206 protein-coding genes, 2 tRNA genes, 2 pseudogenes and 1 riboswitch (2 of these 211 only partly in view) are annotated in these 225,732 nt (G+C 73.1%); of the genes and pseudogenes, 139 read left to right on the top strand and 71 right to left on the bottom strand.

The annotated features are described in order from the left end of the window. The 3 genes from folB to FHR36_RS00750 form a co-directional block, all read left to right on the top strand. Positions 1–8 carry the 3' portion of a dihydroneopterin aldolase gene (gene folB, locus FHR36_RS00740; RefSeq protein WP_253794633.1) on the top strand. Its footprint begins 352 nt before the window's first position, so the window shows 8 of its 360 coding nt (coding positions 353–360); its start codon lies beyond the left edge, outside the window; it ends in the stop codon at positions 6–8. Between the two features lie 72 nt (positions 9–80). Further along, positions 81–680, top strand: a complete 600-nt coding sequence (folK, locus tag FHR36_RS00745) for a 2-amino-4-hydroxy-6-hydroxymethyldihydropteridine diphosphokinase (protein WP_253792778.1) — start codon at positions 81–83, stop codon at positions 678–680. 119 nt (positions 681–799) lie between these two features. After that, positions 800–1,297 (top strand): DUF3180 domain-containing protein, encoded by a 498-nt coding sequence (locus FHR36_RS00750; protein WP_253792780.1) that lies wholly within the window; start codon positions 800–802, stop codon positions 1,295–1,297. Positions 1,298–1,322: 25 nt separating this feature from the next. Here the strand turns inward: FHR36_RS00750 and FHR36_RS00755 are convergent, their stop codons facing one another. Together FHR36_RS00755 and FHR36_RS00760 are read right to left on the bottom strand one after the other, a co-directional pair. Further along, positions 1,323–2,960, bottom strand: coding sequence for an alpha/beta hydrolase (locus tag FHR36_RS00755; protein WP_253792781.1), 1,638 nt, complete (start codon positions 2,958–2,960; stop codon positions 1,323–1,325). A 28-nt stretch (positions 2,961–2,988) separates the two neighbouring features. Further along, positions 2,989–3,291 carry a hypothetical protein gene (locus tag FHR36_RS00760; protein WP_253792783.1) on the bottom strand — a complete coding sequence of 101 codons (303 nt, stop codon included), beginning with the start codon at positions 3,289–3,291 and terminating at the stop codon, positions 2,989–2,991. A gap of 157 nt (positions 3,292–3,448) precedes the next feature. On the opposite strand from FHR36_RS00760, the gene FHR36_RS00765 reads away from it, so the two are divergent. Next, the gene (locus tag FHR36_RS00765) at positions 3,449–4,537 is read left to right on the top strand and encodes a hypothetical protein (RefSeq protein ID WP_253792785.1); all 1,089 of its coding nucleotides are present in this window, start codon (positions 3,449–3,451) and stop codon (positions 4,535–4,537) included. A 69-nt stretch (positions 4,538–4,606) separates the two neighbouring features. Here FHR36_RS00765 and FHR36_RS00770 read toward each other — a convergent pair whose 3' ends face one another. Together FHR36_RS00770 and FHR36_RS00775 are read right to left on the bottom strand one after the other, a co-directional pair. After that, positions 4,607–5,182 (bottom strand): TerD family protein, encoded by a 576-nt coding sequence (locus FHR36_RS00770; RefSeq protein WP_253792787.1) that lies wholly within the window; start codon positions 5,180–5,182, stop codon positions 4,607–4,609. 120 nt (positions 5,183–5,302) lie between these two features. Beyond that, entirely contained in the window at positions 5,303–5,791 is a 489-nt protein-coding gene (locus FHR36_RS00775; protein WP_253792790.1) for a hypothetical protein, read from the bottom strand. Between the two features lie 93 nt (positions 5,792–5,884). On the opposite strand from FHR36_RS00775, the gene arfB reads away from it, so the two are divergent. Then, entirely contained in the window at positions 5,885–6,316 is a 432-nt protein-coding gene (gene arfB, locus FHR36_RS00780; RefSeq protein ID WP_253792792.1) for an alternative ribosome rescue aminoacyl-tRNA hydrolase ArfB, read from the top strand. A 127-nt stretch (positions 6,317–6,443) separates the two neighbouring features. On the opposite strand, the gene FHR36_RS00785 is transcribed toward arfB, so the two are convergent. Next, positions 6,444–6,971: a flavin reductase family protein gene (locus FHR36_RS00785; RefSeq protein WP_253792795.1), complete on the bottom strand. Its 528-nt coding sequence runs from the start codon at positions 6,969–6,971 to the stop codon at positions 6,444–6,446. Between the two features lie 355 nt (positions 6,972–7,326). On the opposite strand from FHR36_RS00785, the gene FHR36_RS00790 reads away from it, so the two are divergent. Both FHR36_RS00790 and FHR36_RS00795 read left to right on the top strand, forming a co-directional pair. Further along, positions 7,327–9,321 carry a diguanylate cyclase domain-containing protein gene (locus tag FHR36_RS00790; protein ID WP_253792796.1) on the top strand — a complete coding sequence of 665 codons (1,995 nt, stop codon included), beginning with the start codon at positions 7,327–7,329 and terminating at the stop codon, positions 9,319–9,321. 78 nt (positions 9,322–9,399) lie between these two features. Next, positions 9,400–10,323: a carbohydrate-binding protein gene (locus FHR36_RS00795; RefSeq protein WP_253792798.1), complete on the top strand. Its 924-nt coding sequence runs from the start codon at positions 9,400–9,402 to the stop codon at positions 10,321–10,323. A gap of 30 nt (positions 10,324–10,353) precedes the next feature. Here FHR36_RS00795 and FHR36_RS00800 read toward each other — a convergent pair whose 3' ends face one another. The 4 genes from FHR36_RS00800 to FHR36_RS00815 all read right to left on the bottom strand — a co-directional run bounded on the left by FHR36_RS00800 (position 10,354) and on the right by FHR36_RS00815 (position 14,457). After that, entirely contained in the window at positions 10,354–11,217 is an 864-nt protein-coding gene (locus tag FHR36_RS00800) for a class II fructose-bisphosphate aldolase (protein WP_253792800.1), read from the bottom strand. A gap of 83 nt (positions 11,218–11,300) precedes the next feature. After that, a complete protein-coding gene (gene nagA / locus FHR36_RS00805; protein WP_253792802.1) occupies positions 11,301–12,470 on the bottom strand; it encodes an N-acetylglucosamine-6-phosphate deacetylase in 1,170 nt (389 codons plus the stop codon). Continuing rightward, entirely contained in the window at positions 12,467–13,399 is a 933-nt protein-coding gene (locus FHR36_RS00810) for an ROK family protein (protein ID WP_253792804.1), read from the bottom strand. The genes nagA and FHR36_RS00810 overlap by 4 nt, the downstream gene beginning before the upstream one ends. A 137-nt stretch (positions 13,400–13,536) precedes the next feature. Then, positions 13,537–14,457: an SIS domain-containing protein gene (locus FHR36_RS00815; RefSeq protein ID WP_253792806.1), complete on the bottom strand. Its 921-nt coding sequence runs from the start codon at positions 14,455–14,457 to the stop codon at positions 13,537–13,539. A gap of 190 nt (positions 14,458–14,647) precedes the next feature. On the opposite strand from FHR36_RS00815, the gene FHR36_RS00820 reads away from it, so the two are divergent. The 4 genes from FHR36_RS00820 (at position 14,648) to otsB (ending at position 17,990) form a co-directional block, all read left to right on the top strand. After that, a complete protein-coding gene (locus tag FHR36_RS00820) occupies positions 14,648–15,442 on the top strand; it encodes a DeoR/GlpR family DNA-binding transcription regulator (protein ID WP_253792808.1) in 795 nt (264 codons plus the stop codon). A gap of 127 nt (positions 15,443–15,569) precedes the next feature. Beyond that, complete coding sequence (locus FHR36_RS00825; RefSeq protein ID WP_253792810.1) at positions 15,570–16,835, top strand: extracellular solute-binding protein; 1,266 nt, start codon at positions 15,570–15,572, stop codon at positions 16,833–16,835. Between the two features lie 10 nt (positions 16,836–16,845). Next, positions 16,846–17,073 carry a DUF3263 domain-containing protein gene (locus FHR36_RS00830; RefSeq protein ID WP_253792812.1) on the top strand — a complete coding sequence of 76 codons (228 nt, stop codon included), beginning with the start codon at positions 16,846–16,848 and terminating at the stop codon, positions 17,071–17,073. Positions 17,074–17,138: 65 nt separating this feature from the next. Then, entirely contained in the window at positions 17,139–17,990 is an 852-nt protein-coding gene (otsB, locus tag FHR36_RS00835; RefSeq protein WP_253792814.1) for a trehalose-phosphatase, read from the top strand. Positions 17,991–18,011: 21 nt separating this feature from the next. Here otsB and FHR36_RS00840 read toward each other — a convergent pair whose 3' ends face one another. The 3 genes from FHR36_RS00840 to FHR36_RS00850 form a co-directional block, all read right to left on the bottom strand. Continuing rightward, complete coding sequence (locus FHR36_RS00840; protein ID WP_253792815.1) at positions 18,012–19,481, bottom strand: alpha,alpha-trehalose-phosphate synthase (UDP-forming); 1,470 nt, start codon at positions 19,479–19,481, stop codon at positions 18,012–18,014. 70 nt (positions 19,482–19,551) lie between these two features. After that, entirely contained in the window at positions 19,552–20,028 is a 477-nt protein-coding gene (locus FHR36_RS00845; protein ID WP_253792816.1) for a hypothetical protein, read from the bottom strand. Between the two features lie 40 nt (positions 20,029–20,068). Further along, complete coding sequence (locus FHR36_RS00850) at positions 20,069–21,073, bottom strand: glucosyl-3-phosphoglycerate synthase (RefSeq protein ID WP_253792817.1); 1,005 nt, start codon at positions 21,071–21,073, stop codon at positions 20,069–20,071. Between the two features lie 164 nt (positions 21,074–21,237). Further along, positions 21,238–21,368: riboswitch (SAM riboswitch) on the top strand. Between the two features lie 17 nt (positions 21,369–21,385). On the opposite strand from FHR36_RS00850, the gene thrC reads away from it, so the two are divergent. The 6 genes from thrC to FHR36_RS00880 all read left to right on the top strand — a co-directional run bounded on the left by thrC (position 21,386) and on the right by FHR36_RS00880 (position 26,354). Beyond that, on the top strand, positions 21,386–22,669 hold the full coding sequence (gene thrC / locus FHR36_RS00855) for a threonine synthase (protein WP_253792818.1): 1,284 nt from the start codon (positions 21,386–21,388) through the stop codon (positions 22,667–22,669). Between the two features lie 32 nt (positions 22,670–22,701). Then, entirely contained in the window at positions 22,702–22,980 is a 279-nt protein-coding gene (locus FHR36_RS00860) for a MoaD/ThiS family protein (protein ID WP_253792819.1), read from the top strand. A gap of 515 nt (positions 22,981–23,495) precedes the next feature. Continuing rightward, on the top strand, positions 23,496–23,702 hold the full coding sequence (locus FHR36_RS00865) for a cold-shock protein (protein ID WP_014137493.1): 207 nt from the start codon (positions 23,496–23,498) through the stop codon (positions 23,700–23,702). 271 nt (positions 23,703–23,973) lie between these two features. Then, positions 23,974–25,596 carry a chaperonin GroEL gene (gene groL, locus FHR36_RS00870; RefSeq protein ID WP_253792820.1) on the top strand — a complete coding sequence of 541 codons (1,623 nt, stop codon included), beginning with the start codon at positions 23,974–23,976 and terminating at the stop codon, positions 25,594–25,596. 141 nt (positions 25,597–25,737) lie between these two features. Further along, positions 25,738–26,097 (top strand): DUF8819 family protein, encoded by a 360-nt coding sequence (locus FHR36_RS00875; RefSeq protein ID WP_253792821.1) that lies wholly within the window; start codon positions 25,738–25,740, stop codon positions 26,095–26,097. Continuing rightward, the gene (locus tag FHR36_RS00880; RefSeq protein WP_253792822.1) at positions 26,094–26,354 is read left to right on the top strand and encodes a DUF4031 domain-containing protein; all 261 of its coding nucleotides are present in this window, start codon (positions 26,094–26,096) and stop codon (positions 26,352–26,354) included. Before FHR36_RS00875 ends, FHR36_RS00880 begins: the two co-directional genes overlap by 4 nt. Here the strand turns inward: FHR36_RS00880 and FHR36_RS00885 are convergent. Then, positions 26,351–26,989 (bottom strand): HD domain-containing protein, encoded by a 639-nt coding sequence (locus tag FHR36_RS00885; protein WP_407660772.1) that lies wholly within the window; start codon positions 26,987–26,989, stop codon positions 26,351–26,353. The genes FHR36_RS00880 and FHR36_RS00885 overlap by 4 nt on opposite strands. A gap of 88 nt (positions 26,990–27,077) precedes the next feature. On the opposite strand from FHR36_RS00885, the gene FHR36_RS00890 reads away from it, so the two are divergent. The 3 genes from FHR36_RS00890 to FHR36_RS00900 all read left to right on the top strand — a co-directional run bounded on the left by FHR36_RS00890 (position 27,078) and on the right by FHR36_RS00900 (position 29,188). After that, positions 27,078–27,485 carry a PadR family transcriptional regulator gene (locus tag FHR36_RS00890; protein ID WP_253792826.1) on the top strand — a complete coding sequence of 136 codons (408 nt, stop codon included), beginning with the start codon at positions 27,078–27,080 and terminating at the stop codon, positions 27,483–27,485. After that, positions 27,482–28,438, top strand: a complete 957-nt coding sequence (locus tag FHR36_RS00895) for a hypothetical protein (RefSeq protein ID WP_253792828.1) — start codon at positions 27,482–27,484, stop codon at positions 28,436–28,438. The genes FHR36_RS00890 and FHR36_RS00895 overlap by 4 nt, the downstream gene beginning before the upstream one ends. 75 nt (positions 28,439–28,513) lie before the next feature. Continuing rightward, positions 28,514–29,188 (top strand): copper homeostasis protein CutC, encoded by a 675-nt coding sequence (locus tag FHR36_RS00900; protein ID WP_407660773.1) that lies wholly within the window; start codon positions 28,514–28,516, stop codon positions 29,186–29,188. A gap of 67 nt (positions 29,189–29,255) precedes the next feature. Here FHR36_RS00900 and FHR36_RS00905 read toward each other — a convergent pair whose 3' ends face one another. Both FHR36_RS00905 and FHR36_RS00910 read right to left on the bottom strand, forming a co-directional pair. Continuing rightward, positions 29,256–29,990 carry a Type 1 glutamine amidotransferase-like domain-containing protein gene (locus tag FHR36_RS00905; protein WP_253792832.1) on the bottom strand — a complete coding sequence of 245 codons (735 nt, stop codon included), beginning with the start codon at positions 29,988–29,990 and terminating at the stop codon, positions 29,256–29,258. A gap of 49 nt (positions 29,991–30,039) precedes the next feature. After that, the gene (locus FHR36_RS00910; protein WP_253792834.1) at positions 30,040–32,115 is read right to left on the bottom strand and encodes a HelD family protein; all 2,076 of its coding nucleotides are present in this window, start codon (positions 32,113–32,115) and stop codon (positions 30,040–30,042) included. Between the two features lie 316 nt (positions 32,116–32,431). On the opposite strand from FHR36_RS00910, the gene FHR36_RS00915 reads away from it, so the two are divergent. Beyond that, a complete protein-coding gene (locus tag FHR36_RS00915; protein ID WP_253792836.1) occupies positions 32,432–32,587 on the top strand; it encodes a hypothetical protein in 156 nt (51 codons plus the stop codon). A gap of 41 nt (positions 32,588–32,628) precedes the next feature. On the opposite strand, the gene FHR36_RS00920 is transcribed toward FHR36_RS00915, so the two are convergent. Beyond that, complete coding sequence (locus FHR36_RS00920; protein ID WP_253792838.1) at positions 32,629–34,263, bottom strand: DNA repair helicase XPB; 1,635 nt, start codon at positions 34,261–34,263, stop codon at positions 32,629–32,631. Positions 34,264–34,360: 97 nt separating this feature from the next. On the opposite strand from FHR36_RS00920, the gene FHR36_RS00925 reads away from it, so the two are divergent. Next, a complete protein-coding gene (locus FHR36_RS00925) occupies positions 34,361–34,630 on the top strand; it encodes a hypothetical protein (RefSeq protein WP_253792840.1) in 270 nt (89 codons plus the stop codon). Between the two features lie 21 nt (positions 34,631–34,651). Here FHR36_RS00925 and FHR36_RS00930 read toward each other — a convergent pair whose 3' ends face one another. Then, positions 34,652–37,171 (bottom strand): helicase-associated domain-containing protein, encoded by a 2,520-nt coding sequence (locus FHR36_RS00930; protein ID WP_253792842.1) that lies wholly within the window; start codon positions 37,169–37,171, stop codon positions 34,652–34,654. A gap of 264 nt (positions 37,172–37,435) precedes the next feature. Here FHR36_RS00930 and FHR36_RS00935 point away from each other — a divergent pair, with 264 nt between their 5' ends. Further along, positions 37,436–38,248 (top strand): hypothetical protein, encoded by an 813-nt coding sequence (locus tag FHR36_RS00935; protein WP_253792844.1) that lies wholly within the window; start codon positions 37,436–37,438, stop codon positions 38,246–38,248. A 53-nt stretch (positions 38,249–38,301) separates the two neighbouring features. Here the strand turns inward: FHR36_RS00935 and FHR36_RS00940 are convergent, their stop codons facing one another. After that, the gene (locus FHR36_RS00940; RefSeq protein ID WP_253792845.1) at positions 38,302–39,324 is read right to left on the bottom strand and encodes an ABC transporter substrate-binding protein; all 1,023 of its coding nucleotides are present in this window, start codon (positions 39,322–39,324) and stop codon (positions 38,302–38,304) included. 172 nt (positions 39,325–39,496) lie between these two features. Between FHR36_RS00940 and FHR36_RS00945 the strand changes: the two genes are divergently transcribed. Beyond that, positions 39,497–40,102: an HAD family hydrolase gene (locus FHR36_RS00945; RefSeq protein WP_253792847.1), complete on the top strand. Its 606-nt coding sequence runs from the start codon at positions 39,497–39,499 to the stop codon at positions 40,100–40,102. A 33-nt stretch (positions 40,103–40,135) separates the two neighbouring features. Here FHR36_RS00945 and FHR36_RS00950 read toward each other — a convergent pair whose 3' ends face one another. Next, a complete protein-coding gene (locus FHR36_RS00950) occupies positions 40,136–40,369 on the bottom strand; it encodes a hypothetical protein (RefSeq protein ID WP_253792849.1) in 234 nt (77 codons plus the stop codon). 207 nt (positions 40,370–40,576) lie between these two features. Between FHR36_RS00950 and FHR36_RS00955 the strand changes: the two genes are divergently transcribed. Next, on the top strand, positions 40,577–41,716 hold the full coding sequence (locus tag FHR36_RS00955; protein ID WP_253792851.1) for an alpha/beta hydrolase: 1,140 nt from the start codon (positions 40,577–40,579) through the stop codon (positions 41,714–41,716). 246 nt (positions 41,717–41,962) lie between these two features. After that, the gene (locus tag FHR36_RS00960) at positions 41,963–42,346 is read left to right on the top strand and encodes a cold-shock protein (RefSeq protein WP_253792853.1); all 384 of its coding nucleotides are present in this window, start codon (positions 41,963–41,965) and stop codon (positions 42,344–42,346) included. Positions 42,347–42,392: 46 nt separating this feature from the next. Here FHR36_RS00960 and FHR36_RS00965 read toward each other — a convergent pair whose 3' ends face one another. The 4 genes from FHR36_RS00965 to FHR36_RS00980 are packed head-to-tail and all read right to left on the bottom strand — an operon-like array spanning position 42,393 to position 45,908. Further along, the gene (locus FHR36_RS00965; RefSeq protein ID WP_253792855.1) at positions 42,393–43,241 is read right to left on the bottom strand and encodes a 1,4-dihydroxy-6-naphtoate synthase; all 849 of its coding nucleotides are present in this window, start codon (positions 43,239–43,241) and stop codon (positions 42,393–42,395) included. Next, positions 43,234–43,977, bottom strand: coding sequence for a futalosine hydrolase (locus FHR36_RS00970; protein ID WP_253792857.1), 744 nt, complete (start codon positions 43,975–43,977; stop codon positions 43,234–43,236). The genes FHR36_RS00965 and FHR36_RS00970 overlap by 8 nt, the downstream gene beginning before the upstream one ends. 11 nt (positions 43,978–43,988) lie before the next feature. Next, positions 43,989–44,507, bottom strand: a complete 519-nt coding sequence (locus FHR36_RS00975; protein WP_253792859.1) for a hypothetical protein — start codon at positions 44,505–44,507, stop codon at positions 43,989–43,991. A 60-nt stretch (positions 44,508–44,567) separates the two neighbouring features. After that, on the bottom strand, positions 44,568–45,908 hold the full coding sequence (locus FHR36_RS00980; protein ID WP_407660793.1) for an MFS transporter: 1,341 nt from the start codon (positions 45,906–45,908) through the stop codon (positions 44,568–44,570). Positions 45,909–46,482: 574 nt separating this feature from the next. Here FHR36_RS00980 and FHR36_RS00985 point away from each other — a divergent pair. Beyond that, positions 46,483–47,364: a DUF3027 domain-containing protein gene (locus FHR36_RS00985; protein ID WP_253794635.1), complete on the top strand. Its 882-nt coding sequence runs from the start codon at positions 46,483–46,485 to the stop codon at positions 47,362–47,364. Positions 47,365–47,528: 164 nt separating this feature from the next. Further along, a complete protein-coding gene (locus FHR36_RS00990) occupies positions 47,529–50,819 on the top strand; it encodes a sacsin N-terminal ATP-binding-like domain-containing protein (RefSeq protein ID WP_253792860.1) in 3,291 nt (1,096 codons plus the stop codon). Positions 50,820–50,922: 103 nt separating this feature from the next. On the opposite strand, the gene FHR36_RS00995 is transcribed toward FHR36_RS00990, so the two are convergent. Then, complete coding sequence (locus FHR36_RS00995; protein ID WP_253792861.1) at positions 50,923–53,478, bottom strand: cation-translocating P-type ATPase; 2,556 nt, start codon at positions 53,476–53,478, stop codon at positions 50,923–50,925. A 108-nt stretch (positions 53,479–53,586) separates the two neighbouring features. After that, positions 53,587–53,868, bottom strand: coding sequence for a DUF2530 domain-containing protein (locus FHR36_RS01000; RefSeq protein ID WP_253792862.1), 282 nt, complete (start codon positions 53,866–53,868; stop codon positions 53,587–53,589). Positions 53,869–54,066: 198 nt separating this feature from the next. Here FHR36_RS01000 and FHR36_RS01005 point away from each other — a divergent pair, with 198 nt between their 5' ends. After that, on the top strand, positions 54,067–55,530 hold the full coding sequence (locus FHR36_RS01005) for an NCS2 family permease (RefSeq protein ID WP_253792863.1): 1,464 nt from the start codon (positions 54,067–54,069) through the stop codon (positions 55,528–55,530). A gap of 70 nt (positions 55,531–55,600) precedes the next feature. Here the strand turns inward: FHR36_RS01005 and FHR36_RS01010 are convergent, their stop codons facing one another. Then, positions 55,601–56,059 (bottom strand): winged helix-turn-helix transcriptional regulator, encoded by a 459-nt coding sequence (locus FHR36_RS01010; RefSeq protein ID WP_253792864.1) that lies wholly within the window; start codon positions 56,057–56,059, stop codon positions 55,601–55,603. A 220-nt stretch (positions 56,060–56,279) separates the two neighbouring features. On the opposite strand from FHR36_RS01010, the gene FHR36_RS01015 reads away from it, so the two are divergent. The 3 genes from FHR36_RS01015 to FHR36_RS01025 all read left to right on the top strand — a co-directional run bounded on the left by FHR36_RS01015 (position 56,280) and on the right by FHR36_RS01025 (position 59,178). After that, on the top strand, positions 56,280–57,278 hold the full coding sequence (locus FHR36_RS01015) for an alpha/beta fold hydrolase (RefSeq protein WP_253792865.1): 999 nt from the start codon (positions 56,280–56,282) through the stop codon (positions 57,276–57,278). Positions 57,279–57,327: 49 nt separating this feature from the next. After that, complete coding sequence (locus FHR36_RS01020; RefSeq protein WP_253792867.1) at positions 57,328–58,755, top strand: MFS transporter; 1,428 nt, start codon at positions 57,328–57,330, stop codon at positions 58,753–58,755. Positions 58,756–58,830: 75 nt separating this feature from the next. Beyond that, positions 58,831–59,178, top strand: a complete 348-nt coding sequence (locus FHR36_RS01025; protein ID WP_253792868.1) for a VOC family protein — start codon at positions 58,831–58,833, stop codon at positions 59,176–59,178. 337 nt (positions 59,179–59,515) lie between these two features. Here the strand turns inward: FHR36_RS01025 and FHR36_RS01030 are convergent, their stop codons facing one another. Next, positions 59,516–60,634: an acyl-CoA dehydrogenase family protein gene (locus FHR36_RS01030; protein WP_253792870.1), complete on the bottom strand. Its 1,119-nt coding sequence runs from the start codon at positions 60,632–60,634 to the stop codon at positions 59,516–59,518. 287 nt (positions 60,635–60,921) lie between these two features. On the opposite strand from FHR36_RS01030, the gene FHR36_RS01035 reads away from it, so the two are divergent. Further along, entirely contained in the window at positions 60,922–61,359 is a 438-nt protein-coding gene (locus FHR36_RS01035; RefSeq protein WP_253792872.1) for an SRPBCC domain-containing protein, read from the top strand. A gap of 97 nt (positions 61,360–61,456) precedes the next feature. Here the strand turns inward: FHR36_RS01035 and FHR36_RS01040 are convergent, their stop codons facing one another. Together FHR36_RS01040 and FHR36_RS01045 are read right to left on the bottom strand one after the other, a co-directional pair. Then, on the bottom strand, positions 61,457–62,104 hold the full coding sequence (locus FHR36_RS01040) for an O-methyltransferase (protein WP_253794636.1): 648 nt from the start codon (positions 62,102–62,104) through the stop codon (positions 61,457–61,459). Between the two features lie 33 nt (positions 62,105–62,137). Next, positions 62,138–62,404: pseudogene (locus tag FHR36_RS01045) on the bottom strand (DUF2218 domain-containing protein); the annotation flags it as partial. Positions 62,405–62,543: 139 nt separating this feature from the next. Between FHR36_RS01045 and FHR36_RS01050 the strand changes: the two are divergent. Together FHR36_RS01050 and FHR36_RS01055 are read left to right on the top strand one after the other, a co-directional pair. Next, positions 62,544–63,080: an ArsR/SmtB family transcription factor gene (locus FHR36_RS01050; RefSeq protein WP_253792874.1), complete on the top strand. Its 537-nt coding sequence runs from the start codon at positions 62,544–62,546 to the stop codon at positions 63,078–63,080. Between the two features lie 133 nt (positions 63,081–63,213). Next, positions 63,214–63,672: a hypothetical protein gene (locus FHR36_RS01055; protein WP_253792875.1), complete on the top strand. Its 459-nt coding sequence runs from the start codon at positions 63,214–63,216 to the stop codon at positions 63,670–63,672. A gap of 39 nt (positions 63,673–63,711) precedes the next feature. Here the strand turns inward: FHR36_RS01055 and FHR36_RS01060 are convergent, their stop codons facing one another. Beyond that, positions 63,712–64,209 carry a hypothetical protein gene (locus FHR36_RS01060; RefSeq protein ID WP_253792877.1) on the bottom strand — a complete coding sequence of 166 codons (498 nt, stop codon included), beginning with the start codon at positions 64,207–64,209 and terminating at the stop codon, positions 63,712–63,714. Between the two features lie 187 nt (positions 64,210–64,396). On the opposite strand from FHR36_RS01060, the gene FHR36_RS01065 reads away from it, so the two are divergent. Continuing rightward, the gene (locus FHR36_RS01065) at positions 64,397–64,942 is read left to right on the top strand and encodes an FHA domain-containing protein (RefSeq protein WP_253792879.1); all 546 of its coding nucleotides are present in this window, start codon (positions 64,397–64,399) and stop codon (positions 64,940–64,942) included. Between the two features lie 28 nt (positions 64,943–64,970). Here the strand turns inward: FHR36_RS01065 and FHR36_RS01070 are convergent, their stop codons facing one another. Then, the gene (locus tag FHR36_RS01070) at positions 64,971–65,603 is read right to left on the bottom strand and encodes a hypothetical protein (protein WP_253792881.1); all 633 of its coding nucleotides are present in this window, start codon (positions 65,601–65,603) and stop codon (positions 64,971–64,973) included. A 118-nt stretch (positions 65,604–65,721) separates the two neighbouring features. On the opposite strand from FHR36_RS01070, the gene FHR36_RS01075 reads away from it, so the two are divergent. From FHR36_RS01075 to thpR, 8 genes are all read left to right on the top strand, one after another. Further along, positions 65,722–66,447, top strand: coding sequence for a WXG100 family type VII secretion target (locus tag FHR36_RS01075; protein WP_253792883.1), 726 nt, complete (start codon positions 65,722–65,724; stop codon positions 66,445–66,447). Then, the gene (locus tag FHR36_RS01080) at positions 66,444–67,436 is read left to right on the top strand and encodes a nucleic acid/nucleotide deaminase domain-containing protein (RefSeq protein ID WP_253792885.1); all 993 of its coding nucleotides are present in this window, start codon (positions 66,444–66,446) and stop codon (positions 67,434–67,436) included. The genes FHR36_RS01075 and FHR36_RS01080 overlap by 4 nt, the downstream gene beginning before the upstream one ends. Positions 67,437–67,468: 32 nt before the next feature. Next, complete coding sequence (locus tag FHR36_RS01085) at positions 67,469–68,032, top strand: SUKH-4 family immunity protein (RefSeq protein WP_253792887.1); 564 nt, start codon at positions 67,469–67,471, stop codon at positions 68,030–68,032. Between the two features lie 133 nt (positions 68,033–68,165). Then, complete coding sequence (locus FHR36_RS01090) at positions 68,166–68,999, top strand: nucleic acid/nucleotide deaminase domain-containing protein (protein WP_253792889.1); 834 nt, start codon at positions 68,166–68,168, stop codon at positions 68,997–68,999. Between the two features lie 87 nt (positions 69,000–69,086). Beyond that, on the top strand, positions 69,087–70,877 hold the full coding sequence (locus FHR36_RS01095; protein WP_253792891.1) for a hypothetical protein: 1,791 nt from the start codon (positions 69,087–69,089) through the stop codon (positions 70,875–70,877). Between the two features lie 99 nt (positions 70,878–70,976). Further along, entirely contained in the window at positions 70,977–71,411 is a 435-nt protein-coding gene (locus FHR36_RS01100; protein ID WP_253792894.1) for a MarR family winged helix-turn-helix transcriptional regulator, read from the top strand. Positions 71,412–71,554: 143 nt separating this feature from the next. Continuing rightward, positions 71,555–73,045 carry an MFS transporter gene (locus tag FHR36_RS01105; RefSeq protein WP_253792896.1) on the top strand — a complete coding sequence of 497 codons (1,491 nt, stop codon included), beginning with the start codon at positions 71,555–71,557 and terminating at the stop codon, positions 73,043–73,045. Positions 73,046–73,220: 175 nt separating this feature from the next. Then, positions 73,221–73,811, top strand: coding sequence for an RNA 2',3'-cyclic phosphodiesterase (thpR, locus tag FHR36_RS01110; RefSeq protein WP_253792898.1), 591 nt, complete (start codon positions 73,221–73,223; stop codon positions 73,809–73,811). A 37-nt stretch (positions 73,812–73,848) separates the two neighbouring features. On the opposite strand, the gene FHR36_RS01115 is transcribed toward thpR, so the two are convergent. Continuing rightward, positions 73,849–75,618: a glycoside hydrolase family 35 protein gene (locus tag FHR36_RS01115; protein WP_253792900.1), complete on the bottom strand. Its 1,770-nt coding sequence runs from the start codon at positions 75,616–75,618 to the stop codon at positions 73,849–73,851. A gap of 74 nt (positions 75,619–75,692) precedes the next feature. On the opposite strand from FHR36_RS01115, the gene FHR36_RS01120 reads away from it, so the two are divergent. Next, positions 75,693–76,652 (top strand): AraC family transcriptional regulator, encoded by a 960-nt coding sequence (locus tag FHR36_RS01120; protein WP_407660774.1) that lies wholly within the window; start codon positions 75,693–75,695, stop codon positions 76,650–76,652. 148 nt (positions 76,653–76,800) lie between these two features. On the opposite strand, the gene serC is transcribed toward FHR36_RS01120, so the two are convergent. Both serC and FHR36_RS01130 read right to left on the bottom strand, forming a co-directional pair. Then, a complete protein-coding gene (gene serC, locus FHR36_RS01125) occupies positions 76,801–77,919 on the bottom strand; it encodes a phosphoserine transaminase (protein ID WP_253792902.1) in 1,119 nt (372 codons plus the stop codon). A gap of 191 nt (positions 77,920–78,110) precedes the next feature. Next, the gene (locus FHR36_RS01130) at positions 78,111–79,211 is read right to left on the bottom strand and encodes a citrate synthase 2 (protein WP_253792904.1); all 1,101 of its coding nucleotides are present in this window, start codon (positions 79,209–79,211) and stop codon (positions 78,111–78,113) included. A 395-nt stretch (positions 79,212–79,606) separates the two neighbouring features. Between FHR36_RS01130 and pdxH the strand changes: the two genes are divergently transcribed. The 7 genes from pdxH to FHR36_RS01165 all read left to right on the top strand — a co-directional run bounded on the left by pdxH (position 79,607) and on the right by FHR36_RS01165 (position 90,462). After that, positions 79,607–80,230: a pyridoxamine 5'-phosphate oxidase gene (gene pdxH, locus FHR36_RS01135; RefSeq protein WP_253794638.1), complete on the top strand. Its 624-nt coding sequence runs from the start codon at positions 79,607–79,609 to the stop codon at positions 80,228–80,230. 252 nt (positions 80,231–80,482) lie between these two features. Then, positions 80,483–80,665, top strand: a complete 183-nt coding sequence (locus tag FHR36_RS01140; RefSeq protein ID WP_253792906.1) for an FxSxx-COOH-like cyclophane-containing RiPP peptide — start codon at positions 80,483–80,485, stop codon at positions 80,663–80,665. A 37-nt stretch (positions 80,666–80,702) separates the two neighbouring features. Continuing rightward, entirely contained in the window at positions 80,703–83,102 is a 2,400-nt protein-coding gene (locus tag FHR36_RS01145; protein ID WP_253792908.1) for an FxsB family cyclophane-forming radical SAM/SPASM peptide maturase, read from the top strand. Further along, the gene (locus tag FHR36_RS01150) at positions 83,102–83,944 is read left to right on the top strand and encodes an AAC(3) family N-acetyltransferase (protein WP_253792910.1); all 843 of its coding nucleotides are present in this window, start codon (positions 83,102–83,104) and stop codon (positions 83,942–83,944) included. Before FHR36_RS01145 ends, FHR36_RS01150 begins: the two co-directional genes overlap by 1 nt. A 93-nt stretch (positions 83,945–84,037) precedes the next feature. Further along, positions 84,038–85,282 (top strand): TIR-like protein FxsC, encoded by a 1,245-nt coding sequence (locus FHR36_RS01155; protein WP_253792912.1) that lies wholly within the window; start codon positions 84,038–84,040, stop codon positions 85,280–85,282. A 98-nt stretch (positions 85,283–85,380) separates the two neighbouring features. Then, a complete protein-coding gene (fxsT, locus tag FHR36_RS01160) occupies positions 85,381–89,388 on the top strand; it encodes an FxSxx-COOH system tetratricopeptide repeat protein (RefSeq protein WP_253792914.1) in 4,008 nt (1,335 codons plus the stop codon). A gap of 129 nt (positions 89,389–89,517) precedes the next feature. Beyond that, positions 89,518–90,462 carry a 2-hydroxyacid dehydrogenase gene (locus tag FHR36_RS01165; RefSeq protein WP_253792916.1) on the top strand — a complete coding sequence of 315 codons (945 nt, stop codon included), beginning with the start codon at positions 89,518–89,520 and terminating at the stop codon, positions 90,460–90,462. A 7-nt stretch (positions 90,463–90,469) separates the two neighbouring features. On the opposite strand, the gene FHR36_RS01170 is transcribed toward FHR36_RS01165, so the two are convergent. From FHR36_RS01170 to FHR36_RS01180, 3 genes are all read right to left on the bottom strand, one after another. After that, positions 90,470–91,336, bottom strand: a complete 867-nt coding sequence (locus FHR36_RS01170) for an alpha/beta fold hydrolase (protein ID WP_407660794.1) — start codon at positions 91,334–91,336, stop codon at positions 90,470–90,472. A 43-nt stretch (positions 91,337–91,379) separates the two neighbouring features. Beyond that, complete coding sequence (locus tag FHR36_RS01175; protein ID WP_253792918.1) at positions 91,380–92,318, bottom strand: DUF4231 domain-containing protein; 939 nt, start codon at positions 92,316–92,318, stop codon at positions 91,380–91,382. A gap of 155 nt (positions 92,319–92,473) precedes the next feature. Next, positions 92,474–93,241 carry a sugar isomerase domain-containing protein gene (locus FHR36_RS01180; protein ID WP_253792921.1) on the bottom strand — a complete coding sequence of 256 codons (768 nt, stop codon included), beginning with the start codon at positions 93,239–93,241 and terminating at the stop codon, positions 92,474–92,476. A gap of 210 nt (positions 93,242–93,451) precedes the next feature. On the opposite strand from FHR36_RS01180, the gene FHR36_RS01185 reads away from it, so the two are divergent. Then, complete coding sequence (locus tag FHR36_RS01185; protein ID WP_253792923.1) at positions 93,452–94,141, top strand: iron-dependent transcriptional repressor DtxR; 690 nt, start codon at positions 93,452–93,454, stop codon at positions 94,139–94,141. A 519-nt stretch (positions 94,142–94,660) separates the two neighbouring features. Here the strand turns inward: FHR36_RS01185 and FHR36_RS01190 are convergent. Continuing rightward, positions 94,661–95,356, bottom strand: a complete 696-nt coding sequence (locus tag FHR36_RS01190) for a bifunctional DNA primase/polymerase (RefSeq protein WP_253792925.1) — start codon at positions 95,354–95,356, stop codon at positions 94,661–94,663. A gap of 259 nt (positions 95,357–95,615) precedes the next feature. Between FHR36_RS01190 and FHR36_RS01195 the strand changes: the two genes are divergently transcribed. Further along, entirely contained in the window at positions 95,616–96,992 is a 1,377-nt protein-coding gene (locus FHR36_RS01195) for an NsdA family TPR-like regulatory protein (RefSeq protein WP_253792927.1), read from the top strand. 109 nt (positions 96,993–97,101) lie between these two features. Continuing rightward, positions 97,102–98,283, top strand: a complete 1,182-nt coding sequence (locus tag FHR36_RS01200; protein WP_253792929.1) for a hypothetical protein — start codon at positions 97,102–97,104, stop codon at positions 98,281–98,283. A 66-nt stretch (positions 98,284–98,349) separates the two neighbouring features. Here the strand turns inward: FHR36_RS01200 and FHR36_RS01205 are convergent, their stop codons facing one another. Next, a complete protein-coding gene (locus FHR36_RS01205; RefSeq protein ID WP_253792931.1) occupies positions 98,350–99,645 on the bottom strand; it encodes an ABC transporter substrate-binding protein in 1,296 nt (431 codons plus the stop codon). Between the two features lie 206 nt (positions 99,646–99,851). Here FHR36_RS01205 and FHR36_RS01210 point away from each other — a divergent pair, with 206 nt between their 5' ends. Then, the gene (locus tag FHR36_RS01210) at positions 99,852–100,355 is read left to right on the top strand and encodes an SCO4402 family protein (RefSeq protein ID WP_253794640.1); all 504 of its coding nucleotides are present in this window, start codon (positions 99,852–99,854) and stop codon (positions 100,353–100,355) included. A 136-nt stretch (positions 100,356–100,491) separates the two neighbouring features. Beyond that, positions 100,492–101,358 (top strand): formyltetrahydrofolate deformylase, encoded by an 867-nt coding sequence (purU, locus tag FHR36_RS01215; protein WP_407660775.1) that lies wholly within the window; start codon positions 100,492–100,494, stop codon positions 101,356–101,358. A gap of 12 nt (positions 101,359–101,370) precedes the next feature. Here the strand turns inward: purU and FHR36_RS01220 are convergent, their stop codons facing one another. Next, entirely contained in the window at positions 101,371–102,588 is a 1,218-nt protein-coding gene (locus tag FHR36_RS01220) for a sigma factor (RefSeq protein WP_253792933.1), read from the bottom strand. 463 nt (positions 102,589–103,051) lie between these two features. Here FHR36_RS01220 and FHR36_RS01225 point away from each other — a divergent pair, with 463 nt between their 5' ends. The 6 genes from FHR36_RS01225 to FHR36_RS01250 all read left to right on the top strand — a co-directional run bounded on the left by FHR36_RS01225 (position 103,052) and on the right by FHR36_RS01250 (position 108,631). Next, positions 103,052–103,501: an ATP-binding protein gene (locus tag FHR36_RS01225; protein ID WP_253792936.1), complete on the top strand. Its 450-nt coding sequence runs from the start codon at positions 103,052–103,054 to the stop codon at positions 103,499–103,501. Between the two features lie 438 nt (positions 103,502–103,939). Next, positions 103,940–105,202, top strand: a complete 1,263-nt coding sequence (locus FHR36_RS01230; RefSeq protein WP_253792938.1) for an MFS transporter — start codon at positions 103,940–103,942, stop codon at positions 105,200–105,202. Positions 105,203–105,307: 105 nt separating this feature from the next. Next, positions 105,308–106,606, top strand: coding sequence for an MFS transporter (locus FHR36_RS01235; protein ID WP_346141771.1), 1,299 nt, complete (start codon positions 105,308–105,310; stop codon positions 106,604–106,606). An 11-nt stretch (positions 106,607–106,617) separates the two neighbouring features. Further along, complete coding sequence (locus tag FHR36_RS01240) at positions 106,618–107,148, top strand: GNAT family N-acetyltransferase (protein WP_253792940.1); 531 nt, start codon at positions 106,618–106,620, stop codon at positions 107,146–107,148. A gap of 77 nt (positions 107,149–107,225) precedes the next feature. After that, positions 107,226–107,555 (top strand): DUF4229 domain-containing protein, encoded by a 330-nt coding sequence (locus tag FHR36_RS01245; RefSeq protein WP_253792942.1) that lies wholly within the window; start codon positions 107,226–107,228, stop codon positions 107,553–107,555. Between the two features lie 5 nt (positions 107,556–107,560). Continuing rightward, on the top strand, positions 107,561–108,631 hold the full coding sequence (locus FHR36_RS01250) for a LacI family DNA-binding transcriptional regulator (protein ID WP_253792944.1): 1,071 nt from the start codon (positions 107,561–107,563) through the stop codon (positions 108,629–108,631). A gap of 27 nt (positions 108,632–108,658) precedes the next feature. Here FHR36_RS01250 and FHR36_RS01255 read toward each other — a convergent pair whose 3' ends face one another. Further along, entirely contained in the window at positions 108,659–109,858 is a 1,200-nt protein-coding gene (locus tag FHR36_RS01255) for an MFS transporter (RefSeq protein ID WP_253792946.1), read from the bottom strand. A gap of 354 nt (positions 109,859–110,212) precedes the next feature. On the opposite strand from FHR36_RS01255, the gene FHR36_RS01260 reads away from it, so the two are divergent. The 5 genes from FHR36_RS01260 (at position 110,213) to FHR36_RS01280 (ending at position 116,730) form a co-directional block, all read left to right on the top strand. Continuing rightward, positions 110,213–111,535 carry a dicarboxylate/amino acid:cation symporter gene (locus FHR36_RS01260; protein ID WP_253792949.1) on the top strand — a complete coding sequence of 441 codons (1,323 nt, stop codon included), beginning with the start codon at positions 110,213–110,215 and terminating at the stop codon, positions 111,533–111,535. 268 nt (positions 111,536–111,803) lie between these two features. Then, the gene (locus FHR36_RS01265; protein WP_253792952.1) at positions 111,804–112,637 is read left to right on the top strand and encodes a YhjD/YihY/BrkB family envelope integrity protein; all 834 of its coding nucleotides are present in this window, start codon (positions 111,804–111,806) and stop codon (positions 112,635–112,637) included. Positions 112,638–113,402: 765 nt separating this feature from the next. After that, the gene (locus tag FHR36_RS01270) at positions 113,403–114,731 is read left to right on the top strand and encodes an ice-binding family protein (protein WP_301329672.1); all 1,329 of its coding nucleotides are present in this window, start codon (positions 113,403–113,405) and stop codon (positions 114,729–114,731) included. A gap of 111 nt (positions 114,732–114,842) precedes the next feature. Continuing rightward, positions 114,843–115,556, top strand: a complete 714-nt coding sequence (locus tag FHR36_RS01275; protein WP_253792956.1) for a DUF5819 family protein — start codon at positions 114,843–114,845, stop codon at positions 115,554–115,556. 70 nt (positions 115,557–115,626) lie between these two features. Further along, positions 115,627–116,730 (top strand): HTTM domain-containing protein, encoded by a 1,104-nt coding sequence (locus FHR36_RS01280; protein WP_253794644.1) that lies wholly within the window; start codon positions 115,627–115,629, stop codon positions 116,728–116,730. A 280-nt stretch (positions 116,731–117,010) separates the two neighbouring features. On the opposite strand, the gene FHR36_RS40235 is transcribed toward FHR36_RS01280, so the two are convergent. Beyond that, entirely contained in the window at positions 117,011–117,265 is a 255-nt protein-coding gene (locus FHR36_RS40235; RefSeq protein WP_407660795.1) for a GntR family transcriptional regulator, read from the bottom strand. Between the two features lie 223 nt (positions 117,266–117,488). Between FHR36_RS40235 and FHR36_RS01285 the strand changes: the two genes are divergently transcribed. Further along, entirely contained in the window at positions 117,489–118,052 is a 564-nt protein-coding gene (locus FHR36_RS01285; RefSeq protein WP_253792958.1) for a Uma2 family endonuclease, read from the top strand. Here the strand turns inward: FHR36_RS01285 and galE are convergent. The 3 genes from galE to FHR36_RS01300 all read right to left on the bottom strand — a co-directional run bounded on the left by galE (position 118,049) and on the right by FHR36_RS01300 (position 120,571). Then, positions 118,049–119,044 carry a UDP-glucose 4-epimerase GalE gene (gene galE / locus FHR36_RS01290; protein ID WP_253792960.1) on the bottom strand — a complete coding sequence of 332 codons (996 nt, stop codon included), beginning with the start codon at positions 119,042–119,044 and terminating at the stop codon, positions 118,049–118,051. The genes FHR36_RS01285 and galE overlap by 4 nt on opposite strands. A 151-nt stretch (positions 119,045–119,195) precedes the next feature. Then, entirely contained in the window at positions 119,196–120,221 is a 1,026-nt protein-coding gene (locus FHR36_RS01295; RefSeq protein ID WP_253792962.1) for a bile acid:sodium symporter family protein, read from the bottom strand. Between the two features lie 146 nt (positions 120,222–120,367). Continuing rightward, positions 120,368–120,571: a cold-shock protein gene (locus FHR36_RS01300; protein WP_253792964.1), complete on the bottom strand. Its 204-nt coding sequence runs from the start codon at positions 120,569–120,571 to the stop codon at positions 120,368–120,370. A gap of 353 nt (positions 120,572–120,924) precedes the next feature. On the opposite strand from FHR36_RS01300, the gene FHR36_RS01305 reads away from it, so the two are divergent. The 6 genes from FHR36_RS01305 to FHR36_RS01330 all read left to right on the top strand — a co-directional run bounded on the left by FHR36_RS01305 (position 120,925) and on the right by FHR36_RS01330 (position 127,099). After that, positions 120,925–121,809 carry a menaquinone biosynthetic enzyme MqnA/MqnD family protein gene (locus tag FHR36_RS01305; protein ID WP_253792966.1) on the top strand — a complete coding sequence of 295 codons (885 nt, stop codon included), beginning with the start codon at positions 120,925–120,927 and terminating at the stop codon, positions 121,807–121,809. 166 nt (positions 121,810–121,975) lie between these two features. Next, positions 121,976–123,616, top strand: coding sequence for a serine/threonine-protein kinase (locus tag FHR36_RS01310; protein WP_253792967.1), 1,641 nt, complete (start codon positions 121,976–121,978; stop codon positions 123,614–123,616). Between the two features lie 107 nt (positions 123,617–123,723). Beyond that, complete coding sequence (gene mqnC, locus FHR36_RS01315) at positions 123,724–124,932, top strand: cyclic dehypoxanthinyl futalosine synthase (protein ID WP_253792969.1); 1,209 nt, start codon at positions 123,724–123,726, stop codon at positions 124,930–124,932. 16 nt (positions 124,933–124,948) lie between these two features. Then, positions 124,949–125,566 (top strand): hypothetical protein, encoded by a 618-nt coding sequence (locus FHR36_RS01320; RefSeq protein ID WP_253792971.1) that lies wholly within the window; start codon positions 124,949–124,951, stop codon positions 125,564–125,566. Between the two features lie 301 nt (positions 125,567–125,867). After that, positions 125,868–126,374: a hypothetical protein gene (locus FHR36_RS01325; protein WP_253792973.1), complete on the top strand. Its 507-nt coding sequence runs from the start codon at positions 125,868–125,870 to the stop codon at positions 126,372–126,374. A gap of 29 nt (positions 126,375–126,403) precedes the next feature. Next, positions 126,404–127,099, top strand: a complete 696-nt coding sequence (locus FHR36_RS01330) for a demethylmenaquinone methyltransferase (protein ID WP_253792975.1) — start codon at positions 126,404–126,406, stop codon at positions 127,097–127,099. 24 nt (positions 127,100–127,123) lie between these two features. Here FHR36_RS01330 and FHR36_RS01335 read toward each other — a convergent pair whose 3' ends face one another. Next, the gene (locus FHR36_RS01335) at positions 127,124–127,597 is read right to left on the bottom strand and encodes a GNAT family N-acetyltransferase (protein ID WP_253792977.1); all 474 of its coding nucleotides are present in this window, start codon (positions 127,595–127,597) and stop codon (positions 127,124–127,126) included. A gap of 173 nt (positions 127,598–127,770) precedes the next feature. On the opposite strand from FHR36_RS01335, the gene FHR36_RS01340 reads away from it, so the two are divergent. The 8 genes from FHR36_RS01340 (at position 127,771) to FHR36_RS01375 (ending at position 137,092) form a co-directional block, all read left to right on the top strand. Further along, on the top strand, positions 127,771–128,550 hold the full coding sequence (locus FHR36_RS01340) for an SCO2525 family SAM-dependent methyltransferase (protein WP_253792979.1): 780 nt from the start codon (positions 127,771–127,773) through the stop codon (positions 128,548–128,550). A gap of 38 nt (positions 128,551–128,588) precedes the next feature. Next, positions 128,589–130,424, top strand: coding sequence for an SCO2524 family protein (locus tag FHR36_RS01345; protein WP_253792981.1), 1,836 nt, complete (start codon positions 128,589–128,591; stop codon positions 130,422–130,424). A 3-nt stretch (positions 130,425–130,427) separates the two neighbouring features. After that, positions 130,428–131,348 carry an SCO2523 family variant P-loop protein gene (locus tag FHR36_RS01350; RefSeq protein WP_253792983.1) on the top strand — a complete coding sequence of 307 codons (921 nt, stop codon included), beginning with the start codon at positions 130,428–130,430 and terminating at the stop codon, positions 131,346–131,348. A gap of 56 nt (positions 131,349–131,404) precedes the next feature. After that, positions 131,405–132,364 (top strand): SCO2522 family protein, encoded by a 960-nt coding sequence (locus tag FHR36_RS01355; RefSeq protein WP_253792985.1) that lies wholly within the window; start codon positions 131,405–131,407, stop codon positions 132,362–132,364. Next, positions 132,361–133,326, top strand: a complete 966-nt coding sequence (locus tag FHR36_RS01360) for an SCO2521 family protein (protein WP_253792987.1) — start codon at positions 132,361–132,363, stop codon at positions 133,324–133,326. Before FHR36_RS01355 ends, FHR36_RS01360 begins: the two co-directional genes overlap by 4 nt. Positions 133,327–133,396: 70 nt before the next feature. Then, complete coding sequence (locus FHR36_RS01365; protein ID WP_253792990.1) at positions 133,397–134,311, top strand: DUF6879 family protein; 915 nt, start codon at positions 133,397–133,399, stop codon at positions 134,309–134,311. 67 nt (positions 134,312–134,378) lie between these two features. After that, positions 134,379–135,662, top strand: a complete 1,284-nt coding sequence (locus tag FHR36_RS01370) for a geranylgeranyl reductase family protein (RefSeq protein ID WP_253792991.1) — start codon at positions 134,379–134,381, stop codon at positions 135,660–135,662. A 104-nt stretch (positions 135,663–135,766) separates the two neighbouring features. Then, complete coding sequence (locus FHR36_RS01375; RefSeq protein WP_253792993.1) at positions 135,767–137,092, top strand: MFS transporter; 1,326 nt, start codon at positions 135,767–135,769, stop codon at positions 137,090–137,092. A gap of 28 nt (positions 137,093–137,120) precedes the next feature. On the opposite strand, the gene FHR36_RS01380 is transcribed toward FHR36_RS01375, so the two are convergent. Next, the gene (locus FHR36_RS01380; RefSeq protein WP_253792995.1) at positions 137,121–137,852 is read right to left on the bottom strand and encodes a DUF2278 family protein; all 732 of its coding nucleotides are present in this window, start codon (positions 137,850–137,852) and stop codon (positions 137,121–137,123) included. A gap of 503 nt (positions 137,853–138,355) precedes the next feature. On the opposite strand from FHR36_RS01380, the gene FHR36_RS01385 reads away from it, so the two are divergent. The 19 genes from FHR36_RS01385 to FHR36_RS01475 all read left to right on the top strand — a co-directional run bounded on the left by FHR36_RS01385 (position 138,356) and on the right by FHR36_RS01475 (position 159,925). Beyond that, positions 138,356–138,715 carry an NADH-quinone oxidoreductase subunit A gene (locus FHR36_RS01385; protein WP_014137597.1) on the top strand — a complete coding sequence of 120 codons (360 nt, stop codon included), beginning with the start codon at positions 138,356–138,358 and terminating at the stop codon, positions 138,713–138,715. Between the two features lie 60 nt (positions 138,716–138,775). Continuing rightward, the gene (locus FHR36_RS01390; RefSeq protein WP_253792997.1) at positions 138,776–139,330 is read left to right on the top strand and encodes a NuoB/complex I 20 kDa subunit family protein; all 555 of its coding nucleotides are present in this window, start codon (positions 138,776–138,778) and stop codon (positions 139,328–139,330) included. Continuing rightward, on the top strand, positions 139,327–140,049 hold the full coding sequence (locus tag FHR36_RS01395; RefSeq protein ID WP_253792999.1) for an NADH-quinone oxidoreductase subunit C: 723 nt from the start codon (positions 139,327–139,329) through the stop codon (positions 140,047–140,049). The genes FHR36_RS01390 and FHR36_RS01395 overlap by 4 nt, the downstream gene beginning before the upstream one ends. After that, complete coding sequence (locus FHR36_RS01400) at positions 140,049–141,374, top strand: NADH-quinone oxidoreductase subunit D (RefSeq protein ID WP_253793001.1); 1,326 nt, start codon at positions 140,049–140,051, stop codon at positions 141,372–141,374. The genes FHR36_RS01395 and FHR36_RS01400 overlap by 1 nt, the downstream gene beginning before the upstream one ends. Beyond that, the gene (gene nuoE / locus FHR36_RS01405; protein WP_253793003.1) at positions 141,371–142,123 is read left to right on the top strand and encodes an NADH-quinone oxidoreductase subunit NuoE; all 753 of its coding nucleotides are present in this window, start codon (positions 141,371–141,373) and stop codon (positions 142,121–142,123) included. The genes FHR36_RS01400 and nuoE overlap by 4 nt, the downstream gene beginning before the upstream one ends. Continuing rightward, positions 142,123–143,481: an NADH-quinone oxidoreductase subunit NuoF gene (gene nuoF / locus FHR36_RS01410; protein ID WP_253793005.1), complete on the top strand. Its 1,359-nt coding sequence runs from the start codon at positions 142,123–142,125 to the stop codon at positions 143,479–143,481. The genes nuoE and nuoF overlap by 1 nt, the downstream gene beginning before the upstream one ends. Beyond that, complete coding sequence (locus tag FHR36_RS01415; protein WP_253793006.1) at positions 143,478–145,916, top strand: NADH-quinone oxidoreductase subunit G; 2,439 nt, start codon at positions 143,478–143,480, stop codon at positions 145,914–145,916. Before nuoF ends, FHR36_RS01415 begins: the two co-directional genes overlap by 4 nt. Beyond that, positions 145,913–147,235 carry an NADH-quinone oxidoreductase subunit NuoH gene (gene nuoH, locus FHR36_RS01420; RefSeq protein WP_253793007.1) on the top strand — a complete coding sequence of 441 codons (1,323 nt, stop codon included), beginning with the start codon at positions 145,913–145,915 and terminating at the stop codon, positions 147,233–147,235. Before FHR36_RS01415 ends, nuoH begins: the two co-directional genes overlap by 4 nt. A 6-nt stretch (positions 147,236–147,241) precedes the next feature. Further along, positions 147,242–147,832 carry an NADH-quinone oxidoreductase subunit NuoI gene (nuoI, locus tag FHR36_RS01425; RefSeq protein ID WP_253793008.1) on the top strand — a complete coding sequence of 197 codons (591 nt, stop codon included), beginning with the start codon at positions 147,242–147,244 and terminating at the stop codon, positions 147,830–147,832. Beyond that, complete coding sequence (locus FHR36_RS01430) at positions 147,829–148,683, top strand: NADH-quinone oxidoreductase subunit J (protein ID WP_253793009.1); 855 nt, start codon at positions 147,829–147,831, stop codon at positions 148,681–148,683. The genes nuoI and FHR36_RS01430 overlap by 4 nt, the downstream gene beginning before the upstream one ends. Further along, on the top strand, positions 148,680–148,979 hold the full coding sequence (gene nuoK, locus FHR36_RS01435) for an NADH-quinone oxidoreductase subunit NuoK (RefSeq protein ID WP_253793010.1): 300 nt from the start codon (positions 148,680–148,682) through the stop codon (positions 148,977–148,979). The genes FHR36_RS01430 and nuoK overlap by 4 nt, the downstream gene beginning before the upstream one ends. A 14-nt stretch (positions 148,980–148,993) precedes the next feature. After that, positions 148,994–150,892, top strand: a complete 1,899-nt coding sequence (gene nuoL, locus FHR36_RS01440; RefSeq protein ID WP_253793011.1) for an NADH-quinone oxidoreductase subunit L — start codon at positions 148,994–148,996, stop codon at positions 150,890–150,892. Continuing rightward, positions 150,892–152,505 carry an NADH-quinone oxidoreductase subunit M gene (locus FHR36_RS01445; protein WP_253793014.1) on the top strand — a complete coding sequence of 538 codons (1,614 nt, stop codon included), beginning with the start codon at positions 150,892–150,894 and terminating at the stop codon, positions 152,503–152,505. Before nuoL ends, FHR36_RS01445 begins: the two co-directional genes overlap by 1 nt. Continuing rightward, positions 152,502–154,130 (top strand): NADH-quinone oxidoreductase subunit NuoN, encoded by a 1,629-nt coding sequence (gene nuoN, locus FHR36_RS01450; RefSeq protein ID WP_253793016.1) that lies wholly within the window; start codon positions 152,502–152,504, stop codon positions 154,128–154,130. Before FHR36_RS01445 ends, nuoN begins: the two co-directional genes overlap by 4 nt. A 139-nt stretch (positions 154,131–154,269) precedes the next feature. Then, the gene (locus FHR36_RS01455; RefSeq protein ID WP_253793018.1) at positions 154,270–154,854 is read left to right on the top strand and encodes a Uma2 family endonuclease; all 585 of its coding nucleotides are present in this window, start codon (positions 154,270–154,272) and stop codon (positions 154,852–154,854) included. Between the two features lie 141 nt (positions 154,855–154,995). Further along, a complete protein-coding gene (locus FHR36_RS01460) occupies positions 154,996–156,009 on the top strand; it encodes a polyprenyl synthetase family protein (protein WP_253793020.1) in 1,014 nt (337 codons plus the stop codon). A 34-nt stretch (positions 156,010–156,043) separates the two neighbouring features. Further along, a complete protein-coding gene (locus FHR36_RS01465) occupies positions 156,044–156,706 on the top strand; it encodes a response regulator transcription factor (protein ID WP_301329674.1) in 663 nt (220 codons plus the stop codon). A 217-nt stretch (positions 156,707–156,923) separates the two neighbouring features. After that, positions 156,924–158,879 carry a 2-oxoacid:acceptor oxidoreductase subunit alpha gene (locus FHR36_RS01470; protein WP_253793022.1) on the top strand — a complete coding sequence of 652 codons (1,956 nt, stop codon included), beginning with the start codon at positions 156,924–156,926 and terminating at the stop codon, positions 158,877–158,879. Next, positions 158,876–159,925, top strand: a complete 1,050-nt coding sequence (locus FHR36_RS01475) for a 2-oxoacid:ferredoxin oxidoreductase subunit beta (RefSeq protein WP_253793024.1) — start codon at positions 158,876–158,878, stop codon at positions 159,923–159,925. The genes FHR36_RS01470 and FHR36_RS01475 overlap by 4 nt, the downstream gene beginning before the upstream one ends. A 55-nt stretch (positions 159,926–159,980) precedes the next feature. Here the strand turns inward: FHR36_RS01475 and FHR36_RS01480 are convergent, their stop codons facing one another. Beyond that, complete coding sequence (locus tag FHR36_RS01480) at positions 159,981–160,361, bottom strand: winged helix-turn-helix transcriptional regulator (RefSeq protein WP_253793026.1); 381 nt, start codon at positions 160,359–160,361, stop codon at positions 159,981–159,983. A gap of 92 nt (positions 160,362–160,453) precedes the next feature. On the opposite strand from FHR36_RS01480, the gene FHR36_RS01485 reads away from it, so the two are divergent. Both FHR36_RS01485 and rarD read left to right on the top strand, forming a co-directional pair. Further along, entirely contained in the window at positions 160,454–161,308 is an 855-nt protein-coding gene (locus FHR36_RS01485) for an NAD(P)H-binding protein (protein WP_253793027.1), read from the top strand. A 137-nt stretch (positions 161,309–161,445) separates the two neighbouring features. Further along, positions 161,446–162,429: an EamA family transporter RarD gene (rarD, locus tag FHR36_RS01490; RefSeq protein WP_253793028.1), complete on the top strand. Its 984-nt coding sequence runs from the start codon at positions 161,446–161,448 to the stop codon at positions 162,427–162,429. Positions 162,430–162,471: 42 nt separating this feature from the next. Here the strand turns inward: rarD and FHR36_RS01495 are convergent, their stop codons facing one another. Beyond that, a complete protein-coding gene (locus FHR36_RS01495; RefSeq protein WP_253793029.1) occupies positions 162,472–163,737 on the bottom strand; it encodes an ABC transporter substrate-binding protein in 1,266 nt (421 codons plus the stop codon). 278 nt (positions 163,738–164,015) lie between these two features. Here FHR36_RS01495 and FHR36_RS01500 point away from each other — a divergent pair, with 278 nt between their 5' ends. From FHR36_RS01500 to FHR36_RS01510, 3 genes are read left to right on the top strand one after another with little or no spacing between them, the layout of a single operon-like run. Next, entirely contained in the window at positions 164,016–164,426 is a 411-nt protein-coding gene (locus FHR36_RS01500) for a hypothetical protein (protein ID WP_253793030.1), read from the top strand. A 42-nt stretch (positions 164,427–164,468) separates the two neighbouring features. Continuing rightward, a complete protein-coding gene (locus FHR36_RS01505) occupies positions 164,469–164,717 on the top strand; it encodes a ribbon-helix-helix domain-containing protein (RefSeq protein ID WP_253793031.1) in 249 nt (82 codons plus the stop codon). Beyond that, complete coding sequence (locus FHR36_RS01510; RefSeq protein WP_253793032.1) at positions 164,684–165,148, top strand: PIN domain-containing protein; 465 nt, start codon at positions 164,684–164,686, stop codon at positions 165,146–165,148. Before FHR36_RS01505 ends, FHR36_RS01510 begins: the two co-directional genes overlap by 34 nt. A 69-nt stretch (positions 165,149–165,217) precedes the next feature. Here FHR36_RS01510 and FHR36_RS01515 read toward each other — a convergent pair whose 3' ends face one another. Continuing rightward, positions 165,218–166,456: a LolA family protein gene (locus FHR36_RS01515; protein WP_253793033.1), complete on the bottom strand. Its 1,239-nt coding sequence runs from the start codon at positions 166,454–166,456 to the stop codon at positions 165,218–165,220. A gap of 195 nt (positions 166,457–166,651) precedes the next feature. Between FHR36_RS01515 and FHR36_RS01520 the strand changes: the two genes are divergently transcribed. Together FHR36_RS01520 and FHR36_RS01525 are read left to right on the top strand one after the other, a co-directional pair. After that, positions 166,652–169,237, top strand: a complete 2,586-nt coding sequence (locus FHR36_RS01520; RefSeq protein WP_407660776.1) for a bifunctional FO biosynthesis protein CofGH — start codon at positions 166,652–166,654, stop codon at positions 169,235–169,237. Positions 169,238–169,434: 197 nt separating this feature from the next. Then, a complete protein-coding gene (locus tag FHR36_RS01525; protein ID WP_253793034.1) occupies positions 169,435–170,535 on the top strand; it encodes an ADP-ribosylglycohydrolase family protein in 1,101 nt (366 codons plus the stop codon). 60 nt (positions 170,536–170,595) lie between these two features. On the opposite strand, the gene FHR36_RS01530 is transcribed toward FHR36_RS01525, so the two are convergent. The 3 genes from FHR36_RS01530 to FHR36_RS01540 form a co-directional block, all read right to left on the bottom strand. Then, positions 170,596–170,802: a DUF397 domain-containing protein gene (locus FHR36_RS01530; protein ID WP_253793036.1), complete on the bottom strand. Its 207-nt coding sequence runs from the start codon at positions 170,800–170,802 to the stop codon at positions 170,596–170,598. Continuing rightward, positions 170,799–171,656: a helix-turn-helix domain-containing protein gene (locus FHR36_RS01535; RefSeq protein ID WP_253793038.1), complete on the bottom strand. Its 858-nt coding sequence runs from the start codon at positions 171,654–171,656 to the stop codon at positions 170,799–170,801. Before FHR36_RS01535 ends, FHR36_RS01530 begins: the two co-directional genes overlap by 4 nt. Before the next feature lie 345 nt (positions 171,657–172,001). Next, entirely contained in the window at positions 172,002–172,727 is a 726-nt protein-coding gene (locus FHR36_RS01540; RefSeq protein WP_253793040.1) for a GOLPH3/VPS74 family protein, read from the bottom strand. A gap of 309 nt (positions 172,728–173,036) precedes the next feature. Here FHR36_RS01540 and FHR36_RS39795 point away from each other — a divergent pair, with 309 nt between their 5' ends. Beyond that, positions 173,037–175,391, top strand: coding sequence for a D-alanyl-D-alanine carboxypeptidase (locus tag FHR36_RS39795; RefSeq protein ID WP_253793042.1), 2,355 nt, complete (start codon positions 173,037–173,039; stop codon positions 175,389–175,391). Positions 175,392–175,444: 53 nt separating this feature from the next. Here FHR36_RS39795 and FHR36_RS01550 read toward each other — a convergent pair whose 3' ends face one another. The 3 genes from FHR36_RS01550 to FHR36_RS01560 form a co-directional block, all read right to left on the bottom strand. Continuing rightward, the gene (locus FHR36_RS01550) at positions 175,445–176,353 is read right to left on the bottom strand and encodes a YhjD/YihY/BrkB family envelope integrity protein (RefSeq protein WP_253793043.1); all 909 of its coding nucleotides are present in this window, start codon (positions 176,351–176,353) and stop codon (positions 175,445–175,447) included. Positions 176,354–176,454: 101 nt separating this feature from the next. Then, positions 176,455–177,216 (bottom strand): polyprenol monophosphomannose synthase, encoded by a 762-nt coding sequence (locus FHR36_RS01555; protein WP_253793045.1) that lies wholly within the window; start codon positions 177,214–177,216, stop codon positions 176,455–176,457. Positions 177,217–177,263: 47 nt separating this feature from the next. Next, the gene (locus FHR36_RS01560) at positions 177,264–178,760 is read right to left on the bottom strand and encodes a glycosyltransferase family 39 protein (protein WP_253793047.1); all 1,497 of its coding nucleotides are present in this window, start codon (positions 178,758–178,760) and stop codon (positions 177,264–177,266) included. A 264-nt stretch (positions 178,761–179,024) separates the two neighbouring features. On the opposite strand from FHR36_RS01560, the gene FHR36_RS01565 reads away from it, so the two are divergent. Continuing rightward, a tRNA-Arg gene (locus FHR36_RS01565) sits at positions 179,025–179,097 on the top strand. A gap of 92 nt (positions 179,098–179,189) precedes the next feature. Here FHR36_RS01565 and FHR36_RS01570 read toward each other — a convergent pair. The 3 genes from FHR36_RS01570 to FHR36_RS01580 all read right to left on the bottom strand — a co-directional run bounded on the left by FHR36_RS01570 (position 179,190) and on the right by FHR36_RS01580 (position 182,575). After that, positions 179,190–179,441, bottom strand: a complete 252-nt coding sequence (locus FHR36_RS01570; RefSeq protein ID WP_253793049.1) for a lipopolysaccharide assembly protein LapA domain-containing protein — start codon at positions 179,439–179,441, stop codon at positions 179,190–179,192. 99 nt (positions 179,442–179,540) lie between these two features. Further along, positions 179,541–181,472, bottom strand: coding sequence for a murein biosynthesis integral membrane protein MurJ (murJ, locus tag FHR36_RS01575; RefSeq protein WP_253793051.1), 1,932 nt, complete (start codon positions 181,470–181,472; stop codon positions 179,541–179,543). Positions 181,473–181,783: 311 nt separating this feature from the next. Continuing rightward, complete coding sequence (locus FHR36_RS01580) at positions 181,784–182,575, bottom strand: phosphatase PAP2 family protein (protein ID WP_253793053.1); 792 nt, start codon at positions 182,573–182,575, stop codon at positions 181,784–181,786. Between the two features lie 268 nt (positions 182,576–182,843). Between FHR36_RS01580 and FHR36_RS01585 the strand changes: the two genes are divergently transcribed. Both FHR36_RS01585 and FHR36_RS01590 read left to right on the top strand, forming a co-directional pair. After that, positions 182,844–183,815 (top strand): sigma-70 family RNA polymerase sigma factor, encoded by a 972-nt coding sequence (locus FHR36_RS01585; RefSeq protein ID WP_253793054.1) that lies wholly within the window; start codon positions 182,844–182,846, stop codon positions 183,813–183,815. A 113-nt stretch (positions 183,816–183,928) separates the two neighbouring features. Continuing rightward, positions 183,929–184,165 (top strand): hypothetical protein, encoded by a 237-nt coding sequence (locus FHR36_RS01590; protein WP_253793056.1) that lies wholly within the window; start codon positions 183,929–183,931, stop codon positions 184,163–184,165. Between the two features lie 8 nt (positions 184,166–184,173). On the opposite strand, the gene mscL is transcribed toward FHR36_RS01590, so the two are convergent. The 5 genes from mscL to FHR36_RS01615 form a co-directional block, all read right to left on the bottom strand. Continuing rightward, on the bottom strand, positions 184,174–184,590 hold the full coding sequence (gene mscL / locus FHR36_RS01595) for a large conductance mechanosensitive channel protein MscL (RefSeq protein WP_253793058.1): 417 nt from the start codon (positions 184,588–184,590) through the stop codon (positions 184,174–184,176). 30 nt (positions 184,591–184,620) lie between these two features. Next, positions 184,621–184,905, bottom strand: coding sequence for a hypothetical protein (locus FHR36_RS01600; protein WP_253793061.1), 285 nt, complete (start codon positions 184,903–184,905; stop codon positions 184,621–184,623). A 243-nt stretch (positions 184,906–185,148) separates the two neighbouring features. Next, positions 185,149–185,442, bottom strand: a complete 294-nt coding sequence (locus FHR36_RS01605; RefSeq protein ID WP_253793063.1) for an FmdB family zinc ribbon protein — start codon at positions 185,440–185,442, stop codon at positions 185,149–185,151. A gap of 92 nt (positions 185,443–185,534) precedes the next feature. Then, positions 185,535–186,824 (bottom strand): MFS transporter, encoded by a 1,290-nt coding sequence (locus FHR36_RS01610; RefSeq protein WP_253793065.1) that lies wholly within the window; start codon positions 186,822–186,824, stop codon positions 185,535–185,537. A 268-nt stretch (positions 186,825–187,092) separates the two neighbouring features. Beyond that, the gene (locus FHR36_RS01615) at positions 187,093–188,577 is read right to left on the bottom strand and encodes a potassium/proton antiporter (protein ID WP_253793068.1); all 1,485 of its coding nucleotides are present in this window, start codon (positions 188,575–188,577) and stop codon (positions 187,093–187,095) included. A 174-nt stretch (positions 188,578–188,751) separates the two neighbouring features. Here FHR36_RS01615 and FHR36_RS01620 point away from each other — a divergent pair, with 174 nt between their 5' ends. Continuing rightward, complete coding sequence (locus FHR36_RS01620; protein ID WP_253793070.1) at positions 188,752–191,475, top strand: penicillin acylase family protein; 2,724 nt, start codon at positions 188,752–188,754, stop codon at positions 191,473–191,475. A 24-nt stretch (positions 191,476–191,499) separates the two neighbouring features. Here FHR36_RS01620 and FHR36_RS01625 read toward each other — a convergent pair whose 3' ends face one another. After that, complete coding sequence (locus FHR36_RS01625) at positions 191,500–192,087, bottom strand: 5-formyltetrahydrofolate cyclo-ligase (RefSeq protein ID WP_253793072.1); 588 nt, start codon at positions 192,085–192,087, stop codon at positions 191,500–191,502. Between the two features lie 60 nt (positions 192,088–192,147). Between FHR36_RS01625 and FHR36_RS01630 the strand changes: the two genes are divergently transcribed. From FHR36_RS01630 to FHR36_RS01670, 9 genes and pseudogenes are all read left to right on the top strand, one after another. Beyond that, a complete protein-coding gene (locus FHR36_RS01630) occupies positions 192,148–193,131 on the top strand; it encodes a GGDEF domain-containing protein (RefSeq protein WP_253793074.1) in 984 nt (327 codons plus the stop codon). Between the two features lie 53 nt (positions 193,132–193,184). Beyond that, positions 193,185–194,105 (top strand): UTP--glucose-1-phosphate uridylyltransferase GalU, encoded by a 921-nt coding sequence (galU, locus tag FHR36_RS01635; protein WP_253793077.1) that lies wholly within the window; start codon positions 193,185–193,187, stop codon positions 194,103–194,105. A 26-nt stretch (positions 194,106–194,131) separates the two neighbouring features. After that, positions 194,132–195,448 carry a molybdotransferase-like divisome protein Glp gene (gene glp / locus FHR36_RS01640; RefSeq protein ID WP_253793079.1) on the top strand — a complete coding sequence of 439 codons (1,317 nt, stop codon included), beginning with the start codon at positions 194,132–194,134 and terminating at the stop codon, positions 195,446–195,448. A 115-nt stretch (positions 195,449–195,563) separates the two neighbouring features. Next, a pseudogene (gene moaC / locus FHR36_RS01645) lies at positions 195,564–195,989 on the top strand (cyclic pyranopterin monophosphate synthase MoaC); the annotation flags it as partial. Positions 195,990–196,069: 80 nt separating this feature from the next. Further along, entirely contained in the window at positions 196,070–196,630 is a 561-nt protein-coding gene (locus FHR36_RS01650) for a MogA/MoaB family molybdenum cofactor biosynthesis protein (protein WP_253793081.1), read from the top strand. After that, entirely contained in the window at positions 196,627–197,241 is a 615-nt protein-coding gene (locus FHR36_RS01655; RefSeq protein WP_253794647.1) for a GNAT family N-acetyltransferase, read from the top strand. The genes FHR36_RS01650 and FHR36_RS01655 overlap by 4 nt, the downstream gene beginning before the upstream one ends. 162 nt (positions 197,242–197,403) lie before the next feature. Further along, complete coding sequence (gene sepX, locus FHR36_RS39125; RefSeq protein ID WP_301329678.1) at positions 197,404–198,558, top strand: divisome protein SepX/GlpR; 1,155 nt, start codon at positions 197,404–197,406, stop codon at positions 198,556–198,558. A 99-nt stretch (positions 198,559–198,657) separates the two neighbouring features. Beyond that, a tRNA-Ala gene (locus FHR36_RS01665) sits at positions 198,658–198,731 on the top strand. Positions 198,732–198,870: 139 nt separating this feature from the next. Continuing rightward, positions 198,871–199,641 (top strand): hypothetical protein, encoded by a 771-nt coding sequence (locus FHR36_RS01670; RefSeq protein ID WP_253793083.1) that lies wholly within the window; start codon positions 198,871–198,873, stop codon positions 199,639–199,641. 28 nt (positions 199,642–199,669) lie between these two features. Here FHR36_RS01670 and FHR36_RS01675 read toward each other — a convergent pair whose 3' ends face one another. Continuing rightward, entirely contained in the window at positions 199,670–199,993 is a 324-nt protein-coding gene (locus FHR36_RS01675; protein WP_253793086.1) for a hypothetical protein, read from the bottom strand. Between the two features lie 137 nt (positions 199,994–200,130). On the opposite strand from FHR36_RS01675, the gene FHR36_RS01680 reads away from it, so the two are divergent. Both FHR36_RS01680 and FHR36_RS01685 read left to right on the top strand, forming a co-directional pair. Further along, on the top strand, positions 200,131–202,407 hold the full coding sequence (locus FHR36_RS01680) for a terpene synthase family protein (protein ID WP_253793089.1): 2,277 nt from the start codon (positions 200,131–200,133) through the stop codon (positions 202,405–202,407). 123 nt (positions 202,408–202,530) lie between these two features. Beyond that, positions 202,531–202,956 carry an SRPBCC family protein gene (locus tag FHR36_RS01685; protein WP_253793093.1) on the top strand — a complete coding sequence of 142 codons (426 nt, stop codon included), beginning with the start codon at positions 202,531–202,533 and terminating at the stop codon, positions 202,954–202,956. Positions 202,957–203,003: 47 nt separating this feature from the next. Here FHR36_RS01685 and FHR36_RS01690 read toward each other — a convergent pair whose 3' ends face one another. Together FHR36_RS01690 and FHR36_RS01695 are read right to left on the bottom strand one after the other, a co-directional pair. After that, positions 203,004–203,966, bottom strand: coding sequence for a peptidase (locus FHR36_RS01690; protein ID WP_253793096.1), 963 nt, complete (start codon positions 203,964–203,966; stop codon positions 203,004–203,006). Positions 203,967–203,968: 2 nt separating this feature from the next. Continuing rightward, complete coding sequence (locus FHR36_RS01695) at positions 203,969–205,321, bottom strand: VWA domain-containing protein (protein WP_253794648.1); 1,353 nt, start codon at positions 205,319–205,321, stop codon at positions 203,969–203,971. A 112-nt stretch (positions 205,322–205,433) separates the two neighbouring features. On the opposite strand from FHR36_RS01695, the gene FHR36_RS01700 reads away from it, so the two are divergent. From FHR36_RS01700 to FHR36_RS01730, 7 genes are all read left to right on the top strand, one after another. After that, entirely contained in the window at positions 205,434–206,339 is a 906-nt protein-coding gene (locus tag FHR36_RS01700) for an ABC transporter ATP-binding protein (RefSeq protein ID WP_253793101.1), read from the top strand. After that, positions 206,336–206,995 (top strand): ABC transporter, encoded by a 660-nt coding sequence (locus tag FHR36_RS01705; RefSeq protein WP_253793104.1) that lies wholly within the window; start codon positions 206,336–206,338, stop codon positions 206,993–206,995. Before FHR36_RS01700 ends, FHR36_RS01705 begins: the two co-directional genes overlap by 4 nt. 440 nt (positions 206,996–207,435) lie before the next feature. Beyond that, entirely contained in the window at positions 207,436–207,939 is a 504-nt protein-coding gene (locus FHR36_RS01710) for a DUF1269 domain-containing protein (protein ID WP_253793107.1), read from the top strand. A gap of 15 nt (positions 207,940–207,954) precedes the next feature. Beyond that, positions 207,955–209,355: an FtsW/RodA/SpoVE family cell cycle protein gene (locus FHR36_RS01715; protein WP_253793109.1), complete on the top strand. Its 1,401-nt coding sequence runs from the start codon at positions 207,955–207,957 to the stop codon at positions 209,353–209,355. 68 nt (positions 209,356–209,423) lie between these two features. Beyond that, a complete protein-coding gene (locus FHR36_RS01720; protein ID WP_253794649.1) occupies positions 209,424–210,884 on the top strand; it encodes a penicillin-binding transpeptidase domain-containing protein in 1,461 nt (486 codons plus the stop codon). Positions 210,885–211,042: 158 nt separating this feature from the next. Beyond that, the gene (locus FHR36_RS01725; RefSeq protein ID WP_253793111.1) at positions 211,043–212,356 is read left to right on the top strand and encodes a hypothetical protein; all 1,314 of its coding nucleotides are present in this window, start codon (positions 211,043–211,045) and stop codon (positions 212,354–212,356) included. A 56-nt stretch (positions 212,357–212,412) separates the two neighbouring features. Continuing rightward, positions 212,413–213,951, top strand: coding sequence for a N,N-dimethylformamidase beta subunit family domain-containing protein (locus FHR36_RS01730; protein WP_253793113.1), 1,539 nt, complete (start codon positions 212,413–212,415; stop codon positions 213,949–213,951). Between the two features lie 10 nt (positions 213,952–213,961). On the opposite strand, the gene FHR36_RS01735 is transcribed toward FHR36_RS01730, so the two are convergent. Then, on the bottom strand, positions 213,962–215,707 hold the full coding sequence (locus FHR36_RS01735) for a penicillin-binding transpeptidase domain-containing protein (protein ID WP_253793115.1): 1,746 nt from the start codon (positions 215,705–215,707) through the stop codon (positions 213,962–213,964). A gap of 46 nt (positions 215,708–215,753) precedes the next feature. Continuing rightward, positions 215,754–217,520, bottom strand: a complete 1,767-nt coding sequence (locus FHR36_RS01740; RefSeq protein ID WP_253794650.1) for a dolichyl-phosphate-mannose--protein mannosyltransferase — start codon at positions 217,518–217,520, stop codon at positions 215,754–215,756. 97 nt (positions 217,521–217,617) lie between these two features. Between FHR36_RS01740 and rsmI the strand changes: the two genes are divergently transcribed. The 7 genes from rsmI (at position 217,618) to FHR36_RS01775 (ending at position 225,482) form a co-directional block, all read left to right on the top strand. Further along, positions 217,618–218,463 (top strand): 16S rRNA (cytidine(1402)-2'-O)-methyltransferase, encoded by an 846-nt coding sequence (gene rsmI / locus FHR36_RS01745; protein ID WP_253793117.1) that lies wholly within the window; start codon positions 217,618–217,620, stop codon positions 218,461–218,463. A gap of 213 nt (positions 218,464–218,676) precedes the next feature. Beyond that, a complete protein-coding gene (locus FHR36_RS01750) occupies positions 218,677–219,108 on the top strand; it encodes a hypothetical protein (protein WP_253793119.1) in 432 nt (143 codons plus the stop codon). An 83-nt stretch (positions 219,109–219,191) separates the two neighbouring features. Further along, positions 219,192–220,811, top strand: a complete 1,620-nt coding sequence (metG, locus tag FHR36_RS01755) for a methionine--tRNA ligase (protein ID WP_253793121.1) — start codon at positions 219,192–219,194, stop codon at positions 220,809–220,811. Next, positions 220,811–221,683 carry a TatD family hydrolase gene (locus tag FHR36_RS01760; RefSeq protein ID WP_253793124.1) on the top strand — a complete coding sequence of 291 codons (873 nt, stop codon included), beginning with the start codon at positions 220,811–220,813 and terminating at the stop codon, positions 221,681–221,683. The genes metG and FHR36_RS01760 overlap by 1 nt, the downstream gene beginning before the upstream one ends. 86 nt (positions 221,684–221,769) lie before the next feature. Next, a complete protein-coding gene (gene rsmA, locus FHR36_RS01765) occupies positions 221,770–222,648 on the top strand; it encodes a 16S rRNA (adenine(1518)-N(6)/adenine(1519)-N(6))-dimethyltransferase RsmA (protein WP_253793127.1) in 879 nt (292 codons plus the stop codon). Continuing rightward, entirely contained in the window at positions 222,649–223,566 is a 918-nt protein-coding gene (locus FHR36_RS01770) for a 4-(cytidine 5'-diphospho)-2-C-methyl-D-erythritol kinase (RefSeq protein WP_253793129.1), read from the top strand. Between the two features lie 107 nt (positions 223,567–223,673). Beyond that, positions 223,674–225,482, top strand: coding sequence for an ABC-F family ATP-binding cassette domain-containing protein (locus FHR36_RS01775; protein WP_253793131.1), 1,809 nt, complete (start codon positions 223,674–223,676; stop codon positions 225,480–225,482). Between the two features lie 76 nt (positions 225,483–225,558). Here the strand turns inward: FHR36_RS01775 and FHR36_RS01780 are convergent, their stop codons facing one another. Then, positions 225,559–225,732 carry the 3' portion of a hypothetical protein gene (locus tag FHR36_RS01780; RefSeq protein ID WP_253793133.1) on the bottom strand. It continues 24 nt past the right edge of the window, so 174 of the gene's 198 nt are visible here — the last part of the coding sequence; its start codon lies beyond the right edge, outside the window; it ends in the stop codon at positions 225,559–225,561.

The raw sequence follows: 225,732 nt of genomic DNA on the forward strand, positions 1-225,732 counted from the left end.
GCGCCTGACCGCGCCGCGCGCGGCGCGCCTGCCGCGCCCACGGCGCAGCCGCTCCCGGAGCCCCGAGCAGAGGGAATCCCATGGCAACCAGTGACCCGACCGCCTCGCCGACCACGTTCGACCTGGAGCGCCGGGTGGACAGTGCCGAATCCACCCTGCACACCACCCGCCGCGCCGTGGTGGCCCTCGGCAGCAACCTCGGCAACCGCCTGGAGACCCTCCAGGGCGCCGTGGACGCGTTGGAGGACACCCCCGGCGTCAAGGTGACCGCCGTCTCCGCCGTCTACGAGACGGACGCCGTCGGCGGGCCCGCCGACCAGCCCAGCTACTTCAACGCTGTCGCCGTGCTGCGCACCTCGCTGCCGCCGGTCGACCTGCTGGACCGCGCCAACGCGGTCGAGCAGGCCTTCGGCCGGGTCCGCGAGGTGCACTGGGGCCCGCGCACCCTGGACGTCGACATCCTCGACTACGAGGACGTCACCAGCGACGACCCGCACCTGTCGCTGCCCCACCCGCGCGCCCACGAGCGGGCCTTCGTGCTCGCCCCGTGGCTGGACGCCGACCCCACCGCGCAGGTGCCCGGCCACGGGCCGGTCGACGCCCTGCTCCGCGGGCTGGGCGGCGAGGAGGGACAGGGCGTACGCCGGCGCGCGGACGTCCAGCTGCGACTGCCCGAGTAGGACCACGGCGTGGAGGGGAACTTCGTGGGCGGCACGGCCGTACCAGAGTGGGGGTGGGACCTGGCCGGTAGGTTGGCCTGGTTCCAGCCGTCGTGTCCCTCGGGAAGGACCTCGTCCGCGTGAAGCCGATCCGTCTCCGTCTGCTGCTGGGTATCACCACGGTGGCCGGAGTGCTGTCCTGGGCCGGTACCAAGCTGTGGGACTCGCTGGGCACGCTGCCCGGCGTGCCCTCGTTCGCACCGATCGTGCTCGCCGCGATCGCGGTGGTACTGCTGGCCGTCGCGCTGTCGCTGCGGACCCGGCTCAAGGCGGTCCGGGAACGGCAGCCCGGGGCCAAGCGGGTCGACCCGCTGGTCGCCGCCCGCGCCCTGGTCCTGGCCCAGGCGAGCGCCCTGGTCTCCGCGGTGGTGACCGGGATCTACGCCGGTACGGGCGTCTTCCTGCTCGGCCAGCTCGACGTCTCGGCCCGGCGGGACCAGGCGATCACCGCCGGGCTCGCCGTCCTCGCCGGGGCGGCGGTGATGGCCATCGGGCTGTGGATCCAGCACATCTGCAAGCTGCCCGAGGACCACGACGACCCCAACCACCCGCGGGGGGCGGCGCCCACCGCGCGCTGACCCGCGGGGCTCGGTGGAGCCGGGGTCAGCGAGGGCGGTCCGGGGTGACGAGGTCCGGACGGCCGGCGACGACGTGGGCGATGTTGTCGAGCGACTCGCCCTCGAAGTAGGCGGAGTGGCTGGCGAAGGCGTGCCCCGGGTCGCCCGGGGCGACGTGGAAGCGGTGGGCGCCGAAGCCCGCCGACGCCGGGTCCTCGCCGAACCAGAGCTCGTGCGGACCGGTCGCGCCCACCGCGTGGACGGCCAGGCCCGGCAGTCCGCCGACCAGCAGCCCGCCCGCGGCGCCCGCGCCGCTGGGCAGGTGTGACACCGGGTCGTACTCGGCCGCGCCGACGTGCACGTGCCCGGCGCCCACCCCCAGCCGGTCCGCCCGGTCGGCGCCGACGCCGGGACTGCCGACCAGCACCACCTCGTCCGCCAGCGGCCCGCGGGCCGCACCGGCGGCCAGCCCGACCACCAGCGAGCCGTAGCTGTGCCCGACCGCCGTGACATGGGCGGCCCCGCCCGGCCGGGCGGCCTGCAGACCGTCCAGGAACCGGCCGTACGCGGCCGCCCCGGCCCGGGCCCGGCCGTCGTCCGCGACCTGGGCCGAGCGCGGGTCCAGGCCCTCGTTGGGCGGCGCGTCGTAGCCGAGCCACACCACCGCCGCCACCGTCCGGCCGTCCGCGCAGCGCTCGCCCGCGGCGCGCAGCCGCTGCGCCCGGTCGGCGTCGCCGCGGCCGACGGCGGCCAGCTCGGTGCCGAACCCCGGGACGTACACGGCGACATGGTCGGCCAGGTCCGGGTCGCCGAAGCTGAGCACGCCGCGTCCCCGGCCGGTGGGGTCCAGGTCGAGCAGCAGGACGTCGGCCGGTCCGGCCGCGAGCCGCTCGTGGATCGACCGCAGGCCGTCCAGGACCGGCCCGGACAGGCCGTCGGGGCGGGCCAGCAGCCGGTCCAGCACCAGCCGGTTGGCGCGGTCCCGGACGGCGGCCGGGAGGCCGTCCAGTCGGCCGATCAACTCGGGTTGGGCATCGGCCAGTTCGCGGCGGCCGGCCGGGTCGAGACCGCGCCACCAGGCGGCCACCCGGTCCGGCGGGGTGCCCGGGGCGGGCAGTGCGGCGGCGAGCAGGGAGCCCAGGCCGTCGGTGCGGGAGGCGAGGCGGAACGCGAGGGCGGCGGCCCGGCCGGCGGCCAGGGCGCGGCCGTCGCGCAGCGAGGCGGTGAGGCGGGAGAGCCGCTCGGCGGTGGTCCGGTCGGCGTGGTCGGCCTCGGCGAGGGCGGCCGCGCGGCGGGCGTCCTCGTCGTCGGCGCCGGCCGGTGCCGTCGGGGTGCTCGGCGCGGTCCACGGGGAGTCGGGTGCGGCGGCCGCCGGCAGGCCGGGGAGGCGGGGCGCCGGGCAGGACGCCTGGGCGAGCCGGAAGACGTCCGCTGCCTCGTGCAACACGTCGCGCAGCAGGCTGAGTTCCAGTGCGGCGGCCTCCAGCCGGCCGGTCGCCCGGCGCACCGCGGGGACGGCCAGGTCGGCGGCGGCGCCGTACCACCCGGAGGCGGTCAGGCGGTCGGCGGTGTCGCGGGCCCAGTCGGCGTGGTGCGACTCCAGCGCGTCCACCAGGCGGGCGCAGGCGTCGGCTGCGGCGGCGAGGCGGGGCGGGTCGGCGGCGAGGAGGGTGGCGTGGTCCATGGGTCCGAGGTCGGGGGCGGGGGTGGGCTCAGGACGGGGGGAGGAGGGCGCGGTGGGCCTGTGCGTCGGCGGCGGTGTAGTTGGCGGCGGTGCGCTCCAGGTCGGCGCCGATGGTGGCCAGTTCGTCGGTGAGCGCGACCAGGACCAGCCGCCACGCCTCGGTGCAGTCGTGCAGGGCGCTTGCGGTGCGCCAGCCCGGCAGGGCGGCGACGGCGGCGTCCAGCGGGGCGACCGCGGCGGTCACGTCGAGGCGCAGCAGTTCGGCGGTGGACCGTCCGGACCGCCCGGCGGCGGCCAGCTCGACGGGGTGGACGCGGAATCCGGTGGTCACGGGTCGGCTCTCCGAGGGGTGCGCGGGGCGGGCGGATCCGCCCGGTATCGTAACGCGCCGGATCGGTTCGAGCACTCGGAGTAGTCCCGACGACCTGTCAAGAGGCAAATGGGAGTCGAGGCTGACAGAGCCCCAATTCGCACGCTAGTTTCTTGGCATGTCTCGCGGACGCCACCGTCATTCCTCCGTCCTGGGCCGGTATCTGCCACCGGTCGCCACCGGTGTGCTGGTCGTCGCGGCGGTGGCCGCGCTGGTCGCCACTCCTGATCCCCTCGTGGCCCGCTCGGTCGGTGTCGCGGCCGTCGTCGCCGCCGTCGGCCTGGGCCTGCTGCTGAAGCAGCGGGACAAGGCGGCCCGGACGTCCGCGCAGCTGGCGATGGTGCGCCGGCTGCGCGCCGAGGAGCGGTTCGAGGAACAGCTCGCCGAGGCGGAGTACGCGGCCGAGGTCGCCGAGGAGCGGGCGACCCGCTTCGGACGGCGGCTGACCGCGGAGAAGTCGCGGCTGGCGAAGGCCGAGACCGAGATCGCCCGACTGCTGCGCGAGCGCGCGGTGATGGTCGCCGACCAGGCGCTGAAGGAGGCGGAGGCCGCCCGGCGGGCGCTGGAGGCGTCCCGTCCCAAGCACCCGGCCAGCCCGGCGGCGTACGTCCGTGCCGCGGCCGCGCTGCGGCACCTGGAGCGCCGGGCGGCGGCCGCCGAGGCCCGGCGGGAGACCGACGAGCGGGCCCAGCTGGAGCTGCGGCCGAAGATGCCGCAGCCGGTGCCGAAGCCGGACCGGTCGGCCACCCTGCAGCCGGTGGTCTCCACCCTGCCCAAGCCGCAGCCGCTGGGGCTGATGCCCACTCAGCAGGCCGAGCCGGCGCCGCAGACCCGGTCCGCGCGGACGCCTGCGGCGATCGCCCCGGCACCGGCCGAGGGCTCGATGGTTCCGGCGGTGCGGCCGCGGACGCCGCGGGCCGGCACGTTCAGCTTCTTCGGCGGCCGCCCGGGCGCCGGACGGGCGCTGAAGGCGGGCGCCCCGGCCCCGTCGGTCGGCGACCTGGCCGACGTGGTGGGCGACGAGGCGGTGGCCGCTAGCGAGCGCTACGCGGCGCCGGACACCCGCCCGCTGGAGGTGCGGCCGAGCGAGCAGGAGCCCACCCACCAGCGGCCCGAGCCGCAGGCCGCCCCGGAGGTGGTCGACCTGACCGCGCACGACGAGACCGAACTGCTGGAGCTTCCCGAGCTCCGGGCGGGCCGTTCCTGACGGACCCCCACGACACCGATGCCCCGGCCCCCCGCGAGGGGGACCGGGGCATCACCCGTTGGGGCGGACTCAGACGTTGACGCCGAAGTCCTGCGCGATGCCGACCAGGCCGGAGGCGTAACCCTGGCCGATGGCACGGAACTTCCACTCGGCGCCGTTGCGGTACAGCTCGCCGAAGATCATGGCGGTCTCGGTCGCCGCGTCCTCGGAGAGGTCGTAGCGGGCGATCTCGGCGCCGCCGGCCGCGTTCAGCACGCGGATGTACGCGTTGCGGACCTGGCCGAAGCTCTGGCCGCGGGAGACCGCGTCGTAGATCGACACCGGGAAGGTGATCCGGGTGACGTCGGCGGGCAGGCCGGCCAGGTTGACGTTGATCTGCTCGTCGTCGCCCGCGCCCTCGCCGGTGCGGTTGTCGCCGGTGTGGACGACGGTGCTGTCCGGGGTGCTGGTGTTGTTGAAGAAGACGAAGTGACGGTCGGAGTACACCTTGCCGTCGTTGTTGAGGACGATCGCGCTGGCGTCGAGGTCGAACTCGGCGCCGGTGGTGGTCCGGACGTCCCAGCCGAGGCCGACGGTGACCGCGGTCAGGCCCGGGGCCTCCTTGGTCAGCGAAACGTTGCCACCCTTGGAGAGGCTCACTGGCATGGTGTGTGGTGTCCCTTCGGTCGCTACTGCCGGGAAGAACGCGGGCCGGCGGGTCCATGGTTCCACCGCGACGGTGGGTTCCGTCACGAACCGTCGGTGTTCGGTGCGCCGCGGATGGTCTCAGATCCGGGGGAAGCGCGCCTGGACGGTCCAGATCGCCGGATTGTCGCCGAGCCCCTCGTGCAGGTCGGTGAGGTCCGCGAGGACGTCCTGGAGGAAGTCCCGGGCCTCCCGGCGCAGCTCCGCGTGGCGCACCACCAGCGGCTCGTCCCGCTCCCGCCACGTCCCGCTGATCTCCACCCAGCCGAAGCGGCGGGCGAACCGCAGCAGCTCCGTGTTCTGGGTGAAGTCCAGGTCGGCGGTCTGCACGGTCGACGCCCGGCTGCCCTGCGGGTGCTCGTCGAGCCGCTCGACGATGTCGCACAGCGCCCACGCGAAGTCCAGCACCGGCACCCATCCCCAGGCTGTGGACAACTCGCCCTCGCCGGAGTCCAGGAACACATCGCCGCAGAACAGGTCGTGGCGCAGGCTGCGGACCGGCGCGGAGCGGTAGTCCGTCTGCGGCGGGTCGGGGAAACGGTTGGAGAGGGAGTAGCCGAGCTCGATCACACCGGACATTGTCCCGGGTGGCGGGGGAAGCCGTGCGCCGGAAGTGCGATTAACCGCGTGACGGGGAGGTCGGGCGGGCGGGATGATGGGCGCATGCCTGAGCCCATTCGCGTCCGCGGGTCTGTCGTCGTCCCCGACGCCGAGCTCGTCTGGCGCTTCTCCCGTTCCTCCGGCCCCGGTGGCCAGCACGTCAACACCTCCGACACCCAGGTCGAGCTGCGGTACGACCTGGCCGCGTCCGAGGCACTGCCGCCGGTCTGGAAGGCGCGCGCCCTCGAACGGCTCGCCGGGCGACTGGTCGACGGCCGCGTCCTGGTCGTCCGCGCCTCCGAGCACCGCTCGCAGTGGCGCAACCGCGAGGTCGCCGCGGCGCGGCTCGCCTCGCTGCTCGGCGAGGCCACCGCCCCGCCGCCGAAGGCCCGGCGGGCCACCAAGCCGACCCGGGGCATGATCGAACGCCGCCTGGAGAACAAGCGGCACCGCGCGAGCCTCAAGGAAGGCCGCGGCCGCATCCGCCCGGAGTGACTCTTCAGGGGCTCGGGGAACTGCGAGGCCGACCACGGGTGGGGCGAGCCGGACCGACGGACGTACGGAAGCCTTCGGGCCCGTCCCTTCCGCCGCGCGCAGTTCCTCGCGCCCCTGTGGCGTCCCCTCAGCCCAGTTGGCGGTAGGCGGAGCGGAAGTAGAGCAGGGGGCGTCCGGAGGGGTCGGGGACGGTGGCTTCGAGGACGCGGCCGAGGACGAGGGTGTGGTCGCCGGCGGGGATGCGCTGTTCGGTGCGGCACTCGACGGTGGCGAGGGCGCCGTCGACGAGCGGGGCGCCGGAGTGGGGGCCGCGGTGGTGCGGGGTGTCGGCGAACAGCAGGCGGTCGCTGAGGCGCCCCTTCATGGCGAACCGGGAGGCGAGCGTCCGCTGCTGTTCGGCGAGCAGGGAGACGGCCCAGGTGTCGGTGCGGGCGAGCAGCTCGTCCATCCGGGAGTCCTCACGGACGGAGATCAGCACCAGCGGCGGCTCCAGCGAGACCGACAGGAACGAGGTCGCGGTCATCCCGACGTCCTCGCCGTCCTCGGGGTCGTGGGCGGTCACCAGCGTCACCCCGGAGGCGAGCTGGGAGAGCGCGGCCCGGAACTCGTCGGGGCTCGCGGTGGGCGCGGCGGAGGGCTGTGGGGAGCTGTACACGTACCGCACGGTAGTACCCGTGTCCGGTCACCGGTATCGGGCCCTGGTCGTAGGACCGGCTCGGCCGGTGGGCTGAGCCGGGCACGCGTCCGTGCGAGCTGACTCACTCTCAGGAGTGAGCGGGGCTTGAGAAGGTCGCTGGTCGGACCGACGTGAAGGTGGTCCGCTGTCAGGGATTGCCCTGGTTTCGGTAGGTTCTCCGGGATTGACTGGCGTGCACATTGTGTGATTTGAGTCACAGTGGCAGGCTATTGCTGACCGAGCGTGCCTATCGCAGTGCTCCCTGTGATTCAGTTCTTCTGGCAATCGGACGATAACCATCAAGACCTATCCGAAGCAGCCGGGGAGCCCCCGCATGGAAGCCGAGTCGGAGCCCTACGTCCGCCTCGCGACCCTCCGCACCTTGCACCGGGTCGTGGCGGACCTCAACGCTGCCCGGAGCCTGGCCGGCACCCTTCAGGCCGTGGTGGAAGGCGCCGTGCACGGGCTCGGGTTCGACGCGGCGGCGGTGAGTCTGGTCCGGCCGGACGGCGACCTGGTGATCGCGGCGGTCTGGGAGATCGAGGAGAGCGCCTTCGGCGGCCCGGCCGTCCTGCTCGGCCAGGTGGGCTCGCGCGAGTCGTGGGAGCGGATGCTGGGCGTCGCCGACCACTGGGGCACGCTGCGCTTCCTGCCGTTCGACCGGGGTTGGGCGGTCGGCACCGACATCCCCAGCTGGACCGGGGACGGTCCGCTGCCGGTGTACTCCAACGACTGGCACCCGCGGGACATCCTGCTCGCCCCGATGTACAGCGCCGGCGGCGACCTGCTCGGTGTGCTGTCGGTGGACCGGCCGCGCAGCGGCAAGCGGCCCGGCGCGTGGACCCGCGAGGCGCTGGAGATGTTCTCCCTCCAGGCGTCCATCGCCATCGGCAACGCCCGGCTGCGGGCCGAGATGCAGCGGGCGCTGGCCCGGCTGGAGAAGGAGCAGCAGGCGCTGCGGGCGAGCGAGGAGAGCTTCCGGCAGGCGTTCGAGTACGCGCCCAGCGGGATGGCCATCACCGAACTGCACGGCGACGCGATGGGGCAGCTGACCCGGGTCAACGACGCGCTCTGCCGGCTGCTCGGGCGGCCCCGGGCGACGCTGCGCCAGCAGCGCTTCGCCGACCTGGTCCACCCCGAGGACCTCGAACTGCTGCGCCGCACCAGCGCCGAGGGCGGCCGGGCCGAGCTGCGGCTGTCCCGCCGGGACGGCGGCTACCAGTGGGTCTGCCTGCGCAACTCGGTGGTCGCCGACGCCACCGAGGGGCCGAGCTTCCTGCTCACCCACGTCGAGGACATCGAGGACCGCAAGCGCCACGAGCTCCAACTCGCCCACCGGGCCAGCCACGACGCGCTCACCGGCCTGCCGAACGGCGCCGAGCTGCGCGCCCGGCTGGGCCGGCGGCTGTGCAACCTGCCGCAGCCGGTGGGCGGTTCGCTGGTGCCGGGCGAGCGCGCCGCGGCGGCGTACGCCGACCACGGGGAGCCGGCCTACGTCGGCCAGGTCTTCCCGGGCGGGCCGTACGGCTCGTACGGCCCGGACGCCTCGTGGGGCGACCCGTCCCGCGGCGACACCCACGGCGAGGGGCGATACCGCGAGGGCCCGTACGGCGAGCTCCCGTACGGCGAGCTCCCCTACGGCGGCGACGGGCCGTTCGACCCGGACGGCTCGTACAGCGCGCACAGCGCCCACGACGGGCTCGGCGCCCCCGGGCCCCTGGTGCACGGCTACGCCGTCCCGGACGGGGCGCTGGAGCGCGACCGCGAGGCGTTCGCGGCCGGCCACGTGCTCCGCTACAGCGGCGCCCCCGCCGACCATGTGCACGCGGTGGTCCCGGCCGACCCGGCGCAGGGCGAGCTGTGGGGCCAGACCCGGCGCGGGAGCAGTGCGCCCGCACCGGCCGACAAGGGCCTCGCGGTGCTCTTCTGCGACCTGGACGGCTTCAAGTCGGTCAACGACCGGTTCGGGCACAACGCCGGCGACGCGGTGCTGATCGAGGTCGCCCGGCGGCTCCAGCAGGTCGTCCGGGAGGGCGACACGGTCGCCCGGATGGGCGGCGACGAGTTCGTGGTGCTGGCCGACGGCATCGGCCGCGAGGAGGCCAAGGACCTGGCCGGCCGGCTGCGCAACGCGATCATCCCGCCGATGCGGATCGACAACCGGGCCATGCGGGTCGGGGTGAGCCTGGGCATCGGCTGGGCGGGCTGCGGGATGAGCATCGACGAGGTGCTGCACGCGGCCGATGAGCGTATGTACGACGAGAAGCGGGCGCGTGGAGGCTCCGTGAGGGGCGCGCGCGGAGAGCGTTCACACCGCCGAGCGGGCTAAGACCGGCGCATACCGGCTTTTTCGGTCTCCGGCGACGGCAGGTAGGGTTCCCGAGTACGAGCGTCCAGGACTGGGGAGTTGACCGTGACCACGGCCGGCAGCAACGACGCGCCCGAGAGCGGCGCGGGCGACGAGGACCCCTTCGCCTACCTGTACCGTCCTGCGGACGGCGAGGCGGCACCCGCTGACCGGCCGCGCAGCTCCTACAACCGCCCGATGGAGGTCGGCCGGGCCAGCTACGGTGCGCCGGCCGCCCCGCAGCACCCGTACGGCCGCCCGGTGGCCGCCGCGTCGGACGCGCCCACCACGGCCGTCCCGCAGCAGTCCCGCTACGCCGAGCGCTCCCGGCCGCAGCCCGGCGAGGACCGGCCCGGCGGCGGGCGCGGCAAGGCGGCGGTGATCGGCGCGGTTGCCGTGGTCGCGGCGATCGCCGTCGGTGCGGGCATCGCGCTGTCCACCGGCGACCCGGACGGCAAGCCCTCCGCGAACGCCGGCCACTCCAGCGCCCCGGCGCAGCCCAGCAGCGCCGCCCCGGCGTCGCCGTCCGCCCCGGCCTCGGCCGCCGCGGGCACCGACCCGGTCGCCGACGCCTCCAAGCTGCAGGCCCAGGGCGCGACGCCGGCCAACGCGGTGAAGGGCGCGATCTCCGCGGACGGCGGCTACCTGTCGCTCCTGCCCGGCTCCTCGGTGACCTGGACGGTCTCGGTGCCGACGGCCGGGCAGTACAAGTTCTGGCTGCACTTCAACAACACCGGCGGCGACCTGCCGGCGGCGGTGTCCGTCAACGGCCAGGACCGCGAGGGCGGTGTCACCTTCAAGAACTACTCGAAGGGCAACACCGACCCCGGCCAGGCCTGGTACAACACCAACATATGGCCGCAGCTGCAGGCGGGGACGAACACCCTCACGGTGTCCGTGCCCGCCGGGAGCAGCGGCGGTGTCCTGCTCGACCAGGTGGCGCTGACCGCCATGTCCGTGGGCACCTACCCCGGCGGTCATTGACCCCAGGGTCGGTCGGCCCTGCCGGGCCGGTCAGCCCTGCCCGCCGCCCGCGACCACGCGGGCCAGGTGGGCGACGGTCTGCGCCATGGCGGTGCGGGCCGGATCCAGGTACTTCCGGGGATCGGTGACGGCCGGGTTCTCGGCCAGGTGCGCGCGGACGGCCGGGGTGAACGCCAGGTTGAGCGCCGTGCCGATGTTGATCTTCACCATGCCGGCGGCCACCGCGCCCCGCAGCTCCGCGTCGGGCACGCCGGAGCTGCCGTGCAGCACCAGCGGGACGGGCACGGCGGCGGCCAGCCGACCGATCAGGCCGTGGTCGAGCGCGGCGGTCCGGGTGGTCATCGCGTGCGAGGAGCCGACCGCGACCGCGAGCGCGTCCACGCCGGTGTCGGCGACGTAGCCGGCGGCCTCGGCCGGGTCGGTCCGGGCGCCCGGGGCGTGGGCGGACAGCGGCGCCTCGCCGTCCTTGCCGCCGACCCGGCCGAGTTCCGCCTCCAGGTACAGGCCGTGCCGGTGCGCCCAGGCCGCGGCCTCGGCGGTGGCCTTGACGTTCTCGTCGTGGGGCAGGTGGGAGGCGTCGAACATCGCCGAGGAGAACCCGGCACCGGGCGCGGCCCGCAGCAGGTCGGCGTCCTCGACGTGGTCCAGGTGGAGCGAGACGGCGACCCGGGCCGCGGCCGCGACCTCGGCGCAGGCGCGGGCCAGTGGCAGCAGCCGTCCGCCGTGGAAGCCCACCGCGTTCTGGCTGATCTGGAGGATCACCGGGGTGTCGGCGGTCTCGGCGCCGGCCGCGATGGCCTCGGCGTGCTCCAGGGTGATGACGTTGAAGGCGGGCAGGCCGCGGCGGTCGGCGACGGCGGCGGCGAGCAGGTCGGACGTACGGGCGAGAGGCATGGGTGTCCCAGGGGAGGTGAGTAGCGGGGCGCAGGGGATTCCGCTGCTCACCTCCCGCCGGGACGGGTGCCCGGTGCGGGGTCTCAGCCCGCGTGGGCCTTGGTGAGGCGGTCCGCGCCGACGATCCACTCGCCGCGGCGCATCACCGCGACGAGGTCGAAATCGGGGTCGAGCACGACGAGGTCGGCGTTCTTGCCTGCCTCCAGGGAGCCGATCGAGTCCGCCAGGCCGAGCAGCCGGGCCGGAACGGTGGACAGGGAGGTGACCGCCTGGTTCAGCGAGAGGCCGAGGACGGTGACGGCGCGCTTGAACGAGACGTCCAGGGTGAGGGTGGAGCCGGCGATGGAGCCGCCCTCGACCAGCCGGGCGACGCCGTTCTCGACCCGGACCTGCAGCGGGCCGAGCGGGTAGAGCCCGTCGCCCATGCCGGCCGCGCCCATGGCGTCGGTGATCAGCGCGACCCGCTCGGCGCCGGCCGTGCCGTACGCCAGGTCGAGCACCGAGGGGTGCAGGTGGATGCCGTCGTTGATCAGTTCGACGGTGACCCGTTCGTCCTCCAGCAGGGCGACGATCGGGCCGGGGGCGCGGTGCTGGATGCCCGGCATCGCGTTGAACAGGTGGGTGGCGACGGTGGCGCCGGCCTCGACCGCCTCCAGCGTCGTGGCGTAGTCGGCGTCGGTGTGGCCGACCGCCGCGATCACGCCGAGGTCGGCGAGCATCCGGACCGACTCCAGGCCGCCGGGCAGCTCGGGCGCGAGGGTGACCATGCGGGCCCGGCCGCGGGCGGCGTCGACCAGCTTGCGCACCAGCGCCGGGTCCGGGTCGCGCAGCAGGTCGGGGCGGTGGGCGCCGCACCGGTTGTTCGAGATGAACGGGCCCTCGAAGTGGACGCCGGCCAGCACCCCGTCCTCGACCAGTTCGGAGAGGACGGCGGCCTGCCGGCAGACCTCGTCGATCTCCCCGGTGACGGTGGAGGCGACCGTGGTGGTGGTGCCGTGCTCCAGGTGGGTCCGCGCGGCCCGCAGCGCCTCCTCGGCCACGCCGGAGGCGTACGAGGCGCCGCCGCCGCCGTGCACGTGCAGGTCGACGAAGCCCGGGACGACGGTGTGTCCGGCGAGGTCGAGGTCGCCCGGCTCGGCGTCCCCGCCGAGGGCCGCGATGCGGGTGCCCTCGATCGTGAGCCGGCCCCGGTCGACGACGCCGCCCGGCAGCACCAGTCGGGCTCCGGCGAGGGCAATGCGGTCCGCGGTCACGCGGTCACCTCCATGGAGAGCAGATCCCAGGCGAGCAGGCCCGCGCCCAGGGATGCGGCCGTGTCTTTGAGCATCGCCGGTACGACCTTCGGGGGCATCTGGAAGGTCAGGCGCTCGGAAACCGCGGCGCGCAGGGGCGTAAAGAGCGTGTCACCGGCCTCCGCCAGGCCGCCGCCGACGATCACCGTCGACGGGTCGAGCAGGCTCTGGGCCAGCACGATCCCGTCGGCGAGCGCCTCGACGGCGGTCCGCCAGATTCCGACGGCGCGCGGGTCGCCGGCCTCGACCGCCGCGGCGCAGGCCGCGGCGTCGGCGTCCGGGTCGCCGACCGCCTCGGCCCAGGCCCGGGAGACCGCGGAGGCCGAGGCCAGGGTCTCCAGGCAGCCGAGGGCGCCGCAGCCGCACTTCGGTCCGCCGGGGCGGACCACCACGTGGCCGATCTCGCCGCCGTAGCCGTGGGCGCCCGCCTCGATCCGTCCGTCGATGCCGATGGCGCCGGCGATGCCGGTGCCCAGCGCGATGAACAGGAAGCGGTCGACCCCGCGGCCGGCGCCGATCCGGCCCTCGGCCAGTCCGCCGGAGCGGACGTCGTGGCCGAGCGCCACCGGCAGGCCGCCGAGCCGCTCGCCGAGCAGCTTGCGCATCGGCAGGTCCCGCCAGCCGAGGTTGGCGGAGAAGACCGCGATCCCGTTCTTCTCGTCGATCGTCCCCGGCACGGCCACGCCCGCGGCGAGCGGGGCGCGGCCGAACCGGGCGCGGCCCTCGTCCGCCAGGTCGGCGGCGAAGTCGAGGATGGTGGCGACGACGGCATCCGTGCCGTGCTCCCGCCCGGTCGGTCGGCGTGCTTCGTACAGCACGGAGCCGTCCTGGGCGACCAGCGCGGCCTTCATGCCGGTGCCGCCTACATCGAGTGCGATGACGTGCTTCACGGGGGACAGTTTCCCTTGGCCGGGTCGGAGAGGTCTAGTCCAGTTGCTCGATTGGTCTGGTCCATGGAGGGTGAGGTTTGTCGTGTTCGGGGTACTCCAGGGTGGTTTGCGTCTCCGAGAATAGGCTCGGAACGGGGTCAGCCGAGGATGATCGAGCGGGTCAGGTTGCGCGGCCGGTCCGGGTCCAGCCCGCGGTGCTCGGCCAGCGCCACGGCCAGCTTCTGCGCCCGGACCAGGTCGGCCAGCGGGTCCAGGCCGCCGTCGCCGGAGTCCGCCACCAGCAGCCCGCCGGTCGCCGCGATGTCCTCGGCCAGCCCCTGCGGCGGCTCGCCGAAGGACCAGGCCGCGCGGCCCGGCGCGGTGATCGAGATCGGGCCGTGCCGGTACTCCATCGCCGGGTAGGCCTCGGTCCAGGCCAGCGACGCCTCGCGCATCTTCAGCCCCGCCTCCTGGGCCAGGCCGTTGGTCCAGCCGCCGCCCAGGAAGGTGAACTGCTCGCAGGCCACCAGCTCGGCCGGCACCTCCCAGGCCACCGCCCGCTCGGCGTCGGCGGCCGCCCGGGCCACCGTGGCGACCCCGGCCGGCAGCGCGCCCTCGATCTCCAGGTGCGCCCGGAGCAGGGCCAGCACGGTGGTGGCGAAGCGGGTCTGCACCACCGAGCGCTCGTCCGCGAAGCCCAGGTCGACCAGGTGGTCGGCGACGCCGGCGATCGGCTGCGAGATGTCCGCGGTGATCGCCGTGCTCGGCGCCTTCACCTCAGACAGCAGGCGCAGGACCTCCGTCGTGGTGCCGGAGCGGCTGATCGCCAGCACCCGGTCGTAGCTGCGCCGGTACGGGAACTCCGACGCTGCGAAGGCGTCGGTCTCGCCGTGTCCGCCGGCCTCGCGCAGCGCGGCGTACGCCTGCGCCATGAACCACGAGGTGCCGCAGCCGACCACGGCCACGCGCTCGCCGCGCTGCGGCAGGTCGGCGGCCGAGACGCCGGCCTGGGCGGCCGCGGTGCGCCAGTCGGCGGGCTGGGTGGCGATCTCCTCGCCGGTCAGAGAGGGGTACGGCATGGGTACGGGCTCCTTCGAGGTTCCCTACTGCTTGCGTAAACCTGATTGATTTATAGCCTTTTCGCGCAGGATTGCGCAATGGGGCGGGGGGTGGAAGCCCGTGACCCGCCGCGCGCCGGGGTGCGGATGTGCAAAGCTGTGCGTGTTTCGCGCGGTCCCGCGCGTTGAGTGCGCAGGAGGGGCGACACCCGTGTCCAGGTACGAGCGGTGGAACGCGCTGCTGGAGCTGCTGGCCGAGCACGGCAAGCTGGAGGTCGAGGAGGCCGCCGAGGCGCTGAGCGTCTCCGCCGCCACCATCCGCCGCGACCTCGACCAGCTGGCCCGGCAGCAGATGGTCACCCGCACCCGCGGCGGCGCCGTCGCCCACAACGTCTCCTACGACCTCCCGCTGCGCTACAAGACTGCCCGCAACGCCGACGCCAAGCAGCGGATCGGCGCGGCGGTCGCGGGCCTGATCGCCCCCGGCGAGGTGGTCGGCCTCAATGGCGGCACCACCACCACCGAGGTCGCCCGGGCGGTCGCGGTCCGCCCCGAGCTGACCGAGCGCCCCGAGGGCGGCCCCGGCCAGGCGCTCACCGTGGTCACCAACGCGCTCAACATCGCCAACGAGCTGACCGTCCGGCCGCAGGTGAAGATCGTGGTCACCGGCGGGGTGGCCCGCCCGCAGTCGTACGAGCTGATCGGCCCGCTGGCCGGCCTGGTGCTCTCCGAACTCGCCCTCGACATCACCGTGCTCGGCGTCGACGCGATCGACGTCGAACACGGCGCCACCGCGCACCACGAGGGCGAGGCCAGCGTCAACCGGCTGCTCGCCGAACGGGCCCGCCGGGTGGTGGTCGCCGCCGACTCCTCCAAGCTCGGACACCGCGCCTTCGCCCGGATCTGCGGCGTCGACCGGATCGACGCGCTGGTCACCGACGACGGCGTGGCGCCCGAACTCGCCGCCGCCTTCACGGAGTCCGGCGTCGAGGTGATCGTCGCGTGACGTCCGCGTTGCGCATGACGCAACGTCGGCTGACACTTCGATAACGCCGCGACCTGGAGGTCTGGACCACCACGGGGGATTCCTGCGAGTGTGGCCGCCGCTACCTTTAGTGAAGGCGGTTGCCCCCGTGAAGAGACCCGTCCTGCTGCCCCTCACCCTCGCCGCCGGCCTGCTGCTCGGCGGCTGCGGCACCATCACCGGCGGATCCGGCGGGGACGTCACCCTCCGGATGGTCGCCGCCGACTACGGGGACAGCGACGCCACCGGCACCGGCCACTACTGGGACGACGTGGTCCGGCGCTTCGAGGACACCGCGCCGGGCTTCAAGGTCTCGGTGGAGGTGGTCAGTTGGAACGACATCGACAAGCATGTCGCGGACCTCGTCAAGGCCGGCAAGGTCCCCGACATCGTGCAGACCGGCGGCTACGCCGACCAGGTCGCCGCCGACCGGCTCTATCCCGCCAGCGACGTGCTCTCCATCGACACCCAGGCCAACATGATCGACGCCTTCGCCAAGGCCGGCCAGGTGCTCGGCAGCCAGTACGGCATCCCCTTCGTCGCCTCCACCCGGGTGTTCGTCTACAACAAGGCGGTCTTCCAGAAGGCCGGCATCACCACCCCGCCCGTCACCTGGGACGACCTGAAGAAGGACGCCGAACTCATCAAGTCCAAGGTCCCCGGCGTCACCCCGTACGCCCTGCCGCTCGGGCCCGAGGAGGCCCAGGGCGAATCGACGATCTGGACCATGAGCGGCGGCGGCTCGCTCGCCGACAACGCCGGCAACTACACCATCGACTCCACCCAGAACCGGGCCACCTTCGCCTGGCTGCGGACCAATCTGATCGACCGTCACCTCACCTACCCCGACCCGGGTACCGTCGACCGCAAGACCGCCTTCGCGGACTTCGCGGCCGGCAAGGTCGCCATGCTCAACGGCCACCCCGGCCTGATCCAGAAGGCCGTCGAGGCGAAGATCGACTACGGTACGGCGGCCATCCCGCGCCGCGACGCCGCCGCCAGGCCCGGCACCCTCGGCGTGGCCGACTGGATGATGGCCTTCAAGGCCAACGGGCACAAGGCGGAGATCAAGAAGTTCCTCAACTTCGTCTACCAGAAGGAGAACACGCTCAAGTTCGACGAGGAGTACAACCTCCTCCCGGTCACCCAGGACACCCGCGCCGAGATGACCGGCAGCGGCAAGCACCAGGACCTCGCCGAATTCCTCAACGCCCTCCCCAACGCCAACTTCTACCCGCTCGGCGACCCCTCCTGGGACAAGGTCAGCGGCCTGGTCAAGCAGCGGATCGGCGGCGCCGTGAAGCCCGACGGCGACAAGGTCCTCGCCGACCTCCAGACCGCCGCCGCCCAGGAAGCCGGCCGCGCCCGCCACTAATCTTTACGGCGTGGCAGAGCTGAGTGAGCGGGACCTGGCGGTGCTGGGGCTGGAGGCGCGGAGCTGGCGGACGGTCGGCGCGAAGGAACAGGCCGTCCGCGAGGAGCTCGGCATCTCCGCCACCCGCTACTACCAGCTGCTGAACGCCCTGCTGGACCGCGAGGAGGCCCTCGCCCACGACCCGGTCCTGGTCAACCGCCTCCGCCGCCTCCGCGACACCCGCCGCCGGGCCCGCTAGACCGCTCGCGCCGGGCGGCGGCGCCGGTCACGGGTATCGGCGCAGGGGGTGGGTACGGTCGGGGCATGGGTATTGCGGAGCCGAGGACGGCGGCGGGGCGGGACGGGCTGGCCGGGGTGCTGGCGGAGCCGGAGCGCACGGTGGTGGCGCTGGACTTCGACGGGACGCTGGCGCCGATCGTGCCGGATCCGGACCGGGCGCGGGCACTGCCCGGGGTGGCGGCGGCGCTGTCCGCGCTGGCCCCGCTGGTCGGCGCGGTGGTGGTGGTGACCGGGCGGCCGGCGGCGAAGGCGGTCGAGTACGGCGGGCTGGCCGGGGTGCCGGGGCTGGAGCACCTGACCGTACTGGGCCACTACGGCGCCGAACGCTGGGAGGCCGGGACGGGCGAGGTGACCGCGCCAGAGGTGCACCCCGGCGTGGCGGCCGTCCGCGCCGAACTGCCCGCCCTGCTGGGGCGGGAGGACGCACCCGCGGGCACCTGGATCGAGGACAAGGACCGCGCCCTGGCCGTGCACACCCGCCGCACCCCCGACCCGGACGCCGCCGTGGCCCGGCTGCGCGAGCCGCTCGCCGCGCTGGCCGCCCGGCACGGGCTGCTGGTCGAGCCCGGCCGGATGGTCCTGGAGCTGCGCCCGCCGGGCGTGGACAAGGGCGCGGCGCTGAACGGCTTCCTGGCCGGGCGGGTGCGCGGCCCGGTGGTGTACGCCGGCGACGACCTCGGCGACCTGGCCGCCTACGCGGCGGTCGAGAAGCGCCGCGCGGACGGCCTGCCCGGCCTGCTGGTGTGCAGCGCGCCGGTGACCGGCGAGCCGCCGGTGCGCGAACTCGCCGACCGGGCGGACCTGGTGGTCCCGGGCCCGGCCGGCGTGGTGGACCTGCTCACCGCACTGGCCGCCCGGATCGGCGGCGAGCGCTGACACAGTGGGCGGAGCCCGGGTTCAGCCGAGGGCGGTGAGCTGGTCGAGGAACCACTGCTGGGGTGGGAGCGCGGTGGCCGCGGCGGCGAGCCGCTTGGTGCGGTCGGCGCGTTCGCCGGCGGGCATGGTGAGGGCCCGGTGCAGGGCGTCGGCGGTGGCGATGACGTCGAAGGGGTTGACGGTGATGGCATCCTCGGCGAGTTCGGCGAAGGCGCCGGCCTCCCGGGAGAGCACCAGCGCGCAGCCCTGGTCGGAGACCACCGGGATCTCCTTGGCGACCAGGTTCATGCCGTCCCGGATCGGGTTGACCAGGGCGACGTCGGCCAGCCGGTAGGCGGCGAGCGAGCGCGGGAAGTCGTCGTTGACGTGCAGGATCAGCGGCTGCCAGGTGGAGGTGCCGAACTCGTCGTTGATCTCGTGGGCGATCCGCTGCACCGCCGCGGTGTACTCGCGGTACTCCGGGAGGTCGTGCCGGGAAGGGTAGGCGAAGGCGATGTGCACCACCCGGTCCAGCCACTCGGGGCGGGTGCGCAGCAGGTGCCGGTAGGCGAGCAGGCCGCGGACGATGTTCTTGCTCAGCTCGGTGCGGTCGACCCGGACGACGGTCCGGCGCTCGCCGACCGCCTCCCGCAGGGTGGCCAGCCGGGCGTCCACGTCGGGGCGGTGTGCCCGTTCGCGCAGGAAGTCGGCGTCGGCGCCGAGGCCGTGCACGCCGAGGGCGGTGGTGCGGCCGCGGTACGTGACGGTGAGTGCCGCGCGGTCCACCTCGGCGCCGAGCAGGGCCTCGCAGCAGTCGGCGAAGGCGAGCGCCCAGCGGCGGGTGAGGAAGCCGGCCCGGTCGGCGCCGAGGATGCCGGTGAGCACCTCGGCCGCGACGTCGTCGGGCAGCAGGCGGTAGTACTCGGGCGGGGCCCACGGGGTGTGCGAGAAGTGGCCGATCCGCAGGTCGGGGCGGAGCTCCCGGAGCCGGCCGGGGACCAGTGACAGGTGGTAGTCCTGGACCAGGACGGCGGCGCCCGGGGCGGCCTCGGCGGCCAGCGCCTCGGTGAAGGCGGTGTTGTACGCGCCGTAGGACTCCCACTCGCGGCGGAAGCGCTCGTCGAAGACCGGCGAGGTGGGGGTGTCGTAGAGCAGGTGGTGGACGAACCACAGGGTGGAGTTGGCGATGCCGTTGTACGCCCGGGCGAAGGTGCCCGGGTCGATGTCCAGCATCCGGACGGCCTGTCCGCCGACGTCGTGCCCGGCGAGGTCGAGCCGGCCGTCGGGGGCCTGTCGGGCAGCCGTGCGGTCCGCCTCGGAGAGGGCGGCGCACACCCAGACCGCGTTGGGGTCCTCGATCGCGGAGAGACCCGAGACCAGGCCGCCGCCGCCTCTGCGCAGGGTCAGTGTCCCGTCGTCCTCGCTGGTGAAGGACACCGGACCCCGGTTGGAGGCCACCAGGATCGGGGCGGAGCCGGACGGATCGGGGCGTTCGGTCGCGAGATCGGCCATACAGCCAACCTTGCCGCCGTTCCTTCCACGCAAACCACTCGGCACGGCCGGGGCGGGTGAACAACCTGGGTCATCCCCGGGAGTCGTACCCGTTCGGCGGTCCGGACTCAAGCAGCGGCACCACGGCGGGCCACCACGGCGGCCGCCCCCCGGGGCAGCGCTCGGGCCGGTAGTGGCCGTCCGGCGGGGCGACGGTGAGGGCCGCGTCCACGGCGGCGCAGCCGGCCAGCGCGACCAGTCCCGCCAGGCCCGCCGCCCCGAGCGCCACCCCCAGCCGGGCCGGCCGGGAGAGCGCCAGCACCGCGACGAACGGCGCCGGGAAGGCGGCGAGGAACGCCGCGAACCCCAGCAGGGTCCAGGGGAAGCCGCTCAGCGGGCCGTGGTCGGCGAGCGCCGCCGCGGCGCCGGGCGTCGTCCCCGCGCAGTAACCCCAGCTGCCTCGCGCGAGGTCGCCGACCGCGGCGGCGGTGGCGATCCCCAGCACCGGTCCGACCACCAGGGCCAGGCAGCCGGCGCCGGTCCGGGCCCGGGTGTCCGTCGGCCGCATGCGCTCCCCTTCCGTCGCGGACGGGGACGCCGCGGCCGGGTCAGCGGTTGCGGTACTCCGGGACGGTGGCCATCGGGGGGCGTTCGGTGGCGGAGACGTGGTGGGTGTGCCAGGTGAAGGCGCGGGTGGCGGCGTCCCGGGTGAACTGGGTGAGCTCCGGGTGGACCAGGTCGGCGGCGGCCTTGAGGCGGTGGGTGCGGTCGAGGCGTTCCAGGGCGGTGCGGTAGATGGTGGCGGCCATCCGGCCGAGGGCCTGGCCGTCCTGGTGGCGGTGGTGGCGGACGCCCACGTCGACCTGGGCGAGGGCGTCCAGGCCGACCTCGTCGAGGGCGTCGACCAGCAGGCCGAGCTCCACGCCGTAGCCGGTGGGGAAATGTAGCCGTTCCAGCAGCGAGCGGCGGGCCGCGTACTCGCCGCCGAGCGGCTGGACGAACCCGGCCAGCTGCGGCCAGTGCAGGTTCAGCAGTGGCCGGGCGACCAGCTCGGTGACCCGGCCGCCGCCGGCCGGCACGACCGCGCCGCCGGTCTCCAGCGGCCGGTCGTACATGGCCTTGACCAGCTGGACCGACGGGTCGGTGAGCAGCGGTCCGACGATCCCGGAGACGAACACCGGGTCGAACTCGCGCAGGTCGGCGTCGATGAAGCAGACGATCGCGCCGCGGGTGACCAGCAGCGAGCGCCAGAGCACCTCGCCCTTGCCCGGCTCGGCGGGCAGTCGCGGGAGTATCGAGTCGCGGTGCACGACCCGGGCCCCGGCCGCGGCGGCGGTCTCCGCGGTGCGGTCCACCGAGCCGGAGTCGACCACCACCAGCTCGTCCACCAGCGGCACCCGCTCCATCAGCTCCGTCCGAATGGCGGACACGATCTCGCCGACCGTCGGCTCCTCGTCCAGGGCGGGCAGCACCACGCTGACCGTGCCCGCCGGACCGGCCGCGCGCTTGGCGGCCAGCAGTGTCTCGACCGGCCGGGCCGCCGCTGTCCAGGAGCGGCGGCGCAGCCACGCGGCCACCTCCGGAAGGACGCCGGGGTCGAACTGCTCGGTCAAGATCTCGCTCCTCGTCTCGGCCGTCTCGGGGATCGGACGGCATGGGGTGACGGTCGGGGCCTTCGGTTACAGTCTTCGTACTGCGATCAGACCTTCGCACGTCGGGGTCGGTCGTGGCGCACGACCGCAGGTTCGGTCGTGGCGCATGACCCACAACTTCACAGAGCTCATCCAGAGGGACTGAGGGAACGGCCCGTTGACGTCCCGGCAACCCTCCCGCGCGGCTTTCGCAGGCCCCCGCGGGACAGGTGCCAATTCCGTCCCGTGGCGCGCCCGCGCACGGGGAAGATGAGGAGAGAGGCCTCCGCCACCATGGCTACTGCCACACCCGTACCCTCGACGACCGTCGACCTCGGCCCCGCCGCCGCGCTGTCCTGTCGCGAGTGCGGCACCCGCTTCCCGCTCGGTCCGAGCTTCGCCTGCCTGGAGTGCTTCGGCCCGCTGGAGATCGCCTACGACTTCGGCTCGTACGAGGCCGCGGAGCTGCGCAAGCGGATCGAGGCCGGTCCGGCGTCGATCTGGCGCTACGCCCCGCTGCTGCCGGTCCCGGCGGACGTCGCCGACAAGCCGAACCTGAACCCGGGCTGGACCCCGCTGGTCAAGGCCGACAACCTGGGCCGCGAACTGGGCTTCACCGCACAGCTGCACATCAAGGACGACTCCGGCAACCCGACCCACTCCTTCAAGGACCGGGTGGTGGCCTGCGCCATCGAGGCCGCCCGCGCCTTCGACTTCACCACCCTCTCCTGCTCCTCCACCGGCAACCTGGCCGGCGCGGTGGGCGCGGCCGCGGCCCGGGCCGGCTTCAAGTCCTGCGTGTTCATCCCGCACGACCTGGAGCAGGGCAAGGTCGTGATGGCCGGGGTGTACGGCGGCGAGCTGGTCGGCATCGACGGCAACTACGACGACGTGAACCGCTTCTGCTCCGAGCTGATCGGCGACCCGGCCGGCGAGGGCTGGGGCTTCGTCAACGTCAACCTCCGCCCCTACTACGGCGAGGGCTCCAAGACGCTGGCGTACGAGATCTGCGAGCAGCTCGGCTGGCGGCTGCCCGAGCAGATCGTCATCCCGATCGCCTCCGGCTCCCAGCTCACCAAGATCGACAAGGGGCTGCAGGAGCTGATCAAGCTCGGCCTGGTCGAGGACCGGCCGTACCGGATCTTCGGCGCCCAGGCCGCCGGCTGCTCCCCGGTCTCCGCCGCCTTCAAGGCCGGCCACGACGTGATCCGCCCGGTCAAGCCGGACACCATCGCCAAGTCGCTGGCGATCGGCAACCCGGCCGACGGCCCGTACGTGCTGGACATCGCCCGCCGCACCGGCGGCGCGGTCGAGGACGTGACCGACGCCGAGGTGGTGGCCGCGATCAAGCTGCTGGCCCGGACCGAGGGCATCTTCGCCGAGACCGCCGGCGGCGTCACCGTGGGCGTACTCAAGAAGCTGGTCGAGACCGGGCAGCTGGACCCGGCCAAGGAGACCGTCGCGATCAACACCGGCGACGGCCTGAAGACCCTGGACGCGGTCTCCGACGCCGGCATGACCGCCGTCATCAAGCCGTCGCTGGAGTCCTTCCGCGCCGCCGGCCTGGCCTCCGCCTGACCTTCCCCCACCCCCTTCCGAGGAGGACGCACATGAGCGCCACCGTCCGCATTCCCACCATCCTGCGCACCTACACCGGCGGCTCCGCCGAGGTCACCGCCGAGGGCGCCACCCTGGCCGCGGTCATCGCGGACCTGGAGGCCAACCACACCGGGATCTCCGCCCGTCTGCTGGACGACACCGGCAAGCTGCGCCGTTTCGTCAACGTCTACGTGAACGACGACGACGTGCGCTTCGCGGACGGACTGGAGACCGAGATCAAGGCCGGTTCGTCCGTTTCGATCATTCCCGCGGTGGCCGGCGGCTGCTGAGTCCGCGACGGCGCCCCATAACGTCCCGGAGCCGCCGTCGGGGCCGGAATTCCGATTTCCGGTCCCGGCGGCGGCTCTCGGCCTGCCGGGGGAAATTTGCGCACGTGAGGGGGTATAGAGTGCGATCACGGCCGTCTCTTCCGGCCGATCCGCCCCCACCCGCCGGACCCGCCGGGTCGGGTACGCAGGGCCCGTCCGCTCGCTGAGACGGGAGGCGGCCGGACGGCCGCCCGAGATGTCAGGTCGTCGTCATAATTCTTCCGGCGATTCGCGGTTCTTTGGTCCGTTATGTCCCCGCACAAATGTCGCCGATGCGGCTTTCGCCCCGTCATATCCCTTGATGCGACGGCGCATTTGCCGGGGGTTGGGCCTGTTGCGCAGGGCGCATATCCGGATACATTCAGCCGCGACAAGGCTGCGCCTCCGGGGGGGTTCCCCAGGTACGGCCTTACAGACCTGGGGTCCGCAGCGTGCGGACCCGTGCAGGGCCAGCACAGCACAAGGGGAGTTCGGAAATGGCTCAGGGCACCGTCAAGTGGTTCAACGCCGAGAAGGGCTACGGCTTCATCGCGGTCGACGGTGGAGCGGACGTCTTCGTCCACTACAGCGCGATCCAGATGGACGGCTACCGCACCCTCGAGGAGGGCCAGCGGGTGGAGTTCGAGATCTCGCAGGGACAGAAGGGTCCGCAGGCGGACATGGTCCGTGCAGCCGGGGCCTGATCCCACGGCACACTCGGCGACAGGCCCGTACGACTCGTTCGTACGGGCCTGTCGTCATGTCGGCACACGGCCGCGCACCGGTCGATTGGGCTTGCACTCGCCCACCCGGAGTGCTAATCATTGGCGTTAGCACTCACAGCGTGAGAGTGATAAGCGGACCGGGTCGGTGAGGCCCCGGGAGCGGAAGGGGACAGGACCCCCGCTCGCAGGGCCGTCCGTCGCGGGCACCTCTGGTCCGAGCAGTCGACCGTGTCCCGGAGGACCACTTCTGATGGCCAAGATCATCGCCTTTGATGAGGAAGCTCGCCGCGGCCTTGAGCGCGGCATGAACCAGCTTGCCGACGCAGTGAAGGTCACGCTCGGCCCCAAGGGTCGCAACGTCGTTCTGGAGAAGAAGTGGGGCGCCCCCACGATCACCAACGACGGTGTCTCCATCGCCAAGGAGATCGAGCTCGAGGACCCCTACGAGAAGATCGGCGCGGAGCTCGTCAAGGAGGTCGCCAAGAAGACCGACGACGTCGCGGGTGACGGCACCACCACCGCCACCGTGCTGGCCCAGGCGCTCGTCCGCGAGGGCCTGCGCAACGTCGCCGCCGGCGCCAACCCGATGGCCCTGAAGCGCGGCATCGAGAAGGCCGTCGCCGCCGTCTCCGACCAGCTCCTGGCCCAGGCCAAGGACGTGGAGACCAAGGAGCAGATCGCCTCCACCGCCTCCATCTCCGCCGCCGACACCCAGATCGGCGAGCTCATCGCCGAGGCCATGGACAAGGTCGGCAAGGAAGGCGTCATCACCGTCGAGGAGAGCAACACCTTCGGCCTCGAGCTCGAGCTCACCGAGGGCATGCGCTTCGACAAGGGCTACATCTCCGCCTACTTCGCGACCGACCTGGAGCGCATGGAGGCGACCTTCGAGGACCCGTACATCCTCATCGCCAACTCCAAGATCTCCTCGGTCAAGGACCTGCTCCCGCTGCTCGAGAAGGTCATGCAGAGCGGCAAGCCGCTCGTCATCATCGCCGAGGACGTCGAGGGCGAGGCCCTGTCGACCCTGGTCGTGAACAAGATCCGCGGCACCTTCAAGTCCGTCGCCGTCAAGGCCCCGGGCTTCGGCGACCGCCGCAAGGCCATGCTCGGCGACATCGCCATCCTCACCGGCGGCACCGTGATCTCCGAGGAGGTCGGCCTCAAGCTCGAGAACGCGGGCCTCGACCTGCTCGGCACCGCCCGCAAGGTCGTCATCACCAAGGACGAGACCACCATCGTCGACGGTGGCGGCGACAGCGAGCAGGTCGCCGGTCGCGTGAACCAGATCCGCGCCGAGATCGAGAACTCGGACTCGGACTACGACCGCGAGAAGCTCCAGGAGCGCCTGGCCAAGCTGGCCGGCGGCGTGGCCGTCATCAAGGCCGGTGCCGCGACCGAGGTCGAGCTCAAGGAGCGCAAGCACCGCATCGAGGACGCCGTCCGCAACGCCAAGGCCGCCGTCGAGGAGGGCATCGTCGCCGGTGGTGGCGTCGCCCTGCTGCAGGCCGCTGTCGCGTTCGACAAGCTGGAGCTCGAGGGCGACGAGGCCACCGGTGCCAACATCGTCCGCGTGGCGCTCGAGGCCCCGATCAAGCAGATCGCGACCAACGCCGGCCTCGAGGGCGGCGTCGTGGTGGAGAAGGTGCGCAACCTCCCCGCCGGCCACGGCCTGAACGCCGCCAGCAACGAGTACGTCGACCTCATCGCCGCGGGCATCATCGACCCGGCCAAGGTCACCCGCTCCGCGCTGCAGAACGCCGCCTCCATCGCGGCGCTCTTCCTCACCACCGAGGCCGTCATCGCCGACAAGCCGGAGAAGGCCTCCGCGGCCGCCGGCGGCGGCATGCCGGGCGGTGACATGGACTTCTGATCCTTCCGAGGATCGGCTGCTCCACACGCTCTGCGAGGGCGGTCTCCCCATCCGGGGAGGCCGCCCTCGCGGCGTTTCACTCCACGAGGACCCCGCTCCACCTCGATCGGGTGGACCGGGCCGGTGCGGGAGAATGGGGGGATGGCCAGTTCTGAGATCGAATCCGCCCTGCACAGTGCCCGTGCGCTGATCCTCGCCGACCTGACCGCCCGGGACGTGGCGGACGCGGCGGTGGTGTCGCTGGTGGAGGACGCGGTGACGCACCGGCGGTGGTGGCTGGAGCAGTGGCCCGAGGGCACCGCGTACGTGCTGGGGCTGGTCGCGCAGGACGTGCAGGACGCGCTGCTGGAGGCGTACGGGCGCTGGCCGCTGTGCGCCGCGTGCGCGCAGGACGAGGACGACCCGCACGCGCTCAGCGTGGAGCCGGAGTTGGGGCCCGACCCGCACTGGGTGTGCGGGAAGCGCGGCGTGGTGGTGGCGCCGGTCGGGGGCCTGGCGTGATCCTGATCGACCCGCCGAACTGGCCCGGCCACGGGAAGTACTGGTCGCACCTGGTCAGCGATGTGTCGTACGAGGAACTGCACGCCTTCGCCGAGCGGCTGGGCGCGCCCGCGAAGGGCTTCGAGCGGGACCACTACGACGTCCCGGCGTCCTGGTACGAGAAGGCGGTGGCGCTGGGCGCCGAGCCGGTGGGCAGCAAGGAGTTGGTGGCCCGGCTGACCGCCGCCGGGCTGCGGCGCCGGAAGGCCAGGTCCTAGCTCTCCAGGCTCCTGAGTTCGGCGGCGAGGTTGGCCCGGGCGGGGGCGTCGAAGCGTGCACGGGCGGCCGGGGTGCGGTAGAGCGCGGGCAGGTCGAGGAGTTGGCGCAGGATCGCCGCGCGGCCCGTGCGGAACGCGTCGTCGGGGACGAAGCCGTACTCCTCGCGGACTGCGGCCGCGTAGCGGGCGTACTCCGGCGGGGTGCCGCCGAGGACGGCGAGGTCGGCGTCGCAGAGCACCTGGCCGTTGCGGTCGTCGGCCGCCGGGTCGTGGGTGACGGTGAGCCGGACCAGCCGGGCGACCTCGGCGACCCGCTCCTCGGCGAGGCCCGCCTCGCGCAGGGCGCGGACGGCCAGTTGGGCGCTGCGCTCCTCGTTCTCGGAGCGGTCCGGGCGGTAGATGGCGTCGTGGAACCAGGCGGCCAGCCGGACGGCGTCCGGGTCGTCAGCGTGCCCGGCGAGGGCGTCGACGTGGTCGAGGACGGCCCGCAGGTGGTCGGTGGTGTGGTAGCGGCGCTGCGGCTCGGCCCAGCGCTCCAGCAGGTCCCGGCCGTACGGGTCGGGGTCGGCGGTGGCGTCGCAGCGCAGCAGCAGCTCGCGCCAACGGTCGGACAGCTCGGTGGTCATGACGCCCATTCTGCTCCCTGCCCGTTCCTGGTTTCTCGCTGCCTCTTTCGCGATTCCAGGTGACAGCATATGCCGGTGACCGGTATATGTAAGAGACATGACTGAACGTTCGATGCAGGAGCCGACGCTGCTCCTGCTCACCGCACTGGCGGACGCGCCCAGGCACGGCTACGCGCTGATCCTGGAGATCGCCGCGATCTCCGGCGGCCGGGTGCGGATGCGCACCGGCACGCTGTACGGGGCCCTCGACCGGCTGCTCCAGCAGGGCCTGGTCGAGGTCGAGAGCGAGGAGGTGGTGGACGGCCGGGCTCGGCGCACGTACGCGCTCAGCGACTCCGGCCGGGAGGTGCTCGCCGCCGAGGCGGAGCGCCTGCGGACGGTGGCGAGCGAGGCGGAGCGCCGGCTCGCCAAGCCCCGGCCGGCCCCGCGCGGCGCGTTCGCGCGCCTGGCGACGGGTCGTGGCGCGCTCGGTCGCGGCCTGTCCGTGCAGGGGGTGTTCGCATGAGCAGCTGGGGGGCGAGGAAGGCGCTGCGGCTGTACCCGGCCCGGTACCGCAGCGAGCACGGGGACGAACTGGCCGGGGTCTACGAGGACACCACCGCCGGGGCCGGACCGATCGTCCGGGCCCGGGAGTTGGCGGACCTGGCCGGGTACGGGCTGCGGCTGCGCACCGGGCTGACCTCCGGCGCGATGCCCGGCCGGCTGCTCGGCCTGGCCGCGCCGTTCGCCGCGGGGGCGCTGGCGACGCCGGGGCTCGGCCTGCTGGCCGAGATGGCCCTGGACGTGCGGCACGGCCACGCCCTCGCCCTGATCCCCCACGACCCGCGATTCGTCCTGGCCAAGGTCGCGGCGCTGGGCTGCCTGCTCGGCGCCGTCGCCGCTCTCTTCGGCCGGTGGCCGCTGGCGCGCTGGGCGGTCGCGGTCGGCTCCGCGGCCTGGCTGGCCTACACCGTGGCGTGGATCGGGCTGTTCTCGGGTTACCGCCTCAGCGGCATCGTGGTCGAGCTGGCGCTGACCACCGCCCCGTGGATGCTGTGGAGCCTGCTGCTGCTCGCCGCACCGCCGGACCTGCACCGGCCGCCGAGCCGGGCGCGCACGGCGGCCCTGCTCGCCGGGGCGGCGTTGGGCGGACCGGTGCTCGCGGACGTGATGTTCGGGCCGATGTTCTTCCCGTACCGGGTGGTGCTGTGGGACGTGGCCGCACCGGCCCTGATGGCCCTGGAGGTGCTGCTGCTGGTCCTCGCGGTGCCGGCCGCCCGGCGGGGCCGGCTGCTGCCCGCGGCGGGCGCGATCGCGGGCCTGCCGGTCGGCCTGGTCGGGCTGGTGGTCGCGGCGGCCGGAATGCTGGGCGGACGGCCGGGCATCGCGCTGGTGGTGGGCGGCCTCGTCGTCTTCGGCGTGGTGGTCGAGCGGCTGTGGCGCACGCCCGTACCGGAGCTGGAGCGCTCGGCGGTCTGAGCGGTCGGCTGCGCGGGGGTGGGGGGCTCGATCTCGGGGCCCGGATGTGGCAAGGTAGCCGATATGTCTAGACCAATGTTCGAAGTCATCGCGCTGACCGTGCAGGATGCCGTGGCCGCCGAGTCCGGCGGCGCCGACCGGCTCGAACTGGTCACCGACATGGCCGCCGACGGACTCACCCCCGCGGTGGCCGACTTCGCCGCCATCCGCGCCGCCGTCCGCATCCCGTTGCGGGTCATGCTGCGCATCCGGGACGGCTTCACCCCGGGCGGCCTGGACGAGCTGACCGCCCGCGCCGCCGCGCTGCGGGCCGAGGGCGCCGAGGAGTTCGTGTTCGGCTTCCTCGGCACCGACGGCGGCGTCGACCTGGCCGCCACCACCGCGCTCGCGCGGGCGGTGGACGGCTGCCGCTGGACCTTCCACCGGGCGATCGACCACGCGGCCGACCGCGCCGAACTGCGCGCCGCTGTCGCCGACCTGCCCGGCCTGGACACCTTCCTCACCTCCGGCGCGGCCGCTGGCGTCGACGCCGGCCAGGAGGTGCTGGCCGGCGAACTCGCCAAGGCCGGCGACCCCGGCTACCGCCAGCACATCCTGGTCGGCGGCGGCCTGCGCGCCGAACACGTCCCCGCCCTGCGGGCCGCCGGCTTCGACGGCTTCCACATCGGCGGCGCGGTCCGCGACGGCGGCTGGTCGGGCGCCGTCTCCGCCGCCAAGGTCGCCGACTGGCGGACCCTGCTTGACGCCTGACGCCTGACGCCTGACGCCTGACGCCTGACGCCTGACGCCGCCTCGCCGCCGGAGGTCCGGTCGGGTGTCAGGGGGAGGGCAGCAGGCGCGGTTCGAGGCGGTGCTCGACCGCGGTGTCGCCCTTGCGTTCGACGATGTAGGCCCCCTTGCCCGGGGTCTCGGCGACCGCCTCCACCAGCTCGGTGCCGCGGTAGACGAGGCCGACGCCGTCGTCGGTGCAGTGGGTGGTGGGCAGCGTGCCGTCCGCGACCAGGCGGTGGACCAGCGGACGGCGGCCCGGGTCGACGTCGTAGTGGACGCCGTTGCCGTACGGGAGCAGACCGAGCGCGTCGGTGATCGGCCGCAGCTCGCGGCCGAACGAGTCGGTGGTGCCGCCCCGGAACCAGCAGATCGAGCCGGCGCTGACCCCGCTGAGCACCACCCCGGCCTCCCACGCCCGCCGGAACACCGCGTCCAGGCCGTGCACCCGCCACACCGCCAGCAGGTTGGCCACCGAGCCGCCCATCACCCACACCACGTCCTGCTCCAGCACGGTGCCCTCGATGTCCTCCAGGTTGGGCATCGGGAAGAGCTGGAGCGGGGTCAGGTCGAACCCGGCCACCCTGGCCGCCTCCGTCATCCGTGCGGTGAAGTGCTCGGCGTCGCCGATCGCCGTCCCCACGTACATCACCCGGGGCCGGCGGCCGTGCGCACCGGACAGCTCGACCGCGTGGTGCACCAGGGCGTCGAACTCGACCATGGTGCGGGTCCCGGAGCGGTGTCCGCCGGAGGTGGCGAGGATGGTGGGTTCAGAGGCAGCCATGCCCCGTGATCCTAGGGTGTGCCGTTCGGTCCCGGACGACCGGTACGGGTCAACCGAGTTGGGGCGGCAGCGGCTGCGCGTGCAGGACGTGCAGCCCGGAGACGGCCCGGGTCAGCGCCACGTACAGGCGGCGCAGACCGGTCCGCTCGTCGGGCTCGCCGGCGACCACGGCGGCCGGCTCGTCGAGCACCACGTAGTCGTACTCGAGGCCCTTCGCCAGTGAGGCCGGGACCAGGGTCAGCCGGGCCTCGGCGGTGGTCTCGGTGCCGGGGTCGAGGAAGGGCAGCCCGGCCGCGGTCAGTGCCTCGGCGAGCAGCGGGATCCGAGCGTCGGCGGCGATCAGGCCGGTGGAGCCCTCGTGGGCCAGCGCGGCGCGGCAGGCGTCCACCACGGCGGCGGTCGCGGTCGGGTCGTCGGCGACCGGGGTGACGGTGAGCGAGCCGGGCGCCTCGCGGACCGAGGTGGCCGGGGCCAGGCCGGGGGCGATGGCGGGCAGCAGCCGCGAGGCGTACACGATCACCTCGTCGGGCACCCGGAAGCCCTGGGTCAGCTCCTCGATGTGGGCCGACGGCTTGCCCAGGTGGTGCAGGGCCTCCGGCCAACTCGCGGTCGCCCACGGGGTGGTGCCCTGGGCGAGGTCGCCGAGGACGGTGGCCGAGCCGGTCGAGCAGCGGCGGCCGACGGCGCGGTACTGCATCGGCGAGAGGTCCTGGGCCTCGTCGACCACCACGTGGCCGAGCGAGGGGGTGCGCTGGACCAGGTCGGCGGCCTCGTCGACCAGGACGGCGTCGGCGGCCGACCACTGCGCGGTCTTCGCGGAGCGGGCCGGCTTGGCCCACAGGACGGTCCGCTGCTCCTCCGCGGTGAGGATGCCGTCCGCCGCCGCGGCGAGGAACTCGGCGTCGCCCAGCAGCCGGTGGACCAGCTTCACCGGGTCGACCGGCGGCCAGCAGGCCTTGACCACGGCCTTGACCGCGGTGTTGCGGGCGACCGCGTCCTGCACCCGGTCGTCGGGGGCCTCGCCGCCCTGCTCCATCTTGAGCAGCACGGCATGCGCGATCCGCTGCGGCAGCGCCTCGGCAGCCGCGCCGTAGCGGATCTCGCGGCCCTTCAACTCCTCGATGATCTCGACCAGTTCGTACGCCGGGACGCGCCAGCGGCGGGAGCCGCGGACCACCACGCAGGGCTCGGTCGGCAGGGTGATGCCGGACCGGACGGCGCGGCGCAGCACCTCGGCCATCCGGGCGTCGCCCTTGATCCGGGCCACCTCGGCGGAGTCGGCGCCGCGCACCTCGACGTGGGCGACCAGCTCCTGGACGGTCGCCTGGGCGACGTCCAGCTCGCCGAGGGCGGGCAGCACCTGTTCGATGTAGTGCAGGAAGGAGCGGTTCGGGCCGATCACCAGCGTGCCGGTGCGGGCGAGCCGCTCGCGGTGCGCGTACAGCAGGTAGGCGACGCGGTGCAGGCCGACGGCGGTCTTCCCGGTCCCGGGTGCGCCCTGGACGCAGACGGTGCCGGTGATGTCGGCGCGGACGATCTCGTCCTGCTCCGGCTGGATGGTGGCGACGATGTCGCGCATCGGGCCGACGCGGGGCTTCTCGATCTCGGCGGCGAGCAGCGCGGAGCGGGTGTCGGCCTCGGCCGGGTCGGACAGGTTCTCGTCCTCGTACGCCGTCAACTCGCCGCCGGTGTAGCCGAACCGGCGGCGCTTCTCGACGTCCATCGGGTCCTTGCGGCTGGCCCGGTAGAAGGGCTGGGAGACCGGCGCGCGCCAGTCGATCACCATCGGGTCGCCGTCGGCGTCGTGGACGTGCCGACGGCCGATGTAGAAGCGCTCCCCGCCGCCGCCCTCGGACAAGTCCTCGCTGATCGCGTGCAGGTAGTCCAGGCGGCCGAAGAACAGCGGGGTGTGGGCCAGGTCGGCCAGTGCGGCGATCCGCTGCTCGATCTGGTTCTGCAGGACGGCGGCGGAGACCCAGGTGCCGGTGACGTCGCGCAGGTCGAGCGACTCGACGTCCTCGCGCATGGCCTTCAGCGCGGCGCGGGAGGAGGCGAGGTGGTCGCGCTCGCGCTGCAGCGGATCGGTGGTGGCCCCGGCGGTGGCATCGGTGGTGGGGGAGTGCACGGCGAACCTTCCCGGCTGCCCGGCATCGGGGGCAGCGGACTCGTCATAGCTCACGGTGAGGGACACCGACCGGTTGCCGAGCGGCCGGCACCTCCCACGGCTGCCGACGAATGGCACCACGGTTCGGGAGGGGGCAGACGGAAGATCCTAGACCCGGTTCGGTCCGGGTGCTAATCGTTTTCGCCCCTGACCGGACCCCCGGGACCGCGGGGGGTACGGCCTAGGGGGCCGGTACGCCGGAAGGACGACCTGCGGCCCGCAGATCGTGGCCTTCCGGCTGATGCCACCCATACGGCTGAAAACCTACGGTGGAAACATGGACACCGAACGAACCACCAAGGCCAGAGGCAGCAAGCCGACCGGCGACCGCCGCCGCCACCCGGTGCGCAAAGCCGTCCGCAACGTCGGGATCGTGCTCGACACCGCCGCGCGCGTGGTGTTCCTCGGGCGCGACGGCGTCTTCAAGGCCTAGCCTCCGCATCCGCAGGCGCGGATCGGCGGATCATCGGCGGATCAGATGTCGTCCGCGTCGATGATGCGGTACGCGTAGCCCTGCTCGGCCAGGAAGCGCTGCCGGTGTGCGGCGAAGTCCTGGTCCACCGTGTCGCGGGCGACCACCGAGTAGAAGTGGGCGGCGTGCCCGTCCGCCTTGGGCCGCAGGACGCGGCCGAGCCGCTGCGCCTCCTCCTGGCGGGAGCCGAAGGTCCCGGAGACCTGGATGGCGACCGTCGCCTCCGGCAGGTCGATGGAGAAGTTGGCCACCTTGGAGACCACCAGCACGCCGATCTCCTTCGACCGGAACGCCTCGAAGAGCTTCTCGCGCTGGGCGTTGGTGGTCTCGCCCTTGATGACCGGCGCGTCGAGCACCTCCCCGAGCTCGTCCAGCTGGTCGATGTACTGCCCGATGACCAGCGTCTGGTCCCCCTGGTGCTTCTTGACCAGGGCCTCCACCACCCGCCGCTTGGTGGCGGTGGTCGAACAGAAGCGGTACTTCTCCTCCGGCTCCGCGGTCGCGTAGAGCAGCCGCTCGCTGTCGCTGAGCGTGACCCGGACCTCGCAGCAGTCGGCGGGCGCGATGTAGCCCTGCGCCTCGATCTCCTTCCACGGCGCGTCGAAGCGCTTGGGGCCGATCAGCGAGAACACGTCGCCCTCGCGGCCGTCCTCGCGGACCAGGGTCGCGGTCAGGCCGAGCCGGCGGCGGGCCTGGAGGTCGGCGGTGAACTTGAACACCGGCGCGGGCAGCAGGTGCACCTCGTCGTAGACCACCAGGCCCCAGTTGCGGGCGTCGAACAGCTCCAGGTGCGGGTAGACGCCCTTCCGCTTGGTGGTCATCACCTGGTACGTGGCGATGGTGACCGGGCGGATCTCCTTGCGGGTGCCGCTGTACTCGCCGATCTCGTCCTCGGTCAGCGAGGTGCGCTTGACCAGCTCGTGCTTCCACTGCCGGGCCGAGACGGTGTTGGTGACCAGGATCAGCGTGGTCGACTTGGCCTCCGCCATCGCCGCCGCGCCGACCAGCGTCTTGCCGGCGCCGCAGGGCAGCACCACGACGCCGGAGCCGCCGTGCCAGAACCCCTCGACGGCCTGCTGCTGGTACGGGCGCAGGTGCCAGCCGTCCTGCTCCAGCTCGATCGGGTGGGACTCGCCGTCCACGTACCCGGCGTGGTCCTCGGCGGGCCAGCCGAGCTTCAGCAGGACCTGCTTGATCTGGCCGCGCTCGGACGGGTGGACGACCACCGTGTCCGGGTCGACCCGGGCGCCGACCAGCGGGACGATCTTCTTGGAGCGCAGCACCTCCTCCAGCACCGGCCGGTCGGTGGTGGCCAGCACCAGGCCGTGCACCGGGTGCTTCTGCAGCTGGAGGCGGCCGTAGCGGGCCATGGTGTCGGCGACGTCGACCAGCAGCGCGTGCGGCACGGGGTAGCGGGAGTACTTCACCACGGCGTCGACCACCTGCTCGGCGTCGTGCCCGGCGGCCCGGGCGTTCCACAGGCCGAGCGGGGTGACCCGGTAGGTGTGGATGTGCTCGGGCGCGCGTTCCAGCTCGGCGAACGGGGCGATCGCGCGCCGGCACTCGGCGGCCTTGGGGTGGTCGATCTCCAGGAGCAGCGTCTTGTCCGATTGGACGATGAGCGGTCCGTCGTTCACGCGGGAAGCCCTCCGTAGGTCAGGTCGCAGACTTTCCAGTGTCCCGCACTCGGGTGCAATGCGGTGACCGGACCGGTGGGCGCTCGTTGGGCAGGCCATGAACAAGCGGAACCGCATCCTCGCCGGCCTCGCGCTCTCCGGCGCCGCCGTCGCCACCGCCCTGGGCGCCGCCCCCGCCCAGGCCGCCACCCCGGCCCTCGACCAGGTCGCCGACATCGGCCAGCCGGGCGGGCTGTTCGGCACCGCGGCCTTCCTGGTCACCGGCACCCTGACCGGCGTCGAGCCCAAGGTGCCCAGCCCCCAGTCGATCGTCGACGACGCCAAGAAGCAGAAGGCCGAGCAGGACGCCCACGCCGCCGGCCACTGAGGCCCCGCAGCCCCGCGGGGGTCAGGCCGAGTCCTCGACCTCCGCGACCCCGGTGATCCGGTGCAGGGCGAAGGTCCGCACCTCGTCCGAGAGGTGGTCGTACGCGGTGACGAAGCCGCCCTCCACCTTCACCGGGTCCACCACCCGCTGGGAGGCCAGGCCCTCGGCGTTGACGTAGCCGATCCACATCCGCTCGCCCAGCAGCACCGCGGTTTGCAGTGCCGCCAGGGTGTCGGCCGCCGCGGTGCGCGGGAGCCGGCCGTCCGCGGTCGGGCCGGGGCGGCCCGGACCGGCCGCCGGCACGGTCTCCCGGCGGACCGCGGTCGCCGCCCGGTCGCCCTGGCGGATCGCCCGCACCGCCGCGCCGAGCAGCGCGGCGTCCGGGCGGGACGGTCCGTCCGGCACCGGCACCGGGGCGCCGCGCGGCGGCGTCCGGTGGCTGTCCGGCCGGGTGATCACCACGTCGCCCTCCGCCGACTCCGCGGCCGGGGCGTACCCCATGGCGCGCAGCACCGACAGCAGCGTCTCGGGACCGGCCTGCGCGGCCAGCACGGTCGGCGCCAGCATCCGCAGCCGCAGTTCGGCAGTTCGCCGGTCGGCCAGCACCTCGCCCAGCAGCGAGGTGTCGTCGCAGCGCAGGTACGAGGAGGCGGCGCCGACCCGCAGCACGCCGTGCCGCCGCGCCACGTCGTCGATCAGGTACGCCAGCGGCTGGGGGACGGGCGTCCGCGAGTGCTGGGCGAGGAAGGCCTGCAGGTCGGCGGCGGTCCGGCCGGCGTCCAGGGCGCGGCGGACCGACTCGGCGCCGAAGCGGTAGACGGTCGCGCCGCCCTTGGACTCCACGTCCGCGCAGAGCGCCAGCGCCTGGGCGAGCGGGGTGAGCAGCGGACCGGGTGCGATCGCGGTCAGGTCGGGCTGCAGGATGACGTGGTCCAGCGGCCGGGGCAGCAGCGGCTCCAGCGCGGGGACGGGGTCCTCGCCGGCCAGCAGCGCCCGGGCCGGGCCGGAGAGTGCGCCGCGGCCGGTGATGCCGAGCAACTCGGTCTCGTGCAGGGTCCATTCGGTGAGGTGTTCGCGCAGGTCGCGGCCGTCGGGCCCGGTCGCGCCGCCGCGCAGCGGACGCTGCCAGCGCAGCACCGGCAGCAGGCCCTCGGCGGGGGCGAGCGCACCGGGCGACAGCTCGGCGAGCAGGCCCAGCACGGCCCGCCTGACGTGCGGTGCCAGGGTCCGGTCCAGCTCCGGGCCGAGCGCGGCCCGCGGCTTGCCCTTGGCGTCCGCGCTGCCGGTCAGCCCGGCGACCCGGGTGGCGGCCAGCCAGCTCTCGGCCAGCAGCACCCAGCGTGCGGCGGTCGGCTCCTGCAGCCAGGCGTCGTACGCGGGGGTGGGCGCCCAGCGCTCGTCCACCTCGCCGTCCGGCGCCAGCAGGCCCGCGCCGTACGCCAGTTCCACCCAGAACGCGGCCGTCGGCTCGGAGCACTCCAGGGTGAGCGCGGCCCGCTTGAGGTCGCGCACCCCGAGTCCGCCGGCCCGCAGGGTGGGCGGCGCCTGCAGCCCCCAGGACTCCAGCAGTTCCTCCACCGTGCGCACCGCGGTGTACGCCTGTCCGGCGGCCGCGCTGTCCACCGCCTCCGGATCGCGGTGGGCGGACGGTTCCAGGACCGGCCGGACCGGCTCCACCGTGCGGTGGGTCCGACCCCCGCGCAGGTGCAGCGCCAGCTCGCGGGGGAGCACCACCGAGGTCGGGCTGGACGGCAGCAGCAGACCGCGCGCCAGCAGCCATTCGACCGGGCTCTGCGCCTGCTCGGCGGTGACCTGCCGGGCGGCGTCCGGGACGGTGCCGGTCGGCGGGCCCCACACCAGGCGCTCCAGCAGTCCCAGCGCCGCCGGCGGTGCCTCGGCCAGCAGCGCGGCGCAGCGCTTGCGGTCGGTGAGCAGCGCGGTCAGCGCCGCCACGGCGGTCACCGGGTCCGGGGTCGGCGGCAGCCCGGCGCCGGCCAGCAGCTGCTGGAGCCGGGCCGGGGACATGCCGACGGTCGCGTCCGCGAGGGTCGGACCGAGGCCGGTACGGCCCGGGTTGGCGGCGCTGGGCGCCAGCGCCTCGCGGACCGCGATCACCAGCCGCAGCGCGCTGTCCGGGCCCCACAGCAGCGCCTGGTCGCGCAGCCGCCCGATCGCCTGCGGCAGCGCGTCCACCACGGCGGCCCGGTCGACCGGGTCGGCCTCCGGGTGCGGCTTCACCCGGGCCGGGCCGGCCAGCAGGGTGCGCAGCGTCGCCTCGGAGGTGCCGTCGGGCGCCGCTGCCAGCGCCTCGGCGACCTGGAGGGTGAAGCGGTCCAGCCGCTCCAGCGCCCGCAGCGCGGACGCCCGGCTGGAGAGCCGGGCGGACAGCTGGGTCAGATCGCTCGGCACCGGGTTGAGCAGATCGGGTCGCGCCCGCAGCAGGCACGCCAGCGCCTCGTCGCTGCGGGCGCGGAGCTCCTCGGCCAGCGTGCGGGGCGTGGCGGCCCTGGTGGGGCGCTGGGCGCCCTGCGGTGCGGTCATCCGATCCAGGGTAGTCGGCGGGGAGCACGGGACGGCAAGCGTTGGCGGGTGTGGGGGTTGTGCGGGGTCCGCACCACGGGGGTCACGGCCGGCGGAAGGCCGGCCGGCGGGGTGGCAGGGGCGGTGGCAGGGGCGGCAGGGACGGGCGGGGCTCGTGCGGGTGCGGCGCGGCGCGCCGGGGGTGCGGGGCTCGCGCGGCGGTGGCACGGGTCGGTACCGTCGACGGGCGGGCGGACCGGCGAGACGATGCGGGGTGGCGGGGCGATGGCGGGCGGCACTTGGTGGCGTGACGCGGGGTCGGGATCCGAGGGGGAGGGCGAGAGCGTCTACGTCCCCCGGCAGGCGCCGGCCGCACCCCCGCCGGCACCGGAACGTGCACCGGAGCGGGCATCGGAGCGGCCCGCCCCGCCGTCGTTCGACAAGCCACTCGCGCCCGGCGGGTCCGGGCCCGCCGAGGGACCGGCCGCACCGTTCCGGCGCTCCGCCGACGACCTGCGGCAGGCGATCGAGAGCGCCACCACCAGCGGGCGCCGGACCGACGTCACCGGCGCCTACCCCGGCTGGGACCTGGTCTACTTCGACTTCCGCACCAACGAACCGGAGCCGCCCGCCGAGCCGGCCGCCCCCGCGACCACCGGGGCTGCCGGGGACGCCGAGCCGCCCGCCGCCGAGGCGGCGCCCGGACCGGGCGGGCCTGCGGCAGTGGCCTCCGGCCTGCTGGCGGGACGCCGTCCGGCGCCGCTGCTGCTGGTCGGCGCGCTCGCCCTGCTGGCCGGGGCGGCCACCGGCTCGCTCCTGGCGATGCTCGGCGGCTGGGGCGCCGTCTACCTCTCCCGCGGCCTGAGCGACCTCACCAAGAAGTTCGCCGCGCTCGGCATCCCGCTGGCCACCATGACCGCCTCCGCCGTGTGGATGTGGGGACGCAGCCAGGGCCGCTGGGGCACCGCGCTGGCCGCCGGCGGCAGCGCGGGCCAGGCCACCTGGACGGCGGCGCCCGGCGTGCTGCGCATTGCCGCAGTGCTGTCCGCCGGCTTCGTGCTGGCCCTCACCCTCCGGCGGCGCGCGCAGCCGCAGTGACCGCGGGCCGGTGAACGCGAAAGGGGTGGTCCCGGGCGGCGGCGAGGAGCGCCTCACGCACCGAGCGCGCGCTGGAGTTCGGCGATGAGGAAGTTGGCGCCGGTGTAGCCGATGCCCTGGAACCAGAGCTGGTCGTCGACCGGGAACGCGCGGTGGGCCCGGACGGCGGCGAGGGACTGCCAGACGGGGCCGGCGAGCGCGGCGGTGGTACCGGCCCGGTCGGGGTCGCCGTAGGTGGCGTAGAAGAGGTAGTCGCCGTCGGCCCTGGCGAGTTGGTCGGCGGGCACCTCCACCGTGAACTGATCGACGTTCTGCGGGTCGGGCCTGGGGAGCCCGAGGTCGGCGAGGACGGTCCCGACGAAGTTCTGCCGGGCGTACAGGCGGACGGTGGGCGAGCCCTCGACGAAGCGCACGATGCTGATCCGTCGCCCCCCGCTCCCGGCGGCGGCGATCGCCCGGGTGGCCTGGTCGGCGTGCCGCTCGTACGCGGCGACCACCGCGTCGGCCTGCTCCTGGCGGTCGAGGGCGGCGGCGTGCAGTCGGAAGCCGTCCTTCCAGGGGTAGCCGGTGGTCCGGGTGAGGACGGTGGGCGCGAGCGGCCGCAGGGCGTCCGGGTGGGCGCCGTCGCGGGTCTGGTTGGAGAGGATCAGCTGCGGGGCCAGGGCGGCGATCCGCACGGTGTCGGGCGTGGCGGCGATGTCGCCGACCACGGTGATCCCGGCGAGCCGGGAGGCGGGCCAGTATCCGGGCAGGCCGCCGTCGGCGGGCGCCTTGGCGGCGCCGACCGGGGTGATGCCGAGGGTCATGGCGGAGTCGAGTTCGGCAGTGTCGAGCGCGACCACCCGGGTGGGTCCGCGGACCACCGCGACGGGCCCGGTGGCGGCCGTGACGGTGGCACTGGGCGTCGGAGTGGGCGAGGACGGCGCCGACGAGCCGGTGGCGGAAGAGCCGTCGGTTGCCGAAGTGCCGTGCATGGGGGCCTTGGCGGCGCCGCCGTCGCAGCCGGCCAGCAGGGCGGAGCCGAGTGCCCCGAGCCCGGCGGCGAGCGCGGCCCGCCGGGTGGGCTGCTGCGGCACGGGTACCTCCGGGCGGGCGGGAACACTCCGCATTATGTCCGAGATGTCCGCCGCCGGACGCGAGGCGCCCGGGGCCGGTCGGCGCACGCCCCGGGGGTCCGCCGTCAAACCCCGCCAGGCCCCCCTCCGGGCGGACGACGGGGGCATCACGACGGACCCTAAGCTGGGTGGCATGGCTCTCACCGTCGGCTTCGACCTCGACATGACTCTGCTCGACACCCGTCCCGGCATCAAGGCCACCTACGACGTGCTGTCCGCCGAGACCGGGACGTACATCGACAGCGACCTCGTGGTGAGCCGGCTCGGGCCGCCGCTGGCCGAGGAGATCGCCCGCTGGTTCCCGGCGGAGCGGGTGGAAGCGGCGGTGGCCCGCTACCGGCAGTTGTACGTGGAGTACGCGCTGCCCGGCACGCTGACCCTGCCGGGGGCGCGGGAGTCGATCGAGGCGATCCGGCAGCGCGGCGGACGGGTGCTGGTGATCACCGGCAAGTACGAGCCCAACGCCCGCCTCCAGCTGGACCACGTCGGCCTGGTGGCGGACGAGGTGGTCGGCGACCTGTGGGCGGAGACCAAGGGGACGGCGCTGCGCGAGCACGGCGCGAGCGTGTACGTCGGCGACCATCTGGGGGACATTCGTGGCGCGAAGGCGGCCGACGCGGTGGCGGTCGGCGTGGCCACCGGCCCGTACTCGGCGGCCGAACTCGACGCGGCCGGCGCCGACGTGGTGCTGCCCGACCTGACCGGCTTCCCGGCCTGGCTGGCGGACCACCTGCGCTGAGCCCCGCTGAGCCCCCGGACGGCCCCGGACGGTCTACTCGGCCGCCCGCCGCCGCTGCGCCCGCGCGGAGACCAGCAGGCCGGTCAGCGAGACCAGGAAGCCCGCCGGCATCAGCATGCACAGCCAGTAGGCGAAGGTCGGGAAGCGGTTGAAGTCGAAGAACAGCGGCACGAAGGTGACGATCGTCGCGACCGCGCCGAAGCCGAAGACCAGGCCTCCCACCCGGACCAGGACGTCGCCGGGGTCGGCGTTGGTCTGACGGCTCACTGCTCGCTCCTTCGTCATTCGGCCGAACCAGTCGGCCGAACCGATTCGCCCGAACTGCCGGCCGAACCAGTGTCGCAGAGCGCCGCACCCCCGCCGATCGGCGGGGGTGACGCGGCGTAGATCCGCCTGGACGCTCAGGGTTCCCAGGATTTTCTCAGGCATTCTGATGATGTCGCGGACGATACGGGGAGCAAGGGCGTACTGCGCATGGGTCTGACCAGTCACAAGGTGCTGGCGTTGTCGGCACTGGTGTCGGCGCTGATGGTCGGGGGCACGGTCTGGCTCTGGCCGAGGCTCGCCCGCAACACCTGGGCGGCGGTGCTGGGTCGGGTCGGCACCATCGTGGGCACCCAGCTGACCGTGATGTGCACGCTGGGCCTGCTGGCCAACAACTACTTCGCCTTCTACAGCAGCTGGGACGACCTGCTCGGCACCGGTGAGACCGGCCCGGTGACGATCCAGAACCAGTTCGCCCAGGGCCACCGCCCCACCGAGGTGCAGCGGATAGCGGCGGAGAACGTGCACGGCGCCAAGGAGGTCGGCCGCGACCCGGCGCTGATCGGCAAGCTGGAGCGGATCCGCATCCCGGGCGCCTCCACCGGCCTGTCCACCGAGGGCTACGTCTACCTGCCGCCGCAGTACTTCCAGCCGCAGTACGCGCAGAAGCGTTTCCCCGCCCTGATCGCCATCACGGGCTTCCCGGGCGACGCCAAGAACCTGGTCACCAAGCTGAACTACCCGGCCGCCGAGCTGCAGCTGATCCGGGACGGCAAGACCCCGCCCGCGGTGCTGGTGCTGATGCGTCCGTCCCCGGCGATGCCGCGCGACACCGAGTGCGAGGACATCCCGGGCGGCCCGCAGGCCGACCGCTACTTCACCGCCGACGTGCCGACCGCGATCCGCGGTTCGTACCGGGTCGCCGACGGCCCGCGCAGCCTGGGCGTGATCGGTAACTCCACCGGGGGTTACTGCGCGCTCAAGTTGACGATGCGCCACCCGGACGTGTTCGCGGCCGGGGTCTCGCTCTCCGGCTACTACCGCGCGGCCGAGGACCCGACCACCGGAGACCTGTTCGCCGGCAGCCAGCAGCGCCGCTCGGAGGCCGACCTGGTCTGGCGGCTGGACAACCTGCCGAAGCCGCAGACCGCCCTGCTGGTCGGCGGCAGCCGCGAGGGCGACGGCGACTACTACGGCGAGACCCAGCGCTTTCTGGCCGCGGCCAAGGGCTCGCCGACCCGCATCTCCTCGATCACCCTCGAGACCGGCGGGCACAACTTCAACACCTGGTCCCGCATGCTCCCGGCCTCGCTCGGCTGGCTCGGCGAGCACCTCGACGCCCCTGCCTGACCGGCCTGCGGTCACAGCGCGCAGTTCTCCGTGGACGGGGAGTTTCGTTCCGCGTACCGTCCGGGTATGCAGCCTTCGCGCGGGGGTCGACCGGATCACCCGCAATCCCCGCGACGCAAGGCTGCGCGCTGAGGGATCATTGGTCCACGCAGTGTGGCCGGCCCTCCGCGAGGAGTGGTCGGCTCATCGTCCGTCCGGCGGCCCAACGGCGGGTCGCCCACCCAAAGACATCGAGGACTGTTCGAGATGCCCACCGGCCAGGTCAAGTGGTTCAACGAGACGAAGGGGTACGGCTTCCTGTCGCGTGACGACGGGGGCGAGGTCTTCGTCCACACCAAGGCGCTGCCCGCCGGCGTCACCACACTCAGGCCGGGCCAGCGCGTGGAGTTCGGCATCGCCGCCGGGCACCGCGGCGACCAGGCGATGAGCGTGACGCTGCTGGACGCGCTGCCCTCGGTCGCGGCCAACCACCGCAAGAGCGCCGACGACATGGCGCCGATCGTCCAGGACCTGATCACCATGCTGGACGGCGCTCTTCCCGGTCTGCAGCGCGGCCGCTACCCGGCCAAGGCGACCGGCCAGAAGATCGCGGTCCTGCTCCGCGCGGTGGCCGACCAGTTCGACGTCTGACCGGGGCATCCGACACGGCCGACATCCGGTACGGAGCGGTCGGCGCTCAGCGGGCGAGCGCGCCCGGGTCGACCGGGGGGACCAGACCCTCCTCGGCGGCCCGGGTGAGCAGCCCGCGCACCGCGGCGTACCCCTCCTCGCCGAGGTCCTCGGTGAATTCGTTGACGTACAGGCCGATGTGCTGGTCGGCGACGGCCGGATCCATCTCCTGGGCGTGCGCCAGCACGTACTCCCGGGAGGCCGCCGGGTCGGCCCAGGCCGCCCGCACCGAGCCGCGGATCGTGTCGGCCAGCTCGCGCAGCCTGGCCGCGCCCAGCGAGCGCTTCGCCACGATCGCGCCGAGCGGGATCGGCAGGCCGGTCTGCGCCTCCCAGGCCTCGCCCATGTCGGCGAGCCGGTGCAGCCCGTACCGCTGGTAGGTGAAGCGGGCCTCGTGGATCACCAGTCCGGCATCCACCTTCCCGTCCCGGACGGCCGGCATGATCTCGTGGAACGGCAGCACCACGATCTCGCCGAAGCCGCCCGGCACCGCCTCGGCCGCCCACAGCCGGAACAGCAGGTACGCGGTCGAGCGCTCGCTCGGCACCGCCACCGTGCGGCCGGCCAGCTCGGCGGGGTCCACCTCCCCGGCGGTGAGCACCAGCGGCCCGCAGCCGCGCCCGAGCGCCCCGCCGCAGGGCAGCAGCGCGTACTCGTCCAGCACCCAGGGCAGCTGCCCGTACGAGATCTTCAGGACGTCCAGCTCGCCGCGTTCGGCCAGGCCGTTGGTGACGTCGATGTCGGCGAACAGCACCTCGGGCGCCCCGGCGCCGGGCACCAGGCCGTGCGCCCAGGCGTGGAACACGAAGGTGTCGTTGGGGCAGGGCGAGTAGGCGACCCGCAGCGGCTCACTCATCGCAGACCTCCTGGAGCAGGTGCTCGTACGGCAGCGTCCGGAAGGCCCGCTCCAGTGCCCCCAGCGCCTCACCGATCCGCCAGGCCGCGCGGTCGCGCGGGCCGACGGGGTTGGACACCGCCCGGATCTCACCGGCCGGCACCCCGAACCGGGCGGCCGCCTCGGCCACGCCGAAGCCCTCCATCGCCTCCGCCACGGCCCCCGGATGGCGGGCCGTCAACGCGGCCGCCCGCTCGGCGGAGCCGGTCACCGTGGAGACGGTCAGCACCGGGCCGGTGACGGCGTCCAGGGCCCGGGCGGCAGCCTCGACCAGGGCCGGCGGCGGGGTGCGGCGGACGGTCCCGAAGCCCAGCTCGGTGACGTCGGCGAAGCCCTCGGGGGTCTCGGCGCCCAGGTCGGCGCAGACGATCGCGTCGGCCACCACCAGGGAGCCGACCGGGGCCGCCGGGGCGAAGCCGCCCGCGATGCCGGCGGAGACCACCAGCGCGTAGCGGTGCGCGGCCAGCGCCGCGGCGGCGGCAGCCGCGGCCGCGGCCGGGCCGACCCCGCCCGCCAGCACGTCCACGGGCAGTCCCGGCACCGGCTCGGCGCGCCGCAGCTCGCCGCCGGGCACCGGGAGGGGCCGGGCGCCGTCCGGCAGCCCGCGCAGCACCGCCTCGGCCTCCGCGGGTACCGCGACCACGACGAGCAGCCCGGCCGGGCGGCCGGGCTGCAGGTACGGCGACCGGGAGGTCATCCGGGCGACGGTCAGTTCTTCTGGTTCAGCTCGAAGTACCAGATCGCGTAGACCTCGTTGGACTGCTGGTTGGCCTCGACCACCGTCACGGTGGTGGTGCCGCTGCCGTTCAGCAGGGTGGAGGCGGCGATCGAGCCGGAGTAGGTCGAGCCCTTGATGTCCTGCGCGATGACGGCCTCGCCCTGGGCGCCGCCGTCGGTGAACGCGAACCAGCCGTTGTCGGACGCCGAGGTCGGCACGCCGACGCCGATCCGGTCGCTGGAGACCACGTCGGAGCGCGGGGTCTTCTTGTCCTCGCTGGCCTGCTTGGCCTCCTGGCGGCACTTGGTCAGCAGGGCCTGGTCGAGGGCCTTGCCGTCGTTGTAGCAGGCCGGCGCGGCGGTGATCGAGGAACGGCCGACCGTCAGGGTGGCCAGATGCTGGTCCGGGGCGCCCTGGCTGTTGGCGTACGCGATGGAACCGCCGACGGTGCCGGCTCCGATCAGGACGACGGCGCCGATGCCGAGGATCGCGCGGGTGCTGAGGCTCATGGGCAAGAGGCTACCGGGCATCCGCGATCACGCTACGCGGGGGGCGCCGACTCGCACGGGTCATGCCACGCGCGGACGAGCGGCCGGCCGGCGCAGGCCCACCTTGATCAGCGAACGGAAGCTCCACAGCAGCATCAGCGCCATCACCGCGGCGGCCAGCGACAGGCCGAGCGCCGCGTTCAGCGGCAGCGAGATGCCCACCAGGCCGCCCGCCACCCAGCACAGCTGCAGCGCCGTCTCCGAGCGGGCGAACGCACTGGTGCGCACCGCCTCCGGCACGTCCCGCTGGATCAGCGCGTCCAGTGCCAGCTTGCCCAGCGACGCCGCGATCCCGGAGGCCGCCGCCACCAGCGCCACGGTGGCGATCCCGTACCAGAACGCGGCCGCCCCGGCCGCCACCGTGGCCAGCAGCAGCATCGCGGTCACCGTCGCCTCCGAGCCGCGGGTGCGCAGCCACGAGCCGAACACCGAGCCCAGCGCGTTGCCCACGCCCGCCGCCGCGACCACGATCCCCAGCGCCGCGGTCTCCGGCAGCCCGCCGGGCGGGTCCTTGCGGATCAGGAACGCCAGGAACATCACCAGGAAGCCGACCAGCCAGCGCAGCGCGCAGACCCCGCGCAGCGCCATGATCACCGACGGTCCGACCGCCCGCAGCACACCCTTGACCTTCGGTTGGTGCGGCTCGGCGTGCAGCTCGGCGCGGACCTCGCCCTTGGCGGAGTCCACCTTGTGCGGCAGGTGAAACGCCATCAGCGTGCCGATCACGAAGACCAGGAACGCCCCGCGCAGCGGCCACCCCGGCCCGATCAGGTGCAGCAGCCCGCCCACCCCCGCCGCCACCATGGTGGTCACCAGGCCGGCCAGGGTGACCCGGGAGTTCGCCTTCACCAGCGACAGCTGCGGTGGCAGCAGGCGGGGCACCACCACGCTGCGCACCACCCCGTACGCCTTCGAGGCGACCAGCACCCCGAGCGCCTCCGGATAGAGCGCCAGCCCGCCGGTGGTGACCACCCCGGCCATGGTCCACGCCAGCACCGCGCGGGCCAGCATCGACATCGCCATCGCCGAGCGGCGGCCGTGCGGCAGCCGGTCCAGCAGCGGCCCGATCACCGGCGCCAGCAGCGCGAACGGGGCCATGGTGATCGCCAGGTACAGCCCGACCCGGCCGCGCGCCTCACCGGTCGGCACCGAGAAGAAGATGGTGGACGCCAGTGCGACGGTGATCAGCATGTCGCCGAAGGAATTGAGGGCGTGCAGCTCGATCAGCTTGGCCAGCCCCGACTCGCCGGCACCCTCCGCGGAGGTGGCCCGGCGGATCCGTCGGCCGGTGCCGTGCACCACCCGCCCGGTCCGCACGCCCGCCGCGGAAGCCCCGCGGGCCAGCGCGCCCCGGGACCGCACGACCTTGGTGTCCGGCTCCCCGTCCGACTCCGTGCCCGACTCCGCGTCCGGACCGGCCTCGTCAGGGCCGGCCTTGTCGAGGTCGGCCGCGGTGCCCTCGCCGCTCGGCGCGGGGTCGTTCCCCGGCCGCGGCACCTCACCGCCGTCCGGGGCGTCCACGGGCTGCTGCCGCACCACGGTGTCCTGCTCCGGCGGGCCCTCGGCCTGCTGGGAGTGCAGTCCGTGCTGCGACGGAGTCTCATCCGCCACAAGGCCAATCCTGCCCGACAATGCCGTGGCATACGAGTGATTGAGGTCTCCGGCGTGGTCGGTTCGGGTACGCCGCCCGCCGTGCGGGCCCGACGCCCGCGGCCCCGGGCTGTGCTCGGCGACCGACCGGCGGGTAGCCTGCACTACGCGTGCCCTCGAGTGCGGCCGGGGCGGGGACCGGGGCGGCGCGGCCCGTCCCCGGAGCGGCCCGGGGTCGAGCAGAATGGACACGGCAGCGACGCCCGGTGCACCGACCGCCGCGGACCGCCGGAGAGACCGCAGGATTGACCAGGACTGGGAGAGAATCGACGCCGTGAGCGCTGCGATGCGAAGCCGAACCCCCGACCGGCTCTGTGCCGAGGCCGTCGAACTCGCCCGCCAGGCAGCCGTCGACGCCGTCGGAGCGGGCAATGTCGGCGCCCACCTCGGAGTGAGCGCGGACGCCGACCGCGTCGTCACGCACACCTTCGAGTGCAACGACGCCGCCTACCGCGGCTGGCGCTGGGCCGTCACCGTCGCCCGCGCGCCGCGCGCCAAGAACGTCACCCTCGACGAGGTCGTGCTGCTGCCCGGCCCCGACGCGGTGCTCGCCCCCCAGTGGGTGCCGTGGAGCGAGCGGCTGCGCCCCGGCGACCTCGGCCCCGGCGACCTGCTGCCCACCGGCGCGGACGACCTGCGCCTGGAGCCCGGCTGGAGCGGCGAGGACGAGCCCGCCCCCAACTCCGTGCTGGCCGAGGCCGCCGAGGAGGACGTGGTGGTCAGCGACCCGCACGTCCAGCCGGCGCCCGCCCGCGCCGAGATCGGCGCCGTCGCCGACGAGCTCGGCCTCGGCCGCGCCCGGGTCCTCTCCCGCCTCGGCCTGCACGCCGCGGCGGAGCGCTGGGAGTCCGCCTACGGCCCGCAGACCCCGATGGCCCAGTCCGCCCCGGCGCACTGCACCACCTGCGGCTTCCTGGTCCCGATCGGCGGGTCGCTCGGGCAGGCGTTCGGCGTGTGCGGCAACGAGTTCGGACCGGCCGACGGCCAGGTCGTCTCGCTCGCCTACGGCTGTGGCGCCCACTCGGAGGCCGCCGTGCTGCCGGCTCCGCCCGTTCCGTCCGAACTGATCCTGGACGAGACCGTGGTCGAGCCGCTCCACATCCACGCCGACCGCACCTCCGGCTCCGTCGAGCCGGACGCCCCGGCCGAAGAACTCGGCCACGCGTAGCCGCCGAGGCCGACCACGAGGGGCGCGGGGAACTGCGCGACCGGCCACCGCTCTGCCCGAGTGCGTGCTCGGCCGCGCCGTTCCCCGCGCCCCTCGTGGCGAACCCCCTCCGTACTTGAGGGAGAATGCCGACCGTACGCATCGCGACGGAAGGTGCAGGGCCTGTGGAGCCTCGGATCATCGGCAGTGGCACGGACGGCGCGGCGGCGGACGTTTTCGACACCGCCTCCTTGCGCCGGCGGGTGCTGGACGCCTGGACGGCCGCCCCGGCCCGCTTCCGGGAGGACGCCAACGCCGAGGAGGAGCTGGCCCTCGGCGGCTACCGGGACCGCCTGATCGTCGAGCTGGCGCAGAACGCCGCCGACGCGGCGGCCCGGGCCGGCGCGGCCCCGGGCCGGTTCCGGCTGACCCTGCGCGACGGGATGCTGGCGGCGGCGAACACCGGCGCCCCGCTGGACACCACCGCGGTCGAGTCGCTGTCCACCCTCCGCGCCTCCGCCAAGCGCGAGGACGGCCACCCCACCGTCGGCCGGTTCGGCGTCGGCTTCTCGGCCGTCCTGGCGGTCACCGACGAGCCCGCGGTGCTGTCCGCCCACGGCGGTGTCCGCTGGTCGCTGGCCGAGGCGTACGGGCTGGCCGGGGCCCGCCCGGAGCTGGCGGAGGAGCTGCGCCGGCGCGAGGGGCACGTCCCCCTGCTGCGGCTGCCGTTCCCGGCCGAGGGCGCCGCCCCGGACGGGTACGACACGGTGGTGGTGCTGCCGCTGCGCGACACGGCCGCCGTCGACCTGACCCGCCGCCTGCTGGACGAGATCGACGACGCCCTGCTGCTCACCCTGCCGGGGCTGGCCGAGGTGACGGTGGAGACCCCGGAGGGCGTCCGTACGCTCACCCGGACCGCCGAGCCGCAGCGCCCCGACGGCATCACGACCGTCACCATCACCGACGGCGCCGAGCGCACCGCGTGGCAGACCGTCAGCGCCTCCGGCCGCCTCGCCCCGGCGCTGCTGGCGGACCGCACCACCGAGGAGCGGGCCCGCCCGTTCTGGTCGGTGACGTGGGCCGTCCCGGTCTCGGCGACCGGCAACCCGCACCCGCTGCGCACCACCCCGGTGGTGCACGCGCCCACGCCCAGCGAGGAGCCGCTCGGGGTGCCCGCGCTGCTGATCGCCGGCTACCCGCTGGACTCCACCCGGCGCCACGTCGCCCCCGGCCCGCTCACCGACTTCCTCACCGAGCGGGCCGCCGACGCCTACGCCGAGCTGCTGCGGGCACGCGGCGCGGACATCCACTCGCTGACGCTGGTCCCCGGCCCGCTCGGCCAGGGCGCGCTGGACAACGCGCTGCGGTCGGCCATCCTCGACCGGCTGCCCGGCACCCCGTTCCTGCCGTACCCGAAGACGGTGGAGGAGGGCACCCCGGCCCTGCGCCCGCGCGACGCGACGCTGCTGGAGGGCGCCGACCACTCGGTGGTGGAGGCGCTGGCCCCGATCTTCCCCGGCCTGCTCCCGGCCGGCCTGGAGCGGCGTGCGGAGCTGCGCGCGCTGAACGTCCGCCGGGTGCCGCTGGCCGAGGTGGTCGACCAGCTCGGCGGCCTGGAGCGCGACCCCGCGTGGTGGCGCAACCTGTACGCGGCACTGGGCGGCGCCGACCCGGAGGCGCTCGGCGCGCTGCCCGTCCCGCTCGCCGACGGACGGACCGTCACCGGCCCGCGCCGCGTCCTGCTGCCGTCCGACGCCGCCGACTGGGCCGGCTACGAGGGCTACCCGGAGTCGCTCGCCGACGCGCTCAACCTGCTCGACCTGCGCCTGGCCCACCCGGAGGCGGCCCACCCGCTGCTGGCCAAGCTCGGCGCCGGCACCGCGACCCCCGCCGGCGTGCTGGACACCCCCGAGGTGCGGACCGCGGTGGCCCGCTCGGTGGAGCTCGGCGAGGACGACTTCGACGCCGCCGTGGACCTCGCCGACGCGGTGCTGGCCCTGGTCAGGGCGGCCGCCCCGGCACCCGGCGAGCACCCGTGGCTGGGCCGCCTGGCACTGCCCGACGACGAGGGCGAGCTGACCCGCGCCGGCGAGCTGATCCTCCCGGACAGCCCGCTGGCCGCGCTCGCCCGCGAGGACGACGCCGCCTGGGTGGACGAGGACCTGCTGGAGCGCTGGGGCCCCGAGGTCCTGGTCGCGGCCGGTGTGCTGGCCTCGTTCGCGCTGGTCCGGGCCGAGGACGTGGTGCTCGACCCGGACGACCTGGAGCGGCTCGACCCGACCGCCCCGGCCGACCGGGCCGCCGGCGGCGCCCCCACCGGCCTGATCGACGAGGCCCCGGACGGCCTCGCCGACTGGTGCGAGGACGCGCTGGAGGCACTGCACGCCGACGACAGCGGCGAGCTGGGCGTCCCCCCGGTCGCCGCCGAGCTGGTCGCCGTCCGCGACCTCGACCTGGTCGACGACGACGCCTGGCCCGAGGCCCTCGCCCTGCTCGCCCGCCCCCCGTACCGCGAGGCCGTGGTCAACCCGGTGCGCACCCTGCTGCCCGACGGCTCGTACGTCGACCTGCCGCCGTACACCGCCTGGTGGCTGCGCGACCACCCGGTGCTGGACGGCCGCGAGCCGGCCGGACTGCGCGCCGCCGGCGCCGATCCGCTGCTGCGCGGCCTCTACGACGAGGCCCGCACCACGCTGGACGCCCAGTTCCTGCACGCGCTCGGCGTGCGCACCACGCTGGCCGCGCTGCTCGCCGAGCCGCACGGCCCGGAGGAGCTGGTCGACCGCCTGGTCGACCCGGACTCCGTGGTGACCCACCGCCAGCTGCACGGCATCTACACCGCCCTGGCCAGGCTTCCGCTCGAGCGGGTGGAGGCGCTGGACGAGGTGCGCGCGCTGCCGCCGCTGGACGAGTCCACCGGCCGCCGCGACGACCGCACGGTGATCGTGGACGCCGCCGACGCGGTCGTCGCCGACGCCCCCGACCTGGTCGAGCTGCTGCACGGCCACCACGTGCTGCCGGTCGAGCCCGCGCTGGCGGCCGAGCTGGCCGAGCGGCTGCACGTCTCGCTGGCCAGCGAGGTGGCCGGCGGCCGGGTGCTCTCCGAGGGCACCCTGCACCGTGTCCCGGCCGTGGTCCGTGAGCTGCTGCCCGGCTGCCCCGCCGTGTACGAGGAGCACGACGAGCTGCTGGTGGTCGGCCCGGACGGCGCGGAGGCCCACGTCGCCTGGCGCTGGGACGTCGCGGGGACCGCCCCCGAGCTGCCCTACGACCCCGAGGCCGCCGAGGCGGCGGACGAGGACGACGAGTTCGAGGTCCCCCCGGTCCCCGGACTCCTCCACGCCGCCACCCCGGAGGGCCTGGCCGCGGGCCTGGCCTGGTCGGTCGGCCAGTGGCACCGCCGCTTCGAGGTCCTCGCCGCGCTCAGCGAGCCCGAGCGGGCGTACGAACTGCTCTTCGCCCGCGACTACGAGTGACCCGGCCGTGAAGCGCGGGAGCGCCCCGAACCCCCCTCGGGGCGCTCCCGCGGACACCACACTGCAGGGGCGCGATAAACCCCCGATTGTCAGCCGATGACGGTCAGGCCCGCTCGGCGTCGACCGGCGCCTCCTCGGCCCGCTCGGGCCTCCCGTCGGCCTCCCGGACCGCCACCCGCCAGACGATCTCCAGCAGCACGCCCGCGACCAGCGCGATCGCCACCGCGATCCACGGATCCTCGGCGCCGGCCAGCGAGAGCTCGAAGAAGTCCGACAGCCCCGGCACCACCAGCACCAGCGCGAACGCCCCGCCCATCGCCCCGATCAGCAGCAGCCGCCACCAGGTGTACGGCCGCGCCACGATCGCCAGCACCCAGATCGCCACCAGGAACAGCGTCAGCGTCGCCACGCTGGTGTCCGCCTCCAGGTCGGTCCCGTGGTTGGCCCGGGCCAGCATGTACGCGGTGAAGGTGGCGGCGCCCGCGATGACCCCGCCCGGCACGGCCAGGCGCAGCACCCGCCGCACGAACCCGGTCCTGGCCCGTTCGTTGTTGGGCGCCAGCGCCAGGAAGAAGGCCGGCACGCCGATGGTCAGGGTGGAGAGCACGGTCGAGTGCCGGGGCAGGAACGGGTACGGCACGTGGGTGAAGACCACCAGCAGGGCCAGCAGCACCGAGTAGACCGTCTTGACCAGGAACAGGCTCGCCACCCGTTCGATGTTGCCGATCACCCGGCGGCCCTCGGCCACCACCGAGGGCAGGGTGGCGAACCGGTCGTCCAGCAGCACGATCTGGGCGACCGCCTTGGTGGCGTCCGACCCGGTGCCCATCGCCACCCCGATGTCGGCGTCCTTGAGCGCCAGAACGTCGTTGACGCCGTCCCCGGTCATCGCCACGGTGTGCCCGCGGGCCTGCAGCGCGCCGACCAGTTCCCGCTTCTGCTGCGGGGTGACCCGGCCGAACACCGCCGTCCGGTCGGCCACCTCGGCCAGCTCCGCCGGGTCCTCGGGCAGCGTCCGGGCGTCGAGTGCGGTGTCCGCCCCGGGCAGCCCCAGGTGCGCGGCCACCGCCCCGACCGACACCGCCGCGTCACCGGAGATCACCTTGGCCCGCACCCGCTGGCTCTCGAAGTAGCGCAGCGTGTCGGCGGCGTCGTCGCGCAGCCGCTGCTGAAGCACCACCAGGGCGAGCGGCCGGAGCCCGGCGGCCGGGTCGGGCGAGTCCAGCGGGGCCGGGGTGCGGCCGAGCAGCAGCACCCGCAGGCCCTTGGCGCCCAGCTCGTCCACCTCGGCCAGCTGCGGGTCGCCGGCCGGCAGCAGCACGTCCGGCGCGCCGAGCAGCCAGCTGGCCTCGGTGCCCTGCGGCTCCAGCAGCTGCACCCCGCTCCACTTGCGGGCCGAGGAGAACGGCATCGCCGCCACCACCCGCCAGGCGCCGTCGTCCGGGGTCGGGTCGTCCGGGGTGCCGTGGTCCGGGGTGCGGTCGTCCGGGGTGCCGAAGGCGTCGATCACCGCCCGCATGCTGGGGTTGGGCCGGGCGTCGGCGGCGCCCATCGCGCCGAGCGCCCGCTGCAGCACCGCGCGGTCGGCGAACAGGTGCTCGGCCACCGGGGTGCCCGACCGCAGGTGCCCGTCGGCCTGCGGCAGCGGCCGCAGCTCGACCAGGTCCATGCCGCCCTCAGTCAGCGTCCCGGTCTTGTCCAGGCAGACGGTGTCCACCCGGGCCAGGCCCTCGATCGCCGGCAGCTCCTGGACCAGGCACTTCTTGCGCCCCAGCCGGACCACCCCGATCGCGAACGCCACCGAGGTCAGCAGCACCAGCCCCTCCGGCACCATCGGCACGATCCCGGCCACCATCCGGCGGACCGCCTCCCGCCAGTCGTGCCCCTCCACCGCCAGCTGGCTGATCACCAGCCCCAGCGCGGTCGGGATCAGCAGATAGGTGATGAAGCGCAGGATGTCGTCGATGCCGCTGCGCAGCTCGGAGCGGACCAGGGTGAACCGGCTCGCCTCCTCGGCCAGCTGCGCCGCGTACGCCTCCCGGCCGACCCGGGTCGCGGTGAAGGCGCCCGCGCCGGCCACCACGAAGGAGCCGGACATCACCTGGTCGCCGGGGTGCTTCAGCACCGGGTCGGGCTCGCCGGTGAGCAGCGACTCGTCGATCTCCAGCCCGTCCGCCTCGGCGACCCGGCCGTCGACCACCACCTTGTCGCCGATGCCCAGCAGCACGGTGTCGTCCAGCACGATCCCGGCGGTCGGCACCCGGACGGCCGTCCCGTCCCGGCGGACCTGAGGCTTGGCCTCGCCGATCAGCGCCAGGCCGTCCAGGGTCCGCTTGGCGCGCAGCTCCTGCACGATGCCGATCGCCGTGTTGGCGACGATGACCAGGCCGAACAGGCCGTCCTGGATCGGGCCGACCACCAGGATGATCGCGAACATCACGCCGATGATCGCGTTGAACCGGGTGAAGACGTTGGCCCGGACGATCTCCTTGGCGGAGCGGCTGGAGCGGACCGGGACGTCGTTCACCTCGCCGCGGGCGACCCGTTCGGCGACCTCGGCGGCGGTCAGTCCGGTGCTCCGCCCGCCGCGCCCGGGGCCCGACCCGGTGGCGTGGGCGCCGGAGCCGGTGGGGGCCGTGCCGTCCGCTGGGTGCGTCATGGCACCGACTCTATGAGGGCGATTTGTCCGATGCGCCCTACTTAGGTGCGATTCGGTCCAACCGAGTGGCGGGGGCGCGCGCCCCGGACCCGGCCCCGGTCGGCGGACTCAGCCCTGGTCGGCGGGCCCGGCGACGGCCGCGGACTCGGCGGCCCGGGCGCGCCGGATGGCGTCCCGGCGGGCCCGGCAGTACCAGAGGCCGATCAGGCCGAGCAGCCCGCCGGAGAGGCAGATCCACGGCCAGCTGCCGTGCCCGTGGTCGGAGAGCGCGCTCTGGAAGGGGAGCAGCACCACGAAGGCGGCGAACCACAGCGCCGTCCCGGCGCCGACGATCGCGACGTCGTTCGCCTCCAGCGGCGGGGGAGCGGGGCGCAGCGGGGTCTTGGGCATGGGCCCTAGGGTACGGGGGTGGCCGCGGCGGACGGCAGTGGCCGGGTGATTTCCCGGCGGGCGCGGTGCGGGGCCGCTGTTCTCGGTCAGGGGCCGCTGCTGCGCGGTAAGGGGCTTCCTCTACGCGCGAAGATGGCGTGCGTACGATCCGAAATTCATACTTGTGCTTCCTCTGCCCCCACCCGACGAGGACCCCGCATGTCTCCGCTGGCCCAGCCGACGGCCGCCACCCCCGAGTCCGACCGGATCGCCCCGCGGCCCCCGGCGAGCCCCCTGGACCGCTTCTTCCGCATCTCCGAGCGCGGCTCCACGCTGCCCCGCGAGATCCGCGGCGGTGTCGCCACCTTCTTCACGATGGCGTACATCCTGGTGCTCAACCCGATCATCCTCGCCTCCGCCACCGACGCCACCGGCGCCCACCTGGACAGCGCCCAGCTGGTCACCGCCACCGCGCTCACCGCCGGGCTCACCACCCTGCTGATGGGCGTCATCGGCAACGTCCCGATCGGCCTGGCGGCCGGCCTCGGCGTCAACACCATCGTGGCCCTCCAGCTCGCGCCCCGGATGAGCTGGCCGGACGCCATGGGCATGGTGGTGCTGGCCGGCTTCGCGATCATGGTCCTGGTCGCCACCGGCCTGCGCGAGCGGGTGATGAACGCCGTCCCGCTCGGCCTGCGCAAGGCCATCGCCATCGGCATCGGCCTCTTCATCGGCCTGGTCGGCCTGGTCGACTCCGGCTTCGTCAGCCGCATCCCGGACGCCGCTCACACCACCGTCCCGCTCCAGCTCGGCGGCACCGGCCACCTGCTCGGCTGGCCGGTCCTGGTCTTCGTCATCGGCCTGCTGCTCACCCTGGCGCTGGTGGTCCGCAAGGTGCCCGGCGCGATCCTGATCTCCATCGCGGTGACCACCGGCATCGCCGTCCTGGTCCAGCAGCTCGCCCATCTGACCGGGCAGTCCTGGGGCCTCACCGTCCCCGCCTGGCCGGGCAACCCGGTGGCCGCCCCTGACTTCGGCCTGGTCGGTCACGTCAGCCTGTTCGGCGGCTTCTCCAAGGTCGGCGCGGTGACCGGAAGTTTGTTCGTTTTCACCGTGCTGATGTCCTGCTTCTTCGACGCGATGGGCACCATCCTCGGCGTCGCCGACGAGGCTCGGCTGCTCGACGCCAAGGGCGACCTGCCCGGCATCAACAAGATCCTGATGGTGGACGGCATCGCCACCGCCGCCGGCGGCGCCACCTCCTCCTCCGCCAACACCTGCTTCGTCGAGTCCACCGCCGGCGTCGGCGAGGGCGCCCGCACCGGCTTCGCCTCGATCGTCACCGGCGCACTCTTCCTGGTCGCCCTCTTCCTCACCCCGCTCGCCACCATGGTCCCGGCCCAGGCCGCCACCCCCGCGCTGGTCACCGTCGGCTTCCTGATCCTGGCCAACTCGGTCAAGGAGATCGACTGGTCCGACCACACCATCGCGATGCCGGCCTTCCTGACCATCGTGATGATGCCGTTCACGTACTCGATCACCAACGGCATCGGCGTCGGCTTCATCGCCTTCTGCGTGCTGCGCCTGGCCGCCGGCCGGGGCCGCGAGGTGCCCGTCGCGATGTACGCGGTCGCGGCGGTGTTCACCTTCTACTACCTGATGCCGGCGCTCGGCCTCGGCTGACGGCCGCGCCGCCGGGAGCACTGCGGGCCCCTTCCCCTGTGTGGGGGGAGGGGCCCGTCGGTGTTCCGGGTCAGGTGGTGAGGGTGCCCGGGCCGGGTTCCACGGCGACCTGGTCGGCGGTGAGTTCGGCGCCGCAGTCCTCGCAGATCGAGAGCTGGCGCAGCGCGCCGCCGCAGCCCTCGTGCCGGTAGAGGATCGGCGGGCCCTGCGGGGCCGCCCAGCGGTCGCCCCAGACGGTCAGGGCGACCAGGACGGGCTGAAGGTCGAGCCCCTTCTCGGTGAGTATGTACTCGTGGGTCGCCTGCTCGCCGCCGATCGGCCGGGTGGACATCAGTCCGGCTTCGACGAAGCGCTCCAGCCGGCTGGAGAGGATGTTCGGCGCGACCCCGAGCCCGCGCTGGAACTCGGTGAACCGGGTCGACCCCGCGAACATCGCGTCCCGCAGGATCAGCAGGCTCCACCGCTCACCGACCACCTCCAGCGTGCGGGCGGCCGAGCAGTTCTCCCGTTCGTAGGTCCGGCCCAGCATCGAGCACCTCCATCCCGATCAACTTGCGTCACGATAGTGACCACCGGTATGTTACCCGCATCACGCTACTTGCATCACGATAGCGGAATGGTGTGAACCTCCAGGCTGTCCGGCTCCCGGGCTTTAAACCCGTCAGATGGGCACGCAGGGAGAAACGCGCTCCGGCCCCAACCGGAAGGCTTGACGCACCACTTCATGTGACGGACGAGGAGGGTGCACCATGAGCGACGTTCAGTCGGCGGGCAAGAGCGTGATCGACGGCATCGGCCACCGGTTCGTGGAGGCCAATGGCATCCGGACCCACATCGCGGAGCAGGGCGAGGGACCCCTGGTGGTCCTGCTGCACGGCTTCCCGGAGACCTGGTACTCCTGGCGCCACCAGATACCCGCCCTCGCGGCGGCCGGGTACCACGTGGTCGCCCCGGACCTGCGCGGCTACGGGCAGACCGACGCCCCGGCGGAGGTGGACAAGTACTCCCAGCTCCACCTGGTCGGCGACCTGGTCGGACTGCTCGACGCACTCGGCGAGCAGCAGGCGGTGGTGGTGGGCCACGACTTCGGCACCGCGGTGGCGTGGAACGCGGCGCTGCTGCGCCCCGACCGCATCCGCGGTGTGGTCGCGCTGAGCGTCCCGTACCTGCCGCGCGGCCCGATCAGTGCCCTGGCCGGCCTGCGCCAGGCGCTCGGCGACGGCTTCTACATGCAGTACCTGCAGGAGCCCGGTGTGGCCGACACCGAGCTGGCCGCGGACGTGCGCGCGAGCCTGCTGCGCTTCTACCACTGGGGCTTCGGCGACTCGCCGCAGGCCGCGGCGGCGAGCCTGCCGGTGGTGCCCGAGGGCAGCGGTCTGCTGGACATCATGCCGGCGACGACCGAGCTCCCCGGCTGGCTGACCGAGGCGGACCTCGACGTCCACACGGCCGAGTTCACCCGTACCGGGTTCACCGGCGGCCTGAACTGGTGGCGGACGATCGACCTGAGCTGGGAGCTGACGGCGGCCTGGCAGGGCGCGCCGCTGACGACGCCGGCGCTGTACGTGCACGGCGACCGGGACGGGAGCGTGGGGCTCCCCGGCATGGACCAGCTGATCGCCAACCTGCAGATGTTCGTGCCGAACCTGACCCGCACCGTGGTGCTGCCCGGGACCGGCCACTGGACGCAGCAGGAGCGTCCCGAGGAGGTCACCACGGAACTCCTGAAATTCCTCGCCGGCCTGTAGAAAACCCGATCGCCGACACCGTCGGATCCTTCGAGAAAGGGATCTCACCTTGACCACCGACACAGCCACTCCGCCACGTTTCAGCGGCAGGCAGCGGTTGATTCTGCTCCTCCTGCTCGGCTCCGGCTTTCTGTTCGCCGCCGACTACTCGATCCTGAATGTCGCGTTGCCGAAGGTCGGGGCGGGCGTCGGGTTAGGCCTGACCGGGCTTCCCTGGATCGGTTCCGCGTACACGCTGCCCGCCGCCGGCTTCATGCTGATGTTCGGCCGCCTCGCCGACCTGTACGGCCGGCGCCGGATGTTCCTGGCCGGCATGGTCCTGCTGGCCGCCGCCTCGCTGCTCGGCGGCTTCGCCACCAACCCGACGATGCTGCTGACCGCCCGCGCGCTGCAGGGCACCTCCACCGCGATGGCGCTGCCCGCGGCGCTGTCGCTGATCACCACCACCTTCAGCGAGGGCGGCCTGCGCGACCGCGCCCTCGGCCTGAACGGTGCCATCCTGTCCGGCGGGTTCACCGCCGGTGCGCTGGTCGGCGGCGCCCTGGTCAGCCTGCTGAGCTGGCGGGCCGGGTTCTTCATCAACGTCCCGTTCGCCGTCCTCATCCTGCTGATCGCCCCCGCGCTGGTCGGTGAGAGCCGGATCCCCGAGCGGGTGAAGGTCGACCTGCCGGGTGCGGTGACGGTGACCGGCGGTCTGCTGGCCGTGGTGTACGCCGTGGTCCAGAAGAACCTGATCGCGGCCGCCATCGGCGTGGTGCTGCTGGCCGCCTTCTGGCTGATCGAGGTGCGCTCGCCCGCGCCGCTCGCGCCGGTGCGCTTCCTCAAGCGGTCCACGGTCAAGTGGGGCAACTTCGCGGGGCTCGTGACGTTCTCCATGGAGACCGGCATGATCTTCCTGATGACGCTCTACCTCCAGGACGTCCTCAAGTTCGCCCCGGTGGTCACCGGCCTCATCTTCGGTGTCCCCGGCCTTGCCGCGGTGTTCGCAGGCCCGATCGCCGGACGCATCCTCGGCCGCTTCGACAGCCGGAAGGTCGTCACCCTGGGCCTGATCCTGCAGGCCCTGATGATCCTGCCGCTGGTGTTCCTCGGGGACAGCAGGATGGCGCTCGCGGTGCTGATCCCGGCGCTGTTCCTGGGCTTCTTCGTGCACGTCACCGTCATCGTCTCGTACATGGTGATCGGCACCTCCGGCCTGCCGGACGAGGAGCAGGGCCTGGCGACCGGCCTGACCTCGCTGACCCAGCAGGTCGCCCTCACCGTCGGCGCCCCGATCATGGTCTCGATCGCCGCCACCCAGAGCTCCCAGCTCACCGGCACCCACCTCGCGCTGACCGTGAACGTGGCCGTGATCGTGGCCGGCGCCGTCCTCATCTGGTTTGGCCTCCGCCCGCGCGGGCAGGCCGCCACTGCGGGCGCGGCCACCGTTCCGGCGGCCAAGGGAAGTGCCGAAGACCTTGCCCCGTCGCTGGATTGACCGATTGTCAGATCATCTGATCGTCTCTCACGGCCCCCTGTACAGCACAGAACAGAACGATTGAGGAGAACCGTCATGATCACGCCGAAGCTCAGCAGCATGCTCCTTGGCACCACCAAGCCCGAGGAACTGCGCGAGTGGTACCGCAAGGCGCTCGCCCCCGAGTACCAGGGCGAGGGGCCGATCGACCTCGGCGGCTTCCTGCTGGTCATCGAGAAGCGCGACGACGTCGAGGCGAAGAACAACGAGCCGGGCCGCATGATCATCAACTTCCACGTCGACGACTTCGACGCCGTGGAGGCGCAGCTCAAGGCGGCCGGCGTCGAGTGGCTGCTCCCGGTGGCCGACCGCCCCTCCGGCCGCTTCGGCACCTTCGCCGACCCGGACGGCAACTACCTGCAGATCATCCAGTTCAACAAGTAGGACGTTCGCACCGTCGAACGCCTCCCGTGCCCGGCCCGCCGCACCCGCGGCGCGCCGGGCACGAGGCGTTGGGGCACGGGGCGTTGGGCCCTGTGGAGCGGCTCCCGGGGCCCGGGGGCGGGCCGCCGACCCGGTCGGGTATGCCGGACACCGCAGACCGCTGCCCGGGCCCGCCCAGCCGCCCGTACCGTCTGCCGGCCCCGGCCGCACGTACTGCCCGTGCGGTGCCCAGGAGGCCGGTCCGGGCGGCCGTACGCCGTCGAGCCGGGGAGGGTGCCCGGGAACGCGGAGAGCCGCCGCGCCGGGTGGCGTGGCGGCTCTCCGTGCGGGGTGCCGGTCAGATGAACATCGTGTTGGGCTCCAGGCCGCACAGGACCCGGCCGTAGGTCTCGGTGTTGGAGTCCGGGCTGAACATCGGGTGCACGCTGATGGCGTGGAGGTCGCGGTGGATCCGCTGGATCGGCTCGTGCTTGTAGATGGACGAGCCCCCGCTGGCCGAGGCGAAGATCTCCACGGCCTCCTTGGCCAGCTTGGTGGCCCAGCCCTCGTCGGCGCGGACCCGGGCCCGCTCCTCGATCGTCCAGGGCTCGCCGCTGGCCGCCTTGGCGTCCACCAGCGCCGCGGCGTGGTACGCGTGGTACTCCGCCTGCTCGGTCTTCATCACGGCGGTGCCGACCTGGATGTGGGTGACCGGCGCCTCGGCCTGGTGCTCGTAGTCGGTGTACCGGATCGGCCGTCCGGGCATCTTCTCGAAGAACGCCTCGCGGGCGGCCTTGGCCATGCCGACCAGGATGCCGACGGTGGCGGCGGAGCCGGCCAGGATGGTCGGGCTGCGCCAGATGGTGCCGTCCGCGTTCAGCTTCGACATGCTGTTCGGCCGGATCGCCGAGGCCAGCGGGATCATGTGGCTCTCCGGGACGAAGACGTCCTTGGCCACGGTGGTGACGCTGCCGCTGGCCGCCATGCCGGAGGTGTGCCAGTCGTCCACGATCTCCAGGCTCGACATCGGCACGGCCAGGATGACCGGCTCGGGCTCGGCGCCCGGCCGGAGCAGGATGGTGGCCAGCTCCTGCCAGTTGGAGTGCAGGGCGCCGCTGACGAAGTGCCAGGAGCCGTTGAGCAGGTAGCCGCCCTCCACCGGTACGCACGCCCCGCTCGGGCTGACGGCGCCGCAGATCCGGACGTCCTCGGTGGTGAACACCTCCTCCTGGGCCTCGTCGGGGAACAGTCCGACGATCCACGAGGCGATCCAGTAGGTCGACATCGTCCAGGCCAGGGCGCCGTCCGCCCGGCCGAGATCGATGGCGACGTCCACCAGGGTCTTGGTGTCGGCCTCGTAGCCGCCGAACCGGGTCGGCATCCGCAGCTTGAAGATCCCCGCGTCGCGGAGGGCCCGGATGGAGTCCTCGTGGATGCGCCGGTTCTCCTCCGACCATGCCGCCTTCTCCCTGAGCACTGGCACCAACTCGGCCAGGGAGCTCTTCAGTTCTTCAATTGTCGGCTGATTCTGCGACGTTCCGGTGATCGACACCCTAGCCTCCTGAGGAAGAGCCGTGACGTGGATCGACAATCCCATTCGCGACCCGTGCGGGGCTTCTCCCGGATTGCCGGAGACGGGACGGCAGTGACGGGCCGGACCGGGGTATCCTCGCGCGATTCGTGCGCAACTCTTCGGTTGCTCTTCGGGCCTCCATGTGCAACCATGAAGTTGCACCCCAAAACGGCGGCAACGAAAGAGGCATCATGAGCGAGGAACTGATCGAGCGTGAGACCCTGATCGAGGCGTCCCTGGAGCGGGTCTGGTCCCTGGTGGCCGAGCCGGGCTTCTGGGTGGCCGACGAGGCGAGCCTGACCGGCGCCGAGGCCAAGGAGGGCGACTCGATCGTCGCGAAGAACGCCGAGTACGGCGACTTCCCGGTGCGGGTGGAGAAGGTCACCCCGCCGACCTACGTCGCGTACCGCTGGGTCACCGCCTTCCCGGGCGAGGAGCTGCGCGAGGACAACAGCACCCTCATCGAGTTCACCCTGACCGCCGAGGGCGACAAGACCCGCCTGCGCGTCGTCGAGAGCGGCTTCGCGGCCCTCCCGACCACCGAGGAGCGGCGCACCAAGACCCTGAGCGACAACGCCAGCGGCTGGCCGCAGGTGCTCGCGGCGCTCAAGACGCGCGCCGAGAAGTAGTCCGTCCGGCCGGGATGCCTCTCGGGCGGACGGCCGGGCGGTGGTGCGGGCCCTCCCCCTGCCCCGGGGAGGGCCCGCACCGCCACCCGGCCGGGGTTCAGCGCTTGCGGGCGATGGTGACGCCGTCCCGGACGGGCAGCATGACGGCCTCCACCCGGGGGTCGGTGGCGATCAGCTCGTTGAGGCCGCGCATCGCCAGGTGGTCGGGGCCGGTGAAGGCCGGGTCGAGGACGCGGCCGCCGAGGAACACGTTGTCCAGGACGACCAGGCCGCCCGGCCGCAGCCGGGGGACGATCTCCTCGTAGTACGCCGGGTAGGAGGCCTTGTCGGCGTCGATGAAGGCGATGTCCAGCTCGGGCTCGGTCGGCAGGGCGCGCAGCGTCTCCAGCGCCGGGGCGAGGGCCAGTTCGACGCGGTCGGCGACGCCGGCCCGCTCCCAGTAGCGGCGGGCCACGGCGGTCCACTCCTCGCTGACGTCGCAGGCCAGCAGCCGGCCGCCGTCGGCCAGGCCGCGGGCGATGCAGATCGAGGAGTAGCCGGTGAAGACGCCCACCTCGACCGCCCGGCGGGCGCCCACCAGGCGGGTCAGCAGGGTGAGCAGCGCGCCCTCGTCGTGCGAGATCTGCATCCCGGCCGCGCCGCCGGTGGCCTCCCGGGTCTCGGCGACCAGTTCGCGCAGCAGCTCGTCGGGCTGGGTGCTGTGGGCGAGCACGTAGTCGGCGACCAGCGGGTGGGTGGGTTCCACGGTGTCCCCGCCGATCGGCTCGCTCCAGTCGACCGCCAGGTCCTCGCGGGCGGCGAACCGGACGAGGTGGCGGGCGACCACGTCCTGCACGCCGGCCAGCGCCTCGGCGTCCGCGGCGGTGGCGGTCAGCTCCAGGCCGTCCGGCCCGGGGACGAGCACGCAGCTGCCCGCGCTCAGGGTGACGGTGCCGCGTCCGTCCAGGGTGAGGTCGGTGGAGACCTTGCGGCCCAGGTGCGAGACCAACTGCTTGATGTAGCGCTCGGGGCGGTCGGTGTCGACCAGTGCCGTCGAGACGGGCATCGGGTTCCTCCGGCGAGTCGTGGGGCAGGGTGCCCGGCAGGTGGTAAGCGTCGAGGATTGCCGACGCTTGCCGGGAACGAGTCTGGGCTCAGTGGTGATCGTTTGTCAAAGCGTCGAGAGTTATGGACACTTTTCGGTCATGGACCCGATCGACGACGAGCCCGTGGTGCTGCGCTCCCCCGCGCAGTTCAAGGCGCTCGGCCACCCCGTACGCCACCGCCTGGTCAACGTATTGCGCCAACGCCCGGCGACGCTGCGGCAGTTGGCGGAGGCGATGGGCGCCGCCAAGGGGACGATCGGCTACCACGTCCGGGTCCTCCAGGACGCCGGCCTGGTCCGCGTCGCCGAGAGCAGACAGGTCCGCGGCGGCACCGAGCAGTACTTCGCCCTGGTCAGTCGCAGCTTCCAGTTCCACGAGGACGCCCGGGGCGGCGCCGAGTTCATGATCAACGCGGCCCTCGCCGAGATGCTCCCGGAAGGCGAGGAGAAGACCGGGACCACCGTCCTGCGCCACCTCTGGCTCACGCCCGATGAGGTCCGCGCCCTCGCCGAGCGCCTGGAGACCCGCGACGCCGAACTCGCCACCGGCACCCCCGCCGCCGGCGCCGAGGCCTACGGCCTGCTGGTCAGCCTCTACCGCGCCGACATCCCGGCACTCACCCCCGACGAGGGCTGACCGGCCGGCGCGATGACATCTGTCATGCCGGAGCGGTGACGGGCGGTCCTGCCGTGCACGACCTGCCGGGGGCAAGAATCGTGGTGTCGGCGGGGCGAAGGGCGCGGGGCCGGCACGGCGGACGGGGGAGAACATGAACGGCACCGTGGAGACCGCGGAACAGGTGGAGGCCGAGGCGGCGGCCGGGGACCTGCCCAAGGTCGCCGAGCTGCGACTGCCCGGCTGGTACTTCGCCTTCGAGGGGACCGTCGCCGGCATCTTCGACCTGCTGCGGGCCTTCCCGTCCGCCTGGCCCGCCGTGGTCGTCCTGGTGGCGGCGAACATCGCCGTCTCGCTGACCGTGATGCGGCGGCGCCTCAGGCTCGCCAAGCTGCTCTGGCGCGGCAAGGGCACCCGCAGGATCATGTTCACCCTGGTCGGCATCCGGATCGGCGCCCACCTGCTGCTCGCCGCGATCGGCTTGGCCGCCGGCTCGGCCACCACGCACGTGCTGTTCGCTCTGGCGATGAGCGCACTGAGCGTCGGCCTGATGCTCCACACCCAGCGGACCTCGCTCGCCGCCCTGGTGGCGAGCGGCAAGGCCACCGCCTGAACCGCTGGAACGACCACCGCCGGTGCGGCCCGTGCCGGTTCAGCCGGTCCGGGCCGCGCCCGGGGGCCAGACCCGGTGGACGGGCACACCGGCGGCCCGCGCCGCCGCGACCATGTGGGCGGTACCGCCCGGACCGTTGCCCGGGCCGCCGTCCCAGACCGCGACCAGCAGGTCCGCCCGGCGCAGCAGTTCGGCGTTGGCGGCGACGTACGCGGCACTGTCCGGCTCCGGGGCGGGCAGCACCAGCACCTCGGCGGCGGCCCGGCACAGCCGGTCGAACTCCTCCGCGTAGGCCGTGTACCCCGCCGCCACCGCCGCCGCCCGGTAGCGGGCCGAGGGCAGCACCACCTCCAGCCGGCCGCCCAGTTCCAGCACCACGTCCGCGAACAGCGCGTCCGCGCCCGGGGCGATGCACGAGAGGCCGGTGAGAGCGCCGCCCCGCGCGTACGGGCCCAGGAGTGCGAGGAGTTCGGCGCGGATCGACGGGAGGCCCGCCCCGGCCAGGTCGAGGTGGCCGGTCACGGCGATCACGGTCATACGACTCCCTGCGGCTCCCGGCCGGGCACCTCGCGCCCGTACCGCCGCCCCGCGGCCACCCGTGGACCGGCTGCGTCCGGTCTGCCCGCTGCGGCCGCACTTCACTCCCGGCGCCGGGTACTTCAGTCCTGGCGCCCGGCGGCAGCCTCCTGGACAGGGCTGACCTGGGAACCCGACAATCGCTGTCATGACGTCACTCGAGTTGCGCACCGCGCTCGCCCGGCCGTCCCAGGCCGAGCGGGACCAGGCGCTGGACGTGCTGCGCGACGGCGTCGGCAACGGCCGGCTCTCGCACGACACCTTCATCCGCCGGATGGAGCTCGTCCTCACCGCCCGCAGCCGCGCCGAACTCGCCGACGTCGTCTCCGACCTCCACACCTACGGCCGGGTCTCCCGGCTGCTGCTGCGCACCGTCGCCAGGGTGTCCGCGCTGAACGTCCGGCTGCGGCACACCTGGCAGGCCGAGCAGGTGCCGCGGCTGCGCCTGCCCGGACCGGGCGTCACCCGGCTGACCATCGGCCGGATGACCGGATCCGACCTGCGGCTGGGCGACAGCACCGTCTCCCGCAACCACGCCGAACTGCGGTGGGAGAGCGGCGACTGGGTGCTGCACGACCTCGGCTCCAGCAACGGCACCTACGTCAACGACCTGCGGGTGGCCGGCGCCGTGGTGGTCCGCCCCGGCGACCTCGTCCGCTTCGGCCGCCAGGCCTTCCACCTCACCGTCGACTGACCGACGCACCGCTTCGGTACCACCGGCGTCAGTACGTCCGGCAGAGCCCGGCCGCGCCCGCGCCGGTCGCCGCCGCGAGCCGGAGCATCCGCAGCGGCCCGTCCAGCAGCTCGGCCGGATCGTAGCCGGGTGCGTCACCGGTCGCAGCGATCCAGTCGGTGATCCCGGCCAGCACCTCGGCCCGGCGTCGACCGGAGAGGTCGAGCACCCGCTCGGCGGCGGGCAGCGAGTCCCGTACCTCCTGCGCCGTCAGCAGGAAGTCGCCGAGCATCCCCGGCAGCTGCAGCGCGGCGTCGTGGCCGAGCGCGTAGCAGAGCGCGGTGGCCGGGTCGGTCTTGCGCAGTACGGCGGCGAAGTGGGTGCCGGCCTGCTCGACGAGGTTCAGGCACGCGTCGCGCAGGGCCTCGGCAGCCGGTGTCTCCGGGTGGGCGGAGCGGACGAGCGCGGCGAAGCGCTCCGCGGCGCGCGTGGCGTGGACCCGGCCCCCGGAGTCGTGTTCGAGCATGGGTTCGCCACCCTCCGCCCACCACCGCAGGGAGTCGCCGAGATCACGCGAGGGCCCTCCGGTGCCCGGTTCCCACAGGTGGAGGAAGCGGAACGGCAGGTCACGCGCCTCGGCGTCGGGAATCGGGCCGATCAGCCACAGTCCGGTCCAGCTCATGGTCCCGAGTCTGGGACTGGTGGCGGACGACGGCAACCGCGTACCGTCATGAGGCGTCGTTAGCTTGTACTACCGATCCGTATTCCGGCGGTACGTCTGTGCGCGAGGGGGCACACTCATGGCGATCGAACTGCCCGACGAAGTGGTGTCGTTCCTCTCCGTCATCGGCATCAACTGGCCGACCGTGAACGAGGACAGTGTGCGGGAGTTCGCCTCCCACGTCCGGGAGTTCGCCGAGAACGTCGAGTCGGCGCACCAGGACTCCACCGCCACGATCCAGAAGCTGGGCGAGGCGTACGAGGGCGCGTCCTACGAGGCGCTGCTCGCCAAGTGGGCCCAGCTCTCCGACTCGCACATGAACGAGCTGGTCCAGGCCTGCCACGTGGTGGCCACCGCGCTGGACGTGGCCGCCGACGTGATCGTCGCCATGAAGGTCGAGACGATCGCCGAGCTGGTCGCGCTGGCCGCCGCGTTCATCGCCGACCAGGCGGCCGCCGTGGCCACCCTCGGCGCGGCCGAGGCGGCCGTCATCCTCATCGAGGAGGCGGCGAAGCGGTTGATCAACTACCTGGAGCAGCAGCTGGAGCAGTACATCATCGGCCAGGTGGTGACGGCCGCGATCGACCCGCTGGTGGAGGTCGTGGCGAACGCCGTCTCCGGGCTGGTGTTCCAGGCCGCCGAGGCCGCCCTCGGGGTGGGCGGCGGCGGGGGCGGCGGCACCGGATTCCGGATCGACCCGGAGGCGCTGGAGGCCCACGCGCAGATGATGCACGACCACGCGGAGACCGTGGCCGGCCACGCGCAGACGTTCCAGGCCAAGGCGGCGGGGGTGAGCTTCGAATGACCAACCAGATCGTGAAGGCGCTGGAAGAGGGCGCCCAGAAGGTCGGCAAGACCCTCGCCGAGGACGCCGGCAAGGCCGTCAAGGACCTCTACCACTCGGCCGGCGACAACCTGAAGAAGGTCGCCCACAACACCCGCGAGGCCGACCGCCACCACGAGGGCGAACTCAAGCGGATCCTCGGCGGCGGCTCCAAGAACGGCCCGCACGGCCCCGGCACCCCGCGCAGCCCGCACGGCCCGGCGGGCGAGGGCGGCAAGAAGAAGTACTTCATCCACGACGACGGCCGCGTCCAGGAGCTGCGCAACGGCAAGCTCCACGACCTGGACCCCAAGGACGGGTCCGGCATCCACACGCTGCTCGACTCCTCGAAGAAGGACCACGTCAAGGACCCGACCGAGAAGGACATGCGGTCGACCTACCACGCCCGCAAGAACAAGAAGAACCCGAGCGAGAAGGTCTCCAGCGAGAAGATCGACTCGCCGACCGAGCTGTCCCACGCGGTCGAGGAGGCCCGCCGCGCCAAGGGCGACTACGGCGGCACCAACTACGCCTCCCTGCACTACAAGGACGCCGACGGCAAGGAGTTCGTGCTGGTCGGGCAGAGCGGCGACCTGCGCAGCCACTCCGAACGCTCGATCGGCAAACCGCTGCTCGGCGGGCGGGAGGGCAACGTCCAGGAGCTGTACACCGAACGGGCGCCCTGCCAGAAGGACGCCAACTGCGAACGCTGGCTGGCCAGGCACTTCGAACCGCACAACGACGACATGAAGGTCAGCCACGGCGTCGACTACAACAGCAGCCTCCCCAAGGAGGAGCGCGACTGGGGCCACAAGGCCTACCTCGACCAGCTCAAGCAGGACCACGCGGCCGGCAGCCACGGCGGCACCATGGGCTCCCACGACTTCGACGCGAAGGGGCAGGAGAACATGGAAGCCGCCGAGGCCAGGCGGCAGGAACGGGCCGCCAAGCGGGCCCGCAAGGGTCTGTAGAGTCCATGGCGCCGGAAGCGGAGGAGTGACGGATGCTGGTGCAGATCGACTGGAGCGTGGTCTCCGGGGAACACGTCCCGGCGGGCGGGATGCTGCGGCTCCGCAAGGAGGCGGCGGCCCGGATCTGGTCCGACGAGGACGCGGCGCGGTTCGCCGTCGAGGTCGGCGTGCCGCACTCGAACGGCCTCTTCCGGATCGTCGCCGAACTGGCCGAACGCGACCCGGCGAGCCCCGACTGGGCCTTCGTCGAGCCGTACGAGGGCGGCCGGGTCGACACCCCGCACGGACCGCTCCAGCAACTCGGCGAGGTCTACCAGTCGCTGGTGTACGTCCACCTCGGCGACGGCACGGTCTGGATCTCCGACCCGGACTCCGAGGTCGAGTACGAGCTGGTCCACCGGGACCTGTCCTCCTTCGCGTACCTGGTCTACAAGATCGCCGCGGAGAAGCCCCGCCCCGAGGAGGACCCCGACCCGTTCGACTGGGCCGACGCCGAGGAGATCATCCGCGAGGACACCACCGCCTGGGACCCGCTGCCCTTCGAGAGCGGCGCCCACTTCTGGGAGATGTACCTGGAGTCCTACCCGATGCTCTGAGCCGCGGCGCGGACCTGGTCGGACGCGAGGGCACGGCGGCCCGGGACCCGCTGCCCCGCGGCGGTGGGGGCGGTTCCGGGCGGGGTACCTTGAGGACAATCCGATGCTCTGGTGAAGGGACGAGTGCGCGCTGATGAGTGATGACCTTTCCGCCGCGCTGGTGGCGCACTTCGGCGAGCGCGGCCTGCGAAGCCTGGAGTTCGCGCCCGAGGGGCCGCTGCGCAGCCCCGGGCTGCCGCTGCAGGTGGGGCCGTACTTCTTCGCGGCCGAGGAGTCGGATCCGCTGTCGCTCGGCCAGTACGCGGCCGGGCTCGGGACCGACGCCGGGCCGATGGCCGGTCAGCTGCGGATCGGGACGGACCGGGGCGCGGAGTTCTACCTGGCGCCGGACCGTACGGTGCGGGCCGTGCTGCTGGGGGTGGACGTTCCCGAGATGCCGGTCAGCTCCGGCCTGGACAGGTTCGCCGCCGGGCTGCTGCTGCTCGACCGGAACCTGCCCGCGCTGGCCTCGGCCGAGGGTGACGACGCGTTCGCCGCGTACCTGCGGCTGCGCCAGGGGCTGCTGGAGCTGGACCCGTGGGCGTTCGAGGAGCGGGAGGCGTGGTGGCCGCGGGTGCTGGACGACCTGCGGCGGCCGCTGAACGTGGCGTCCTCGGCGGCGTTCGAGTACCTCGACGCGCAGGGGGCCAAGCAGATCGCGACCGAGTTCGGCGGGCCGGGCCTGCCGCACCCGGAGGAGCTGCTGTGGCACCGCCTGCGCGCGGAGGGCGTCGAACCCGAGCAGGTCACCGCGGTGTACTGCGAGCTGGAGCCGTGCCTGATGCCGGGTCACTACTGCGCGCTGTGGCTGGCGCAGACCTTCCCGGAGGCCGCGTTCACCCACCGCTTCGACTACGGCGAGAGCGCGGAGTCCCGGGAGGACGGGATCAAGGCGCTCATGATCAGCTCGGCCGAGCAGCAGAGCTGAGCGGTCGCGGCCGAGCGGCCGGGCCGAGCAGGCAGACGAGAACGACGAGCGCGGCGGGACGGCCGTACGGCGGGGGAGGGCGTGAGCATGACTGAGGGCGGGTGGCGGATTCCGGCGCTGGGAGCCGGGCGGCGACCGGCGGGTCTGGCGCTCTTCGGATGGCTGGACGACCCGCGGGCACCCCGGCTGTGCCGGGTGGCGGGCTCCGCGGGGTCGGGCAAGTCGCACCTGCTGGCGTGGCTGGTGCAGGCCGGGACGACCGAGGAGACCCCGGGCGACCGGCGGGTGCACGCGGTGCTGCCGGCGGCCGGGGCGAGCCTGCGGGCCGTGGTCTGGTCGCTGGGGCAGCAGTTGGGCGTGGTGGCGCACCGGCCCGGGCCGCTGCTGGAGGTGCTGGCCGCCGACGAGCGGCGCACCGTGCTGTGCGTACCCGAGCTCGACCTCGCCGCCGAACCGCAGCGGCTGGTCGAGGAACTGCTCGACCCGATGCTGCGCCTACCGCACGTCCGGCTGGTGGTGGAGGCCGCCACCGGCGGCGCTGCCGCGTCGGCGTTCACGGCGGTCGCGGACCCGGCCGTGCTCGACCTGGACGAGCCGCAGTGGACCGACCGGGAGCGCTTCGCCGCCTGGGCCGCCACCGCGGGCGCCGACCCGGAGGGCTTCCCGCACCCCGGCCGGTCGCTCGGCCGGGCCGCGGCGCCGCCCCCGGCGAGCGCACCGGAGCTGATCGCCCTGGTCGGCCGCACCCCCGAGGGCAAGCTCGACCTGCGTGCGGCCGGCGAGGACCTGCTCACCGAGCTGTGGACCGCCGCCGCCCGGATCGGCGACCTCGGCCCGCTGGCCGCCGACCCGCTGCTCTGGGCGCTGGCCCGGCCGGTCGCCGTGACGGCCGCCGTCGAGGGCCGCGACGACGCCCTGGCCCGGGCGTGGGACGCGGTCGGCCCCGCTCTGGCCGAGGAGCCCGACCCGGCGGTGCGCGCCGCCGTGCTGCGCACCCGGCTGCTGGGCACCGACCCCGCCGCGGCGGCCGCGCTGCCCACCACCGGCGGCCGCTGGGTCGCCCGCTGGGCGCACTGGTCGGACGGCCGGACGGACCCGGCGGCCGCGGTCGGCGCACTCACCGTCGGCGCCGGCGAGTACGTCGCGCAGCTGCTGGTGACCGACCCGACCGGTGCGGTGCGCACCCTGGACGCCGCCACCGGCCGCCGGCTCGGCACCGTGGTGCTGCCCGCGCCGCGGCCGTGGCGCGGGCTCGCGGTCACCTCGGCCGGCGCCGTGGTGCTGCTCGACGGGTACGGCGGCGCCGAACTGGTGGCGCCGACCGAGCAGCGGCCCGGACTGGAGCCGTACGCGCTCCAGGAGGCGCTGGACGAGATCGCCGCCGAGGCGGCCGAACTCACCGCGGTGGCCGCCGTCGGCCGGCTCCCGAAGGCCGCGCCGGCCTTCGGCGACGCGGCCGGGGTGGTGCACTGGTACCAGGACGGCCTGGTGGAGAGCGAGCGGCTGCACCGCGGCGCGGTCACCGCCCTTGCCGGTACGGCGCTGGCCGCCGAGGGCCGGGCCGACCCGGAGATCCCGCTGCTGGCCAGCGGTGGCCTGGACGGCGCGGTGCGCCTGTGGGGCCCCGGCACCGTGCCGATGAACCAGCCGATCGACCTGCACCCCCACCCGGTCACCGCGGTGGCGGTCGGCACCACGGCGGCCGGTCCGGTGGTGGCCGCCGCCTGGGCCGACGGGCTGGTCCGGCTGCGCCACCTGAACGGCGACACCGACGTCCTCGACCTGCGGGTCGGCCCGGAGGTGCACGCCCTGGCGATGGTCGGCAACCTGCTGGTGGTCGGCACCCCGGACGGCGTCGCCGCGATCGACACCCACTGACGCCCCCGGACGGGAGGCTCCGACCGGCGTGGTCCGCCGATCCGTGCGATGATCGAAAAGAATTTTCTTTAGCGAGAGTAATGACATAGGCTAAGGACCATGCCCGAGATGTCCGAGGACGACCTGGCGGCCATCAGCCAGCTCAGATCGTCCGCGATGCGCCTCGCCCGCCGGTTGCGACACCAGCGGGTCGAGGAGTCGCTGAGCCCCACCGAAATGGGGGTGCTCGGCACGCTTGCCCGCTGCGGCAGAGCCACGCCTGGCGAACTCGCCAGGAAGGAGCACGTCCAGCCGCCGTCGATGACCAGAATCATCGCGATGCTGGAGGAGAAGGGACTGGTACGGCGCGAGCCGCACCCCGAGGACCGCCGACAGGTGGTCGTCAGCAGTACCGAGCAGGCGGAGACGATCCTCAACGAGAGTCGCCGCCGGCGGAACGCCTGGCTGGCCGAACTGGCCGAAGGGCTCACCGACGAGGAGTGGGCCGTCCTGCGCGACGCCGCCCCCGTGCTCTACAAGCTCGCCCACCTCTGAGCCCGCCCCACCGGCGGGCTCGCCTCCGGCCAGGACAGTTTCGGGAACGTCAGAAGGAGTACCGCATCACCGCAGGCCCGACAGCAGAAACACGCAGCGCGGCGGCAGCACGGAGTGCCGCCGCGCGCCGAGGGGAGACCACCGTGACACCGCCGGCCGCAGCCGTTGCCGCCGCCAACCGCACCTACGACTCCACCACCGAGCCGGCAGCATCCACCGCTGCCACCGCCGAGAGCCAGGCGCCCGCCCCCGTGGGCCTGCCCGGCACCGGCGACGACGACCCCGACGAACGCACCGCGGCGGCCCGACCCGCCGCTCCGACGGGTGGCAGGTTCACCCGCCCCGGGGGGATGTTCTCCTCCCTCCGGATCCGCAACTACCGCTACTACTTCGCCGGCCAGGTGGTCTCCAACACCGGCACCTGGATGCAGCGCATCGCCCAGGACTGGCTGGTCCTGAGCCTGACCGGCAGCCCCTTCGCCGTCGGCGTCACCACCGCCATGCAGTTCCTCCCGATGCTGCTGCTCGGCCTGTGGGGCGGCGTCCTCGCCGACCGCCTGCCCAAGCGGCGCCTGCTGGTCGCCACCCAGGGCGCCATGGGCCTGCTCGCCGCCGGACTCGCCGTACTGACCGTCACCGGCCTGGTCACCGCCGGCCACGTGTACGTCTTCGCCCTGTTGCTCGGCCTGGTCACGGTGGTCGACAACCCGACCCGGCAGGCCTTCGTCAGCGAGATGGTGCCCGGCAAGGACCTGGCCAACGCCGTCAGCCTGAACGCCGCCAACTTCCAGACCGCCCGGCTCGTCGGCCCCGCCGTCGCCGGCCTGCTGATCGCCGCCGTCGGCAGCGGCTGGGCCTTCGCCGTCAACGCGCTGTCCTTCGCCGCCGTCATCGGCGGACTGCTCGCCATGCGGGAGAGCGAACTGCGGCCTACTGCGCCGATCGCGCGCAGCAAGGGCCAGCTGCGCGACGGCCTGCGGTACGTCAAGGAACGCCCCGAACTGCTCTGGCCGATGGTCCTGGCCGGCTTCATCGGCACCTTCGGGTTCAACTTCCCCACCCTGCTCGCCGGCTTCGCCCACGACACCTTCAAGGTCGGCGCGGGCGAGTACGGGCTGCTCAACACCGCGATGGCGGTCGGCTCGCTGGCCGGCGCCCTGCTCGCCGCCCGGCGCGGGGCCCCGCGCATGCGGGGACTGGTCGGCGCCGCGATCGCCTTCGGCGCGCTGGAGGTGCTGGCCGCGTTCGCGCCCGGGTACTGGACCTTCGCGATCCTGCTCACCCTGATCGGCGTGTTCGGGCTGACCTTCAACACCTCCGTCAACTCGGCGCTGCAACTCGCCACCGACCCCGAGATGCGGGGACGGGTGATGGGACTGCTGGTCCTCGTCTTCACCGGCGGCACCCCGATCGGCGCCCCCGTCGTCGGCTGGGTCACCGCCACCTACGGACCCCGCTTCGGCCTGCTCGCCTGCGGCCTCGTCTCCGCCGCGGCCGCCGGTACCGTCGCGCTCGTCCTCGCCCGCGCGGCCGACCTGCGACTCGCCTTCGACCGCCACCCGGCACGCCGCGGACGGGTCTTCGCCGTCGTCCCGCGCCACGCCAACCCGAGCGCGCTGGCCACGGCCTGCTAGTCCTGGTTCCTCCACCAGGGGCTCGGGGAACTGCGAGGCCGACCACGGGGCCGGCGAGACCAACGAGGTCGGCCAATTCCTGTTCAGGGGCGCGAGGAACTGCGCGCCAGACCATCCCTCTACGTGAGCGGGTGGCTGGTCGCGCAGTTCCTCGCGCCCCTGCTTTGATGGGCGCATGAGGCTGTTCGTGGCGGTCAACCCGCCGGTCGAGGCGTTGCAGGAGCTGTCCGACGCCGCAGCGCCGTTGCACGGCCTGTCCGGCGCGGACCGGCTGCGCTGGAGCGACCCGGACGGGTGGCACCTGACGCTCGCGTTCCTCGGCGAGGTCCCGGCCGCCGACGTACCGGCGCTGGAGGAGCGGCTGGGCCGGGTCGCCGACGAGCACGGGGTGCACCGGCTGCGCCTGGCCGGCGCGGGCTGTTTCGGCGACCGGGTGCTGTGGGTCGGGTTCGACGGCGAGACGTGGGCGCTGCGGCGGCTGGCGGAGGGGGTGCGGACGGTGGTCGAGGAGGCGGGGATCGAGTCCGACCAGCACGGCTTCCATCCGCATCTGACGCTGGCCAGGGCGGGCTCCACGCACGGGCAGCGGAGGGCGACGCGACGGCTGGCGGCGGGGGAGCTGCAGCTGATGGCGGCCGCGCTGGAGGGGTGGCGGGGAAGCGAGTGGGAGGCGTCCGAGCTGCACCTGATGCGCAGCGAGCTGGGGTACGGGCCGGCCCGCTACACCTCGGTCCGTGCCTGGCCGCTGGCCAGGTGGGAGGCGTAGCGGACTGCGGCCGTACCCCGGCTCGGCTCGGCCCGGCTCAGCCCAGGTCGGGGCCGGCGCGCAGCTCGACCGCGGCCGGGGCGGCGTCGCCGAGTTCCAGGAGCGTGATCTCGTTGGCGCCGGTGCGCAGCAGCGGCTGGGGGCAGTAGAGGGTGATCTGCGGGCCGCGGGCGTCGTAGCGGCCGAGCAGGAAGCCGTTGACCCAGAGGTAGCCGTGGTGCCCGCCGGGGACGGCGAGGAAGGTGTCGCCGGTCTCGGCCAGCCGCAGCTCGCCGCGGGCGAGCGTCTCCGGGCCGGGGCCGCCGGGGCGGTACTCGGTGACGGGGAGCGGGTCGAGGCGGCCGACCTCGGCGCGGCAGCCGTGCAGGTACTGGCGCTCGTGCCGGATGCCGCCGGTGACGCCCTTGGTCTCGCCGACCTGCGGGCCGTAGTTCACCCGGCCCAGCGACTCCACCAGCAGCCGCACCTCGGTGCCGCCGGAGGCGGTGACCGGCTCGTGCGGGACGCCGCGTTCGAGTTCGGCGGTCCGCTTGCCGTCCAGCCACAGGGTGGCCCGGTCGCGCAGGCCCTCGATGGCGAGCGGGTGCTCGCCGCTGAGGTCGGGCACCCGCACGGTGTAGCGGACCAGGCCGTGCTCCAGCCCGAGTTCCTCGAAGGTGGGCGCCACCGGGGAGGTGACCGCCGGCTCGAACGGGAACGGCGCGAACGCGGTCAGCTCGACCGTGGCGGCGGGCAGCACCGGCGCGGGCTCGGGGAGTTCGGGGGTCCGGCCGTCGGCGTAGCGGGCCTCCTCCGGGTGCGCCGCGGCGAACTCCGCGATCACCTGCCGGAACGGCTCGTACTTGGCGGCGGGCGCGCCGCGCTCGTCCAGCGGGGCGTCGTAGTCGTAGGAGGTGGTCACCGGCTGGTACGGCGAGTGCGTCCAGTCGGTGGAGTTGAACGGCGGGTCGGCGTGGTTGGCGCCGGCGGTGGTGCCGAAGTTGGTGCCGCCGTGCGCCATGTAGATGTTGAACGAGCCGCCGGCGGCGAGGATCCGGCGCAGCGTGTCGGCGGCGTCGTCGGCGTCCCGGCCGTGGTGCGGCTTGCCCCAGTGGTCGAACCAGCCGTTCCAGTACTCCATGCAGAACGGCGGGTCGTCCGGACGGTGGCGCCGCAGCAGGGCGAACGCCTCCTCCGGGTCGGAGCCGAAGTTCACCGTGGCCAGCACCCCGGGCACGGTGCCGGCCGCCAGCATGTGGTCCTCTGGGCCGTCCGAGGTGAACAGCGGTACGGTGACGCCCCGCTCCCGCAGGCCCCGGGCGAGGTGCGCCAGGTACTCGGCGTCGCCGCCGAACGAGCCGTACTCGTTCTCCACCTGGACCATCAGCACGCTGCCGCCCGGACGTCCGAGCTGGCGCTCGACCACCTGGGGGAGCAGCGCGTCGAAGAAGGCGTCCACCGCGGCCAGGTACTCGGGGTCGGCGGTGCGCGCCCGGCGTCCCACCCGGGCGGTCAGCCAGCCGGGCAGCCCGCCGTTGTCCCACTCGGCGCAGATGTACGGGCCCGGGCGGACGATCGTCCACAGGCCCTGCCGGTGGGCCTCGTCGAGGAAGTCGCCGAGCTCGCCGAGCCGCTCGTACCGGCCGGGACCGGGCTCGTGCAGGTTCCACGGCACGTACGTCTCGACGGTGTTCAGACCCATGGCGCGCAGCGCGGCGAGGCGCTGCGGCCACTGTTCGGGGCGGGTGCGGAAGTAGTGCATGGCGCCGGAGAGGATCCGCAGCGGACGTCCGTCCAGCCGGAAACCGGTGGAGTCGTAGGTGAGCATGCCCTCCAGCCTGCGGGAAAGCGCCTGCCGGAGCCATGGACAAACTCCGGCGGCGTGTTGGATTGTCGTGGACCGTGGCGGCCGCGCACCGACGGGGCGGCCGGACGGGCGAGGAGGAGTACGTGGAGCGCTGGTGGCACTACCTGACCCCGGGCCCGCTCCAGCTGGGCACCGGGCTGGCGTGCCTGGGCGTCGGCATGCAGCGCGGCCGGCTGCCCACCGTCGGGCCGCGCACCCTGGACCACTGGGTGGCGGTGGTGGTGAGCAGCGGACGCGGCTGGTTCGCCGCCCCGGACGGCACCCGGCAGCCCGTGACCGCCCCCGCCGTGCTGTGGCTGCGCCCCGGCGTGCCGCACCACTACGCCCCGGACGGGGACGGCTGGTCCGAGTCCTTCGTCGACTTCACCGGCGCCGCCACCGCCGCCTACGCCGAACTCGGCCTGCTGCCGGACACCGCGGTGGTGCCGCTGACCGCGACCGAGTCCGCCCAGCGGGTGATCGCCAGGATCGCCGGCGTGTGCCGCCGCGGCGGCCCGCTGACCGGGGTGGAGGCCGCCGCCGCCGTGCACGAGCTGCTGGTCGAGCTGCGCCGCCACCGGGCCGACCTCGACCCGGCCGGCGAGCCGGTGCTGGAGGTGCTGCGCCGCGACGCCTGCCTGCCGCTGTCCGTCTCCGAACACGCCCGGCGGGCCGGCATGACCGTCCCCGAGCTGCGCCGGGCCGTTCAGGCGGTCGGGGCGGTCGGGCCGAAGGAGTACCTGCTGACCGTCCGCCTCAACGAGGCCAAGCAGCTGCTCGCGGCCAGCGAGCTGCCGGTGGCGGCGGTGGCTCGCCGGGTGGGCTACGACGACCCGGCGTACTTCACCCGGATCTTCACCCGCCGGGTCGGGGTCGCGCCCTCGGTGTTCCGGGCCCAGCAGTACCGCGGCGACGGCCAGCTCCGCGCCGTCGGCCGGGCCGAGCTGGCCCGGGAGCTGACCGAGCTGTACGGCCCCGAGCGGGGCAGTGCGGAGGCCCGCCGGGCCACCGACTAACCTCGAATCGTGGACCCGAAGACTCGCATGCGGATCGTGACCGGCGCACTGGTGCTGCTGCTCGTGGTGGTGATCGTCAGCGCCCTGGTCCGGAAGTGAACGCCGAAGGCCCCCGCTCCGTCCGGAGCGGGGGCCTTCGTGTGCTCGGTCAGAGCTGCTCGACCACGTAGTCGATGCAGGCGGTGAGCTTCTCGACGTCCGCCGGGTCGATCGCCGGGAACATCGCGATGCGCAGCTGGTTGCGGCCCAGCTTGCGGTACGGCTCGGTGTCCACGATGCCGTTGGCACGCAGTGCCTTGGCGATTGCGGCGGCGTCGATCGACGCGTCGAAGTCGATCGTGCCGACGACCTGCGAGCGCTCCTCCGCCTTCGCCACGAACGGCTGCGCGTAGGAGGACTTCTCGGCCCACGAGTACAGGATCGAGGAGGACTCGGCCGTACGGGCCACTGCCCAGTCCAGACCGCCCTGGCCGTTCAGCCACTCCAGCTGGTCGGCCAGCAGGAAGAGGGTGGACAGCGACGGGGTGTTGTACGTCTGGTCCTTCGACGAGTTGTCGATCGCGGTCGGCAGGTCGAAGAACGGCGGGATGTACCGGCCGGAGGCGGCGATCTCGGCGGCGCGCTCCAGGGCGGCCGGCGAGAAGGTGGCCAGCCACAGGCCGCCCTCGGAGGCGAACGACTTCTGCGGGGCGAAGTAGTAGACGTCCGTCTCGCGGATGTCCACCGGCAGGCCGCCGGCGCCGGACGTGGCGTCCACCAGGACCAGCGAGCCGGCGTCCGCGCCCTCGGGGCGGCGGATCGGCATCGCGACACCGGTCGACGTCTCGTTGTGGGTGAGCGCGTAGACGTCCACGCCCGCCTCGGCGACCGGCAGCGGGTGGGTGCCCGGCTCGGTCTTGATCACGGACGGCTCGGCCAGCCACGGGGCGGCCTTCACCGAGGAGGCGAACTTGGACGAGAACTCGCCGAAGTTCAGGTGCTGGGACTTCTCCCGGACCAGGCCGAAGGCGGCGATGTCCCAGAACGCGGTGGAACCACCGTTCCCGAGGACCACCTCGTAGCCCTCGGGGAGGGAGAAGAGCTCGGCGACGCCCTCGCGGACGCGCTTGACCAGGTTCTTGACCGGGGCCTGGCGGTGCGAGGTGCCCAGCAGGGACGTTCCGGTGGCGGCGAGGGCACTCAGCGCCTCGGGTCGCACCTTGGAGGGGCCGCAGCCGAAGCGGCCGTCGGCGGGCAGATTGTCGGCGGGGATCTGAATCTGAGCCACGGGCGCAGCCTACTGTTTCGCGTTGCGGGAGCGGGACCGTCGTCCGTCCCCTGAGATGTCGGATGGGCGGAGCGGGGCAGACCTGTCAGGGGCGCGGGGAACTGCGCGACCAGCCCTCTACGGAGGTGCATGGCCGCGCGCGCAGTTCCCCGCGCCCCTGGTGGCGGACCCGGGGGTTTCACCCCAACGTGTCAGTGGGCGATCTGGTCCCAGCCGTCGACCTCTTCCGGGCGGCGGGAGCCCGGGCCGATGTAGCGGGCGGCCGGGCGGACCAGGCGGCCGGTGCGCTTCTGCTCCAGGATGTGGGCCGACCAGCCGGCCGTCCGGGCGCAGGTGAACATCGAGGTGAACATGTGCGCCGGGACCTCGGCGAAGTCCAGCATGATCGCGGCCCAGAACTCCACGTTGGTGGCGAGCACGCGGTCGGGGCGGCGGTTGTGCAGCTCCTCCAGCGCGGCCTTCTCCAGCGCCTCGGCGATCTCGAAGCGCGGCGCGCCGAGCTCCTTGGCGGTGCGGCGCAGCACGCGGGCGCGCGGGTCCTCGGCGCGGTAGACGCGGTGGCCGAAGCCCATCAGGCGCTCGCCCTTGTCCAGGGCCTGCTTCACGTAGCCGACGGCGTCGCCGGTGCGCTCGATCTCCTCGATCATGCCGAGCACGCGGGACGGGGCGCCGCCGTGCAGCGGGCCGGACATCGCGCCGACGGCGCCGGAGAGCGCCGCCGCCACGTCGGCGCCGGTGGAGGCGATGACGCGGGCGGTGAAGGTGGAGGCGTTCATGCCGTGCTCGGCGGCCGAGGTCCAGTAGGCGTCGACGGCCTTGACGTGCTTGGGGTCGGGCTCGCCGCGCCAGCGGATCATGAACCGCTCGACGATGGTCTCGGCCTTGTCGATCTCGCGCTGCGGGACCATCGGCAGGCCCTGGCCGCGCGCCGACTGGGCCACGTACGAGAGCGCCATGACGGCCGCGCGGGCGAGGTCGTCGCGGGCCTGCTCGGCGGAGATGTCCAGCAGCGGCTTCAGGCCCCAGACCGGGGCGAGCATCGCGAGGGCGGACTGCACGTCGACCCGGATGTCACCGGAGTGGACGGGGATCGGGAACGGCTCGGCGGCCGGCAGGCCCGGGGCGAACTTGCCGTCCACCAGCAGGCCCCAGACCTGGCCGAAGGAGACGTGCCCCACCAGATCCTCGATGTCCACACCGCGGTAGCGCAGGGCGCCGCCCTCACGGTCGGGTTCGGCGATCTCGCTCTCGAAGGCGACTACTCCCTCGAGCCCGGGTACGAAATCGGACATCAGACGGCTCCTTCAGTGATCAGACACGACGCGCGGCCATGGTGGGACGACGCGCCGGTGACCGATGGTGGTTGGCACTCGGTGTCAGCCTGTCAGGCACGGAGTGCATTGCGCCATACACCACCACGGTGATGTTTCCCCCACGGGCCGCTCGACCCCCTGTCGTGTCCGGCGTCCTCGGCGGATGTTCCGGGAAGATCCGGGTCATACCGGACGATTCCCCGTACGACGGGTCGTGAAGCGGTGGCGAGCCACCATATCTCCAGGTGTTTGCGCGGACGTAGCGGTGTCCGACGCTTGTCGTACGGGATGATGTTGGCGTGCCTACCGCGGAACGCCACCCGACAGCCCTGTCCACGCCCACCGGGGCCCGGCCCGGCCCGGACCTCAGCGTGATGCGCAAGCATTACCAGCACGAGGGCCTGGCCGAGGGGCAGCTCGCCGCCGACCCGATCGGCCAGTTCACCCGCTGGTTCCACGAGGCGGAGGAGGCCGGCGTGGTGGAGCCCAACGCGATGGTGCTGTCCACCGCCGACGCGGACGGCCTGCCCAGTTCCCGGACGGTGCTGCTCAAGGGCTACGACCGGCGCGGCTTCGTGTTCTTCACCAACTACGGCTCGCGCAAGGGCGCCGACCTGGCCGCCAACCCCCGGGCGTCGCTGCTCTTCCCGTGGATCGCGCTGGCCCGCCAGGTGGAGGTCGGCGGCACCGTCGAGAAGATCGGCCGGGACGAGACCGCCGCCTATTTCCGCACCCGCCCGCACGGCTCCCAGCTCGGCGCGTGGGCCAGCGAGCAGTCCAGCCCGGTGGAGAGCCGCGAGGTGCTGGAGCAGCGCTACGCCGACCTGGCCGCCCGCTACCCCGAGGGCGAGGGCGTCCCCGTCCCGCCGTTCTGGGGCGGCTACCGGGTGGTCCCGCGGACGGTCGAGTTCTGGCAGGGCCGCGAGAACCGCCTCCACGACCGCCTCCGCTTCGTCGCCGACGGTGACGGCTGGCGGGTCGAGCGCCTCTGTCCGTGACCGGCGCCTCCGCTCACCCACGGCATGAGGGCGGGTCGGGCCTGCCGGACTGCTCGGGCGAGTGTGACGGGTGGTCAACGCCGTGTCATGCGGTTCGGCCAACCGGGGGTGAAAACGACCCGAATGGCCTTATGGGTTGCGGGTTTTGGCCGCCTGAATCGGGGTAGCGCGCGATATGGTCGATCCGGGTGAATTCTCGGCTCAGGACGCCGGGGCCTGTCTCGCGCCGAGCAGGCGCAGAAACGAGTCATCATGGTCGCCGCACTCGCCACCAAGCCCGCCGACAGCGCGCGCGTCGAGGAGCCGGACACGAGGCCTTCGCTCGCCGCGCTCGCGGCCCTCGGCACCGAGGAGCTCACCGCGCAGCTGTACCGCGCCCTGCCCGGCGGGGACGGCGGCCAGGTGGCCGTGGCCGCCTTCAACTCCTCGATCTGACCCGGCCGGTCGCGTCCGCCCGAGTCCGTACGATCCCATGCCGCGCCCGTTGGTGCCGTTCTCGCAGTTCGTGCTGAAGGTGCACAGCCGCTGCGATCTCGCGTGCGACCACTGCTACGTCTACGAGCACGCCGACACCAGCTGGCGCGGCAAACCGCGGGCCGTGTCCGAGGCGGTCCTGGCGAGGACCGCGGAGCGGATCGCCGAGCACGCCCGCGCCCACGAACTGCCCGCCGTCCACGTGGTGCTGCACGGCGGCGAGCCCCTGCTCGCCGGGCCCGCGCTGCTCGGCCGGGCCGCCGAACTGCTGCGCGCCGCCCTGCCCGAGGGCTGTGCGCTCGACCTGCGCATCCACACCAACGGCGTGCTGCTGAGCGAGCGGTTCTGCGACCTCTTCGCCGAGCACGGCATCAAGGTGGGCGTCTCACTGGACGGCGACCGCGCCGCCAACGACCGGCACCGGCGGTTCGCCGACGGGCGCAGCAGCCACGCCCGGGTGCTCGCCGCCGTGGAGCTGCTGCGCCGCCCGGCGTACCGGCACCTGTACGCCGGGCTGCTGTGCACCATCGACGTCGAGAACGACCCGGTGGCGGTGCTGGAGGCGCTGGTCGCGCTGGAACCGCCGCGGATCGACTTCCTGCTCCCGCACGCGACCTGGGACCAGCCCCCGAACCGGCCCGCGGGCATGGGGGAAACCCCGTACGCCGACTGGCTGTTGGCGGTCCACCGGCGCTGGGAGGAGCTCGGCCGGCCCGTTCCGGTGCGCACCTTCGACTCGATCCACCGGACCCTGCGCGGCCGTTCCAGCCTGACCGAGTCGCTCGGCCTCGACCCCGCCGACCTGGTGGTCGTCGAGACCGACGGCACCTTCGAGCAGGCGGACAGCCTCAAGACCGCCTACGACGGCGCTCCCGCCACCGGCTTCTCGGTGTTCGAGCACGCGCTGGACGAGGTCGCCGCCCATCCCGGCATGGTCGCCCGGCAGTCCGGGCTGGCCGGGCTGGCCGAGGAGTGCCGCGGCTGCCCGGTGGTCCGCTCCTGCGGCGGCGGCCTGTACGCGCACCGGTACCGCACGGGGTCCGACTTCCACAACCCGTCCGTCTTCTGTGGTGACCTGTTGAAACTGATCACGACCATCCGCGACCGGGTGGTCGCGACCCCCGGCGTCCCGGCCCAGGAGGGCCCGCGCGAGCCGGTACTGACCGAGCGCCAGCTCGGTGAACTGGCGGCCGGCTACGGCGGCGGGGCCACGGTCCGGGCCCTCGCCGCGGCCCAACTCGGGCTCACCCGCAAGCTGGTGGCGGCCGTCGGCGCGGCCTCGCCGGCCTGGGGCCTGATCGCCTCGCTGGACGGCGGCGACGGCCCGGCGCTGGACGCCGTGCTGGCCCACCCGTACGCGCGGGCCTGGGCGGTGCGCTGCCTCCAGGGCGAGCCGGGCGCCGACCTCGGCGGGCTGGCGGAGCTGGCCGCGGCGGCGGCGCTGCGGGCCGGGCGCTCCTTCGAGCTGCCGCTGCCGGTCCGGGCCGGGGCCGTCCACCTGCCGACGCTGGGCCGGCTGCTGGTCGGCGGCGACGGCGAGACGGTGCTCGCCGGGGACGCGGACGGCTTCACCGCCGGTGGGGTGCGGGTCGGCTGGGACGCGCCGGGCGACGGCCGCTGGCAGCCGGTCCGGCGGACCTCGCTGGCCGGCGGCTGGACGGTGGCGCTGGAGGACACCGACCCGCAGCGCGACAGCCACCAGTGGCCGGTCGAGGAGCGGCTGCCGGAGGAGGCGTACCTGGCCTGGAGCGGGGCGCTGCGGGAGGCCTGGGAGCTGATCGGCCGCGACCTGCCCGGGTACGCCCCGGGCATCCGCGGCGGCCTGTCCACCATCACCCCGCTGCGGTCCGGGTCCGAGGGGCGGGACGTCAGCGCCGCCGCCCGGCAGGCGTTCGGGGCGGTGGGCATCGCCCGGCCGGCCACCGCGCCGATCCTCGCCCTGCTGATCGCCCACGAGTTCCAGCACGTCAAGCTGGGCGCGGTGCTGGACTTCCACGACCTGTACGACCGGGCCGAGGAGCGGCTGTTCCACGCGCCGTGGCGGCCCGATCCCCGGCCGCTGGAGGGCCTGTTCCAGGGCACCTACGCGCACCTGGCGGTCACCGAGTTCTGGGCGGCTCGGGTGCGGGCGTACGACGGGCTGGCGAGCGAGCCGGCCGAGCATGCCCGGGTGCAGCTGGCGACCTGGCGCGGGCACACCGCGCGGGCGGTGGAGGTACTGGCCGGCTCGGGCGCGCTCACCCCGCTCGGACTGCGCTTCACCGAGGGCATGGCGGCGACCGTGGAGCCCTGGCTCGCCCTGCCGGTCGGGGCGGGCGCCGAGGCCGCCGCCCGGCAGGCGGCGGCCGAGAACCTCGCCGAGTTCCGGGCCCGCGCCGAGGCCGTGGGCCGCCGCTGATGCTGCTGGAGAACCTGCTCCCCGGCGCCGGCGCCGGCGCCGGCGTCGAGGAGCCGAGCTGGTCCTTCACCGATCTGGTCGACCATCTGCGGGCGATGGGCCTCGCGGCCGGCGAGACCCTGCTGGTGCACTCCTCGCTGCGCTCGATCGGGACGATCGCGGGCGGTCCGGCCGAGCTGCTCCGGGCGCTGCTCACGGTGCTCGGCCCCGAGGGCACGCTGGTGGTGTACACCGCCTGCCCGGAGAACTCCGACACCTCGCGGATGGCGCGCGCCCTGGTCGAGGGCCGCTCCCCGCAGGAGCAGTCGCGCCACCAGGCCGGGATGCCGGCCTTCGACCGGGAGGTCACCCGGTCCACCCCCCTGCTCGGCTGGTTCTCCGAGGAGGTCCGGGCGCACCCGCGGGCGGTGCGCAGCGACCACCCGCAGACCTCGTTCACGGCGATCGGCCGGGACGCGGTGCGGCTGATGGCGGAGCACGAACTGCACAGCCACCTCGGCCCGCACTCGCCGGTCCAGAAGCTGTACGACGGCGGGGCGCGGGCGCTGCTGATCGGTCTGCCGATCTGGAACATCACCCCGGTGCACTTGGCCGAGTACTGGCTGGAGCGTCCGCCGATGCAGCTCTACGGCTGCGTGATGGAGGACAAGTGGGGCCGGCACTGGCGGCACTTCCAGGCGGTGGAGATCCGCGACGGGCACCTGGAGGACCTCGGCCGCCACCTGGACCGGGAGCTCACCGACCGGGTGGAGGGGCAGCTCGGGGCGGCGCACTGCTATCTGGTGCCGATCCGAAAAGCAGTCAATCTGACATTCGCTTTCCTTCAGAAAACGAACAGTTGAGGTCACGCGCTATTCCGTTGGGGAAGGACTCCTTCCTAGACTGAAAGCCCGCTCGCGGGGATCAGGTGACGGGCGGTCTCGGGGGAGGCGCGTGTGAACGGCCCTACGGGCAGGAGCAAGGGGTCGGCCCGACCGTACTTCTTCCTGAGCTACGCCCACACCCCGAGAGTCAACTCCCGCGGGGTGGACCCGAACCACTGGGTCGGACGGCTGTTCGCGGACCTCAGCGAGGCGATCCTCCAGATCACCGACATCCCGGCCGGCGACCCGATCGGCTTCATGGACCGCTCGATGCACCAGGGCCAGAAGTGGGCCGAACGGCTCTCCTGGGAACTGGCCAACTGCCGGGTGTTCGTCCCGCTCTACTCGCCGCGCTACTTCAAGAGCGAAGCCTGCGGCAAGGAGTGGCACGCCTTCACCCGCCGCTCGGTCTACCAGCGCCGGCCCACCGCCGAGCGGGCCACCGGCATCGTGCCGGCCCTGTGGGTCTCGATGGACCACTACCGGCTGCCCCGGGTGGCCAGTGAACTCCAGTTCAGCCACGACAGCTTCGGCGCCGACTACGCCGCCGAGGGCCTGTACGCGCTGATGAAGATCGACTCCTACCGCTCCCAGTACGCCACCGCCGTGCTGCGCCTGGCCCAGCGGATCGTCGACGTCGCCGACCAGACCGTCATCCCGATCGGCCAGCCGCTGGAGTTCGAGGCGCAGCCGTCCGCCTTCGAACCGCCCGAGCCCACCGACCGGGTGCGGATCTCGGTGTACTCGTACCACAGCCCCGAACTGCCGCCGCAGCGCAGCGCGTCCTGCTACGGCGAGCAGCGCACCGACTGGCAGCCCTTCCGGCCGCCCTCGCGCCGCCCGCTCGTCGAGGACGCCGCCGACGTGGCCCGCGGCATGGGCTTCCAGCCCACCGTGCACGAGTTCGAGGACGAGGCCGAGTCGCTGCTGACCACCGACCGGGCGACCGCGCCGAGCGTGCTGCTGGTCGACCGGTGGGCCCTGCTGGACTCCCGGCGCTCCGAGACGGTCCGCCGGGTCGACCGGCGCAACCTCGCCTGGCTCAGCGTGCTGGAGCCGTGGAACCGCGAGGACCAGCAGTGCCGCGACCACGAGCGGATGCTCAACGAGATCGGCGACACCGTGCTCTCCACCACCCGCTCCGGCCGGCAGAAGCCCAGCCTGCGCGAGGAGGGCTCCACCGGCACCCCCGGCAGCCTCGACGAGTTCCGCGGCGAGATGGAACGGGCCGTGATGCGGGCCAGCACCGCCTTCGAGCAGCAGTCCAACGGCCGGCCGGTTCCGGCGGCCCCCCGAAGACCCCGACTGGGCGCATGAGTTCGGACAGAAGCCGGGCGGTCGGGACACCGCCCGGTGGCACGGGACGACAAGCACGCCGGCGGCCGCGGGGGTCGCGGGAATGGGGGAGGGACGCCATGAACGATCGGACGGCCAGGAGCCCGCAGGCCTACGGCCGCCGCCGCGACACGGGGGCAACCGAGGACCGGCAGGGCCGCATCATCACCTTCTACTCCTACAAGGGCGGCACCGGCCGGACCATGGCGCTCGCCAACACCGCCTGGATCCTGGCCGCCAACGGCCACCGGGTGCTCACCGTCGACTGGGACCTGGAGGCGCCCGGCCTCGGCCAGTTCTTCCGGCCGTTCCTCGATCCGGACGTGGTCGCCGCCACCACCGGCATCATGGACCTGTTCGCCGACTACCTGGACGAGGCCCGCCGCCCGATCGAGCGCGAGCCGGACTGGTACGAGGACTTCACCCGCATCCACCGCCACGCCATCTCGCTCGCCTGGAACCAGTTCCCGGCCGGCGGAAAGATCGACTTCGTCCCGGCCGGACAGCAGAACCGCGACTACTCCGGCAACTCCCGGGTCGACTGGGACCTGCTCTACGAACGCTACGACGGCCAGAACTTCATCCAGAGCCTGCGCAGCGACATGAAGCGCCGCTACGACTACGTCCTGATCGACAGCCGGACCGGCCTCACCGACACCGCCGACATCTGCACCGTCGAGATGCCCGACGACCTGGTGGTCTGCTTCACCCTCAGCGACCAGTCCATCGACGGCGCCTCCCGGATCGCCCGGGTCATCGAGGACCGCTACGGCGACCGGAACATCCGGATCCTGCCCGTCCCGATGCGGATCGACGAGGGCGAGAAGGAGAAGGCCGACGCCGGCCGCGCCCTGGCCAGGATCAAGTTCTCCGGCCTGCCCGCCGGCCTCAGCGAACCCGAACTCGCCCGCTACTGGACCGGTGTGGAGATCCCCTACCGCCCGTTCTACGCCTACGAGGAGATCCTCGCCCCGTTCGGCGACCAGCCCGGCCTGCCCGGCTCCATGCTGGCCGCCTGCGAACGCCTCACCCGGGAGGTCACCCAGGGCCGGGTGGTCGGCCTGCCCGTGATGCCCGAGGACGTCCGGCTGCGCCACCTGGACGGCTTCGTCCGGCGCCGCCCCACCGCCCCCGCCGACCTGTACCTCAGCTACGTCCCCGAGGACCGCGCCTGGGCCGACTGGATCGCCGCACTGCTCACCGATGCCGGCTTCCGGGTGGTCCCCCGCGACGCCTCCGCCGGCGCCAACCCCCGCTCCGCCACCGAGCGCGGCATCGACTCCGCCTACCGCACCATCGCACTGCTCTCCGCCGGCTACCTGCAGTCCCCGCAGGCCCAGGCCCTGTGGGACCGCACCATCATCGCCGACCCGGCCGGCGCCAGACGGCAGGTCATCCCGGTCCGGGTCAGCGACGTCCGCCTCACCGCGCCGTACAACAGCCGCAACCCCGTCGACCTGATCGGCCGCGACGAACAGGCCGCCGCCCTCACCCTGCTGCGCGCCCTCGGCCGCACCGAGCCCGAACTGCCCGAACGCTCCCCCGGCGCACCCCGCTTCCCCGGCACCCGCCCCACCTTCTGGCAGGTCCCGCAGCGCAACCACTCCTTCACCGGCCGGATCAAGGTGCTGGACGATCTGCGCGCCCAGCTCTCCGGCGGCACCACCGCCGTCCTGCCCCCGCCGCAGACCCTCTACGGCCTCGGCGGCGTCGGCAAGACCCAGGTCGCCCTGGAGTACGCCCACCGCTACATGTCCCACTACGACCTGGTCTGGTGGATCGACGCCGAGCAGAGCGAGAACGTCGTCGTCGACCTCGCCGAACTCGCCGGCCGGCTCGGCCTGCGCGTCGGCGACAACGTCAACGAGGCCGCCCAGGCCGCCCGCGACGCCCTCCGCCAGGGCATCCCCACCCCCAACTGGCTGCTGATCTTCGACAACGCCGACGAACCCACCGACATCCGCCGCTACTTCCCCGACGGACCCGGCCACATCCTGGTCACCTCCCGCAACCAGGGCTGGTCCGGCCAGGCCGGCGTGCTCAACGTCGACGTCTTCGACCGCACCGAGTCCATCGACCACCTCACCCGCCGGGTCCGCAACCTCACCCGGCAGGACGCCGACCGGGTCGCCGAAGCCGTCGGCGACCTCCCGCTCGCCGTCGAGGTCGCCGCCGCCTGGCTGGAGACCACCCGCACCCCCGTCGACGCCTACGTCAACCAGCTCAAGGCCGAAGCCACCCGGGTGCTCGCCGCCGGCGAGACCCCCGCCGACTACCCCACCCCGGTCGGCCTCACCTGGAACGTCTCCATCGCCCGGCTGCGCGAGCAGTCCCCCGCCGCCGTCCGCCTGCTCGAACTGTGCGCCTTCTTCGCCCCCGAGCCGATCTCGCTGCGCCAGTTCTTCTTCTCCGAGCAGATGCGACTCGCCCTCTACCCGTACGACCCCGAACTCACCGACACCTTCCTGCTCGGCAAGGTGCTGCGCGCCGTCAGCCGCTACGCCCTCGCCAAGACCGACGCCGCCAGCGACTCCTTCCAGGTCCACCGACTCGTCCAGGCCGTCGTCCGCAGCGGCATGAGCGACGCCGACCGCAACACCGCCATGCACCAGGTCCACGGCATCCTGGTCAGCGCCCGCCCCTCCCGCGGCGACACCGACGACCCCGTCAACTGGCCCACCCTGGAAAAGATCTGGCCGCACCTGACCCCCTCCCGGGCCCAGGACTGCGACGAGAAGGACGTCCGCGAGCTGCTCATCGACCGCGTCCGCTACCTGTGGAAGCGCGTCGACCTCGACCAGGCCCTCCAACTCGGCCGCCAGCTCGACAGCAACTGGACCACCCGCTCCGAGAGCGAGACCGACCCGGTCGAACACCGCACCTGGCTGCGCCAGATCCTCAGCCTCCGGCTCCAGATCGCCAACGTGCTGCGCTCCCAGGGCTCCTACACCGAAGCCCTCGCCCTCAACCAGTCCACCCTCGCCGCCCAGCGCGACCTCCTCGGCGAACACAACCCGTACACCCTGATGACCGCCAGCTCCCTCGCCGCCGACCTGCGCTACCTCAACCGCTTCCAGGAAGCCCTGGCGATGGACCTCGACACCTACGACCAGTTCATCGAACTCTTCGGCGAGGACGACCCGCGCACCCTCTCCGTCGCCAACAACCTCGCCATCGACCACCGGCTCGTCGGCAACAGCGACGCCGCCCGCGACCTCGACCAGGACACCGCCGAACGCCGTGCCGCAGTCCTCGGCCCCCACCACCCCTACACCCTCGCCTCGAAGTCCAACCTCGCTCGCGACCTGCGCGAGATGGGCGACTACAAGAACTCCGTTGAACTGCTCCGCGAAGTCCTTGAAGCCTTCGCCAGCCTCGCGCAGTCCGACCTGCCCGAGGACCTCCGCAACTCCAAGTCCCTCGCCGTCTCACTGCGCCGCGGCGGCGACTACGCCGAGGCCCGCGAGATCACCGAGCGGACGTACCAGCGGTACATGGACCGGTACGGCCCCGACCACGCCGACTCGCTCGCCTGCCGGCTCAACCTCGCCGCCGACCTCAGCGCCGCCGGCGACAAGGAGACCGCCCGCGACATCGCCGGCGAAGCGTACGAGGGCCACCGGCGGCTGCTCGGCGAGGACCACCCGTTCACCCTCGCCTGCGAGAACAACCTCGGCATCTACCTGCGCGGCAGCGCCGACCTCGACGGCGCCATCCGCCACGGCGAACAGGCCGTCTCCGGCCTCTCCCGGGTGCTCGGCGCCGAGCACCCCTTCACGCTCAACGCCACCCTCAACCTCGCCAACGCCTACGGCGACAACAACCGGCTCGCCGACGCCGAACGGATCGGCCGCGCCGCCCTCGACGGCCTGCTCGACCGGTACGGCGCCGGACACCCCGACTCGCTGGTCGCCCAGTCCAACCTCGCCGTCACGCTCCGCGCCGCCGGCCGGCGCAACGAGGCGGAGGCGCACCGCATGCGAGCCCTCGCCGGGCTGGTCGAACTCTTCGGCGAGGACCACCCGAGCGTCTCCGCCTGCCGCGGCTGGCAGCGCATCAACCGCGACCTGGAGCCCCAACCCATGTAGGCCAACCACAGGGGCGCGTGGGGGCACCTCCCGGCCGAAGGCTGGGGGAGAACTGCGCGACCAGCCATCGCTCTACCTGGGTGCATGGTCGGTCGCGCAGTTCCTCGCGCCCCTGACATGCTTGCGCCCATGTCCCAGGTTTTCGTCACCCGCCGTCTTGCCCCCGGCGTCGCCGACCGTCTCGGTGACCGTGCGATCGTCCACGACGGCGAGGAGCCGCTCGCGCGGGCCGAGCTGCTCCGGGCGGTGCGCGGCCGCACGGCCGTGATCACCACCCTGGACGACACCGTCGACGCCGCGTTCCTGGACGCGGCCGGGCCGTCGCTGCGGATCGTGGCCAACCACGCGGTGGGCACCCACAACATCGACCGCGCCGCGTGCGCGGCCCGCGGGGTGCTGGTCTCCAACACGCCGGGCGTGCTGACGGGTGCCACCGCGGACATGGCATGGGCGCTGCTGCTGGCGGCCACCCGCCGGCTGGGGGAGGGCGAGCGGCTGCTGCGCTCGGGCCGCCCGTGGGCGTGGGCGCCGACGTTCATGCTGGGGCTGGAGCTGGCGGACACGCCGCTCGGCATCCTGGGCATGGGCCGGATCGGCCAAGCGGTGGCTCGCCGGGCGGCCGGCTTCGACATGCCGGTGAGCTACCACAACCGCAGCCGGCTGCCGGAGGCGGACGAGCAGGGCGCCACCTGGCGTCCGCTCGACGAGCTGCTCGCCACCTCCACCGTCCTGGTGGTCACCTGCCCACTGAACGAGGCGACCCGGCACCTGGTGGACGCCGAGCGGATCGCCCGGCTGCCGGCCGGTGCGGTGGTGGTCAGCATGACGGCGGGCGTGGTGGACGAGGCGGCGCTGGCGGCGGCGCTGGACAGCGGTCACCTGTTCGCCGCGGCGGTGGACAACTTCGAGCGGGAGCCGGAGGTGGACCCGGCGCTGCTGGCGCAGGAGCGGGCGGTCCTGGCGCCCCACCTGGGCAGCGCCACCGTTCGGACCCGGCAGGCGATGGGCAACCTCGCCGTGGACAACGTGCTCGCCGTGCTCGACGGCAAGGACCCGGTCACCCCGGTCGGCTGAGGCCTGGTCAGCCGTCCGCGGCCCAGCGGATCGCGCGGGCCATCTCCTTGAACGCCCCGAAGTGCGCGGCCCCCGGCTCCAGGTAGAGCTCCGCGCCGGGGATGTGGTCGGCGAGCCAGCGGGAGTGCTCGACCGGGGAGAACTGGTCGTCCGCGCCGTGCCACAGCCGGACCGGGCGGCGGATCGACTCCACCTCGAAACCCCAGTCGGAGATGAAGGCCAGCACGTCGTCGATCCAGCCGGCGGCGCCGTACCGGAAGGCCTGCCGGTAGGTGGAGACCAGCATCCGGCGGATCCCCTGGTCGGAGACCACCGAGCGGTCGGTGAGCGGCAGCTCCGGCACCAGGTCGCGGAGCAGTTGGGCCGGGTCGCGCCGGATCACGTTGGAGCGGGCCTGGAAGGCGCCGGCGATCTGCGGCTGGCCGAGTTCGGCCTGCCGGTAGGCGGCTTCGTTGGACGGCGTCATGCTGCCGTACCAGTCCAGTCCCTCGGCGTTGCGTGGGGCGAGGCTGACCAGCACCGCCAGCCGGGTCACCCGCTCGGGCAGCAGCGCGGCGCAGGCGAGGGCGTGCGGCCCGCCGCCGGAGCGGCCCAGCACCGCGAAGCGACCGAGGCCCAGCGCGTCCGCGATGGTCGCCACGTCGGCCGCGGCGGCGGCGACCGCGCGGCCGGGCAGCCGGGTGGAGTCGCCGTACCCGGGCCGGTCGAAGGAGATCAGCCGCACCCGCATCCGGGACAGCACGCTGCTGCGCGGCGCCGGACCGCTGCGGCTGCCCGGGGTGCCGTGCAGCAGGAACACCGGGAGCCCGTGCGGGTCCCCGGAGGTCTCGACCGCCAGCGTGCGCCCGCCTGCCGCCTCGACCATCCGTGTCACCACGCGGAACCTCCTGCTCGACGGGGTGGCCGGATCGGCCGGGTCAACTGGGGAGGTCCAGGCTGCGGACCTCGCGACGGGCCTGCCAGGTGGTGTGCTCGCGGGAGATGGCGTCCTCGGCGTCCCGGGCGAGGCGCGCCCAGATCTCCTCGGCGTCCGTCGACCCCACGTCGAGGCGGGCCAGCTGGACCTCCACCTTGGACAGCTCGGCGGCGGCCAGCGTGTACGCGGCCGCCTGCGGCCGGTACTGCCGCAGCTGGGCCCAGGCGGCGATCGAGGCGGCCACCGCCGAGATCGCGCCGAGCGCGTCGAAGGTGAACCAGCCGAGCGCCCGCAGCACCGCCAGCGCCAGGCCCGCCAGCGGCAGCACGATCGCCAGCCGGCCGGCCCGCCGGGCGGCGTTGCGGCAGTACACCGCCTTGTTCTGGTACCAGTCCCGCTGGGTGCGGACCCGCTCCCGGACGTACACCTCGCGGCGCACCGGCAGCGGCTGGTCGCGCAGCTGCTCCATCCGCTCGGTGATCTGCGGGTGGCGCATCGGCGCCCGCCAGCCGGTCAGCTCGGCGGACATCTGCGACATGTTGGGGATCACCTGCTCGGTCTCGAACTCGTCGAGCAGGCCGGTGAGCTGGATGTCGTAGAGCCGCTCGGCGTCCGGCAGCTTGCGGGGCGGCGGCTGGTAGGAGTCGGCCCGCACCGCGTACTTCCACACCAGGGTCTTCACCGACTCGGCGACCGCCCGGCCGTCGTACCAGAGCCGCTGCGGGTTCTGCCGGGCCATCACGGTGGCCATGAACAGCGCGCCGAGGTACGCGGCGGCCGCGGCCCAGGCCCAGAGCGAACCGTCGGCCGAGCCGGTGAAGGCGGCCGCCACCAGCAGCACCAGCTCCCACCGGGAGAGCGCCACCGCCCGGCCCTGGCCCTGCAGGGACGCCTCGTCGGCGGCCCAGAACAGCCGCGGGAGCAGGTCCTGCTCCCGCACGAACCCGATCGAGCCCGCCCCCGCCACGTCCGCCCCCGTCCGTCGCCCAGCACCGGTCGCACAAGTCCTACCCAGGCACGGGCGCGGGCATCCCCCGGGATGAGGAGTTCATGTCGCCACCGTCCGGAGGCCGTTCGGGCGGAGTCCGGGGCGGGTCACCAGGCGTAGAGGATGCGCTCCGCGTTGTCCGCCATCGCCTTGGCGTTCCACTCCGTCCCGCCGTCCACGTTGCCGCTGCGGAACAGCGGCGGGGTGCTGCCCTCACCGCGCTGGGCCCGGTCGGCCAGCCTGCCGATCGCCGAGGCCACCACCGCCTGCATCAGGGCGCTGGTGACAATGGTGGACACCGAACCGAACGGCGCCCCGGCCGCGGGGTGGTCCAGCTCGCCGTCCCCGACCGCGATCTTGCTGTCCAGTACCAGGTCGCAGTTGTCCTTCAGGTACGTCCCGGACGGGTGGTTGGAGCCGACCTCGGCCACCGGGTAGGCCAGCGAGGTCACGCCGATCACCGTCATCCCGCGCTCCCGGGCGTGCCGGGCAAGCTCGACCGGCATCACCTGGCGGCCGGAGAGCGAGATGAGGAAGAGCAGGTCGCCGGCGGCCGCCGGGGTCAGGTCCAGGGTGGTGGTGGCCAGTCCGGAGACCCGCTCCAGGGCGCTGCCGAGCGGGGCCGGCATCACGTTGACGCCGGTCATCCCCGGCACGTTCAGCAGGTTGATCACCACCAGGCCGCCGGCCCGGTACACCACGTCCTGGGCCGCCAGCGAGGAGTGGCCGGCGCCGAAGGTGAAGATCCGCCGGCCGTCCGCCACCGCCGCGGCCAGCAGCTCGGCGGCGGCGTCGATGTTCGCGGCCTCCTCGGTGCGGACCCGCTCGAGGTGGGCCACGGCGGCGTCGAAGTACTGCCCGACCAGGTCGGTCATCGGAAGGCTCCGTCCAGTCCGTCCACACTGCGGGCGGTCGGGTGGTCCAGACCGCACCATGGAGAAAGATACGGCGTGCACGGTGCTGCCTGGGGCGGTCCGCTGTCAACCGGTACGAAAAGGTCCGGGCGTAGCCACCGGGCGGGGTCGGTTGTCGGTGCGGTACGTCAGAATTGGCGGTGAGGACACCGAGGAACGGAGCCAGGGCCGATGTCTGGGCTGATCGACACGACTGAGATGTACCTCCGCACCATTCTGGAGCTGGAGGAAGAGGGCATCACGCCGATGCGGGCCCGGATCGCCGAGCGTCTGGAGCAGAGCGGGCCCACGGTCAGCCAGACGGTGGGGCGGATGGAGCGCGACGGCCTGCTCCAGGTCGCGGAGGACCGCCACCTGGAGCTGACCGAGGAGGGCCGCCGGCTCGCCGTCCGGGTCATGCGCAAGCACCGGATCGCCGAGTGCCTGCTGGTCGACGTGATCGGCCTGGAGTGGGAGCAGGTCCACGAGGAGGCCTGTCGCTGGGAGCACGTGATGAGCGAGACGGTCGAGCGCAAGGTGCTCGCCATGCTCGGCCACCCGACCCAGTCCCCGTACGGCAACCCCATCCCGGGGCTGGACGAGCTGGGCGACGCCAAGGCCGAGGGCGAGGGCTTCGACGCCGGCCTGGTGACGCTGGACGCGGTCGCCGCGGCGGAGGCGGCTCACGTGGTGGTCCGCCGGATCGGCGAGCCCATCCAGACCGACGGTGACCTGATGCGTACGCTGCGCCGGGCGGGTGTCCGCCCGGGTGCGACCGTGCAGGTCTCGTCCGGGATCGGCGGGGTGCTGGTCGGCACCGGCGAGAGCGCGGCCGAGCTCGGCAAGGAGATCGCCGCGCACGTCTTCGTCGCCCAGCCGTAGGCGATCGGTCCGCAGGCGTTCGGCCCGCACGTGGCCGGTCCGTGCTCGGGGTGGGGCCGAGGCCCGGTGCGTCCCCACGCACCGGGCCTCGGTCGTTCCCTCCCTGATCCCCTCCGACCGCTCCACCCACCACCCCGAGCCCGGCGGGTGCTGCGGCTCCCCCTTCTTCCCTCCCTGATCCCCTCCGGATCCCCTCCTCGGTTCCCTCCCTGATCCCCTCCGACCCGCCTCGTTCGGCTTCCCCGACCGAACGCCCTCCGGCGGCCCTCCCGGCCCAGGTGCCCCTCCTCGTGCTGCTCGCCCTGTGCTGTCGAGAGTGATGATCCCCTCGGCAGATGGGCGCAATCCTTGAGCGTTGTCACTCGTCCGAGCGGCTTGCCGGGTTGACGGCCGGGTAGAACCTTCCTTTCCCGGACATGCGTCCGACGGGCCCCGTCTCCGGTGGGAGACGGGGCCCGTCGGTACCGCGCGGGGTGCAGCGCGGTGCGTGCCCCTCACCTGTTCGGCGCAGGGCACCGGTCAGCGGACCCCCGCCGGTTGGCTCTGCGCGGGTCGTGCGGAGGGGGCCTCCCGGCCGCAGGCGTACGCCAGCGGGCTGATCAGCTCCGCGGCGTCCGGCAGCCAGCGGTTGATCGCGGACGGCGGCCGCGCCCACTGCGCGAAGCTGTAGCCGCCCACCCGGGAGGGCGGGGCGACGATCCAGTCGCCCTCGCCGCGGGCCACCAGGTCGAGCCGGTCCGGCGTCCAGCCGAGCTTGCGCAGCATCTCCGGCAGCTTGCTCAGCACCCCGGGCAGCACCAGGAAGTGCAGCCGCCGCCCGGCCCGCCCGGCCGCCGCCGGGACGGCCACCACCGGGCCGAGCTGCAGGCCCATCCGCTCCATCCGGGCCAGCGCCAGGCAGCCGGCCACCTCGGGGACGTCCAGGACGTCGAAGGAGCGCCCGGTCGGCAGCAGGATCGAGGCCTCCGGGTTCTCCGTCCACCACTTGCGGACCACCCCGGGGCCGGCGCTCGCCCGGCGCCGCCAGTCCGTACCGGTCGGGTGCGCACCGGGCAGCTCGCACTGCTGGTCGCCGCACGAGCAGCGGGCCGGACCGTCGCCGTCGATCAGCCATGTGCCCGGGGCGACCTCCCAGTGGCGGTCCTCGGCGTAACGGACGGCTTCGATGAGGAGCGGGGGCAGACCCTGCTCGGGGGCTCCTGGGGTGTTCTCCACGTGCTGCTCAACTACCGTCCGTGAGTGGGGTTACGGTTCGATTCCGACCACTCCGGACGCGCCGCACGATGTCACCCGAAACGGTGATCCTGAAACCCGGGGGCCGCGGTGACCTGGGGCGGTAACGGGCGCAGTGGGGGCGCACAGGGGCATTCGTCAGGGCGCGTGGGGAGTGGATCCGTCACCGTGGGTATTCCGATGGTTGTTTGCACAGTCGTCGCCTCCGGTCGCGTCCGGTGGCGTTGGGGAGGCGAAGCCCATGGCCGCGAGACCACTCGTCGCACGAGAGCCCAATGAGCGTTTGCAGCAGCTGATCCAGGAGGCGGGCTGCTCCAACGCGGGCCTCGCCCGCCGGGTCAACCTCTGCGGCGCCGAGCACGGGCTCGACCTGCGCTACGACAAGACCTCGGTCGCGCGCTGGCTGCGCGGCCAGCAGCCGCGCGGCCAGGCGCCGGCGGTGATCGCCGAGGCGCTGGGCCGCAAGCTCGGCCGCGGCGTCACGGTGGAGGAGATCGGCATGGCCGACGGCAAGAGCCTCAGCTCCGCCGTGGGCCTGCAGTTCGCACCGAGCCTGGCCGCCGCGCTGGAGCAGATCTGCGAGCTGTGGCGCAGCGACGTCAGCCGCCGGGACTTCCTGGCCGGTACGACGGTCGCGGCCTCGGCGCTGGTCGAGCCCAGCCGGGACTGGCTGATCACCCCGCCGGACCCGGTGGTCGCCCGCGCCGGCGGCACCCGGGTCGGCATGGCGGACGTGGCGGCGATCCGGGCCACCACCCAGATGCTGGTCGACCTGGACCACCGCTTCGGCAGCGGCCACGTCCGCCCGGTGGTGGTGCACTACCTCAACAGCGTGGTCTCCGGCTTCCTCGGCGGCACCTACCGGGAGGAGACCGGCCGTCAGCTCTTCGGCGCGGTCGCCCGGCTCACCGAGCTGGCCGGCTACATGGCGGTGGACACCGGCCAGCCCGGCCTCGCCCAGCGCTACTACATCCAGGCGCTGCGCCTCGCCCAGGCCGCCGACGACCGCGGCTACGGCGGCTACGTGCTGGCCGCCTCGATGAGCCATCTGGCCGCGACCCTGGGCAACCCGCGGGAGATCGCCCAACTCGCCCGGGCCGCGCAGGAGGGCGCCCGTACGGTGGCCACCCCCACCGCGATGGCGATGTTCTACGCGGCGGAGGCCCGCGGCCACGCGCTGCTCGGCGACTCGGTCGCCTGCGAGGCGGTCGCCGACAAGGCGCTGGCGGCGATGGAGCGGCGCAACCCGGCCGAGGACCCGGACTGGATCGTCCACTTCGACGAGGCCTACCTGGCGGACGAGTTGGCTCACTGCCACCGCGACCTCCAGCAGGGCGAGCAGGCCGAGCGGTACGCCCGGACCGCACTCGAACTGCACCCCGCGCACCGAGTGCGCCGGCGCGCGGTCGACCTGGTGCTGCTGGCCACCGCGCAGCTGCAGCAGCGCGACCTGGAGCGGGCCTGCGAGACGGGCGTGGAGGCGGTCCGGCTGCTGAGCGGGCTGCGCTCCAACCGGGGCGTGGAGTACCTGGACGACTTCCGCAGCAGGCTGGAGCCGTACCGCGGGCACCGGGCGGTCCGCGAGTTCCATGCCCGGGTGGACGGGGAGGCCGCGTGAGGGAACGTCTGCCCGCGTAGTCACCCGTACCGGTGAACAGGTAGCGTGGGCCAGCAGTTGTGGTCCGCCGTCAACGAGCGTGCGGGACAAGCACAGGTGAGGAATCGCGTTGAGCCAACGCCGCTCGTATTCGAACTCAGGTGACTTCAACCTGGACGACCTCTTCCGGCCGGAGCCGGGAGAGGCCCAGCCGGGTGCGCAGCAGCCGCCGGTGCCGCAGCAGCAGGCGGCGCCGCCGGTGACGGGTCAGGGCGGCCCCGAGTACTGGGGCCCGCCGCCGCCCGGGGCCGTGCCCCCGCAGGCCGCCGCGCCCACGGGCGAGGCGTCCGAGACGCAGTACCTGCCGCCGTACCCGGCCGCCGACCCCACCGTGGGCGGCGGCATGCCCGCGCCCGGGCAGACCTTCGGCGGCCAGCCCGGCCAGCCGTACCCGCAGCAGGGGCAGAGCTTCGGTGGCCAGACCTTCGGTGGGCAGCCGGCCCCGGGCCAGACCTTCGGCGGCCAGCCGGGCCAGCCGTACCCGCAGCAGGGGCAGAGCTTCGGCGGTCAGACCTTCGGCGGGCAGCCGGCCCCCGGGCAGACCTTCGGCGGCCAGCCGTACGGCCAGCCCGCGCCCCCCGGATACGCCCCCGCCGAGCCGTACCAGGAGGCCGCGCCGTCCCGGAAGCCCGACCAGAAGCTGATCATCGGCGGCGCGATCGCCGCCGTCGCGGTCGTGGGCATCCTGGTGGCCGTGCTGACGAGCGGCGGTGACGGCGGCGGCAGCGGCGCCAAGCAGCCGGTCGCCAAGGCCTCCGCGGCGCAGTCCGCGCCGGCCCCGGCCGGCGGTGCGGTGACCCCGGAGATGAAGGCCCAGGCCCAGGCGCTGTCGGACCTGCTGGGCACCGCCAGCGCCTCCCGCCAGGCCGTGGTGGGCGCGGTGGCCTCGGTCGGCAAGTGCGAGAACCTCCCCGACGCCCAGGCCAAGCTGACCTCCGCCGCGACCCAGCGGCAGGACCTGCTGACCAAGCTCGGCGGGCTCAAGGTCGACCTGCTGCCGGACGGCGCCAAGCTGACCCAGCAGCTGCAGGCCGCCTGGCAGGCCTCGGCCACCGCGGACTCCGAGTACGCGGCCTGGGCGGGCGACGCGAGCGCCGGCTGCGACCCGGCCAAGGTGAAGGACAACCCGCACCTGAAGAACGCCAACGACGCCAGCGGCCAGGCGACCACCGCCAAGACCCAGGCCTCCGACCTGTGGAACGCGGTGGCCGGGAAGACCGGCCTGCCGACCAAGGACAAGTCGGAGCTGTGACCGCAGCCCGAAGGGGGCGGGACCGGATCGGTCCCGCCCCCTTCGGCGTGCTTCGGCCCGGCCGGCTCAGGCCGGCGGCTTGCCGTTGGTCAGCACCCAGCGGACGTCGATGAAGCCGTTGTGCTGCTCGACCAGCCGGCCGCCCTGCACCTGCTGGAAGGTGACCGAGGTGTTGACCAGTCGCGGCGAGTCGGCGCTCGGCAGCATGTTGGTCATGCCCCAGCTCAGCGGCGGGGTGGTGCCGCCGGTGTCGATCGGGTCGCCGCTGTCCAGCACGGTCTGCAGCGCCTTGGCTGTCAGCGTCCGGCTCTTGTCGACCCGGCTCGCGGCCTGCTTGAGCACCTCGTACGCGACCCAGGTGGTCTGCACGCCGGGGTCCGAGACGTCGATGGTGGCGCCGCCGCCGTAGGTGCGGGCGGTGGCGCGCAGCCCGTCCCAGACCCGCGAGGACTCGGCGGGGAACCAGGCGGTGGCGTAGGCGCCGCGCAGCGGGCCGTTGTCGCCGCCGGTGGAGTCGACCACCGACTGCTGGACGCTGCCGATCACCGAGGCGAACTGGGTGTTCTTCGGCGCCAGCCGGCGGTACGGGTCGAGCAGGTTGGAGGTCGGCTCGGAACCGAGGGCGCTGAGCACGCAGTTCCCGCCCCGGTCGTCGCCGATGGCCTTGCGGGCGACCGGGGTGTAGTCGTTGGACATCTCGGGCGCCTTGACGTCGGTCAGCTTGACCTGGGTCTGCTTGAGCGCGCCGCTCAGGTAGCCGGCCAGGCTGTCGCCGACCCGGGTGTCCGGGCGGATCAGCGAGATCTGCTTGCAGCCGGCCTCGACCAGCTGCCGGCCGCTGCCGGCCACCAGCGCGGGCATGCCGCCGGCCACCGGGTAGGAGAGCGGGCTGCTGAACTCCGGGCTGGAGAGGCCGTAGCCGCCCAGGTACGGGATGCCGGCCGACTCCAGGGTGGGCATGAAGTTGGTGCCGAACTGGCTGGCCGAGCCGACCACCGCGACCACGTGCGCGTCCACGGCCTGCCGGGCGCAGGCGGTGGCGCCGTCGGCGGTGTTGTGCTCGTTGCAGGTCAGTACCCGCACCTTGCGGCCGCCCAGGCCGCCCTTGGCGCCCAGCTCGCGGCCGATCGCGTCGGCCAGCGCGGTCATGCCCGGCCGGTCGGCGGAGCCGGTGTCGGACGGCGCCCAGGTCATCACCGCGAGGTCCTGGGCGGCGTCGGCGGCGCCCGCGGGCCCGCCACAGGCGGAGGCGGTGAGCAGTGCGGGGAGCAGGACCGCGGCTGCGGCGAGCGCTCCGGCCGGACGGCGGCTTGCGCCGGGTCCGGCGGTCCGATGGTGGTCCGGTGCTCCGATCGAGGTCATGCTGCTCGTCCCCTCCCCGGGAATGGGAACCCCGCGCCCCCGGGCGCGGGACTGGCCGGAACCAGCCTTGACCTGGCCGGGCACGTCGAGAGGGACGCAATGTGAACGACCGGCCAACGAGGACGGAACACCGGGGGATCGCCGTGGGTGACGCGTGTAGATGGCGGTCCGCGGGTGAACGTACGATCGTTCGTGTGTCCGACAGCATGGATTCTCGGTATCGGTCTGACCGAACCTCTTCTCGAACCGCCCGCCGCTCCAGCACGATGGGCGGCATGCCCTTGACTGACCTGCCCTGGTGGCGCTGGCGCGCCCGCCTGCGCTCGGCGCTCCACATGCTGTCCGACCCCGCCTTCCAGCAGGAGGCGTGGCTGCACGGCCGGGACGGCTACGGCGACCTCACCGACGCCGTCTACCGCCTGGTCGAGGACACCTGGCTGGACCGCTGGTCGGCCGAGAAGTACGTCGGCTCCGTGCTGCGGGACTCCGCCGAGGCGGTCGCGGTCGACGCCGCCGTGCTGCGGGTGCTGCGGGTGCTGCACCAGGTCGGCGCCGAGGCGCCCGCCGCCGCCTACCTGGCCCACCAGGACTGGCCGGAGGCCGTCCAGGCCGCCCGCGAGGCCCACTACCGGCTGGCGGTCAACGACGGCGAGGACCCGGACGCCCCGCCGGTGAGCCTCGACGTGCTCCGGCAGCTGACCCAGGTCTGAGCCGGGTCCAGCACGGCCTCCCGGCCGTGCCGTCCCGGAGTCTCGGGGTTCGGGCGGTACGACGGACGGGGACGGTTCTGTGCCACCCTTGTCCACCTGCGCCGACACCTGCGACGAGAGAAACGGGGCCCGCATCGTGGACGAGCCGACCGCCAGCGCCCAGTACGTCCTCACGCTGTCCTGCCCGGACAAGCAGGGGATCGTGCACGCGGTCTCCAGCTACCTCTTCATGACGGGTTGCAACATCATCGACAGCCAGCAGTTCGGCGACGCCGGCAGCGGGCTGTTCTTCATGCGGGTGCACTTCAGCGCCGAGCAGCCGGTCAACGCGGAGAAGCTGCGGGCCAGCTTCGCGGCGATCGGCGCCTCGTTCCGGATGGACTGGCAGATCCACGCGAGCACCGAGCGGATGCGGGTGCTGCTGATGGTCTCCCGTTTCGGCCACTGCCTGAACGACCTGCTGTTCCGCACCCGGATCGGCGCGCTGCCGATCGAGGTGGTCGGCGTGGTCTCCAACCACACCGACTTCCGGGCGCTCACCGAGTCGTACGGGATCCCGTTCCACCACGTGCCGGTGACCGCCGACACCAAGGCGGACGCCGAGCAGCGGCTGCTCGACCTGGTGGCCGATGAGCAGGTCGACCTGGTGGTCCTGGCCCGCTACATGCAGGTGCTCTCGGACGACCTCTGCAAGGAGCTCTCCGGCCGGGTGATCAACATCCACCACTCCTTCCTGCCGAGCTTCAAGGGCGCCAAGCCGTACCACCAGGCGCACGCCCGCGGCGTGAAGCTGATCGGTGCCACCGCCCACTACGTCACCGCCGACCTGGACGAGGGCCCGATCATCGAGCAGGAGGTGGCCCGGGTCACCCACGACGTCACCCCCGAGCAGCTGGTGGCGCTCGGCCGGGACGTCGAGTGCCAGGCGCTGGCCCGTGCGGTGAAGTGGCACAGCGAGCGCCGGGTGCTGCTCAACGGCTCCCGGACGGTCGTCTTCGCGTAGGCCCTCCAGGCCTTACGGGCGGGAGAGCAGCGGCAGCGCCCGCAGGACCTGGCGGATCACCGCGCGGTCGCCGCTCGCGCCGACCGGGACGCGGTCCGGGTCGAGGTGGGCGGCGGCCAGCCGGCAGAACTCCAGCCCGTCGACCACCAGCTCGGCGACCGGGACGCCGTCCGGATCGCCGTCCAGCGGGACCAGCCACTCGCCGGCCGCCGGGCCCTCGATCACCAGCTTGAGCATCCGCCGCCCGCCCGGCCGGGCGCCGTCCAGCACCAGCGGGATCATCCGCGCGCCCAGCCCGATCAGCTGCCGCAGGTGCGGCGCGGCCGGCGGCTCGTACGGGTAGTCGACCGCGCGGGCGAGGTCCTCGCCGTGGATCCAGCACTCGAAGGCGCGGTCCAGGAAGGCGTCGGCCAGCGGCAGCCGGGCGAAGCCGTAGTCGACGGCGGCCGCCGGGTCGGCGCCGAGGGCCGCGGCCCGGACCAGCGCCCGGCTCTGCCACCGCCAGCAGGCCCGGACCTCCGCGTCCGGCCGTCCCCGGTGGGCGTCGATCAGCGCCAGGGTGCGGTCCAGCAGCAGCCCGGCCGGGCCGCCCTGGGGCTCCACCCGGTCGTCCCCGCCCTGCGCGGGCACCCGCAGCGACAGGACCGGGACCGGGTCCGGAAGGCCGAGCACCGGGGCGAGGCAGGCGTCCACCGCGGCCAGGTGGCAGAGCACCTCGGCGGCCCGCCACCGCTGCACCCCGCCGGACCAGGCGAGTTCGGCGACCTCCTGCCACTCGTCCGGGCCGAGGTCGCGCAGCAGCGCGTCCAGGCGGGCGCTCTCCGCCGCGTACGGGGCGGCCCAGACCGGCACCGGCAGTTCGGCCGGGCGCTGGGCGAGGCAGGACTCCAACACCTGCTGACGGAGCCCGACCGGCAGGTCGAGCGGCTCGTCGGTGCACGGGACGGGCTCCACGGCCGGTCCCGATCCGGCGCCGAGCGTCCACCCGCCGAGCCAGGCGCGCAGCGGACCGGTTGACGGGTCGTACGCCTCCGGGTGGTTCCACAGGTGGGCGAAGACCTCGCGGGTGAGCTGTTCGGCGGCCGCCTCGTCGTCGGACGTACGGGCGGCGAGACCGTGCACCAGCGGCGCGTGGCGGTCGTAGAGTTCACCGAGCGCGGTCTCCTCGCCGCGCAGCAGGCGCCGGTGGAGGTCCCGGTCGCTGCCGGGCGCGCGATCGGGTGCGTCCACTGAACCCCCTTCGCCGCCACCCGGGTCGGAAAGGTCCCACGGTAGTGGCCGGGCCCGGGGACTGACGGGGTTTCGGCGGAAGCGTGGACGAACGGTGCCGGATCCGTGGTGGTGCGGCCCGGCGCGCGGCGTGTTCGAGCGGCGCTGGACATACGTAGCAGGGGTGGTTCGCTCGTGGCTACCACGGTCCCGACCCCCTTTGGCGGTACCGTCGTCGGGTACGAGCGGGGCGGCACCGACCGGTCGTGCGATGCCCGGCAGGGTGAGCGGGACAGTATGCACCGAGCCGTCCCCCGATCGCTGGAATATGCCCGAAGCGCTTGCTGCGGCCCACCCGCGGAATCATTCTGAGGCGTATTCGTGTCGATGCCATGGGCAGTCCGGCCAGGCATCCCAGTGGTGCGCGGCCGGCCGGACCGGCGTGCCTCAAGCGGGCCGAATACCGAGTGCGGGTGGTGGAGCGGTGCAGGTACTTCAAGTACAGCTGGCGGTCCAGGCGGATCCCTCCGAGGTGGGCCGGGCGCGACGGTGGGTGCGGGCGCGACTGGCCGGGCACGGGCTCGACCCGGCCGCGCCGGTGGCCGAGACCCTGGTGCTGGTGGTCTCCGAGCTGGTCACCAACGCGGTGGTGCACACCGGTTGTCCCGCCGTGCTGAGACTCACCATGCCGGCGGCCGACGCGGGCTGTCCGGTCCGGGTGGAGGTGGCGGACAGCAGCCACGCGGCCCCCGCCCCCCGGCACGCCGGCGACGACGAGGACGCCACCAACGGGCGCGGCCTGGAGCTGGTCGAGCTGCTCTGCGACCGCTGGGGCTGGTACCCCGACGGCTCGGGCAAGCGGGTGTGGTGCGAGATCGACCCGGCCGCGACCGTACCGCTGGAGTGCCCGGAGCCGGTGGCCGCGGCGCGCTGATCCGCCGCTGTCCGCCCGTCCGCCGCCCGCATCCTTGCGGCCCGTGCGCCCCGCTGTACGCCGGCCGTGCTCCCGGGCGCCCCGCCGCTGCTCCCGCAGACCCGGAACAGGCGGCAACCCTTCCGAATTTCGGACAACCCATTGACGTGACGTATTCGACTGATCACTCTTGGGTGCAGCTCTCCGTCGCGAGGGGACGCCGAGGACACCGGGCGGTGCCGACACAGGGGGTTCGTCCGCAAGGCCGCCAGGGGCCCTCGGCGAGTACGGAGCGCAGACGCCTCGGCTTCAGGGCCCGCGGCGTCCCGCCGGATGGCGGCCCGCCGTGCCGTGCTCGGGGCGCGTGCGGCGCGCCGCCGTCCGGCCGTCCGCCGCCGGGTGCGTCCGCATCGTGAAACCAGTGGAATTCCCAGGTGGTCTACACCAAAACTGTCGTCTGTGACCGCACCAGACCTCCGGCACAGCGCCGCCCCCCACCTCGACGCCCGGCCCGAACCCGCTATCTGGTCCCGCAACTTCCGCCTCTACTTCACCGCCCGCTCCTCCGGACTGCTCGGCGACGCGATGCTGCCGGTCGCCGTCTCGGCCGGACTGCTCGCCGCCGGCCGCCCGCTCGGCACGGTCGGGTACGCGATGGCCTTCCTGATCGCCCCGTTCGCCGGGCTGGTCCTGGTCGGCGGGGTGCTCGCCGACCGGTTCACCGCCCGGCGGCTGATGATCATCGCCGACCTGGTCAACCTCACCACCCGTGCCCTGCTCGCGGTGCTCTTCTTCCGCGGCGTCGACCAGCTCTGGCAGCTGTACGCGCTGCTCGCCGTGGCCGGCACCGCGGCCGCGATGTTCCAGCCCGGCGCCGCCTCCACCGTCCCCCTGGTCGCCCGGGACGTGCAGGGCGCCAACGGTGTGCTGCGGATCTCCGAGGCCGCCACCACCCTGCTCGGACCGGCCGTCGCCGGACTCCTGGCCGGAGCCGCCACCGGCTGGGTGATGGTGATCGCCGCGGTGACCTACGGGATCAGCGCACTCTGCCTGTTCACCCTGCGGCTGGGCCCCGTCCCCGCCCCGCCGCCCGGCGACAGCCTCTGGCGGAACCTGGTCGTCGGCTGGCACGAGTTCCGCGCCCGCGCCTGGATGTGGGGCGTGATCGTGATCTGGATGGCGTTCACCGTGCTCTCCTGGGGCCCGCTGCTGCCGATCACCGCCGGCCTGGTGGTCCCCGAACACGGCTCCACCGTCTACGGCCTGCTCAACTGCGCGTTCGGCGCGGGCACCGTGCTCGGCGGACTGGTCGCCATCCGGATCAAGCCGGCCCGCCCGCTGACCGGCGGCGCGATCGCCCTGCTGGCCTTCCCGCTGCAGCAGTTCGCGCTCGCCCTCGACCTGCCGCCGGCCCTGCTCGCCGCCGCCCAGCTCGCCTCCGGCGCCGGCATCACCTTCTGGGGCGTCATGTGGGCCACCAGCGTGCAGACCCAGGTACCCGGCGAGGTGCTGAACCGGATCCACGCGTACGAGGTGGCCGGCTCGGTCTGCATGTTCCCGGTCGGCGCCGCCCTCGCCGGACCGGCGGCCGAGGCCTTCGGCCCCCGCCAGGTGCTGGCCGGCGGGGGAGCGGTCACCCTGCTGGTGGCCGCCGCCCTGCTGCTCACCCCGCCGATCCGCCGGCTCGGCCGGGCGACCGCCCGTACCGGCTCCGCCTCCTGACCCGGCCGTGCCGGGGACCGCCCCCCGGCGGGGTGGCTTCATTCTGATGGAAGGTGGCAGACAAACCCCTCGCCTCCCCGACCCGCGATCGCCAGACTCGGCCTGGTGAACGAGCTGACCACCCGGCGGACTCCCGCCGACGCCCCCGCCGGAACCCCACGCCTGCACTACGGCTGGGTGGTGGCCGCCGTCGCGCTGATCGTCCTGATCGGCGCGGCCGGCTTCCGCTCCGCACCCGGCCTGATGATGGACGCGCTGAACAGCGAGTTCGGCTGGTCCCACGCCACCATCTCCAGCGCCGTCTCGGTCAACCTCACCCTCTACGGCCTCACCGCGCCGTTCGCCGCCGCCCTGATGGACCGCTTCGGCGTCCGGCTGGTGGTGGTCTGCGCCCTGCTCACCATCTCGGTCGGCTCCGGACTGACCATCCTGATGACCCAGGCCTGGCAACTGATCCTCTGCTGGGGCGTGCTGGTCGGCCTCGGCAGCGGCTCGATGGCCGGCGCCTTCGCCACCACCGTCTCCGGCCGCTGGTTCCAGGCCCGGCAGGGGCTGGTCACCGGTGTGCTCACCGCCGCCGGCGCCGCCGGGAACCTGGTCTTCATGCCGGTGCTCGCCTCGCTCGTCGAGCACCACGGCTGGCGGACCGCCGTGGTCACCGTCTCGCTGTCGGCCACCGTGGTCGCCGTCCCGGTCCTGCTGCTGATGCGCGAGCGGCCCGCCGACCTCGGCCTGCTGCCGTACGGCGCCACCGAGCCGCCGCCCCCGCCGCAGATCACCGGCGGCGCCCTCGCCCGCTCGCTGCGGGTGCTCCGCGAGGCGGCCCGCACCCGGCCGTTCTGGCTGCTGGCCGGCTCCTTCGCGATCTGCGGCGCCACCACCGCCGGACTGGTCGGCACCCACTTCATCCCCGCCGCCCACGACCACGGCATGCCGGTCACCACCGGCGCGAGCCTGCTCGCCCTGATCGGCATCTTCGACGTGGTCGGCACGGTCACCAGCGGCTGGCTCACCGACCGCTTCGACTCCTCCCGGCTGCTGATCACCTACTACGCGCTGCGCGGCCTGTCGCTGCTCTTCCTGCCGCAGCTGTTCGGCCAGTCGTTGCACCCGCCGATGCTGGCCTTCGTGGTCTTCTACGGCCTGGACTGGGTCGCCACCGTCCCGCCCACGGTCGCGCTCTGCCGCCGCCACTTCGGCCAGGACGCCCCGATCGTCTTCGGCTGGGTGCTCGCCTGCCACCAGATCGGCGCCGCCGCCGTCGCCGGACTGGCCGGCCTCGCCCGCGACCGCTTCGGCGACTACGACGCCGCCTGGTACGCGGCCGGCGCCCTGTGCGCGCTGGCCGTCCTGTGCTGCCTCGCGCTGCGACGCCGGCCGCAGGCCGTCGCGGCGGCCGCGTAGGCTCGACGCCCATGACCTTGCGCTTCACCCTCGACCCCGAGCTCACCTTGGAGCTGCGCGCCGCCCTCGTCACGCTGTGGACGGACGTCTCCAACGCCGGCGGGGCGGTCGGCTTCGTCCCGCCGGTGACCGAGGACGACGTCTGGGTCACCGCCGAGAAGCAGTTCGCCGGCGCCGGCCCGGGCCGGCCGGACCGACTGCTGCTCGCCGTCGAGGAGGAGTCCGGCCGGGTCGCCGGGATGCTGTTCTTCGAGTCCATGCGTTTCGACCTGATGGAGCACTGGCGGATGCTCAAGCGGGTCATGGTCCACCCTGACTTCCAGGGCAGCGGCTACGGCGCCGAACTGCTCGCCGAGGCCGAGCGGATCGCCCGCGACTGGGACCTCGCGGGCCTGCGGCTCACCCTGCGCGGCGGCCACGGCCTGGAGCGGTTCTACGGCCGCTGCGGCTACGCCGAGGTCGGCCGGGTGCCCGGCGCCATCCGGGTCGGCCCCGGCGACGACCGCGACGACGTCACCATGTGGCTGGACCTCCGCGACTGAGCTCCGCGTCGGACGTGCTTCACTGGGATACCGCACCCGGAACCACCCGCCGTACCCCAGCAGTAAAGGACCCCGACGTGAGCAGCAAGAAGTACGCCACGCTCCGCTACACCTCCCTGCGGGCCAGCATCTTCCTCGGCTGCCTGCTGATCGCGCTGCTGCTCGGCCACTACGGCATCCTCCCGGTGGCCGGCTCCACCGGCGTGGTCTTCCTGGTGCTGCTCGCCGGACTGGTCTCCGCGCCGCTCAGCTACGTCCTGCTCAGCAAGCAGCGGGACGCCATGTCGGAGCAGATCGTCGGCCGCGTCGAGTCCATGCGCACCAAGACCACCCAGCGCATCGCCGCCCAGAACGCCGAGGAGGACGCGCTCGACGACGCCGCCCGTGCGGCCGCCGAGCAGCGCTGACCCCGATGTCCGGCCCGGACACCCACGTTCCCGACGCCTCCGCGCCCGATGTCTCCGCGCCCGACGCGGGCGCGGCCGCGGGCCCGGGCGGACGCCGGCCCACCGGCCGTGACGTGGCCCGGCTCGCCGGGGTGTCCCAGGCCACCGTCTCCCTGGTGTTCTCCGGCCGGGACGCCGGCCACCGGGTCTCCGACGCCACCCGCGAGCGGATCCGCGACGCGGCCCGCACCCTCGGCTACCGCCCGCAGGCCGCCGGCCGCCAACTGCGCCTCGGCCGCAGCGGCATGATCCTGCTCGCCGTCCCCAACCTGCTCGGACCGTTCTTCGGCCGGGTGCTGACCGGCGTCCACGAGGAGGCCGGGCGCCGCGGCCTCGCCGTCGTGGTGAGCAGCGGCTGGGACGGCGACACCCTCGCCGACGCCGCCGCCACCGGCCGCTTCGACGGCCTGCTGCTCTGCTCCCCGGACGACAGCCAGCTCGGCGACCTGCCCGCCGACACCCCCGCCGTCTACCTGGACGCCGACCCCGCCCGCTACCCCGACCGCCCCACCGTCGAACTCGACGTGGCCGGCGGCATGCGGGCCGCCGTGGCCCACCTCGCCGCCCTCGGCCACCGCCGGATCGGCCACCTGCGCTCCACCCTGTCCGCGTACACCTTCCGGATGCGGCAGGCCGCCTTCGAGTCGGCCGCCGCGGAGCTGGAGGTGCTGGAGGTGGGGGTCCCGCTCAACGAGGGCGCGCCCGCCGCCCGCGAGGTCGCGTACGGACTGCTTGCGCGGGCCGACCGGCCGCAGGCGGTGATCTGCGACGACGACGTGGTCGCCTCCGGCCTCTACCAGGCCGCCGCCGAACTCGGTCTGCGGATTCCCGGCGACGTCTCGGTGATCGGCATCGACAACATCCCGGTCGCCGAACAGCTCGCCCCGCCGCTCACCACCGTGGACCTCCCCGGCGAAGCCCTCGGCCGCACCGGTGTCACCGCGCTCGCCGCCCTGCTCCAGGGCCGGCCCGCCCCGGCCGCGGCCCCGCTCGCCACCACCCTGGTGGTCCGGTCCTCCACCGCCCCCGCGACCTGACCGCCGCGGCCCCCGCTCTCGGGCGGCTCAGGCCGCCAGCACGGCCTCGGCGCGGCGCGCCGGCTGCAGCTGCGCACGGGTGGCGAACAGCAGTACGCCGCCGACCGCGATACCGGCCGCCGCGCACAGCGCGACGGCACTCAGCGAACCCTCCACCAGCGACCCGGAGACGGCGTAGCCCGCCGCGTTGCCGGTGGCGAACAGGGTGACCAGCCAGGCGAAGGCCTCGGTCACCGTGCCGGCCGGGGCGAGTTCGGCGACCAGGACGAAGGCGGCGGCCAGCAGCGGCGCCAGCACGGCACCGGACAGGAACGCGAGCGCCGCCATCGGCAGCGGGCCGGGCAGCAGCACCAGCGGAAGGTAGCTGACGGCCATGCCGAGGGCGAGCACCCAGGTCCTGGTGGCGGTGGAGGCCCGCCAGGTCAGCGCGCCGTACGCCAGCGCCCCGAGCAGCCCGGCCAGCGCGGCGAGCGCCAGCAGGGTGCCGGCCCCGCCGGGCAGCCCGCCCGGGTGCCGCTCGGCGTACGCGATGAAGAGCACGTTCTGCGAGCCCACCGTCCAGCCCGCGCCGGCCAGGCCGATCAGCAGCAGCACCAGTCCGGGGGAGCGCAGCGGCCCGAGCAGCCCGGCGGAGGCGGACCGCGGCGGCGCCTGCCAGGTGCGGGCGGGAGCGGCGGTGCCGACGATCAGCGCACCGGCGAGGCCGAGCGCGGCCGCCGTCCACAGGGCTGTGGACGGACCGAACGCGGCGGCGATCCCGGCGACGGCCAGCGGTCCGGCGACGTACAGCACCTGCTGCGAGGCGGAGTCGAACGCGTACGCGGTGTCCAGGTGCTCCTCGTCGACCACGTCCGGCCACAGGGCGCGCAGGCACGGCTCCAGCGGCGGCATGAACAGACCGGCCAGGGCGGCCCCGGCGGTGGCGGCGACGACCGAGCCGGGGGCGAGCGCGAGCAACGCGTACCCGGTCCCGGCGACCACGGCGGACGCCACCAGCACCCGCGGCTGCCCGGTGCGGTCCACGATCCGGCCGAGGACCGGCCCGCCGATCGCGGCGGCGATCGCGTACGCGGCGGTGGCCAGGCCGATCCGGCTGTACGGGGTGCCCGCCTCGCGCAGCGCCAGGGCGATGACCAGGGCGGTCATGCCGGCGGGGAGGCGGCCGAGCAGGGTGCCCAGGAGGAGCCGGGTGACATGGGGGGCGCGGAGCAGGGCGGTATAGCCCATGGTCGTCCTCCGGGTGGGCGCGCGGGCGGCAGGGTGGGATGCTCACCAAGTTATACGTATAACTGCCCTTGGTCAAAGCTGATCTAAAACTTCTACTTTGAACATCTCAAAGGTTTGTTGCTAGTGTCTCGGCCATGACCACCGCAGGCGCCGCCCTCCAGCACGGGACGAGCACTCCGCTCGCCCCCTGCCGCGCGCGCCTCGCCGGTGCCGTGAACGGCCCGCGCAGCTGTCGCTGTATCCGGGCGGCACGCCACTCCTGACGCCCCGGCACCTCCTCGCCGGGTGGGCGTCCCGCCGTGCCGCCGCCCCGTTCCGCCCCGCCCGTTCACCCCACACCGGAGTCGCACTCCCATGCCCACCGCGCCCTCCTCCGCCGCGCCCACCGTCCTCGGCAGACTGCGAAGGACCCCTTTCTGGGCCCAGATCGTCGGCGGCCTCGTCCTCGGCCTGCTGCTCGGCTGGATCGCCCGCGCCGGCGACGTCTCCTGGCTCACCACCACCCTGGACACCATCGGCAAGACCTTCGTCCAGCTCCTCAAGCTGGCGGTCCCGCCCCTGGTCTTCACCGCGATCGTGGTCAGCGTCGCCAACCTGCGGAACGTCACCAACGCCGCCCGCCTGGCCGTCCGCACCCTGCTCTGGTTCCTCGCCACCTCGCTGATCGCCGTCGCGATCGGCCTCGGCCTCGGCCTCCTCACCGACCCCGGCCAGGGCGCCCACCTCACCGACAAGCCCAAGCTGCCCGAACACAAGGGCACCTGGGTCGACTTCCTCACCGGCATCGTCCCCACCAACATCGCCGACGCCTTCCTCCAGGTGAACGTCCTCCAGATCGTCTTCCTGGCCGTCGTGGTCGGCGCCGCCGTCCTGAAGATCGGCGCCAAGGCCGAGCCCGTCCTGAAGATCAGCGAATCCGTCCTGGAACTCACCCAGACCGCCCTGTGGTGGGTCATCCGACTCGCCCCGCTCGGCACCCTCGGCCTGATCGGCAAGTCCGTCGCCAAGTACGGCTGGGACCTCCTCGCGCCCTTCGCCACCCTCACCGTCGATGTCTACGCCGGCTGCGCCCTGGTCCTGTTCGGCGTCTACGCGCTGCTCCTGCGCTTCGCCGGCGGCCTCAACCCGCTCAACTTCTACAAGGGCGCCTGGCCCGCCATCCAGCTGGCCTTCGTCTCCCGCTCCTCGATCGGCACCCTGCCCGTCACCCGCCGGGTCACCGAGCGGCTCGGCGTCCCGAGCGAGTACGCCTCGTTCGCCGTCCCGTTCGGCGCCACCACCAAGATGGACGGCTGCGCCGCGATCTACCCCGCGCTGGCCTCGATCTTCGTCGCCCAGTTCTACGGCATCCACCTCGGCATCGGCGACTACCTGCTGATCGCCTTCGTCTCCGTCATCGGCTCCGCCGCGACCGCCGGCCTCACCGGCGCCACCGTGATGCTGACCCTCACCCTCTCCACCCTCGGCCTCCCCCTGGAGGGCGCCGGCCTGCTGATCGCGATCGACCCGATCCTCGACATGGTCAGGACCGCCACCAACGTGGGTGGTCAAGTTGTCACCACGGTGATCGTGGCCGCCCGGGAGGGCATCCTCGACCGCGACGCGTACGACAAGCCGTCGGGTGACCTGCTGGCCGAGCCGGTGAACAGCCCGGACCTGGTGACCGTCGCGGCGTAACGCACGCAGACCATTCGGGCCCTTCCCTGAACATCGGGGGAGGGCCCGAACCGCTGTGTGGAAGGACCTCGCGGCCGGCTACTCGGTCCCGGTCGGCAACGCGAGGTGGGCGGCCGCGCTGCGGAACAGGCTGTCGAGAACCTCGGCGCCGGTGCTCTCCAGCTCGGCGTCGGCGCGGGTTTCGCCGGCACGCCCTACCGAGGATCCGGCTCGGCTCCTGTGGTCGCGCCCTCCACCGGCGGCGCTTCGATCGTGGTAGTCAACGTGCATGCCGACGGAAGCCTCCAGCGATTCGGACAAGCCGTCTCTGTTCCGACGGCTGCGGCAGGTGCTCCGCCGGTCGCCGGCCCGGCGCGGCTGGGTGCGGGGCGGTGATCTGCAGTTGTCGCAGCGGGCGCTGGGCTTCGCGGCGCTCGGGTTCCTCACCCTGGTCCCGCTGCTGATCGTGGTGTCCGCGGCCGATCCGGACCGCGGGCGGGGGTTCGCGCAGTGGCTGGGGGACGGGCTCGGTGTGTCGCCGGCTTCGAGGCAGGAGGTCGAGCAGCTCTTCGGGCGGCCCGGCCAGGCGTTCCGGACGACGACGGCCTTCGGTCTCGCGGCCCTGGCGGTGTTCGGGCTGTCGTTCGGCGCCGCCGTGCAGAGCGGCTACGAGAAGGTCTGGAACCTGCCGCCGGCTCGCTGGTGGGCCCGCTGGCGGCACGTGCTGTGGCTCGCCGTCCTCATCGGATTCCTCTTCCTGTCCGCCACCAGCACGCTCTGGCGCCGGTCCCCGGCCGGCGGCCTGGTGGCGGCGCTGACCGCGGTCCTGTTCGTCTGGTGGTCGCAATGGCTGCTGCTCGGCGGGCGGGTGCGCCGGCGCGCCCTGCTTCCGGGGTCTGTGGTGACGGTGGTCGGACTGCTCGGCCTGCGGCTGTTCTCCCGGCTCGTCTTCTCGCCGCTGATCGCGTCCAACACGGTCACCTACGGCCCGTTCGGGGCCGTGCTGGTCATCCAGTCCTGGCTGGTCGGCGTGGGAGTCGTCGTCTTCGGCGGCGCGCTGGTCGGCCGACTGCTCCACGAGGAACTCCCACGCGTGAGAAGTGCACTGAAACGGCGAAGGTGAGGGCTGAGGGCGGCAGTCCAGCGGCCGGTCTCGACCGTGATCAAGGAGTGCGGCGTGTCGGGCGCGCCCGGACCAACCGATGTCTCAAATGACGGGACTGACCCCTGCGCCGTGCTTGGTGGGTCACCGTTGATCCGCCGTTCAGTGGTCAGTGCACGGCCCGATTCCGCGTGACAGTCCACCGGGCAGGGTCGGCACAGAGTGAATCGACCGTGTCTTTCGGTGGCGTCGGCGCACCGGCGTGCAACCCTGTTCTGGATCGCAAGTCCTTCGTGGACGAGTGATCAAGAGAAACTCTGCGCGTTCATCAACTCCCTTCGTTCGCGTGGTGACACCGGCCGGCCCCGCCCGTCCGATCGCCGACTCCCACTCATCTCTCGAGGCGCGAGGGCGTCGCCCCGGACTCGTCGATCACGCGACGCAAACTGGACGGCGGCCGGTCCGTGGGCCCTGTGCCCATATGGCGTTCGGCGAACTCGAACAACGTCCGGCGTGGGAATTTCACCCATATGGATCGTGTACGGATCTTTAATGTCGGTTAATGTGAAGTCGGTTCTCTTCCCCTCGAAGGACTTCAGGGCGATGTCACCTGCCGACGGGAAGCCTCCAGTGTTCGTCGCACATCGACGGAGATCGCTGACCTGCCATATTTCCCCACAAAAAATAGGCCTCTAGATGAAACTGAACATCTCTGGTGCGCTTCACTGGCGCACGATTTCCACCTGGATTGCGACGGTAGTGTTCATCGCCGCCGCCGCAATCACGATGTCGCTGTCCCCGGCTCACGCCATTGCCACGGCCGTCAACCTCGGAGCGGCCGACAGCTTTGCGGTTCTGGGCGGCCAGTCCGTCACCAACACCGGTCCTTCCGTGATCACCGGAGACGTCGGAGTGAGTCCGGGGACATCGATCACCGGCCTGCTCCCCATCCAGGTGAACGGTTCGATCCACCAGACGGACGCGCTCGCGGCGCAGGCCCAGACCGACCTGACCACGGCGTACAACGCTGCCGCGGGCCAGGCAAAGGACTTCGACCTCACCTCCCCCGGAGACCTCGGTGGTCTGACCCTCGACCCCGGCGTCTACAAGGCGACGTCATCCATCAACCTCACCGGCACGCTAACGCTGGATGCCCACGGTGACCCCAATGCCGTGTGGGTGTTCCAGATCGGCTCGACCCTGATCACGGCCTCCGACAGCCACGTGCTCCTGACCAACGGCGCGGCGCCGTGCAACGTCTTCTGGCAGGTCGGGAGCTCTGCCACGATCGGCACGAACACCACCTTCGTGGGCAACATCATGACCCTGGCCTCGATCGGTATGCAGACCGGGGCGACCCTCGACGGCAGGGCGCTGGCGCAGACCGCCGGCTCCGTGACGCTCGACACCAACCGGATCACCCGGGCGACCTGCGCGGCCGGCACCACCGGCGGTACCACCGCGGGCACCACCGGCGGCACCGGCGGAACCACCACGACGGGTGGCGCGGTCGCCGGAACCACCGCGGGCGGCCTCATCGCCGGCACCACCGGCGGCACCACTGGTAACGCGGTCGCCGGCACCACGACAGGCGGCGGGACCGGTGGTGCCCTGGGTGGCCTGCTCGGCGGCGTCCTGACCACGGGTGGCACCACGGGCGGCGTCCTCGGTGGGCTCATCGCGGGCAGCACCGGCGGCACCGGTGGGGCCACCACAGGCGGCGGCACCACCGGCGGCGGAAACGGTGGCGAGCACGGCGGTGACCACGGTGGGTACGGCGGCGGCCACGGTGGCGAGCACGGTGGCGAGCACGGCGGTGACCACGGCGGCGAGCACGGCGGTGACCACGGTGGTGACCACGGTGGTGGGTACGGCGGCGAGCACGGTGGTGGGTACGGCGGCGAGCACGGCGGCGAGCACGGCGGTGACCACGGCGGCGAGCACGGCGGCGACCACGGTGGTGGGTACGGCGGCGAGCACGGTGGCGAGCACGGCGGCGAGCACGGTGGTGGGTACGGCGGCGAGCACGGTGGCGAGCACGGTGGCGAGCACGGTGGCGAGCAGGGCGGCGACCACGGCGGCGACCACGGCGGCGACGAGTCTGTGAGCTCGTAGCCGGGCCGTAGGAGCCGGACAGGCCTTGGCGGCGCGCGGTGGATCGTCACGGATTCCGCTGCGCGCCCCCAAGGGCGCTCAGGGGAAGCAGAGCCGAGGGGAGCAGACAAGATGGGAAGGACCGGGCCCGGCCAGGTGCTGGGCGGCACAGAGTCCGTGAATGCGATGGAGTCGAGCCGTCAACGGGCCGACGACTCCATCACCGCCCCGGGACCGCCGCGCACGCTGGCGGCGACCCTGGTCGTGGCCGTGGCGTTGTGCCTGGCAACGTCCCTCGTCCACGTGCTTCTGGTATTTCTGTATGTAGCCCCGCCGAACCAGATGTCGCAGTATTACAGCAGGCAGATCAATGCATGGATCTACCCGTTGTTCGAGCAGAACTGGCGGCTTTTCGCTCCGGATCCGGAGTCGGTCACCCGGCAGATTTCCGTGAGGACCTCAAGGACCTCTCCGGACGGCGCGACTCAGGTCGGCGAATGGTTCGACCTGACCGCCATGGACGATTCCGACGTCGAGCACAACATTTTCCCGAGCCACACGACCCAGAACATGCTGCGTCGCGCCTGGACCTCCTACCTCGAACTGCAGGGCGCCGACGACAAGCCGCACTCGGCGCGCGCTCTGATGTTGCAGAAGTACCTGCGCAATATTGCGGTGGAGCGAGCCGCCGCCCATCAGAGCGGTACGTTCGACGCCGTCCAGGTGCGGGTGATCACGAGGCCGATTGCGGCGCCGAGCACGCCCGGCGCCCCCCGCCCGACAACGCCGGCCGCAGTCGACACCCGGTACCTGCCCTGGTGGAAGGTGACACCCAATGGGAACTGAGCAGGCCTCACCTCCTGTGTCCGGCCCACGCCAAACGGTCTTGCCGACCGGCGACACCGGCACACGGCCGATGCTCCGTCGCATCGGCGCGCTGGGCAGCGCCGTCACCGATCGGCCGGTGTCCCTCCACGCGGCGGCGGTGCTGCGCATCGGGTACGGCCTGCTCTACCTCGCCTTCCTGCTGCGAGAATTCCCGCACCGCGACGAGATCTGGGGCCCCGGTTCACCGTGGACACCCGCCCTGGCGAGACAGCTCTTCGACCAGACCGGCTGGTTCAGCATCCTCACCCTGTCCGACAGCCCGGTGTACTTCGAGCTCTGCTACGCGACGGCTCTCGTCACGTCCGCACTGTTCATGATCGGCTGGCGGACCAGGGCGGTGTCGATCCTGTTCGCTGTCCTGGTTGCCTCGTTCCACGCGCGAGCCATCTTCATGACGGACGGAGGAGACAACCTCATCCTCCTCATGGCCCTGTACCTCTGCTTCACAGCGTGCGGTCGACGCTGGTCCCTCGACGCGCGCAGGGCCCGCCTGCGGCCCTCCCCGAACCAGGCCGACAACCCGTCATCCAGTCGCGGACCGTCCAACCTCCGACACGAACTTCTCTCGGCCAGAAGGCTCTTGAGCACGACGCTGCACAACTGCGCCATGTTCGTCATCGCCGCCCAGGTCTGCATCGTCTACGGCTCCGCAGGCCTGTACAAGGTGCAGGGCGGCTCATGGGAGAACGGGACCGCCCTCCACTACGTCGTGAACCTCGATCTCTTCCGGCCATGGCCCGCGTTGTCGCTCATGCTGGACAGCCACCCCATGCTGATCGCCGTCGCCACGTACATGACTGTGCTGCTGCAAGTGGCCTTCCCGTTCGTCCTGTTCAGCAGGCTGAAGTACATCGTCCTGACGATGCTGCTCGGCATGCACGTGGGCATCGCGATCCTCATGGGGCTTCCGCTCTTCTCCGGGGCCATGATCGCCGCGGATGCCGTATTCCTGCCCGACCGCTTCTACAGGTTCCCCGGAGAGCTGTGGCGTCGCACGTTCCGGCCCGCAGTCGCCGGGGGTACAGGCGGCAGGCGCCGGGCCGGGAACTCGGCCGTTCCGCCGCAGCCGGGCTCGCCGACTGAGACCACAGCGCATCAGGAGATGTCTCAGCAGCGGGCGGAGGAGAGATGAGCGGCGCCGCCGACACCTCCGAACCAGTTGCCGGCGTACGACGGGGACTGGGACTTCTGCCAGGTCACGATCGACCGGATCCGGCGGCGGGCGGCACCGCAGATTGACGCTGCCCCTCGGCAGGCTCTGCCGGAGCGGCTCAGTGCCCCGCACCTGCCACGGCTGGACCGGGAGGTACTCCTCTTCCACAACGAGGCGGTCCACACGAGTGGAGCCCACGCGCCGGCCCGCTTCGTCGGCTCCTCACCGGCCCGCCGGTACCAACTGGCTGCAGCCGCGCTCAGCCTGCCCGGCCTACGGACCTGTGCCTGTCGTGTCTACGCCCTGGTGACGAAGAGCAGGCAACACACGCCTGGGGGAACGGCCTTCTGCGCCCTGCCGCGGTCCTGATCCTCCAGCCGGTACCCCGACCTTGCGTCACGTCCAACAGGCCTTCGGCGCGCAGGGCGGCAACGGAGAGGCAGACGGTCGGGCGGGACACTCCGTAGGTCTCGGCCGACTCCGTCTCGGTGGGGATCTTGGCCCCGGCGGCCAGTCACCTGCAGCGATGGACTGCCGCATCGCTTGCACGGCGCGTCCACGCCGTCCGGGTGGGCGCCGGCCCGCCCCGGCGATCCCGACCCGGCCCGTCGCCGCCTGAACGCCGTGAACGACGGCTCGCTCCCGAGCTCCGGGAGCGGGCCGTCACTCGTTCGTGTGGAGGACCTGGGGCGGCGCGGTTCGTGCCGGTAGCGTGAACTGCGACGAAGGAGGAGCTGATGGGTGCACTGCCTCGCGAGCGCGACTACCACGATGTGGCCGACCCCGAGCGGGCGCTCAAGTACGCCATCCAGCACATCGAGGGCGACCGGGTCGAGATCATCGAAGGGGTTATCGAGCAGATGCCGCCGACATGGGGTCACGAGCGGGCCATCACAAGGATTCGGCGCCAGCTCGACCCGCGGCTGATCGAGCTCGACTGCGAGCCCGGATCCGGCAACCTCGACCTTCCCGGATCGGCGAACTGGTACGTGCCCGACCTCGCCGTGGTGCCCAGCCGTCTTGTTGACGACGGTGGGGCCCTCCTTCCCGACCAGACTCTGCTGATCGTCGAGGTCACCTCCGACTCGAACGGCGACACCGACCGGGTGGTCAAGCGTCGCCGTTACGCCGAGTACGGGGCGCCGCTGTATCTGCTGGTGGACCGGCAGGAGCGGGCGTGCACGCTCTACTCGGTGCCGGGCCCGCTCGGCTACACCCGGGCGGACGGGCCGTACCCGTTCGGTACGGCCGTCCAGCTGCCGGAGCCGTTCGGGCTCGCGTTGGAGACCGGCGACTTCTAGGCGGTGCCGATGACCTCGTCGCGTCGGGCGTACCAGCGGAGCGAGTCGCGGATGCCGTCCTCGATGGAGTGCTCGGGCTTCCAGCCGAGCAGGTCGAGGGCGCGGGTGCTGCGGGTGTAGGCGCCGGCGGAGTCACCGGGGCGGCGGTCGGTCTCGACGGTGTCCAGGGGGCCGCCGATGACGGTCTCGAAGGCGGTGACCAGCTCGCGGACGGTGGTGCCGGTGCCGGTGCCGAGGTTGATGACCCGGTAGCCGCCGTCCGCGGTGACCGCGTCGAAGCGGAGCAGCGCGCGGAGGTGGGCGTGCGCGAGGTCCCAGACGTGGACGTAGTCGCGGATGCCGGAGCCGTCGCGGGTCGGGTAGTCGGTGCCGGTGATGGTGAACTGCTCGCCGGCGTGGTGGGTGTCGATCATCTTGCCCAGGGCGTGGGTGGGCTTGCGGATCTGCAGGCCGGTCCGCAGCTCGGGGTCGGCGCCGATCGGGTTGAAGTAGCGCAGCGAGATGACGCGGAGCTGACCGGCGGCGGCGATGTCGCCGAGCACGTCCTCGAAGATCGCCTTGGTGCGGGCGTACGGGCTGAGCGGTTCGATCGCCGAGTCCTCGTCGACGGTGAAGTCGTCGCTGGTGCGGTAGATCGACGCGGAGGAGGAGAACAGCACCCGGGTGCAGCCGTTGCGGACCAGGTGGCCGAGGAACTCGACGCCCTTGGCGACGTTGGCGTGGTAGTAGCCGAGCGGGTCGGCGACCGAGTCGGGGACGACGATCAGCGCGGCGCAGTTCACCACGGCCTCGATGTCGGGGTGCTCGGCGAATATCCGGTCGACCAGCGCGCCGTCGGCGATGTCGCCCTCGTAGAACGGGCGGTCGGCGGTGAACTCGCGGCGGCCGGTGACCAGGTTGTCCAGGACGACCGGCTGGTGGCCTTCGTCGGTGAGCAGGGAGCCGATGGTGCTGCCGATGAAACCGGCTCCGCCGGCGATGAGGACCTTCACGGTCCCTCCTCTGTACTTGCCAGGTGCGGTGCCCCGTGGGGGCGGCGACCGGGCCGAGCCTACTGGAGCGGGTCAGGATGGCCTGATCGGCGCCCGGCTGACGTCCCGTCCGGTCGGACGGGTCGGCCGCGCCGGGCGGCGGCTTCGGGCGTCAGGTGGGGTCGGTGGGCGGGGGCGGCGGGGCGGTGCGGCCCCAGCGTTGGGCGAGGACGGTGCAGACCATCAGCTGGATCTGGTGGAAGAGCATCAGCGGCAGCACGGTGATGCCCACGGCCGCGGCGGGGAACAGGATGGTGGCCAGCGGCAGCCCGGTGGCGAGGCTCTTCTTCGAGCCGCAGAACCGGATGGTGACCCGGTCGGCCCGGTCGAAGCCGAGCCGGCGGGCGGCGGCGCCGCTGGCGGTCAGGACGGCGGCGAGCAGGGCGGCGCAGATCAGCGCCAGCCAGAGGATCTGGCCGGGGGTGACCCGTCCCCAGATGCCGTCGCGGACGCCCTCGCTGAAGGCGCTGTACACGATCAGCAGGATGGAGCCGCGGTCGACCACGGTGGTGACGGTCCGGTGGTGGCGGATCCACGGGCCGATCCAGGGGCGCAGCAGTTGTCCGAGGGCGAACGGGACGAGCAGTTGGAGCACGATGTCCAGCACCTGGCCGCCGCTGACGTGGACTCCGGTTTCATTGGCGAGCAGCCAGGCGGCGAGCAGCGGGGTGAGCACGATGCCGAGCAGGCTGGAGAAGGTGGCGGCGCAGATCGCCGCGGCGACGTTCCCGCGGGCCATCGAGGTGAAGGCGATCGAGGACTGCACGGTGGACGGCAGCAGGGTCAGGAACAGGACGCCGGTGGCCAGCTGGGCCGGGAGCACGCTCGCGGGCAGCAGCCGGGTGGCCTCGCCGAGCAGCGGGAAGAGCACGAAGGTGCAGGCGAGGATCAGCAGGTGGAGCCGCCAGTGGCGGGCGCCGGCGAGCGCCTCCTGCGGGGAGAGCCGGGCGCCGTACAGGAAGAACAGCAGGGCGACGGCGACCTGGACGGCGCCGGAGACCACGGTGGCGGCGGCGCCGCGGGCGGGCAGCAGGGTGGCGAGCAGGACGGTGCCGAGCAGCAGCAGGAGGTAGCCGTCCACGCCGATCCGGTGCAGGGCGCGGTCGGCGGTCCGTAGGGCGGCTCGGGGCTGGTGCATACGTCCGATCATCGCCGTTCGTCGCCGTGTGACGGTCGCCACGCAGGCAGGGGGCCCGCCGCGAATGTACCGTGGCGGGCCCCCTTGGGAACTGCAACTCAGACGGACCCAAATGGGCCGTGAGCGATCAGATCATCAGAGGAATGTCAGATGGGGGTGACGTTCTCCGCCTGCGGGCCCTTCGGGCCCTGGGTGACGTCGAAGCTCACCGACTGGTTCTCCTCCAGCGAGCGGAAACCGCTCGCGTTGATGGCGGAGTAGTGGACGAAGACGTCGGGGCCGCCGCCCTCCTGGGCGATGAAGCCGAAGCCCTTCTCAGCGTTGAACCACTTGACGGTTCCCTGAGCCATCTCGTTCTCCTTGCGAGGGACGTTCTGGAGGCCACACCGTGTGACCTCCGGTCCGCTACGCTGATCGCCCCGCCTCCGGAGTGGGTCCGGAGTTTTTCGCACAGTGCTCAATCAGTGCTCAATTGATGCTGATACTGCTGAAAAATTACAAAAAGCCTGCGGTTACATGCTCCGCAGGCTCCAAGTACTGCAAGGGGAATCAAACTGCAACTGAGGGGAACGGTAGCACGCGGTGGCTGCCCCGACCAGGGGTGAACGAAGGCCCGAGACGGTGTGTCGGACACCGGTTGCAGGCCCGTCGGGGGTGCGGGCATACCCTGCCATGAGAGTACGAACGGCAGAGGGAGCACGCGGTGACCAGTCAGGATGCCGACAGCCCGGCAGTGGCGGTCAGGCCACGGGTCGGACATATTCAGTTCCTCAACTGTTTGCCCCTCTACTGGGGCCTCGCACGGACCGGCAACCTGCTCGATCTCGACCTCACCAAGGACACCCCCGAGAAGCTCAGCGATCAGCTGGTCAATGGGCTGCTCGACATCGGGCCGATCACCTGTGTGGAGTATCTCCGCAATGCGGACGATCTGGTCGTCCTGCCCGACATCGCGGTGGGCAGCGACGGACCGGTGATGTCCTGTGTGATCGTCAGCAAGGTTCCGCTGAACGAGTTGGACGGCCGGCGGGTCGCCCTCGGGTCGACCAGCCGGACCTCGGTACGACTGGCCCGGCTGCTCCTGGAGGAGCGCGAGGGCGTCCGGCCCGAGTACTTCGGCTGCCCGCCCGACCTCGACGCGATGCTCGCCGAGGCCGACGCCGCCGTCCTCATCGGCGACCCGGCGCTGCGCGCCTCGCTGGAGCAGGCGCCGCGGCAGGGACTGGCGGTGCACGACCTGGGCGCGATGTGGAAGGAGTGGACCGGCCTGCCGTTCGTCTTCGCGGTCTGGGCGGCGCGACGCGAGTACGTCGAGCGGCAGCCGGGGACGGTGGCCGCGGTCCACCGGGCCTTCCTGGAGTCGCGCGACCTGTCGCTGACCGAGGCCGGGAAGGTCGCCGAGCAGGCGGCGCGGTGGGAGGCGTTCGAGGCGCCGGTGCTGGAGCGGTACTTCAGCGAGGCGCTGGACTTCTCGCTCGGCGAGCGGCAGCTGGCCGGGATCGCGGAGTTCGCCCGACGGGTGGCGCACGACAGCGGGTTCGCGCAGGACGTGGCGGTACGGCTGCTGGAGCCGGTCGCGGTGGTGTGACCTCGGGTGGGGAACTGCGCTGTGGAGGGCAGGCGGGCCGCTCGGGTACGCAGGAGATGCCGCTTGCTCTCCCGGGATCGGGTGCGGGACGGTGTCCTCCGATTCGCGCAGTTCCGCGCGCCCCTGAGGGGTGCTCAAACGGTGCTCGCTCGACCGAGGGGATGGCATGGAACCGCTGGGTGGGGACGATCCGCGGCGGATCGGGGAGTACCGGCTGCTGCGTCGGCTGGGCGCCGGCGGGATGGGGCGGGTGTACCTCGGGCGGACGGCCGGCGGCCGGACGGTGGCGGTCAAGGCGGTGCGCGGGGAACTCGCCGACGATCCGGAGTTCCGGGCCCGGTTCCGTCAGGAGGTGGCGGCGGCCCGGCGGGTGGGCGGCCGGTGGACCGCGCCGGTGCTGGACGCCGACACCGAGAGCGACCGTCCCTGGGTGGCGACCGGCTACGTGGCCGGCCCAGCGCTGGGCGCGGCGGTCCGCCGGTTCGGCCCGCTGCCCGAGCCGGCGGTACGGGCGCTCGGGGTGGGCCTCGCCGAGGCCCTGACGCAGGTGCACGCGCTGGAGCTGGTCCACCGGGACGTCAAGCCGTCCAATGTGCTGCTGGCCCTGGACGGCCCGCGGCTGATCGACTTCGGGGTGGCCCGGGCGCTGGACGCGGCGACGGCGCTCACCCGGAGCGGGTATGTGGTCGGCTCGCCCGGGTTCATGTCGCCGGAGCAGGCGGCCGGTGAGGCGGCCGGCCCGGCCGGGGACGTGTTCTCGCTGGGCGCGCTGCTGGCGTTCGCGGCGACCGGCGTCGCGCCGTTCGGCGAGGGGGTCAGCGCGGCGGTGCTGCTGTACCGGGTGCTGCACGAGGAGCCCGACCTGGCGGACCTCGACGGCGGGCTGCGCGAGATCGTGGCGGCGTGCCTGGCCAAGCGGCCGGACGACCGGCCCACCCCGGCGCAGCTCCGCGAGCGGCTGGCGCCCGGGGCCGCGTCGCTGGGCGACGGCAGCTGGCTGCCGCCGCTGCTGGCGGCCGCGGTGGGCCGCAGTGCGGTCGAGCTGCTGGACCTGGAGGCGGAGGCTGAGCCGGCGGCCGACGCGCCGCCGGGGCCGGTCCGCACCCCGACCCACGTCGAGCGGATCGACCGGGTCGGCCCCGCCGCGCCGCCGGTCGACGCGGCGGAACGGGCGAAGCGCCGCAGACGGACCCGGCTGTGGCTGCCGTTGGCGGTGGCCGGGGTGCTGGTGGTGGGCGTCCTGGCGGTCGAGGCCGGGCTGGACCAGCTGCCGTGGCAGCACGGCGCGTCCGGCCGGGAGTCCGCGGGCGGGTCCGGCTCCACGCCCGGCGCGGAGCAGACCGGTGACGGCCAGAGCAGCGACGGCCAGAGCAGTGATGGGCAGAGCGGCGACGGTCAGAGCAGTGATGCCAGCCCGAGTGCCCGGTCGCAGGACGGCGCCTCCGGCGGGCAGGAGACGCTGCCCGAGGCGTTCGTCGGGACCTGGAAGGGCACCATCGTCACCAAGATCGCCCCGCTGCCGAGCACCTTCACGGTGGAGTTCGGCACCGGCCGGGTGGGCGAGGTGGTGGGTCACACCAGCAACGCCTCAGCCTTCTCCAGCACGGTCTGCCGGGGCGCGCTGACCCTGCTCTCCGCCGCGCCGGACCGGATCGAGCTGCAGGAGCGGCCGGAGGGGCAGGACAAGGGGTGCACCGGCTCGCCCGAGAAGCAGACCTACACCATCGGCTCCGGCGGGACGATCCACCTGGAGGTGAGCGAGGCGCCGCTGGGGTCCGACCCCTCCGGTGACCTGGCGAAGCAGTAGGCGACGGGGCGCCGAAGGGGCTGGCGTAGGCTGTTTCGGGTCATGTCGGGAGAGCCGACCGGACGTTGGACCCGACCCAGACACAGGACAGAAAGAAGGCCCGCCAGGTGTCCGAGCAGACTTCCTCCGCCAGTGACCTGCAGGCCGTCCTCGACCGCGCGGCGGCCGGTGGCCGGATCACCCCGGAGGAGGCGCTGGAGCTCTACCGCTCGGCGCCGCTGCACGCGCTGGGCTCGGCGGCGGACGCGGTGCGCCGCCGCCGCTACGCCGGGGTCGAGCACATCGCCACGTACATCATCGAGCGGAACATCAACTACACCAACGTCTGCGTGACGGCGTGCAAGTTCTGCGCCTTCTACGTCCCGCCGAAGAGCGACAAGGGCTGGTCGCGCGACCTGGACGAGATCCTGCGCCGCTGCGCGGAGACGGTCGAGCTGGGCGGCACCCAGATCATGTTCCAGGGCGGCCACCACCCGGACTACGGCGTGGAGTACTACGAGGAGCACTTCGCCGCGATCAAGGCGGAGTTCCCGCAGCTGGTGATCCACTCGCTGGGTGCGTCCGAGGTCGAGCACATGGCCCGGATCTCCGGCGTCTCCGTCGAGGAGGCGATCACCCGGATCCACCGGGCCGGCCTGGACTCCTTCGCCGGCGCCGGCGCCGAGCTGCTGCCGGAGCGGCCGCGCAAGGCGATCGCCCCGCTGAAGGAGTCCGGCGAGCGCTGGCTGGAGATCATGGAGACCGCCCACGGCCTGGGCGTCGAGTCCACCTCCACCATGCTGATGGGCACCGGCGAGACCAACGCCGAGCGGATCGAGCACCTGCGGATGATCCGCGACGTGCAGGACCGCACCGGCGGCTTCCGCGCCTTCATCCCGTACACCTACCAGCCGCAGAACAACCACCTGAAGGGCCGCACCCAGGCCACCGTCTTCGAGTACCTGCGGATCATCGCCGTCGCCCGGCTCTTCCTCGACAACGTGGCGCACATCCAGGGCTCCTGGCTGACCACCGGCAAGGAGGCCGGCCAGCTGTCGCTGCACTACGGCGCGGACGACCTGGGCTCGGTGATGCTGGAGGAGAACGTGGTCTCGGCGGCGGGCGCCAAGCACCGCTCCAACCTGACCGAGCTGATCCACCTGATCCGCGCCGCCGGCCGGGTGCCCGCCCAGCGCTCCACCACCTACGAGCACCTGCGGGTGCTCGACGACCCGGCCAACGACCCGGTCGACCCGCGGGTGGCCTCGCACATCGCGTCCACCGCGATCGAGGGCGGCACCGCGCACCCCGAGCTGAAGATCCTCTCGGCGAGCTGAACCGACGCTCACCCCCGTGCTGACGCTGCACCGGGCCACCACCGTGGTCCCCGGCCCCACCGCCCCGCCGATCACCGACGGGGCGGTGCTGGTCGACGGCGCGGTGGTCGCCGCGATCGGTTCGTACGCGCCGGTGCCCGGCGTCCGGGTGCGGGAGTGGTCCGGGCTGCTGGTGCCCGGACTGCGCAACCCGTGGGGCCGGTGGCTGCTGGAGACCGCGTACCACCCCGACCCGCGGGAGGAGCTGGGCGCCGAGCCCCTGCTCGTCGAGGTGACCGAGGACCGGCGCGGCCCGAGCGCCCGGCGCGGCCTGCAGCGGATGCTCGCCCACGGGACCACCGCGGTGGCCGGGCCGTTCGAGTACCCGGCGGTGCGGACGGCCGTCGCCCGCTCCGGCCTGACCCCGCTGCCCGGTGACGGCCTCGCCCCGCTGCCCGCCGACACTGCGCGCGGCGGCCTCGACCCGCTGGCCGGCGTACCGTTCGCGGACGCCGTGCACCGGCCGCTCGCCGTCGGTGGACCGGCCGACTTCGCCGTCTTCGACGCGGCGTCGGTCGAGGAACTGGAACGGCGCGGCGCCGGCTGCTGCCTGGCCACCGTGCTGGGCGGAAGGCTGCTCCACCGCCGCCGCTGACCGGCCGTGATCCGCTGCCGGTGACGGTCCGTGGGCCTGGCCGCGGGTGACGGTCCGTGAGGAGGGTCCGGGGCGTCGCGGGCCCGGATGGCCGGATCCGATGGCGGTCCTGTGATGGTCGTACCGATCACGCCCGCCCGGCCGTGACCTGAGGGCCCGCCAGCGGCTACGATCCCGATTCAGCCACTCAGGTGATCGAGCCAGGACAGGAAGCATGCGACCCGCGACCCCCGACCGACCGTACGGGAACCCCGGTTCCCCGACAGGCCGGAGGCTCGGCCGAGGCTGGTACGTCGGTGCGGTGCTCAGCGCCGTCGTCGCGGTCGGGATGTGCCTGCTCGGCTGGCGCCAGGCCGACCAGGCGGACCGGATCGCCGCCCACCCGGTCCAGGTCCAGGGCACGGTCACCCAGCTGCCCGGCGGCAGCGGCACCTACAGCCAGGTCGCCTACGAGGCGGACGGCCGGAAGCTGGCCGCCGCCGACCTCTGGCTGCCCGAGAACGCCAAGGTCGGCGATCCGATCTGCCTGGAGCGGGCCGCGGACGACCCGGCGGCGGTCCGGGTCTGCGGCGAGCACTACCCGCAGCCGGTCGGCATCGGGCTCGCGCAGACCAGCGTCCCGGTCGCGCTGCTGTTCTGCCTGCTGTGCCTCTACCGGATCCGCCGGCACCGCCGGGCGCGCCAGGTGGCGGCCGGCCGCTGGCGCCTGAACACCACCGTCGCGTTCGCCGCCGAGGGCATGCCGGCGATCACCCATGGAAAGCGGTCGCGGCGCCGCCGCAAGGGCGGGCGCAGGGCGCTGCGCTGACGCATGTCCCCGTGGTGAACAATGGGGGCGTGACCCGAGCCCATCTGGACAAGCAGCCGCAGGACGTCGCCGCGATGTTCGACGACGTCGCGGCCAAGTACGACCGCACCAACGACGTGCTCTCCCTCGGCCAGGCCCGGCTGTGGCGGCGCGCGGTGGCCGATGCGGTCGGCGCCACCGCCGGCCAGCGCGTCCTGGACCTCGGGGCCGGTACCGGCACGTCCTCGCTCCCCTTCCTCGAGGCGGGCGCGGACGTCGTCCCGTGCGACTTCTCGGTCGGCATGCTCGCCGAGGGCAAGCGCCGCCACCCCGAGCTGCCGCTGACCGCCGGCGACGCGACGAAGCTGCCGTTCGCCGACGACAGCTTCGACGCGGTGACCATCTCCTTCGCCCTGCGCAACGTCCAGGACACCGCCGCCGCGCTGAGCGAGATGCACCGGGTCACCAAGCCCGGCGGCAAGCTGGTCGTCTGCGAGTTCTCCACCCCGACCTGGACGCCGTTCCGCACCGTGTACACCGAGTACCTGATGCGCGCCCTGCCGCCGGTCGCCACCGCGGTCTCCAGCAACCCGGACGCCTACGTCTACCTGGCCGAGTCCATCCGCTCCTGGCCCGACCAGCCGGCGCTCGCCACCCTGCTGCAGGAGGCCGGCTGGACCAGGGTCGCCTGGCGCAACCTCACCGGCGGCGTGGTCGCCCTGCACCGCGGCTTCAAGGCCGCCTGACCACCCGCCGGGGGCGCTGTCCGCTCAGCCGCTGAGCGACAACCGGAGGATCAGACGGTCGGCGCCGGACCCGAAGTAGTCGGGCCGGTGGTCGATCGGGCTGAACCCCAGCGAGTGGTAGAGGTTGAGCGCGATCCCGTTGGTCGGCTCGACGCTGAGCCGGACCTCGGCGACCCGGTCGGCCGACAGCCGTTCCAGGCTCTCCACCATCAGCCGGCGACCGTGCCCCAGCCCCCGGGCGTGCGCCAGCACGCCGAGGCCCAGCACCCAGCTCTGCTTGCCGTCCGGGGTGGTGGCCAGCAGCGAGTAGCCGGTCATCTCGGCGTCGCAGTCCAGCACCAGGAAGCGCTCCCCGTGCACCTCGTACAGCTGGCGCAGCACGAAGAACGGGTAGGCGTCGTGCGGGAAGATCTGGTTGTCGATCCGGCTGAGCTGGTCGAGGTCGGACTCCTCGGCGACGCGAATCACGTCACTGGTCCGAGTGATGTACTGGTCCACGCCTGTACCTCCGGCGGCTCGGCGCCGGCAGGGCGGAGCCTCCCGGCAGCAACGGGTCGGACGTATCCAGTCTTCCCGACGCGACGTCAATTCGAAGCCTCATGCACTCACTTGAGCCGTCGGGCTGCGCTACCCTGGGTGGGTTGACAACAGGTCGTCTTGGGGATCCCGGCATGCCCTTCTCGCCCGCGCGGACGAACAGCGAGGCCCCCTGGGACCTCTTCGACTCCGTCGCCTACCACAACCACAACTACTCCTCGCTGCGCTCCGACGACCGGCAGATCCTGGCGGCCGTACGGGACCACTTCCTGGCCGCGCTCGCCTCCACCGATCCGGCCTCGCTGCGCGGGATCGACGTCGGTGCGGGCACCAACCTCTACCCGTCGCTCGCCATGCTGCCGTGGTGCCGGGAGATCACCCTGTTCGAGCGGTCCGAGCGCAACGTCGCCTGGCTGCGCAACGAGGTGGTCCGGTACGGGGACAACTGGGACGAGTTCTGGGCCGTCCTGTGCGAGCGCGAGGAGACCTACCCGGAGGTCGCCGACCCGCGGGCCCGGCTCGCCGGCGTCGCCGACGTCCGGCAGGGCGACCTGTTCGACGGGCTGCCCGGGACGGGCTACGACCTCGGCACCATGTTCTTCGTCGCGGAGTCGCTGACCACCGCGCACGAGGAGTTCGAGACCGCGGTCGACGTGTTCGGCCGCGCGCTGGGCCCGGGGGCGCCCTTCGCGGTGGCCTTCATGGAGAACTCGCTCGGCTACGAGGTCGGCGAGCTGAGCTTCCCGGCCTGCCGGATCGACTCGACGGACGTGGTGGCGAGCCTCGCCGGCTACGCCGCCCCGGGGCTGCGGGTCGAGCGCATCGAGGTCCCCGGCGAGCCCCTGCTGCGCGAGGGCTACACCGGGATGCTGCTGGCCCTGGGCCGGCGCGGGGGAGAACGCACGACCGACTGAGCACCACCTGGGGAACCACCTACGGATCGGGGTGAGGAGTGCGGATCCAACCACGCCAGCAGCTGCTCGAGATCTGGCAGGCCATCGGCCGGCAGAGCTTCAGCGACAAGGCCTGGGAGTTCGGCGCCGGGGGTGATGCGAGCAGCGTCAGCGATGCCGAGCAGCTCCTCTGCGTCCTCTACCCGGCCACCGAGCTGCCCTCGCTCCGCCTCGACGTGCCCGACGAGACCGCCGAGGACGTGCTGGCCGCCCTGCGCGGGCTCGGCGACAGCGTGCAGATCCCGCGCAAGATGGTCGAGGCCATCGCCGAGTTCATGGGCCGGCACACCGAGGACGGCGCCCCGAGCTTCGCGGCCGGCCACTACATCGAGGCCCTGGACACCGCCGAGCGGCCCACCCCCGAGCAGTACCGGCTCGGCGTGGTGGACTCCTACTCCCTCTCGATCACCCTGGCGCTGGCCACCCTGGGCTTCCTCAAGGTCTTCCGCCGCACCCTGCGCCGGGCCGACCTGCGGGAGATGGCCGACAAGCTGGAGGAGGCCACCAGCCTGCGGCTGTCCGCCGCGATGGCGGCCCTGCTGCGCAGCTTCACGGTCTCCGTCTTCGAACCCGACTCCGAGCGCGGCCGCACCCTCTGCTCCATGGTCAACCAGACCGGCGCGCCCAACCGCACCGTGGTGCAGCAGCTCCAGCGCAGGCTCCAGCCGCTGCGCGCCACCGTCCGCGACTACTTCACCCTCGGCCTGACCACCACCGGCGACCTGGACAACGAGAACCTGCTCTTCGAGTGCGGCTGGTCCTGGGGCATCGTGAAGGGCAACCCGCCGGTCGACACCAGCGAGGACGTCGGCTTCCAGCCCGAGGGCGTGGCCGAGGCCGCCCCGTACCTGTACTTCACCGTGGTCGCCCTGGACGGCATCGCCGACCTGTTCTCCGACCGGACGCTCACCCTCGGCCTGCTCAACGAGGGCCAGCAGCGGATGGCCCAGGCGCTGCAGCTGCGCTGGGAGCTGACCCAGCAGTACTGGTCCGCGCTGGCCCGCTTCGACGACGAGGCCTGGCCGCTGGAGGACATCCCCTGGCGCACCACCGACCAGCGCGAGTCCGCGTACTTCTCGCTGCTGGTCGCCTCCATCCTGGTGCAGGACCTGGTCCGCCGACGGGCCACCGACGACGACCTCACCCGCACCGTCGCGATCATGGAGGAGCTGGCCGTCCGCTCCCGCACCACCCGTCGCATGGGCCGCGACGACGGCGCGCTGCGGCTGCACGACCCCGGCGTGGTGCTCACCCTGTACGGCTCCGAGGAACTCGGCCCGCTGCTGCGCTGGGCGGTCTCCGACTTCTCTGCCCAGCTGCTCAAGCGCAGCCTGCAACTCGGCGGCCTGTCCCGGAACATCGGTGCCCACGACCGGCTGATCCGCCTCGCCGAACGGGTCATGGACCACCTCTGGCAGCGCCGGATCGGCGACGGCCCCGGCACCCTGCTCTGGGACGACCTGAGCGCCGCCTACCCCGAGACCGTGCCCCGCCCGCCCCGGCTCGCCTGGAACATGACCGAGCGGGTCACCGAGTGCCTGGTGGTGGCGGCCGGCGTGATCGGGCAGACCCCGATCCGCAGCCCCCGGCTGATCGAGGTCGCCACCGACCTGCTCAGCGAGGCGGACCACCTGCTCGACAAGGAGATGATGCAGCTCAGCGCGGGCGGCTTCCGCTCCGTCCAGGACACCCTGCACGAGGCGGAGGTCCAGCTCCAGCGCGCCCGCCGGATCGTCCGCGACCGGCCCGGCACCGCCTGCGCCCTCGCCCTGGACGTGCTGGCCAAGCTGGACGGCCTGGCCGCCGCCCGCCGGGCCGCCGGCGGGAGGGGCTGAACCGTGCTGGTCTTCGCCACCTCCGACAAGGGCGGCACCGGACGGTCCGTCACCAGCGCCAACATCGCGTACCGGCGCGCCCTGCTCGGCGACGACGTCTGCTACCTGGACTTCGACTTCGGCTCGCCCACCAGCGCCGCCGTCTTCGACGTGCCGAGCGCGCTGCGCGGCGTCGACCAGGCCGGGCTCCACTCCTACCTGCGCGGCAACGTCGCCGAGCCCAAGCGGGTCAACGTCTGGTCCGAGTCGGACAGCGCCAGCCTGCGCAACCGGCCCTCCGGCAGCGGCCAGCTGGTGCTGGTCCCCGGCGACCGGGGCGGCGGCGAGTTCGTCACCGGCGGGGACGCCGTCCGCCGCTGCACCGAACTCTTCCTGCGGCTGGAGGAGGAGTTCGACATCATCCTGGTCGACCTCAGCGCCGGCCGCTCGTACGCCGCCGAGATGGTCCTGGAGGCCACCTCGCGGCCGGAGCTGGCCGAGGTGGTCACCCGCTGGCTGGTCTTCCACCGGTGGACCCGCCAGCACATCATCGCCGCCTCCGGCCTGGTCTACGGCGACCGCGGGATCATGGCGGCCGGCGCCGCCCGCGGCCACGACGAGGACACCCTGCGCGACTCCGTCCGGTTCGTCCGGGCCGCCGTGCCCGACCCCTCGTCGCCGATGTTCACCCAGCTGCGGCCCGCCCAGGCGGCCTGGCTGCGGGCCTGCCACGAGGACCTCACCCGGCTCGCCTCCCAGCACCGGCTGGGCCAGACCCTGGTGCTCGGCACCGTCCCGCTCGACCCGGTGCTGCAGTGGCAGGAACAGCTGATCACCGACGACGACGTGCTGGCCTCCCGGGTGGCCAACACCGAGACCGCCGAGGCCTTCGCCGCCCTGGCGGTCGCGCTCACCCACGACCGGGCGTGGGAGTCCCCGCTCTGACCACCGCTCGGTGACTCCCGCCCGGCCCACGTCGATCGCTAGGAGTGAGCAACACCGTGGACACCACGTTCCGCGAGGTCTCGGCCGACCCGCGCACCGCCTCAGTCCCGCTCTCCCACCTCTCGCTGGAGATCGGGCACCTCTACATGGACGACTTCGCCGCCGGGCCCGCCCGGCTGCGCGAACAGTTCGCCCGGGTCAAGCCGTGGGCCGACGCCGCCCGGGCCGCCTGCACCGCGCCCGCCGGACGGCGGCCGCGGATCTCCACCTGCTTCCTGATCGACGACTACTTCACCCGTTTCTCCAGCCCCGCCGAAGTGGTGCCCCAACTGATCGCCGAGGCCGAGGCGTGCGGGCTGACCATCGACTACCTGGCCCGCGAGTCGGCCTGCGCCGAGACCGACGGCTGCCACCCCGCCCGGCTGGTGGAGTCCCGGCTGGTCGAGTCCCCGCCGCCCGGCACCAACGGCTCCCGGCCGCCGACCACCGCCACCGGCTGGCTCTCCAACGGCGAGCGCTCCCCGGGCCTCGACCACCTGCTCGCCGAGGCGATGGGCGGCGACACCGGCTGGCGGCCGCCGCGCGAGACCGAGGCCCGCCGGCACTCGGTCTTCCTCGACGTGGAGCTCTGGGACGAGCAGCACGGCCGCCGCACCTGGTCCTGCCCGTACCTGGCCGCGGTCTGGCAGCTGCTGCGGCTCGGCCTGCTCCGCGACCGCGGACAGGAGGTGCTCCACCCGGCGGACCGGCCCGAGACCTTCCCACACAGCTGGGACGCGCTGCCGCCGCTGGTGCGGCTCAACCCGCACGCCGACCCGTTCGCCGCGTACCGCACCTTCTCGGTGCTGGCCTCCCGCTTCCTGCCGATCGAGCACGCGGTGAAGATCGTGCTGGAGCAGTGGGCGCCGGAGGAGCCGGTCCTCGCCCAGCTCGCCGAACGGGCCGGACAGGAAGGCGTCCCGCTGCCGGACGACGTCATCGCCCGGGTCGGCTACGTCTTCCACGGACAGCCATGAGACCCGACAAGCCGGGGGAGGGCCCGGCCGTGCTGCTCGGGGAGGTTCGTACCGGACTGCTCCAGCACTCCGTCGAACTGCCGCTGTCGGCCACCGACCGGCTGCTGGGACTGCGCCACGGCGAGCGGGTCCGCTCCTCGCAGCGGCCCAACGTCCAGGCCCACTCGCCGGACCTGCTGACCGGCGTCGACTGCGCCCTGGCCACCGGCTCGCACCGCTCGGTCCGCGGCGTCGGCACCGTCACCGCCCGGGCCGTGCTCACCGAGGGCCGGGTGCTGCAGGCCTCCGTCCGCGCCCGGCTCGCCGCCGCCGAGGGCGCCCAGCGGCTGCCCTGGAGCCACTACCTGGCGCGGCCCGGCACGGTCGAGGTGATCGGCCGGGCCGAGGCCCCCGCACTCGCCGACGGCCACCTGACCGCCGGGCCGGGCGCGACCCTCGACCTCGGCGCGATCGCCGAACGGATGCTCACCGGGATCCAGGGTGGCGGCGGACTCGACCGCCGCGCCCCGTTCCGCTCCCGGCGCATCCGGCTGCGCTGGACCGCCGTCCGGGCCGACCTGGCCGGCGAGGCACCCGGCGGCCGGCTCACCGTCGAGGACGACACCCTGCGCACCCTGCGGCTCACCCTGGACCGGATCGACCCGGCCGAAGTGACCGCCTTCTGCGAGGACCTCGCCCTGCACGACTGGCTGCTGTCCACCCTGGGCAGGCTGATCGAGCGGAGCGGACTCGGCTCCGATCCCGGCCCGGGGCCGGTCCTGAAACTCCGACCCGCCGTCAACCACCTCATGCACCTGTGGATGCCGGGGGCCCGGGTGGCCCGGCCGCTCGCCCCCCTGTGGGACGGGCTGGAGACCCGGCCCGGATTCAGCCGGCAGTGGGCGGCGGCCGTCCAGCGCGTCCGCGACCATCTCGCCCTCCAGGCCGTCGGCCTGCACGCACAACCCGTCCGCAAGGACTGACAGGACAACAGGGCCCGACGGGCCACGGGGGACACCGCACCAGCACCAGTCAATCGGGGGAGCAATGGAGATGCGTCTGACACCGGCCCTGCGCCGGATCCTCACCAGCGCCGGCACCGGCGCCCTCACCTTCGTCATCAGCCAACTCGGCGACCAGGACGTCAGCGTCAGCATCATGCTGACCACCGTGCTCGGCGCCACCGTCCTGATCGCCGACTTCCTGGTCTCCTTCGAGCGCAAGCTCTCCGCCCACGAGGGCGCGCTCGACCGGCACACCCGCGAGGTCGAGCACCTGGTCGACCAGGGCTTCGCCCGGATCAACAAGGCCACCGCCCTCTACAGCCGACTGGAGGACTCCAAGCTGGACATCGACGCCATCGACCGGCTGGTCCGCGGCGCCGCCCAGATCGGCGGCCAGCCCGACATCGTCCACATCTTCGCCCAGCGCGTCGTCGGCCGGGTGGCCGGCCTGATGGAGGGTCTGCAGGCCGGCGAGGCCGGCTACGACGGCGAGGACCGCGACTGGATCCTCACCCTCACCGACAGCGCCACCCTCTCCATCGACGCCACCAGCACCGCCGTCGACACCAACTTCTGGAACTCCGAACTCGGCCTCAGCTACCTGCAGTCCCAGCGGGAGGCGATCAGCCGCCGGGTGAAGATCCGCCGCGTCTTCATCCTCGACAACCCCACCGACGCCGAACTCGAGGAGGCCCGCCGGGTCGGCCGGGCCCAGGCCGCCCTCAACGTCTCCGTCCGGGTCGTCGCCACCAAGGACCTGCCGCCCTCCGCCCGGCTCGGACCGATGATGGACTTCATCGTCTTCGACCAGGCCATCAGCTACGAGGTCACCCCCGGCCTGCCCTCCGGCCTGGAGAGCCAGCCGATGATCGCCTCCACCCGCCTGGTGCTGCGCCCCGACCGCGTCAACCGGCGGATGCAGCGCTTCAACGACCTCTGGAACGCCTCCGAGCCCGTCGAATAGCCCACCCCGTAGACTGCACGCGTCCGTCGGCCCGTGCCCCGCAGCTGCGCTCAGGAGAATGCCCACCATGACCGAGACCGCCGTCGAGAGCACCGCCGACGTCATCGTGGTCGGCGCCGGTCCGGCCGGTGCGACCACCGCGTACTACCTGGCCCAGGCGGGCCTCGACGTGCTGCTGCTGGAGAAGACCGAGTTCCCCCGGGAGAAGGTCTGCGGCGACGGCCTGACCCCGCGCGCCACCAAGCAGCTGATCGACATGGGCATCGACGTGTCGGTGGAGAACGGCTGGCTGCACAACAAGGGCCTGCGGATCATCGGCGGCGGCGTCCGGCTGGAGCTGGACTGGCCCGAGCTCTCCTCGCTGCCCGACTTCGGACTGGTCCGCAAGCGGGCCGACTTCGATGAGATGCTGGCCCGTCAGGCGGTCAAGGCCGGCGCCCGGCTGTACGAGAACTGCAACGTCACCGGGCCGGTGATCGACGGACGGACCGGCCGGATCACCGGCGTGACCGCCAAGCTCGGCGACGAGAAGCGCGAGGTCACCTTCTCGGCCCGGCTGGTGGTCGCCGCGGACGGCAACTCCACCCGGCTCTCGCTCGCCATGGGCCTGCACCGGATGGAGTCCCGCCCGATGGGCGTCGCCTACCGGACGTACTTCACCTCGCCCCGCCACCAGGACGACTACCTGGAGTCCTGGCTGGAGCTGTGGGACACCCGGGGCGGCCAGAAGAAGCTGCTGCCCGGCTACGGCTGGATCTTCGGCATGGGCGACGGCACCTCCAACGTCGGCCTCGGCATCCTCAACTCCTCGCCCGCCTTCGGCGACCTCAACTGGCGCGAGGTGCTCAAGAGCTGGTGCGCCTCGCTGCCCGAGGAGTGGGGCTACACCCCGGAGAACATGACCGACCCGATCCGGGGCGCCGCCCTGCCGATGGCGTTCAACCGGCAGCCGCACTACACCCGCGGCCTGCTGCTGGTCGGCGACGCCGGCGGCATGGTCAACCCGTTCAACGGCGAGGGCATCGCCTACGCGATGGAATCCGGCCAGATCGCCGCCGGCGTCGTCGTCCAGGCGCTCGCCCGGATCACCGACGCCGGCCGGGAGAAGGCGCTGGCCCGCTACCCGCAGGTCCTCAAGGAGACCTACGGCGGCTACTACACGCTGGGCCGCGCCTTCGTGAAGCTGATCGGCAACGACAAGGTGATGCGGATCGCCGCCGAACACGGCCTCACCCACCCGCAGCTGATGAAGTTCACCCTCAAGCTGCTCGCCAACCTGACCGACCCGCAGGGCGGCGACGCGATGGACCGCCTCATCAACGGCCTCACCCGCATCGCCCCGCGCGCCTGACGCCACCGCCCGACGCCACCGCCCGACGCGACCGGACGGGCTGCGCCGCTGCACGATCGTGCAATGCCCGACGCGGCTTGTCAGGGCGGTGTCAGCATGGCGCGATGAGGGTCATCAACCGCGACTACACCGCCCTGCTGGCCGGTCAGGCCGTCTCGCAGGCAGGCGACTTCGTCTTCGACACCACGCTCGCGCTGTGGGTCGGCACCAGGCTCCTCGAGGGCCGCTCGTACGGGCCGGCGGCGGTGGCCGGGCTGCTGGGGTCGGTGGCGGCCGCGACGCTGGTGGTGGCCCCGGTCGCCGGCGTGTTCGTGGACCGCTGGGACAAGCGGCGGACCATGCTGGCCGCCGACGCCGTCCGGGCGGTGCTGATCGGGCTGCTGGCGGTGCTCGCCTTCCTGCCTGCCGGCACGCTCGGGACGGGCCCGACGGTGGTCGTGGTGTACGCGGTGGTGTTCCTGGCCGCGGGTGTCGCGCAGTTCTTCAACCCGGCGAAGTTCGCCGTCATCGCGCAGGTGGTCGACCCCGCGGACCGCACCCGGGCGGCCGCGCTCGGGCAGTCGACGCAGGCGATCGCCTCGATCGCCGGGCCGCCGCTGGCCGCGCCGCTGCTGATCGGGCTCGGGCCGGGGTGGGCGCTGGTGATCAACGCGGGTTCGTTCGTGGTGTCGTACCTGCTGGTCCGCACCGTGCGGCCGCGGCCGGTGGCCGCGCCGGCGGGGGCGGGGGCCGGAGCGGGGGAAGGGCCGGGCGAGGGCTTCCTCGCGGAGCTGGTGTCCGGGCTGCGGGTGGCGTTCGGGAGCCCGACGGTGCGGGTGCTGCTGGTGACCCTGGTGCTGGTCGCGCTCGGGGTCGACGCGCTGAACTCGTTGAACGTCTTCTTCGTCACCGAGAACCTGCACACCGACGCCCGGTGGCTCGGCACGCTGGAGATGGCGACCGGCCTCGGCCTGGTGGCGGGTGTCGTGGTGGCCACCCGGCTCGGCGGGCGGATCGGCCACTGGCGGGCGCTGTGGCTGAGCCTGCTGCTGATCGGCGCCGGTCTGGTCGGGTACTCGCGGCTCTCCTCGCTGGGGGCGGCGCTGGTGCTGATGTTCCTGCTCGGGGTGCCGGTGGCGGTGCTGAACACGGCGTTCTCGCCGGTGCTGCTGGCGGCCGTGCCGGGCAGCCACCTGGGCCGGGTGGTGGCGGTGGTCAACCCGGTGCAGCACCTGGCCAACCTGGTCGGCGTGACGTCGGCCGGCTGGCTGGCCTCCACGGTGCTGCGCGACTTCCACACCGAGGTGGCCGGGGTGCAGCTGGGCCGGATCGACACCGTGCTCGCCGGTGCCGGGCTGCTGGTGGTGGCGGGCGGGGTGTACGCGGCGCTGGCGGGGGAGCGGACGCCCGTACCCGCGGCGGCGGCGGTGGTGGTCCCGGCGGCCGACTGACCGGCGGAGCCGGTGGGCGCCCGGGGGGTCAGAGCGGGTGGCCGTCGTTGTCGGTGGTGAGGGACTGGGTGTTGAACCGGATCTGCCACACCACGACGCGGCCGTCGGGGTGTTCGCAGACGACGGCGCCGTCCTGCCAGATGCCGTCGGTGTCCCACCACTGGCTGCCCGCCGGGTCGCCCTGGTTGAGGTGGACGTCGTGGACGCCCAGGCCGGTGGCGAAGGACTGGCCGAAGACGTAGATACGGGTCGCCGCGCGTACGTGCGGGTCGAGCACGTCGAGGGCGTTGTCGCCGTCGCTGGCGGTCCAGGGGAAGAGCCGGAAGGCGTCGGCGCGGCCGAGCCGGGCGGCCAGCCGGTCGGCGCCGCTCGGGCCGAACACCGGGTCGCCCGGCGCCGGACGGCGCCACAGGGCGAGCAGCCGGCGCAGCAGCGCCTTCAGCCGGGTCAGCCAGTCGGGGTCGCGCAGCATCGGGCTGCGGATGTAGTCGAGGGCGCCGGAGGAGGGGGTGGAGGCCAGCGGGTGGAAGCCGTCGGCGAGGGCCCGGACGCCTGTGATGTCGATCGTCCGTAAGTCGTCCACCACGCGGTACGAGACGCCGACGCTGTCGGGGGCGTCCACGTCCAGTGCGGTCTGGTAGATGCCCTGCGGCGTGCTCAGGGCGAGGTGGCCGTGGTACCAGTGCCCGAAGTCGTGCGTGGGGTCCCGGGTGAACGACTGGAAGGTACCGATGGCCACGCCGTACCGGGGGAGAGCCATGCCTCAAGTCTGATCGCGTCGGCGGCCGGGGGCATCCCGTGGTCGCCACGTTCGACCCGGACGACCTGGGCACTCGTGAGCTTGTGAACGAAGGGTCAAGCGGCCGCCCCGGGACGTCGCACGCCCGGGTGAGGGCCTTTATCACGTCAACATGATCACTCCGAAATTTGCTTGCCGTGCCCCGGGATTGATATGGGCGAACCCCTCTGACCAGTCGCTTCACCAATGAATGCGACGGATTGTGTCCATTTGCCTGCTCTGTGTCGACCGATTGCGACTTGATCGGGTTTGCGGCTTGTGTGGGGTGGCGCAGATCACAAAGATCGTCGGGAACTGCGTGTCGCAGATCACAAGCCGACAGGCATAGGATGCGCTCGATCCAGGCTTTGTGAACTGCCTCACATGGGAATGGATCTCACAAAGTGGATCACGGGATCACCCCAGTGTGACCCGTCGGTTCCGATCTGCAGTCAAGGACGACTGGACGGAGGGAGCGGGGGCTTATGAATGCCTACGCGCCGATCCTCGTACTCGGTGCCATCGCGGCGGCGTTCGCGGTCGGCTCCGTCGTGATGGCCTCGCTGACCGGCCCCAAGCGGTACAACCGGGCCAAGTTGGAGGCGTACGAGTGCGGCATCGAGCCGACCCCGCAGCCGGTGGGCGGCGGTCGGTTCCCGATCAAGTACTACCTGACGGCGATGCTCTTCATCGTCTTCGACATCGAGATCGTCTTCCTCTACCCGTGGGCGGTCAGCTTCGACGCCCTGGGGATCTTCGGGCTGGTCGAGATGCTCCTGTTCATCGCCACCGTCTTCGTCGCGTACGCCTATGTGTGGCGGCGCGGCGGTCTGGAGTGGGACTGACCCAGACCTTTGTGAACGGGCGGACAAGCCACCGGACTTGAGGGCATTGAGAGGGATCAGATGGGAATCGAGGAGAAGCTGCCGAGCGGCTTTCTGCTCACCAGCGTGGAGGCCGCCGCGGGGTGGGTGCGGAAGGCGTCGCTCTTCCCCGCCACCTTCGGCCTGGCCTGCTGCGCGATCGAGATGATGACCACCGGCGCCGGCCGCTACGACCTGGCCCGGTTCGGCATGGAGGTGTTCCGCGGCTCGCCGCGGCAGGCCGACCTGATGATCGTGGCCGGGCGGGTCAGCCAGAAGATGGCGCCGGTGCTGCGGCAGGTCTACGACCAGATGGCCAACCCGAAGTGGGTCATCTCGATGGGCGTGTGCGCCTCCTCCGGCGGCATGTTCAACAACTACGCGATCGTCCAGGGCGTCGACCACATCGTCCCCGTGGACATCTACCTGCCGGGCTGCCCGCCCCGTCCGGAGATGCTGATGGACGCGATCCTCAAGCTGCACGAGAAGATCCAGCAGGAGAAGCTCGGCGTGAACCGCCGCCGGGCCGACGAGCTCGCCGAGGAGCTCGCCCTGCACGCCACCCCGACCAGCGAGATGGGCGGGCTGCTGCGATGAGCGACGAGACGAGCGGCGTCCCGGCCAGCCGCAAGGAGCAGCCGCACCGGGAGATCCCGGTCGAGGTGGTGGGCCGGCGCCAGGGCATGTTCGGCTCCCAGGACAGCGGCGACACCTCCGGCTTCGGCGGCCTGACCGCGCCGATCGCCCTCCCCGGTGCCTCCAGCCGGCCGTACGGCGGCTACTTCGACGAGGTGGCCGACGAGTTGGAGGGCGCCCTGGAGGAGCAGGGGCTGGTCGTCACCGACGTGATCGAGAAGACCGTCGTGGACCGCGGCGAGGCGACCTTCCACATCGCCCGCGAGCACCTGCTGGCGACCGTGCGCACCCTGCGCGACGACCCGGCGCTGCGCTTCGAGCTCTGCCTTGGGGTGAGCGGCGTGCACTACCCGCACGACAAGGGCCGCGAGCTGCACGCCGTCTACCACCTGCGCTCGATCACCCACAACCGGCTGATCCGGCTGGAGGTCACCGCGCCGGACGCGGACCCGACCGTCCCGTCGGTGGTCTCGGTCTACCCGACCAACGACTGGCACGAGCGCGAGACCTACGACTTCTTCGGCCTGGTCTTCGAGGGCCACCCGGGCCTGACCCGGATCATGATGCCGGACGACTGGCTGGGGCACCCGCAGCGCAAGGACTACCCGCTCGGAGGCATTCCCGTCGAGTACAAGGGCGCCCAGATTCCGGCGCCCGACCAGCGGAGGTCGTACACCTGATGAGCACGGAATACGAGGTCGGCGCCCGGGAGACCACCGAGGGCCGGGTGTTCACCGTCACCGGTGGCGACTGGGGCGACGTGGTCGAGGCGGCCGCCCGTGCGGACGACGAGCGGATCATCGTCAACATGGGCCCCCAGCACCCGTCCACCCACGGCGTGCTGCGGCTGATCCTGGAGATCGACGGCGAGACGGTGACCGAGGCCCGCTGCGGCATCGGCTACCTGCACACCGGCATCGAGAAGAACATGGAGTTCCGGACCTGGGTCCAGGGCACCACGTTCGTCACGCGCATGGATTACCTGACGCCGCTCTACAACGAGACGGCGTACTGCCTGGCCGTGGAGAAGCTGCTCGGGATCACCCAGGACGTGCCCGAACGCGCCACCGTCATCCGGGTGCTGATGATGGAGCTCAACCGCATCTCCTCCCACCTGGTGGCCCTCGCCACCGGCGGCATGGAGATCGGCTCCACCACCCTGATGATCTACGGCTTCCGCGACCGCGAAGTGGTCCTGGACATCTTCGAGCTGGTCACCGGCCTGCGAATGAACCACGCCTACGTCCGCCCCGGCGGGCTCGCCCAGGACCTGCCGCCCGGCGCCGTCGACCAGATCCGCGAGGGCGTCAAGCTGCTCCGCTCCCGGATGCACGAGTACGACAAACTCGCCACCGACAATCCGGTGTTCAAGGCCCGCCTGGTCGACGTCGGCCACCTGGACCTGGCCGGCTGCCTGGCGCTCGGCGCCACCGGCCCCATCCTGCGCTCCACCGGCCTGCCGCACGACCTGCGCAAGACCGACCCGTACTGCGGCTACGAGAACTACGACTTCGAGGTCGCGGTCGCCGACACCTGCGACTCCTACGGGCGGTTCCTGATCCGCCTGGAGGAGATGAAGCAGTCGCTGCGGATCGTCGAGCAGTGCCTGGACCGGCTGAAGCCGGGACCGGTCATGGTCGCCGACAAGAAGATCGCCTGGCCGGCCCAGCTGGCCGTCGGCCCGGACGGCATGGGCAACTCGCTCGACCACATCCGCAAGATCATGGGCACCTCGATGGAGGCCCTGATCCACCACTTCAAGCTGGTCACCGAGGGCTTCCGGGTCCCGGTCGGGCAGGCGTACGCGGCGGTCGAGTCGCCCAAGGGCGAGCTCGGGGTGCACGTGGTCAGCGACGGCGGGACGCGGCCCTACCGCGTCCACTTCCGCGACCCCTCGTTCACCAACCTGCAGACGATGGCGGCGATGTGCGAGGGCGGCCAGGTCGCCGACGTGATCGTCGCGGTGGCCGGGATCGACCCGGTGATGGGAGGCGTGGACCGGTGAGCAACTCGCCAGGAAGCATCGAACTCGGCCTGCCGGCCCTGCCGGCGAAGCCGTACCCGCCGGAGGTGCACGCCCGGCTCGCGGCCGACGCGAAGGAGCTGATCGGACGCTACCCGGTCGCCCGCTCCGCGCTGCTGCCGCTGCTGCACCTGGTCCAGGCGGAGGAGGGGTACGTCTCCGCGACCGGGATCCGCTTCTGCGCCGAGCAGGTGGACCTCACCACCGCCGAGGTCACCGCCGTGGCGACCTTCTACACCATGTACCGCCGCCGGCCGGCCGGGAAGTACCACGTCGGCGTCTGCACCAACACGCTCTGCGCGGTGCTCGGCGGCGACCAGATCTTCGACGAACTCAAGCAGCACCTCGGGATCGAGAACAACGAGACCACCGAGGACGGCGAGATCTCGATCGAGCACATCGAGTGCAACGCGGCCTGTGACTACGCCCCCGTGGTGATGGTCAACTGGGAGTTCTTCGACAACCAGACCCCGGACAGCGCCCGCGACCTGGTCGACCGGCTGCGGACCGGCGCCGAGGTGCAGCCCACCCGCGGCGCCCGGCTGTGCTCCTTCAAGGAGACCTCCCGGATCCTGGCCGGCTTCGCCGACGCGCGCGAGGGCGCGGTCGACGAGTCCGGCGCCGGCGGCGCCCCCTCGCTCGCGGGCCTGCGGCTCGCCAAGGGCGAGGCCCTGCCCGGCACCCACGGCACCAAGGTGGTATCCCCGCGGCACGAAGGGACGGAAGCGTGATGACCTCCGCCGAGCCGGCCGAGAAGCTGCTCTCACCGGTCCTCTCCGCCTCCTGGGACGACGACCGCCCCTGGACCCTCGCCACCTACCGCCGGCACGGCGGCTACGAGGGACTGCAGCGCGCGCTCGCCATGCCGCCGGACGACCTGATCGCCCTGGTCAAGGACTCCGGCCTGCGCGGCCGCGGCGGCGCAGGCTTCCCCACCGGCATGAAGTGGCAGTTCATCCCGCAGAACGACGGCAAGCCGCACTACCTGGTGGTCAACGCCGACGAGTCCGAGCCGGGCACCTGCAAGGACATCCCGCTGCTCTTCGCCAACCCGCACTCGCTGATCGAGGGCATGGTCATCGCGTCCTACGCGATCCGCTGCGACCACGCCTTCATCTACCTGCGCGGCGAGGTCGTCCCGGTGCTCCGCCGGCTGCACGCCGCGGTCGCCGAGGCGTACGAGGCCGGGTACCTCGGCAAGAACATCCTCGGCTCCGGCATCGACCTCGACATCACCGTCCACGCGGGCGCCGGGGCGTACATCTGCGGCGAGGAGACCGCGCTGCTGGACTCGCTGGAGGGCCGCCGCGGCCAACCCCGGCTGCGGCCCCCGTTCCCTGCGATCGCCGGCCTGTACGCCTGCCCGACCGTGGTCAACAACGTCGAGTCGATCGCCTCGGTGCCGCCGATCCTGGCCCGCGGCAAGGACTGGTTCAAGGCGATGGGCACCGAGAAGTCCGCGGGCTTCACCCTGTACTCGCTCTCCGGGCACGTCACCAACCCCGGCCAGTACGAGGCCCCGCTCGGCGTCACCCTGCGCCAGCTGCTGGACATCAGCGGCGGCATCCGGGCCGGGCACCGGCTGAAGTTCTGGACCCCGGGCGGCTCCTCCACCCCGATGTTCACCGACGAGCACCTCGACGTCCCCCTCGACTACGAGGGCGTCGGCGCGGCCGGCTCCATGCTCGGCACCAAGGCGCTGCAGGTCTTCGACGAGACCACCTGCGTGGTCCGCGCGGTCACCCGGTGGACCGAGTTCTACGCCCACGAGTCCTGCGGCAAGTGCACCCCCTGCCGCGAGGGCACCTACTGGTTGGTCCAGCTGCTCAAGCGGATCGAGGCCGGCCAGGGCGCCGCCGGCGACCTGGAGAAGCTGCTCGACATCGCCGACAACATCAACGGCAAGTCCTTCTGCGCGCTCGGCGACGGTGCCGCCAGCCCGATCGTCTCCTCGCTCCAGCACTTCCGCGAGGAGTACGAGCAGCACATCACCGAGCGCCGCTGCCCCTTCGACCCGGCGGCCTCCACCGTCTGGGCCGGCCGGGGACACGTCCACGAGTCCGCCACCGAGAGGGAGGTGCACGCGTGACCGTCACCGAGACCTCCACGGATCTCGTCACGCTCACCATCGACGGCGTCGAGGTCCAGGTCCCCAAGGGCACCCTGGTCATCCGCGCCGCCGAGCAGATCGGCACCCAGATCCCGCGCTTCTGCGACCACCCGCTGCTCGACCCGGCCGGCGCCTGCCGGCAGTGCATCGTCGAGGTCGAGGGCCAGCGCAAGCCGGTCGCCTCCTGCACCATCCCGGTGGCGGAGGGCATGGTGGTGCGCACCCAGGTCAGCTCACCGGTCGCCGAGAAGGCCCAGCGCGGCGTGATGGAACTGCTGCTGATCAACCACCCGCTGGACTGCCCGGTCTGCGACAAGGGCGGCGAATGCCCGCTGCAGAACCAGGCGATGTCCACCGGCGACGCGGAGTCGCGCTTCGAGGGCATGAAGCGCACCTACGAGAAGCCGATCCCGCTCTCCAGCCAGGTGCTGCTGGACCGCGAACGCTGCGTGCTGTGCGCCCGCTGCACCCGCTTCTCGCAGCAGATCGCCGGCGACCCGTTCATCGACCTGCTCGAGCGGGGCGCCCTCCAGCAGGTCGGCATCGGCAACGACGAGCCGCTGACCTCGTACTTCTCCGGCAACACCATCCAGATCTGCCCGGTCGGCGCGCTCACCTCGGCCGCCTACCGGTTCCGCTCCCGCCCGTTCGACCTGGTCTCCTCGCCGAGCGTGTGCGAGCACTGCTCGGCCGGCTGCGGCCAGCGCACCGACCACCGCCGCGGCAAGGTGCTGCGCCGGCTGGCCGGCAACGAGCCGGAGGTGAACGAGGAGTGGAACTGCGACAAGGGCCGGTTCGCCTTCCGCTACGCCCAGCAGCGCGACCGCTTCACCTCCCCGATGGTCCGGCAGGACGGTGAACTGGTCCCCGCCTCCTGGCCGGAGGCGCTCGCCAGGGCCGCCGAGGGCCTGCGCGGGGCGCGCGCCGCGGTGCTGGCCGGCGGCCGGGTGACCGTCGAGGACGCGTACGGCTACGCCAAGTTCGCCCGGATCGCGCTCGGCACCAACGACGTGGACTTCCGGTCCCGTCCGCACAGCGGCGAGGAGGCCGACTTCCTGGCTGTCGCCGTCGCCGGCCGGGGCGTCGACCTCGACGGCGGCGGCGTCTCCTACCGGCAGCTGGAGGCGGCCCCCGCCGTCCTGCTGGTCGGGCTGGAGGCCGAGGAGGAGGCGCCGATCGTCTTCCTGCGGCTGCGCAAGGCCAACCGCGCCACCGGACTGACCGTCTTCTCGATCGCCTCGCACGCCACCCGGGGCCTGGGCAAGCTGCGCGGCGCGCTGCTGCCCGCCGCCCCCGGCACCGAGGCCGAGTGGCTGGCCGCACTGGCCGGCGACGACGTCCTCGCCGACGACGCCGGGCGCTGCGCGGACGCGCTGCGCGGCTCCGGCTCGGTGATCCTGGTCGGCGAGCGGCTCGCCCAGGTGCCCGGCGGCCTGACCGCCGCGCTGCGCCTGGCCCACGCGACCGGGGCGAAGCTCGCCTGGGTGCCGCGCCGGGCCGGCGAGCGGGGCGCGGTGGAGGCGGGCGCCCTGCCCGGCCTGCTCCCCGGCGGCCGCGCGGTGACCGTGCTGGCCGCCCGGGCCGAGGCCGCCGCGGTCTGGGGGGTGGCCGACCTGCCGACCCGGCTCGGTCGCGACACCGACCAGATCCTGGCCGCCGCGGCCGGCGGCGACCTGGACGCGCTGGTGGTCGGCGGCGTCGGCGTGGACGACCTGCCGGACCCGGCCCTCGCCGAGCAGGCGCTGACCCGGGCCGCGTTCGTGGTCTCGCTGGAACTGCGGCCGTCCGCGGTCACCGAGCACGCCGACGTGGTGCTGCCGGTGGCGGCGGTCGCCGAGAAGGCCGGCACCTTCCTGGACTGGGAGGGCCGGGTGCGGATGTTCGAGCCCGCGCTCAAGGCCGACCAGCTGATGCAGCGCCACCTGCACGCCGACGTCCGGGTGCTGAGCATGCTGGCGGACGCGATGGACCGGCCGATCGGCCTGCCCGACGTCCGCGCCGCCCGTCTGGAGCTGGACCGTTTCGCCGCCTGGAGCGGCGACCGCCCGTCCGCCCCGGCCGCCCACCCGGCGCCGCTGCCCCGCCCGGCCACCGGCCAGGCGGTGCTGGCCGGCCACCGGATGCTGCTGGACAACGGCACCCTCCAGGAGGGCGAGCCGCATCTGGCCGGCACCCGCCACCCGGTGGTGGCCCGGCTGTCGGCCGCGACCGCCGAGGAGATCGGCGCGAGCGGCACCCTGCGGATCACCGGCCCGGCCGGCTCGCTGGTCCTCCCGCTGGAGGTCACCGACGCGATGCCGGACCGCACGGTCTGGCTGCCGCTCAACTCCACCCCGGGCGGCGGCGTCCACCGCACGCTCGGCACCACCGTCGGCCACCTGGTCACCATCGCCCCGGCGGAGGAGGCACGATGATGCTTGCCGCGTACGAGACCCTCGGCTTCTTCGGCCGCGACCCCTGGTGGCTGGTGCTGCTGAAGGCGGTGTTCGTCTTCGCCTTCCTGGTACTGACCGTGCTGATCGCGATCGTCTGGGAGCGCAAGGTCGTCGCCTGGATGCAGCTGCGCATCGGCCCGAACCGGCACGGCCCGTGGGGTCTGCTGCAGTCGCTGGCCGACGGCGTGAAGCTGGCGCTCAAGGAAGACCTGGTGGTGAAGAACGCCGACAAGGCGGTCTACATCCTGGCGCCGATCGTCTCCGCGATCCCGGCCTTCATGGCCTTCGCGGTGATCCCGTTCGGCCCGGCCAACGACGAGGTGTCGATCTTCGGCACCCGCACCCCGCTCCAGCTGACCGACCTGCCGATCGCGCTGCTGTACATCCTGGCGACCGCCTCGGTCGGCATCTACGGCATCGTCCTGGCGGGCTGGTCCTCCGGGTCCACCTACCCGCTGCTCGGCGGCATCCGCTCCTCCGCCCAGATGATCAGCTACGAGATCGCGATGGGCCTGGCCTTCGCGGCGGTGTTCATCTACTCCGGCTCGATGTCGACCTCGGAGATCGTCGCCGCCCAACAGCCCACCTGGTTCGCGGTGCTGCTGCCGGTGTCCTTCATCGTCTACATCATCGCCATGGTGGGCGAGACCAACCGGGCGCCGTTCGACCTCCCGGAGGCCGAGGGCGAGCTGGTCGGCGGCTTCAACACCGAGTACTCCTCGCTGAAGTTCGCGATGTTCATGCTGGCCGAGTACGTCAACATGGTGACCGTCTCGGCCGTCGCCTCCACCCTCTTCCTGGGCGGCTGGCGGGCGCCGTGGCCGATCTCCACCTTCTGGGCGGGCGCCAACCACGGCTGGTGGCCGATGCTCTGGATCATCATCAAGATCCAGCTGCTGCTCTTCTTCTTCATCTGGCTCCGCGGCACCCTGCCCCGGCTCCGCTACGACCAGTTCATGAAGCTGGGCTGGAAGATCCTGATCCCGGTCTCGCTGGTCTGGCTGGTGATGGTGGCCAGCGTCCGGGCGCTGCGCAACGAGGGCTACGACTTCGCCAACGTGGTGCTGTACGTGGGCGCGCCGCTGGGCGCGGTCCTGCTGATCGCCCTGGTGGTGGACCTGATGCGGCGCAAGCCCGAGGAGAAGCCCGAGGAGGACGGCGCCTTCGACCCGATGGCCGGCGGCTACCCCGTACCGCCGCTGCCCGGCCAGGAGCTTCCGCCCGTACCGCGCCGCCGCAGCCGGGCGCCGCAACTCCAGGACGCCCTCAACGGGGCCGACCATTCCGAAGGGAGCTGAGCCGCGATGACCGACGAGTCCTCCGCGAAGGCTGAGAAGTCGATCCTCGGCCCGGCCGCAGGCTTCGGCGTGACCTTCAAGGCCATGTTCAAGAAGCGGCTCACCGAGCAGTACCCGGAGTACAAGAAGCCCACCGCGCCGCGCTTCCACGGCCGACACCAGCTGAACCGGCACCCGGACGGGCTGGAGAAGTGCGTCGGCTGCGAGCTGTGCGCCTGGGCCTGCCCGGCCGACGCCATCTACGTGGAGGGCGCCGACAACCGGGACGAGGAGCGCTACTCGCCCGGGGAGCGCTACGGCGCGGTCTACCAGATCAACTACGCCCGCTGCATCCTGTGCGGCCTGTGCGTCGAGGCGTGCCCGACCCGGGCGCTGACCATGACCAACGAGTACGAGCTCGCCGACGACAGCCGGGCCGACCTGATCTTCACCAAGGAGCAGCTGCTGGTCGGGCTGACCGAGGGCATGGTCGACAGCCCGCACTCGATCTTCCCCGGCGCCGACGAGGGCGCGTACTACCGGGGCGAGATCACCGGCGCGGCGCCCGGCACGGTGCAGCAGGAGCGGCACCCGCACGAGAAGGAGGTGCAGTCATGACCTCCACCGGAGAGGCGTTCCAGTTCTGGATCCTCGCCGTGATCGCCGTCGGCGGTGCGCTCGGCATGCTGCTGATGCGCAAGGCGGTGCACAGCGCGCTCTGCCTGGCCGCCACCATGCTGTCGCTGGCGGTCTGCTACCTGGCCCAGGGCGCGGTGTTCCTGGGCGTGGTGCAGATCGTCGTCTACACCGGCGCGATCATGATGCTGTTCCTGTTCGTGGTGATGCTGGTCGGCGTCACCAGCGCCGACTCGCTCAAGGAGCAGCTGAAGGGCCAGCGGGTGGCCGCGGTGCTCTGCGGCCTCGGCTTCGGCGTGCTGCTGATCGCCGGGCTCGCCCACGCCAAGCTGTCGCACTTCACCGGGCTCTCGGAGGCCAACGCCGAGGGCAATGTGCAGGGCCTGGCCCGGCTGATCTTCACCAAGTACGTCTGGGCCTTCGAGATCACCGGCGCCCTGCTGATCACCGCGGCGGTCGGCGCGATGGTGCTGACCCACCGCGAGCGGGTCCGCGAGCGGATGACGCAGCGCCAGCTGGCCGCCCAGCGGGTCAGGGACAACATCCAGGTGCCGCCGATGCCCGCCCCCGGCGTGTACGCCCGGCACAACGCGGTGGACATCCCGGGCCTGCTGCCGGACGGCACCATCGCCGAGGACTCGGTGATGGGCACCCTGCGCGAGCGCGGCCAGATCCGCGACGTCAGCCAGGAGATGCTGCAGCGGATGGCCGAGCTGGAGGAGACCACCGCCGACTGGCTCGGCCGGCCGTCCTCGGCCCGTCCGCCGCTCACCGGGCCGCGCTCCGCGCTGGAGCCGGTCCCCCACGGTGCCGAATCGGAGGAGGCGGAGTGAATCCGGTCAACTACCTCTATCTCTCCGCCCTGTTGTTCACCATCGGTGCGTCCGGTGTGCTGATCCGGCGGAACGCGATCGTCCTGTTCATGTGCGTCGAGCTGATGCTCAACGCCTCGAACCTCGCCCTGGTCACCTTCTCCCGGATGCACGGCAACCTGGACGGCCAGATCATCGCGTTCTTCACCATGGTGGTCGCGGCGGCCGAGGTCGTGGTCGGCCTCGCCATCATCGTGACGATCTTCCGGACCAGGCACTCCGCTTCGGTCGATGACAGCAACCTGATGAAGCTGTAGGCGGAGGGCCTTCGGTGAACTCTCTCATTCCGCTGCTCGTAGCGGCGCCCCTGGTCGGCGCTGCCCTGCTGCTGCTCGGCGGCCGCGTACTGGACCGTTCCGGGCACTGGCTCGGCACCGCCGCCGCCGCGCTCTCGTTCGGCTTCGGCCTGGCCCTGTTCGCGGACATGCTGGGCCGGCCCGCCGACCAACGGGCCGTCCACGTGACGCTGTGGAGCTGGATCCCGGTGAACGGCTTCCAGGCCGACGTCGCCTTCCAACTCGACCAGCTGTCCATGACCTTCGTCCTGCTGATCACCGGCGTCGGCACCCTGATCCACCTGTACTCGGTGGGCTACATGGCCCACGACGAGCGCCGCCGCCGCTTCTTCGGCTACCTCAACCTGTTCCTCGCGGCCATGCTGCTGCTGGTGCTGGCCGACAACTACCTGCTGCTGTACGTCGGCTGGGAGGGCGTGGGCCTGGCCTCGTACCTGCTGATCGGCTTCTGGCAGCACAAGCCGAGCGCCGCGGTGGCCGCCAAGAAGGCGTTCATCGTCAACCGCGTCGGCGACATGGGCCTGTCGATCGCGATCATGCTGATGTTCGCCCAGTTCGGCACCTTCACCTTCGGCCCGGTGTTCCGCGCCGCGGGCGGGGCGAGCGAGGGCATGCTCACCGCGATCAGCCTGATGCTGCTGCTGGCCGCCTGCGGCAAGTCCGCCCAGGTGCCGCTGCAGTCCTGGCTCGGTGACGCGATGGAGGGCCCGACCCCGGTCTCGGCCCTGATCCACGCCGCCACCATGGTGACCGCCGGCGTCTACCTGATCACCCGCTCCTCGGCCATCTTCGACCAGGCGCCCGACGCGCAGTTGGTCGTGGTGGTGGTCGGCGCGGTCACCCTGCTCTTCGGTGCGATCGTCGGTTGCGCCAAGGACGACATCAAGAAGGCGCTGGCCGGCTCGACCATGTCGCAGATCGGCTACATGATCATGGCGGTCGGCCTCGGCCCGATCGGCTACCCCTTCGCGATCATGCACCTGGTGACCCACGGCTTCTTCAAGGCCGGACTCTTCCTCGGCGCCGGATCGGTCATGCACGGCATGAACGACGAGGTGAACATGCGTCACTACGGCGGCCTTCGGAAGTACATGCCGATCACCTTCGCCACCTTCGGCCTCGGCTACCTGGCGATCATCGGCTTCCCGGGCCTGTCCGGGTTCTTCTCCAAGGACAAGATCATCGAGGCGGCCTTCGCCAAGGGCAGCACCGAGGGCTGGATCCTCGGCCTGTGCGCCCTGATCGGCGCCTCGGTCACCGCGTTCTACATGACCCGGGTGATGCTGCTGACCTTCTTCGGCGAGAAGCGCTGGCAGCCCGACCCGGAGACCGGCGAGGAGCCGCACCCGCACGAGTCGCCCGCCACCATGACCGTCCCGATGATCGTGCTGGCCTTCGGCTCGGTCTTCGCCGGCGGCCTGTTCGCGATCGGCAACTCCTTCCTCAACTGGCTGGAGCCGGTCACCGGGCACGACGAGGGGCACTCGCCGCTCTCCCCGCTGACCATCACCCTGATCACCACGGTCTGCATGCTGGCCGGCGTCACGCTGGCCTACCTGATGTACGGCCGCTCCACCGTCCCGGTCACCCCGCCGGTCGGCTCCGCGCTCACCCGCGCCGCCCGCCGCGACCTGCTCCAGGACGACTTCAACCACGCCGTCCTGGTCCGCCCCGGCTCCGCCCTCGCCGCCACGCTGGTCTACTTCGACAGCAAGGGCCTGGACGGCTTCGTCAACGGCCTGGCCGCCACCATCGGCGGCATCTCCGCCCGGCTGCGGCACATCCAGACCGGGTTCGTCCGCTCCTACGCGCTCTCCATGTTCGGCGGCACGCTGGTGCTCGTCGCCTCCACTCTCCTGATGAGGTCGGTCTGATGAGCTACCTCCTCGCCGCCACCTGCGCGGTGCCGGCCGCGGGCGCGGTGCTCACCGCAGCCCTGCCGGCCGGCGACACCGGGGCCCGGCGCCGCACCATCAAGGCCGTGGCGCTCGCCGTCTCGGCCGCCACCCTCGCCCTGGCGGCCGCGGTGGCCGCCTCCTTCGAACCCGGCGGGCCGCGCTACCAGCTGACCGAGTCGCACAGCTGGATCCGCTCCTTCGGCATCAGCTTCTCGCTCGGCGCCGACGGCATCGGCACCGTGCTCGTCCTGCTGACCGCCGTCCTGGTCCCGCTGGTCATGCTGGCCGGCTGGCACGACGCCGACCCCGTACAGACCGAGGGCACCTTCGAGTCCAAGCGCCGCACCCAGGGCTTCTTCGCGCTGATCCTCGCCGTCGAGGCGATGGTCGTCGTGTCCTTCCTGGCCACCGACGTCTTCGTGTTCTACGTCTTCTTCGAAGCCATGCTGATCCCGATGTACTTCCTGATCGGCGGCTTCGGCGACCGGGCCGGCGGACCGGAGGCGGCCCGCCAGCGCAGCTACGCCGCGGTCAAGTTCCTGCTGTACAACCTGCTCGGCGGCCTGGTGATGCTGGCCGCCGTGATCGGGCTGTACGTGATCGCCGCCGACCAGGGCCTCGCCACCTTCGACCTGCCGACGCTGACCGGCGCCATCGCAGACGGCAAGCTCTCCATCGACCCGACCGCGGAGAAGGCGCTGTTCCTCGGCTTCTTCTTCGCCTTCGCGGTCAAGGCCCCGCTCTGGCCGCTGCACACCTGGCTGCCCAACGCGATGGGCGAGGCCACCGCCGGCACCGCGGTGCTGATCACCGCCGTGGTCGACAAGGTCGGCACCTTCGCGATGCTCCGCTTCTGCCTCGGCCTCTTCCCGGACGCCTCCAAGACCTTCGCCCCGGCGATCCTGGTGCTCTCGCTGATCGGGATCGTCTACGGCGCCCTGGTCGCGGTCGCCCAGAAGGACATCAAGCGGCTGGTCGCCTACGCCTCGATCTCGCACTTCGGCTTCATCATCATGGGCATCTTCGCGATGACCAGCCAGGGCCAGACCGGCGCCACCCTCTACATGGTCAACCACGGCCTGGCCACCGCCGCCTGGATGCTGGTGGCGGGCTTCCTGATCTCCCGCCGCGGCTCGCGCCTGATCGCCGACTACGGCGGCGTGCAGAAGGTCGCGCCGATCCTGGCCGGCACCTTCCTGCTCGGCAACCTGGCCACCCTCTCGCTGCCCGGCATGGCGCCGTTCGTCAGCGAATTCCTCGTGCTGGTCGGCACCTTCACCCGCTACCCGGTGATCGGCATCATCGCCACCTTCGGCATCGTGCTCGCCGCCCTGTACGCGCTGCTGCTCTACCAGCGCACCATGACCGGCCCGGTCAAGGCCGGCGTGGAGAACGTCCCCGACCTGAAGGCCCGCGAACTGCTCGTGGTGGCCCCGCTGGTGGCACTGACCCTGCTGCTCGGCGTCTACCCGAAGCCGCTCACCGACATCGTCAACCCGGCGGTGGACGCCACCCTCTCCCAGGTCCACCAGTCCGACCCGGCACCGGCCCACCCGGTCGCCGCCACCACCGGAGGTGAGCAGAAGTGAGTTGGCTCGCTGCTGCGGGCGGCAACAGCCCCAGCATCCCCGCGCCGCACATCGAGTACGGCCAGCTCTCCCCGATGCTGGTGGTCTTCGGTGCGGCCCTGGTCGGCGTCCTGGTGGAGGCCTTCCTGCCCCGGCGCCGCCGCTTCACCGCCCAGGTCGGCGTCTCCCTGCTCGGCCTCGTCGGCGCCTTCGCCGCCGTGGTCGTGCTCGCCGCCCAGGGCCACGGCACCACCAAGGCCGGACTGCTCGCCATGGGCGCCGTCGCCATCGACGGCCCCGCGCTCTTCCTCCAGGGCGTCATCCTGCTCACCGCGGTCCTCGCCGTCCTCACCTACGCCGAGGGCCGCCTGGAGCCCCGCCTGAACGGCCACACCGTGGACGCCTTCGCGCCCCAGGGCGCGGCCGTCCCCGGCGGCGAGCAGGAGCGCGAGGCCACCCGGGAGGGCTTCCGCACCAGCGAGGTCTTCCCGCTCACCCTGTTCGCGGTCGGCGGCATGCTGCTCTTCCCCGCCGCCAACGACCTGCTGACCATGTTCGTGGCGCTGGAGGTGCTCTCCCTCCCGCTCTACCTGCTCTGCGCGCTGGCCCGCCGGCGCCGCCTGCTCTCCCAGGAGGCGGCGGTCAAGTACTTCCTGCTCGGCGCCTTCGCCTCGGCGTTCTTCCTGTTCGGCACCGCGCTGCTGTACGGCTACGCCGGCTCGGTGTCGCTGCCCGAGATCGCCGACGTGATCTCCGGCGTCGCCCCGGTCACCCCGGCGCTCGCCGTCACCACCCAGAACGACGCGCTGCTGCTGATCGGCCTGGCCATGCTCGCGGTCGGTCTGCTCTTCAAGGTCGGCGCGGTGCCGTTCCACTCCTGGACCCCGGACGTCTACCAGGGCGCGCCGACCCCGGTCACCGGCTTCATGGCCGCCGCCACCAAGACCGCCGCGTTCGGCGCCCTGCTCCGCCTCTTCTACGTCGCCTTCCCCGGCCTGCGCTGGGACTGGCGGCCGGTGATGTGGGGCGTGGCGATCCTGACCATGGTGGTCGGCGCGATCCTGGCCGTCACCCAGCAGGACGTGAAGCGCCTGCTGGCGTACTCCTCGATCGCCCACGCCGGCTTCATCCTCACCGGCATGATCGCCACCGACAAGCAGGGCCTGAGCGCCGTCCTCTTCTACCTGCTCGCGTACTCCTTCGTCACCCTCGGCGCCTTCGCCGTGGTGACCCTGGTCCGCGACTCCAAGGGCGAGGCCACCCACCTCTCCAGCTGGGCCGGCCTCGGCCGGCGCTCCCCCCTGCTGGCGGCGGTCTTCGCACTCTTCCTGCTCGCCTTCGCCGGCATCCCGCTGACCAGCGGCTTCACCGGGAAGTTCGCGGTCTTCCAGGCCGCGGCGGCCGGCGGGGCCACCCCGCTGGTCATCGTCGGTGTGCTCAGCTCGGCGGTCGCCGCGTTCTTCTACATCAGGGTCATCGTGCTGATGTTCTTCTCCGACCCGCAGCCCGGCGGCGCCTCCGTCGCCGTGCCCAGCCCACTGACCGCCACCGCCATCGCCGTCGGCGTGCTCGTCACGCTCGGCCTCGGCCTGCTCCCGCAGTACTTCCTCGACCTGGCGACCAAGGCCTCCGTCTTCGTCCGCTGACGCGTCCCCGGTCCGACCCCGCCCCTCCCGGGCGGGGTCGGACTGCTGTGCGGCGGGTGAATCCGGTGCCGGTGAAACGGTTCCGCGCTCGTTGGCCTGCCTACCCTCGGCCCATAGACTTGGGCTCAGGGAGGTGACCATGACGGCTGAACCGATCGACTGGCAGTACCCGCCCTCCGAGGGCTGGACGTACGACCAGGTCAAGGACCTCGATCTGCCCTTCGAGTTCGACTTGGTGGATGGGGCGATCGTGGTTCGTGGCATGACCAACCAGTGGCACGACACCGTGCGGGACGAGCTGTTCTTCGCTCTCAGGACCGCCCGGCGCGACCCCTACGAGGTCAACTCCGAGCGCTGTGTCCTGGTCGACCCGTACAACCCGCCGAAGCCCGACGTGGTCGTCTTCGACCGCACCGGTCTCGACTTCTTCACCTTGGAATGCGTCCCCGTCGCCTCGGTCGCCCTCGCCGTCGAGGTCGTGTCGCACGGCTCCCGCGGGGACGACCGCTTCCGCAAGCCCGGGATGTACGCCGAGGCCGGCGTCCCGTTCTTCTGGCGGGTCGAGCGTGGCGAGGACAACCTCCCGGTGGTCTACGAGTTCCACCTGGACGAGGAGACCGGAGTGTATGTCCCCGCCCCGGGGACGGCGGTCCACCACGGCAAACTGAGCACGGCGTTCCCCTTCCCCGTAGAGGTCGACCTGGCCCGGATCTTCCCCTCCTGACCTGCCTGGATCGATCCGAAGGGGGCCGGATCAGCACGCCCGTGCAGTGATCCACTCATGACCGGATACGCTGCCTTGTACGTGCAACGGCGGGGGTTAGGGACAGGCCCGCTGGATCGACCAGGGACAGGAGTGGTCTTCGTGACCGTCGTGGGGCCCTTCGGGCTGAGCGTGCAGGACCGCGATCTGACCCGTGACGTCCAGGCCGGGATGGACGCCGTGGAGGCCGCGCTCATCGGGGCGGTCAAGAGCGACGTCCCGTTCATCACCGTGACGGCCAGTCACCTCATCGAGGCCGGCGGCAAGCGCTTCCGCCCGCTGCTGGTGATGCTCGCCGCCCAGTTCGGCGACCCGTACGCCCCCGGCGTCGTCCCGTCCGCCGTCGTGGTCGAGCTGACCCACCTGGCGACCCTCTACCACGACGACGTCATGGACGAGGCCCCGGTCCGCCGCGGCGCCCCCAGCGCCAACAGCCGCTGGGACAACTCCGTCGCCATCCTCACCGGCGACTTCCTGTTCTCCCGCGCCTCCCAGGTGCTGTCCGACCTCGGCCCCGAAGCCGTCCGGATCCAGTCCGACGCCTTCGAACGGCTGGTCACCGGTCAGATCCTGGAGACCGCAGGGCCCCGCCCCGAGGACGACCCGCTCCGCCACTACCTCGACGTCATCTCCGGCAAGACCGGCTCGCTGATCGCCGTCTCCTGCCGCTTCGGCGCGATGATGGCCGGCGCCGAGTCCTGGGTGGTCGACACCCTCGCCCAGTACGGCGAGAAGATCGGCACCGCCTTCCAGCTCGCCGACGACGTCCTCGACATCGCCAGCGACGGCCACGAGTCCGGCAAGACCCCCGGCACCGACCTGCGCGAGGGCGTGCCCACCCTGCCCGTCCTGCTGCTGCGCCAGCTGCCCGCCGACCCCGAGGACGCCGACGACCTGCGCCTGCGGGAACTGCTCGACACCGACCTGGCGGCGGACGACGCGGCGCACGCGGAGGCCCTGCGACTGCTGCGCCGGCACCCGGCGCTGGAGCGGGCCCGCCGCGAGACGCTGCGCTACGCGGAGGAGGCCCGGGCGCTGCTGGAGCCGCTGCCGGAGTGCTCGGCGAAGGCGGCGCTGCAGGAGCTCTGCGACAGCGTGGCCATTCGGACCATGTGAGGTCGCCCCTGTTGTTACTCGGTAGGGTGACCGCATGTTGCGTGTCGTGATCGCCGAGGATTCCGTCCTGCTCCGCGAGGGCCTGACCCGCCTCCTCACCGACCGGGGCCTCGACGTGGTCGCCGGCGTCGGGGACGGCGAGGCGCTGCTGAAGACGGTGGACGACCTGGCCGCGGGCGGTGCGCTGCCGGACGTGGTGGTGGCGGACGTGCGGATGCCCCCGACCCACACCGACGAGGGCGTCCGGGCGTGCGTGGCACTGCGCGGGCGCTACCCGGACCTGGGCGTGCTGGTGCTGTCGCAGTACGTGGAGGAGCGGTACGCGGGCGAGCTGCTGGCGGGGTCGACCCGCGGGGTGGGCTACCTGCTGAAGGACCGGGTGGCGGAGGTTCGCGAGTTCGTGGACGCGGTGGTGCGGGTGGCGGGCGGCGGGACGGTGCTGGACCCGGAGGTGGTGCAGCAGCTGCTCAGTCGCAGCCGGCAGGGCGACACGCTGGCCGGGCTGACCCCGCGCGAGCGGGAGGTGCTGGGCCTGATGGCGGAGGGCCGGACCAACGCGGCGATCGCCAAGCAGTTGGTGGTCTCGGACGGCGCGGTGGAGAAGCACGTGTCGAACATCTTCCAGAAGTTCGGGCTGGGCCAGAGCCCGGAGGACCACCGCCGGGTGCTGGCGGTGCTGACGTACCTGGAGTCGTGATCCGTTCCCGTCCTGACCTGCGGGGAAGCCGCGGGGCCGCGGGGGCGTTGTCACTGGGTGGAAGGGCGCCGACGGGTCCTGCGACGACGGCGCGAAGCCGACTGCCGGAGTTCCCCTCCGGGCAGGCCCGGCCCGCTTAGGATGCGAATCGGTGCACCAGGCGGACGGGGCACACGGCTCACGCCCGCGGCTGGCGCCCACGAGGAGGTCCGCGGCAGTGACCAGTCAGGTCGATCAGTCAGAGGCAGTGGACGGCTCGGACGGGGAAGGCCGGTCGGGCCCGGTCCCTCCGCCGGGCACGGGTACACGCGCGGCGAAGCCGATCAGACGGCTGGACCGGGTGATCATCCGCTTCGCCGGCGACTCGGGTGACGGCATGCAGCTCACCGGTGACCGCTTCACCTCGGAGACGGCGGCGTTCGGCAACGACCTGTCCACCCTGCCGAACTTCCCGGCCGAGATCCGCGCTCCCGCCGGTACGCTGCCGGGCGTCTCGTCCTTCCAGCTGCACTTCGCCGACCACGACATCCTGACCCCGGGCGACGCGCCGAACGTGCTGGTGGCGATGAACCCGGCGGCGCTCAAGGCCAACCTGGCGGACCTGCCGCGCGGCGCGGAGATCATCGTCAACACGGACGAGTTCACCAAGCGGGCCCTGGCCAAGGTCGGCTGGTCGGCGGACCCGCTGGCGGACGGCTCGCTGGAGGCGTACCACCTGCACAAGGTGCCGCTGACCACACTGACCCTCCAGGCGCTGAAGGACAGCGGGCTGGCCCGCAAGGACGCCGAGCGGGCGAAGAACATGTTCGCGCTCGGGCTGCTGTCCTGGATGTACCACCGGCCGACCCACGGCACCGAGCGCTTCCTGCGCAGCAAGTTCGCCAAGAAGCCGGACATCGCCGAGGCGAACATCGCGGCGTTCCGGGCGGGCTGGAACTTCGGCGAGACGACCGAGGACTTCGCGGTCTCGTACGAGATCGCCCCGGCCACCCTGCCACCGGGCACGTACCGGAACATCTCCGGCAACCTGGCGCTGTCGTACGGGCTGATCGCGGCGGCGAAGCGGTCCGGGCTGCCGCTGTTCCTGGGGTCCTATCCGATCACCCCGGCGTCCGACATCCTGCACGAGCTGAGCCGGCACAAGAACTTCGGCGTCCGGACCTTCCAGGCGGAGGACGAGATCGCCGGCATCGGCGCGGCGCTGGGCGCGGCGTTCGGCGGTGCGCTGGGCGTGACCACCACCTCCGGTCCAGGCGTGGCGCTGAAGTCGGAGACGATCGGGCTGGCGGTGTCGCTGGAGCTGCCGCTGCTGGTGGTGGACATCCAGCGCGGTGGCCCGTCCACGGGCCTGCCGACCAAGACCGAGCAGGCCGACCTGCTGCAGGCGATGTTCGGCCGCAACGGCGAGGCGCCGGTGCCGATCGTGGCCCCGGCCACCCCCGCGGAGTGCTTCACGGCGGCCCTGGAGGCCGCCCGGATCGCGCTGACCTACCGCACCCCGGTGTTCCTGCTCTCGGACGGCTACCTGGCCAACGGCTCGGAGCCGTGGAAGATCCCCGGCGTCGACGAACTGCCCGATCTGACGGTGGAGTTCACCACCGAGCCGAACCGCCCGGACGGCAGCTTCTGGCCCTACCTGCGCGACCCGCAGACGCTGGCCCGCCCGTGGGCGGTGCCCGGCACGCCGGGCCTCGAGCATCGGATCGGTGGCATCGAGAAGCAGGACGGCACCGGCAACATCTCCTACGACCCGGCCAACCACGACTTCATGGTCCGCACCCGGCAGGCCAAGGTGGACGGCATCGCGGTGCCGGACGTGGTCGTTGACGACCCGGGCGGTACGGCCCGGGTGCTGGTGCTGGGCTGGGGCTCCACCTACGGCCCGATCACCGCGGCGGTCCGCCGGGTCCGGGCGGACGGCGGCGAGGTCGCCCAGGCCCACCTGCGCAACCTCAACCCCTTCCCGGCCAACCTCGGTGCGGTGCTGGCCGGTTACGACAAGGTGATCGTCCCGGAGATGAACCTCGGTCAACTCGCCCTGCTGCTCAGGGCCAAGTACCTCGTGGACGCGCAGTCCTACAACCAGGTGCGCGGACTCCCCTTCAAGGCAGCCCAGTTGGCGGACGTGCTGTGGGCGGCGATCGGCAACCTGGACGAGGAGGGCCGGCGATGACCGAGGACAGGTTCCCCTCGCTGCGGCTGGTGCCCAAGAGCGACGAGCCGCAGACCGCGAAGGACTTCAAGACCGACCAGGAGGTGCGCTGGTGCCCCGGCTGCGGGGACTACGCGATCCTGGCCGCCGTGCAGTCCTTCATGCCCGAGCTCGGCATCCGCCGGGAGAACACCGTCTTCGTCTCCGGCATCGGCTGCTCCTCGCGCTTCCCGTACTACATGAACACCTACGGGATGCACTCCATCCACGGCCGCGCCCCGGCGATCGCCACCGGCCTGGCCGCCTCCCGGCCCGACCTGTCGGTCTGGGTGGTCACCGGCGACGGCGACGCGCTCTCGATCGGCGGCAACCACCTGATCCACGCGCTGCGGCGGAACGTCAATCTGAAGATCCTGCTGTTCAACAACAGGATCTACGGACTGACCAAGGGCCAGTACTCGCCGACCAGTGAACTCGGGAAGATCACCAAGTCCACGCCGATGGGCTCGCTCGACGCCCCATTCAACCCGCTGTCGCTGGCCATCGGCGCCGAGGCCACCTTCGTGGCCCGCACCATCGACTCCGACCGCCAGCACCTCACCTCGGTGCTGCGCGCGGCGGCCGAGCACGAGGGCACCGCCCTGGTGGAGATCTACCAGAACTGCAACATCTTCAACGACGGCGCCTTCGAGGTGCTCAAGGAGCCCGGCACCCGGGACGAGGCGCTGATCCGCCTGGAGCACGGCAGGCCGATCCGCCTCGGCGCCGAGCAGGGCGTCTTCCGCGGCCCGGACGGCGGCCTGCACCTGGAGGCCGTCACCGAGGCGAACCAGGACCGGATCCTGGTCCACGACGCGGGCGCCGCCAACCCGGCCACCGCCTTCGCCCTCACCCGCCTCGCCGACGCCGATACCCTCCACCACACCCCGATCGGCGTCCTGCGGGACGTCCGGCGGCCGGTGTACGACACCCTGATGGCCGAGCAGTTGGACCGCGCGGCCGCCGACCGGGGCGAGGGCGACCTGGCCGCTCTGCTCACCGGGAGCGACACCTGGACGGTGGCCTGACCGCAGGGGCGCAGGCCGCAGGGGCGCGGGCCTCGGCCCGCGCCCCTCGGGCGTCTCACCGCTGCGGCCGCGCCCCGTCGTACTGCTCGCGGGCCTGCTCCACGGCCGCCATCGACCGGTACACCCACAGGGTCAGCGCGCCGAGCGCCTCGGCGGCCTCCCGGCCGAGGTCGGTCAGGCTGTAGTCGACCCGCGGCGGGATGACCGGGTGCGCCTCGCGGTGGACCAGTCCGTCGCGCTCCAGGGTCTGCAGGGTCTGCGCGAGCATCTTCTCGCTCACCCCGGTGATGTGGCGGCGCAGCTCGCTGAACCGGTAGCCGCGCTCCTGCAGCGCCGAGAGCACCAGGACGCCCCAGCGGCTGGTGACGTGCTCCAGCACGATCCGCGACGGGCAGTTCAGGTCGTACAGGTCGGGAATCTGCTCGCTTACCTTCACGTCAGTACCGTACTTCAAAGTGCGTACTTTCTCTTGGTTAGTGTCCAGCCTACGGTGGTGGTCGAAGCGAGAAACCGCACGAGGGAGCAGAGATGATCGTCGTCACCGGAGCCACCGGACAGCTCGGCCGGCTGGTCGTGGAGGGCCTGCTGGCCAAGGTCCCGGCCGCGGAACTGGCGGTGGCCGTCCGCTCGCCGCAGAAGGCGGCCGACTGGGCCGCCCGCGGGGTCACCGTCCACCGGGTCGACTACGACGAGCCCGCCACGCTGGCCGCCGCCTTCGCGGCCGGCGACCGGGTGCTGCTGATCTCCGGCAGCGAGGTCGGCGCGCGCGTGCCGCAGCACACCGCGGTGGTCGAGGCGGCCCGGGCGGCGGGCGTGGCGCTGCTCGCGTACACCGGCATCCTGGGCGGTGACGAGGCCTCCTTCGCGCTGGCCGACGAGCACAAGGCGACCGAGGCGGCGATCCGCGCCTCCGGCCTGCCCTTCGTCTTCCTGCGCAACGGCTGGTACACCGAGAACTACACCGCCAACGCGGCCGGCAGCGTCGCGCACGGCGCCGTCCTGGGCAGCAACGGCGACGCCCGGATCGCCACCGCCGCCCGCCGCGACTACGCGGACGCCGCCGTCGAGGTGCTCACCGGCGAGGGCCACGAGGGGCGGGCGTACGAGCTGAGCGGCGACACGGCCTGGAGCTTCTCCGAGTACGCGGCCGAGCTGGCCGCGCACTCCGGTCGCCCGGTGGCCTACCGGGACCTGGGTGCCGAGGAGCACCGGCAGGCGCTGATCGGCCTCGGCCTGCCGGAGGGCTTCGCGACGATCCTGGTGGACGTGGACGCCGCCATCGCCCGCGGCGAACTGGCCCGCGACCGGGGCGAGTTGGGCCGGCTGATCGGCCGCCCGACCACCCCGATGGCCGAGACGGTTCGGGCGGCACTGGCGGGCTGAGAGCGGACCCGCGCGGGGTCCGACGGGGCGCCCGTGACGGAACTGTCATGACCAAACCTGAGATACGGAGATGACAGCTCTGCCCTCGGCCCGCTACCGTCGAGCGGACGAACAGCACGCGCGGAGGGCAGGCCGGCATGGCGGAGACCACGGGACGGGAGGCCCGGACCGGGCTCTGGAACGGATTCGCCGCGTACGGCATCTGGGGGCTGTTCCCGCTCTTCTGGCCGCTGCTGGAGCCCGCCGGCGCCGCTGACATCCTCGCCAACCGGATGACCTGGTCCCTGGTGGCGGTCGCCCTGATGCTGCTGGTCCAGCGCCGCTGGGCATGGATCAGGCCGCTGCTCGCCCAGCCCCGCCGGCTCGCCCTCTCCGCCCTCGCCGCCGCGGTCATCTCGGTCAACTGGGGCGTCTACATCTGGGGCGTGAACTCCGGCCACGTGGTCGAGACCAGCCTCGGCTACTTCATCAACCCGCTGGTCACCATCGCCTTCGGCGTCCTGGTGCTGCGCGAGCGGCTGCGCCGGGCCCAGTGGGTCGCGGTCGGCATCGGCGCGGCGGCGGTCGCGGTGCTCTCGCTCGCCTACGGGCGGCTGCCCTGGATCGCCCTCACCCTGGCCCTCTCCTTCGCCACCTACGGCCTGCTGAAGAAGAAGATCGCCCTCGGCGGCCTGGAGAGCCTCGCGCTGGAGAGCGCCGCCATGTTCCCCTTCGCGGTGGCCTACCTGGTCTACCTGGCCGCCACCGGCCAGGGCACCCTCGGCCGGACCGTGGCCGGCGAGTACGGCTGGGGCCACTCCGGTCTGCTGATGCTCAGCGGACTGATCACCGCCGTCCCGCTGATGTGCTTCGGCGCGGCCGCCGTCCGGGTCCCGCTGACCACCCTCGGACTGCTCCAGTACCTGGCCCCGGTGTTCCAGTTCCTGATCGGCGTCGCGGTCTTCCACGAGTCCATGCCGCCCGCCCGCTGGGCCGGCTTCGCCCTGGTCTGGGCCGCCCTCGCGGTCCTCACCTGGGACGCGCTGCGCCGGGTCCGCGCCGAGCGGACGACCGCCGCACGGCGGACGGCCGTGGCCGACACCGTCCCCGACCCCGCGGTGGCCGCCGAAACCGCGAGCTGAGCACTGCCGGACGGCGGGAGGCTCAGGCGCCCGGCGGGAGGCTCAGGCGCCGCCCGCCAGGTCGGTTCCCAGCCGCGCCGGGTCCCGGTGGGCCAGGAACGCCTTCAGCGCCTCGTCCACCGCCGCCCGCCGCCCGGCCCCGAGCAGACCGCCGTGGGCCAGCGAGTCCAGCGGGCGACCGCCGTCCCACTGCTCGAGCGACCAGCGCGGGTACGGACCGAACAGCGCCCGCGCCGACTCCGGCAGACCGGTTCGGGCCGGCACCGCGCCGCGGGCCCCGTTCAACGCCAACTGCCCGTCCAGGCTGCCGCACTCCGCCAACCAGGCCAGCGCCGCCCGCCGGTGCCGGGCCCCCCGGGGCAGGGTGAACGCGTCCACCCGGCACTGGAACACCCCGTCCGTCCCCGGCGCCACCGCCCACCGGTAGCCGGTGGACGGCCGCAGGCCGAGCGTCTCGCGCAGCGCACCCTCCGCCCAGTCCCCGGTCAGTTGGTAGCCCGCCCGGTCGGTGCCGACCAGCCGGGTCGCCTCCGCCCAATCCTCGCCCGCGTCCACCTCGCCGGCCAGCGCCAGCACCGCCGCCAGATCGTGCAGCGCCCCCGCGACCCGCGGCCCCGACCAGTCGGCGCCCGGCTGCCACAGCGCCGTCCACGCCTGCGGGCCGAGCGCGGCCAGCAGCAGCGTCTCCAGCCACTGCGCCACCCCCTGCAGCCCGCCCACCGCGAGCGGCAGCAGGCCCGCCGCCGCGACCCGCCGCAGACCCGCCAGCAACTCGGTCACCGAACGCGGCGCCGGATCGGCCCCGGCCTCGTCCAGCACCGCGGGGGAGGACCAGAGCAGATTGGCCCGGCGCACCCCCGCCGGGACCGCGTAGTACCCGCCGCGCACCCGCAACCGGGGCAGCAGCGCCGGCGGCAGGACGTCCTCCCAGCCCTGCTCGGCGAACAGCGCGTCCAGGCACTCTAGCCGGCCGTCGGCCACCTGCGCGGCCAACTCCTCGCCGCCGCGGCAGTGGAAGCTGTCCGGCGGGTCCCCGGCCGCCAGCCGGCGCTCCAGCGCCGCCCCCGCATCGACGGCGGCCGAGCCCTCCGTGAAGGTGACGTCCGGCGCCCGGCCCTTGAAGTCGGCCAGCAGCGCGAGCAGGCCGTTGGCCTCCGCCCCCGACGTCCACGGGGTGCACACCTCCAGCAGCCCCGCCGGACCCGCCCCGTCGGCCCGCGCCGCCGACGCCCGGGTGCACCGCGCCAGCAGCGACCCGCCGGCCACCGCGGCACCGGCCAGCAGGAGTCTTCGACGACGGATCGACACGGTGCTCCAGAGGGACGGACGGACGGCGGGAGAGGGCGGTGCCAGCGGCATCCCACCGGTCGGCCGCGCCGCCCGTCAAGGCCCGTGCACGGCGTACGGACGGGGCGGGCGCGGGGGCGGCGCGGCGTGGGCGCGAAGCGGGCGCGGGGGCGGCGCGAGGGGCGGGCGCGGCCGGGCCGAGAACGCCTCCGTGAGATCTCCTCAAGCGGACGGCAGTGCTGCTAACGTGCGGGTGCTGAATCGACCCGCCACTCGGCGCGCGTCCCAGGAGGGCTGGCATGGTCCACCTCATCGGGCAGATCACCCCCGGCTTCCGGCCGGGCGGCGCCCCCGGACCGCTGCGCCGCGTCCGGGCCCGCGCCGGCCTGCCCGACGCCCCCGTCCGGGTCCCGGCCGTCCGCCGCGAACCCACCGCCTCCGAGACCGGCGAACTCCTCATCACCCACGGCGCCGACGGCCGCGCCGCCACCATCCAGTGGCAGCGCCCCGGCGGCCCCGCCATCCGCCTGGAACCCCCCTACCGCCTCGACCGCGTCGACCTCAAGGGCTCCTACCGGGCCCGCCTCCACGGCCTCACCGCCGGCATCCGCCTGGTCTGCCGCGACCACTCCCCCCTCTTCCTCATCGCCCCCCGCCAACTCCCCGTCCTCGCCCTCGCCGCCGCCACCTCCCGCACCACGCTCCCGTAGGCCCGGTCGAATCTTCCTACCGCCGGTGCTACGTTTTTCGGTATGAGCACTCACGCGATGCCCAACCCCGAGCGGGCGACCAAGAGATCCGTCTCCCTGCCGGGCTCGCTGGTCGAGGAGATCGAGGAGCGCACGGGCAAGACCGGATTCTCGTCCGTGGTCTCCGAAGCCCTCGAGCAGTGGCTCGCCATGGCCAAGCTCCGTGAGGTGATCGAGGCGGACCGCAGGCACGGCCCCGTCTCCGAGGACGCGCGGCGATGGGCGGAGGACCAGTGGTCAGCAAGCGCCTGAAGGCCAAGGTCCGCCAAGGCGGGACGCTGGCCCTCGACGCCCAGGGGTTCTCGCTCCACATCGACTACGACGAGCGGCTCAAGGCCCTCGTCGAACTGGCGGAGCGGGACGGCGCGCGGGTCGTCCTGTCGGCCCTCACCCCGCTCGAGGTGCAGCGCTCCGGCCGGGCGGCCCAGCGCCGGGAGTTCCTGCTGTCCCGCTTCGACGTGGTGCCGGTCGGCGACCGGATCGTCGAGACGGCGGGGGCGCTGCTCCGGGAGAGCGGACTGGACGGCCACGAGTGCCTGGTGGACGCGGTCGTGGTCGCCACCGCGGCGTCGGGCCTCGCCCCGGTGCGGCTGGTCACCTCGGACCGCTCGCACATCCCCCTGCTGTGCAAGGCCGCGGAGAAGCTTCCCGGCGAGCCGTCGGTGAAGCTCATCGTCGTCTGACCCCCGGACAGCGACCGTGCCCCCGCCCGCCGATCGGCGAGCAGGGGCACGGGTCCGCCGGAGCGGGGGTTACTTGGCCGCGGCGGCGGACTGGAGGAGCTGGGGGGTGACGGCGCCGGCGAAGATGCGGCCGTCGTCGGTCAGCAGGACGTTGACCACGTGGGTGCCGACCAGGGTGCCGCCGGGGACGGACTTGCCGAGGGACTTGGCGATCGACGGGAGGCCCTGCGGGGCGTCGCCGGACTTGCCGGTGGCGGGGGCGCCGGTGGGCGAGGAGAGGGAGAGGACCGAGGTCCAGCCCTCGCCGATCACCTTGGGCTGGGCGCCCTTGCCGTCCGGGAGGCCCTTCGGGAGTTCGCCGACGCCCGGCAGGGCGTGCTCGGCCGCGCCCTTGCCGCCGTCCTTGCCGTCGGCCTGCTGCTCGGTCACCTTGGCGCCCTTGGGCGGGGTGAAGGAGAAGGTCGAGGCGGCCGGCGCGGCGAAGGAGACCGAGCTGAAGTGGGCATCCAGCACCTTGGTGCCGTCCACCGAGCGGACCTGGACGCCGAGCGGCACCCCGCGCTCGGAGTCCACCGAGATCCGCACCTCGGCGACGGTCGACCCCTGCTGCGCGGGCTTGACGCTCAGCCGGTACGCGGAGCGCCCGGCCACGCTCTCGGTGCCGTCGACCGTCACGGTGGTGGTCGCCGCACTGGCGGCCAGGAAGCGCTTGGCCAGCTCCTGCGGGGTGACCGACCCCATCGGGCCCATCGCACCCTTGGCGTCGCCCGCGTGCCCGGCGGACTTCGGGGCGGTCAGGTGCAGCGCCTCCTGGTGGGCGCCGTCGTAGGCCCACACCTGGTCGCCGTCGTGCACCAGCTGGTAGCCGGCCTTGTCGCCGAGCAGTTCGATCCGCTGCTTGTCGGGGCCGGCGGCGGCCACGTTCAGGGTGTGGTCACCGCCGAGCAGTTCGAGCGCCTTGGACTGCGGCGCGACCCCGGTGCCGCCGGAGCCGACCCCGCCGCCGGCGATCGCGCCGAGCCCGGAGCCGCCGAGGCCGGAGCCCCCGGCGAGGCTCAGCAACTGGGTCGGCAGGCCCAGGTCGGCGCTGACCCGCACCGTGCCGCTGAAGGTGTCGGTGTCGGCCGCCAGCACCTTGGCGACCAACTGCTCCGCCGAGACCTGCGGCAGGTTGGGTGCCGAGTCGCTGGCCAGCGCCGGCACCAGGCCGACCCCGGCTGCGGCGGCGGCCGCCACGGCCACCGGTAGCGCCACCCGGACCGCCGTCCGCCGGCGCGACTTCCACGGCGTCGTCTGCTGCTCCACCACGAACCCCTCCTCGCTGTCCCGCGCGCCCACCCGGCCCACGGCCCGTTCTTGCCCTTTCCATTACAGGCCCCCGCAAGGCCCCTGGCATCGGCCCGCAGGGCCACATCGGTGTACGCCTCGCGGCGCAGGCGACCCTGAGCCCGCCTCAGGGTCGCGTACTCCTCGGGGTGGAACCCGTTCACGTATCGTCACTGCATGACCGCATCGGACCTCCCGCAGCCCGCCCCCACCGCCAACGCGATGCGTCGCGCCCTGCGCCGCGCCAGGGACGGCGTGGCGCTGGACACCGCCGAGGCGGCCGTCCTGCTGCGGGCGCACGGTGCGGACCTGGCGGACCTGTGCGCGAGCGCGGCCCGGGTGCGGGACGCGGGGCTGGCGGCGGCCGGGCGGCCCGGGGTGATCACGTACTCGAAGAAGGTCTTCATCCCGCTCACCCGGCTCTGCCGGGACCGCTGCCACTACTGCACCTTCGTCACCGTGCCGGGGAAGCTGGAGCGGGCCGGGCACGGGATGTACCTGTCCCCGGACGAGGTGCTGGAGATCGCCCGTCAGGGCGCCGCGATGGGCTGCAAGGAGGCGCTGTTCACCCTCGGCGACCGTCCGGAGGACCGCTGGCCGCAGGCCCGCGCCTGGCTGGACGCGCACGGTTACGACGACACCCTGGCGTACGTGCGGGCGATGTCGATCCGGGTGCTGGAGGAGACCGGTCTGCTGCCGCACCTCAACCCGGGGGTGCTGGGCTGGACGGACTTCCAGCGGCTCAAGCCGGTCGCCCCCTCGATGGGGATGATGCTGGAGACCACCGCGACCCGGCTGTGGTCCGAGCAGGGCGGCCCGCACTTCGGTTCGCCGGACAAGGAGCCGGCGGTCCGGTTGCGAGTGCTGGAGGACGCCGGGCGCAGCGCCGTCCCGTTCACCACCGGGGTGCTGATCGGGATCGGCGAGACGTACGAGGAGCGGGCCGAGGCGCTGTTCGCGATCCGCCGGGTGGCCCGGCAGTACCACGGCGTGCAGGAGGTGATCGTGCAGAACTTCCGCGCCAAGCCGGACACCGCGATGCGGGCCATGCCGGACGCGGAGGCCGCGGAGCTGGCCGCGGCGATCGCGGTCGCCCGGCTGGTGCTCGGCCCGTCCGCCCGGATCCAGGCGCCGCCGAACCTGGTGGACGCCGAGTACGGGCTGATCATCGGCGCGGGCATCGACGACTGGGGCGGGGTCTCCCCGCTCACCCCGGACCACGTCAACCCGGAGCGCCCCTGGCCGCACATCGAGGAACTGGCGGCCCGCACCGCCGAGTCCGGCTTCGCCCTGCGCGAGCGGCTGACGGTGTATCCGGAGTACCTGCAGCGCGGCGAGCCGTGGCTCGACCCGCGGCTGCTGCCGCACGTGCGGGCGTTGGCCGACCCGGAGACCGGGCTGGCCCGGGAGGACGCCGTCCCGGCCGGGCTGCCCTGGCAGGAGCCGGAGGACCTGCCCGCCGCGTACGGCCGCACCGACCTGCACACCGCGATCGACACCGAGGGCCGCACCGGCGACCGCCGCGCCGACTTCGACGAGGTGTACGGCGACTGGGAGGCGCTGCGCGAGCAACTGCCCCGGCAGGGCGCGCCGGAGCGGGTCGAGGGCGACCTGCGGGCGGCGCTCGCGGTGGCCGCCGACGACCCGACCCGGCTGACCGACGCCCAGGCGCTCGCCCTGTTCGGGGCGGACGGCCCGGCCCTGGACGCGCTCTGCCGGATCGCCGACGACGTGCGCCGCGCGGCGGTCGGCGAGGAGGTGACCTACTGCGTCACCCGGAACATCAACTTCACCAACGTCTGCTACACCGGCTGCCGGTTCTGCGCCTTCGCCCAGCGCCGCACCGACGCCGACGCCTACACCCTCTCGCTCGACCAGGTCGCCGAGCGGGCGGCCCAGGCCTGGGAGGTGGGCGCCACCGAGGTCTGCATGCAGGGCGGCATCCACCCGGACCTGCCCGGCACCGCGTACTTCGACATCGCCCGAGCGGTGAAGGCCCGGGTGCCCGGCATCCATGTGCACGCCTTCTCGCCGATGGAGGTGGTCAACGGCGCGACCCGGACCGGCCTGTCGATCCGGGACTGGCTGCAGCGCGCCAAGGAGGCCGGCCTGGACACCATCCCGGGCACCGCGGCCGAGATCCTGGACGACGAGATCCGCTGGGTGCTCACCAAGGGCAAGCTGCCCGCCGCCACCTGGGTCGACGTGGTCACCACCGCCCACGAGCTGGGCATCCGCTCCTCGTCCACGATGATGTACGGCCACGTGGACACCCCGGCGCACTGGCTCGGGCACCTGCGGCTGCTGGCGGAGATCCAGCAGCGCACCGGCGGCTTCACCGAGTTTGTCACGCTGCCGTTCGTGCACACCAACGCGCCGGTGTACCTGGCCGGGATCGCCCGGCCCGGCCCGACCGCGCGCGACAACCGGGCGGTGGTGGCGATGGCCCGGCTGCTGCTCCACCCGCACATCCCCAACATCCAGACCAGCTGGGTGAAGCTGGGCGCGGAGGGCGCGGCCGAGATGCTCCGCTCGGGCGCCAACGACCTGGGCGGCACGCTGATGGAGGAGACCATCTCCCGGATGGCCGGGTCCTCGTACGGCAGCTACAAGTCGGTCCGCGACCTGGAGGCGATCGCCGAGGCCGCCGGCCGCCCGGCCCGGCAGCGCACCACCACCTACGGCGTGGTGGAGCCCGAGCGCCGGGCCGCCGCGCTGGCCTCCGACGGGCACCTGCCGAGGCTGCTGCCGGTCCTGGACTGAGCGCGCGGTCCGCCGGGCGCGGGTGGTGGTGATGGGCGGGAACGGTAGAGATCGCGCGTTCGACCCCGGTGACCTGCGAATCTCCCCGATACAACAAAGTGTTGACGATCTGTCGTTCGACTCCGCCCCTGGATTCGTCGAGGTCTTCGAATACAGTGCACCCCTGTCAGGACCCCGACGAAAGGCAGCGCTTCGTGATGCCCCTGTGGTCACGCGCCCAGCAGCAGGAGTTCCGCGGCCGGGTGCGCGGTTGCCTGCTCGGCGGGGCGATCGGGGACGCGCTCGGCGCCGGCATCGAGTTCGAGCCGCTCGAGCAGATCCGCGCCGCCCACGGCCCGCAGGGCGTCACCGGCTTCGTCCCCGCGTACGGGCGGCGCGGCACGGTCACCGACGACACCCAGATGTCCCTGTTCACCGTGGACGGGCTGATCCGGGCCCACATCAGCCGGGACGGCGGCGCCTGGCACCCGCCGAGCGACGTCCACCGGGCGTACCTGCGCTGGCACGCCACCCAGCACGACTGGGGACCGGACGAGCGCCGCCCCGACCTCGGCTGGCTCGGCCGCGAGGAGTGGCTGTACGCCCAGCGGGCGCCCGGACAGGCCTGCCTGTCCGGGCTCTCCGGCCCGGACGCCGACCGCCTCGGCACCCTCGACCAGCCGCGCAACCCGCACTCCAAGGGCTCCGGCACGGTGATGCGCGCCGCGCCGTTCGGCCTGCTCACCGCCTGGGACCCGGCGCTGGTGTTCCAGCTGGCGGTGGAGTGCTCGGTGCTGACCCACGGTCACCCCACCGGCTACCTGGCGGCCGGCGCCTTCGCCGTGGTCATCCACGCGGTGGCGCGCGGCGGCACGCTGGAGGAAGGCGTCCACCTGGCGCTGGCGCTGCTCTCCGAGCGGCCGCGGCACGAGGAGACCACCGCCGCCCTGCGCGCCGCCCTGGACGCGGTCCGCGCCGGGGCGCCCTCCGCCGAGCGGGTCGAGGAACTGGGCGAGGGCTGGGTCGCCGAGGAGGCGCTGGCGATCGGGCTGTACTGCGCGCTGGTCGCCGAGGACGTGAAGTCCGGCCTGCTGCTGGCGGTCAACCACTCCGGTGACAGCGACTCCACCGGCTCCATCTGCGGCAACCTGCTGGGCACCCTGCACGGCGAGACCGCCCTGCCGCCGGAGCTGGTCGCCGAGGTCGAGGGCCGGGGCACCCTGCTCCAGCTGGCCGACGACTTCGTCCTGGAGCTCGTGCACGGCCCGGAGCTGCACTCCGCGGCCCACTGGACCGAGCGCTACCCCGTCGGGGTCTGAGATACGCGGCGGTGCCCGCCGCAGGAGCTGTGGCGGGCACCGGGAAGCGCGCGGGACCGATCAGACCTCGCCGAAGGCGCCCGAGGCGGCCTCCGCGGCGAACGCGGCCCAGGCCTCGTTGGAGAAGCGCAGCTGCGGGCCCTGCGGGTCCTTGGAGTCGCGGACCGCGATCGACGCGGTGTCCGGGACGGCGATCTCTACGCACGCACCGTTGCCGCCGCTGTAGCTGCTCTTGCGCCAGACCAGGTTGCTCGTGGACTTGCTCATTTCATGAACTCCTCGGCATAGGTGTGTATCAGTGACCGGCTCTCCGTGACGCTGAGCGCCGCGGCCCGCAGGTGGTCGTACAGATTGGTATAGCGACGGACGTCCGCGTCCTTCTCCAGGTAGAGATCACTCGTCACTCCTTCGAAGTAGACGACCGTCGAATCCGCACTTTCCGGGAACTCCATGAGGGAGAATGTCCCGGTCATCCCGGGGTGCGCGCCGTGGTTGAACGGGATGACCTGCAGGTTGATGTTCGGGCGCTCGCTCAGCGCCAGCAGCTGGAAGAGCTGATCGGACATCACCTGGCGCCCGCCCACCTCCCGCTTGAGCACCGCCTCGTCTATGACCACCCAGAGGCTGCCGAGCTGGTCCTCGCCGTGTATCCGGTGCTGGCGCTTGAGCCGCACCTCGACCCGCCGCTTGATCGCGGTCGGATCGGTGTCCGGCTGGGTGCCGGCGACCACCGCCTCCGCGTACTCGCGGGTCTGCAGCAGGCCGGGGACGAACGAGGATTCATAGGCACGAATCGACGACGCCTCCGCCTCCAGCCCGATGTACACGCTGTAGGGGATGTCGCCGAACTCGTGCCACCAGCCGCGCTGGCGCGACTCCCGGGCCATCTCCATCAGCCCGGCCCGGACCCGCTCGTCCTCCACCTCGTAGACGTCGCACAGGTCCCGGACGTCCCGCTGGCTGATGCTGCGTCGGCCGTTCTCCAGCCGGCTGATCTTGGACTGGGAGACCATCAGGCGGCCGGCGACCTCCTCGGCCGTCATTCCCCTCAGTTCGCGCAGCCGGCGCAGCTCGGCTCCGAGCCGACGGCGGCGCACCGTGGGATTGACGCTGGCGGACACATCGACCTCCGGCCGTACCTCTGGCAACAGTGCGGAAATTGGTACCAACCCCCCTGACGTGGAGCAGCATGCCATCTCACCTGCGGTCCGTGCCCGGAAATCGCGAGAGCGCAGTAGGACAGATCATCGGAAAACCGTCTATACGGGACGCCGGCCCTTGCGTCCGCCGTCGTGGGACGGTAATGGGACCAGGCGTGCCAACGGTCCTGCGCGTACACCCGGAATGACCGGAAATGACCGGGACGGGCGGAAACGGCCGGGAACGACCGGGGGCGGCCCCTCCGGCGCCTGAGCGCCGGGCGGACCGCCCCGGGAAGTGCACTGCCGGCTATCGGTGTGCGCCGATCATCGCGCGCCCACCTGCGTGGCCACACCACGCGTCCCGGCCGCCGGCCGACCGGCCACCGGACGGCTGCCCGGTGCCGGGCCCGAGCGCGACTGCTGAACGGGCAGACCGTTCTGCACGTCCATCACCGCGTGGGCGACCATTCCGCCCAGCGGGTCGTACCGGATCAGGTCCCGCAGCCGCGACCGCGACGACCTGCCCTCGTTGCCCGGATAGAGGTGCTTGCCCAGGCCCACCGCGTGCGCCAGCGCGGCCAGCGCCGCCGTCCGCGGGTCCGGCGGCACGCCGGTGCGGATCGCGGTGTCCAGTCGCTGCTTGATCGCGGCGTTGGTGCAGTCGTCGGACGCCTGGTACCGCGTCGTCGGCAGCACCCCGCACACCTGACCGGCCACCGCCGTCACCATGCCGCACCGTTCCAGGTGCGCCAGGTACGTCTGGCGCAGGCCCAGGCGCGGGCCACCGATCCAGTGCGCGGCACGGACCGGACTGCCGCGTCGGCGCAGCAGCTCCAGTGCGTGGTCCAGAGTGGGGTCGCCGGTCGGCCGCGGTACCACCACGGCGATCCGGTCCCCGTCCGGGACTATCCTTCCGGCCAGGGACAGCTCCACGAGCTGTGCCCCGGCGAGTCCGAGATCGAGGGTCTGCGGCTGCGCCGTGGTGCCCGTGGCCGGGTCCAGTGCGAGCAGCAAAAGCTCCTCGGGAATTGTTCTGCGGCTCCTGCCCATCCAAGCCTCCCCGCGTGGATGAATGACAGCGTGACGCCTCTCACACAGGCTTGTCGAGTACGCCTCCGAATCGTGACCTTGCGCAGGACAGCGGGGAACCACCGTCCGACGGCCCGGCGTCTGACCCTGGGACGGGCCGGACGGGGATGAAAACCGCCGGTCGGGCGGGGTACGGCCGGTGGAACGGCCGGATGTGCCGGAGACTGTACAGGGACCGGGGCGCGTCGAGAACATCTCGCGAACCTTCGGGAAAAAGGCAGCGCGTGCGAGCGGGTCGGCTGCGGGCCGGACCGACGAGGAGGATGGGTAGTGGGCGAGTCCCCCGACAGGGAGCGGCAGACGGGCGAGGCGGGGCAGGAGAAGCCCGAAGCGCCCGAAGCGCCCGAGTCCGGCGAGGCCGGCACGGCGTCCGCCAACTCCACCGTGCAGCTGCGCGTCCGCGATGCGGACACCCGCACCACCACCCTCCGGCTGCCGACCGACCAGGCCACCACCGCCCTCCGGCTGCCCGCGGACAACGCCACCACCCAGCTGCGGCTGCCGCCGAAGGCGACCGCCGGAGACGACTCCGCGGGTGCGGAGGAGGACGCCGCGGAGGCCCCGGCGGGCTCCAAGACCGCCTGGGCCACCGCGGCCGCCGCCGCGCCGGCCGCGAAGTCCGCGAAGGCGGACAGCGGCGGCGACGCCCCGGCCGAGGCTGCCGAGGTCGCCGACGATGCGGCAGATCCCCAGGTCGAAGCAGACGCCGGGAGCGAGGCCGCGGCCCCGGCGTCCCGTCCGTCCACCGTCGAGGGGACGGCGGACGCCGAGGCGCCGGAGGGTGCCGACGCGCCGTCCGAGGAGACCGGCGGCTCCGACGGCAGCGACCACGCCGACGATGCCACCGGCGATGCCGACGCCGCCGAGGAGGACGGCCCGGCCGACTCCGACCGGGCCGCGCCGGCCGGGTCCGAGGCTGACAACGAGGCATCCGAGACCGCTGAGGCGTCCGACCGGCCGACCGGGGTCGATCCGCGTCTCGCCATGCGGGACAGCCGGGAGGTGGCCGGCGCCGGACTGAAGGCGACCGACAAGCCGGCCCGCGGCACCGTCCCCGAGCCGCCGCCCGCACCCGTCCCCACCCCGGAGCCCGACCCCGAGCCCACCCCGGAGCCCGAGCCGACTCCTGACCCCGAGCCGACTCCCGAGCCCGAGCCGGACCCGCGGCCCGAGCCGCCCGTCCCCGGCCCGAAGCCCGCGCCCGCCCCCACGCCGGCACCGATCCCGCCGCCGCCCCCGCCGCTGCCGCTCCCCGACCCGGCGCCGCTCCCCGCGCCCGCACCCCCGTTCGCGTCAGCACCCCCGTCCGCGCCCGTTCCTCCGCCCGCGCCGGCCCTGCCGCCCGCGCCGGAGAACACCATCGAGGCGATGGAGGTGCTGTCCCTCCTCAGCGCCCGCCCGATGACGCCGCTGCGGCGCGCGGCCAAGCGGATCACCATCTGGTCGCTGTTCCTGGCGTTCGTCCTCGGCGTCGTCGTGGTGGCCCAGCTGCTGCGCCCGCTGCCGGACGCGAAGACCCGGCTGAGCCTGGCCGACGCGTACACCTTCTCCGGTGACGCGCTGAACGTCCCGTGGCCGGCGAAGGGTCAGGCGGCGGCCGAGGTCGTCGGCGTGGGCAGCCTGGGCAGCTCCGGCCAGGAGACCCCGGCGTCGATCGCCAGCGTCACCAAGGTGATGAACGCCCACCTGATCCTCCAGGCGCACCCGCTGAAGAAGAACGAGACCGGCCCGCTGATCACGATCGACAAGCAGGCCGCCCAGGAGTCGTCCAACGCGGACGAGTCCAAGGTCACCCTGGTCGAGGGTCAGCAGCTCAGCGAGTACGAGGCGCTGGAGATGCTGATGCTGCCGTCCGCCAACAACGTGGCCCGGCTGCTCGCCCGCTGGGACTCCGGCAGCGAGGACGCGTTCGTCAAGAAGATGAACGACACCGCCGCCTCGCTCGGCATGACCAACACCACCTACGTCGACCCGGCCGGCTACAACCCGGACACCAAGTCGACCGCCAAGGACCAGCTGAAGCTGGCCGAGCAGGTGATGAAGAACGACGTCTTCCGCCAGGTGGTCGCCGAGCCGGACACCAACTTCAAGGGCCAGCGGATCTTCAACACCAACGCGCTGCTGGGCAAGAACGGCAACATCGGCGTGAAGACCGGCTCGTCCACCCCGGCCGGCTCCTGCCTGATGTGGGCGGCGTACAAGGAGATCGGCGGCGTGAAGCGGCTGGTCCTGGGCGTCACCCTGGGCCAGCCGGCCACCAAGGAGGAGCCCAGCCTGGTCCGGGCGGCCCAGCCGGTCAGCCAGAAGATCAACGCCGCCGCGCAGTCCGTACTGACCGGTCAGACCCTGGCCAAGCAGGGCGACGTGGTCGGCTACGTGGACGACGGCCTCGGCGGCCGGGTGCCGGTGGTCGCGGGCAAGGACCTGACCGTGGCCGGCTGGTCCGGGATCACCGCGAAGCTGGTGCTCACCCCGACCGGCAGGCTCGGCCACACGGCCAAGGCCGGCACCCAGGTCGGCACGCTCGCCGCCGGCGACGGGGACGGCCGGGTGGAGGTCCCGGTCACCCTGCAGAGCGACCTGGCCCCGCCGTCGATCATGTCCCGTCTGCTGCGGATCCTCTGAGCCCCGATCGTCCGAGCCCCGACGAGCCCACGCCCGGCGCGTGGGGGACGGCCTCAACCGGCCGGCCCCCACATGCCGGGCTCGTTCCGGGTGCCCAGGTACCGGACCACAGCGGGCTCCTCCGCGATCACCCGGCCCAGCACCAGCGCCAGCGTCACCGCGGTGAACAGCACGATCAGCCAGGACAGCATGGTGAACACCACCCCGTACGGTCCGAACCGGTCCACCGCCCGGGACATCGCCGCCGGCAGGTAGACCTTCGAGGCGACGCCCACACCCACCTCGGCCGCCCCGCACAGCAGCGCACCCGGCAGCAGCGGCCACCAGCGCACCCGGGAGCCCAGCAGCAGGTGCTGCGTCCACCACCAGAGCAGCGTGGACGCCACGAACAGCAGCGGGATACCGAGCCACAGCCCGACCCCGAACCCCTTGCGCATCGGCACCTGGACGACCAGGAACACCAGCCACACCAGCAGCCACACCAGCCAGCGCCAGGCGGCCACCCGGGTGCCACTCCTGGGCACCTCCCACGCCCGCTCGCAGACCCGCTGCAGGGCCCGGCTGAGCGCCGTCGCCGACAGCAGGGTGACCAGGATGCCGACCACGCCGAAGCTCTGCGCGATCTCGTCGTGCCCGGCCGACATCAGCTGCTGCATCTGGGTCTGCGCCGGGCCCTGCAGCCCGAGCTGCTCACGCATCGAGCTGGTCACGCCGTGGCGGATGGTGGCGGGCGCGAACACCGCCACCACGAACAGGGCCGGGAGTGCGCTGAGGAAGGCCTGGGCGGCCAGCCGGGTCGCGTTGTCCAGCAGGTTCACCCGGAGGAACTGGCTCAGGGCCCGGCCGACCAGCGGGATCCGCTCCGGCATGGCCTTCGCCTCGGCCGCCATCCGGTCGGCCCGCTCACGTGCGCGCGACCAGCGGCCGGGCTCCTTCGGAGTGCCGTCGGGCGGGTTCGTCACGGGCACCTCCGGGGCCGGGTGGTCCCATCCTCACCCGACCCCTCGGGCCCCGCACCCGCACCCGGGACCCGGCCGATCCCCCGTTCGGCCGATGGCCGGGGCTACTTCTTGCCGGTCAGCTTCTGCACCCGCGCGCCGACGCCCCACACGGTGACCCGCCAGAGCGCCTCGACGACGATGTTGCGGCTCATCTTGGACGCGCCGTGCTCGCGCTCCACGAAGGTGATCGGCACCTCGGAGACCTTGAAACCGGCCTTCACCGAACGCCACGCCAGGTCGACCTGGAAGCAGTAGCCCTGCGAGGCGACCTCGTCCATGCCCAGACCCAGCAGGGTCTCCTTGCGGAAGGCGCGGTAGCCGCCGGTGACGTCCCGGATCGGGACGTCCAGCAGCAGCCGGGAGTACAGCGAGCCGCCCTTGGAGAGCAGCTGGCGGTGCGGCGGCCAGTTGACCGTGCCACCGCCCGGCACCCAGCGGGAGCCCAGCACCAGGTCGGAGGTGCGCAGCGCGGTCAGCAGCCGCGGCAGCTCCTCGGGCTGGTGCGAGCCGTCCGCGTCCATCTCCACCAGCACGTCGTAGCCGGCGTCGATGCCCCAGCGGAAGCCCGCCAGGTAGGCGGCGCCCAGCCCCTCCTTGCCCTTGCGGTGCATGACGTGGACGTGGGTGTCCTCGGTGGAGAGCTTGTCGGCGATGTCGCCGGTGCCGTCCGGGCTGTTGTCGTCGGCGACGAGGACGTGGACCTCGGGCACGGCCGCCCGCACCCGGGAGACGATGCGCTCGACGTTCTCGGCCTCGTTGTACGTCGGGATGATCACCAACACCTTGCCGAGGTCGGCGAAGGTGCTCTCCTGGGGGGCAGTCACGTCTGTGCCTTTCACGTCTGGTGTGGCGCGGGGGACTGGGTTGTCCCTCACGTCGGGTGCTGCCGGTCGCGCACCAGCAGCGTCACCGTAAGGCCGCGGACATGCCGGACCTCGGCCGGGGTGAAGACCGACCGTAGCGCCCTCGCCTGTTCCGCGGGGAGGTACTGGTACGGGTCATCGCTTGTGCCGATGGTAACGACCCACACGCGGGCCTCGTCACCGATGGTGTCCGCAGGAGCCCGGGACAGCACCGGGTAGAGGTCGTCGGCCTCGACCGCGGAGCGCGCCACGAACATCGGCCCGGGCGCGACGCCGCCCGGCAGATAGTAGGAGACACCCGGACCGACCATGGCCCACGCGACGTCCCCGGCCAGCGCCACCAGGCCGTCCCCGGGCCGGTAGCCGGCCGCGATCAGCCCCGCCGCGCCGCGGAAGTCGGTGGCCGAGTGCGCGGCCTCGGCCCGTACCTGCTCCTGCTTGGACAGCCCCAGCACGGCCGGTACCGCCACCAACCCCACCGCGACCCACACCACTCCTCTACGTCTTCTCCCCGTCGCCCCGCTTCTCCCGGTCGCCCCGCGCAGCAGCCCGGCCACCGCGCCGACCCCGCCCCCGGCCAGCACCGCCCACGTCGGCAGCGTGAAGAGCAGGTAGCGCTCCAGGAAGTAGGACGTCCCGCCCTGCGAGACCACCCACACCGCCACCACCGGCAGCCCGGCCAGCAGCAGCAACTGCACCGCGGCCGCCCGCCGCCCCGGCAGCACGATCGCCAGCAGCGCCAGCGCCAGGAAGGCGTACAGCACCCGGTGCGAGCCGAACAGCTCCTCCCAGAAGAACCGCAGGTCGTGCAGGTCCGGCCGGACCAGCCAGGACAGCTGCCGGTCCGACTGGGACCGGCCCAGCACCACCAGCGGCAGCGTCGGCAGCGCCGCCAGCGCCAGCGCTAGCGGGTACTGCCACAGCACCTGCGGTCGCCGTCGCGACGCGACCAGCACCATCGGCAGCTGACCGACCACCCCGACCAGCGACACCAGGTGCAGCAGCCCCGCCACCGCCGTGCACACCGCGAACGCCGCCCACCGACCCTTCGACGGCCGCTCCAGCACCCGCACCAGACACCAGACCCCCGCCGCGATTGCGCATGTCACCAGCGCGTACGCGCGGGCCTCCTGGGCGTACCGCGACACTATCGGCACCGTCGCCGGCAACAGCCCGGCCGCCAGACCCGCCACCCGGCTGCGGAACACGTGCTGCGCCGTCAACGCGGAGAAGAGAGCCGCACCCGCCATGGCGACGGCCGACAGCAGCCGCAGGGCGACGGGGGAGTCCCCGAACACCGCCATCCACCCGTGCAGCACCACGTAGTACGCGCCGTTGCTGGCGTCGACGTTCCCGAGCATCCCGAACAGCTCACCCAGGCTCCGGCCGCCCGCGCTCCAGCTCGACACCTCGTCCCGCCACAGCTCCGGCGTGCCGATCCGGTACAGCCCCACCAGCAGCATCACCGCCGCCGCCACCAGCCCGGGCCACACCCGGACCAGCATCCCCCGGACCCTCCGACGCCCCCGACGCCCACCGTCCCCGCCCGAGCCCCCGGCCCCCGGGCCGCCCGCCTCCGAGTCGCCCATGAGCGACAAGGCGTCGATTTCACCCATCTCGCCAGAATACGGGACACCCCGGCCCGCTCATCCCCGTCTCATCCGCTCCCCGCCCGTCGAAACGGGCCACCGGCGGCGTGGTGCGATCCGCTAGGCTGTCACCGGTCACTCGGCGATCACCGCTCTCCGGCACGATCACCGACCACCCGCGCCTCAGTAGCTCAGGGGATAGAGCACGGCTCTCCTAAAGCCGGTGTCGCAGGTTCGAATCCTGCCTGGGGCACAGCACAAGCGCAGGTCGAAGGCCCTCCGCCCACCCGGGCGGAGGGCCTTCGACGTATCCGGACCCGGCCGCCCGGACGCGGCAGGGGATCGTCAGGGCTTGCGACGGCTGGCGATCAACCAGCCGAGGGCGGCGCCGACCAGGAGGGTGACGGTCAGGACCAGCCAGAGGGGGAGGGTGACGCTGGCGACCCAGAGGGTCACCTCGACCGACTCGGTGTTGGCGGCGATGAACCACACCGCGATGACGGCGAGGACGCCGAACCCGATGGTGCGCATCCGCACGTTGCGGCCGTGGACGGTGACGCTCGACGGCCCATGCGACTGAGAGGTCTTCTCTGCCATGTGGCCATTATGTGTCGGTTTGGTCGGAGTTTCGCGGTCGAAGGGCGAGTTGGTGGCTGGAGGTCTCCCGGGGCGAGTCCTGCCCCGGGAGCGGCAGCGTCAGCGGCGGTGCTTGCCCGCGGTAACGGCGGGCGCCGGGTAGGGGATGCGCAGCTTGCGGGCCAGCGGTGCGACCGAGGCGCCGGCGCCGAGCGGGATGGCGAAGAGGAACAGCGAGAGCAGGACGGCCAGGGAGCCGACGGCGAGGCCGGCCAGGCTGCCGAACAGGGTGGCGCCGAAGCGGGTGGCGAGCCAGTGCGCGGCGAGGGCGCCGGGGGCGCAGGCGGCCGCGAGGGCGAGGTGGAGGGCGACCACGCGGCCGCCGTCCAGGCCACTGCGCGGCGCCGGGCGGCGGCCGGAGAGGTCGAGGGTGGCGTCGGGGTGGACCGGCGCGGGAGTGCGCAGGCGGCGGCCGAGGGCCCAGCCGGTGATCACGATGGAGAGCACGCAGGCCGTGGTGTGGGCGACCGCCATGCCGATGATGATCCAGCGCGGGGTGAGCAGCAGGTACGCGAGGCAGGACAGACCGGCGTTGGACCCGGTGGTGACCACCGTGAGCCAGAACGGGGTCCGGGCGTCGCCCATCGCGTAGAAGCCGCGGGCCAGCGCGTACTGGGCGCAGAAGGCGGGCAGGCCGAGCGCGAAGGCCATCAGGACCTGCGCGATGACCCAGGTGTCGGCGGCGCTCGAGCTGCCGTAGCCGTAGGCGACCGCGGTGATCTGCGGCGCCAGCGCGAAGAACAGCACGGCGGCCGTGACGATCATCGCCGCGGAGTTGCGCAGCATCTCCGACAGGTCGGAGCCGATCTTCGTCAGGTCGCCGGCGGTCGCGGCCCGGGACATGCCGGGCAGCAGCGCGGTGACCAGGGAGATGGTGATGACGCCCTGCGGGACCACGAACAGCTGGTACGCGTTGGTGTAGGCGAAGTTGCCCAGACCCATCTTCAGGCCGGCGTCGTGGGCCTGCTGGCCCGCACTGGTGGAGACCCGGGTGATCACGGCGAAGGCGAGCTGGGTGACCAGGACCAGCAGCAGTGCCCAGCTCGCGGAGCGCAGCGGGCGGGTGAGGCCGGCGCCCTTCCAGTCGAAGCGCGGCCGGAAGCGGAAGCGGGCCGAGCGCAGCGAGGGCAGCAGACCGAGCGCCTGGACCACGATGCCCAGGGTGGAACCGAGCCCCAGCAGCATGGTCATGCCCGGCGTCATCGACCCGGCGTCCTTGGCGTTGCCGCCGATCACCATGTAGAGGCCGAAGACGGCGATGGCGACCACGTTGTTCAGCACCGGGGTCCACATCATCGCGCCGAAGCGGTCGCGCGAGTTGAGCACCTGGCCGAGCAGGGTGAAGACGCCGTAGAAGAAGATCTGCGGCAGGCAGTACCGGGCGAAGGCGATGGTCAGGTCGCGCTGTGCGCCGTCGTAGTGCGAGTAGAGGTCGACGATGGCGGGCGCGGCCAGCCAGGCGCCGAGGGTGAGGACGACCAGCAGCACGCCGCAGAGGGTGAGCAGCCGGTCGGTGTAGGCGACGCCGCCGTCCTGGTGGGTCTGCGCGGCGTGCACCAGCTCGGGCACGAAGACCGAGGCCAGCGCCCCGCCGATGAGCATCATGTAGACGATGTTCGGCAGCGAGTTGGCGACGTTGAAGGAGTCGCCGAGCGGGCCGGTGGTCAGTGCGGCGACGATCATCGCGCTGCGGACGAAGCCGAGTGCGCGGGAGGCCAGCGAGCCCAGCGCCATGATCAGGCCGTTGCGGCCGGTCGAGGCGGTGGACGGGGCAGCAGTCGGGGTCGACTGACCGTCCTCGGACGAGGGGGCGACCTGGTCGGCGCCGGCCTGGGGGGCGGGGACGACCGGGGGGCCGGGGGGTACGGGCGGGACCGGCGGCTGCGCGTACGGCGACTGTCCGTAGCCGGGCTGAACGGGAACCTTCCCCAGCGCCAGCGTGGGCGGGTCGACGTACACAAAGGGGTCGGGGGACCCGTTCGTGTTGTGCATGGTCATCGGACCCCCGTCACTCGGTGCCCGTCCGGCGGCTCGTGGGTGTACGGAGTCGGTAGGTCCGGCCTCCTCGCTCGGGCGCGGGGTGCGCCCAGACGGAGCAGTCTGCCCTAACCGGGCACTCACTGGGGAGTCGGGTGCCGGGCGCGGATGATCTCGATCCGGCCGCGATCGGGGCCGTGACCTGCACCGCCGACCGTTCGATCACTGAATGGTGAACTGTTTGTCCGTAGATAGGCCGATTGTCGACCACGTCCGATCCCTCCCCCGGGGTTACGGTCCGTTGGTGTGATGTTGCTCACGAACCGTCAGGAGTCGTCACCGGGAGCCTTCGCGTCCGTCCCCTCACCTGCCAGGACGCGCTGGACCCTCGGTCGGGTTCTCCAGTCGATCCGGCGGATGTCGCGGAGCAGCGCGCCGGGGCGCCACAGCTCGATCGCGACCGTCACGCCGCCGAGCACCAGGCCCGCCGACAGCCAGCCGCCCAGCACGTCGCTGGGCCAGTGCACGCCGAGCGCGATCCGGGTCCAGCCCACCGCCAGCACGGCCAGCGCGGCCAGGGTGGCGGCGACCGACCGTCCGGTGCGGTTGGCCCGCGGCCAGAGCAGCGCCAGCAGGGCGCCGCAGGTGATCGCCGACGCCATGGCGTGGCCGGACGGGAAGGAGCCCCCGACGGCGGCGTGGGCCACCGGGTCGGCGAAGTGCGGTCGCGGCCGGTCGACCGCGGTCTGCTCGGCGGCGCCGAGCGCCCAGCCGATCAAGGCCTCGGCCGCCGCCCAGACGGCCAGCATCCGCGCGCCCTGGATCCAGAGCCAGCCCGCGGCCAGGCCCAGCAGGACCCGCATGGTGACCGTCCCGCCGATGTCGGCCAGCGTCTGCATGGACGCCGTCCAGGCCGAGTGCTGCCGGGCGAAGCCGTGCAGCGGCTCCACCCAGGCCCGGTCGAAGCGCACCAGCGGACCCCAGCCCGTCTCCACCAGCGCGAGCAGCACGCCGAGAAGTCCGGCACACGACAGCGCGAGTGCGGCACACCGGAGCAGGTTCCGGCGTTGGACTTGGTGGAGGGTCTCGGTCGACCCGGCCTCGAAGGGACGGTGCATGGCAGACACCTTCCCAGCGGAGGGCTCCGTTCCGGCGGTGTCGGGATAGCGATTCCGCATCGTTTGCGCGAAGGAGTCCGGGGCGGCGCACGGATGCGGCGCGTGTGCGCCGGTTCACGCTCGGTGAGGTCCGGATGAAAATCGGCAGGGTACTGCATCGGACCTGAAAATCTGAGCAACTTGGGAATGTTGTCCGATTTCTGTGCGTTGGATCGTTACGTGCTCGGCCACCTCCACAGAGCCCGGCACCAGCAGCAAGGGAGCAAGCATGGCCACCCGTGCCGTCGTTCGCGACAGGGCCGACCGGAGTCGCGCGGCCCGCCCGACCAACCTCGAGGCCGACCGCGACCTTGTCGGCATGTATCTCGACGAGATCGCCAGGACGCCCCTGCTCGATGCCGCCGAGGAGGTCGAGCTCTCGCTCCGCATCGAGGCCGGTGTGTACGCCCAGCACCTGCTGGACGAGGGGCCGCTCCCCGAGGGGGCGACCCGGGAGGAGCTGGAGGCGATAGCCGAGGACGCCGAGCGCGCCAAGGACGTCTTCATCCGGTCCAACCTGCGCCTGGTCGTCGCGGTGGCCCGGCGCTACCCGCGCAGCGGCCTGCCGCTGCTCGACCTGATCCAGGAGGGCAACGCGGGCCTGGTCAGGGCGGTGGAGAAGTTCGACTACTCGAAGGGCTTCAAGTTCTCCACGTACGCGACCTGGTGGATCCGCCAGGCGATCACCCGCTCGATCGCCGACCAGTCGCGCACCATCCGGCTGCCCGTCCACCTGGTCGAGGAGCTGGGTCGGATCCGGCGGGTGCAGCGGGAGAAGTCCAAGGAGCTGGGGCGCGAGCCCGAGCCGGCCGAGATCGCGGCCGAGCTGGACACCACCGAGACGCGCATCAAGGACGTGCTGGACTGGGCGCGCGACCCGGTCAGCCTGAACATGTCGGTCGACGACGAGGGCGAGACCCAGTTCGGCGACCTGGTGGAGGACACCGGCGCGGTCTCCCCGGAGGACGCGGTGATGGTGATGCTCCGCCGCGAGGAGCTGGACGACCTGATCGGCCGGCTCGACGACCGGACCGCCTCGATCATCCGCTCCCGCTACGGGATGGAGGACGGCCGCGAGCGGACGCTCACCGAGGTCGGCAAGCAGCACGGGCTGACCCGCGAGCGGATCCGGCAGATCGAGAAGCACGCGCTGGCCGAGCTGAAGAAGATCGCCGACCACGCGGGCTTCGAGGCCGCGTGATACCCGGGCCCCGGTGCGGCAGCGGCCGTCCGGGGCCCGCGCGCACCCGCGCGGCGAGGTGCGGGCCGCCCCCTAGGCTGGGCGGCCGGACGGAACGGAGAGGGCGGTCGGGGATGGGTGAGCAGGCGCCGGAGCGCGCGGACGCAGCGGCGGAGCCGGAGAGCAGTGCAGCGGAGCCGGGGCCCGATGCCCGGAAGAAGGCGCGGCTGGTGTTCGGGGATCCGCTGGAGCGGCCGAGCCGGGACGACACCGACCGGGGCTGGGGCGGCCGCCCGGGCGCCGAGGAGGGTGGGCGGGAGCGCGGGCTCGACTGGTACCTGAGCCAGCGGCCCCCGCACCACGGGGACTGAGGGCGTCCTCAGCCCTGGCGGACCAGGGCGTCGCGGATCTCGGTGAGCAGTTCGACCTCCTTCGCCTCGGCCTCCAGCGACTCCTCCTCGACGGTCTTGCGCTTGGCCATGAAGTGGTTGATGGGCAGGATGAGCAGGAAATAGACGACGGCTGCGGTGATCACGAAACTCAGTACGGCGCTGAGGACCGAGCCCCACAGGATGGGGATGCCGGACGTGGCGTTCCCGGAGCTGTCGACGGCGCACGGCCCCTTGAGGCAGGAGCGGTAGGTCGACAGGTCCTTGGTGCCGAACGCGCCGACGAGCGGATTGATCACGCCCTTCACAAAGGCGTTGATGATGTTGGTGAATGCGGCGCCGATGACGACCGCGACCGCGAGGTCGACCACATTGCCGCGAAGCAGGAATTCCTTGAAGCCCTTCATGCTGCGCTGAACTGCGTCAGCCCGGTGAGGTTACGGGTGAATTCCCGCCGGTCCGGTTGACGGCGCGGTGCAGCCCCCGTGCGGGGACGGGGGAGCCACCGGCGCGACGGGCGGAGGGGCCCCGGGGTGCAGCGGGCCCGCGGTGAGCGCGGTCGCGGCGGCCAGCAGCCCGGTGGCCAGCACTCCGGGTCTGCGGCGGACGGCCTGCCGCAGCCGGTGCCACCCGCCACCACCGCGGATCGGGGGGAAGAGCGGCACCCCGCGCCGCGGGGGCACGGCCGTCGGGGGCAGCGGGGGAGTGAGGTACGTGGTCACGGCGGACCGCCTTCCGCGCGGAGCGACTGCTCGCTGGTCGGGACCCGGACGGGTTCGTACCGGGTTCGTGCCCTCAGCGTGCGCCCGCCCGTCCCGTCCGGACAGCGGCCGGTGGATTCCTGTGGACAACCCGCCCCTGTGGACAACCGCCGTCACCCACGCGGGGGACATTCGGACCGGAAACGACGGAACCCGGCGGCGCAGAGGTGCGCCACCGGGTTCCGGAAGTCCGTCCGCAGCAGGTCAGCTCGCCGCCGGCGCGGACGCCGTGGAGCCGGCCGAGCCGGTCGAGGAGGTGCTGCTCGTCGACGCCGAGGAGGACGAGGACGACGTCGAGGAGCTCACCGAGCTGCTCGACGAGGAGCGGCTGTCGGTGCGGTAGAAGCCGGAGCCCTTGAAGACCACGCCCACGGCCGAGAAGACCTTGCGGAGCTTCCCCTGGCAGTCGGGGCACGTGGTCAGCGCGTCGTCGCTGAACTTCTGCACCGCCTCGAGGCCGTTGCCGCACTCGGTGCACTGGTACTGGTACGTGGGCACTTGCTCTTCCTCCTGCACTCCCCCTGGCACTCTCACCTGATGAGTGCTAACGATGGTCAATGATGCGGCATTCCGCCGGATCAGTCCAGCGCTCAACCGTGCGAGGCGGCGCCGGCCGGCTGCGGACGGAGCGGCACGCTCCTGGCCACGGTACGGGTCGCCGCGCTCGGGGCCACCAGCAGTCGCCGGAGAGTGACCAGCGCCACCAGGCCGAGCCCGGCGCCGACCATCGGCACCACGAAGCCGGCCGACGGGCCGCCGTGGTCGATCAGCTGGCCGGCGGCGGTGGAGCCGACCGCCAGGCCCAGGCCGATCGCGCCGGTCAGCCAGGTGAACGCCTCGGTCTTGGCGCCGTCCGCGACCAGGGTTTCGACCAGGGTGTAGCCGGTGATCAGGGTCGGGGCGATGGCCAGGCCGCAGAACAGGCCGGCGACGGCCAGCGCGGTCAGGTTGGGCATGGCCCACAGGGTGGAGCAGCCGAGCACCAGCAGGGCGTAGCAGCCGAGCATGCGCTGCCGGGCGGAGTGCTTCCAGGCGACCATGCCGTACAGCACGCCGGCCAGCATGGAGCCGCCGGCGAAGACGCCGTACACGGTGCCGCTCATGCCGGCCCGGCCGACCGACTCGGCGAAGGCGGTGACCGAGACCTGCATGGCGCCGAAGACGGTGCCGACGCCCAGGAAGGCGCCGACCAGCAGCCGGACGCCCGGGTTGGCCAGGGCGGAGGCGCGCTTGGTGCCGGCCTCGGGGGTCTTCAGGGCCGGGGCGGTGGAGCGCCGGGTGGCGAAGGCCAGGCCGCCGACCACGGTCAGCGCGGCCTCGGCGATCAGGCCGGCGGCGGGGGTGACGCCGGTGGCGATGGCGGTGGCCAGCACCGGGCCGACCACGAAGGTGAACTCGTCGGTGACCGACTCGAAGGCGAAGGCGGTGTTCAGGGTGGCCGGCCGGTCGGACAGCTTGGCGACCCAGCGGGCCCGGACCATGGCGCCGATCTGCGGGACCGAGGCGCCGGCCGGAACGGCGGCCAGGAACAGGGTCCACACCGGGGCGTGGCCGAGGGCCAGCGCGATCAGCGCGCCGACCGACAGCGCGTGCACCACGACGCTGGGGACCAGCACCGCGGCCTGCCCGTAGCGGTCGGCCAGCCGGCCGGTCTGCGGCCCGATCAGGGCCTGCGCGACGGCGGAGACGGCGGCCACCGCGCCGGCGACGCCGTACGAGCCGTTGGTGTCGAGCACCAGCAGCACGATGCCCAGGCTGAGCATCGCGTACGGCAGGCGGGCGGCGAAGGCGGGGACCAGGAAGGTCAGGGCGCGCGGAGTGCGCAGAAGGGTGCCGTAGCCGGCACGGGTGGGGTTGTCGACCGTCGGGCGGGCCGCCACGGTCGGTCCTCTCTGCTGCCTGGTAGCGCGGCCGGGGGTACGGGTGGGCCCCGACGGCGCCGAGAGTCGTCCTCTCGCGCGTCGACCGGGGTAGATACCGCGCCCGGGAAGGTCACCGGGCCACAGCCGCCGAGCGGTCGCGCCAACTCTGCATCAGGCAGATGTTGCGGGTTCAATCATTCGTGATGTCTGCCTTCATTGTAGCGGCCTCTAGCCAAAAATGCCTCTCAATGCAAGGTGTACATCCGACGAACCGTCAGTCCCGTGCTCACCGCCCGTACAGCCAGCCCGCCAGCTTGCCGCCCTTGTCCACCGCCCGCAGCCGCCGTTCGGCCGCCTCGCCCACCTCGTCGGTGGTGACCACCAGGAGTTCGTCGCCCTCGCGCAGCACGGTGGCCTTGTCGGGGACGAAGCTGCTGCCGTCGCGGACCACCAGGGTGACCGCGGCGCCCTTGGGCAGGCGCAGCTCGCTCACCTCGACGCCGGAGATCCGCGAGCCGCGGGCCAGCGCGACCGAGAGCAGGTGGCCGTGGAGCTTCTCCAACGGCGCGGACTCGATGTCCAGGTCCTGGCCGAGGTCGCCCTCGCCGATCCGCAGCCGGCGGGCCACCAGCGGCAGGGTGGGGCCCTGCAGCAGGGTGAAGACCACGACCAGGATGAAGACCACGTTGAAGACCTGCTGGGCGGCGGCCACCCCGGCCACCAGCGGGATGGTGGCCAGCACGATGGGCACCGCGCCGCGCAGTCCGGCCCAGCTGAGCAGGGCCTGCTCGCGCCAGGGGATCCGGAACGGGGTCATGGTGAGCAGCACCGAGGCGGGCCGGGCCACGAAGACCAGTACCGCGCCGACCACCAGCGCGGGCACCACGGCCGAGCGCATGGTGGCGGGGGTGCAGAGCAGGCCGAGGACCACGAACATGCCGATCTGGCCGATCCAGGCCAGTCCGTCGGCGAAGCCGCGGACCGCCGGGCCGTGCGGCAGCTTGGCGTTGCCGAGCACCACCGAGGCGATGTAGGCGGCCAGGAAGCCGGAGCTGTGCAGCAGCGCGCCGCCCGCGTAGGCGAGCACGATCAGCGCCAGCACGGCGATCGGGTAGAGGCCGGAGGAGGGCAGCGCGACCCGCCGCACGCCGTAGGCGCCGAGCCGGCCGACCGTGTAGCCGACGGCCGCGCCGACGATCAGCTCGACCAGGATGGTGCCGACCAGGACGTACCAGGGGTCGAGCTCGCCGGCGGTGGCGAAGGCCACCACCAGGATGACCACCGGCGCGTCGTTGAAGCCGGACTCGGCCTCCAGCAGGCCGGTCAGCCGCTTGGGCAGCGGCACCATCCGCAGCACCGAGAAGACCGCGGCCGCGTCGGTGGAGGAGACGATCGCGCCGAGCAGCAGCGAGGTGCGCCAGTCCAGCCCGACCAGCCAGTGGGCGCCGGCGGCGGTGACGAAGACGCTGATCGCCACGCCGACGGTGGCCAGCACGGTGGCGGCCGGCATCACCGGCTTGACCTCCTGCCACCGGGTCTTCAGGCCGCCCTCGGCGAGGATCACCACCAGGGCGGCGTAGCCGAGCACCTGGGTGAGTTCGGCGTTGTTGAAGCTGATGCCCACGCCGTTCTGGCCGAGGGCGACGCCGATGCCGAGGTAGATCAGCAGGCTGGGGAGCCCTGACCGGGTGGAGACCCGGACGGCGACCACCGCGACCAGCAGGATCACGGAAACCTCTAGGAGGAACTGGTTCAGGTGGTCAACGGTCACGCAGGGGCACCTCGAGGCAGGCTGGGGGCGGCTGACGTATCCAGGGATCGTTACTCAGGCTAACATTTTACCTGATCTTTGAACTAGAGGGCTCCCCCGTGCACCCCCTCCAGATCGCCCGCCCTAATGTGGTGGACTGTCACGGCCGCAGTCACCCTCGCCACAAGGATTCGGATGCCCCGCTCGAAGAAGTTCCGGCGCGCTCGTCTGACCGTGATCGTGCTGGCCGTGCTGCTGGTGGCGGGTGTCACCGGCAGCGGCTGGTGGGCCGTGGACACCGTCCGCTCCTCGTTCCCCGAGGTGACCGGCACCGTCCGGGTCGCCGGCATGTCCGCCCCCGTCGACGTGAAGCGCGACGACAAGGGCGTCCCGCAGCTGTACGCGGACACCGACGCCGACCTGTTCCGCGCCCAGGGCTACGTCCAGGCCCAGGACCGCTTCTGGGAGATGGACGTCCGCCGGCACATCACCGCCGGGCGGCTCTCCGAGATGTTCGGCTCCGGCCAGGTGGACACCGACGCCTTCCTGCGCACCATGGGCTGGCGCCAGGTCGCGCAGCAGGAGTACGACACCGTGCTCTCGGAGGACACCAAGAAGAACCTCCAGGCGTACACCGACGGCGTCAACGCCTGGCTGAACGAGCACCCCGGCGGGGCCGGCGCCTCGCTGGAGTACGCCCTGCTCGGCGCGGTGAACAGCGGCTACCAGCCGGAGAAGTGGGACCCGGTCGACTCGGTGGCCTGGCTCAAGGCGATGGCCTGGAACCTCTCCGGCAACCTGCAGGAGGAGATCGACCGCTCCCTGCTGGCCCAGGACTTCACCCCGGACAAGATCGCCCAGCTCTACCCGGCCTACCCGTACGAGCGCAACGGCACCATCGTGAAGACCGGCACCGTCGCCGGCGACGGCAGCTACAAGCCCGCCGACGGTTCCGCCGCCCCCGCCGCCACCCCGGCCGCCCAGGCCCGCCCGGCGACCGGCAACCTGCTCGACGACCTCTCCGGCCGGATCGCCGCGATGCCGCAGCTGCTCGGCCCGCAGGGCCAGGGCATCGGCTCCAACTCCTGGGTGGTCGGCGGCGCCTTCACCACCACCGGCAAGCCGCTGCTGGCCAACGACCCGCACCTCGGCCCGGGCATGCCGTCCATCTGGTACCAGATGGGCCTGCACTGCCGGAGCGTCTCCAAGACCTGCAACTACGACACCGCCGGCTACACCTTCGCGGGCATGCCCGGCGTGGTCATCGGCCACAACGCCAACATCGCCTGGGGCTTCACCAACCTCGGCGCCGACGTTACCGACCTCTACCTGGAGAAGGTGACCGGCCCGGACACCTACCAGGTCGACGGCAAGGACGTGGCGTTCAAGACCCGCAAGGAGACCATCAAGGTCGCCGGCGGCGCGGACCGCACCATCACCGTCCGCACCACCCAGGACGGGCTGCCGCTGATCTCCGACCAGAGCTCCGAGCAGCAGAACGTCGGCAAGTACGCCCCGGCCGGCAACACCGCCCCCGACCGCGCGGCCGGCTACGGCGTCGCGCTGCAGTGGACCGCGCTGACCCCCGGCAGGACCATGGAGTCGGTCTTCAAGCTCGACCGCGCCGCCAACTGGGCGGACTTCCAGTCCGCCGCGCAGGACTTCGCCGTCCCCGCGCAGAACCTGATCTACGCCGACACCAAGAACAACATCGGCTACCAGGCCCCGGGCATGATCCCGATCCGGGCCAAGGGCGACGGCACCGTCCCCGTCCCCGGCTGGGACCCCAGCTACAAGTGGACCGGCTACATCCCGTTCAAGTCGCTGCCCTACAGCTACAACCCGCAGGCCGGCTACATCGTCACCGCCAACCAGGCCGTGGTCGACCCGAGCTACAAGCCGCTGCTCACCAAGGACTGGGAGTACGGCACCCGGGCCAAGGAGATCACCGACCAGATCCAGGACAAGCTGAAGAACGGCGGCAGGATCTCGGTCGACGACATGCAGGCCATGCAGCTGGACAACACCAGCGTGATGGCCAAGACCCTGGTGCCGCTGCTGCTCCAGGTGCAGGTCTCCGACCCGTACGTCCGCGAGGCCCAGGACCTGCTCAAGGACTGGAACTTCCGGCAGGACGCCGACTCGGCCGCCGCCGCGTACTACAACGGCGTCTGGCGCCAGCTGCTGATGCTCGCCTTCGGCCAGAAGTTCCCGGCCGACCTGCGGGCCGAGGGCGACTGCCTGCTGGTCCGCCAGAAGACCAACTCCACGCTGCCCGACGACGCCCTCAACGGCGCCGCGCAGGCGGTCACCGAGTGCGGCACCCGCAAGGCCTCCCAGGCCCAGCCGGACGGCGGCGACCGCTGGATGGAGGTGGTCCGCCAGCAGCTGGCCCAGCCCGACAGCTCGTGGTGGGAGTACATCGACTCCGACCACATCCCGCAGAAGGGCCTGAACAACCTGCTCGCCGAGGCCCTGAAGGACGCCCGCCAGGACCTCACCTCGCGGCTCGGCAAGGACATCAAGACCTGGAGCTGGGGCCGGCTGCACACGCTGACCCTCAAGGAGGCCACGCTCGGCTCCGACGACTCCTCGATCGCCTCCGGCGTGGTCCACAAGCTGCTCAACCGCGGCCCGTACAAGCTGGCCGGCGGCACCGCCGCGGTGGACGCGGCCGGCTGGAACGCCGCCGCCGGCTACCAGGTCGACTGGATCCCGTCGATGCGCATGGTCGTCGACCTGAACAACTTCGACGGCTCCCGCTGGATCAACGTCGGCGGCGCCTCCGGCCACGCCTTCCACCCCAACTACAACGACCAGACCGAGCTCTGGGCCAAGGGCGAGCTGTTGCCCTGGGCCTGGACCCCGGACGCGGTCGGCCAGGCCGCGAAGAACGTGATGACCCTCACGGCCGGCTGACGCCCGGCACGGCCTGCCGGCCGCTCACAGGCGCAGCACCCCCGCGGGGGTGACCACCGCGTCGACCGGCAGGTCGTGCTCCTCGGCCGGAACGGCGTCGAGGAGTTCGTGCTCGTACAGCAGGGTGGCCAGCAGCGGGCGGGCTCCCGCCCGGGCCAACCGGGCCAGCACCCGGTCGTAGCTGCCGCCGCCGCGGCCCAGCCGGATGCCCCGGCGGTCCACCGCCAGGCCCGGCAGCAGCACCAGCCCCGCCCCGCAGACCGCCTCGGGGCCCAGCCGCGGCCCGGTCGGCTCCAGCAGCCCGCGGGCCGCCGGGGCGAGCGCCGCCCGGCCGGTGTAGGCGGCCCAGTCGAGGTCGTTGTCGGGCAGCAGCACCGGCAGCAGCACCCGCACCCCGCGCCCGAGCAGCGCGTCCAGCAGCGGCCCGGTCCCCGGCTCCCCGCCGACCGACACGTACGCCGCCACCACCGAACCCGGATCCGCCAGCGCCGCCGCGGGCCCCGCCAGGGCGGCCGCCGCCGCCGCGCGAGCCGCCGGGTCGAGCGAGCGACGCTCCGCCAGCAACCGTGACCTCAGCGCGGTCTTGTCGTTGGGCAAAGGATTGGCACTCAAAGGATCTCCCCAGCTCGCGTCGACAACGGTGACACGAGCCTGACACGCAGAGGCCGCCCCATGTCCACCTCGCTCCTGCTCCAGGCGCTGGCCGGGCTGAGCGCACCCGCGCTGGCCGCCGCCGGCTGGTCCGGGCTGCGCCTGCGCCGGTCCACCGCGGCCGCCGCGGCACGCGAGGCCGAACTACGGCAGCGGCTCGGCGACCTCGAGGGCGAGCGGGACGAGCTCCGCCGCACCGCCTCCTGCGACCCGCTCACCGGCGTCTGGAACTACCGCCACCTCCAGATCACCCTCGACCGCGAGATCGAGCGCAGCCGCCGCGCCGAGGCGGCCGCCGCCGAACCCCGCCCGCTCGCCCTGCTGATGCTCCGGATCGACGGCTTCGAGCCGGTGGTCGCCGAGCACGGCCGGGCCCGGGCCGGCGCCATGCTCCGCGACCTCGCCCAGCGCCTCAGCGTGGAGATCCGCCGCTCGGACACCTTCGGCCGGTACGGCGGCGAGGAGTTCCTGGTGCTGCTGCCGGACACCGGCGTCGAGGGCGCGATCCACGTCGCCGAACGGCTCTGCTGGTCCGTCCGCCGCCACCGCCTGCTCGACTTCTCGCCCGCCGCCCCCGCCGAGCAGCGCCCGGCCGGGCGCAACGGCCTCACCGCCGCCGTCGGCATCGCCGTGCTGCCCCGCGACGGCGGGCACGCCGCCCCGCTACTGCGCGCCGCCGACCAGGCCCTGGCCGACGCCCGCGCCGCCGGCGGCGACTGCTGGCGCGGCGCCACCCGCCCGGGCGCCGCCGCGGCGGCCCAGGGCACCGCCCCGGTCACCGGCACCGCCCCGGACACCGGCACCGCCCTGGTCACCGGCACCGGCAGCGGCGGCGAGCGCCCGGCGCCGGAGTTCGACCGCCCGGCGCCGGAGCGGGCTCCCGGCGGGAAATCCGGCGACGCGACGCCGGGTAAGGTGTCCGCTTGTGCCGATGAGGCCCCTCTCACCTCGCCCGGCACGACTCATGCGGCTGCGGGGGCGGCCGCGCGAGACGGGGTTTCATGACCGCTTCACTCCGCTCTCAGCCGGGCGGAACCACGTCTTAGTAAGGTCAACGCATGACGAAGACGCACGCACGCACCCCTGTCACCAAGGCCGTCGTCCCGGCCGCCGGCCTGGGAACCCGCTTCCTCCCGGCGACCAAGGCGACCCCCAAGGAGATGCTGCCGGTCGTCGACAAGCCCGCCATCCAGTACGTCGTCGAGGAGGCCGCCGCCGCCGGCCTGTCCGACATACTGATGGTGACCGGCCGCAACAAGCGTGCGCTCGAGGACCACTTCGACCGGGCCTACGAGCTGGAGGAGCTGCTCACCCGCAAGGGTGACCACGACCGCCTGCGCCGCGTCCAGGAGTCGGTCCAGCTCGCCAACATGCACTACGTCCGCCAGGGCGACCCCAAGGGCCTCGGCCACGCCGTCTCGGTCGCCGAGCAGCACGTCGCCGGCCAGCCCTTCGCCGTCCTGCTCGGCGACGACCTGATCGACCCGCGCGACCCGCTGCTCTCCCGCATGATCGAGGTCCAGCAGGAGCTCGGCGGCTCGGTCGTCGCGCTGATGGAGGTCGACCCCGCCCAGATCCACCTGTACGGCTGCGCCGCGGTGAAGCCCAACGGCCTCGGCGAGGACGTCTTCCGGATCACCGACCTGGTCGAGAAGCCGGACACCGCCGAGGCGCCGTCCAACTACGCGGTGATCGGCCGGTACATCCTCGACCCCGCCGTCTTCGACGTGCTGCGCGACACCGCCCCCGGCCGCGGCGGCGAGATCCAGCTCACCGACGCCCTGCGCGAGCTCGCCACCCGCGAGGAGAACGCCGGCGGTCCCGTCCACGGAGTGCTCTTCAAGGGCCGCCGCTACGACACCGGCGACCGCGGCGACTACCTTCGCGCTATCGTCCGACTGGCGTGCGAGCGCGACGACCTCGGCCCGGAATTCCGGGACTGGCTGCGCCGCTTCGTCGCCACCGAGATGCAGGGCTGAACCACCGAGAAGGCGAGCGTGAGGCGATGACCGGGCACACCGACAGCTGCTGCGAGGGCACCCCGGCCCCGGCATCGCCCCGCATGTGGACCGTCGACGAGCACCTCGCCGACGTCCTCGCCACCGTCGCGCCGCTGCCCGCGATCGAGCTGCCACTGCTCGACGCCCAGGGCTGTCGGCTCGACGAGGACGTGGTCGCCGGAGTCGACCTGCCGCCCTTCGACAACAGCTCGATGGACGGCTACGCGCTGCGCACCGCGGACACCGCCGGCGCCACCGGCGCGTACCCGTCCGTCCTCGCCGTGGTCGGCGACATCGCCGCCGGGGCCGGCGAACTCCCCAAGGTCGGCCCCGGGCAGGCCGCCCGGATCATGACCGGCGCCCCCGTCCCGCCCGGCGCCGAGGCCGTCGCCCCGGTCGAGTGGACCGACGGCGGCACCGGCACCGGCCGCGCCGCCGACTCGATGGGCGCGGCCGTCGCCGACGAGGAGGTCCGGGTGCTGCGCCCGGTCGCCGAGGGCGCGCACATCCGCCGCCGCGGCAGCGACCTCGCCGCCGGCGACCGGGTGCTCACCGCCGGCACCGTGCTCGGCCCCACCCAGCTCGGCCTGCTCGCCGCCATCGGCCGCGGCACCGTCCGGGTCCGCCCCCGCCCGCGGGTGGTGGTGCTCTCCACCGGCAGCGAACTGGTCCAGCCCGGCGAGCCGGTCGGCCCCGGCCGGATCTCCGACTCCAACTCCTTCACCCTCACCGCCGCCGCCCGCGACGCCGGCGCCATCGCCTACCGGGTCGGCGGCGTCCCCGACGACGCGGCCACCCTGCGCGCCGTCCTGGAGGACCAGCTCGGCCGCGCCGACCTGATCGTCACCAGCGGCGGCGTCAGCGTCGGCGCGTACGACGTGGTCAAGGAGGTCTTCGAGTCCTACGGCGGCGTCGACTTCCGCCGGCTGCGGATGCAGCCCGGCAAGCCGCAGGGCTTCGGCCGGATCGGCGGCTCCGGCGACGGCGCGGGCGTCCCGCTGCTGGCACTGCCGGGCAACCCGGTCAGCGCGTACATCTCCTTCGAGCTGTTCGTCCGCCCGGTCATCCGCACCATGCTCGGCGCACCGGACATCCACCGGCCGGTGGTGCGCGCCGAGTGCACCGCCGCGCTGCGCTCGCCCGCCGGGCGGCGGCAGTTCCTGCGCGGACGGTACGCCGACGGCTCGGTCACCCCGGTCGGCGGCGAGGGCTCCCACCTGGTCGGCGCACTGGCCCGGGCCAACTGCCTGATCACCGTTCCCGAGTCCACCGAGTCCGTCGACGCGGGCACCGTCCTCGATGTGGTCCTTCTCACGGACTGAGGCGGGCGGGGCTGTACGGTAGCGCGGTATTCGACCTGCGCTGCATGGAGCAACCGTGACCGACACACCACCCGGCGACCGCCTGACCCACGTCGACGACACCGGCGCCGCCCGCATGGTCGACGTCTCCGAGAAGGCCACCACCGTGCGGACGGCCGTCGCCGCCGGGCGGGTGCGGGTCGCCCCGCGCGTCGTCGAACTGCTGCGCGGCGAGGGCGTGCCCAAGGGCGACGCCCTCGCGGTGGCCCGGATCGCCGGGATCATGGGCGCCAAGAAGACCCCCGACCTGATCCCGCTCTGCCACCCGATCGCCATTTCCGGGGTCAAGGTCGACCTCGCCGTCGCCGACGACGCCGTGGAGATCACCGCCACGGTCCGGACCGCCGACCGCACCGGCGTCGAGATGGAGGCCCTGACGGCGGTCGCCGTCGCCGGGCTCACCGTGATCGACATGGTCAAGGCCGTCGACAAGGCGGCGAGCATCGAGGACGTCCGGGTGCTCACCAAGACCGGCGGCAAGAGCGGCGACTGGGCGCGCGCCGCCGAGCCGGGCGGTGCTGAGTCGGGCGGTGCTGAGCCGGGCGGTTCCGAGCCGGGGACTGCCGAGCCGGGCGGTGCCGCGTGAGGGCGCTCGCCGTCACCGTCTCCAACCGGGCCTCCGCCGGGGTCTACGAGGACAAGGGCGGCCCGCTGCTGGTCGCCGGACTGCGCGCGATGGGCTTCACCGCCGACGGCCCCCGGGTCGTCCCGGACGGCGAACCGGTCGAGGCGGCGCTGCGCGAGGCGGTGGCCGCCGGCTACGACGTCGTCCTCACCACCGGCGGCACCGGCATCTCCCCGATGGACCTCACCCCCGAGATGACCGCCCGCGTCATCGACCGCCAGGTCCCCGGCATCGCCGAGGCCATCCGGGCGTACGGACGCGAGAAGGTCCCCACCTCCGCCCTGTCGCGCGGCCTCGCCGGCCTGGCCGGACGTACCCTGATCGTCAACCTGCCCGGATCCACCGGCGGGGTCAGGGACGGCCTCGCCGTCCTGGAACCGCTGCTGGCCCACGCGGTCGACCAGCTCGGCGGCGGCGACCACCCGCGGCCGGCCACGGACCCGCAGCCCGCTGCGGAGCCCGGCTCCGACCCGGCGCCGGGCGGGCACGTACGCCCTGGCGAGGGGAGCCCGCACTGAACGCCGGCTGGCCGGTCGAGCTGCACGAGGGGGACGTCACCCTGCGCCCGATCCGGGTCCGCGACCAGCGCGCCTGGCAGGAGGTCAGCCGCCGCAACCGGGACTGGCTGCGCCGCTGGGAGGCCACCGTCCCGCCCACCCCGGCCGGGCGCGTGCCCACCAGCCGGCCCACCTACCGGCAGATGGTCCGCTACCTGCGCGGCGAGGCCGGCGCGGGCCGGATGCTGCCCTTCGTGGTGCTCCACCGGGGCCGCCTGGTCGGGCAGCTCACCGTCGGCGGGATCACCTGGGGCTCGATGTGCTCCGCCAACGTCGGCTATTGGATCGACGAGGAGGCGGCCGGCCGAGGCATCATGCCGACCGCCGTCGCCCTCGCCGTCGAGCACTGCTTCACCGACCTCGGACTGCACCGGATCGAGGTCTGCATCCGGCCCGAGAACCGGCCGAGCCGCCGGGTGGTGGAGAAACTGGGCTTCCGCGAGGAAGGAATGCGCCCCCGCTATCTCCACATCGACGGGGACTGGCGGGACCACCTGGTCTACGCCCTCACCGTCGAGGAGGTCCCGGAAGGGATGCTGGAGCGCTGGCGCTCCCTCAGAAGCCGCCGCTGACCCCATAATTGAATATCTGTTCGAAATAGATATCGATCTGGCATCGGGGTCGGGTCGAGCCGTCACAAATACCGGCAAAATAGTCGGAGAATCAGCTTGATCGCACGACACGCCGCGCCAAATTGCTGCCAGGCCTTCCCCTGCGCCCGTACCGTGTGAAACGTGAGCAGTAGCGGCCTTATCTACGCGGTCATCGTAGGGGCCTGGGCTGCCTATCTGGTGCCGATGTGGCTCCGCAGGCAGGACGAGCTCAACGAGTCGCGTCCGACGGAACGCTTCAGTACCGCGATCCGCCTGCTGGCCGGTCGCTCGGCGCTGGAGCGGCGCGCGGCCCGGTCCCTGGACGGCCAGACCGGAGTCCACTCCACCACCGACCCGGACGTCGCCGACGACGGCGCCCCCGGCTCCGGCGGCACGGCCGCGGCCGTGGTCGACGGTGCGATCGGCGACGCCCCGGACCTGCGGGTCGAGGGCGTCCTCGCCGACCCCGCGCAGCCCTCGGGCCCCGACCGCGTCGAGCACCCGGTCGGCGACCGGCCCGCGGTGGAGCACCGGCCCGCCGGCCACCACCGGGCGGACCGCCACGGCGACCACCACCACGGTGAGCACCACAGCGGCGTGCACCACCACGGCGACCACCGCTCGGCCGAAGGCCGGCAGTCCGCCGAGCGGCGGGCCCGGCTGCTCGCACGCCGGCGGCGGATGGTCACCCTGCTGTTCGGCGCGTTCGCGCTCGGCGCCGTCGTCGCGGCCGTCGCCGGATTCGCCTTCATCTGGGTCCCGGCCGTCCCCGCCGTCCTCCTCACCCTCTACATCGGCCACCTCCGCCGCCTGGAGCGCCAGCGGTACGAGGTGAAGCTCGACCGGGTCCGCGCCGCCCAGGCCGCCGAACGGCTCCGGGCCCGCGAACGCGAGCGCCTGGCCGAGACCGCCCCCGCCGCCGACACCCCGGACGAGCCCGCCGCCCGCCCGCGGCTGCGCCTCGCCGGCGAGCCCGCCGGCCGGCCCGAGTCGCCCGCCGCCGCGGTCGCCGACGCCACCGAGCACGAGGAGTGGGTGGACGGCATGCGCGAGCGTGCCGCCGCCGGCCCCGACTCCTGGGAGCCGGTCCCCGTCCCGCTCCCCACCTACGTCACGGCACCCGTCGCCCCGCGGATCACCCGCGGCCTCGACCTCGGCTCGCCCGGCACCTGGGACTCCGGCCGCCAGGCCGCCGAGCCCGCCCGCACCACCCCGCTCTTCGACCAGTACGCCGACCCGGCCCCGCCGCCGGTCGTCGACGACTACGCGACCCGCCCCAGAGCCGCCAACGAATGACCCTCCCGCCCCGCCCGAGCCACCCGCCCGCGGCGGGGCGACCCGCCTCCGAATGTGGTCACGACCTGGTCCGCAGAGGTGATAGAGTTTCTTCTCGTTGGGGCTGTGGCGCAGTCCGGTAGCGCACCTCGTTCGCATCGAGGGGGTCAGGGGTTCGAATCCCCTCAGCTCCACCCAACGGAAATCCCGTCCGGTTCACCCGGACGGGATTTCTGCTTTCCGGCCCACGTCCAGACGGCCTGTCAGCCGCCGACCGCCGGCGGGGCCCGGGCGAGCCTTCCCAAGGTGGGAGGTGATCACTAGGGTTTCGGCGTGGCCGAACATGAGTCCAGTGACGCGCTGTGGGAAGAGTTCGTCCGGGAGTACGAGAAGAACAACGCCGTGCACGAGCCGAGTGCGGCGGAGCGCTCGCAGCCGCCCAAGCAGCGGCGCTCCCGTTCGTGGCTGGTGCCGGTGGCGGTCGCCGCGGTGGTGGCGATCGGGGCGCTGGGGTACGCGTTCCGGCCGTCGCACGGGGCGAAGCCCACCACTGCGCCCGCGTCGGCCTCGGCCTCCCCGTCGGCCACGGGTTCCGCTTCGGCCTCCGCCTCGGCTTCCGCGTCGGCGACGGCGGCGGTGCCGGTTTCGGTGTTCCCGAACCAGGTGCAGGGGTACACGCTGGTGGTGAGTGCGACCAATGCGACGTGCACGGGGTCGGACACCGTGGGCCCGACGCTGGCGGGGCTGATCACCCAGAGCAAGGGCTGCCTCGGCGTCGACCGGGCGCTCTACAAGGACGCCGACAACAACCAGTACACCCTGGTGCTGTTCACCATGAAGGACCCGATGGACGCCTTCACCCTGGTGAACCGGCTGGCGGAGGATCCCACCGACTTCCAGGCCGCGGTCCAGGCGCCGCCGAAGGACTCCGAACTGCGCCTGCTGCCGGCGGACAGCGGGCGGGTGCAGTCGTACGCCTTCTCCGGGTCGGCGATGATCGTGGGCATGGCGCAGTGGTCCGACGGGCACAGCACCGACTTCAACACGCTGGTGGGGAAGCTGAGCCCGCTCGTCGACACGGTGATCAAGCGCGTCCCGGTCTGACCGGCCCGGGGCAGCTCGGGGCAGCAGCTCAGGGCAGGTCGTCGAAGGGTTCGTCGCTCCAGCGGAACGAGGCCCGGTCGCCGTCGATGTGCAGCAGGAACTCGGCCACCGGCCCGGCCGGTGCGGCCAGCGTGAGGGTGTCCGCGATCAGGTCGTAGGCGAGGTCGAACTCCTCCCACTGCTCCGCGTCGGCGAGTTCGCGGGTCCGGTCGAACAGCGGCCGCACCCCGGCGAAGGCCGGCGTGGGGTGGAACCGGCCGTTCAGCCAGGGGAAGTCGGCCTGGTCGACGGCGATTTCGCCGAGCAGTTCGTCGCCGCGCAACAGCCGCCAGACCTCGTCGGTGAATCCCATGGCGCCAGTCTCCCATTCGCTCCTGGATCGCTCGAAGGGGTGATTGCGGGCGTGGGGGCGATGTGCCGGGGGGTGGGGAGGAGGCAGGCTCGGGGCGTCAGGTGTCGCACCGAACTGCCGACGAAGGGGCGGGTTCAGTGGCTCAGCCGTTCGAACTGCCGGATTTCTACGTGCCGTACCCGGCCAGGCTCAATTCCCACTACGAGCAGGCGCGCGTCCACACCAAGGAGTGGGCCCGCGGGCTGGGGATGCTGGAGGGCTCGGGAGTCTGGGAGGAGAGCGACCTCGATTCGCACGACTACGCGCTGCTCTGCTCGTACACCCACCCGGACTGCGACGCGCAGGCGCTGTCGCTGGTGACCGACTGGTACACGTGGGTGTTCTTCTTCGACGACCACTTCCTGGAGATGTTCAAGCGCACGCTGGACCGGGAGGGCGGCAAGGCGTACCTGGACCGGTTGCCGGCGTTCATGCCGATGGAGCTCGCGGACGGCTTCCCGGAGCCGACCAACCCGGTGGAGGCGGGGCTGGCGGACCTGTGGCGGCGTACCGTCCCGCACATGTCGGGGGACTGGCGGGCACGGTTCGCCGAGTCGACCCGGAACCTGCTCAACGAGTCGCTCTGGGAGCTCTCCAACATCAACGAGGGCCGGATCGCCAACCCGGTTGAGTACATCGAGATGCGGCGCAAGGTCGGCGGCGCGCCCTGGTCGGCCGGGCTGGTCGAGTACGCGGCGCAGGCGGAGGTGCCCGTGTCGGTGGCGCACGAGCGGCCGCTGCGGGTGCTGCGGGACGCCTTCTCGGACGCGGTCCACCTGCGCAACGACCTCTTCTCGTACGAGCGGGAGATCGGCGAGGAAGGCGAGTTGAGCAACGGGGTGCTGGTCCTGGAGACCTTCCTCGACTGCTCCACGCAGCAGGCCGCCGAATCGGTCAACGACCTGCTGACCTCGCGGCTGCAGCAGTTCGAGAACACCGTGCTCACCGAAATCCCGCGGCTGTTCGTCGAGTTCGGCCTCGGGGCGGAGGAGCGCGGGCGGGTCCTGGCGTACGTCAAGGGGCTGCAGGACTGGCAGTCGGGCGGCCACGAGTGGCACCGGCGCTCCAGCCGCTACATGAACGGCGGCGGGGCCGCCGCGCCGCTGCCGGCCCCCACGGGGCTCGGCACCTCGGCCGCCGACCTGCGGCTGACGGCCGGCATCGGCGGGCTGCGCAGCCTCACCCACGTACCGCACCGGCGGGTCGGGCCGTCCCGCGTGCCCGAGTTCGAGCTGCCCTTCGGTGGCTCGGTCAACCCGCACCTGGACGGCGCCCGGCGCCGCCTGGTCGAGTGGTGCGCCCGGATCGGCCTGCTGGAGCCGCAGCCGGGCGTCCCGGCCTCGGACCTGTGGACCGAGGAGATGCTGGTCGAGTTCGACTTCGCGCTCTGCTCCGCCAGCATCGACCCCGACGCCACTCCCGAGGAACTCGACCTCAGCGCCGCCTGGCTGGCCTGGGGCACCTACGCCGACGACTACTACCCGGCGGTGTTCGGGCCGACCCGCGACCTGTTCGGCGCGAAGCTCGCCAACGAGCGGCTCTCGGCCTTGATGCCGCTCCAGGGCGCGGCGACGGCCGAACCGGCCGGCGCGCTGGAACGCGGCCTCGCCGAGCTCTGGACCCGGACCGCTGTCACGATGGGCGCCGAGGCGCGGCGGACGTTCCGGTCCTCGGTCGACCTGATGCTCGACAGCTGGCTGTGGGAACTGGCCAACCGGGCACAGCACCGGATCCCCGACCCGGTCGACTACATCGAGATGCGGCGCGCCACCTTCGGCGCCGACCTCACCATGGGACTGGTCCGGCTCGGGCACGCGGACACCGTCCCCGCCGAGGTCCTGGGCAGCGGGACGGTCGAGACGCTGGAGCACGCGGCCGCCGACTACGCCGGCCTGGTGAACGACGTGTTCTCGTACCAGAAGGAGATCGAGTACGAGGGGGAGTTCCACAACGCGGTGCGGGTGGTGCAGAACTTCTTCGCCTGCGAGTACCCGGCGGCGCTGGGCATCGTCGCCGACCTGATGAACTCCCGGCTGAGCCAGTTCCAGCACGTGGTGGCCGGGGAACTGCCGCTGCTGAAGGACGACTCCGGGCTCGACCAGGAGGCGTCGGACGCGCTCGACCGGTACGTCCGCGAGCTGGAGGACTGGATGGCGGGCGTGCTCGCCTGGCACCAGGGCACCGGCCGCTACGGCGAGGAGCAGCTCCGCCGCCACTTCGCCCCGCGGACGGCTTCGGCGGCCGTACCGGTGCCCGCGCAGCAAGTGCCGCAAACAGCGCCCGCGCCGGCCTTCGTGCTGGGCGGCCCGGCGGGGCTCGGCACCTCCGCCGCCCGCATCCTCGCCGACCTCGCGGACGGCGCCGCCCGCCCCTGAGACCCGATGCCCGGACCGGCCCACCCCCGCACCCGATGCGGGCGGTGGGCCGCGGCACGCAGTGGGGCCGATCCGGTCGTATGGTGCGGGGACGGAGGGCGGGTCGAGGCTGGGAGGCCGGGGTTGCGGTACGAGGTGGCGGTGGAGATCGCGGCGGCGCCGGAGCGGGTGTGGGAGGTGCTGACGGACGTGGCCGGGTGGCCGCGGTGGACCGACTCGATGACGGCCGTGCGGCGGCTGGACGAGGGGCCGCTGGCGGTGGACAGCGAGGCGCGGGTGGAGCAGCCCCGGCTGACGGCGGCGGTGTGGAAGGTCAGCGAGCTGGAGCCCGGACGGAGCTTCGAGTGGCGCAACGAGAACGCGGGATTCACCACGACCGGGTCGCACCGGTTGGAGCCGAGCGGGAGCGGGGGGACGCGGGTGGTGCTGGGCATCCGCCAGGAGGGTTTCCTCGCGCCGCTGCTGGGGCTGCTGTACGGCCGGCTGACGCGGCGGTACGTGGACCAGGAGGCGGCGGGGCTGAAGCGGTTCTGCGAGGGCAACGGCTGACCCGGCCGGGCGCGGGGGGATGACCCCCGGCCCGGCCGGTGGCGGCACTAGTTGCGGTACTGGTCGTGCTGCGGCTGCGACTGCGGTCCCTGCGCCTGGCGCGGGACGGGGCCGCCGGACGGGCGGCGCCCGCGCGGGTGCCGGGTGAGGGTGTAGCCCGCGACGCCCGCGAGGGCGGCCAGGGCGCCACCGGCGGCGGTCCACCACCAGCGGGTGTTCCAGCCGGAGAAGAGGTCCGAGTACCAGTGGGACTCGGGCTCCACGGGGGCGGCCGCGTGCGAGGCGCCGGCCGAGGGTGCGGCCGAGGCGGAGGCGGACGGCGCGGCCGGGGCCGCGGGCGCCGTCGTGCTGCCGGGGTTGACCGGCGGGACGAGCGGGGCCTTCAGCTCGCCGCCCTCGGGCTGGGCGTCGTCGGCCCCGCCCTTGGCGCCGATGTGCACCTTGACCTGGGCGGCGAGGCCGAGGTCCTGCTGGGACGCGTCGTTGACGGAGAGTCGGATGTAGTACGTGCCGGGCAGCGGGTCGCCGGACCAGGGCTCGGCCCAGGAGCGGATCTGCCGCAGGGTGCAGCTCATCGCCACCGAGCCGGCGCTCTGCTCGGCGGTGCCGTTCTGCTGCCCGGCGGTGCAGGACTGGCGGCGGCGCAGGCCGTCGAACAGTTCCACCGTCCAGGTCTGCGGGCCGTGCCGGTCCGCGGACGCCGCCAGGTCGACGTTCACCTGCACGGTGTCGGTCTGGCCCTCGGAGGCGGCGAACGCCCAGTAGAGGTAGTCACCGGTGGAGGCGGGCACGTCCGCGTCCTGGCCGGGCGCGAGGGTGATCGCGGTCAGGAAGCTGGTCCCGGCGTTGGTCAGCGCGGGCTTGGGGCCCTTGCCCGAAGCCGACGCGGACGCCGAAGCCGACGCGGACGCCGAGGGAGCGGCCGCGGAGGGCGAGGCGGCGCCGGCCACCGGCGCGGCGAGTGCGGTCAGCCCGAGGGCGAGCAGACCGGCCTTGAGAGTCGTACGCATCGTCAGTTCTCCTGCCAGACGGCGATCCGCCAGCGTGCCAGCCAGCCGAAGACCAGGCCGGCCAGCAGACCGGCGAGGGTGAGGACCAGCAGCAGGATCCAGCCGTGGCCGAGGCCCATCGCCGGACCGTCCGGCGCGGGGGAGGCGGCGGTGACGTCCACGGTCAGCTCCAGCGGCAGGCCGGGGTCGGCCTGGACACCGGCCTGGCCGGCGAAGGAGTTGCTGACCACCAGGCAGACCGTCGAGGCACCGGACGCACCGGAGGCACCCGAGGCACCGGACTTGCCCGAGGCGCCCGACGCCGAGGCCGAGGCGGAGGTCGAAGCGCCGTCGGAGTCCGGGGCGGACCAGCGGACGCCGGTGGAGGCCACGTCGGTGCGGCCGCTGCCCGCGTCGGTGCCGCGGACCAGCTCCTGCCCGTGCAGGTCGGTGGCCTGCAGCAGCACGCCGTAGTCACGGGCGACCGCGCGGTCCGGGGTGACCGAGACGGAGGCGCGCAGCTCCTGGCCCGGCTTGACCGGCACCCGGTAGACCCGGTGCTCGGAGAACTTCTCCCGGTCGCTGTAGACGCCGGGGGCGAGCAGCGGCGCGGTCTCGCACTTGTCGGTGCCGGCCGCCTTGGCCGGGGTCACGCTGTGGGTGTCGCCGGCCCGGCCGACCAGCTGCTTGACCTTCTGGGTGAGCTGCGCCTGGGTGCGCACGTCGGTGAAGGTGCCGCCGGTGGCGTTGGCGATGCACAGCAGCTGCTGGCGGGTCTTGTCGTCGTGCGCCAGGCCGAGCGTGTCGACGACCAGGTGGATGCCCTGGGCGGCGAGTTCGCGGGCGACGTCGCACGGGTCCGGCGGGGCGCAGGAGTCCTCGCCGTCGGTGATCAGCACGATCCGGCGGGTGGTCGGGCCGGTGCCGAGGTCCTGGGCGGCGCCGCGCAGGGCGAGGCCGATCGGGGTCCAGCCGGTGGGGCGCAGGGTGGCGACCGCGGTCTTGGCCTCGACCTTGTCGGTCTTGCCCACCGGGAAGAGCTGCTTGGTGTCCTTGCAGCCCTCGTTCTTGTCGTTGCCGGGGTAGGTTGCGCCGAGCGTCCGTATGCCGAAGTCGGTCTCCGCCGGGAGGGCGTCGATGACGTCGTTCAGGGACTGCTGGGCGACCGAGATCCGGCTCTTGCCCTCGATGTCGGTGGCCCGCATCGAGCCGCTGACGTCGAGCACCAGGTCGACCTTGGGGGCTTCGGTGGGGGCCGCGGGGGCACCCGGTTCGTCGGCGTGCGCCGGGAGGCCGCTGAGCAGCGCACCGGCGGTGATCGCCAGGGCTCCCAGCAGGCCGGCCGCGCGGGCCGGCCGTCGTCGTTTCGTCGTGATCACGGCCGCATCCTATGAATCATCAGTTGGGGAAGCCCAATGCGGGCGGGCGGTGCGAACTACCCTGCTGGGAAACGGACGAGACGGGACGGCGGACGGGACGGGGTGGCGGATGCGGCTCGGCGGGGTGGGCAAGCGGTACGGGCGGCATGCGCCGTGGATCCTGCGCGAGGTGGATCTGACGGTCGAGCCGGCCGACCTGGTCCGGATCGAGGGGCCGAACGGCAGCGGCAAGTCGACCCTGCTCAGGCTGGTGGCGGGGATCGAGCGACCGGACACCGGCCGGGTGGAGGTCGCGGGCCGTACGGCGTACGTCCCCGAGCGCTTCCCGCCCGCGCTGCCCTTCGACGCCCGCGGCTACCTGCACCACCTGGGCCGGATCCACGGGCTGACGGCCGGTGAGGCGCGCCGCCGGGCCGGGTACTGGCTGGACCGCTTCGGCATCGCGGACCGGGCCGGCACCCCGATCGGGCGGCTCTCCAAGGGCACCTGTCAGAAGGTCGCGGTCGCCCAGGCGCTGCTGGCCGAGGCGGACGTGCTGCTGCTGGACGAGGCGTGGACCGGACTCGACCGGGCCGCCCGCACCCTGCTGGACGAGGCCGTGGTGGAGCGGACCGCGGCCGGTGGCCGGGTGCTCTTCGTCGACCACGACCCCCACCGGCTGGCCGGGCTGACCACCGCCGGGTACGCGGTCGCGGACGGCCGGCTGCACGCCGTCGAGCCGCCGGAAGCCGGCGCCGGTCCCGGGCCGGAGCCGGCGGTCGCGGTGGAGGCGGTGGGCCCGTTGCCGCCCCGGCTGCCCGGCGCCCCGGTCCGCATCCCGCTCGGCGACGGCGCCACCCGGCTGGAGGTCGCCGCCCGCCACTCGGACGCCCTGCTGCGCCGCCTTCTCACCTCCACCCCGCCGGTGCACATCCGGGCGGTACGGGCCGTCGACGAGCCACCCGGGCCGGCCGGGACCGGCGAGCCGCCCGTCCCGGTGGCGGCGGTCGACGGCGGCCTGGGGGAGGTCCGATGAGGGTGCTGGTGCGCTACCACCTGGAGCTGCTGGTGCGCTCGCAGCGCTGGCTGCCGCCGTTCCTGGCGTACGTGCTGCTGATGGTGATCGGTCTGAGCGGCGGGGAGGAGGCGCTGGGGGCGTTCGGCTGGTCGGGGGCGGTGCTGCTGCCGGTCACCGCGTGGCTGGTGCGGTGCGCGGTGACGGCGGAGCCGGCCGCCTCGCGGGCCTGCCTGACGGCGGCGGCCGGGGCGGTGCGGGTGCACCTGGCGGCGCTGTTCGCCGCGCTGCTGGCGGGCGGGGCGCTGGCGCTGGCCGGGCTGGCGGTGGTGGGGCTGGTGGCGGGCGGGTCGAAGGCGGACCCGGCGTCCACCGCGCTGGCCGGGGTGCTGGCGTCGGCGGTGTGCGTGCTGCTGGGCGCGGCGGTGGGGGCGCTGTTCAACCGGCCGGTGCTGCTCAGCGCGCAGTACGGCATTCCGCTCAGCCTGGCCGCCGCCACGCTGGTGCTGGTCACTCCGGGCGCGCCGCCGAACGTGGTGGTCCGGGCGCTGATCACCGCCTCCCGCGGCCGGGGCCTGGAGCTGCCGGCGCTGCTGGCGGCCGTGCCCGTGGCGGCGGTGGTCGCCGGACTTGCCCTGGCGGCGGCCGCACTGCTCGCCGGCCGCCGCCAGGAGTGACCGGCCGCCCTCGGGCGGGTCCGGAGCGGGACCCGCCGGGCGCGCGATGTCGGGGCACCTTCCCTCCTCGCCCGCCGCTGGGCGGGAGGGGCCCCGGTCGCGATGTCACCGGTCACCTGCGGTCCCCGGCGCTCGGCCGGGCGGTGCTCCCGTCCACGCGGCGCGGCGCGGACGGGAGGTGGTCGTGTGAACTCCTCAATGCAGTCGAGGGACTGCGCGGGATCATGCCGTACGGCGGTGACCCGTGAGAAGGGGTGAGAACTTACGGTTTCCTGTGAGTCCGGCAGGAAAATCTTCGGTGACCGACGCGATCGGCAGGACATCAGCCGTCGAACCCTTGAATATCGGACACACCGGACCCAAGAGCCATAAATATGGCAAATCCCTGGCTAGGGTGCGGGGAGACCCGCCCACGCCCGACGAGTCGGAAGGACCCCGCCGTGAGCAACCTGTTCGCGATCGCCTACCCGGATGTCGCCACCGCGCAGAAGGTGCGCGACGAGCTGATCGGCCTGCAGAAGCAGCGGCTGATCGAGCTGGAGGACATCGTCGTGGTCGAACGCCGCGCCGAGGACGGCAGGATCAAGCTGCACCAGGCGGTCTCCACCACCGGCGCCGGCGCCGCCTCGGGCGCGCTCTGGGGCGGGGTGATCGGGCTGCTGTTCTTCATGCCGTTCCTGGGCGCGGCGATCGGCGGCGCGACCGGGGCCGCGGTGGGCGCCGCCACCGACGTCGGCGTGGACGACGCCTTCATGCGCCGGGTCGGGCAGCAGCTGGAGCCGGGCCGCGCCGCGGTCTTCGCGCTGGTCCGCAGGGCGACCGAGGACAAGGTGGTGCCGGTGGTGGCCCGGTTCGGCGGGGAGCTGATCCAGACCTCGCTCAGCCACGAGGAGGAGGAGCACCTCAAGGAGATCGCCCGGGCCGCCCAGCCGGCCGGCGTCTGACCGAGCGCCACCTCCGTGGCCTCTCCTTCGGCGACCGTCCGGGCGGGCTCGCCCGCCCGGCGGCCGGTGAGGACCCGCCGCACCACCGAACTGGCCCTGGTCGTCGCGGCCGTGCTGATCGCGGTCTTCGGCTACATCGAGGTCGGGGTGAACATCGACGGCCGCGTCCCCTCGGACGCGGCCTCCTACGGTGCCGCGCTCGGCGTGCTGGCCCTGGTCGCGCACGGCGTGGTCCGCTGGCGCGCGGCGTACGCGGACCCGCTGCTGCTGCCGATCGCGGTGCTGCTCAACGGCATCGGGCTGGTCGTCATCTACCGTCTGGACCGGGCCACCCCGGGCAGCGAGGCGGCCCCCACCCAACTGCTCTGGTCCACCCTCGGGATGGGCCTGTTCATCGCGGTCGTGCTGCTGCTGCGCGACCACCGGATCCTCCAGCGGTACGCCTACGTCGGCGCGCTGGCCGCGCTGGTGCTGCTGGTCCTGCCGATCGCCTTCCCGCCGGTCTACGGTTCGCGGATCTGGATCAAGCTCGGCCCGCTCTCCTTTCAGCCCGGCGAGCTGGCCAAGATCCTGCTGGCGATCTTCTTCGCCGCCTACCTCGCCGTCCACCGGGACGCGCTGGCCCTGACCGGCCGCCGGGTCTGGCGGATCCGGCTGCCGCTCGGCCGGGTGCTCGGGCCGGTCCTGCTGATCTGGGCCGCCTTCGTCGGCGTCCTGGTCCTGGAGACCGACCTCGGCACCTCGCTGCTGCTCTTCGGGCTCTTCGTGGTGATGCTGTACGTGGCCACCGCGCGCAGTGGCTGGATCGCCATCGGGCTGTTCCTGGCCGCGATCGCCGCCGTGGGCGTCGGCTGGCTCTCCCCGCACGTGCACAGCCGGGTCACCGACTGGCTGGACCCGCTCGGCTCGATCGCCGCCGGCCAGGGGGCCAACCAGATCGCGCAGTCGCTGTTCGCCTTCGCCTGGGGCGGGATGCTCGGCGCGGGCCTGGGCCTCGGCCACTCCGTCCTGATCGGCTTCGCGGCCAAGTCGGACTTCATCCTGGCCACCGTCGGCGAGGAGCTCGGCCTGGTCGGCCTGGTGGCGGTCCTGCTGCTGTACGCGGTGCTGGTCTCCCGGGGCTTCAAGACCGGGATCGCGCTGCGCGACCCGTTCGGCCGGCTGCTGGCGATCGGGCTGGCCGCGATCGTCGCGCTGCAGGTCTTCGTGGTGGCCGGCGGGGTGCTCGCGCTGATCCCGCTGACCGGCATGGCGCTGCCCTTCATCGCCCAGGGCGGCTCGTCGGTGGTGACCAACTGGATCATCGTGGCGCTGCTGGTGCGGATGAGCGACACCGCCCGCCGCCCGGCCCCCGAACCCGAACCCGAGTCGGCGTCCGGTCCGGAGCCCGGCCCGATGCCGGAGGGCGGCCGGTGAGGTTCCGCCGCCGCGCCGCCGACAGCTCCGCCGAGCGCCCCGCCGGCGGCCCGCAGGGTCTGCCCGGCATCTCCACCACCGGCCGCCGGGCCGCCACCTTCTGCCTGGTGCTGATCGTGGCGCTGGCCGCCCAGGCCACCCGGGTGCAGGTCTTCCGCAAGAAGGAGCTGGACCACAACACGGCCAACCAGCGGCTCACCATCCAGCGCTACGACCAGCCGCGCGGCGAGATCCTGGTGGAAGGCAGCCCGGTCACCGGTTCGGTGGAGACCGGCGGGCGGTACGACTGGAAGCGCACCTACACCGACGGCCCGCAGTACGCGGCGGTCACCGGGTACTCCTCGCAGACCTACGGCAACACCCAGCTGGAGGGCGTCTACGACGATTTGCTCTCCGGCACCGACCACCGGCTGGCGAGCTGGGCGCTGTGGGACGCGGTCGCCCGCCGGCAGCAGCCCGGCGGCAACGTGTACACCACCATCGACAAGGCCGCCCAGCAGGCCGCGCTGAAGGGCCTGGGCAGGCAGAAGGGCGCGGTGGTCGCGATCGAGCCGGCCACCGGGCGGATCCTCGCGCTGGCGTCCACGCCGTCCTACGACCCGGGCTCGTTCGCCGGCTCGACCGCGGCCGACCAGCAGGCCTGGGACCGGCTGCAGGCCGACACCGACCAGCCGATGCTGAACCGGGCGCTGCGTCAGATCTACCCGCCCGGCTCCACCTTCAAGGTGGTCACCGCGGCCGCCGCGCTGGCCGACGGCGTGGTCACCGACGTGGACGCGCCGACCGGCGCCCCGTACCCGTACGTCATGCCGGGGACGACCACCACGCTGAACAACGACACCCCGGCCTGCAACGAGCCCAACCAGTCGCTGACGCAGGCGATGACGGCCTCCTGCAACAGCGTCATGGGCTACCTGGGCGTGCAGGTCGGGCTGAAGGGGATGGTGGCGATGGCGGAGAACTTCGGCTTCAACGACGCGAAGCTGGACATCCCGGTCCGGGCCGCCCGCTCCAACTTCGACACGCAGATGAACCAGTCGCAGCTGGCGCTCTCCTCGATCGGCCAGTTCGACACCGCGGCCACCCCGCTGGTGATGGCCATGGTCGCGGCCGGGGTCGCCGACAACGGCACCGTGATGTATCCACAGCTTGTGGACAAGCTGACCCGCAGCGACGGCACCGACGTCCAGGTGATGGAGCCGGTCCGCTACAAGCAGGCGGTCAGCCCCGCGGTCGCCGCGCAGGTGCAGCAGTTGATGGTCGACGTGGTGCAGAACGGGACCGGGCGGAACGCCCGGATCGCCGGTGCCACGGTCGGCGGCAAGACCGGCACCGCCCAGCACGGGGTGGACAACAGCGGGGTGCCGTACGCCTGGTTCATCTCCTGGGCCCGGCCCGAGGGGTCCTCCGCGGTCCCGCCGGTCGCGGTCGCTGTGGTGGTCGCCGACAGCAGCGCCACCGACGTCACCGGCGGCGGGCTGGCCGCCCCGATCGCCAAGTCGGTGATGCAGGCGGTCCTCAACAGGTGATCGGGGGCGGAGCGGGGACCCGACCCGGGTGTGACGCGAATCACCTGACACCCCGCCCCGCGCCCCGTGACTTGTGAGACGGAATGTCAGGAAGCTCCACACAAGAACCACGCCGAGTCCCGGGACAGGGCGCACTCCCCCCGCCTACCCTTCCTGCCATGGCGAGCACCCGTCCCCAGCTCCGGGAAGACCAGGCGACCTGCGCCGTGCACGGACCACCCGGACGCCCGGGATCCGGCGGCGTACCCCGCCAGCGCGGGGACAGCGGCGGCGCCGCGGCCGCCCGCTGGGCCGCCAATCCCCTGGTGCAGGCACTCGGCTGCCTGGTCGCGGCCGGCTGGGCGGAGGCCTTCCCGCTCGTCTCCGACCTGCGCAACCAGGTGTTCTGGGGCACCGTCGCCGCCCCCGCCTACCTGCTCGCCGGGATCTTCTGCCTCACCCTGCCGAGCCGGATCGCCCCCCGGGCGGCGGCCCTCACCGCCGCCCTCGGCGCGGTGCTGGTCCCGCTGGTGGTGCTCGCCCTGGAGGGCAGGCACCAGTCCGAGGTGATGGTGGTCGAGCGCTCGGCCCGGCTGCTGCTGGACACCGGCAGCCCGTACCTGCCGGACCCGGCCGTGGTCACCGACTACAACCCGTACCTGCCGGCGATGGCGCTCTTCGGGCTGCCGCGCGCCGCGATCGGCGACGACGGGCCGCTCGCCCAGGTGCTGGGCGACGCCCGGATCTGGTTCGCGCTCGCCTTCCTGGCCTGCCTGCTGGCCGGCTGGCGGCTGCTGCGCCCGAGCCTGGAGCGGGCTCCGATACTGCCGCTCACCGTGCTCACCGCCTCCCCGCTGATCGCCCTCGCGCTGGTGGTCGGCGGCGTCGACCTGCCGCTGATCGGCGTCTGCTGCCTCGCCATGGCCCTCTCGGTGCGCGGCCGGACGGTCGGCGCCGGGCTGGTGCTCGCCCTCGCCTGCACGCTCAAGTGGACGGCCTGGCCGGCGCTGCCGGTGGCACTGCTGATGATCTGGCGGCTGTACGGGCGCGGCCGGGCCGTGCGGACCGGGCTGATCGCGGTCTCGGTCAGCCTGGGGGTGATCCTCCCGGTCGCCGTCGGCCACGTCCGCCAACTGCGCGAGCAGGTGGTCCGCTTTCCGCTCGGCATGGGCGCCGTGCACACCCCGGCCGGCAGCCCGCTGCCCGGCAAGGTGCTGGCCGGCCTCGGCCCGACCGGGCACACCGTCTCGCTGACCCTGCTCTGCCTCGGCGCCCTCGCCGTCGCGCTCTGGCTGCTCGCCCACCCGCCGACCTCGGCGATCGCCGCCTGCGACCTGCTAGCCGTCGGGCTCACGGTCGCCTTCACCTTCGCCCCGGCCGGCCGCTTCGGCTACCTCGCGCTGCCCGCCGTCCTGGTGCTCTGGCCGCGCCTGGCCAGCCACAGTTGGACCTGGCGGCAGCCGGAGGTCCGGGCGCTGGCGCTGCAGGCCTGAGCGCCCCCGGTGGGCGAGGATGGTCCCCGACGGCACGAGCGCGGGGAGCGGATGGCATGGGCGGGACCGGACGGCGGCGATTTCTCGGTCTAGCGGTGGGCGCGGCGGCGGGCCTGAGCGCCTGCGGGACGCCCAAGGCCGCCCCGCACCCCGGTCCGACCCCCGCCGCCGGCGGACCCGCCGCGGCGAGCCCCGCGCCGAGCGCCACCGCGGCCGAGAACGCCCGTCCCGGCAACGCCGACTGGCCGGTCACCAACGCCGGCCCGGCCGCCGCCGTCGAGGGGTTCGCCGACCGGGTCAGCGTGCTGCCCGGCGAGCCGTTCGGCCTGTACGTCTCCACCACCGCCCCCGGCTTCCGGATCTCCGCTTACCGGATGGGCTGGTACGGCGGTGCCCGCGCCCGGCTGGTCTGGCAGTCCGACCGGCTGCCCGGCACCCGGCAGAAGGCGTTCACCGTGGACTCCGGCACCCGGATGGTCCGTACCGGCTGGTCCCGCACCACCACCGTCGACACCTTGGGCTGGCCCGAGGGCAGCTACCTGCTCCGGCTGGACGCCGACGGCGGAGCCGGCCAGCGCTTCGTGCCGGTCACCGTCCGGTCGCACTCCACCGCCGGGCGGACCGTGGTGGTCAACGCCGTCGCCACCTGGCAGGCGTACAACGAGTGGGGCGGCTACAACCTCTACAACGGGCCGAGCGGCGGCCTGCCGACCCGCTCGCTCCAGGTCACCTTCGACCGGCCCTACCAGTACGACGACGGCGCCGGGCTGTTCCTGGTCTACGAGGCCCCGCTGATCGCGCTGGCCGAGCGCCTGGGCATCCCGCTGGCGTACACCACCGGCGTGGACGTGGCCGCCGACCCGCAGAGCCTGAAGGGCGCCACCGCGGTGCTCTCGCTCGGGCACGACGAGTACTGGTCGCCCGAGCAGCGGGCCGCGGTCACCGCCGCCCGCGACGCCGGGACCAATCTGGCGGTCCTCGGCGCCAACTGCTGCTTCCGCCGGGTCCGGTTCGAGTCGAGCGAGCTCGGCCCGGGCCGGGTGGTGGTCTGCTACAAGGGCGCCTGGCAGGAGGACCCCGGCTACAAGGCCGGCAAGCCCGCCACCACCGACTTCCGCGCCGCGCCCGGCGCCGACCCGGAGAGCTCGCTGCTCGGGGTGATCTACGACGGCTACCCGGTGGACGCGCCCTACGTGGTCACCGAGCCGGACCACTGGCTGTACGCGGGCACCGGGGCGAAGGCGGGCGACAGCTTCCCGCACCTGGTCGGCGTGGAGTACGACCGGGTGAACACCGGCTTCCCCACGCCCCGGCCGATCGAGATCGTCTCGCACTCGCCGGTGGTCTGCGAGGGGCGCCACAGCTGGGCCGACACCGCCTACTGGTCGGCGCCCGGCGGCGCCGGGGTGTTCGCCACCGGCACCATGCGCTGGGTGGAGTCGCTCGGCGACCGGCCCGGCCACGGCATCGACGGCCGGGCCGGCGACTTCACCCGGAAGGTCACCGAGAACCTCCTGCGGGCCTTCGCCGCCGGCCCCTGCGGGAAGGCCCACCCGGCCGCCGACAACGTGGCGGCGGTGTACGGCAAGGGCTGAGCCCGGCGGATCAGCCGCTGTTGCCGATCTTCAGCAGCTTGGCCGCGGCCGGACCGGCCGCGTCGGCGCCGTGGCCGCCGCCCTCGACCTCGGCGGCCACCGCCAGGTTGCCGCGGAACGCGGTGAACCAGCTGTTGGTGGCCTTGCCGGGGGCGACCTCGGCGGTGCCGGTCTTGGCGCCGGCGTCGGCGGTGATGCCGGCCATCACGTCCTTGGCGGTGCCGACCTTGGCGGTCTGGTTCATCAGGTTGCGCAGGTTCTGCAGCACGTCGGGGGAGAGCGTCCGGGCGGCCTTCACCTGGTCGGAGCCGGGCACCAGGATCGGCTGGCGGAAGACGCCGCTCTGCACGGTGGCCGCGACCGAGGCCATGCCCAGCGGGTTGGTCTGCACCTTGCCCTGGCCGATGAACTCGGTGGCCGCCCCGGCCATGCTGCCCTCGGTCGGGATCTTGGTGTCGAAGTTGGACAGGCCGGTGTGCCACTCCAGGCCCAGGCCGAACACGTCCTTGGCGATCTTCGGCAGCGAGTCCGCCTTCAGCGACTTGCTGCCCTGCTCGATGAAGGCGGTGTTGCAGGACTGGGTGAAGTCGTCGGTGAAGGTGTTGTTCGGCCGGGCGTCGTCGAAGTCGTTCTTCACCGCCAGGCCGGTGACCATGGTCGACGACGGGCAGGCCACCGGCGTGGACGGCGTGATCCCCGCCTCCAGCAGCGCGGCCGAGGTGACCACCTTCATGGTCGAGCCGGGCGCGGTGGCACCGGAGAAGGCCCGGTTCTGCCCGGTGGCCGGGGCGTTGGCGAAGGCCAGGATGTTACCGGTGCTGGGCTCGACGGCGACGATCGAGGCGGCGTGCGTACCGCCCTTGGACTGCTCCTGGACGGCGGCCTCGGCGGCCTGCTGCAGCGTCGCGTCCAGGGTCAGCTTCAGCGAGGGGACCGGCTTGGGGTCCTTCACCGTGAACAGCTTCTCCGGCGCGCCCGAGCCGGAGTCCGGGGTGATCACCACACCGGCGCCGGCGTCCTGCGGCGAGCCCTGCGGCGCGGAGGTCTTGAACCGCTCCAGCAACTGGGCGACCGACGGGAAGGCGGCCAGCGACTTGCCGTTGCGGTCGGTGACCGCGGCCGGGGTCGCGAAGACCGGCTTGACCGCGATGGTCTCGCCCGGCCCCAGATGCGGGTGGATCACGGACGGCGTCCAGTGCACGGCGGGCTTGCCGTCGCTCATCTTCACCACACCGAGCACGCCGTCGTAGTTCCACGGCGTACCGGTGTCGGCGAACTCCAGGCTGGCCTTGAACGACAGCGGCACCCCGGCCGGCGCCGCCGGGCTCGCCGAGGCGGCGGCGGAGGCGGCCGCGGACGGGGCGGCGGAGGCCGCGGCACTCGTCGAGGGCGCGGCGGAGGCGGACGGGAAGGCCGTCGGACCGCCCGGGGTGAGGTGCACCGCGCTCGGCTTCACCTTGTCCTGGAACGCGGTGAGCGCGGTGCTCGCCTGGTCGGGCGCGTCGGTCAGCGCCGCGGCGCCCGCCACGTCGCCCTTGGCCCAGGCCTCCAGGAACGCCTTGGCGCCCGCTGCGGCCTGCTCGGCGGTGGGCGGCTCGGCGACCACGGTCCGCGGCTTGGCCTTGGCCGAGTCGGAGGACCCGTCGCCGATCGCGGTGGCGACGTTGTACGCCCCGTAGCCGCCGACGGCCACCACGACAGTGGCCGCGGCGGCGATGCCGATCTTGGCGCCCTTGTTCACGTGCAGTCCCCCCATGGGTCGGTCTGCCGACGGTTCGGTCCCGACACCGTACCCCCCGGTGTCAGATCCAGCTGGTGAACCACATCCGGGCCCGCCAGTCGTCCATCGGAATCGTCTCTCCCGTATACAGCGGGTGGAAGTACAGAAAGTTCCACATGACCGCGAGAATCAGCAGGCCGGCGCCGGCCGCGCCGAGGGTCCGCCGGTCCCGCGAGGCGGTGGCCGGGCCGATCATCGCCCCGATCATCATGGTCACCGCCAGCACCAGGAACGGCACGAAGGCGACCGCGTAGAACAGGAAGATGGTCCGCTGCTGGTAGCCGAACCAGGGCAGGTAGCCGGCCGCCAGGCCGCACAGGATCGCCCCGGCCCGCCAGTCGCGCCGCATCAGCCAGCGGTACAGGCAGTACGCCAGCGCCACGATGCCCGCCCACCACAGCAGCGGGGTGCCGATCCCCAGCACCTCGCGGGCGCACTCCGGCACCTGGCAGCCGGCCTGGCCGTTCTTCGGCGACTCGTAGAAGAACGACACCGGACGGCCCAGCAGCAGCCAGCTCCACGGGTTGGACTGGTAGGTGTGCGGGCTGGTCAGGTGGGTGTGGAAGTCGTACATGGTGGCGTGGTAGTGCCACAGGCTGCGCAGCCAGTCCGGGCCGAAGCCGCCGGGGTGGGAGGCCGCCCAGTCCCGGTAGTAGCCGCCCTTGCCGGGCGCGGTCGAGCTGAGGATCCAGCCGGTCCAGGAGGCCAGGTAGACGCCGATGGTGAGCACGCCCATCACCGCGCCGGCGAACAGCGCGTCCCACAGGCCCCACAGGAACCAGTTGGAGCTGCCCGCGAGCTTGCGTGCCGAGGCGTCCCAGGCGGCTGTCAGCACGACGAACGCGATCAGCGCGTACAGGCCGCTCCACTTGGTCGCGGTCATCAGGCCCAGCGACACCGCCGCGGCCAGCCGGTACGGGCGCCAGCCGAGGAACAGCCAGTCCCCGCCCGGGGTGGTCTTCAGCCGCTCGGCCAGCAGCGCCCGGCTGTGGTCGCGGTCGAGCAGCAGGAAGCCGAACGCGGCGACGAACCAGAACATCACCACCAGGTCCAGCAGCGCCGCCCGGCTCATCACGAAGTGCAGGCCGTCCACCGCCAGCAGCAGACCGGCCACGCAGCCCAGCAGGGTCGAGCGGAACAGCCGGCGGCCGATCCGGGCGATCATCAGCACCGACAGGGTGCCGAGCACCGCCGTCATGAACCGCCAGCCGAAAGGATTCATCCCGTACAGGTGCTCGCCGAACCCGATGATCCACTTTCCGACCGGGGGATGGACGATGTACGCCGGGTCGGTCCGGAACGGGATGCTCGGGTTGGGCGCGGTGATCAGCGAGTTGGCGTCGTCCGGCCAGCTGGTCTCGTAGCCGCCGTGCCAGAGCGCGTACGCGTCCTTGGCGTAGTACGTCTCGTCGAAGATCAGCGCGTTCGGGTTGCCCAGGTTCGCGAAGCGCAGCACCCCGGCGAACACCGCCACCAGCACCGGGCCGATCCAGCCCGCCCAGCGGCACAGGAACGACCACAGCGGGTCGGGCAGCGCGAAGCCCAGCCGCAGCAGCAGCGGCGAGGGCCCCACCCGGTCGGGCGTCACGCCCGGGCCGTCCGGCATCGGCGGCACCAGCCGCTCGGCGTCCACCGGACGGCGCGGCGCGCGGTAGCCGTAGCCGGCCAGCGCCCGGGCCCAGCGCGAGGGCTCGGCCGCCGGCGGGGCGGCCGGAGCGGCCACCGCCTCCACGGGCGCGTCCAGCACCGTCACGCCACCCTGCTCGGGGTGGTCCGTACCACGGTCCATGCTTTCCAGGTCGCCGGTCACGCGCCACATCGTAGGGGTGCCCCCTGAGAGCCGTCACCGGAGACGGGCACCGGACGGGTTGCGAGAGGATATGGGCGTGACTGGAGTTCTCGTTCTCGCAGGTACCCCCATCGGTGACGTCCAGGACGCGCCCCCGCGCCTGCTCACCGAGCTGGCCGCCGCCGACCTCATCGCCGCCGAGGACACCCGGCGGCTGCGCCGGCTCACCCAGGCGCTCGGGGTGACCCCGGCCGGGCGGATCGTCTCCTACTTCGAGGGCAACGAGGTCGCCCGCACCCCCGAGCTGGTCGAGGCGCTGCTCGGCGGCGCCCGGGTGCTGCTGGTGACCGACGCCGGCATGCCCTCGGTCTCCGACCCCGGCTACCGGCTGGTGGACGCCGCGGTGGCCAGCGACATCAAGGTCACCGCCGTGCCCGGGCCGTCCGCGGTGCTCACCGCGCTCGCCCTCTCCGCCCTCCCGGTCGACCGCTTCACCTTCGAGGGCTTCCTGCCCCGCAAGGCCGGCGACCGGGCCCGCCAGCTGGCGCAGATCGCCGACGAGCCGCGCACCATGGTCTTCTTCGAGGCCCCGCACCGGATCGCCGAGACCCTCGCCGCGATGGCGGACGCCTTCGGCTCCGACCGGCCCGCCGCGGTCTGCCGCGAGCTGACCAAGACCTACGAGGAGGTCAAGCGCGGCCCGATCGGCGACCTGGCCGCCTGGGCCGCGGACGGCGTCAAGGGCGAGATCACCGTGGTGGTGGCCGGCGCGCCGCCGGCCGCCCCGCAGCAGCTCACCCCCGAGGAGCTGGCCCGCCGGGTCGCCGTCCGCGAGGAGGCGGGGGAGCGCCGCAAGGAGGCGATCGCCGCCGTCGCGGTCGAGCTGGGCCTGCCCAAGCGCGAGGTGTTCGACGCCGTGGTGGCGGCCAAGAACAGCGGGTGACCAGGCGTGCTCCTACGGCGGCGCGCGCGTACGTTGGAGGGAGCACTCCGCGAACCCCCGGCCCGGGAAGCCCTCCGACAGCGACTTCCTCCAGGTCTCACCAATTCGGGCCCAAGACTTGGCAAGCCGGGTAGCGGTCGGGGTGTCCCGGGCATTCCCTGGGATGGAAAGACCCGAGCCGGACGGACGTCCGGCGGGCACTGGGAGTTGGCTATGAGCGACGCGATCGGTAGCCCTCTGAGTGGTGGCAGCGCGCCGAGCGGCCTGGGTGTCACCACCCGGGCGCGCACCCAGGTCGAGACCGTCCGGGAGGCGTACTCCTTCGTCTGCCTGAGCTGCGCATACGGCTGGGAGCAGGCGTACGACATCGAACACCACAAGGCCCGCGACGGGCAGATCGTGTTCGAGTACAAGGCGAACGGCGTCCGGGTGCCGTCCCCGCTCCGCGAACCGACCTGCCCCGGGTGCGGCGGCCACAAGGTGAGGATCATGCGCGAGGGCCGGGTGGCCACCGCGCCGAGCGCCATCGCACCCGGCTACGCGCCGCACGCCGAGCCCGCCGACCCGGTGCCGGCCGCACCGCCCGCCGTCCCGGCCGGGCAGCGCCGCCGCTGGTTCGGCTTCCTCGGACACCGGGCCGACTGACCCGGCCGGGTTCCCGCGCAGGAACCACCCGGGCCGTTTAAGCGGTCGAGGGTGGTTCCTTGGCGCGACTAAGATTCGGTCGTATGGCGGCCACTGAAGACCACAGCACCACCGAGGCGCAGAGCCCGGCTTACTACGTCACCACTCCGATCTACTACGTGAACGACCGCCCCCACCTGGGCCACGCGTACACGACGGTCGCCGGCGACGTCCTCACCCGCTGGCACCGCCAGCGCGGCGAGAAGGTCTGGTACCTCACCGGTACCGACGAGCACGGGCAGAAGATCATGCGCACGGCGGAGGCCAACGGCGTCACGCCGCAGGAGTGGTGCGACAAGCTGGTCGAAGAGGCCTGGAAGCCGCTCTGGCAGCACCTGGACATCGCCAACGACGACTTCATCCGGACCACCCAGAAGCGGCACACCGACCGCGTCCAGGAGTTCGTCCAGGACCTGCACGACAAGGGCGAGATCTACAAGGGCGGCTACGAGGGCCCGTACTGCGTCGGCTGCGAGGAGTACAAGCTCCCCGGCGAGCTGCTCCCCGGCGCGACCGAGGACGAGAAGCTCTGCCCGGTGCACAAGCGCCCGGTCGAGTGGCTGGAGGAGGAGAACTACTTCTTCCGCCTCTCCGCGTACGGCACCCGGCTGCTGGAGCACTACGCCGCCAACCCGGACTTCATCCAGCCCGCCTCCGCCCGCAACGAGGTGCTGCGCTTCGTCGAGCAGGACCTGAAGGACCTCTCGATCTCCCGCTCCACCTTCAACTGGGGCGTCCCGCTGCCCTGGGACGAGAAGCACGTGCTCTACGTGTGGGTGGACGCGCTGCAGAACTACATCACCGCCGCCGGCTACGGCTCCGACCCGGAGCGCTTCGCCGAGCTGTGGCCCGCCTCGGTGCACCTGGTCGGCAAGGACATCCTGCGCTTCCACGCGGTCATCTGGCCGGCCATGCTGATGGCCGCGGGCCTGCCGCTGCCCAAGCGGGTCGTCGCCAACGGCTGGCTGATGGTCGGCGGCGAGAAGATGTCCAAGTCCAACCTGACCGGCATCGCGCCCACCGACCTGACCTCGCACTTCGGCGTGGACGCCTACCGCTACTACTTCCTGCGGGCGATCCCGTTCGGCACCGACGGCTCGTTCTCCTGGGAGGACTTCACCGCCCGGTACACCTCCGAGCTGGCCAACGACTTCGGCAACCTCGCCTCGCGCGTCGCTGCCATGGTCGGCAAGTACTACGAGGGCTCGCTGCCGGCCGCCACCGCCGCCGGTGACGCCGAGCAGGCCGTGGTGGACGGGCTGAAGAAGGCTGTCGAGGAGGCCGACCGCAAGATCGGCGAGGAGCTGGACTTCGCCGGCGGCATCGCGGCGATCTTCGAGTTCATCAAGCTGGTCAACGGCTACCTCAGCGAGCAGGAGCCGTGGAAGGTCGCCAAGGACACTTCGCCCGAGGGCCAGGCCCGCCTGGCCACCATCCTCTACACCTCCGCCGAGGCCCTGCGGGCCAGCGCCGTACTGCTCAACCCGCTGATGCCGGCCACCGCCGAGAAGCTGTGGGTCTCGCTCGGCGCCGAGGAGTCGCTCGGCGCGCTCGCCGCCCAGACCATCGCCACCGTCGCCGACTGGGGCCGCCTCCCGGCGGGCGCCACGGTGACCAAGGGCGACATCCTGTTCCCCCGCCTGGAAGAGAAGCCCTCCGCCTGATGGCCAAGGACGACCGCTCGACGCCGCCGCCACTGCCGGAACCCCTGGCCGTGGCGGTGGCGGACAGCCACACCCACCTGGACATGCAGTCCGGCACCCCCGCCGAGGGCCTCGCCAGGGCCGCCTCGGTCGGGGTCACCACCGTGGTCCAGGTGGGCTGCGACGTGCCCGGCTCGCGCTGGGCCGCCGCGCTGGCCGAGGAGTTCGAGCAGGTCCACGCGGCCGTCGCGCTGCACCCCAACGAGGCGCCCCGGATCTTCCTCGGCGACCCCGACGGGTGGTCCGGGCAGCACCGGGCGCCCGGCGGCGCGGCCGCCCTCGACGCCGCCCTCGCCGAGATCGACGCGCTGGCCGCCCTGCCCCAGGTCCTCGCCGTCGGCGAGACCGGCCTGGACTACTTCCGGACCGGCCCCGAGGGCGTGGACATCCAGAAGGAGTCCTTCCGCCGCCACATCGAGATCGCCAAGCGGCACGGCAAGGCCCTGGTCATCCACGACCGGGACGCCCACGACGACGTCATCGCCGTCCTGCTGGAGGAGGGCGCGCCCGAGCGCACCGTCTTCCACTGCTACTCCGGCGACGCCGCGATGGCCAAGACCTGCGCCGAGCACGGTTGGTACCTCTCCTTCGCCGGCCCGGTCACCTACAAGGCCAACCACGTCCTGCGCGAGGCCCTGTCCGCGACCCCGCTCGACCGGATCCTGGTCGAGACCGACGCGCCCTTCCTCACCCCGCACCCCTTCCGCGGCCGTCCCAACGCGCCCTACCTGATCCCGGTCACCGTCCGCGCCATGGCCGCCCACCTGGACCTCCCCGAGAACGAGCTGGCCACCGCCATCGCCGCGAACACCGCCCGCGCCTTCGGCTACTGACCGCCACCGGCCGCCGCCGACCGCACGGACGCCGCACCGGCAGGCCGTCGAACTCCGACGATCGCGCGCGCCCGTATCCTTGGCCCGTGAGCAGCACCGAACCCACCACCCCCGACAGCCACCTGCTGGGCGCCGCCGACATCCGCGAGCTGGCGGCCGCGTTCGGCGTGAAGCCGACCAAGCAGCGCGGGCAGAACTTCGTCATCGACGGCAACACCGTGCGCCGGATCGTCCGGGCCGGCGGGGTGACGGCCGAGGACGCGGTGGTGGAGGTCGGGCCGGGGCTGGGGTCGCTGACCCTGGCGCTGCTGGAGGTCGCGCGGCACGTCACGGCGGTGGAGATCGACCCGCTGCTGGCCCGGCACCTGCCGACCACGGTGGCGAGCCGGATGCCGGAGAAGGCGGACGCCTTCGACCTGGTGCTCAGCGATGCCATGGAGGTCACCGAGCTGCCCGGCCCGGCGCCGACCGCGCTGGTCGCCAACCTGCCGTACAACGTGGCCGTCCCGGTGCTGCTGCACATGCTGGAGACCTTCCCCAGCATCGAGCGCACCCTGGTGATGGTGCAGAGCGAGGTCGCCGACCGGCTCGCCGCCAAGCCCGGCAACAAGGTGTACGGCGTGCCGTCGGTCAAGGCCAACTGGTACGCCGAGGTGAAGCGGGCCGGCGCGATCGGCCGCAACGTCTTCTGGCCCGCGCCGAACGTCGACTCCGGGCTGGTCTCGCTGATCCGCCGCGACCCGCCGAAGACCGCCGCCAGCCGGCGGGAGGTGTTCGCGGTGGTCGACGCCGCGTTCGCCCAGCGCCGCAAGACGCTGCGCGCCGCGCTCGCCGGGTGGGCCGGTTCGCCGGCCGCCGCCGAGGAGGCGTTGCACGCCGCCGGGATCGACCACAAGCTGCGGGGCGAGATGCTGACGGTGGAGCAGTTCGCCGCGATCGCCGAGCACAAGCCGAAGGCGGAGTAGATGGTCACGGTACGGGTTCCCGCGAAGGTCAACGTGCAGCTGGGGGTCGGCGGCCTGCGCGCCGACGGCTTCCACGACCTGGCCAACGTGTTCTTCGCCGTCGCCCTCTTCGACGAGGTGACGGCCACCCCCGCCGAGGGCGTCACGCTGAGCTGCGAGGGCCCGGACGCGGCCGTCGTCCCGCTGGACGACACCAACCTGGCCGCCCGCGCGGCCCGCCTGCTCGCCGCGCACCACGGCCTCGCCGAGCCCGGTGTCCACCTGCACATCGCCAAGGCCATCCCGGTGGCCGGCGGCATGGCCGGCGGCAGCGCGGACGGCGCGGCGGCCCTGCTGGCCTGCGACGCGCTGTGGGGGCTCGGCACCCCCCTGGAGACGCTGCTGGAGCTGGCCGCGGAGCTCGGCTCGGACGTGCCGTTCGCGCTGCTCGGCGGGGTCGCGCTGGGCCGCGGTCGGGGCGAGATCCTGGAGTCGCTGCCGGTCCGGGGCACCTTCCACTGGGTGTTCGCGGTGGCCGACGGCGGACTGTCCACGCCGGCCGTGTTCCGCGAGTGCGACCGGCTGCGCGACGAGGCCGGTACCGGCTTCACCGAGGCGGACGTCCCGACCCCCGACGCCGACGCGGCCCTGCTCGCCGCCCTCGCCGACGGCGACCCGGTGGCCCTGGCCGGCGCGCTGGCCAACGACCTCCAGGCCGCCGCGCTGTCGCTGCGGCCCTCGCTCGCCGACACCCTGCGGGCCGGCACCGAGGCCGGGGCGCTGGCGGCGCTGGTCTCCGGCTCCGGTCCGACCTGTGCCTTCCTGGTCAAGGACGCCGAGGCCGCGGCCGCCGTGGCGGCGGCGCTGCGCGCCTCCGGCACCTGCCGCGCCGCCCACCCCACGTACGGCCCGGTGCCCGGGGCAGCGGTCCGGACCTGAGAGGTGCCCGGGCAGACGTATTGACCGGTGCCCGGCAGCTGGCCACTAGGCTGGGGAGATCGGGCACGCACGTGGCCCGGGGTGTCCAGTCAGGGAGCGCAGCAGCAGTGGCCGTCAACCTCGCCACCATCGAGTCCGTCAGCAAGGTCTACGGCACCAGGGCTCTGCTGGACGGGGTCAGCCTCGGCGTCAGCGAGGGGGATCGGATCGGTGTCGTGGGCCGCAACGGCGACGGCAAGACCACGCTGATCCGGATTCTGGCGAAGCTGGAGGAGCCGGACAGCGGCCGGGTGACCTGGTCGGGCGGCCTGCAGATGGCGGTGCTGACCCAGCACGACTCGCTGGACCCGAAGGCCACCATCCGGCACGAGGTGATCGCCGACCGGGCCGACCACGAGTGGCTGGGCGACGCGCGGATCCGCGACATCATCCAGGGCCTGTTCGGCGGCCTGGACCTGCCGGGCTTCGCCGACGGCCTCGACACCGTCATCGGCCCGCTCTCCGGCGGCGAGCGCCGCCGGATCGCGCTGGCCAAGCTGCTGCTCGGCGAGCACGACCTGATCGTCCTCGACGAGCCCACCAACCACCTCGACGTCGAGGGCATCGCCTGGCTCGCCCAGCACCTGCAGAACCGCCGCTCCGCGCTGGTCTGCGTCACCCACGACCGCTGGTTCCTGGACCAGGTCTGCACCCGGATGTGGGACGTCCAGCGCGGCGAGGTCCGCGAGTACGAGGGCGGCTACTCCGACTACGTCTTCGCCCGCGCCGAGCGCTCCCGCATCGAGGTGGTGGAGGAGCAGAAGCGGCAGAACCTGGCCCGCAAGGAGCTGGCCTGGCTGCGCCGCGGCGCGCCCGCCCGTACGTCCAAGCCGCGCTACCGGATCGAGGCCGCCAACGCCCTGATCGCGGACGTGCCGGAGCCGCGCGACAAGAGCGAGCTGATGAAGTTCGCCAATGCCCGGCTCGGCCGGACCGTCTTCGACCTGGAGGACGTGACCGTCAAGGCCGGCGAGAAGCTGCTGCTGGAGCGGCTCACCTGGCAGCTCGGCCCCGGCGACCGGCTCGGCCTGCTGGGCGTCAACGGCGCCGGCAAGACCTCGCTGCTGCGCGCCATGCAGGCCGCGTACGCGACCGAGGGCGACGTGCAGCCGGCCGGTGGTGTGGTCAAGGTCGGCAAGACGGTCCGCCTGGCGTACCTCTCGCAGGAGATCGCCGAGCTGGACCCGGCCACCCGGGTGCTGCAGGCGGTGGAGCAGATCCGCGGCCGGGTCGACCTGGGCAAGGGCCGGGAGATGAGTGCCGGTCAGCTGTGCGAGCAGTTCGGCTTCGGCAAGGACAAGCAGTGGACGCCGGTCGGCGACCTGTCCGGTGGCGAGCGCCGCCGCCTCCAGCTGCTGCGCCTGCTGATGGACGAGCCGAACGTGCTGTTCCTCGACGAGCCGACCAACGACCTCGACATCGAGACCCTCAACCAGCTGGAGGACCTGCTCGACGGCTGGCCCGGCTCGATGATCGTGATCAGCCACGACCGCTTCTTCATCGAGCGCACCACGGACACCGTCTTCGCGCTGCTCGGCGACAAGCGGCTGCGGATGCTGCCGAACGGCGTCGACGAGTACCTGCAGCGCCGTACCGCGATGGCCGAGGCGGCGGCCGCGGTCGCCGCGCCCGCGGCGGTGGCCGGGGACGCGTCGGCCAAGTCGGCCGGGGACATCCGGGCGGCCAAGAAGGAGATGCAGAAGCTGGAGCGTCAGATCGCCAAGCTGGACCAGCAGGAGTCCAAGCTGCACACCCAACTCGCCGAGCACGCCGCCGACTTCTCCAAGGTCGCGGAGCTGGACGCCCAGCTGCGCAAGGTCCGGGAGGAGAAGGAGGAGCTGGAGATGGCCTGGCTGGAGCTGGCCGAGGAGGTCTGAGCCGGGGAATCCCAGGCGGTCCGGGCCGGGGCGGGCGACGGCCGGCGCCCCGGCCAGCTGCCCCCCGGACGGGCCGTCAGCGACGGTGGCGGAAGCGGCGGTAGGTCTCCCCGCCGGAGGCCAGGACCAGCGCGCAGCCCGTCACCGCCCAGGCGATCGAGCCGCCCTGGCGGAACTGGCCGACACCGAGGTCGAGCATCAGCAGGCTGAGCCCGAGGCAGACGACGGCGACGACCCTGTCGAACACGCC

Origin of the sequence: Kitasatospora cinereorecta (assembly GCF_024172095.1) — a bacterium.
GTDB classification, from domain to species: Bacteria; Actinomycetota; Actinomycetes; order Streptomycetales; family Streptomycetaceae; genus Kitasatospora; species Kitasatospora cinereorecta.

Excerpts from the sequence above, each read along its gene's own strand:
- FHR36_RS01630 (WP_253793074.1), top strand. The coding sequence starts at position 192,148 with ATGTCCACCTCGCTCCTGCTCCAGGCGCTGGCCGGGCTGAGCGCACCC.
- FHR36_RS01735 (WP_253793115.1), bottom strand. The coding sequence starts at position 215,707 with ATGGGGGGACTGCACGTGAACAAGGGCGCCAAGATCGGCATCGCCGCC.
- FHR36_RS00845 (WP_253792816.1), bottom strand. The coding sequence starts at position 20,028 with ATGCGGCCGACGGACACCCGGGCCCGGACCGGCGCCGGCTGCCTGGCC.
- FHR36_RS01430 (WP_253793009.1), top strand. The coding sequence starts at position 147,829 with ATGACCTCCACCGGAGAGGCGTTCCAGTTCTGGATCCTCGCCGTGATC.
- FHR36_RS01510 (WP_253793032.1), top strand. The coding sequence starts at position 164,684 with ATGGGCGGAGGACCAGTGGTCAGCAAGCGCCTGAAGGCCAAGGTCCGC.
- FHR36_RS01010 (WP_253792864.1), bottom strand. The coding sequence starts at position 56,059 with ATGCTGGGCCGGACCTACGAACGGGAGAACTGCTCGGCCGCCCGCACG.
- nuoF (WP_253793005.1), top strand. The coding sequence starts at position 142,123 with ATGACCTCCGCCGAGCCGGCCGAGAAGCTGCTCTCACCGGTCCTCTCC.
- mscL (WP_253793058.1), bottom strand. The coding sequence starts at position 184,590 with ATGAAGGGCTTCAAGGAATTCCTGCTTCGCGGCAATGTGGTCGACCTC.
- FHR36_RS01240 (WP_253792940.1), top strand. The coding sequence starts at position 106,618 with ATGACCTTGCGCTTCACCCTCGACCCCGAGCTCACCTTGGAGCTGCGC.
- FHR36_RS01035 (WP_253792872.1), top strand. The coding sequence starts at position 60,922 with ATGAGCGAGGAACTGATCGAGCGTGAGACCCTGATCGAGGCGTCCCTG.
- FHR36_RS01445 (WP_253793014.1), top strand. The coding sequence starts at position 150,892 with ATGAGCTACCTCCTCGCCGCCACCTGCGCGGTGCCGGCCGCGGGCGCG.
- FHR36_RS01390 (WP_253792997.1), top strand. The coding sequence starts at position 138,776 with ATGGGAATCGAGGAGAAGCTGCCGAGCGGCTTTCTGCTCACCAGCGTG.
- FHR36_RS01340 (WP_253792979.1), top strand. The coding sequence starts at position 127,771 with ATGCCCTTCTCGCCCGCGCGGACGAACAGCGAGGCCCCCTGGGACCTC.
- FHR36_RS01255 (WP_253792946.1), bottom strand. The coding sequence starts at position 109,858 with ATGGGCTATACCGCCCTGCTCCGCGCCCCCCATGTCACCCGGCTCCTC.
- FHR36_RS01130 (WP_253792904.1), bottom strand. The coding sequence starts at position 79,211 with ATGTCCGATTTCGTACCCGGGCTCGAGGGAGTAGTCGCCTTCGAGAGC.
- folK (WP_253792778.1), top strand. The coding sequence starts at position 81 with ATGGCAACCAGTGACCCGACCGCCTCGCCGACCACGTTCGACCTGGAG.
- FHR36_RS01140 (WP_253792906.1), top strand. The coding sequence starts at position 80,483 with ATGGTCGCCGCACTCGCCACCAAGCCCGCCGACAGCGCGCGCGTCGAG.
- FHR36_RS01530 (WP_253793036.1), bottom strand. The coding sequence starts at position 170,802 with ATGAGCAAGTCCACGAGCAACCTGGTCTGGCGCAAGAGCAGCTACAGC.
- FHR36_RS00755 (WP_253792781.1), bottom strand. The coding sequence starts at position 2,960 with ATGGACCACGCCACCCTCCTCGCCGCCGACCCGCCCCGCCTCGCCGCC.
- FHR36_RS01250 (WP_253792944.1), top strand. The coding sequence starts at position 107,561 with ATGTCCGGCCCGGACACCCACGTTCCCGACGCCTCCGCGCCCGATGTC.
- FHR36_RS01705 (WP_253793104.1), top strand. The coding sequence starts at position 206,336 with ATGAGGGTGCTGGTGCGCTACCACCTGGAGCTGCTGGTGCGCTCGCAG.
- FHR36_RS01585 (WP_253793054.1), top strand. The coding sequence starts at position 182,844 with ATGGCCACCCGTGCCGTCGTTCGCGACAGGGCCGACCGGAGTCGCGCG.
- FHR36_RS01015 (WP_253792865.1), top strand. The coding sequence starts at position 56,280 with ATGAGCGACGTTCAGTCGGCGGGCAAGAGCGTGATCGACGGCATCGGC.
- FHR36_RS01505 (WP_253793031.1), top strand. The coding sequence starts at position 164,469 with ATGAGCACTCACGCGATGCCCAACCCCGAGCGGGCGACCAAGAGATCC.
- FHR36_RS01385 (WP_014137597.1), top strand. The coding sequence starts at position 138,356 with ATGAATGCCTACGCGCCGATCCTCGTACTCGGTGCCATCGCGGCGGCG.
- FHR36_RS00815 (WP_253792806.1), bottom strand. The coding sequence starts at position 14,457 with ATGCCGTACCCCTCTCTGACCGGCGAGGAGATCGCCACCCAGCCCGCC.
- FHR36_RS00890 (WP_253792826.1), top strand. The coding sequence starts at position 27,078 with ATGACTGAACGTTCGATGCAGGAGCCGACGCTGCTCCTGCTCACCGCA.
- FHR36_RS01725 (WP_253793111.1), top strand. The coding sequence starts at position 211,043 with ATGGCGAGCACCCGTCCCCAGCTCCGGGAAGACCAGGCGACCTGCGCC.
- FHR36_RS01400 (WP_253793001.1), top strand. The coding sequence starts at position 140,049 with ATGAGCACGGAATACGAGGTCGGCGCCCGGGAGACCACCGAGGGCCGG.
- arfB (WP_253792792.1), top strand. The coding sequence starts at position 5,885 with ATGCCTGAGCCCATTCGCGTCCGCGGGTCTGTCGTCGTCCCCGACGCC.
- FHR36_RS00860 (WP_253792819.1), top strand. The coding sequence starts at position 22,702 with ATGAGCGCCACCGTCCGCATTCCCACCATCCTGCGCACCTACACCGGC.
- FHR36_RS00915 (WP_253792836.1), top strand. The coding sequence starts at position 32,432 with ATGGACACCGAACGAACCACCAAGGCCAGAGGCAGCAAGCCGACCGGC.
- FHR36_RS01475 (WP_253793024.1), top strand. The coding sequence starts at position 158,876 with ATGACCGAGGACAGGTTCCCCTCGCTGCGGCTGGTGCCCAAGAGCGAC.
- FHR36_RS01310 (WP_253792967.1), top strand. The coding sequence starts at position 121,976 with ATGGAACCGCTGGGTGGGGACGATCCGCGGCGGATCGGGGAGTACCGG.
- FHR36_RS00935 (WP_253792844.1), top strand. The coding sequence starts at position 37,436 with ATGGCGGGCGGCACTTGGTGGCGTGACGCGGGGTCGGGATCCGAGGGG.
- FHR36_RS01075 (WP_253792883.1), top strand. The coding sequence starts at position 65,722 with ATGGCGATCGAACTGCCCGACGAAGTGGTGTCGTTCCTCTCCGTCATC.
- FHR36_RS00865 (WP_014137493.1), top strand. The coding sequence starts at position 23,496 with ATGGCTCAGGGCACCGTCAAGTGGTTCAACGCCGAGAAGGGCTACGGC.
- FHR36_RS01580 (WP_253793053.1), bottom strand. The coding sequence starts at position 182,575 with ATGCACCGTCCCTTCGAGGCCGGGTCGACCGAGACCCTCCACCAAGTC.
- FHR36_RS00960 (WP_253792853.1), top strand. The coding sequence starts at position 41,963 with ATGCCCACCGGCCAGGTCAAGTGGTTCAACGAGACGAAGGGGTACGGC.
- FHR36_RS01185 (WP_253792923.1), top strand. The coding sequence starts at position 93,452 with ATGTCTGGGCTGATCGACACGACTGAGATGTACCTCCGCACCATTCTG.
- FHR36_RS01025 (WP_253792868.1), top strand. The coding sequence starts at position 58,831 with ATGATCACGCCGAAGCTCAGCAGCATGCTCCTTGGCACCACCAAGCCC.
- rarD (WP_253793028.1), top strand. The coding sequence starts at position 161,446 with ATGGCGGAGACCACGGGACGGGAGGCCCGGACCGGGCTCTGGAACGGA.
- FHR36_RS00975 (WP_253792859.1), bottom strand. The coding sequence starts at position 44,507 with ATGAGCCTCAGCACCCGCGCGATCCTCGGCATCGGCGCCGTCGTCCTG.
- FHR36_RS01050 (WP_253792874.1), top strand. The coding sequence starts at position 62,544 with ATGGACCCGATCGACGACGAGCCCGTGGTGCTGCGCTCCCCCGCGCAG.
- FHR36_RS00770 (WP_253792787.1), bottom strand. The coding sequence starts at position 5,182 with ATGCCAGTGAGCCTCTCCAAGGGTGGCAACGTTTCGCTGACCAAGGAG.
- galU (WP_253793077.1), top strand. The coding sequence starts at position 193,185 with ATGACGAAGACGCACGCACGCACCCCTGTCACCAAGGCCGTCGTCCCG.
- FHR36_RS01085 (WP_253792887.1), top strand. The coding sequence starts at position 67,469 with ATGCTGGTGCAGATCGACTGGAGCGTGGTCTCCGGGGAACACGTCCCG.
- FHR36_RS01300 (WP_253792964.1), bottom strand. The coding sequence starts at position 120,571 with ATGGCTCAGGGAACCGTCAAGTGGTTCAACGCTGAGAAGGGCTTCGGC.
- FHR36_RS01150 (WP_253792910.1), top strand. The coding sequence starts at position 83,102 with ATGCTGCTGGAGAACCTGCTCCCCGGCGCCGGCGCCGGCGCCGGCGTC.
- FHR36_RS01100 (WP_253792894.1), top strand. The coding sequence starts at position 70,977 with ATGCCCGAGATGTCCGAGGACGACCTGGCGGCCATCAGCCAGCTCAGA.
- FHR36_RS01065 (WP_253792879.1), top strand. The coding sequence starts at position 64,397 with ATGACGTCACTCGAGTTGCGCACCGCGCTCGCCCGGCCGTCCCAGGCC.
- FHR36_RS01365 (WP_253792990.1), top strand. The coding sequence starts at position 133,397 with ATGCGTCTGACACCGGCCCTGCGCCGGATCCTCACCAGCGCCGGCACC.
- FHR36_RS01485 (WP_253793027.1), top strand. The coding sequence starts at position 160,454 with ATGATCGTCGTCACCGGAGCCACCGGACAGCTCGGCCGGCTGGTCGTG.
- FHR36_RS01590 (WP_253793056.1), top strand. The coding sequence starts at position 183,929 with ATGGGTGAGCAGGCGCCGGAGCGCGCGGACGCAGCGGCGGAGCCGGAG.
- pdxH (WP_253794638.1), top strand. The coding sequence starts at position 79,607 with ATGCGCAAGCATTACCAGCACGAGGGCCTGGCCGAGGGGCAGCTCGCC.
- FHR36_RS00985 (WP_253794635.1), top strand. The coding sequence starts at position 46,483 with ATGCGAAGCCGAACCCCCGACCGGCTCTGTGCCGAGGCCGTCGAACTC.
- FHR36_RS01195 (WP_253792927.1), top strand. The coding sequence starts at position 95,616 with ATGGCCGCGAGACCACTCGTCGCACGAGAGCCCAATGAGCGTTTGCAG.
- FHR36_RS01080 (WP_253792885.1), top strand. The coding sequence starts at position 66,444 with ATGACCAACCAGATCGTGAAGGCGCTGGAAGAGGGCGCCCAGAAGGTC.
- FHR36_RS01455 (WP_253793018.1), top strand. The coding sequence starts at position 154,270 with ATGACGGCTGAACCGATCGACTGGCAGTACCCGCCCTCCGAGGGCTGG.
- FHR36_RS01380 (WP_253792995.1), bottom strand. The coding sequence starts at position 137,852 with ATGGCTCTCCCCCGGTACGGCGTGGCCATCGGTACCTTCCAGTCGTTC.
- FHR36_RS01165 (WP_253792916.1), top strand. The coding sequence starts at position 89,518 with ATGTCCCAGGTTTTCGTCACCCGCCGTCTTGCCCCCGGCGTCGCCGAC.
- FHR36_RS01275 (WP_253792956.1), top strand. The coding sequence starts at position 114,843 with ATGGGAAGGACCGGGCCCGGCCAGGTGCTGGGCGGCACAGAGTCCGTG.
- FHR36_RS00925 (WP_253792840.1), top strand. The coding sequence starts at position 34,361 with ATGAACAAGCGGAACCGCATCCTCGCCGGCCTCGCGCTCTCCGGCGCC.
- FHR36_RS01700 (WP_253793101.1), top strand. The coding sequence starts at position 205,434 with ATGCGGCTCGGCGGGGTGGGCAAGCGGTACGGGCGGCATGCGCCGTGG.
- FHR36_RS01370 (WP_253792991.1), top strand. The coding sequence starts at position 134,379 with ATGACCGAGACCGCCGTCGAGAGCACCGCCGACGTCATCGTGGTCGGC.
- metG (WP_253793121.1), top strand. The coding sequence starts at position 219,192 with ATGGCGGCCACTGAAGACCACAGCACCACCGAGGCGCAGAGCCCGGCT.
- FHR36_RS01145 (WP_253792908.1), top strand. The coding sequence starts at position 80,703 with ATGCCGCGCCCGTTGGTGCCGTTCTCGCAGTTCGTGCTGAAGGTGCAC.
- FHR36_RS00900 (WP_407660773.1), top strand. The coding sequence starts at position 28,514 with ATGTTCGAAGTCATCGCGCTGACCGTGCAGGATGCCGTGGCCGCCGAG.
- FHR36_RS01540 (WP_253793040.1), bottom strand. The coding sequence starts at position 172,727 with ATGGGCAGGAGCCGCAGAACAATTCCCGAGGAGCTTTTGCTGCTCGCA.
- FHR36_RS01620 (WP_253793070.1), top strand. The coding sequence starts at position 188,752 with ATGCCCCGCTCGAAGAAGTTCCGGCGCGCTCGTCTGACCGTGATCGTG.
- FHR36_RS01210 (WP_253794640.1), top strand. The coding sequence starts at position 99,852 with ATGGATTCTCGGTATCGGTCTGACCGAACCTCTTCTCGAACCGCCCGC.
- FHR36_RS01295 (WP_253792962.1), bottom strand. The coding sequence starts at position 120,221 with ATGCACCAGCCCCGAGCCGCCCTACGGACCGCCGACCGCGCCCTGCAC.
- FHR36_RS00955 (WP_253792851.1), top strand. The coding sequence starts at position 40,577 with ATGGGTCTGACCAGTCACAAGGTGCTGGCGTTGTCGGCACTGGTGTCG.
- FHR36_RS01740 (WP_253794650.1), bottom strand. The coding sequence starts at position 217,520 with ATGGACCGTGGTACGGACCACCCCGAGCAGGGTGGCGTGACGGTGCTG.
- FHR36_RS01395 (WP_253792999.1), top strand. The coding sequence starts at position 139,327 with ATGAGCGACGAGACGAGCGGCGTCCCGGCCAGCCGCAAGGAGCAGCCG.
- nuoH (WP_253793007.1), top strand. The coding sequence starts at position 145,913 with ATGATGCTTGCCGCGTACGAGACCCTCGGCTTCTTCGGCCGCGACCCC.
- FHR36_RS01270 (WP_301329672.1), top strand. The coding sequence starts at position 113,403 with ATGTCGCTGTCCCCGGCTCACGCCATTGCCACGGCCGTCAACCTCGGA.
- thrC (WP_253792818.1), top strand. The coding sequence starts at position 21,386 with ATGGCTACTGCCACACCCGTACCCTCGACGACCGTCGACCTCGGCCCC.
- FHR36_RS01675 (WP_253793086.1), bottom strand. The coding sequence starts at position 199,993 with ATGGGATTCACCGACGAGGTCTGGCGGCTGTTGCGCGGCGACGAACTG.
- FHR36_RS01005 (WP_253792863.1), top strand. The coding sequence starts at position 54,067 with ATGTCTCCGCTGGCCCAGCCGACGGCCGCCACCCCCGAGTCCGACCGG.
- FHR36_RS01000 (WP_253792862.1), bottom strand. The coding sequence starts at position 53,868 with ATGCCCAAGACCCCGCTGCGCCCCGCTCCCCCGCCGCTGGAGGCGAAC.
- FHR36_RS00800 (WP_253792800.1), bottom strand. The coding sequence starts at position 11,217 with ATGCCTCTCGCCCGTACGTCCGACCTGCTCGCCGCCGCCGTCGCCGAC.
- FHR36_RS01500 (WP_253793030.1), top strand. The coding sequence starts at position 164,016 with ATGGTCCACCTCATCGGGCAGATCACCCCCGGCTTCCGGCCGGGCGGC.
- FHR36_RS01520 (WP_407660776.1), top strand. The coding sequence starts at position 166,652 with ATGACCGCATCGGACCTCCCGCAGCCCGCCCCCACCGCCAACGCGATG.
- thpR (WP_253792898.1), top strand. The coding sequence starts at position 73,221 with ATGAGGCTGTTCGTGGCGGTCAACCCGCCGGTCGAGGCGTTGCAGGAG.
- FHR36_RS01770 (WP_253793129.1), top strand. The coding sequence starts at position 222,649 with ATGGTCACGGTACGGGTTCCCGCGAAGGTCAACGTGCAGCTGGGGGTC.
- FHR36_RS00995 (WP_253792861.1), bottom strand. The coding sequence starts at position 53,478 with ATGACGCACCCAGCGGACGGCACGGCCCCCACCGGCTCCGGCGCCCAC.
- FHR36_RS01730 (WP_253793113.1), top strand. The coding sequence starts at position 212,413 with ATGGGCGGGACCGGACGGCGGCGATTTCTCGGTCTAGCGGTGGGCGCG.
- murJ (WP_253793051.1), bottom strand. The coding sequence starts at position 181,472 with ATGCACAACACGAACGGGTCCCCCGACCCCTTTGTGTACGTCGACCCG.
- FHR36_RS01375 (WP_253792993.1), top strand. The coding sequence starts at position 135,767 with ATGAGGGTCATCAACCGCGACTACACCGCCCTGCTGGCCGGTCAGGCC.
- FHR36_RS00945 (WP_253792847.1), top strand. The coding sequence starts at position 39,497 with ATGGCTCTCACCGTCGGCTTCGACCTCGACATGACTCTGCTCGACACC.
- FHR36_RS01070 (WP_253792881.1), bottom strand. The coding sequence starts at position 65,603 with ATGAGCTGGACCGGACTGTGGCTGATCGGCCCGATTCCCGACGCCGAG.
- FHR36_RS01360 (WP_253792987.1), top strand. The coding sequence starts at position 132,361 with ATGAGACCCGACAAGCCGGGGGAGGGCCCGGCCGTGCTGCTCGGGGAG.
- FHR36_RS00970 (WP_253792857.1), bottom strand. The coding sequence starts at position 43,977 with ATGACCTCCCGGTCGCCGTACCTGCAGCCCGGCCGCCCGGCCGGGCTG.
- FHR36_RS00965 (WP_253792855.1), bottom strand. The coding sequence starts at position 43,241 with ATGAGTGAGCCGCTGCGGGTCGCCTACTCGCCCTGCCCCAACGACACC.
- FHR36_RS00875 (WP_253792821.1), top strand. The coding sequence starts at position 25,738 with ATGGCCAGTTCTGAGATCGAATCCGCCCTGCACAGTGCCCGTGCGCTG.
- FHR36_RS00840 (WP_253792815.1), bottom strand. The coding sequence starts at position 19,481 with ATGGCCGATCTCGCGACCGAACGCCCCGATCCGTCCGGCTCCGCCCCG.
- FHR36_RS01465 (WP_301329674.1), top strand. The coding sequence starts at position 156,044 with ATGTTGCGTGTCGTGATCGCCGAGGATTCCGTCCTGCTCCGCGAGGGC.
- FHR36_RS00895 (WP_253792828.1), top strand. The coding sequence starts at position 27,482 with ATGAGCAGCTGGGGGGCGAGGAAGGCGCTGCGGCTGTACCCGGCCCGG.
- FHR36_RS01570 (WP_253793049.1), bottom strand. The coding sequence starts at position 179,441 with ATGGCAGAGAAGACCTCTCAGTCGCATGGGCCGTCGAGCGTCACCGTC.
- FHR36_RS00905 (WP_253792832.1), bottom strand. The coding sequence starts at position 29,990 with ATGGCTGCCTCTGAACCCACCATCCTCGCCACCTCCGGCGGACACCGC.
- FHR36_RS01260 (WP_253792949.1), top strand. The coding sequence starts at position 110,213 with ATGCCCACCGCGCCCTCCTCCGCCGCGCCCACCGTCCTCGGCAGACTG.
- FHR36_RS01560 (WP_253793047.1), bottom strand. The coding sequence starts at position 178,760 with ATGCTGGTCCGGGTGTGGCCCGGGCTGGTGGCGGCGGCGGTGATGCTG.
- FHR36_RS01750 (WP_253793119.1), top strand. The coding sequence starts at position 218,677 with ATGAGCGACGCGATCGGTAGCCCTCTGAGTGGTGGCAGCGCGCCGAGC.
- FHR36_RS01760 (WP_253793124.1), top strand. The coding sequence starts at position 220,811 with ATGGCCAAGGACGACCGCTCGACGCCGCCGCCACTGCCGGAACCCCTG.
- glp (WP_253793079.1), top strand. The coding sequence starts at position 194,132 with ATGACCGGGCACACCGACAGCTGCTGCGAGGGCACCCCGGCCCCGGCA.
- FHR36_RS01280 (WP_253794644.1), top strand. The coding sequence starts at position 115,627 with ATGCTCCGTCGCATCGGCGCGCTGGGCAGCGCCGTCACCGATCGGCCG.
- fxsT (WP_253792914.1), top strand. The coding sequence starts at position 85,381 with ATGAACGATCGGACGGCCAGGAGCCCGCAGGCCTACGGCCGCCGCCGC.
- FHR36_RS01525 (WP_253793034.1), top strand. The coding sequence starts at position 169,435 with ATGCCCCTGTGGTCACGCGCCCAGCAGCAGGAGTTCCGCGGCCGGGTG.
- FHR36_RS00885 (WP_407660772.1), bottom strand. The coding sequence starts at position 26,989 with ATGGGCGTCATGACCACCGAGCTGTCCGACCGTTGGCGCGAGCTGCTG.
- FHR36_RS01690 (WP_253793096.1), bottom strand. The coding sequence starts at position 203,966 with ATGCGTACGACTCTCAAGGCCGGTCTGCTCGCCCTCGGGCTGACCGCA.
- FHR36_RS01285 (WP_253792958.1), top strand. The coding sequence starts at position 117,489 with ATGGGTGCACTGCCTCGCGAGCGCGACTACCACGATGTGGCCGACCCC.
- FHR36_RS01205 (WP_253792931.1), bottom strand. The coding sequence starts at position 99,645 with ATGACCTCGATCGGAGCACCGGACCACCATCGGACCGCCGGACCCGGC.
- FHR36_RS01180 (WP_253792921.1), bottom strand. The coding sequence starts at position 93,241 with ATGACCGACCTGGTCGGGCAGTACTTCGACGCCGCCGTGGCCCACCTC.
- FHR36_RS01265 (WP_253792952.1), top strand. The coding sequence starts at position 111,804 with ATGCCGACGGAAGCCTCCAGCGATTCGGACAAGCCGTCTCTGTTCCGA.
- FHR36_RS00930 (WP_253792842.1), bottom strand. The coding sequence starts at position 37,171 with ATGACCGCACCGCAGGGCGCCCAGCGCCCCACCAGGGCCGCCACGCCC.
- FHR36_RS01055 (WP_253792875.1), top strand. The coding sequence starts at position 63,214 with ATGAACGGCACCGTGGAGACCGCGGAACAGGTGGAGGCCGAGGCGGCG.
- FHR36_RS00765 (WP_253792785.1), top strand. The coding sequence starts at position 3,449 with ATGTCTCGCGGACGCCACCGTCATTCCTCCGTCCTGGGCCGGTATCTG.
- FHR36_RS01115 (WP_253792900.1), bottom strand. The coding sequence starts at position 75,618 with ATGCTCACCTACGACTCCACCGGTTTCCGGCTGGACGGACGTCCGCTG.
- FHR36_RS01060 (WP_253792877.1), bottom strand. The coding sequence starts at position 64,209 with ATGACCGTGATCGCCGTGACCGGCCACCTCGACCTGGCCGGGGCGGGC.
- otsB (WP_253792814.1), top strand. The coding sequence starts at position 17,139 with ATGGGTATTGCGGAGCCGAGGACGGCGGCGGGGCGGGACGGGCTGGCC.
- FHR36_RS00790 (WP_253792796.1), top strand. The coding sequence starts at position 7,327 with ATGGAAGCCGAGTCGGAGCCCTACGTCCGCCTCGCGACCCTCCGCACC.
- groL (WP_253792820.1), top strand. The coding sequence starts at position 23,974 with ATGGCCAAGATCATCGCCTTTGATGAGGAAGCTCGCCGCGGCCTTGAG.
- nuoI (WP_253793008.1), top strand. The coding sequence starts at position 147,242 with ATGACCGACGAGTCCTCCGCGAAGGCTGAGAAGTCGATCCTCGGCCCG.
- FHR36_RS01095 (WP_253792891.1), top strand. The coding sequence starts at position 69,087 with ATGACTGAGGGCGGGTGGCGGATTCCGGCGCTGGGAGCCGGGCGGCGA.
- FHR36_RS01090 (WP_253792889.1), top strand. The coding sequence starts at position 68,166 with ATGAGTGATGACCTTTCCGCCGCGCTGGTGGCGCACTTCGGCGAGCGC.